Raw genomic sequence first — 230,686 nt, 5'->3', positions numbered from 1 at the left:
GCCCGGAGACCAAGATTCTGGCCGACGAATGGACTGCCGTCACCCGCGACAAGTCGCTGTCGGCGCAGTTTGAGCATTCGATCGGGGTAACTGCAGACGGGGCCGATATTTTCACCCTGTCGCCGGCCGGGAAATTCCACCCGACCTACGGGTGATCTGTCAGGGTGTCTGCGGGGGCCGGCCCCCGCACCCCCGGAATACTTTCAACCAGAAAGAAGCAGCAGCGGGCTTGGGCACTAGCTGCCGCGGTCCCCGGTTTCCTGCAGCCGCCACAGGGCCAGCAGCATGGTGCTGCTCGCCCATGGGGTTACCGCGTCCTGAATGAACAGCGGCGCCCGCAGCGGTTTCGGCTTCGGCTTAGTCCCGGTTTCAGCCTCTGCAAGCGCGGTCAGAAACGGGGTGCGCAATATCTGCTCCATGGGCATGATAATACCACACCGGGCTTAGATCGACAAAAGGACCGGCACCTCTGCCATGCCGCTGAACACTTCCGCTCCCCGCGCTGCAAGCAAGCGGGTGGCAGCCATAGACCGTGCTGAGAGGTTTTAGTGCGGTTGTTCACGGCAGCGGGATTGCCGGAGGGCGGCTCGCCGCTAGCTATAGTTTGTTGGCTGAGTGTTCTGCTGGAGGACCGAAAATGAAACTTCTGATTGCCGCTGCGCTGTCTGTCTGTCTGGCGGTCCTGGCTTGGGACCCGGTCAGGGCCGGAGGGGGGACCCCTTCGAACCCGGAGGCCAAAGTCTATTTTGCGAATATCCAGGATGGGGATTCGGTGTCGTCTCCGCTCACGCTGGTTTTTGGCCTGTCGGGCATGGGGGTGGCCCCATCCGGGGTTGAGAAGGATTTCACCGGCCACCATCATCTTCTGATCGACCGGCCGCCGCTGGGGGAGGGCGAAGATGGCGCTGATGAGCTGAACTTCGGCCTGCCGTCGGACGATAACCATCTGCATTTCGGCGGCGGCCAGACCGAGGTAACGCTGGAGCTGCCGCCGGGCCGTCATACGCTGCAACTGGTGCTTGGGGATGCAGGCCACGTGCCGCATGTCACTCCGGTTGTTTCAGAATTGATCACCATCACCGTGGAGTAACGTTTCGGTCTGCATCGAAGCATCCAGGTGATGGAGCGGGCTAGAGAAGAGGTCCTGAACAAACTGAGGACTTCCCATGCTGACCTGTATTATCCGTTACCGCATCGACCCCGCCAAGAGGGCGCAGTTCGAACACTACGCCCGCAACTGGGGCCAGGCAATCCCGCGCTGCGGAGCCGGTCTGGTCGGGTATTATGCGCCGCATGAAGGGTCGTCGACACTGGCGTATGGTATCTACAATGTGGAAAGCCTTGCTGAGTATGAAGCTTATCGTGCCCGGCTGGCGGCGGATCCCTTGGGGCGGGAGAACTATGAATTTGCGCAAAAGGAACGGTTCTTGCTGAGCGAGGACCGGACCTGGCTGAAGCTGGCTTCGGCGCCGCATGGGGCGGGTTGAGGGGGTGGAGATGATAGCCGTGATATTCGAAGTGCAGATTGCCCCGGGGCAGAAGGAGGCCTATCTGGAGACCGCGGCCGCGCTGAGGGATCTGCTGGAACAGGTGGACGGGTTCATCTCGGTTGAGCGGTTCCAAAGCCTGAGCGCGCCGGAGAAGCTGTTGTCGCTGTCCTTCTGGCGGGATGAGGCCGCGGTGCAGCGCTGGCGCGAGGTTACAGAGCATCGCTCGGCGCAGGGCAGGGGCCGGAACGGGATCTTCGCGGATTACCGGCTGCGGGTGGCCGGGGTGGTCCGCGACTACGGCATGGAGGACCGCGGTCAGGCACCGGCCGGCAGCCGCAAACTGCACGGCTAGGCAGGGGCGCGGGCATCCAGCGGTCAGAGCAGCCTGAGCCAGCGCATCACCAGCAGCATGCCAGCACCGAGCCCCAGCAGGCTGAGGCAGAGAATGGGAAAGGCCAGCGGCGACTCTGCTCCGGGGATGCCGGCAAGATTCACGCCGAACAGGCCGGTCAGGAACCCTAGCGGCAGGAACAGCGCCGCCACTACCGACAGCGCATAGCTGTTGCGGCCCATTTGCCGGGCCAGCTCGGCGTCGGTGTGGTCGCGCAGCACCGCCAGCCGCCCGGTCAGCGACTCCAGCGTTTCGGCCGCCAAGGTGAACAGGTTCACTGCCTCGCGCAGGTGCAGCTGCTCGCCCTCCGAAAACAGCGCCCCCCCGGATTCCTGCAAGTTCAGCAGCGCTTCGCGCTGCGGTTCCAGGTAGCGGTGCAGCTTCAGCACGTTGCGGCGCGGTGCCTTGAGTGCTTCGGCAGCGGGCAGGGTGCCGTCCTCGGTCATCTCCTCCAGCGCCTCGGTCGCGGCGGTCAGCTCGAGCACCACGTCGCGGGTGTGCAGGGCCAGCCCGTTGATCAAGCGGTAGAGGAACTGACCCGGCGATTCGGGGCCGCGGCCGGTGCTGCATTCGGCACGGAACGCATCAAGCGCGAAGGTCTTGCGCAGCCGTACGGTGACAATGGTGCGGCTGGTGACCCAGATCCTGAGCGACAGCATCTCCGCGGCTTTGGCGCCGGGATTGCGGTTCACCGTGCGCAGGTTCAGGATCAGACCGTCCTCGAACACATCGCAGCGGGGCCGGGTTTCGCTTTGCAGCAGCGCCTGGCCCGGGATGCCGGGGAGCTGCGTCTTGCACCATTCGGCCAGCTCCGGGTCAGCCAGGTCGAAGTGCAGCCAGCGGTAGCGGCCCGGCCCGGTCGCGGCCAGATCCGCGGCGGGGCGGGCGGTGCCATCGGCCCAGAGGTCGTAGGCGGAGATCGGCATGGGGCGGCCTTATATGCATCCGTTTCCCCATGCTTAGCGCGGTTGCGGCCATGCCGCCAGATTCATTGGAGAAATCTGCGCCGGGCCGGAGCTGGCCCTGGCACGGTTATAGCGCCGCGGCCAGCCGGGTGCCCTGGTTGATGGCGCGTTTGGCGTCCAGTTCCGCGGCCACATCGGCGCCGCCGATCACATGCGCGGTGATGCCGTGCTCTGCCAGATCATCCGCCAATCGGCGTTCGGAGACTTGGCCGGAGCATAGTACGATGGTGTCCGCGGCAACCAAGGTGGGATTCTCCCGCGCCTCGCCAAAGGAAACGTGCAGGCCGCCCGCATCGATGCGTTCGTAGTTCACGCCGCCCAGAAACTCGACTTCTTTCATCTTGAGCGTGGCGCGGTGAATCCAGCCGGTGGTCTTGCCCAGCCGTTTGCCGTGACGCTCCGCCTTGCGCTGCAGGAGTGTCACGCGGCGCGCAGGGGCGGCAGGCTGCGGGCCTTCAGGGGCAAGGCCCGCGCGGTGCTCTGCAGGATCGCTGACGCCCCATTCCTTCATCCAGGCGGGCAGATCGGTGGCGGGGCTGTGGCCCTCTTCCAGCAGGAATTCGGAGACATCAAAGCCGATGCCGCCAGCGCCGATCACCGCGACCCGCTGTCCAACCGGCTTTTTGCGGCACAGCACATCAATGTAGCTGAGAACATTGGCCTCGTCCTGGCCCGGAATGGCCGGATCGCGCGGGATGACGCCGGTAGCGACAACGATCTCGTCAAACCCGGTCAGATCCTGCGCCGCCACCCGGCGCCCCAGTGCAAGCGTGACGCCGGCATCGGCGATCATGGTGCGGTACCAGTCCACCAGCCCCCAGAATTCTTCCTTGCCCGGCACCTGTTTCGCCATGTTGAGCTGGCCGCCGATCTCATCGGCCTGGTCGAACAGGGTCACCTTATGGCCGCGCTGCGCTGCGGTCAGCGCGGTGGCCAGCCCGGCAGGGCCGGCGCCCACAATCGCCACGGTTTTGGCCGCGGCGGCGGGTTCGATCACCAGTTCCGTTTCATGACAGGCGCGCGGGTTGACCAGGCAGGAAGTGAGCTTGCCGCTGAAGGTGTGGTCGAGACAGGCCTGATTGCAGGCGATGCAGGGGGCGATATGGCTGGCCTGGCCGGCTTCGGCCTTGGCGACGAAATCCGCATCCGCCAGCATCGGCCGTGCCATCGACACCATATCGGCGCAGCCCTCGGCCAGCACCTGTTCGGCCACCTCCGGCGTGTTGATGCGGTTAGAGGTGATGATCGGAATCGAGACCTTGCCCATCAGCTTTTGCGTGACCCAGGCAAAGGCCGCCCGCGGCACCGAGGTTGCGATGGTCGGGATGCGCGCCTCGTGCCAGCCGATGCCGGTGTTGAGGATCGTCGCGCCTGCCTTCTCGACCTCCTGTGCCAGCTGCACGACCTCGTCGTGGGTGGAGCCCTCGGGCACCAGGTCGATCATCGACAGGCGGTAGATGATGATGAATTTGCGGCCCACAGCCTCGCGGGTGCGGCGCACCACCTCGATCGGCAGCCGCATCCGGTTTTCGTAAGAGCCGCCCCAGCGGTCGGTGCGTTTGTTGGTGCGGGTGACCAGGAACTGGTTGAGGAAATAGCCCTCGCTCCCCATGATCTCGACCCCGTCATAGCCCGCTTCCTGCGCGCGGCGGGCGGCGTTGACGATGTCGGCGATCTGCTTTTCGATGCCGTCCTCGTCCAGCTCATGCGGCGGGAAGGGGGAGATCGGAGATTTCACCGGGCTTGGGCCGACGCACTTGGGCCCATAGGCATAGCGGCCCGCGTGCAGGATCTGCATGGCGATCCTGCCGCCCGCCGCATGCACCCGGTCCGTGATCACGCGGTGGTTCTCAACGTCCGTGGCGGAGGTCATCATCGAGGCGCCGGGCAGAACCGAACCTTCCAGGTTCGGGCCGATGCCGCCGGTTACCATCAGCGCCACACCGCCGCGGGCGCGGGCGGCATAGAATTCCGCCACCCGGTTCCAATCACCGGTTTCCTCCAGCCCGGTGTGCATCGAACCCATCAGCACCCGGTTCTTCAGTGTGGTAAAGCCCAAGTCCAGCGGGGCAAGCATGTTGGGGTACGCAGTCATCTGAAACTCTCCCTGGCAGTTGCCCCTAGGATCAGGGGCGAAGGGTAGCTTGTCACGTGCAAACGCCGCGTCACCCCCTTGCGTGCCCCCGCGGCAAGCGGTCTAAAGTCCATGCCAAAGCATTTCGAGGAGAGCCGGATGACGCCGGAAGAGATTGCCAAGCTGCCTTACCGTCCGAATGTCGGGGTGATGCTGATCAATGCCGATGGCGCTGTCTTTGTCGGTCAGCGCAAGGACCGCTACAAGGACGCCTGGCAGATGCCGCAGGGCGGAATCGATGCGGGCGAAGACCCGCGTGCAGCAGCTCTGCGCGAGCTGGAGGAAGAAACCGGCGTGGCGGCGGAGCTGGTAGAGATCATCGCGGAATCCGACGGCTGGCTGCCCTATGATCTGCCGTATGACGTGGTGCCGAAGTTCTGGGGCGGCAAGTACCGGGGGCAGGAGCAGAAATGGTATCTGATGCGCTTTCTGGGGACGGATGAGCAGGTCGACATTGAGACGGAGCATCCGGAATTCTCGGCTTGGTGCTGGCAGCCTGTTGCGCAGCTGGTGGAAAAGATCGTGCCGTTCAAGCGCGAGGTTTATGCGCGGGTGGTGGATGAATTCAGGGAGTATTTATGAGATGCGGTTATTGAAACGCTTGCTGTCTAATCCGGTCCGCTCCGCCGGGACCGGCGCTGCCCTGTTTGCCGTTGTTTCGGCTGTCCTGTCTGCCAGCCCCGCCGCCGCTCTCAGCTGCCTGCCCTGGGGGCCTGCAGACGCCTATCTGCAGGCCGCGAAGTCGGAAAGCGTTTACAACATCATCGCGGGCGAACTGCGGTTCGACGAAAGCTTGCTGCCGAGGTCACATGCAGACAATCCCAATGACATGCCGCCGCTGACCCGCATTCCGGCGCAGCTTTCGGGCAAGATGCTGGACGGCAGATATTTTTCCAGCCGTGTCAACGTGCAGGCAGTGCTTGAGGTGGAATGCCTCGGCCCCTGGTGCGGCGGCATGGCCCCGGGCGCGGACCAGGTGTTCTTTGCTGAACAGCGCGGGCAGGAGCTGGTGATCCGGGCCGGGGCCTGCGGCGGGTTTGTGTTTGCTGACACATCTGAAGTGCGGCGGCAGGTGCTGGACTGCCACCGCGGCGCGGCCTGTGAGCCTGCTATGCCGCGGTGACCCGGGTTACTCCGCCAAAGTTGCGTGCCGTTTGGCGCGCAGGCGCAGCCGGGACTGGCCAAGCCTCAGGCTGAACAGGGCCAGCACAGCGCCCAGCATCTGGTTCGGTGTCAGGGTCTCGCCCAGCAGCAGCCAGCCCAGAATCACCGCTGACAGCGGGCTGAGGACGCCCAGCAGCGAGACCTGAGACGGCTCGATCCGGGCCAAGCCGCGGAACCACAGGATGTAGGTCAACGCGCCGCCGATCAGGCTCATATAAGCCAGCCCGGCGATATTGGCCGCGGTGAAGACGGGGATCTCGGGCACCATCCACAGCGTGACCGGCACCAGCAGCAGCCCGCCCATTGTCAGCTGCCAGGCGGTAAAGGTCAGGGGGGCACGGGCGGCTGCCATTTCCGGGTCAGAACCACACCGCCTGCCATCGACAGCGCGCCGCCAAGGCCGGCCAGCACACCCAATGTGTCGAGTTTGGCCGCAGGGGTCAGCACCAAAAGGGCCACGCCGGCAATGCTCAGCAGGGCGGCGGCAACGGCGGTGGCGCGGATTTGCGATTTCAGCAGCAGTGCCGACAGGAACACCACAATCAGCGGCTGCACAGCGCCAAGCGTCGCGGCGACGCCGCCAGGAAGCCGGTACGCGGATACAAACAGCAGCACCCAGAACAGCGAGAAATTCAGCGCCCCTAGCACCGCTAGGCGCGGCAGCCAGTCGAGCGGCGGCAGCCGGCGCACCAGCAGCAGCAGCAAGAGCCCTGCAGGCAGCGCCCGCAGCAAGGCCACTACCAGCGGCGAATGGCCGGGCAGCAGAGAGGTCGTTACGATATAGCTGCTGCCCCAGATGGCAGGCGCCAGCGCCGTCAGCAGAAGGGTCCGGATGGGCATGTGTCTCTCCTTATCTTGATATCGAGATAATTGGTTTTATCTTGACGTCAAGATGCAATCTTCTAAACCGGGGGTATGGACCATGTGGATTTTATCACCCAGCAATGGGAACGGGAGCGGCCGGACCTTGATGTCACGGCCATGGGCGTGATTGGCCGGGTGGCGCGGCTGTACTTGGCGTATCAGCGCGGGATGCAGGCAACCTTTGCAGAGTTTGGGTTGAATGCGGCCAAGTTTGATGTGCTGGCCACGTTGCGCCGCTCAGGCGATCCTTACACGTTGTCGCCGGGCGATTTGCTGAAGGCAACGATGGTTGCCTCGGGCACGATGACCAACAGGATCGACCGGCTGGAAGCGGACGGGCTGGTCAAGCGCGAAGTGAACCCCGCGGATAGCCGCAGCTTTCTGGTATGTCTGACAGAGGGAGGCCTTGCCCTGATCGACCGCGCGGTAACCGCGCATGTGCAGACACAGGCGCGGCTGCTGGAGGGGATGGAGGCGCAGGAGGTTAAAACCTTCAAGGCGCTTTTGAGCAAAGCCCAGGCGGCGGCTGACAGCTGACGTCAGGAGTCTGACCAGCCTGAGAAAAAGGTGCTGAAGCTGGCGTGTTGCGCAGGCTGGTGCCCTTGCGTCCTGCGGACGGCGGGGCGGGGGTGGCGCGGAGCGGCAAAGCCGCTCCGCGCCACCCCCGACGGGAGACATTGCACCGTCAGGTGGTGTTGTGACGGGCGGGAGTGCCGGGCCGGAATTATGCCAGCCCGGCTTCCTTGAGCAGGTGCAGAACATTGGTTTCCGGGCGCGGGCCGATATGGCGGATCACTTCGCCTGCACAGATGCAGCCCATCCGCGCGCAGGTTTCCATGCTGCGCCCGGTCGCCATGCCGAACAGGAAGCCGGCGGCGAACTGGTCGCCTGCGCCGGTGGCATCGACGGGCACGATGGCCTCGACCGGGACATCGATGCGCACACCGTCATTCAGCACGGTGACCCCGTCGCCGGAACGTGTGCAGACCACCAGCGGGCAGATCGCAGCGGTCTTGGCCATCGCGGCTTCCAGGTCGTCGGTTTTGAACAGGGCGCGGATTTCATCCTGGTTGCCGATCACGAAATCCAGCTCTTCGCCGATCAGGTTCAGGAAATCAGCCCGGTGCCGCTCGACGCAGAACGGGTCGGAGATCGAAATGCCAACTTTGCCGCCGCCTTCACGGCAGTCGCGGGCAGCTTCCAGAAAGGCAGTCTTGCCCTTATCCTTGTCGAACAGGTAGCCTTCCAGAAACATGATCTGCGCATTGCCGGCGACGTCCTGCGGCACGTCGTCCGACGCCAGCTCAGATGAGATGCCCAGATAGGTGTTCATCGACCGCTCGCCGTCGGGAGAGACAAAGATCATCGAACGCGAGGTCGGCAGTTCGTCATCCGCAACCGGCGGGTTCACAAAGGCAACACTTTCGTTGTTCATCGCGTCGGCATAGAATTTCCCCAGTGCATCGTCACGGACCCGGCCGATGAAGGCGGCCTGGAGCCCCAGCGCGCCGGCGCCGGCGATGGCATTGGCGACCGAGCCGCCCGGAGTCAGCACCCGGTTGCCCATCGCAGCATAGAGATCCTCGCAGCGGTCGCGCTCGATCAGCTGCATGATGCCTTTTTCGATGCCCAGGTCAGCCAGGAAGCTGTCTTCGCACTGCGCGATCACATCAACAACGGCATTGCCGATGCCGACAAGCTGATAGGTTTTGGTCATATACTGTCCTCCTCGGGGGAAGTTGCGCCGGGCCAGTGTCCGGCGGGCTTGTCTGAATGAATGGCCCGGCCTGCCATCCCTAGGGGGAAGACCGGATGGGTAACGCCAGCCGCCGCCGCAAAACCGACGGCAGGAATGCCGCTGCACGTCACAGGTTCTTGTCCTCGAACATGCACAGATCGCGGATCAGGCAGCTGCCGCACATCGGCTTGCGCGCCTTGCAGTGATAGCGGCCGTGCAGGATCAGCCAGTGATGGGCGTGCTGCTGGAAATCTGCCGGAATGTTGTCTTCGACCGCGCGTTCCACGGCGTCCACATCCTTGCCCGGGGCAATGCCGGAGCGGTTGCCGACACGGAAAATATGGGTGTCCACCGCCTGCGCAGGCTGTTTCCACCACATGTTGAGGACAACATTGGCGGTTTTGCGGCCCACACCCGGCAGCGATTGCAGGGCAGCGCGGGAATTCGGGACCTCGCCGCCGTAGTCCTCTACCAGGATCTTCGACAGTTTGATCACGTTCTTGGCTTTGTTTCGGTACAGGCCGATGGTCTTGATATGCTCGATCAGCTGTTCCTCGCCCAGATCCAGCATTTTTTGCGGGGTGTCGGCGATTTTGAACAGCGCGCGGGTGGCCTTGTTCACACCGGCATCGGTTGCCTGCGCCGACAGCGCCACCGCCACCACCAGCGTGTAGGCGTTGACATGCTCCAGTTCGCCCTTGGGTTCGGGCTCAGCTGCCTGGAAACGCGTAAAGATCTCGCGGAGCGTATGATAGTCGAGTTGCTTTGCCATGGCAGCGCTTATGTACAGGTCAGACCTTAAAGAGCAATTGAAATTGCACCTGCTATCTTGGCGGCCCCTGACCCGCAAAGGAATGAAACCCGCAAGTTTCGGGTCGCTTACCAGGGGCGCGCGCCTTACTTTGGTACCAAGTCAGAACAGGTTGGGCCGATGAATATCGAAACGCGGGAAAATACCTATCATTACGGCGTCATGCGCCGGGCGATAGAGCTGATCGACGACGGCGGCGAGGATCTGACGCTGGAGCAGCTGGCCGCCCGCATGGATATGAGCCCGGCACATTTCCAGCGGCTGTTTTCCGCTTGGGTCGGTGTCTCACCCAAGCGCTACCAGCAGTATCTGCGGCTGGGCCATGCCAAGGCGCTGCTGCGCGAACGGTTCACCACGCTGGAAGCCTCGTATGCGGTGGGGCTGTCGGGCTCCGGCCGGCTGCATGACCTGTTCCTGCGCTGGGAGGCAATGAGCCCCGGCGAATATGCCCGCAAAGGCGATGGCCTGCGGATCTTCTGGGGCTGGTTTGACAGCCCCTTTGGCCTGGCGCTGGTGATGGGCACCGAAAAGGGTATCTGCGGGCTGGGATTTGCCGCCGAAACCGGGGCGGAACCGGCCATGGCAGATATGCGCGCGCGGTGGCCGCAGGCGGAATTCGTGGAGGATCCTTCAGCCCTGCGCCCGCTGGCTGAGGCGGTCTTTGCGCAAAAAGGCGAGGCCGCGCTGCACATGATCGGCGCGCTGCCGGCTGAACAGGCGCTGCAGCAGGCCAGGGCCTGACGGCTTGGCCGCGTCGCGGTCTGCGTGCCGCTGGCGGGCGGCGTCGCGTTCCGCCTCATAAGGTTTTGGCAGGTTCTGTTGCGTATTCCAGCGGTCCTTGCCCAGGGTGATCATGGAAATCCATTCATAGGTCAGCATGCTGTGTCTCCTTTTCGGAGGTGCAGAAAAACAGACCACTGCTGACAGCCTGTTGTCAGCGGACTGTGCTAGGGTGTCAGCAGACTGTCACTGGAGCCTGACCATGCCGCGCACCGGCCGCTTGTTTGAAATCATCCAGATCCTGCGATCCTCCGCAGCCCCGGTGCGGGCCGAGGACCTGGCAGAGAAACTGGAGGTTTCCAAACGCACAATCTACCGCGATATCTCTGCCTTGCAGGCGATGCGCACCCCGGTCGAGGGAGAGGCCGGGATCGGTTATATGCTGCGAAAGGGCTATGACCTGCCGCCGCTGAATTTCGACGAAGAGGAGCTGGAGGCGCTGCATGTCGGCCTGGCGATGCTGATGCGCACGGGTGACGGTTCTTTGCAAAAGGCCGCGGAACGGGTCAGCCACAAGATCAAGGACGTGCATGCCACCGCCGACTGGCTGCAGGTGGCGCCCTGGGGCGCGCCGCTGGATGATCCGGAACTGGGCTGTGTGTCCAAAGCTCTGCTGCGAAAGGCGGTTCGGGACAGCCGCAAGCTGCGGATCACCTATGTCAGCCCGGAACGCGGCGAGACCAGCCGCACCCTGCGTCCGCTGGCGCTGATCTATCACATCGAATGCACGATGCTGGCGGCCTGGTGCGAGCTGCGCGGCGGTTTCCGCCATTTCCGCACGGACCGGATGTTCGCGGCAGAGATGCTGGACGGCGGGTTCGCCCCGCAAGCCGGCACCCTGCGCAAACTGTGGATGGAGCAGGAAGGCTGGGACTTTGCTTTTGCGCCCTGAGGGGGAGTTCAGGCGGATTTTGCGCGGTATTTCGCCCATGCAGGGTGATCCTGCCTTGAGATGGCGGCGCGGCATCCCGATATTCCTGCAGAATGCCGGGCGTTGCCCGGACCTGAGAAAACAGAAGGCAATTTGATGATGCAGATGAAACTCACCACGGCAGGTATTGTTGCCGCAGCACTGGGCCTTGGTGCCTGCACCGATCCGGCTACCATCGGCACGCCGGGCAGCAAAACTCAGAAAGGCGCGGTCCTTGGCGGCATTATCGGCGCTGGCGTCGGCGCCATCGCCAATGACTCGGACCGGGGATTGGGGGCTGTGACCGGCGCGCTGGTCGGGGCAACCGCCGGCGGGGTGATCGGCAACCAGCTGGACGCGCAGGAGCGCGAGCTGCGCCAGACCCTGGCCAATGACGGCATTACCATCGTCAACACCGGTGACCGGCTGATTCTGTCCTTTCCGAACGATCTGACCTTCGCCACCGACAGTGCCGCAGTGGCGCCGGCCGTGCAGGGCGACCTGCGCCGTGTCGCCGACAGCCTGGTGCGCTATCCCAACAGCACCATCCAGGTGATCGGCCATACCGACAGCGATGGCGATGCCGGCTATAACCAGGGCCTTTCCGAGCGCCGCGCCAATGCGGTGGCCAGCCAGATCCAGGCCGGCGGTGTGCCCTATCACCGCATGCGCATCATCGGCCGCGGCGAGGCGCAGCCGGTGGCCTCGAACCTGACCCCTGAGGGCAAGGCCCGCAACCGGCGGGTTGAGGTGGTGGTGATCCCGCAGGCCGCCTGAACCGGTACCTGGATGCAGAATGTGCAGCCCGTCCCCTAATGGGGCGGGCTGTTCTCGTGCGCGCACCCGCTCCGGTTCGCGACACGCTGCACATTGCCTGCGCGGCAATTGCTGTTTCCCGGCACGGGCCGCTTCATACATGATGGGCGCGACAGATTTGCAAACAGAAGGAAAACCCCCAATGGCTGAACCCGTATTGATCACCATTTCCGGCTCGCTGCGCCGCGAGGCCACCAACCGCAAGCTGCTGGCAGAGGCGGTCCGGGTGTTCGGGCCTGCCTCGGTAATTGAGGCGGACCTGAACCTGCCGCTTTACGACGGCGATTCGGAGGCGTCGGAGGGTATCCCGCCCGCAGTGCAAAAGCTGTCAGATCAGATTGCGGCGGCGGATGCGGTGGTGATCTCTACCCCGGAATACAACAAAGGCCCGTCCGGCGTTCTGAAAAATGCGCTCGACTGGGTGAGCCGCACCGAAGGCAACCCCTGGGCGGACAAACCTGTGGCGGTGATGTCGGCGGCGGCAGGACGGGCGGGGGGCGAGCAGGCGCAGGCGTTGCTGCGCGGCTTTCTGGTGCCGTTCCAGCCGCAGGTATTGTCCGGTCCGGGGGTGCATCTGGCCGGGTCCAGCAAGGAGTTCGATGAAGCCGGCCGGCTGATAAGCGCGCAATACGAGGCGACTCTGACTAAGCTGATGCAGAAATTGCGGGCCGAAATCTGCCGCTGAGCCTGCGCCAGCGCCGCAAGCTGCCCGACGAGGGCAAATCAGTCGCTTGGGCGGGTCGGTGCGCGGTTCAGAGGTTGTCTTCCACGCGGAACCCTTCGGGGATGCTGTCCATGCCGTCGAGCAGCATGTCCGCCATCACATGGGCCGCCTTCGGGGCCATGCCAAAGCCGATCTTGAAACCGCCGTTGGCGATGAAATGGCCGTCACGGTCTGGCCAGGCTCCCAGCATCGGGGCGCGGGATTTGGCGCGGGGGCGCACGCCGGCCCATCGTTCGATCACTTCGGCGCCGTGCAGCACCGGCACCGCGGTGCGGGCGCGGTCAACGATATCGTCAAGCTGTGCGTCGGTGGCCTTGCCGTCCTCGAATTCGCGCTCGCTGGTGGAACCGATGGCCAAGGTGCCGTCTGCGTGCGGGATGATATGCAGGCTGTCGGCGTAAAGCTGCGGCACCGCGCCCTCGTGAAAACGCAGGAGCGCGGCCTGGCCCTTGACGCCGCCGCCCACAGTTTTGCCAAACGCCGCGTTCAGCTCCAACAGGCCGGCGTAGCCTTTGGCATGGACCACCTTGCCCTGATCGGGGGCTTCCGGCTGCACTTCGATCCCCATAACTGCCAGGGCAGAGACCAGCGCCGCGCAGGCGCGGCGTGGGTGCATCCGGGCGCTGAGAGTGTCGTGGATGATATAGCCCGTTGTGCTGGGCGGCACCCAAGGCCCCAGGCTGTCCGCCTTGCAGACAGTCCATTCGGCTGTGTCCTTCCACAACTCGCGGGCCGTCACTTCGCGCTGCCGGGCAAGTTCCAGCATGCGCGCGTCATTGATGGGCTGCAGCCGTCCTGTGCGGCCATAGCCCGCGGAAACGCCGCCGGTGGCTTCGACCCCGGCCCAGAAACTTCCGGCCATCAGCAGGCTTTCAAGCTGGAACTGTTTCTTGGGGTTCCAGTTCTCCGGCACATGCGGGGCGAGCGCGCCGACCAGGCCGCCGCTGGAGCCGGCACCGGCGCCGAACGGGTCCACCACTTGCACCCTTGCGCCGCGCCGCGCGCATATCCAGGCGATTGACAGGCCGAAAATCCCAGCCCCGCGCACCGTTACATCTGCCATTGCCATTTGCGGATCCTTTCGCCAGTGTCGCGCCGTTCCGGACAACCACTTAGGGGATTATAGCATGGCAGACCAGCAGGCCCGCCTCAGCTGGCGCGATGGCACCGTGCCGGTGTCGGATCAGTTCGATGATCCCTATTTTTCAATTCAGGACGGGCTGGCGGAGACGGAGCATGTCTTCTTGGCCGGAAACGATCTGCCGGTGCGGTTTTCGTCTGGCTTCCGTATCGCCGAGCTGGGCTTTGGCACCGGCTTGAACATGCTGGCCGCCTGGCGCGCCTGGGAGGCAGCAGGGCAGGCGGGGCCGTTGCGGTTCACCAGTTTCGAGGCCTTTCCAATGGCTCCCGCCGATATGGCCAAGGCGCTGGAGGCCTTCCCTGCGGTTGCCCCCTGGGCAGAACGGTTTCTGGGGAAATGGCAGGGCAGCGGCACCTGCGATCTGGGCAGCCTGCAACTGGAGGTGATTGCCGGCGACGCGCGCGTGTCGCTGCCGGAGTGGACAGGGCAGGCGGATGCCTGGTTTCTGGACGGATTCTCTCCGGCCAAAAACCCCGAGTTGTGGGAGGAAGCACTGATGGGCGAGGTTGCGGTGCATACCGCAGCGGGCGGCTCGGCGGCGACTTACACAGCGGCAGGTTTTGTGCGCCGCGGGCTGGAGGCAGCAGGATTTGAGGTAACCCGCATCCCCGGCTACGGGCGCAAGCGGCATATGACAAAGGCAGTGAAGCCATGACACAGGCAGCCCCGGCCCGGGCCCAGATCAACAATGTGCCGCTGGGCATTCTTCTGATGATTGCCGCGACGGTTGTCTTTGCATTGCAGGATGGTATCTCGCGCCATCTGGCGGGCACCTACAACACCTACATGGTGGTGATGGTGCGCTACTGGTTCTTTGCCGCCTTTGTGATGTTCCTGGCGGCGCGCGCACCGGGCGGCATCCGGGCTGCGGCGCGGACCGATCAGCTATGGCTGCAGATATTCCGCGGTGTGCTGCTGGTCGGTGAAATCTGCGTGGCCGTTTACGGCTTCACCGTGCTGGGCCTGATTGAGAGCCAGGCGGTGTTCATCTGTTATCCGCTGCTGGTGGCGGCCCTCAGCGGGCCGGTGCTTGGCGAAAGCGTCGGCTGGCGGCGCTGGGCGGCGATCGGCGTCGGCTTGATCGGCGTGCTGATCATCCTGCAGCCGGGCATGGGTGTGTTCAACCCGGCAGCAATCATCCCGTTTATCTCGGCGCTGATGTTTGCCGTCTACGGGCTGGTCACCCGCTATGCGGCGCGTCAGGACAGCACCGCCACCAGTTTCTTCTGGACCGGGGTTGCCGGCATGGTCTTCATGACTGCCATCGGCATCTGGTACTGGGAACCGATGAGCCAGACCGACTGGTTCTGGATGGCGCTGTTGTGCGTGTCCGGTGTGACCGGCCATTGGCTGCTGATCAAGTGCTACGAGATGGCCGAGGCCAGCGCTGTGCAGCCCTTTGCCTATTTTCACCTGATCTGGACGGCGATGCTGGGCATGGCGGTGTTCGGCGAGGTGGTCCGCAACAATGTCGCCATCGGCGCCGGCATCATCATTGCGGCCGGCCTGTTCACCCTATGGCGCGAACGCGTGAAGGGTTGAGCCGCGCAGTTCCTGCGAGAACGGGACGGGCAGCGGTGCCTTGCCCAGCCGCGCCCGGTAGACCGGCAGGCTCTCGGTGACCCGCATCACGTAGTTGCGGGTCTCGTTGAACGGGATGTGCTCGATCCAGTCGACGATATCCGGGCTGCCGTCGCGCGGATCGCCGTAGCGTTGCATCCAAGCCGTGGGCCGGTGCGGTCCGGCATTATAGCCTGCCGCCATCATCACCACATTGCCGCGGAACCTGCCGGCCAGCCCGGCCAGGTAATTGGCTCCCAGCTTGGCGTTATAGTCCCATTCCGCGGTCAGTCGGGAGGTCTTGTGCCCGGCCAGAATGCCCAGTTCGGTGGCGACCAGTTCGGCTGTGGCTGGCATCACCTGCATCAGCCCGCGCGCGCCGGCATGGCTGATCACCGCCGGGTCGAATTCGCTTTCGCGCCGGGCGATAGCCAGGGTCATTTCCTCGGCCATCGGCAATTGCCGTTGCGCCACCGGGTGCAAGGGGTAATAGGCGCCTTCCAGCTCCACCCCGCCGCGGGCGGCGCGTTTGGAGATCATCACTGCCAGATGCGGTTGGTTCAGCTCCACCGCCATCTGACCCAGCTGGCGCGCCTGCACCGGCGGCAGAGATTCAACCAGATGCGTCAGGAACCGCTCGGCCAGTGCAAGATCACCGGCCTTAAGCAACAGCAGACCGGCCTCGGTGACGGAGGATCTGGCGAAGGCGGCCTGGCGCCAGTCCGGCAATTCAGCCGGTTTCACCAGCGCCGGATCAAACGGCCGGCCCAGTTGTTCGGCCGCCAGCAGCCCATAGAAAGAGGTTTGATATTCCGCGCCCCTGGCATAGGCCGCATGCGCCTTGTCCGGCTGACCCATCGCCGCATAGGCGCGGCCCAGCCAATAGCCGCCGCGGCCGATCGAAATCGGGGTCTCGACCGAGGCCAGGAAGCGCTGGAAATGCACCGCCGCCAGCTCCGGGTCGTGCAGCTTCTGCAGCGCGATATAGCCAGCCAGCCATTCGCAGTCGGAATAGCCATACCCGTCTTCGGGCGAGGAGAAATGATAGGCGGCCAGCTGATAGGCGCGCTCGTAATCCTGGTCCCGCATGACCTGCCGTGCCAAATCGCGGCGGCGGCGCAGCCACTTGGCGGGCTCGCCCAGTTTTTCGGCACTGGTGCTGCGCTCCATCAGCATCTGAATGGCACTATCCTGCAGCCGCTTGCGGTCGCGCCAGGCAAACCGGTCATAGGCAAGGCCGGCGGATCCTTTCAACCGGTCCGGCACGGCTTCGATCTTGGCATCCACTCCGGGCGCGCGTTCTTGCAGGGCGATGCGCGCCTCCGCCAGCTTGCGTTCTGCCTCGGGTACCAGCGCCAGCATCCGCTTGGAGCTGACCAGATGATTCTCCCACAAGAGCCGGTCCAGCCGGGCGGTGTGATGCGGTTTCAGCAGTTTGGCGAAATCGCGCAGGAACGCGCTCTGGATGGTGCTGCCCATGGCCTTGGTGCGCCAGGCGAGCACGATCTCCGCCTCGCCATCACCGCGCCGCCCGGCCGCAATCAGCGCCTTGCCCAGGCTCAACGCGCCTTCGGCGGTCTGCGGGCGTTCATCCGCGTAAAAGGCCAGAATGGTATCGCGGCCGGTTGCGGCAATGGCATCCTCGTTTTGGCGCCGCAGATAGGCGAGACCGGGCCAATCCCCCCGCCGCTCCAGAAACGCCATCACGTCGCGGGCAGAGCCCAGACCGGCCCGCAGCCGGTGCCATTCGATAATATCGCGGGCGGTGCTATGCCGCTGCCCGGCTTCGCGGGCGGCCAGGTCCCATTTCTCTGCCCGCATCAGATCCAGGGCTGGCCCGAGGCCGCGCGCCAAGGCAGGCGACCCGTGCAGGGCCGCCGAGATAAGCAGAATAAGGGCCAGGATGCGTGTCATCTCTTGCATTTTCCAGCAGTCCGGGGATAGAGGCTTGAACGTTACTCATTGGCGTGCCGGTAGCAACTTAAATCCCCGGCATTCTATATCTTGACGGCGGCGGATTGCCGCCTGCACCTGCAGCAAAGGGAGCGTGCCCATGTTCAAAGGCTCTATGCCAGCACTCGTCACCCCGTTTTCGAACGGCGAGCTGGATCTGGATGCGCTCAAACGCTTGGTGGAATGGCAGATTGCCGAAGGTTCCACCGGCCTGGTGCCGGTCGGCACCACCGGTGAAAGCCCGACGCTCAGCCATGAGGAACACGAGCTGGTCATCGCGGAAACGGTCAAGGCGGCAGCCGGCCGGGTACCGGTGATTGCCGGTGCGGGCTCCAACAACACCGTCGAGATGATTCGTTTCGTCGAGTTTGCCAAGAAGGTCGGTGCCGATGCGGCGCTGGTTGTGACCCCCTATTACAACAAGCCGACCCAGCGCGGGATGCTGCAGCATTTTATCGCAGCCCATGACTGCGCTGATCTGCCGATCATCATCTACAACATCCCGGGCCGCTCGGTTGTCGACATGACCCCGGCCACCATGGGCGAACTGGCCAAGCTGCCGCGCATTGTCGGTGTCAAGGATGCCACCGGCGATCTGGCCCGTGTCAGCCAGCAGCGTGCCTCCTGCGGTGCGGACTTCGTGCAGCTGTCCGGTGAAGACGCCACCGCGCTGGGTTTCAACGCCCATGGCGGCGTCGGCTGCATCTCGGTAACAGCCAATGTGGCGCCCAAGCTCTGCGCCGAATTCCAGGCCGCAACCCTCGCAGGCGACTATGCTTCGGCGCTCGCCTATCAGGACAAACTGATGCCGCTGCACGAGGCAATCTTCATCGAGCCGGGCCTGGCCGGTGCCAAATACGGCCTGTCGAAACTCGGCATGTGCAGCGAAGAGGTCCGCTCGCCGCTGACGACGCTGGAAGACAGCACCAAGGCTGCCATCGACGCCGCCATGGGGCACGCCGGCCTGCTGTAAACCTCGAAACACTGTTGCAAAATCAAGGGCGGCCTCCGATGGAGCGCCGCCCTGTTTGCTTCTTTCTGGTGTTCATTACACCCGGATGAATTGCCCCGCAGCGCCCCTCCCGGCCCGTTTCAATCCAGTGCGCCCGCCAGATGCCGTGTCTTGTCGGGATTGCGGGTCACGTAAATGCGAGCAATCCGGCCCGCCTGGATTTCCAGGGACGTGGCTTGCAGGATACCGTCCTTTGCCCGATGCAGGATGGCAGGCAGGCCGTTCAATTGGCAAAACCGCCAGCGGTCAGGAGCGGCCTGATCGAACTTGCGAGCAATGCCTTCAATAAGGCGCTGCACCTTCTCCCGACCGTAGATCGGGTTGAGCGCGGCCATGGCCTTGCCGCCGCCATCAGAGATCAGCCGGACGTCCTGCGTCAGCATCCGGGTTAAGGAGGCCATGTCCCCGGTGCGGGAGGCGCGGAAGAAGGCCTTGGCCATTTCCTGGCCCTGTTCCGGTCGTTCCGGTTCCTTTGGGGGCAGCTGCTGCACCTTGCGCCGCGCCCGTGCGGCCAATTGACGGCAGGCCTCGGGGGAGCGGTTCAGGGCGGCGGCGATGTCTTCATAGGCGCCCTCAAAGATATCGTGCAGCAGGAAGGCAGCACGTTCCAGCGGCGACAAACGTTCCAGTGCCAGCAGCAGGGCAACGGTGACATCGTGATCTAAAAGCTCGGTCGCGTCTTCTGTCAGAACCGGTTCGGGCAGCCATTCGCCGGGGTAGGTTTCGCGCCGGGCGCGGGCCGATTTCAGCTGGTCCAGGCACAGACGGGTGGTGACCCGAATCAGATAGCCGGTCGGATCCTGCACTTGCGCAGGCGGGGCTGCCTGCCAGCGCAGGTAGGCGTCCTGCAGGATGTCCTCGGCGTCGCTCACACTGCCCAGCATCCGGTAGGCGGCCGCGAACAGTCGCGGCCGCGCCTTCAGAAACGCATCGGCGTCGTCTGATCTGGGGTTTGCAATCACGCGGCACTTGCCTCCTGCGGGGCAGGATGCGGGGTGCGGAAGCCGATTGCAATCCGGTTCCAGGCGTTGATGGTCGAGATCACCAATGTCAGGGCCGCCTGTTCCCGCGGGGAAAACTGCTGTGCGATCCGGTCAAAATCCGCGTCCGGCGCGGCGGTGGCCTCGATTTTGGTGAGAGCCTCAGTCCAGGCCAGCGCGGCCTGTTCCCGTGCGGAATAGAGCGAGGACTCCCGCCAGGCATTCAGAAGATGCATCCGGTCTTCGCTCTCACCGTTCGCGCGCATATCATGCGAGTGCATGTGAATACAGTACGCGCAGCCGTTGATCTGCGAGGCCCGAAGCTTCACCAATTCAATCAGGCTGTGTTCCAGCCCGCTGTCTTTGAGCGTGGCTTCAAGCGCCAGCATCGGCTGAAACAAGTCCGGGGCAGTGGCGAAGTAGTCGAGGCGCTGGGTCATCTTTCTGTTCCTTTTCAGATGGCTTCAGGAACAGGACGAGGCAGCAGGGGCGTTTGTGACATGCCGCCGGAAAAATACATAAAATAAATCGGGGCGCCGCAATGGGCGCCCCGGAACTTGTCAGCGTTTGCCGTAGTAGAGGCCGACCACATGTTCGGCCTGTGCAAAGAACAGCCAGCGCGATGCGGCGATGCCTGCGATGTGCGAAATAACGGCAAGGGCTGCAAAAAGATGTTTGATCACAACGCCCTGAACCGGGGTCAGGATCAGCAGCAGCGGCAGGGCAAAACCCAGCGCAAACGCAATCATCCGCAGCTTCTGGGCGTGTTTGCGGCCCACCACATGCACAAATTCTCGCAACAGGTAGTTCGACCCGGTGTGCGGTGGTTCAAAGGCACGTACCGCGCCGCGCTCACCCAGGCCGGTGGCGGTGCCGATGTCGGTGCCGGAGGCCTCCAGTGCGCGGTCGCCCTTGGCCCAATAGGCCAGCTGCACAGCACCTGCGATGGCCAGCAGCCAGGGTGCCACGGCCTCGGCCCCGGCCAGCAGCGCGCCGCCTGCCAGGCTGAAAGACAGGAACATTACCGGGGTCAGCTCCATATTCCAGCGCGGGATGGTTTTAAGCTGGGTGTAGATCATCGAAGTGGTGAAGACGGTGGCAAGGCTGAGAGCGGTGCCGACCCAGCCCAGCAGCGTCCAGTGGCTGTCCATGAACACGGCGCCAAGCGCATATAGACCCATCACAAGCAGGGCACCAACGGCGCAGATGCCCTCGCGGCTAAGCCAGCTGGTCTTCCACTGGGTGAAAGCGCGCCAGGCGCGTTCCGGGCGGCCGAGGTGAAAGGTCGAGGCCAGCAGTCCGCCGCAGGCCAGGCCAAAGGCAATGGTGTAGAAGACAAAGGCCACGGTGCCGGTCACCGCGGGCTGGCCGAGGCCGAGGAATGTCAGCAGGCCAAAGCCAAGACCCGACAGGGTGGTGAAGATGATGACGGATGGTGCGGGATGCATCAGTTCGCGCCTCCTGAAGAAGTGCCCGAGGATTGCCCCGGAATTTTGTCGAGCGCCTTGTCCAGCCAGCCTAGGAAACCCTGGGGCTCTTCAGCGATCGGAGCCAGCAACGGGGCGAGGATGTCGATCTCGTCTTCAATCGTGTCTTTGGGCCGGGGCGGCAGGTATTTGTTCACCGGCTTGGTGCCCATCTCCGGCATCAGGTCGATGCCGCCGCGCTCCGCTACCAGCTTGGAGACATCGCTGTCCGGATCGCCCAGATCACCGAAATGGCGCGCGCCTGCCGGGCAGGTCCGCACGCAGGACGGGACGCGGTCCACCTCCGGCAGGTTCTCGTTGTATATCCGGTCCACACAGAGCGTGCATTTCTTCATCACGCCTGCTGCCAGGTCCAGCTCGCGGGCGCCGTAAGGGCAGGACCAGGCACACAAGCCGCAGCCGATGCAGTGATCCTCGTTCACCAGCACGATGCCGTCCTCGACCCGCTTGTAGCTGGCGCCGGTCGGGCAGACGGTGACGCAAGGCGCGTCCTCGCAGTGCAGGCAGGACTTGGGGAAATGGATCAGCTGCGCCGCCGGGTCCGGCTGGCTGCTGCAGGGTGTTGGCTTCACCTCATAGGAATGCACCCGGTTCAGGAAGGTGCCCGAAGGGTCGCTGCCATAAGGGTCTTGGTCCGACAAGGGGGCACCATAGTTTTCGGTGTTCCAGCCTTTGCAGGAAATCACACAGGCATGGCAGCCGACGCAGGTGTCCAGGTCGATGACCAGGCCCATCTTGCGGTCGGTCTTGGCGGGAAGCTCAGTCATTGCGTACTCCGTGTGCGGTTTGCGGAGCCGAGAAAATTCGAATTTTCCCGGCAATTTTCTTCGAAGAAAATTGCGCCCGTCATTTGCCTACTTTCCACTTCAGTTCTTTCGGGCCGGTGCCAACGGGCGACTCCTGAGCAGGGAAGGCCGGCTGGCTTTCCTGCAGGTCTGCCGGGTCGGCAGCCTTTTCGATTTTGACTTTCAGGTCGAACCAGGCCGCCTGGCCGGTGATCGGATCCGAGTTGGCCCACCGCATGCCGTCTCCCTTGGGCGGCAAGAGCTCGTGGATCAGATGATTGAGCAGGAAGCCTTTGGTGGCTTCCGGCGCGTCCTCTTCCAGCGCCCAGGCGCCCTTGCGCTTGCCGATCGCGTTCCAGGTCCAGACGGTGTTTTCATTGAGCGCTGCCATTTCCATCACCGGCACAGTGATTTCACCATGCGGCGAGGAGACCTTGGCCCAGTCGCCGTCCTGCAGCCCGTTCTCTTGCATCAGCTTGGTCGGAACATACAGCGGATTGCGGCCGTGCAGCTGGCGCAGCCAGGCGTTCTGGGTGCCCCAGGAGTGGTACATTGCCATCGGGCGCTGGGTCAGCGCGTTGACGGTGAAGCCCTCGTTGCCCTGCTGGTCGGTCTCGTACCAGATCGGCAGCGGGTCCATCACGTCTTTTACCCGCTGGCGCAGATGCTCCGGCGGCTGACGGTCGCCATGGCCTTCGGCGGCCAGCTGGAACTTGCGCATCGGCTCGACATATAGCTGGAACAGATAGGGCTGCGGGCTGTCATAGATCCCCATGCCCACCGCCCAGTCCTGATAGGCGGTGTTCCAGGGTTTGTAGTACCCTGCCTCCTCGGGGATGTGGGCCACATGGAAACCGCCGTTTTCGATGTACTGATTCAGCTGCTCGGGGTTCACTTCGCCCCGGCCGGTTTTGCTGCCGTCTTCACCGCGGAAACCGGACAGCGGGCCGATGCCCGGCTTGCGCTCGTGGTTGACGATGTAGTCGGCATAATCCTTCCACTTGGCGGTTCGGTCCTCGTTGGTGAAGTTCGGCAGCTTCATCCGGTTGGCGAGCTGGATCAGTACCGTTTGGAAGCCGCGCACGTCGCGGTCCGGCTCAATCACCGGCCAGCGGATGGCATCCGCCGCGGCATCCGCCTCGCAGATCGGACGGTCCAGCAGCGAGATGCAGTCGTGGCGCTCCAGATAGGTGGTGTCCGGCAGGATCAGGTCGGCAAAGGCCACCATCTCCGACGAATAGGCGTCTGAATAGATGATATGCGGGATCTTGTAATTGCCGTTCTCATCCTTGTCGGTCAGCATCTCCATCACACCTTTGGTGTTCATGGAAGAGTTCCACGACATGTTGGCCATATACATGAACAGCGTGTCGATCTTGTAAGGGTCGCCCGCATGCGCGTTGGAGATCACCATATGCATGAGGCCATGCGCCGACATCGGGTTTTCCCAGGTGAACGCCTTGTCGATCCGGGCGGGGCTGCCGTCTTCCTTCAGCGCCAGATGCTCAGGACCGCGCACAAAGCCCAAGTGCGGGCCGTCAAGCGGGGTGTCGGGCGTGGCCTTGCAGTGCGGGGTCGGGTGCGCCTCAACAGGTTTGGGGTAGGGCGGCTTGAAGCGGAAGCCGCCGGGGACCTCGACCGTGCCAAGGATGATTTGCAGCACATGCAGCGCGCGGCAGGTCTGGAAGCCGTTGGCATGCGCTGACACACCGCGCATCGAGTGCATCGAGACCGGGCGGCCGGTCATTTTGGTGTGCCGTTCACCGCGGAAGTCGGTCCATTCGACGTCCAGCTCAAACGCCTCGTCAAAGGCGACGCGGGCCAGCTCACCCGCAATGGCGCGGATGCGCTTGGCCGGGATACCGCATTTGTCTGCGATGGCCTCGGGCGCGTATTCATCGGCCAGATAGCGCTCCGCCATCTGGTGGAATACCGGGCGGTGGGTGACGCCGTCCTTCTCATAGACCGCCGAAAGGTCGGGCCGCACACCGGGCTGGTCGAACGGGGTCAGCTTGCCGGTGGTGCGGTCGATGACCAGCATCTTGCCGTCCTCATCGCGCAGGAACAGGCCGTTGTCCGGTCCTTCGGAGGCGTTCACCAGCACTGGCGCGTTAGTGTAGCGGCTAAGGTAGTCGAGGTCGATCTTGCCGGCCTTCATCAGTACATGGATCATCGACAGAATGAATAGCCCGTCGGTGCCCGGTGTGATGCCGACCCAGTCATCCGCAATCGCATTATAGCCGGACCGGATCGGGTTCACGCCGATCACCCGGGCGCCGCGCTTCTTGATCTTGCCCAGACCCATCTTGATCGGGTTGGAATCATGGTCTTCGGCCACGCCGAACAGCATGAACAGCTTGGTGTGGTCCCAGTCGGGCTGGCCGAATTCCCAAAATGCGCCGCCCATAGTGTAGATGCCCGCCGTCGCCATGTTGACCGAGCAAAACCCGCCGTGCGCGGCATAGTTCGGGGTGCCGAAGCTTTGCGCCCAGAAGCTGGTGAAGCTTTGCGACTGGTCGCGGCCGGTGAAAAACGCCAGCTGTTCGGGGGATTCGTGGCGGACCGGTTCCAGCCAGCCCACTGCAATCGCCAGCGCCTCGTCCCAGGAGATTTCTTTGTACTGACCCGAGCCGCGCGGGCCAGTGCGGATCATTGGTGCCTTCAGCCGCGATGGCGCGTTGACCTGCATGATGCCGGCCGACCCTTTGGCGCAGAGCACGCCCTTGTTCACCGGGTGGTCGCGGTTGCCCTCGATATAGGCAACCTTGCCGTCTTTCATATGCACATTGATGCCGCAGCGGCAGGCGCACATGTAACAGGTGGTCTGCCGGATCTCGTCCGAGACCTTGGGCGACGTGTTCAGGATTGGCTGCTGATGGGTCATGGGCGGGTCCTGTTGGGTGTGTCGGGCGACCGTATGACGGAAGGCCCTAATTTGGGAATACTGTTCTGTATGGGTTCGGATTTTTGGGACGGTGGTTCAAATATCCGGACCTGATGCGCCTGCGGCCTGCAGGATGGTGACGGCGATAATCTGGGTGACGTCTTCGGCGCTGCAGCCGCGGGATAGATCATTGGCGGGTTTGGCCAGCCCCTGCAGCACCGGGCCGATGGCGGAATAACCGCCCAGCCGCTGGGTGATCTTATAGCCGATGTTGCCGGCATCCAGATTGGGGAAGATCATAACATTGGCCTGGCCCGCAACGCTGGAGCCGGGCGATTTGCGCGTTCCGACTGAGGGCACAAAGGCGGCGTCGAATTGCAGTTCTCCATCTGCAGGCAGTTCCGGGTGGGCGTCCTGGAACAGGCTCAGCGCCTCAGTCACCTTGTCCACGGCCGGATGTTTGGCGCTGCCTTTGGTGGAAAAGCTGAGGAAAGCCAGTTTCGGATCCGCCCGCAGCAGGGCCTGGGCCGATTGAGCCGAAGCTGCAGCGATCGAGACCATCTCGGCAGGTTTCGGATCAATCACCAGGCCGCAGTCGGAGTAAAGCATTGCGCGGGCGCCATCCGGGGCGCCTTCGGGCGGGTACATCAGGAAGAAGGAAGAGACCATACCCGCATCCGGCGCCATGCCGATCACCTGAATGGCGCTGCGCACCACATCGCCGGTGGTGTGGACTGCGCCGCCAACGGTGCCGGTGGCATGGCCCAGCCGAACCAGCATGGCGGCGTAAACCAGCGGGGTTTCGGCAGCTGCACGGGCTTCGGTCTCGTCAACCCCCTTGTGCATGCGCAGGCTGTGGTATTCGGCGGCAAAGGTTTCGGTCAGCCCGGATGCGGCCGGGTCGTGGACTGCCACGCCATCGCCGGCGCTGGCGCCTTCGGCCTGCAGCGCGGCTTCGACTTCTGCCTGCGGACCAATCAGGATCACATCGGCGATACCGGCCTGATGCGCGGCGAGGGCACCCGCCACGACGCGGGGGTCGGTGCCTTCGCTGAGTGCGACAACGGGACGGGCAGCCGGAGCTTCGGCCTGCAGCAGTTCAAGGGGTGAAAGTGTCTTGGTCACTGGCATTGGTCCTGTAGCAGCGGTTCGGGGCAGGGGGCGTTCAGAACGCCAGCCGCGCGATATTGATCAGCGAAAAGGCAGTCAGCATCAGCACCACCGCACGGCGGAACAGTCTGTGCGAGACCGCTTTAAAACTGCGGGACCCGGCCCAGATGCCGAGGCCCAGAATGGGAAAGGCCAGCAGAATGCCGGTCAGCGTTTGCGGACCCACCAATCCATTTGCGGCCATTACCGGCAGCGCCATCAGGTCGATGCCGGTCAGAAACACGATCATCGTGGCGCGGAACACTGCCGGCGGAACCGGCTGTGCCGTCAGGAAGGCTGCGACAGGCAGGCCGCCGACACCGGCGCTGTTGGCGATGCCCGCAATGGCACCGACACCTACAGTTCCGTTGCGCCCGACCGGGCGTTCCAGCTGCCAGCCGCTCAGCAGAACCAGGCTCAAGGCCAGGATCAGGCATGAGATCGCCAGCCTCGCCTCATACTCTCCCAGCCGGGCCATGATGGCGATGGCGGGAACCGTGGCAACCGCGGCACCTGCCAGCAGGGCGAAGGCGCGGCGCCAGTCGATATGCGGGCGGATGCCGTGCGCCTGGAAGGCGGTCATGGCGATTTCGCAGGAAAACACTACCGGGATCAGCGGCAGCGGATTGGTGGTCAGCGCTGCCAGAATGATGAAGATCGCAGAAAACCCGAAGCCGGAAAAGCCGCGGATCAAGGCCGCCGCGAATAACGCGGCGGCCAAATAGGCCCCCTGGCCCATTGAAAGGTCAAAGGGCAGGGGCATCAGGTTCAGACCTGCTGCGGACGCATGTCGTCTTTGCTGATGCCAGCAACGGCGACAGGTTTCTTCATTGCGTCACGGCGGAAAGGCTCACCCAGTTCCTGGTTGATCATCGCTTCGATCAGGGTGGTGATGCCCTTCTTCTGGTCTTCACAGGCCTGGCGCAGCGCCTCGGTAAGTTCGTCCATGGTGCGGGCTACAACGCCTTTCAGGCCGCAGGCATTGGCGATACCGGCATAAGACACCTGAGTGTCCAGCTCGGTGCCGACGAAGTTGTCATCGAACCACAGGGTGGAATTGCGCTTTTCTGCACCCCATTGGTAGTTGCGGAACACAACCTGTGTCACCGCGGGCCATTCTTCGCGCCCGATTGCGGTCAGTTCGGTCACTGCGATACCAAACGCGCCATCGCCGGAAAAGCCGACAACCGGAACGTCCGGGCAGCCGATTTTCGCGCCGACAACCGCCGGCAGGCCGTACCCGCAGGGGCCGAACAGGCCGGGGGCCAGGTATTTGCGGCCGTCCTCGAACGACGGGTAGGCGTTGCCGATGGCGCAGTTGTTGCCGATGTCCGAAGAGATGATCGCATCTTTCGGCAGGCCGGCCTGGATCGCACGCCATGCGCGGCGCGGCGACAGCCAGTCAGGCTTGGCAGCGCGGGCGCGTTCGTTCCAGGTGGTGCCGGGATCGTCCTGCTCGCTGTCCATCGAAGACAGTTCCTGGGCCCAGGCAGACTTGGTGTGCGAGATCAGTGCCTTACGCTCTTCGCGGCCTGCGTCGCCTGCGGTGTCCGCCAGTTGGCCGAGGATGGTGTTTGCAACCGATTTTGCGTCCCCGACGATGCCCACGGTGACTTTCTTGGTCAGGCCGATGCGGTCCGGGTTGATGTCAACCTGGATGATTTTCGCGTCGGTCGGCCAGTAGTCGATGCCGTAGCCGGGCAGGGTCGAGAACGGGTTCAGGCGGGTGCCGAGTGCCAGCACAACGTCCGCTTTGGAGATCAGCTCCATTCCAGCCTTGGAACCGTTATAGCCCAGCGGGCCTGCAAACAGCGGGTGCGAGCCGGGGAAGGCGTCGTTGTGCTGGTAGCCAACGCAAACCGGGGCGTCGAGACGCTCGGCCAGGGCCATGGACGCGGGGATCGCGCCGCCGATGACAACGCCGGCACCGTTCAGGATGACCGGGAATTTTGCGTTCGACAGCAATTCAGCCGCCTGGCTCACCGCCTCTGCGCCGCCGGCGGGCAGTTCAAAGTCGACAATTGCGGGCAGGTCGATGTCGATCACTTGGGTGAAGTAGTCGCGCGGCACGTTGATCTGGGCCGGAGCAGAGTTGCGCTTGGCCTGCATGATCACGCGGTTCAGAACTTCGGCCATGCGGGACGGGTCGCGCACTTCTTCCTGATAGCAGACGCAGTCGGCAAACATGCGCATCTGCTCCATTTCCTGGAAACCGCCCTGACCCATGGTCTTGTTCGCGGCCTGCGGGGTGACCAGCAGCAGCGGGGTGTGGTTCCAGTAGGCGGTTTTCACAGCGGTGACAAAGTTGGTGATGCCAGGACCGTTCTGTGCAATCATCATCGACATCTTGCCGGTGGCGCGGGTGTAGCCGTCCGCCATCATGCCGCCCGAGCCCTCGTGGGCGCAGTCCCAGAAGGTGATGCCTGCCGGCTCAAAGATATCGGAAATCGGCATCATGGCCGAGCCGATGATGCCAAAGGCGTGTTCGATGCCGTGCATTTGCAGGGTTTTGACAAAGGCTTCTTCGGTGGTCATTTTCATGGCGGGTTCTCCTGGGTGAGACGCGGAATTCCCCCGGGCGCAGTGCCGGGAATTGACTCTGGTTTAGGGGGCGGGGGGAGGCCGGGTTAGGGCCAGTTATCAAGCCCGGGTAGGTCCAAAACTGGATCTATGAAAATAACCGGGCAGTATTTTCACATAAGCTTCAGCCAGTCACGCGATGCGGGCACAAGAATGCAGGCGTGAAGGTAAATGACACGTTTGGTATCATTTGCCGCGCAGTCAGCTGCAACACCCTGGCTTCAACCCTGCTTCAGTGCCTTGGCAATCAACGCCAGGCCGGCCTCGATCCTTGTGGCGGGGATCGAGGAATAGCCGAGCCGGTAATAATTCTGCTGGCGGTGCTCGGCGCCAAAGAACGGCGCGCCGGGCTCGATGATGACGCTTTTCTCTTTCAGCCGTTCCGCAACAGTGGTGGCATCCACGCCGTCCGGAGCCCGCATCCACAAAGAAGAGCCGCCGAAATTGCCGACGCCGGCAATGGTGAGGCCGTGCTTGCGGATGGCATCCTCGATCACGGCGCGGCGGTCATGCAGCACCTTGGCGGTACGGCGGATCTGGGCGTCGTAGTGTCCCAGCGACAGGAAATAGGCGACTGTGCGCTGGACATGTCCCGGCGGATGCCGCAGCACGCTGGCGCGCAGCGCCCTGGCCTGGCGGATAAACGGTTCCGATCCGACCAAATACCCTAGCCGCAGCCCGGGAAAAAGCGATTTGGAAAAACTGCCTGCATAGATCACCCGCCCCTCGCTATCGAGCGACTTAAGCGAGGGAGAGGGAGCGCCGAGAAAGGACATCTCGAACTCGTAGTCATCCTCGACAATGACCGCATCGATCTCACTGGCCCGCCTTAGCAGCTGTTTGCGCCGCTCCATCGGCATGGTGAAGGTCGTCGGGCTCTGGTGGCTGGGGGTGCAGAAGATCACATCGGTGTCTTCCGAAATCTGTTCTGGCGGCAAACCGCCCTCATCGACCGGAATGCAATCCACCTGGCAGCGGGTCTGTACCACCTGGTCGCGCAGAGTATAATAGGCTGGATCTTCCACCGCCGCCCGCCGCCTTCGGTTTAACAGCAGCTGGCAGGTGATCCATAGCGCATTCTGGGCACCCAGCGTGATCAGGATTTCCTCCGGCCGGGCAGTGATCCCGCGGCGCGGCAGCGTGTGTCGGGCGATATATTCGATCAGCAACGGATCGTCCTGGTCGAAGTAATCATTCGCCAGTGCGGCAAAATCCTTCTGCCCCAGCGCCCGCAGCGCGCACAGCCGCCAGTTGGCATGGTCGAACAGCGAGGCATCGGCCTGCCCGTAGATGAACGGATAGCGGTACTCGCGCCAGTCCTGGGGTTTTCGCGGGGTGTCGCCGCCGGTAAAGCTGCGCGCCAGAACTTTGCCCCAATCCATCGCATCGCCGGACTTCTGCTGCGGCGTGTACGAAGGCGGCACCGGCGCGTTGTCGGAAACAAAATAGCCGGACCGCCCGCGCGAGGTGAGGTAGTCATTGGCCAGCAATTCGGTATAGGCCAGCGTCACGGTAATCCTGCTGATCCCCAGATGCGCCGCCAGTTTGCGCGATGAGGGCAGTTTTTCCCCGACCCTGAAGCGCCCGGACAGAATGCCCTCGGCAATCATTTCCTGGATCTGCGCCTGCAGAGTGCCCTGGGCGTCCGGGTTTAGGAAAAAGGTGTCGACGGAAATGGCCATGCGCGCCACCTTAGGGTGGACTTAAACGCGGTGCAATCTGGACTTAGGGCCAGTTTCGGAAAATCTGCGGCTTGCTTTGGTTCGGCAACCAGTCCGGCTGCGGTTTGACCCGTTTCTTGCGGTTTCGAACACGACGCAATGGCAGGCGCAGGAAACGGGTCGCCCTTGGTCCTTCCAGTTTTCTAGTCGTTTCCGCACAGCCATTAAGGAGATGATCATGGAACTGAATAGCAAGACACTCATCATTACCGGCGCCAGCAGCGGTATTGGCGCCGCTGCAGCACTGCTGTTTGCGGCAGAAGGAGCCAATGTCGTTTTTGGGGGGGCGGCGCCAGGCAGAACTGCAGAACCTTGCCGGGCAGATCAATAAAAGCGGCGGCAAAGTTGCCTGTCTTGCCGGTGATGTCACCAGCGAAGCCTATTCGGCAAACCTGGTGGCGCTTGCCTTGGAGGAATTCGGCGGACTGGACGGGGCTTTCAACAACGCGGGCATCATGGGCGGCATGGGGCCGGTGGAGCAGATGGACGCCGCCAATTGGAACGCGGTGATTGCAACCAACCTGACGGGTGCATTTTTCTCGGCCAAGGCGCAGATTCCGGCGCTGAGGGCGCGGGGCAGCGGATCGCTTGTCTTTACCGGATCCTTTGTCGGCGTCAGCAACGGCGGCATGCCCGGCATGGGGGCTTATGCCGCGTCAAAGGCCGGGCTGATCGGCCTGGTCCAGTCTCTGGCCTCTGATCACGCGGCAGAAGGCATCCGGGTGAATGCCCTGCTGCCGGGCGGAACCAAGACCGCGATGGCCGGCGATAATCCGGAGGCGCACAGCTTTATCGCCGGGCTGCACCCGATGAAGCGGATGGCCGCCCCGTCTGAAATTGCCCAGGCCGCGGTGTTCCTTTTGTCGGACCGGTCCAGTTTTGTGAATGGAACGCCAATGGCTGTGGACGGCGGGGTTGCCGTGCGGCTGGTTTAAGTTCCGGGGCACCGGATTTTGGCCCGAAAACGAAAAAGCGCCCCGGGCATTCCGGGGCGCAGTTGATCGTCCGGCAGAGAGAGGTGTCAGCCGAATACTTTGGTCAGAGCCTTGTCGACCGCATCGCAGATCTGGTCGATGTCCTCTGCGGTGGCGATCAGCGCCGGGCTGAAGCACAGGGTGTTGTTACGGCCCGGCAGCGACCGGTTGGTGACACCGATGATCACGCCCTGCGCGCCGCATTCCGCGACAACCTGCTGGGCCAGTTTCTCGTCCACCGGCTCCTTGGTTTCGCGGTCGGCAACCAGTTCGGCGCCCAGGAACAGGCCCTTGCCGCGGACGTCACCGATAACCGCATGCTTTTCCATCAGGGCGCGCAGATTGTTCAGCATTCGCTCGCCCATGGCGCTGCAGTTGTCCAGCAGGTTCTCGTCTTCGATGATGCGCATGTTTTCCAGCGCCGCAGCGGGACCTGCGGTGCAGCCGCCGAAGGTCGAGATGTCGCGGAAATAGCTCAGCGGATCGCCGGCGTCTTCCTTGAACATGTTGAACACCTCCTCGGTGGTCACCATGCAGGCAATCGCCGCATAGCCCGAGGCGACGCCTTTGGCCATGGTCACAAAGTCCGGTTTGATGCCGTACTGCTGGTAGCCGAACCATTTGCCGGTCCGGCCGACGCCGCAGACCACTTCGTCGATGTGCAGCAGCACGTCGTATTTCTTGCAGATCTCCTGCACCCGCTCCCAGTAGCCCTCGGGGGCCTCAATGACGCCGCCGCCAGCGGTCACCGGCTCAAGACACAGGCCGCCAACGGTTTCCGGGCCTTCGCGCAGAATGACTTCCTCGATGGCGTCTGCTGCGGCAATGCCGAACTCGCGGCCGGACAGGTGCTCAAGGCCCAGCTCATGCTTGCGGTATTCCATGCAGTGGGGGACGCGGACAAAGTCCGGCGCGAACGGGCCGTACTGCGCATTGCGCTCGTCCTGGCCGCCTGCCGACATGGTCGCCAGGGTGGAGCCGTGATAGTCACGGTCGCGGTACAGGATCTTGGTTTTCTTGCCGCCGTATTTCTTGTGGGCGATCTGGCGGATCATCTTAAAGGCCTTCTCGTTGGCCTCGGACCCGGAGTTGGTGTAATAGACGCGGGTCATGCCCGGCATCTTTTCAATCAGCTTTTCAGCAAACAGCGCACCGGGGATGGAGCCGGCGGAGTTGGCGAAATAGCAGATCTTCATCATCTGTTCGTAGACGGCTTTACAAACGCTTTCGCGGCCATAGCCGACATTGACGGTCCAGACCCCGCCGGAGACTGCATCCAGGAACTCCTTGCCGTTCTGATCCCAGACGCGCATGCCCTTGCCCTCGACAATGATGCGCGGGTCGGAGGTTTCCAGCGCCTTGTGCTGGAACAGGTGATGCCACATGTGGGCCTTGTCGGCCTCGACCACACGGGAGAGATCGTTTTCGTTGAACGTGCCGTCCATGACATGTCCTTTCGGCGTTAGAAGTGAAACAGGCTGCCCGGGACCCTACAGGGCTTCTGAGGCGTATTATGTACCAGAAACGTCAGTTTCCGGGAATTCGTTAGGGCCAGAGCATCCGCTTTCTTAGGTCCAGAAATACCCGGCGCAAGCGGTTCACCGGCGGCGTATCGGACGCCGGACCACCTGGAACAAATGTTCTGACGTTTCCGCCTTGAGAGCGGGTGTCCCGAAAGGCCAAGCTGAAGGTATCCTGAAAGCGTGTCGCGGCAAGACAGGCCGCAAAGGAGGGAACCGGTGGCAGAATACAGATTGATGGTGGCTCCGAACGGCGCCCGGCGCGGGCGCGGTGATCACCCGCAGCTGCCGGTGACGCCACAGCAGACGGCCCAGACTGCAGCCGCCTGTTTTGCTGCAGGTGCCCAGGCGCTGCATCTTCATGTGCGTGACGGCGAAGGGCGGCACTCTCTGGATGCGGGCCGCTACCGCGAAGCCCTTGATGCGGTGCGGGAAAGCGTACCGGGCATGGCGGTGCAGATCACCACCGAAAGCGCCGGGATCTATGATGCGGCCGCCCAGCTCGCCTGCCTGGAGGCGCTGCGCCCCGCCGCAGCCTCAGTCTCGGTGCGGGAAATGGCGCGGGATCCGCTGCTTGCCGCGCGGGTCTATGCGCTGAGTGCCGAGGCTGGCACTGAGGTGCAGCATATCCTCTACGGTCCCGATTGCATCGCCCGGCTGGGCGCCTGGTATAAGGACGGCACCGTGCCGGGCGCCATGCGCGATGCGATTTTTGTTCTGGGCAGATACACCCCGCCGGTTCTGGCGCAGCCCGCCGGGCTGGCTGTTTTTCGTGACGCCACGGCAGATTTGCGCCTCAACTGGGCCGTCTGCGCCTTTGGCCGTCACGAACACGCCTGCCTGCTGGCCGCCATCGCCACAGGCGGGGATGCGCGAATCGGATTTGAGAATAATATCGAAACACCGGAAGGCGGGCTGCTGGCAGACAATGCAGCCTCGGTTGCCGCCTTCGTTCAGGCCGCGCGGGATGCGGGCCATCGCCTCAAGGAGTGCTGATCATGTCTCACGTGTTCCCCCGCCACACCAAGGCCGCGCTGCCTACTGCCGTATCCGGCGACGGCTGCTATCTGATCGACGCAGATGGAAAGCGCTACTTTGACGGTTCCGGAGGTGCAGCGGTCTCCTGCCTGGGTCATTCCGACGCTGATGTGATCAAAGCGGTGCAGGATCAGGTCGGCAAGCTGGCCTTTGCCCATACCGGTTTTCTCACCTCCGAACCGGCCGAAGAATTGGCGGATTTGCTGGTGGCCAATGCGCCGGGGGACATCGACCGGGTCTATTTTGTTTCCGGTGGTTCCGAGGCCACTGAGGCAGCGATCAAACTCGCCCGTCAGTACCATTTGGAACGCGGCGAGCCGCAGCGCCGCCGCATCATCGCCCGCAAGCAAAGCTACCACGGAAACACTCTTGGGGCGCTGGCTGCGGGTGGCAACGAATGGCGCCGGGCCCAGTTTGCACCGCTGCTGATCGACATTTCGCACATCTCAGCCTGCTACGAATATGTGGGGAAAGCAAATGGCGAAAGCAGCTTTGACTACGGCCAGCGGGTAGCGAATGAGCTGGAGGCGGAAATCCTGCGCCTAGGCCCCGAGACCGTGATGGCCTTCATGGCGGAACCGGTGGTGGGCGCCACCTCCGGCGCGGTGCCGGCGGTTGCGGGCTATTTCAAACGCATCCGCGAGATCTGCGACCAGTACGGCGTGCTGCTGATCCTTGATGAAGTCATGTGCGGCATGGGCCGCACCGGCCATCTGTTTGCCTGCGAGGCGGATGGGGTGGCGCCGGATATTCTGTGTATCGCCAAGGGGCTGGGCGCGGGCTATCAGCCGATTGGCGCCATGCTTTGCACCCGGCAGATCTATGAAGCGATTGAGCACGGTTCCGGCTTCTTCCAGCACGGCCACACGTATATCGGCCACCCGGTGGCCACCGCCGCGGGGCTTGCTGTCGTCAAGGCACTGCTGGAGCGCGGGCTGGTGCAGCGTAGCGCCGAAATGGGAGAGAAGCTGCAGACTGCACTGCACGACCGTTTCGGCAAGCATCCCAACGTCGGCGACATCCGCGGCCGCGGGTTGTTCCGCGGGGTCGAGCTGGTTGCCGACCGTGAAACCAAGGCGCCCTTTGATCCGGCGCTGGATCTGGCTAAGAATATCAAGAAGGCGGCGTTTCAGGCCGGTTTGATCTGCTACCCGATGCAAGGCACCCGCGACGGTCAGAACGGCGACCACATCCTATTGGCGCCGCCCTTCATCATCACCGAGGAGCAGATTGCAGAAGTGATCGATAAACTGGAAACCGCCATCACCCAGTGCCTGCCGCAGGCCTAAGCTCGTCGTAAAAATGACTTACCGCCCGTCCGCCCCCCTGGGCGGGCGCTGCGCTGCCCTCAGCCTGTTTGACACCCGGTAGGCATCAGTTGTTCCAGAATGCTGGCATAATTTTCCACCCCTTGCGCCCCGGTCACCAGGTGGCGGCCATTGAACACCATCGCGGGCACGCCGCGGATGCCCTGGTTCACCCAGAACGCTTCGCGTTGGCGCACACTGTCTCCATGCTTGCCGCTGTCCAGCGCGGCACGGGCTTCCGCGCCGTCCAGGCCGAGGCTTTCGGCAGCCTGCGTCAGAACCTCCAGGTCCGAAATATCTTTGCCATCGGTGAAATAGGCTTCCAGTAGCGCTTGCTTCATCTCGTGGCCCTTGCCGCGCTCTTCCGCCCATTCGATCAGCTGATGCGCCTGGAACGTGTTGTAGATGCGCATCCCGTCATAAAAGCGGAAGGTGAACCCCAGCGCTTCGCCCAGCTCTGTCAATTGCGCCCGCACCTGCGCCGATTGTTCCGCCGTGCTGCCGTATTTCGCGGCCAGATGCTCCCGTAGATCCTCGCCTTCCAGCACCATGTCCGGGTTCAATTCGAACGGCTGCCAGTGGATGTCGAGCGGAACTCCGGCGCGGCGGGCGGCAAAGGCCAGCTGATGATAGCCGACTGCGCACCAGGGGCAGACAACATCCGAAATGATATCCACCCTGAGGGCGGGGCGGTCAGGGGTCTCTGCCATGCGGCCGGTCCTTTGATTATCAACGTCTTGCAGTGCAAATGGGGGCTGAAAGGCGGGAAAACAACAGTTGCAGCAAGGCTTACCCGCGGAGCGCCTCCTTCCCGCCGCGCGCAACGCCTGTGGCGGTCCTGAGCACCCGCTGTGCGAAAACGCCGCCCCGGCCATCGCCGCGCAGATTTCTGTTGACCCGTCAGGCTTCGGCATCAAAGTCAGCCTGCGGACGGCGTTTCTGCAAGCCGTCCGCACCATCTGATCCAGCCAAAGGAGACCGCCATGCCCCGGACCGAAACGCTCCTCTCGGCCTTTCCCCGTGCCAGCCTGCTGGCACAGCCGACACCTCTGGAACGCCTTAACCGGTTGTCGGCTGACCTGGGCATTGATCTTTGGATCAAACGCGACGACCTCACGGGCCTCAGCTTTGGCGGCAACAAGACACGCCAGTTGGAATTTTACATCGGTGCCGCACGCGCCGCTGCGGCCGATACCATCCTGATCACCGGCGCGGTGCAGTCGAATTTTGCCCGCACCGCCGCCGCCGCGGCTGCGAAACACGGAATGCAGGCAGTGCTGCAGCGAGAGGAGCGGGTGCCGGGCATGGATCCGCTTTACTACAGATCGGGCAATATCTTCCTGTCGGAGATTCTGGGTGCCGATGCGATGAGCTACCCGGAGGGCGAGGATGAGGCCGGCGCGGATGCCGCGCTGGAAACCCGCGCCGAACACCTGCGTGCCGAGGGCCGAATACCTTACATCATTCCGCTTGGCCTCGGCCATCCGCCGCTTGGCGCGCTGGGCTATGTGCAGGGCGGGGCAGAGCTGGCAGCGCAGATCGGCGGCTTTGATGCGGCCGTGGTGCCGTCGGGCAGCGGTGCCACCCACGCCGGGTTCCTTACCGGTGTGCGCCTCGCAGGCATCACCGCGCCGGTTTTTGGCATCTGCGTGCGCCGCGATGCTGCGTCGCAGAAGTCACGGCTGGAGAAAGTGGCGGATGCGCTGGCAGACCTGATAGACATCCCGCCTCCATTTGGCCGCGATGACATTCTCACTTGGGACGGTGCGCTCGCGCCGGGATATGGCCGCGCAGGCCCGGCCACCCGGGCTGCCCTTCAATGCATGGCCAAGGCAGAAGGGATCCTGCTGGACCCGGTCTATTCTGCCAAGACTTTCGCCGGGCTGCTTGGCCTCTTGAAGGAGGACAGCATCCGCACAGGCCAGAAAGTGCTGCTGCTGCACACCGGCGGGCTGCCGGCGCTGTTTGCCTATCAAAACGACCTTGGTTTTGGCGGTGCGGGCGCGCCATGATCCGCTGGCAGCGGATAGCGCGCAGGCCCCAGGGGATATTCTACAGCGGTGTCCCCGTGGGGGACACCGCGGAAAAACTGCGGGCCGTGAAAAGACCGCCGGCTATGGCAGGGGCAGAGCCGGCCGGTTGATTTTGCGGTGGCTTAACTCTTTCTGAGCTGGCTCGCGTCCCGGGCAATGGCTTCGATTGCAGCCCAGTTGCCAGCCTCGACCAGATCGGCAGGCGCCACCCAGCTGCCGCCCGCGCAGACCACATTGGGCAGGCTCAGGTAGCTTTCCGCATTGGCTGGTGTGATGCCGCCGGTGGGGCAGAAGGAAATCTGCGGCAAGGGTGCGCCGATCGCTTTCAGAGCGGGCGCGCCGCCTGAGGTTTCAGCCGGAAAGAACTTCAGCATCCCATAGCCGCGCGCCAGCAGCCGCATCGCCTCGGTTGCGGTGGCGGCGCCGGGCAAGAGCGGCAGTCCGATGGACTCGCAGGCATCCAGCAAGTCATCCGTCGCACCGGGGGAAACCCCGAATTGCGCGCCGGCTTCCTTGGCGGCTTCGGCGTCTTTGGGGGTGATCAGCGTGCCCGCCCCGACCACGCCGCCCTTCACCTGCGCCATTTCGCGGATCACATCCAGTGCCGCACCTGTGCGCAGGGTGACTTCCAGCGCAGGCAAGCCACCCGCCACCAGCGCTTCGGCCAGGGGGCGGGCATGGGCCGCATCCTTCACCACCAGCACCGGCATCACCGGGGCCAGGGTGCAGATCCCGCACGTGCGCAGGCTGGCGTCCTGAGGGGTAATCCGCATCATGCTAAACTCCAAAAACGCTGGCGCCTTCGTCGGCCGAGGCAACCGAGCGGCGGAACAGGGAAAACAGCTCACGCCCGGTGCCATGCTGATAGGCGCTGAGGTCGGCAGTGGCGGCGCCGCGCTCCAGCACGCCGCCGGTGAGGACTTCCAGCGTGCCGCGCACCGCGTCCAGCCGCAGCATGTCACCGTCCTGGAGTTTGGCTATCGGGCCGCCGTCCAGCGCTTCGGGCACCACATGGATCGCTGCGGGGATTTTGCCGGAGGCCCCGGACATCCGCCCGTCGGTGACCAGCGCCACCTTCTGCCCTTTGCCCTGCATGATGCCCAGCATCGGGGTCAGGCCGTGCAGTTCCGGCATACCATTGGCTTTGGGCCCCTGGAAGCGCACCACAATGATCACGTCGCCCGTCAGCGCGCCTGCCTTGAAGGCAGTCTTGGCTGCCTCCTGGTCATGAAAGACGCGGGCGGGGGCCTCGATCACCTGGTGTTCCTTGGCCACTGCCGAGACCTTGATCACCGACGTGCCCAGATTGCCGGTCAGCCGCTTCAATCCGCCGGTCGCCTGGAACGGCGCATCCGCCGGGCGCAGCACGGCATCGTTCAGGCTTTGCCCCGGACCGGCGCGGAAGGTCAGGCCGTCTTCGGACAGGAACGGCTCCATCACGTAGTTCTCCAGCCCGTCGCCCGCCACGGTTTTGGTATCGGGATGCAGGCAGCCGGCCTTCAGCAGTTCGCCGATCATGTAGCCAAGGCCGCCGGCCGCGTGGAAATGGTTCACATCGGCGAGGCCATTGGGATAGACCCGCGCCAGCAGGGGGATCACGTCAGACAGGTCTGAGAAGTCCTGCCAGTCCAGCAGGATGCCGCCGGCACGGGCCATGGCGATCAGATGGATCAACAGGTTGGTGGAGCCGCCGGTGGCCATCAGCCCGACAATGCCGTTGGCATAGGCTTTTTCGTCCAGCACGTCGCAGACCGGGGTATAATTGTTCCCCAGCGCGCTGAGCGACAGCGCCCGTTTGGCGCCCTCGACGGTGAGTGCTTCGCGCAGCGGCGTGCCGGGGGTGACAAAGGAGGAGCCGGGCAGGTGCAGCCCCATGAACTCCATCAGCATCTGGTTGGTGTTGGCCGTGCCGTAAAAGGTACAGGTTCCGGGGCCGTGATAGGCGGCCATTTCGGCCTTCAGCAAGTCCTCGCGCCCGACTTGGCCGGCGGCAAACCGCTGGCGTATCTTGGCTTTTTCATCGTTTGCCAGACCGCTGGTCATCGGCCCTGCAGGCAGGAACACCGCCGGGATGTGGCCAAACGCCTGCGCGCCGATCACCAGCCCGGGCACGATTTTGTCGCAGACGCCGAGGAAGACCGCAGCGTCAAACACATTATGGCTCAGCGCGATGCCCGCAGCCATGGCGATGGTGTCGCGGGAAAACAGGCTGAGCTCCATGCCTGGTTCGCTTTGGGTGACGCCGTCGCACATGGCAGGCACGCCGCCGGCCACTTGGGCAGTGCCGCCGCTCTTGCGCACGGCGTCGCGGATCAGCGCCGGGTAGGTTTCAAACGGCTGATGCGCCGAAAGCATGTCATTATAGGCAGTGACAATCCCCAGATGGCCCTTGGCGCCCTGGGCCAGCGTTTGCTGGTCCGCCCCGGTGGCGGCATAGGCATGGGCCTGGCCGGAGCAGGACAGATGCGCTCGTGCAGGCCCCTTGCCGCGGGCAGCAGCCATCCGCTCGAGATAGGCCGTGCGGGTGGCCTCGCTGCGGGCGATGATGCGGTCGGTGACGGCGGTCAGGGTGGAATTCAAGCTCATGGGGTGCCTTTGTAGCAAACTGCGGGGGCAAAGGGGAGGGCAGTCATCTCAGGTTCCGATACTGCGCCATCGGCGGCCGTCGCGGTGGATCAGCAGCAATGAATCATCGGGCCCTGTGCTGCCGCTGTCATAGGGCTGCGGCGCTTCGCCTGCGTCCTCCCAGCCGGCGATGATCGGGTCGGCCCAGTTCCAGGCGGCCTCAACCTCGTCGCCGCGCATGAACAGGGTCTGGTTGCCGCGGATCACATCCATGATCAGCCGCTCATAGGCGTCCTGCGGGCGGCCGGATTCAGGCAGCTCATCCGCGAATGTCATGTCCAGGTTGGCGCCCGTCAGGCGCATGCCGCCGGGGCCGGGATCCTTGATTGTGGTCTTCAGCGTAATGCCCTCATCCGGCTGCAGGCGGATCACCAGTACATTGCCATGCACAGTACCGGAGCCTGCAAAGATGTTGTGCGGCGGGTCGCGGAAATAGACTGCAATCTCGCTGACCCGGTCGCGCAGGCATTTTCCGGTACGCAGATAGAACGGGATCCCGGCCCAGCGCCAGTTCGCCACCTCCACTTTGAGGGCGATATAGCTTTCGGTGCGGCTGGCGGGATTGCCGGCATGGTCGCGGTAGCTGTCGCTGGATTTGCCGGCGTTGCGCCCCCGGTACTGGCCGCGGGCGATGCTGGACTGCGGTACCGGGCGCAGCGCCTCGATCACCTTGACCTTCTCGTCGCGCACCGCGTTGGGAGTGAACTGGGCGGGCGGTTCCATTGCGGTGAGGCACAGGAGCTGCATCAGGTGGTTTTGCACCATGTCCCGCATGGCGCCGGATTTATCGTAGTAGTCCCCGCGCCCCTCAACGCCGATGCTTTCGGCGACGGTGATCTGCACATGGTCGATGTGAGAGCTGTTCCACAAGGGTTCAAACAGCGAATTGGCAAAGCGCAGCGCCATCAGGTTCTGCACGGTTTCCTTGCCCAGGTAATGGTCGATCCGGTAGATCTGCCGTTCCTCGAAATGCGCCCGCAGCGCGGTGTTCAGGGATTGAGCCGAAGCCAGATCATGGCCAAATGGTTTTTCCAACACGATGCGGCTGTCCGGCGTGGCGATGCCGGTCTCGCTGAGGCGGCGGGCAATATCGGTGAACAGTGACGGGCCGACCGACAGGTAGAAGGCGCGCACGGCGTCGTCGCGCAGTTTCCCGTGAATCACATCCCAGCCGCTGTCGCTGCGCGCATCCACAGCGACATAGTCCAAAAGGTCGGTGAAACCGGCGATTTCCGCGGGTGTGGTCTCCACATCCTGGCCGAAATCGCGGATCGCATCGGCGGTCTGGGCGCGGAACGCCTCGGCTGTCAGTGCGCTGCGCGAGCTGCCGATGATGCGGCATTTATCGCTGAACTGGCCGATCTGGAAACGGTGAAACAAGGCCGGCAGGATCTTGCGGCGGGCCAGGTCGCCGGTCGCGCCAAACAGCACGAGGTCAAAGGGTTCAACGGGGATGACGCGGGAAACCATTGATTTTACATCGCTGTTCTATAGGGGCAGTGCCATTGTGCCGCCTGGGGCGGGGCAATTCAATTGCCTCAGTTGCCAGACGGCTGGTTTGAGTTGAGTTATCGCTAACATATAGTGCTGAACAGGGCCACCTGGAATATTGCGCCTTCCAATCCGTTTGCGAATATGTCAGCCTTGCTGCCGGAATGCTTCGCGCGCGAAACATTGGGACAATAGGACGATACTGCACCAATCCGGTAACGGGCGTGCTTCCCCTTTCCCGGACGGATTCAGCCTACTGTAAATCGGGATCAAGTTGCGGCGGAATAGCTTACGAGATCCCGCCGAGGCATATTGTGAATAGGGGCAAAGCTGTCCCGAAATCGGACCAAAGATCCCGCGAGGCCAAGACTTGATCTATATGTAGGGCGCTCATATGGCTGCCAAGGTTCGCAAGGTCTCCAAACGCGGCGGGGCCCGCATCCGCAAAACTAGGGCGGAAAAGGCCAAGGAGTTCGAATTCAGCCAAGGCGTCCAGAGCGGGCGCACCTACTGGAAGTGATTCCATAAGTGGAGATCCCACGGCGACGAAGGGCTGTTCGACGGATATCGGAAGTGCGGCGGTCACTCTAGATACTCGGATGAAGCCGAGGCCTATGTGGGACGGCTCGTCGACATGTTTCTGGATGAAGAGCGGCAGACGGTCGCTTCTATCGCCGAAAGCGTTGTCGCGGCCATCGAGACGGAGAATGATCGCCGCATCCGGCAATCCGTGTCAGAAGCCGGCTTACCTGCCGTTGGCACCATGTGCGCAAAATTATCATGGACCGGGTGCCGCTCGACCATGCGATCGGGCGGAAAGGTAGGGACCTTGCCTATAAGGACTTCCACTTCCTTGGGTTGCCAACACGCCTGGCGTTCGCGAGGCTGAAGTGCTGCGCTGGCATGGCGATATCGGCGCCATTGGTATTAGCGCCGATGACGGCACGTGGATGAGTGTAACTGCCGCGGAACCGGAGTGGGTCGGCAAGTCCGGCATCGAACTCGACTCTTGGCTGTCGCAGCGTCGCCATGAAGACGCAGACGAACGCGCAGCGCGGCGGGGATTCATTAACGACGCCAACACCGAGAGCTATGGCCCGAAAGCCCTCGCAGGACTCATCCCGTTGCCCAAGACGCCCGAGGAGCTCAAACGGGATATTGCCAGGTTCTCACGGCATACAGACACCGCGCAGCGGCGGCACGCCTTCGCAGAGCACCTCGATCTCCTAGCCGATCTCGATGATGGCGGAGGAGCCCAACCCGAGATCGCCGACCCCGGCCCCAATCCCAATCCGGAGGTCCCTTTCTCTGACGGCGACATGATGGACTGACTATGGCCACCATTGAGAAAGACAATGGTCGTCTTCTGCATCATGAGCGGACTGTTGGGCTTCAACTTCCCGTTTTCGCTCGAAAGCTTTGCCGCACCGCACCTGCCAGTCTTCGTTCTGGTCGTCGTAGTTGTCGCCACCATGCCGATCATGACACTGGGCCTGTCGGCAGCAATAAGCCCCCAAAGTTTGAGCAAAGGCGCAATCTCAGCCGTCATCCCCGGCTTTGTTGAGGTGCTTTTCCTCCTGTGGGACACGGCGCGATCTTCGCAGGCGGGTGGTGCGGACATAATCTGGGTGGCCCTCGCATTCGGTGTGCTCATTCTCCATGCTGCGAACACAGTATTCGATGTGACTAAATGGCCCGTTGCAGCCGATGCCATCCAAGTCGCACATGCGCAGGCGTGCTCCTGTCAGTCATTGTTATAGCGGGTGGTTTCACGGCGGGCGGAATGTCAGTCTGGACAGGGGTATCCATGAACTTGCCCGCTATCGCAGCGGTCATCCTCGGGGAGAGCGGCGGGTTGATGCTGGATCTGGTTTGATCCCGAGAGGGTCTGGCCGCCGCCGCCAACAGGCAAGCCTGGCCGCCAATGCCAATTCAGCGATGCGGCAATCCAGGCCTGCCTTACCCTGAAGGTCCTGTCTGGCATGCCTTTGCGGCAAACCACCGGCGTCGTGCAATGCTTGTTGCGGCTGGCCGGGCTGGACTGGGCGGCACCGGATTTCAGCACATTGTGCCGCCGTCAGAAGACGCTGAAGGCAAGCCTGCCATATCGCGGCGGCAGCGGTCCGCTGAACCTGCTCATCCCGTCTCATGGCTTGCAAACAAACCACTGCCGGGCAGCGGACAGCACCGGCATCAAGGCCGAGGGCGAAGGCGAAGGCGCGTGGAATGCCCGCAAACACGGCGGCCCCAAGCGGCGCATCTGGCGCAAAATACACATCGGGATCGGCGCAGAAACGTTGGAGGTTCGAACGGTCGAGGCCACCACCAGCAACATCGCTGATGCGCCCATGCGGCCCGGACTACTCAACCAAATTCCACCCGATCAAGGCATCGGATCAGTGACCGAAAATGGTGCCTGCGACACCCGGAAGTGCCGCGGCGCGATTGCCGCGCGCGGCGCGCATGCCGTCATTCCTCCGCGCAAAAACGCCAAACCCTGGAAGCCGGCAAGCGCGGGTGCCATCGCACGGACCGAAGCTCTACGGGCCGCAAAATACCTGGGCCGCGCCCTATGGCGACGGTTGACTGGATACCAGCGCCGGCGCCGCGCCGGGATATGAGGAGGGTCTGAAAGTGATCGGGGGGATCATTTTCCCGGCGATTGGATGCACTGTATCAAACTGCTCGATCAAACTGCTCGGCCAAAGCCTCATGGCGCGGGACTTCGACCGCCAAGTTGCGGAAATCCAGGTCCGCATTGCCGTCCTCAATCGCGATACTGCTCTTGGTATACCTGTTGCCGAGCCTGTAGGGGGAAACCGTCCGGGAATGGGGAAGTATGGACACATCCAGATTCGTGCAACAAAGCCCACCCTGATTACCAGCTAATACCAAACGCCGCGCTTCAAAGGCCTGAAAGCCAGCAAGAAGGCCGGATACCGGCGTACACTGGATTTGATCCGAAAGAAGAACGGGCCGAAGGATTTCACCAAGCTGCGCCGCAATAACGTTATCGCAGCGCGTGACGAATATGCGGACCAATGGCGCAAACCCAATGCGATGGTGGAACAGCTTTCGATTCTGGCCCGGCATGCCATCGACCTTGAATGGATCACCTTCTACCCGGCTCAGGGCGTCGAGAACTAGAAAGGCGGAAGCTATGAAGCCAGGCTTGAGCCAAAACTGACAGCTTATGAGCGCTATAGCGACAATTTAAGCCTAACGATTGAACGAGCTATCTATGAACTCTGCATCGGTACAGGGCAGTGCATTGGCGACGCGGTCGCTATGGAATGGGCGCACTTTCAAGGCGGTTACATGGATGTTGTGCAGGAGAAAACCGGAGCACGGCCTTCCATTTTCTGCCCGGAACGGCTGCAGATCTTCCTTGAAAAACTGCCGCGCAGGGGCAAACACATCCTCGCAAAGAACATAACCCAGCACCTCAGCAAGAGGCGGGCTCAAAGCTTGGTGGCCGAGGTCCGCAAGAAAATCGAGGCCGAGGACTTTGTGATTCACGGCTGGCGCAATACGGTGGCCAAGGAACTGGCGGAGGCCGGATGTTCCGACACTTAAATTCAGTCTGTTACCGGACACCAATCGCCTGAGATGGGGAAAAAGTACCGCCAACAGGCAAGGCAAAAACAGCTATCCAAGACGGCTTAGCTGCGCCGAAACAGAACAAAAACAGAATCAAGAGTGTAAAACAAAGTGTAAAACACTCGGAATCACCCGCGGAGCAGCAGGCTCTCCGGTCCGAATTTTCCCTTTAAAATCGGGATGGTGCGGGTGAAGGGACTTGAACCCCTACGCCTTGCGGCGCCAGAATCTAAATCTAGCGCGGATTGTTACTTTTCGGCTGCATAACTTGTTGATTTGCCGAGACATTCCGTGAACACGTCGAGAATCCGGGAAACAGAGGTCTTGCACCCATCCTCAGGAACGGGCTGTCATTCTTTTGTCCGCCAAAAAACGGGGCAGATGTCTCCTATCGGGACACGGAAATCCGCATGTTATCCACAGAGATTCCCAGATCGGAGCTAAAGCAGCTCTCTGGTATGGTAGCCAAGATATAGCCCCCTACCCGATCCGCCGTACAAAATACGGAAAGGAAAAGAGTCATTTTGACCCTTCAAGCCGCAGATAGCGTCAACAGCAAAGATCGTTGCCAAGGCGTAAATTTTACGTTGACCACTTGTGTACCCATACCGGAATATGAACGGGCGCAAGGCTTAACCGTCCAAAGCTTCGCCTCGCGCCCAGATGAAACCACTCCAAAATCAGGAGCAGTATATATGAGAAACTATAAACACAGGATCTCCGATCCCGCCATAAAAAAGAACAGCATTCAGGCGACAGACGGGCGAAGAAGCCTGAAAATTTCCGGCGATGCTTGGTTTATCTGGGGAGTAATCACCATCGCTGCCGCGGCCTTCCTGGTACTGGCAAATTTGGTGCTATTCTCAGGGTAGGGGTTCTGCCTCTAAAGCTGTCCGGTAACCACCGCTGTCCAGCGAATGCGTGGCCCTGGTTATCAGCCAGGACCCGTCAGTGTAAGGCCTGAACCCGGCCGCCCGCAGCTTGTCCTCGGCCATGGCATCCGGATCGCCCGGCATCGTCACCGACAGGGACCGGCCCGCGCGCTACAAGCGCTGCAGTTCGGCCTCGGCCGCCTTCTGTGCCGCTGCCTGATTTGGAAACCGGCGTTTGATCCGCTGGACAGGCTCGCCCTCGCCCGCGGTGCATTCCACTGGCTTGCCCTGGCCGAGATCCTGATAGACGGCAACCACCGATCCAGCCTTCTCCCGGGTGCTGTTGCGGTAGCGCCAGCGGCTTACCTCCTTCGGCGTCAGCGTCAGCACCGGCTTGCCGGTTCAGCGGCCGTCTGCTTGCCCTTCAAAAAGCATCAAGGGCCCTTGGCCGTATGCGCTGTCCCGGCCCCACATTGTAGCGCCTATCCCGTGCTGCGAGATCTTGCACATCTCACAGTGGGGAGTTCGTTTCGCAATGTGCGCTACAAATTCGTTTCTCAAATCGTTGGGCGTGGAGATCTACGCGTCGGGCCACCGGCGTTGGCCGGATGAAGCCAAGGCCCGGGCAGTGGCGGATAAGCTGGAGCCGGGTGCGATGGTGAATGGCGTGGCCGCGCGGTATGGGGTCTTAGCGAACCAGCTGTCGGCCTGGCGTCGGCTGGCGAGGCAGGGGAAGCTGGTATTGCCAGCGGCGGAGCTGGACGAAGCGGTCTTCGCCCCGCTGGTGGTCTGTGATGTTTCGGAGGTGCAGCCGGAGCCGGACATTGCCGCTTCAGCAGAGGTGATCCGGATCGTTTCGGGCGAAGTCAGGATCGAGCTTGCGCCCGGCACCCCCGCAATCCGGATCGCAGAGATCGTGCATGCGCTTGGGGCCACGCCATGCTGATGCCCTCGCAGGGCGTCCGGATACTGGTTGCGACAAAGCCGGTGGATTTCCGCAAGGGCCACGACGGCCTGGCAGCGCTCGTGCAGTCAACGCTGGCGGAAGATCCCTTTACCGGCACGGTCTTCGTGTTCCGCGCCAAACGGGCGGACAGGATGAAGATCCTGTTCTGGGACGGCAGCGGACTTGTGATGGCATATAAGCGCCTTGAGGAGAGCAGCTTCACCTGGCCCGCCATCCGCCACGGGGCGATGACGCTGAACCGCGCGCAATTCGAGACGCTGTTTGCCGGGCTGGACTGGCGGCGGGTGCGATCCCTGGAGGCACGCCGGCCGGCTGCGGCAGAGTGACTCGGGCTGCGGAAAGCCTGCCCTTCAAGGTGCAGATCGAGCTATTCTCCGGCCATGTCCAGTGCCCCGCCCATCGACCTTTCTGCCATTCCGGAAGACCAGCGTGACGCAGTTCTTGCAGTGTTGCGCGAGCGGGATGTGCTTCGGGAGGCCAACAGACGCCTGGAGCATCTCGTCGCCGAGCTGAACCAGGTCGTGCATGGCAAACGGTAGGAGAAGCTGAGCGAGGACGAGCGGCAGCTGGCCTTTGAGGATCTCGAGGCTGCGGTGGCCGAGGTCGAGACGCAGCAGGACACGCAAGCGGCTTCCGCTCCGGCGCTGCGGAGGGCAGCCCGCCGCAACCGGGGCAATCTGCCCAAGGACCTGCCTCAGATCGAAAAGGTGATCGATCCGGACAGTTTGGACTTCCCATGCGGGTGCGGCGAGATGCACCGGATCGGCGAGGATCGCACCGAGCGACTGGATATTATTCCCGCGCAGTTCCGCGTCATCGTAACCGTCCGACCCAAGTATGCCTGCCGCGCCTGCGCCGAGGGTGTCACCCAGGCACCGGCCCCCGCGCACCTGATCGAGGGCGGGCTGCCGACCGAGGGCGCCATCGCGCATGTGCTGGTCAGCAAGTTCTCGGATCACCTGCCGATATACCGCCAGAGCCAGATCCTGGCCCGCTCCGGGATCGACCTGCACCGCAGCACGCTCGCCGATTGGGTTGGCGCCGCCGCCTTCCACCTTGGCCCGGTGGTCGACCGGCTCGCTGAGCACCTGAAGGGCTCAGGCAAGCTGTTCATGGATGAAACCACGGCGCCGGTTCTGGACCCGGGCCGGGGCCGGACAAAGATCGGATACCTTTGGGCGCTGGCCCGGGACGACAGGGGATGGGGCGGCGATGACCCGCCCGGTGTGGTCTTCACCTATGCTCCCGGCCGCGCCGGGCAAAACGCGGAACAGATATTGCAGGGCTTCGATGGCATCCTGCAGCTCGACGGCTACCAGGTTTACAATCGGCTGACGCGTCCCTCTCGCAAGGGCGGCGACCCAATCCGCGTGGCGCATTGCTGGGCCCACGCCCGCAGGAAGTTGAAGGAGGTCTTCGACCGCGATGGCTCGGAGGTCGCCGCCGAGGGACTGCGCCGGATTGCGGAACTCTACCGCATCGAGGCTGAGATCCGCGGCATGGGCCCCGGCCAGCGGCTGTCGGCCCGGCAGACCCGCACCGCGCCGCTGGTCACCGAGTTCAGAGAATGGCTGCAAAGCCAGCGCCGCCGGATCTCCTCAAAGTCGCGTCTCGGAGAAAAGCTGGCCTACATCCACCGTCAGTGGGACGGGCTGCAGACCTTCCTCCACGACGGCCGCGTCGAGATCGACTCCAATGCCGTTGAAAACCTGATCCGCCCTATCGCTTTGACGAGAAAGAACGCGCTCTTCGCTGGCCATGACGAAGGCGGCCGCGCTTGGGGCCGCATCGCTTCGCTCATCGCCACGGCAAAGATCAACGGCGTCGAGCCCTTCGCCTACCTCAAGGCCACCCTCGAAGCCATCGCTGCAGGATACCCCGCCAGTCGGCTCGACGAACTCCTCCCCTGGAACTTCCCACAGTCAAGCTGATCCCGCGTGAGGCGGGGGCAACGCTTATCCTTGGCCTTAAACCCAGGCGTATGGTTTGCCCGCTTCGGCATCTGTGAACTAATTCTCGCTCAAGATCAGCAGGCGGCAAACCGCAGCCTGAGCACGTTTCCGGTTTTCGGCGGCGCACGCAACAGTGCCCGCCGGAACGCAGCAGGCCGACTCTATCGGGCGGGCACCGGCAGCGGGAAAGGCGGCTTCAAAGGACGCCCGATGCCCTGCATAAAACTTCCACTCCCCTGGAATTATCTCTTGCGGGACGCCAGAACTCCAGACGCCCGTATGATCTCAGAGACCTCGTGCTCCTTCCGATAAGCCATGACATGCACCCCGGAAACACCGGCTATCTCACGCATTTGCTGGATCAGCTCCACGCAGATTTTCTTGCCTTCCTGCCCGGGTTTTTCAGCCTTCTCCATACGGTCAATGACCGCGTCCGGCACATGGATCCCCGGCACATTGGAGCGCATCCACCGTGCCGCCCGCGCCGAGGCCAGCGGACCGACGCCGGCCAGGATGTAAACTTTCTTGTCCAGCCCCAGGTCCCGCACCCGTGCCATGAATTTTTCGAACAGGGGGACGTCGTAAATGTAATTGGTCTGGATGTATTCAGCCCCGGCTTCCACTTTCTTGGCCAGTCGTTCGGGGCGCCATTCATAGGGCGGAATGCAGGGGTTCTCCGCCGCTCCCAGAAACAGCAGCGGCGGATTTTTGATGGTGCGCCCGGACAGGAATTTACGCTCATCCCGCATTGTCCGGATGGTGCGTAGCAGCGACAGTGAATCGAAATCGAATACGGGCTTGGCTCCCGGCTGGTCCCCCACTCCTACACCATCCCCGGTCAGGCACAGCACATTGCTGACCCCCATGGCCGCCGCCCCCAGCACGTCGCCCTGAATGGCGATGCGGTTCCGGTCCCGGCAGGAGATCTGGTACACAGGCGAGTACCCCGCCCGGGTCAGCAGCGCGCTGATTCCGATCGAGGACATATGGCAGTTCGCGCCCGAGGCATCGGTGGCATTGATTGCATCGGCAACCTCGCCGAGGGGGCGCGCGGCATCATAGACGTCCGCAGGGTCCGCGCTGTCGGGCGGGTTCAGCTCTGCGGTGATGGCAAAGCGGCCGGAGCGCAGCACCCGTTCCAGCCGGCTGTGCGAAACATGGCCTTCGGGCGGCGCCGAGTAGGGCTGGGGCAAGGTATGATCCATCATTTGTTACCCTTCGTAGCCCGGGTGGGCTCCTCCGCCAGCGGCGCGGCTGAGGGTTCGTTTTTGCGGGCATCCGGGAAGGCGTCCGCAATGGCCGTACGGCGTTTTTCCCGGGCTTCCCGCAGATGCGCCGCTTTTTCGCGACTGACCCGCAGCCAGGAGGAAGAGCCTTCGAGGTTGCGCTCGACCGGCGGCAGCACGGTGTGAATCTGCGCGCCCCCTTTCATTCGCGACGCCCCGTCCCAGGCCAGCGCCCAAACGCATTTCATTTCCGGTTTGACTTCGCAGAAGCCACCCGGCCTCACCCCGCCGCAGGGGCCGTTGCGCAGCTGTTTGGGGCAATTCATCGGGCAGGACATGCCCGTTGATGACAACACGCACTGCCCGCACATCTTGCAATCGAACAGCACGGTCTTGACGCATTTCTCCACCAAGGCGATGGGGCGCTCGACCCGCTCATACCCGATCCTTCCCAGGACCGGGTCCAGCGCGATCATGACCCTTTCCACGCGCTTGTATATCCACTCAAAGCTGCGGGAGTGGCGAATGGCAAACAGGCGAATCCTGTACAACGGGTTTCCCTTTCTCCATGCACTTACAAAGTCTTATCTGTGCGCTGCGCTGCATTGAACTTGAAATAGTCTTCGCGCCCTCAGTCTCCATGTTTTCTGCTGTTTGCGGAAGCCCCTTACCCGCCGGGCATTCCGGTTCCGGCCCGGCAGGCGCCTTTGGCCCAGCCAGGCCCGGCCCAAAGGTGCCTTGCGCCAAATTGGCATGGCTGAAGTCACCGGGCTGCTGCCGCTCCGGGTGAAACCCAATCAGAATGGTTCCCTTAAATGTTAGTGCCTGTCCTGCCGCTGGCGCTGGCAGGTCAGGCGGTCACGCCAGGCAAAGGCCCTAGATTTGTTTTGCTATCATTTTGCTGCACAATTTTTTCTTCTGAGGCGGTGAGAAGTTTTAACGTACTGATATTAATTTTATTATTTCGTCTTCCGGTGTGGGTGGGCTGACTGCGTCTCCGCCATCACTCATTGAAATCATTGAGAAAGTTGGCGATTGGGTGGCTTGCCCTCCGTATGCTGCGCAGCAGCTGATTTGCGCTTGAGTGCGATGCCGCGCGACAGGACGGAGTTCATCGCCGGGAGAGCTCTGAAAGGCACCTAAGTGTTTTCATCTTCCTGCTTCGACATCTCCCTCCATATTGATACCCGCCCATCACCACGCAGCAGTTCAATCTGAAGGCGGCCATTGCGAACCTGTTGATCAGGGGTCTTTGGCGGCTTCATGTTGTGTTTGGTGATGAGAGGGGGGGGGGCCGATCTGCAGCCGCAGTGCTGACGAGGAGTGCACCAATATGCCCAAGCAGGTCGGATTGCGGCCTGGGAAAGCCTCTCTGTACGTCGGGTTTTGCTTCCCGCAGTGGCAGGGGTTTGCGGGGATGAACAGCTATTACCAATAGACTGCCGGTCAATTTTCCCGTTCAAATCCGGCATCTTGGGCGGAGGCATCGGCGCGCCATAGCGGCGAATGGGTGCCTCTGCTCTGTTCCGGCTGGCAGACGCCATTGAGCGCCGGGCGGGGGCAGGCCGCGGTCCGCTCCAGGGTTCCCCGCAGCCAGGCTGGCCGCCGCTGCGCGGAAGACGGAGGGACCGCGGCCGCGGGAATCAGAAGCGCAGCGACAGGCAGGACATGCCGCCGTCCAGTTTGGCGCAGTCGGTGTTGTCGATCTCGACGATCTCGTAACCTGCCTTGCTGAGCACTTCGGCGGTACGCGGGAATCCTGCTGCCATCAGCACCAGATTGTTGAACCGGATGGCATTGGCGGCCGCTTCCTCGCCCTCGGCGACATGCAGCACCCGGTAGCCTTCGAAGCAGCCTGAAGCATCCAGGCGCTTGGTGGACAGGATCGTCTCGGCGTCCATCAGCGAGCAGTCGGTCTTGAAGTGCAGCACGCCTTCGGGGGTGAAAACCTCGCGGAGGCTGTGGCCCCATTCGGCGGCAATCGCGGCCAGTTCGGCGACGCCTGCGGCATCAGTGCGGTCGGACCGTCCGACCAGGATTTCGCTGCCGGTCACCAGGATGTCGCCGCCTTCGATATGGCCGGGGCTTTTGATTTCGCGGACATTTTCGTAGCAGCCGCGCAGCGTCGGGGCCATTTCAGCCACTTCGCCCAGCCGCGACGGCGCGCCGGGGCGCATCAGGATGGCGCCCTGGGGCAGGCACAGGGCGGTGTCCTCAACGAACTGGGCGTCGGGGAAGGCGTCCAGCGGCTCCAGCTCGATCACCTCGGCGCCGGTGCTGCGCAGGGCGGCGACATAGGCTGCGTGGGCGGCCAGCATGCTGTCCAGATCCGGGTTGCCGATGTCCTCGGCCCGCAGGCCGTTGGCGATGGTGGAGGCAGGGCGGCGGGTGATGGCCCGGCTGAACTCAAAGGAAGGGTTTTTCATGAGGTTACTCCTGACCCGGAACAGGTCCGGTGATTTCGATTTCGACGATGGACGGGGCGCCGCTGCGGCTGGCTGCGGCGAGGGCCGCAGCGACGGCCTGAGGATCCATCGGCGTGCGGGTGTAGGGAATGCCGAAGGAGGCGGCGGCGGGGCCGAACTCAGGCGGGGTAGGGTCGCAGCCCACGACAGGGACGCCCACGGCCTCCATCGAGGTGGCGATCTCGCCGTAGCCGCGGTTGTTCCAGATGACGAAGGTGACGGGCAGGTTTTCATCCGCGGCGGCCATGATCTCGGGCAGGGAGAACTGGGCGCCTCCGTCGCCTGCAATGCAGATCACATGCGCGGACGGGTCGGCAAGCGAGGCGCCGATGGCGGCGGGAATGCCGTAGCCAAGCGCGCCGTAGCCGGTGGCGGCATTGAACCAGCCGCCGGGGCGGTCGTGGTCGTAGTAGAGGTTGCCGGCATAGATCGGCTGGGTGGAATCGCCCACTATGAGCGCGCCCGGCACCGCTGCGCGCATGGCGTTCAGCACTTCGACCTGGGCGCGGTAGTCCGGGCCGATTTCCTTAAATGCGGCGGCGCGGGCCTGTTCGGCGCGTGCAGCGCCCTGGGTTTGCTTCGGCGTGCTCGTGAGCATGGCCAGCAGCGCGGCGGCGGCCTCGGCGGCGGATCCCGGAATTGCCAGTTCCGTGTTGTGCCGGGCCAGTTGTTCCGGGCAGATGTCCACCCGGATCAGCCCGGCCATCCGGGGCAGGCTGCCGATTGCGTACATGTCGTAGTCGGTTGGGCCCAGCTCGGTTCCCAGCGCCAGCACGCAATCCGCCTTTTCAATCAGCCCGCGGACGGCCTGCAGGCTGGGGCTGGCCGGGACCGTCAGCGGATGGCCGTGCATCAGGCCGCGGGCGTTGACCGTCTGCACCACCGGCGCGTCCAGGTGTTCGGCCAGGGACTGCAGGTCTGGGCCTGCGGCTTTCGCGCCGCCGCCGGCCAGGATCACAACTTTGGCGGCTGCTGAAAGCCTGTTTGCCGCTTGCGCAATCAAAGCGGGGTCCAGCCGCGGCCAGGCGGCTGCTGATGCTGCCGCGCTGTCCTCAGAGGCGGTGCCGGCCACGTCCAGCGGGATCTGGATATGGGTGGGGCCGGGGCGGCCTGCGGCGAAAGGGGCAAAGACGCGGTCCAGCGCTGCGTCCAGGTCTGCTGCGGCGGCAACATGTTCGGAGGTCAGCGCCACGGTTTCCATCAGCGCGTGCTGATCCGGCAGCTCGTGCAGGTGGCCGTGGCCCTTGCCGAGCGTTGTGCTGGCATTGACGCCGGAGACCACCAGCATCGGCACCGAATCCGCCCGCGCCTGGGCCATCGGGGTCAGCGTGTTGGTGAGGCCGGGGCCGGTGATCACAAAGGCCACGCCGGGCTGGCCGGAGACCCGGGCATAGCCATCGGCCATGAAGCCTGCGCCCTGTTCGTGGCGGGGGGTGACGTGGCGGATGCCGGACTCGGCAAGCCCGCGGTACAGCTCGACCGTGTGCACGCCGGGGATGCCGAACACGCAGGTCACGCCGCGTGCCTTCAGCCCTGCCACCAGAGCCTCGCCAACTGTTGCCTTGGTCATGCGACGCTCCTGGACTTGCGGTTTGCGTGGGCGGTGATCCGGTCCAGCGCAGTGGCAAAGCTGCCGTCGTCGATGGTGAGGGCAACACGCACCCAGTTTGTGAGGCTGTCGCCAAAGGCGGAGCCGGGCATGACGGCGACGCCGCTGTCCAGCAGATCCCAAGCATAGGCATCACCGTCCATGTTGGTGGCAGAGACGTCGATCAGGGCAAACATGCCGGCCTCGGGACGGTGGACACGCAGTTCGGTTTCACCGTGCAGCCGCTGCAGCAGCAAATCGGTGCGGGCGGCAAAGCGGGCGGCCATGCCGGCCGCCACCGGGGAGCCGTCGCGCACGGCCTTTTCGGTCATGTCGGCAATAAAGGGCTGGTTGCCGAACAGCATGGTCTCCGACACCGGCAGCAGTGCAGTGCAGAACTCGGCCGGTCCGGCGCACCAGCCGCTGCGGAACCCCGGTGCGGCGTGGGATTTGGAGATCGAGGAGACTGCGATCACCCGGTCGGCGAGTGCCGGTTCAGAGAGCGGCGATACAAACTCCGCACCCTCGAACACCAGATGCTCGTAAACCTCGTCGGAAATGATCCAGAGGTCATGCTTGAGGGCCAGTTCACCAATTTCGCGCAGGTCTTCAGCGGTCAGGATAGCGCCGGTGGGGTTGTGCGGGGTGGTCAGCAGGATGGCACGGCTGCGCGGCGTGATGCGCGCGGCCAGGTCGCTGGCCTGCATCCGGAAACCGGCCTCAGGCCGCAGCGGCACTGGCACCATGTCCGCACCCGAGGCGCGGATGACGCCCTCGTAAGTGGCATACATCGGATCGCCCACCAGCACCTCGGTGCCGGGTTCCGCAACGCCTTGCAGCACCGCATAAAGCGCAGTCTGGGTGCCGGGAAAGCAGAGGATGTTCTCCGGTCCGAAATGACGCCTGCGGCTGGCGGTATAGGCGTCGGCCAGGGCGGCGCGCAGGCGCGCCTCGCCACGGCCGTCGGAATAGCCGGTGCGGCCTGCCTGCATCGCCTGCGCGGCGCTTTCAATCAGGTCCGGCGGGGTGGGCACATCCGGCTCGCCGATGGTCATCTCGACTAGATCGGCCCCTGCTTCGGCCAGCTGCCGTGCTTTCAGGTGCACTTCCCATTTGCCGCCGCCCAATCCGGCCAGCCGTTCGGTGATTGCTGTCAGCCTCATGACCTTTCAGCCCCTTGTTCCAAATTCAGTCCTGTTATTGCGGCAACCGATTGCCGCCCGATCTCTTCCAGTTCTCCCGGCGCGAAAGCATCGGGCAAAGCGCCGCCTTCCAGCCACAGCCCGTCGATCAGGGCGTTGCAGGCAATTGCCAGCCGGCGCAGCCGCGCGGGCGGGGCGGGGCGGCCGGCTTCTTCCAGCGCGGCGGTGATCAGCGCCTGCAGCTGGTCGCGGAAATAGGCATAGGTGCGTTCGTGCGTTGCCTTCATCTGCGGATCCTGCTGCACCTTGTTGAGGAAGCTGGCCCAAAGCGCGATGGCGCGCGGATCCACCACCGGCGGCGTCAGCGAGGCAGTCACAAATGCGGTGAGCCGGGCCAGGGCAGATCCCTGAACGCCCGACGCCGGGGCAAATGTCTGATCGCTCATGAAGGTCATGTGATGTTCATAAGCGGCGGTGATCAGCTCTTCCTTGGAGCTGAAGTAATGCCGGATCAGACCCTGGGTCACGTCTGCGCGTTCGGCAATTCCCCGCACCGTTGCCCCGCGCACGCCGTTTTCCGCCACCAGTTCCAGTGTGGCCAGAATAAGCGCTTCCTTCCGCGCTTCGGCGGATTCACGTTTGAATTTGCGGCGCTCGTCGGTCACCTCAGCTCCTGTTTTTTGCCTGGCAGAGTAATTATACGCTTGCATAATTACGCGAGTCGCGGCTTACTGCAATCGGAAAATTCGGGAAGACGCTAGAATGGACACAGCCGCTGCTGCCTCATCAGCTTTGGAAATTGACGCGCGCCGCGAGGCGATCCGGGTTGAGGATCTGCACAAGTCGTTTGGCAATCTGGAAGTGCTGAAGGGCGTGTCGCTGACCGCCCGTCAGGGCGATGTGGTGGCGATCATCGGCGGCTCCGGTTCGGGCAAGTCGACCATGCTGCGCTGCATCAACTTTCTGGAAACGCCGAGTTCGGGCAAGATTGTGATCGGCGGCGAGGACGTGGCGATGCGCGGCGATGGCACCCCTGCCAATCAGAAGCAAATCGAACGCATCCGGACCAAGCTGGCGATGGTTTTTCAACAGTTCAACCTGTGGACCCACCGGACCTTGCTTGAGAATGTGATCGAGGTGCCGGTGCATGTGCTGAAGGTGCCCAAGGCAGAAGCCATCGCCCGCGCGCATGAGCTGCTGAACCGCGTGGGTCTGGGCGGCAAGGAAGATACCTATCCCGCCTATCTGTCCGGCGGCCAGCAGCAGCGGGCGGCGATTGCCCGGGCGCTGGCGGTGGACCCGTCGGCGATGCTGTTCGACGAACCGACCTCGGCTCTGGACCCGGAACTGGTGGGCGAGGTGCTGACGGTGATCCGCGATCTGGCCGCCGAGGGGCGCACCATGCTTCTGGTGACGCATGAGATGAAATTCGCGCGCGAAGTCGCGAACCACGTTGTCTATCTATATCAGGGCCGCATCGAAGAGCAGGGGCCGCCTGCCGAGGTCTTTGGCAATCCGCAATCAGAACGGCTGAAGCAATTTCTGAGTTCGGTCGCCTGATCCACAACCACAATAAACACCAACTGGGAGAGACTTATGAAACTGAAAGCATTGCTTGCCGCTGCCACCGCAGCTGCTGCTCTTACTGCCGGCGCCGCTGCAGCGGAACAGGTGAAAATCGGCATCGCAGCAGAGCCTTACCCGCCGTTTGCCTCGCTCGACAGCTCAGGCAACTGGATCGGCTGGGAGGTCGAGGTGATCAACGCGGTTTGTGCTGCGGCAGAACTGGACTGCGCGATCACACCGGTGGCTTGGGATGGCATTATCCCGTCGCTGACAGGCCAGCAGATCGACGCCATTATGGCCTCCATGTCGATCACCGAGGAACGTTTGAAGACCATTGATTTCAGCGACCCCTATTACAACACCCCGGCGGTGATCGTTGCGGATAAGTCGATGGACATCGCGCCGACGCCGGAGTCGCTGGCAGGAAAAGTCGTTGGCATCCAGGCCTCGACCATCCACCAGGCCTATGCGCAGGAATACTTCAAAGATGCCGAGCTGAAGGTCTATCAGACCCAGGATGAAGCCAATCAGGATCTGTTTGCGGGCCGTATCGATGCGACCCAGGCCGACAGCATCGCGATGGCGGATTTCGTGAACTCCGACACCGGCAGCTGCTGCGAGATCAAGGGCGCGGTGGCCGATGATCCGGCAATCCTGGGCCGTGGTGTTGGTGCCGGCGTGCGCAAGGGCGATGACGATCTGCGCGAGGCGATGAACAAGGGTATCGCGGCGATCCTGGCCGACGGCACCCACGAGAAGATCACCGCCAAATACTTCACCACCAGCATCTACTAAGGCGCTGAAGTGACCGGACTGTTCGAATTACTGGGCCTTGGCGCCAGCGCGGAGCTGCTGTCGCTGTCGGGCTGGGGAGGCAACCTGCTGCGCGGGCTTGCCAACTCCCTGCAGATCGCCTTTGGCGCCTTTGGGCTGGGGCTGGTGATCGGGCTGTTCGGAGCCTATGGCAAGCTCTATGGCGGGAAGGTCACGCGCGACCTTCTCGCCATTTACACCACGGTGATCCGGGCGGTGCCGGAATTGGTGCTGATCCTGATTCTGTATTACGTCGGCAGCGATATCATCAATAAGATCTCCGAGGCGATGGGCGGCGGCCGGGTCGAGATCAACGGCGTTGCGGCCGGCATCTGGGTCCTGGGCGTGGTGCAGGGGGCCTATGCCACCGAAGTATTGCGCGGCGCCATCAAGGCGGTTCCCGTGGGCCAGATCGAGGCGGCGAAATCCTATGGTATGCCCGCCCTCATGATCATGCGGCGGGTGACGATCCCGGCAATGATGAGCTTTGCGGTGCCGGGGCTGGCGAACCTGTGGCTGATCGCCACCAAGGACACCGCGCTGCTGGCGGTTGTGGGCTTCAACGAGCTGACGCTGGAAACCCGGCAGGCAGCCAGCAGCACACGGGCCTATTTCACATTCTTCCTGGCGGCCGGCTTTCTGTACCTGATGGTGACGCTGTGTTCCGGCGCGGTCTTTGCCCGGGTTGAGAAATGGGCGCGGCGCGGCCAGCCCTCGCTGAAGGGGGGCAAGACATGACCGGCCTGAAGGAGCTGATGCAGCCGCACCGCATCGTGATGATGATGGTCTTTGCAGGCCTTGTCGCCTGGTGTGCGGTGTCGCTGCGCTGGGACTGGATCCCGCAATATGCGCCATTGGCGCTGGAGGGGCTGTGGACCACGATCTGGATCCTGGCAGTTTCCACCTTTATGGGCTTCATGCTGGCGGTGCCGCTGGGATTGGCGCAGGCTGTGGGTCCGTGGTACCTGTCTATTCCTGCCCGCACCTTCTGCACCATCATCCGCGGAACGCCGCTGCTGCTGCAGATCTGGCTGCTCTATTACGGGCTGGGCTCGCTGTTTCCGCAATTTCCCTGGATCCGCTCCTCCGAGCTGTGGCCCTATCTGCGGCAGGCCTGGCCCTATGCGGTGCTGGCGCTGACGCTGTCATATGCGGGCTATGAGGGCGAGGTCATGCGGGGGGCGTTTTCCAGCGTCGCCAAGGGGCAGCTGGAGGCGGCGAAGTCCTTTGGCATGCCGCGCTTTACCATGTTCCGCCGGATCTGGCTGCCGCAGGCGATCCGCAACGTGCTGCCGACCCTGGGCGGCGAGACCATCCTACAGCTGAAGGCGACGCCGCTGGTGGCGACGATCACGGTGGTGGAGATCTATGCGGTGTCCTCCCGCGTGCGTTCCGACACCTTTATTGTCTATGAACCGCTGCTGCTGCTTGCTGTTGTTTATATGGCGATTGCGGGGGTGATTGCCTTTGCCTTCCGGCGGTTTGAAAGGGGCTGAACTGCCGGGCGCCGAGCCCGTTTTGCGGCGGGCTGAGGATTGATGCGGAATTTCCGATTTATCTGACATACATCAAATTGCGGCACTGAAGTTCCCTCTAGTGTCAGCGGCGAATGCAGCAAGAGATTCTTGTACCAGATGCCGCGCACCTCTTTCATATTCACCGCTTGCCGCGCCGGGCTCCTCCGGCGGCTGGCAGGGGGGTGCGCCATCTTCATGCTGGCGCTGCAAGTTGCTGTCCCCGGTGCGGCGCAGGCCGCAGGCGGCGGCGACTGGATCGAGATCTGCGGCGAATTCGGCGTGGTGGAGATTCAGGTTGCTTACGAAGAAGGCGGCGAAGAGCAGGATTGCCCAGAATGCAGCACTTGCCCGCTGTGCGCGGCTGAAAACGGGGCGGGACCGGTAAGCGTCCTGCGCTTCGGCGTCCGCCGGGCGGCAGTGTGCGCTGTGATGCTGCCTGCGGGAACTTTGGCGCCGCGGAATCCGGCGCAATTCTGGCATGACGGCCGCGGGCCTCCGCTGGTCATAGAAATAGAACCTGGACGCGCCCTCCGCGCGTCCGTGGCAGCCACTCAAACGAGAGGAGAGGCGCCATGGTTCTGACACGCGCTTTCCGGGGCTGGCTGACAGCCCTTGTGATGACATTAGCCGTGGTAGTCACCGCGATGGCCGCCGAGGCAGACAGCCTCGGCTCCTTCCTGACAGAACTGACCCCTGCCGACCTGGTGCCCGGCGCCGAGGCGTTTGGCCCGGTGCGCAGGGATGTGCCGGTGGCGCCGGTTCTGAAGGCGGGCGAAACCATTGCCTATGCTTTTCTGACCTCCGATTTTGTGGGCACCACCGGCTATAGCGGCAAGCCGATCCATGTGGTGGCAGCGATCGACACCGATGCGGTTCTGACCGGTGTGAAGCTCGTCAAACACTCTGAACCGATTGTGCTGATCGGCATCCCCAACGCCAAGATGGTCAAGCTGACCGAAAGCTACGCCGGGCTGGATCTGAAGGCTGAGGCGGCGGCGGGCGGCGATGCCCATTACCTGGACATCATTTCGGGCGCGACGGTGACCATCATGGTGATCGACGACAGTCTGGTGCGTGCTGGCATCAAGGTGGCCCGCGCGCTGGGGCTGGGCGGCCTGTCGCCCGTGCAGGCAAATGGGCCGAAGCGCGAGGTCGATATGGCCCGCGACGGGATTGCGGATTGGACCGCCCTGGCGGGCGACGGTTCAGTGCGGCGGGTGACGCTGGACGTCGGCCAGATCAACGCGGCGTTTGAGGCCACTGATGACAGCCGTGCAATCAAGCGGCCGGAACCGGGTACGGCGGATGACACCTTCATCGACATGCACATGGCGCTGGTTTCCGTGCCCTCGATCGGCAAGTCGCTGCTGGGCGAGGCCGAGTACCGGAACCTGCGGTCCTGGCTGAAGGAGGGCGAGAGCGCGATCCTGGTGCTGGGGCGCGGCAGCTACAGTTTCAAGGGCTCGGGCTATGTGCGCGGCGGCATCTTTGACCGCATCCAGCTGATCCAGGGCGATAACTCGGTGCGGTTCTTTGACAAGCAGCACAAACGGCTGGGGGAGCTGGCGGCGGCGGACAGCCCCAGCTTTGGAGAGCTGGATCTGTTCAAGATCCCGGCAGATGCAGAATTTGATCCGGCAGAACCGTTCCGTCTGCAGCTTCTGGTGCAGCGGTCGGTGGGCGCGCTGGAGCGGGCATTCCTGACCTTTCCTAACCTTCGATCTGGGCTATGATCTGCCGGAGCAATATCTGCTGCCTGCCGCACCTGCGCCCAGGGTGGTTGCGGATGACACCGGCGAGGCCGCGGCAAAGGCGGCGCTGTGGCAGCGGATCTGGAAGGACCGCACGCTGGAGATCGGTGTTCTGGGGGTAATGCTGCTGGTGCTGACGGGGGTGTTCTTCTTTCAGTTCCAGGCAACCGCGAATGCGCGTGTCTTCTACTGGTTCCGCATCGGATACCTGACCGTCACCCTGGTGTTCCTGGGCTGGTACGCCAATGCGCAGCTGAGCGTGGTGAACCTGATGGCGCTGGCGGGCTCATTGCGGAGCGGGTTTTCCTGGGATGCCTTCCTGCTGGATCCGCTGGTGTTCATTCAGTGGTTTGCCGTCGCCGCCGCGCTGCTGTTCTGGGGCCGCGGCGCCTATTGCGGCTGGCTGTGCCCCTTCGGTGCGCTGCAGGAGTTGACCAATAAGATCGCCCGGGCCCTCAAGGTGCCGCAGATCACTTTGCCCTGGGGCCTGCATGAACGCCTGTGGCCAGCGAAATACATGATTTTCCTCGGGTTGTTCCGCGTCTCGATGGTGTCGATCCCGCTGGCGGAGACCTATGCCGAGGTTGAGCCGTTCAAGACCGCGATCATCCTGAAGTTCGTGCGCGACTGGCCGTTTGTGGTCTTTGCGCTGGTGCTGCTGGGTCTGGGTCTGTTCGTTGAGCGGTTCTATTGCCGCTACATGTGCCCGCTGGGTGCGGCACTGGCGATCCCGGCACGGGTGCGCATGTTCGACTGGCTGCGCCGCTATAAGGAATGCGGCAGCCCCTGCCAGACCTGCGCCAATGAATGCCCGGTTCAGGCCATCCACCCCACCGGCGAGATCAACCCGAATGAATGTGTGGACTGCCTGCATTGCCAGGTTCTGTACCAATCCGAAACCAAATGCCCGGTTGTGATCAAACAGCTGAAACGCCGGGCCAAAACCGGAAGCCCCGCACCAGAGGTAACTCTGGGCCTGCCGCCTGCCAATCACCCCAACGCGAATAGGACAAAAGTTTCCTGAAGGAGGACAATATGTCTGAAGATCTGAAAAACAGAATGCCTGTCACCCGCCGCGGCCTGCTGGGGGCCACTGCCACTGGCGCCGTGCTGGCGGCAGCTGGTGCCGGCTCTTCGCTGCTGGGCGCCAAGCCTGCACAGGCGGCAGGCGGCGTCGACCTGGAGCCCGGTGAGCTGGACGAATACTATGGCTTCTGGTCCTCGGGCCAGACCGGCGAGCTGCGTATTCTGGGTGTGCCGTCGATGCGGGAGTTCATGCGCATTCCGGTGTTCAACCGCTGCTCGGCCACCGGCTGGGGACAGACCAACGAGTCGCTGAAAATCCTGACCGAGGGCCTGCTGCCGGAGACCAAGGAATTCCTGACCGCCAACGGCAAGGTCACCTATGATAACGGCGACCTGCACCACCCGCATATGTCGTTCACCGATGGCACCTATGACGGCCGCTTTATCTTCATGAACGACAAGGCCAACACCCGGGTGGCCCGTGTGCGCTGCGACGTGATGAAATGCGACAGGATCATCGAGATCCCCAACGCCAAGGACATCCACGGGTTGCGCCCGCAGAAATTCCCGCGCACCGGCTATGTCTTTGCCAACGGCGAGCACGAGGCGCCGCTGGTCAACGACGGCCAGATACTGGATGATCCGTCGCAATATGTGAACATCTTCTCGGCCATTGACGGCGACAGCATGGAGGTCGCCTGGCAGGTGATCGTCTCGGGTAACCTCGACAACACCGATTGCGACTATCAGGGCAAATACGCCTATTCGACCTCCTACAACTCGGAAATGGGCATGACCCTGGCCGAGATGACCGAGAATGAGATGGACCACGTGGTTGTGTTCAACATCGCGGCGATCGAGGCGGCGATCGAGGCAGGCGACTATCAGGAGTTGAGCAGCGCCAAGGTGGTGGACGGGCGTAAGGGCGCGCCGGGCAAGCTGACTCGCTACATCCCGATCCCGAACTCGCCGCACGGCATCAACACCGCGCCGGACAAAAAACACGTCTGCGTCAACGGCAAGCTGTCGCCGACAGTGTCGGTGATCGACGTCGAGAAGCTGGACGCGCTGTTCGATGCGGATGCCGATCCGCGCTCGGCGGTGGTTGCCGAACCGCAGCTGGGGCTTGGCCCGCTTCACACCGCATTCGACAACCGCGGCTATGCCTACACCACCCTGTTCCTCGATAGCCAGGTGGTGAAACGGGACATCGCCAAGGCGATTGAGGCCTATGCCGGGGCGGATGTGGATCCGATCCTCGACAAGGTCGACGTGCAGTACCAGCCGGGCCACAATTCCACCTCCATGGGCGAGACCGCTGAGGCGGATGGCAAGTGGCTGATCTCGATGCACAAGTTCTCCAAGGGCCGGTTCCTGAATGTCGGCCCGCTGAAGCCCGAGAACGAGCAGTTGATCGATAATTCCGGCGACAAGATGAAAGTGGTTCACGACGGCCCGACCTTTGCCGAGCCGCATGACTCGATCATCGTGCACCGTTCCAAGGTGAACCCGGTCAATACCTGGGACCGCAATGACCCGATGTGGGCCGAGGCGCGCAAGCAGGCCGAAGCGGACGGGGTCGATCTGGACGACTGGCAGGACACCATCGTGCGCGACGGCGATAAGGTGCGGGTCTACATGTCGAGCCAGGCGCCGAACTTCAGCCTGGAAAAGTTCACCGTCAAGCAGGGCGATGAAGTCACCGTTTATGTCACTAATCTGGATGATATCGACGATCTGACCCATGGTTTCTGCCTGTCGAACTTCGGCATCGCGATGGAGGTCGGGCCGCAGGCGACGGCATCGGTCACCTTCAAGGCCGAGCGTCCGGGCGTGCATTGGTACTATTGCCAGTGGTTCTGCCACGCGCTGCATATGGAGATGCGCGGCCGGATGCTGGTCGAGCCGCGGAGCGCATAAACATGAACCGGCTCCTGCCCATATCTTTGGTTGCGGCCATGACCAGCCTGGTGCCTGCCTGGGCGGCAGACTGGGACGTGCCCAACCGGGCAGGGGCCATTGCGGAAACACTGGCGCAGGCGGCGGATGGCGACACCCTCCGCCTCTCCCCCGGCGAATATGCCGATACCCTGGTGCTGGACCGTCCCGTCATCATCGATGGACAGGGGCATGCCACACTGGACGGCCGGGGGCTGGGGGCGGTCATCACGGTGACCGGCCCCGGCATTACTGTGCAAAACCTGACGGTAATTGGCTCCGGCTCCTCGCATCAGGAAATCGACAGCGGCATCAAACTGACCAAGACGGCCAAGGCGCCGCGGATCCTGAACAATGTGCTCTTGGGCAACCTTTGCGGCGTGGATATTCACGGCGCCCGGGACAGTCTGGTGCAGGGTAACCGGATCGAAGGCCGTCTGGACCGCCATATGAATGCCCGCGGCAACGGGATTTATGTCTGGAACGCCCCGGGCGCAGTTGTGGTTGGCAATGACATCCGCTTTGGCCGTGACGGGGTATTTGTGAACAGTTCCAGGAACAACAGGTTCATAAACAACACGTTCCGCGACCTGCGCTTTGCCGTGCATTACATGTATGCCGACAATTCCGAGGTCTCGGGCAATGTCTCGATCGGCAATCACCTGGGCTATGCAGTGATGTTTTCCAAACGGGTCAAGGTGACCGGTAATGTCTCGCTGAATGACCGCGACCACGGGGTGATGCTGAACTATGCCAACCAGGGCGAGGTGCGCGGCAATTATGTGAAGGGCGCCAAGGGCAAATGCACCTTCCTTTACAACGCGCACAAGAATGATTTCTCCGGCAACTGGTTTGAGAGCTGCGGTATCGGCATCCATTTCACCGCAGGCAGTGCCGGCAACCGGATGGTGGGCAATGCTTTTGCCGGCAACCGGCATCAGGTGAAGTTTGTTTCTACCAAATGGGTGGAATGGAGCGAAGAGGGCCAGGGCAATTACTGGTCCGACTTCGCTGGTTTTGATGTGGACGGGGATGGCATCGCCGATGCGCCCTACCGTCCGAACGACAGCATGGATCATGTGCTGTGGACCCAGCCGGCAGCGAAACTGCTGATGGGCTCGCCCGCGGTGCAGCTGGTGCGGTGGTCGCAATCGGCGTTCCCGGCGCTGCTGCCCGGCGGGGTGATCGACAGCCACCCGCTGATGCGGCCGGAGCGGCCAGAGGCCGCCAGAAAGGTTGAACAGGATGGACAGAAGGAATTTCCCGCCCGGCGGCACCGCCGGGCAGCGCTCGGCCGCCCCCCTCGGGCGTGCGCTTCATACCCACCCGGCGGCCGGGCCCAGCCCTCAGAGTTCTGAGGCCCCGCTGCAGATCCGCGCGCTGGACAAATTCCGCGGCAAGACCCAGGTGCTGCGCGGCATCGACCTGGAAATTGCACCGGGCGAGCGGCTGGCGCTCTTGGGCCACAACGGCGCGGGTAAGTCGACGCTGATCAAGGCGGTGCTGGGCCTGATCCGGTATGAGGGCGGCAGCATCCGCATTTGCGGCGCGACGCCTGGAAGTTCTGCTGCGCGCTCGGCAACTGCTTTTCTACCCGAAGCCGTCAGTTTCCATCCGGCGCTGACCGGGCATGAGCAATTGTCGTTGTTTGCCCGCCTTACGGGGGAGCGCACGGATATTGACGGGCTGCTGGAACGGGTTGGCCTTTGCGATGCCATGCACCGCCGTATCGGCGCCTACTCCAAGGGGATGAGGCAGCGGCTGGGGCTGGCGCAGGTGCTGCTGGGCCGCCCGAAACTGGCGCTGCTGGATGAGCCGACCAGCGGTCTCGACCCGATTTCGCGCCAGGATCTATATGCCATTATCGATGAATTGGCCGAGCAGGGCGCGGCGGTGCTGATCGCCAGCCACGCGCTGACCGAGGTGGAGGCGCGCACCGACCGTATCGCCATCCTGCGCAAGGGCGCGAAGGTGGCGGATGACACGCTGGCGGGCCTGTCAGCCCAAGCCGGATTACCAGTCAAACTGCGGGTTCAGGCGAGCGGTGCCGAGGCGGACCGCATCGCGATTGAGACCGGCGGACGGCGGATCAACGGCGCCTCGGTCGAAATTCTGTGTTCACCGCAGGACAAGATGGCCGAGCTGCGCCGGATCGCAGCCATGGGCGAGGCTGTGGCCGATATCGACATGGTGCCACCGCGGCTTGAAGACCTTTACTGCCATTACTCAAGGGAGGACCGCAAATGAGACGTGCCTTTGCCATTGCCCGTGCCGAGATGCTGATCCTGCGCCGCAACCGCTGGCTGGTTATGGCCACGCTGATCATGCTGGCCTTCGCACTGGCGCTGTCCTTTGCCGGTTCGGCGCCGACGGGGACCTTGGGGGTGGATATGCTGACAGTGTCCGTGGCCTCGATGACCACGCTGTCGGTCTATCTGGCGCCGCTGCTGGCGCTGATGATGGGGTTTGATGCGGTGGCAGGCGACCGCGACCGCGGCAGCCTGGCTTTGCTGCTGGCCTACCCGGCCGGGCGGGCAGAGATCCTGCTGGGCAAGCTGATGGCGCATCTGGCAGCCTTGGCGGTTGCCATGATCATCGGTTTTGGCGCTGCTGGTGCCGTTGCTGCCTGGTTCGGCGGCGCGGGGGCAGAGAGCCTGATGGCGCTGGGACGGCTGGTGCTGACCTCGATTCTGCTGGGGGCGGTGTTCCTGGTGCTGGGCTATGCGCTGTCGGCACTGTCCAGCGGTGCAACAGCTGCAGCGGGCCTGTCGGCGGGCGTGTGGCTGGGTTTTGTGGTGCTCTATGACCTGGGCCTGTTGGGTGCCGTGGTGATGGACAGCGGCGGGGTCTTCACTCAGAAGGTCTTTCCCTGGGTGATGGTCGCCAATCCGGCCGATGCATTCCGGCTGTGGAATCTCGCCGCTTCGGACAGTGTAGCCCTGTCCAGCGGCATGGCGGGGGCGGGCGATGCTTTGCCCGCCTGGGCGGCACCGTTGTCGCTGTTGCTGTGGCTTGCGCTGGGCTTCCTGCTGGCCTGTGCTGCATTCCGGAGGGTGGAGCCATGAAACGCCTCATCCTAGCTGCCGCGCTGGTTTTGTCCGCTTGTCAGGAGAAGGAGGCCAAGGTGCCGCCCGCGGCCGTGGAGCTGACCGAAGCGGCGCTCAGCTATTTCTGCCAGATGAACGTGGCCGAGCATGGCGGCCCCAAGGGGCAGATCCATTTGGACGGCTTTCCCGCGCCGCTGTTCTTTGCCCAGGTGCGGGATCTGGCGGCCTACTTGAAAAGCCCGGAACGGGATGCGGAGATCACCGCCATCTATGTGAGCGACATGGGCGCACCCCGGGACCATGAACTGGATTGATGCCAGAGATGCGCATTTCGTGGTCGGCTCCAACGTGGCCGGCTGCATGGGGGCGCCGGAAATCGTGCCTTATGCCTCAGCGGAGGCGGCGGCGTGGTTCGCCTTCCGCTATGGCGGTACTTTCGCCGGGTTTGAGAGCATTCCCGACGACGCAGTGCTGGGGCCGGTCGATCTGGACCAGCATCTGGAGACGCCGTCCTGAACGCTCCGCCGCCTTGAGGCCTCAGACCGCCTCCGGCTGCAGCCGCATCTCGGCAGCGATGGCGTGGCCTTCCATGCCTTCCATCCGGCTGATGCGGGCGGTGCGCTGGGCCAATTCGTGCGAAGCGGCTGCGTTGCAACGCTGCCAGGTCACGGTTTTGGTGAATTTATGCACCGACAGCCCGCCAGTATAGCGCGCGGCACCGCTGGTGGGCAGAACGTGGTTGGGGCCGGAAACCTTGTCGCCGAAAGACACCGTGGTCTCCTTGCCCAGAAACAGCGAGCCATAGGCGGTGAGGCGGTTCAGCCACCAATCCAGGTCCTCGGCCTGCACTTGCAGATGCTCGGGGGCGTAGCGGTCGGCCACCTGTGCGGCCTCCTCGCGGCTATCGCAGAGGACCACCTCGGCGCGTTCGTGCCAGGCACGGTGGGCGGCGGAAAGATTTGGCTCGGGCAGGGTTCCGATCAGCGATTGCGCCCGGGCCATGACGTCCTTGGCCAGGGCTTCGCTTGTGGTCACCAGCCAGACCGGGCTGTCGGCGCCATGTTCTGCCTGGCTAACCAGATCCCAGGCGACGGTTTCGACGTCGGCGGTGTGGTCGGCGATCACCAATGAGTCGGTGGGACCTGCAAACATGTCGATGCCGACCTCGCCGAACAGCATCCGCTTGGCCTCGGCCACGTAGGAGTTGCCGGGACCGACCAGAATGTCGGCGGGTTGAGCGCCGAACAGGCCCTGGGCCATGGAGGCGATGCCCTGCACCCCGCCCAGGTTCAGGATCAGATCGGCGCCGCAGAGGTCCATCGCATAGACGATGGCATCGGGAATGCCGGTGCCGGGCCGGGTCGGGGAGACCGCGGTGATATGGGGCACGCCGGCCACCTTGGCGGTGGTGATCGTCATCAGCGCGCTGGCGATATGGCTGTAGCGGCCGCCCGGCACATAGCAGCCTGCACTGGAAACCGGGATCTGCTTCTGGCCGGCGATCAGGCCCGGAATGACCTCAACCTCGCATTCGCCCATCGTGGCCTTCTGCGCCTTGGCAAAGCGGCGAATGTTGGCATGGGCGAACTGGATGTCCTCCTTCAGCTGCTGCGAAACACGGTTTCCGGCGGCACGGCGTTGGGCGCCGGTCACCACGATGGGGCCGGTCCAGCCATCGAGCTGTTCTGCATAACGGCACACCGCGTCTTCACCGTCGCGTGCGATATCGGCCAGCATCGTGGCAACGGTATCGCGGATATCGCTGTTTTCGGCTGCCGGGCGGGGCTGGGCCTGTTTCAGATAGGTGATTGCCATGGGGTCATCTCATTTTTTCAAAAGAGGGCCGCCGGATGTGCTGGACCAGCACGGTGCGGATTGCGCCTAAAACAGCGTCCGGCAGGCCGAACGGTCAAGCCGCGGCCTGCCGGTTTCGAGAAACACGGATGTTTGTTTCTAATTGCCGGAGGGATTAGGTGTCCTTGGCCGGAAGCGTGCGGAACTCTTCGGCCAGCCAGGGAAAGCGCGTGCTGATCGGATCGGTGAAGTGGTGGCGCAGGGATTTTTGCAATGCTTGGTGGATCAGTTGCGACGTGGCGGCCGGATAGACACTGGTGGTAAACAGCGACACCGTGCGCGCAAAGTTCTTGCCGGGAAACCGGACCAATTTGACCTTGTTATGAAAGCGCTGAGCGCGGTGGTAGCTGGCGGCGGTGGTGATGGTCCAGCCGCTGCCCTCGGACACCAGCCCGATGATCGACTGGTTGCATTCCAGCTCAAACCGGTTGGGCAGCGAGATCTTGAGCCGGGTCAGCTGGGTTTCGATTTGTTTGCCAATCGTGTGATCGCGGGAATAGCGCAGGAAGGGCAGAGACGCATCGGCTTTGGTCAGAGCCTCGACGTTGCCGGAATATCCGATGGGCAGCACCAGGATGAAGGGATCACGCATCAGCGGATATTCGGTCAGGTCCGGCAGCAGCCCGGCGGGACGTGTGGCAACACCGGCATCCAGTTTCTGCTCCTGCAGCTTTTCAATGATCTCGTGGCTGGGCCGTGTGTAGTGGCGGAAACTGCAGCGGGGCAGGGCGGTAGACAGGAACTGAAACAGTTCTGGGCCGACCTCGTTGTCGAAATCATCAAGCAAGGCCATCCGCAAGTCGGTTGCGTGCTGCCAGCTGCCGGACCGGATTTCCGCCTCGCCGCGCTTTAGCGTCATCAGCCCGTCATAGACATAGCGGGCAAAGACCACGCCTGCGGGGGTCAGCCCCATCGGCCGCCGCGTGTGGTCCACCAGATTCACCCCAAGCGCGCTTTCCAGGCTGCGCAGGTGATTGGATACTGTGCTGATCGACAGGCCGGTTTCTGCGGCGACCTTTTGTATTGATCCCGATTTTGAGATCAGCTGGAACACTTCCAGCCAGCGCAGACTCAGCGTCTTTTGCATATGCCGTCCTCCCTTGCCGCCTGAATATGCGGTTCTCCGGTATGCGTAAAGATATCCAGTAATATCGAAACTAAGTTTTGCTTTGGGCGAAAAAGGTAACTTTATTCTACAGCGGAATATCTTCCCGGATATGGTTTGCCGTGTAAAAATTAAAGCCTTGAGGCCCGCAACGAACGGGTCCGGCGTATCAACCGGGAGAACCTTTAGCATGATCAAAAAATATCTGCTTTCAACAATCTGCGCCGCTGCAGCCTCAATTTCGGCTGTGAATGCCTCTCAGTTGGATGAGATCACCGTGGCCTACTTCCTAGAATGGCCGATGCCGTTCCAGTTTGCCAAGGCCAATGGCACCTATGAGGAAGAGCTGGGTGTCAAGATCAACTGGGTCTCCTTCGACACTGGCACCGCAATGTCGGCAGCGATGGCGTCGGGCGATGTGCATATCGCGGTGAGCCAGGGTGTGCCGCCGTTTGTTGTGGCTACGTCCGCCGGACAGGACATCCAGATTGTAGATGTGGCCGTCAGCTATTCCGACAATGACAATTGTGTGGTGGCTGAGGCTTTGGAAATCGATAAGACCAGCGCCGGTGAACTGGCGGGCAAGAAAGTGGGTGTGCCGATTGGTACTGCCGCGCATTACAACTTCCTGTCGCAGATGACGCATTTCGGTGTTGATATCAGCTCGATGGAGATCGTCGACATGGCGCCTGCGGACGGTGCCGCCGCCTTTGCCCAAGGCAACCTGGACATGGTCTGCGGCTGGGGCGGCGCGCTGCGGCGGATGCTGGAGCATGGCAACGTGCTGCTGACCGGCGCGGAAAAAGAAGAGCTGGGCATTCTGGTGTTTGATGTGACCAGCGCACCGGCAGAGTTCATTGCTGAAGATAGCGAACTGCTGAGCCAATTCCTGAAGGTGACCGCAGATGCCAATGCAATGTGGAACTCCGGGGATCACAAGGACGAGATGCTGCCGGTGATTGCCAAGGACGCCGGTATGGATCTGGCCGATGCGGAAGGCACAATTGCCACCTTCACTTTCCCCTCTGCTGAGGACCAGCTGTCCGAAAAATGGCTGGGCGGCGGCGCTCAAAGCTTCATGAAGGGCGTGGCGGATGTGTTTGTAAAAGCGGGCAGCATCGAAGCGGCGCTGGAGTCTTATGATGGCGCCGTGAACAGCGAACCGCTGGCAGCCGCGCTGAACTGAGCCGCGACAATCTGATGAAGGTGAACGGCCCGGTAACCGGGCCGTTTGCATCCGTGGCTTAAGCAGGAAGGGGGAGAGATGTCAGGACTGGACATCAAGAGTGTCTCCATGCGTTTTGATCTGCCCAATGGCAGTTCGGTTCAGGCGCTGAAAGACATTTCATTGAGTTTGAAGGCGGGTGAGCTGATGTCGGTGCTGGGGCCTTCGGGCTGCGGCAAGACCACGCTCTTGAACATTCTGGCTGGGTTTCTGTCTCCCACGGAAGGCGCGATTGAGCTGAACGGCCATATCGTGACTGGGCCGGATGCCGAACGCGGCATGGTCTTTCAGAAGGGTGCGCTGTTTGAGTGGATGAACGTGCGTGACAATGTGGAATTCGGGCCGCGCATGAAGGGCATGGCGCGGTCGGAGCGAGGGAAGATCTCGGATCATCTTCTGGAAATCGTTGGTTTGCAGGATTTCAAGGAAAAGGCGGTTTACGAGCTGTCGGGCGGCATGCAGCAGCGAGTGGCGCTGGCCCGCTGCCTGGCGAATGAGCCGGATGTGATCCTGATGGACGAGCCGCTGGGCGCGCTGGACGCTCTGACGCGGGAGAAGATGCAGGGCCTGGTGCTGAAGCTGTGGAAGGAGACCGGCAAAACCATCATCCTGATCACCCACTCGGTGGAGGAAGCGCTGCTGCTGGGGGAGCGGCTGATCGTGATGGCGCCGCGTCCCGGCCGTATTCACCGCGAATACAACCTGCCTTTTGCCGAACGCGGCGTGAATGCCGACCTGCGCGACGTCAAGAAATCCGAAGGCTTTGCCGAGACCCGGGATGAGATCCTCTCGATGATCTGGGAGATGGAAGAGGAAATCATGGGCCGGACGGAGCAAGTGGCATGACAGTCCTCATTTTCTATATCGCGCTGTTTGCCGGCGCCTTTTTCCTGGTGCAGCTCATCCGCAGGGGGATGCAGTCGCGGCAGGATTTCACCAGCCTGAAAACCGTGACCTTTGGCGACGAAAGCGCTGTCACACCGGACCGGGCAGCGTCGATCATTTCGGTTCTAGTGATCTTTGTAATCTGGGCCGCTTTTACCGGCTCCAAGCTGTTTCCCCTTCACGTGCCTGGCCCGTTTACCGGTGAAACCCGCTTCACCTATACGCTGGAGACTGCGGACGGAGCCACCGATGACGCCGATATCACCGTCCGGGTGTCTGGGTTCGGCGAGGAAAGCGCGAATTTCGAAGTGGATCCCGGAGACGGCTTTGCCAAGGATGATGCTATGGCGGCGCAGGCCGGGCGCTCCACCATCCTGATCTTTGACAAAAATGACGAGGCCAAGCGCAAGCAGGGCGCCAGGATCGTTGCCATCAATGGTGAACCGATTGCGGCTGGCACAGCGGTGGATACGGGCGATGGCAGGGTGACGCTGACCGGCAAGGGGGCGATCAGCTTTACTCCGCATGGCGGGATGCAGATGAACCCGATCTGGCTGCCTGCTCCGGAAACGGTGGTGGCGCGGTTCTTTGAGATTGCCTCGGAGGGCTATCAGAATTTCTCGCTGTGGCAGCATTTGGGCTGGTCGCTGACACGGGTGATCGTTGGGTTTGTCACCGGGGCGATTGTCGGCATTCCCCTGGGCTACGCCATGGGTCTGTCGGGCTGGTTCCGCGGCTGGTTTGACCCGATTGTCGAATTCATGCGGCCGGTACCGCCCTTGGCGCTGATCCCGCTGGTGATCATCTGGTTCGGCATCTGGGAGACCGGCAAAATCGTGCTGCTGTTCCTGGCGGCGCTGTGGATCATGACGATTGCGGCGCGGGCCGGGGTTTCGGGGGTGAATATCTCGAAAATCCACGCGGCCTATTCGCTGGGCGCCTCCAAGTGGCAGATCATGCGCCACGTGATCGTGCCGAACTCTCTGCCGGAGATCTTCACCGGTGCGCGGGTGGCGATGGGCGTTTGCTGGGGCACGGTTGTGGCGGCGGAACTGGTTGCTGCGCAAAAAGGGGCTGGCATGATGATCATCGCCGCCTCGAAGTTCCAGCTGACCGATATCGTGATCATGGGTATCGTGCTGATCGGCATCATTGGCTATGGCATCGACATTCTGATGCGCAAGGCCGAGAATTGGCTGGTGCCCTGGAAAGGCCGCAGCTGATCTGAGGACCAGTTACCCAAATGAAAACGCCCGGGGATTATCCCGGGCGTTTTGCTGTTTGGCAGAGGTTCAGCCCCAGAAGCGCTCGAAGCCCGGGTCACAAGGGGAGCGGGCTATGGCCGTGGCCGCGACCAGATCACCGCAGAGGCCGAGCTGCCCCGGGCTGCCCATATAGGCCAGACCGGGGCCGGCAAAGGCATAAGCCAGGTTCATCCCTACCCGCTGGCCCCTCCGCCGGAGGTGATCGTACCTGCCGTCCTGCATCAGCGAGGCGCCGCCATGGGCCGGGGCGTGGCTGGCGCCGATCTGCAGGGTGACCAGCTTCTTGCGGGCGCCTTCGGCCTGGCGTTTCAACAGCGCTTCACGGCCGATAAAATCGCCTTTCTCCAGCTTCACAAACCGGTTCAGCCCGGTCTCAAACGGGTCGAATTCGGTGATCAGGTCCGCCTTCCAATGCAGGAAGCCCTTCTCCATCCGCATCGCCCCGGCTGCGCGGGCGCCAAAGAGTTGCAAACCATGTTCCACGCCTGCTTTTCTCAACGCCAAACAGGCGGCATCGAGCGAGGCGTTGGGGGCATGGACCTCATAGGCCAGCTCGCCGGAGAACCTGACGCCCATCATCGTGGCCGGGGCAAAACCGATGAAACATTCGCGCACCGGCAGCCAGGGAAAGGCGTCACGGGACCAGTCGACCCGGGCGCAGGCTGAGAGCAGGTCCCTTGCCCGGGGTCGGGCCGACCAGGGGGTGCCCAGTCGAAAGCATAGGTGATCGGACCGTTGACCACGGTGTGAATGCCGGTGGCGCGGGAAAACAGCAGCGGCGTTGTGATCGTCCAGCCGGCATCCGCTGCGATCATAGCCATCAGTGTTTGATTGCTGGTGCATTTAAGCCAATGCGGCAGCGACAGGACCATCCGCCGCAACAGGGATTCAATCTGGCGGGAGATGATCGGTTGCTGGTGAAGCGCAGGAAGGGCAGTCTGCTGCGGCCGTTGATAACCTCCTGCAGCGCGTGTTCGCCTGACTTGGGCATCACAACCAAAAAGGGATCGGGCAACAACGGCGTGTCCTGCAGCTGGCGCAATCGTTTGGACGGGGTGGTGGTTATGCCCAGATCCAGCTGCCGGTCGCGCAGCATGGCCAGGATCGCATGGCCGGAATCGGTCCGATGCATGAAATCGCAGCACCGCATTCTGTTGGATAGGATTTCGGCCAGCTCAGGTATGATGCCGCTTTCGAAATCCACAATCGTGACAAGCCTAAGATAACTGGCCACGGAAATGTTTCCGGCCGAAGCTTCGGCCTTGGCCTTGGCCTTGCGGATCGCGTGCAGCGTATCACCGATATTGAGCAGGAACACCTGACCCTTGGATGTCAGCACCATGGGACGGCGGCTATGATTGAACAGCTCCACCCCCAAGTGATCCCCAGGATTGCGAAGGCAGTGCGAGATGGTTCTGACCGACAAGCCGGTCTCCTCGGGCGCATCCTGCAGTCACCCTTTGCGGGCGGTGATCTGAACCAGTTCCGGCCCTTTCAGGCTCAGGTCTTTGCGGGCGGATTGGCCAGGCATCGGATATGTTTCCCACAATACCGCGGATGCGTCATGAGGAGTTTCATGGTTTCCGGCCAATTGGTGGCAAGAGGCTGAAACCCAAGGCCTGGCAGGATGTGCTTGGGCTGCCGCACAGGCAATCCGCTCCTTGCGCAGTTGCTTTACGGTCTCGCGGCGCAAATGCTGCTGCATTGTAAGGGTTTAAGAACATTGACGCCTCGCGTCGGCGGGCGCACACTACAGCCGCAGTGATGGTTTTTCAAAGTCGAGCATTGCCGTGGAGGATATTCAACTGCGCCGAAACCGGCAGTCTGCAAAGCCGGACTGAAAAGGTTCTGGCCTTATGGGGTTTGCAATCTGTCACTTTTGGAGGCGCGCACGGCTCCGCAAGATTTTACAGTTGAAACAACAAAAAAATAGCAAACAACAGTCCAAAGGGAGATTACTGGATATGTCAGCAAAGACTTCACTTAACCGCCGCACGGTGCTGAAAAGCGCAGGCGCTGCGGCACTGGCGGCGCCGCTTTATTCAAAAAGCGCATTGGCGTCTTCGGGCGAAATCAACATCCTGATGTGGTCGGACTACCTGCCGCCGGAATTCATTCAGGGCTTCGAGGCCAAGACCGGCATCAAGGTGAATTACACCGGGATCGGCTCGAATGAGGAAATCATCAACAAGATGAAGGCCACCAAGGGCCAAGGCTTTGACATCGTTTCGCCGACCAACAACCGCTCGCTGCAGTGGGGGCCGCTGGAGCTTCTGAAACCGTTCGACATGAGCAAGGTCAATATTGACGCAGTGAACCCGGCGATGGCCAAGATCGGCACCGACGCCTGGAACTTTGACGGCGAAGGCGTGCATTGGCTGCCGCATATCTGGGGCACTGAAGGCATTGCCTACCGCACCGACAAATGGCTGCCCGCCGGCGATGCGCCCTCTTATGGCGATGTCTGGTCGGAAGAAAATGCTGGCAAGACCATGGGCCGGGCGCATTCGATGATGTTGGGCGCGGGTCTTTTCATGGAAGCCTCGGGCGAAATGGAGCCTGGCTCGATCTGGGCCGCTTACGAGGACGAGGAGACCATGCGCAAGGTCTGGGGCCAGGTCACCGATTGGTGCGTGGCGCGCAAGGACCGGATCAAGCTGATCTGGAACGACGCCGACACCCAGAAGAACGGCCTGCTGAACGAGGGCGTGGTGGTTGGCCAGACCTGGGACGGCCCGCCGCTGGCACTGAAATCCGCAGGCGAGCCGGTGCATTACCAGGCGCCGGTAGAAGGCGCGATGGCTTGGGTCGACGGCATTTCGATGCCGGTCGGGGCCACGAACGAGGAACAGGTTTATGCCTTTGTCTCTTATGCTTACGAGCAGGAGCCGGCAGGCAAGGCAATTGACAGCCATGGCTACAATTCGCCGGTTCTAGGCGCTGACAGCTATTCGGGCGATGTATACAAGAAGAACTTTGCCGAAGCCTACCCGGGCAACTCGCTGGCCAATCTGAACCCCTGGCCGGCCGAGGCGCCGTGGTATGCGGATGTGCGGACCGAGTTCGTCAACAAGTTCAAGAGCGCCTAAGCGAAGCGCCTGATCACGCGGCCCCCGGGAGTTTTCTCCCGGGGGCCGGTTCCGTGCCGCTGGCAGACAGCCGGAGCGGTGCCTTCAACAAGAATAAAAGGGAAGCAGGTCCTGCGGGGCCGGTGGAGCGCCACCGGAAGGGGATCTGTACCCTGGGGAGAAATAATATGGGTGCTGGGGTCGGCGTTGATCTCGAAAATCTTTGGATCCGTTTCGGTGACTTTGTTGCCGTGCGCGATGCCAATGTGAACATCAATGGAGGAGATTTTTTCTCCTTCCTGGGCCCTTCGGGCTGCGGCAAGACCACCATTCTGCGGGCGGTTTCGGGATTTCTGGAACCAAGCGACGGCCGGGTGCTGATCGGCGGCAGCGACATGAAGGGGATCGGGCCGAACAAGCGCCCGACCGCGCTGATCTTCCAGAACCTAGCATTGTTTCCGCTGATGAAGGTCTGGGAAAACATCACCTTTTCGATGGAGATCAAGGGCGCCTCCGGCCGCGAGCGGCGCAAGCGCGCGGATGAGCTTTTGGACATGATCGCGCTGCCGGGGCAGGGCGACAAGCTGCCTTCGGAGCTGTCGGGCGGTCAGCGTCAGCGGGTGGCGATTGCGCGCGCCCTTTGTGCGGAGCCGGACGTGCTGCTGCTGGATGAGCCACTGTCGGCTCTGGATCTGAAACTGCGCCAGCACATGCGCACTGAACTGCGTGAGATCCAGCAGCGGGTTGGCATCACCTTTATCTACATCACCCATGATCAGGGCGAGGCGCTGACCATGTCCGACAATATCGCGGTAATGAAGGCCGGGGTGATCGACCAGATCGCCGATGGCAAGACCATCTACAACGACCCCGCCACCGCCTTTGCCGCGTCATTTGTCGGCGAAAACAACGTGTTCCGTGGGCGGATCAAACGGGTGATGGGCAATCAGGCGCTGATTGAAACCAATCGTTCCGGTGATCTTTTGGCGCGGATTTCGACCGCCAATCAGAGCCGCATGAACGAAGGCGACGAGGCGATGATGTTCATCCGCCCCGAGGCCTTTGCGCTGGCGGGCGAGGGCGCTGCGAGCAGTAACCTGGTCTCGGCGCGGGTCAACCACGAGGAGTTCGAGGGCAATGCCTTCAACATCTTCATGGAGGGCGACGGCGGCAAGGAACTGAAGGTCTCGATCCCCAATGTGGGGCAGTCCTTTGATGATCACACGGGTCAGAACATCTCCCTGCAGTACGCCACGGAAAACGCCGTTGTCGTACCCGCAGGTGAGCTGGCCGCGGAATGAGGGGGCGCACGCCATGCCAGTTTTCCTGAAGGAATTCTTCAAGCGCAACGGCACCGGCATGGGCAGCCTGATGCTGGGGCTGGTCCTGTTCTGGACCATCGGCCTGATCATTCTGCCTCAGCTGTCGATGCTCGACTTTTCGTTCCGGCCCAATCTGCCGCCCCCAGAAGTCGGCGGCCCCAAAGATGTCTACACGCTGGAGAACTACAAATACCTGGTGTTCGGTCCGGAAGGCGGCAGCCAGAATTACAATGCCGTCGACCTCAAGGTGTTTTTCCGCACCCTGGTGGCGGCGGTCTGCGTCACCATCTTCAATCTGATCCTGTGCTACCCGATTGCTTATTACCTGGCCCAGAACAAAGGCAATCACATCCGCATCTTTGCGCTGATGCTGATCATCCCCTACTGGATCAACGAGATCCTGCGGGCATTCGCACTGCGCATCATCTTCGGCGAGACCGGGGTTTTGAACAACGCACTGGTGGGGCTGGGAATTTTCGACACGCCCTTTGACTTCATCCGCAATGACATCGCGCTCTATGCCGGTTTGGGCTACGCCTATATCCTGCTGATGATCTTCCCGATCTACAATGTGATCGAAAGCCTGGACCGCAACCAGATAGAGGCGGCGCGCGACATGGGCGCCAGCTGGGCCAAGATCCACCAGCGGGTGGTCATTCCCTATGCCAAGCCGGGCATCTCTTCGGGCTGCACCATGGTGTTCATGCTGTCGGCGGGCGCGCTGGCGGCACCGCAGATCCTGGGCGGGCCTTCGTCCCTGTGGTTCACGCAGCTGATTTATCAGCAGTTCAATGACAATTCCGACTGGCCGCAGGGTGCGGCTTATGCGGTGGTGCTGCTGGTGACCTGTATCCTCTTGGTGCTGGCGGTCATGCGGCTGTTCAAGGTGAACATGGGGGATATCGGCAAATGAAGAACCTGTCTTTCATGCGCCTGAGCCTCTGGATCTATCTGGCGATATTCTTTGCCTATCTTCTGGGCCCGCTGGTGATCATGTCGGCCACCGCCTTCAACTCGCCGTCCTTCCCGCGGATGACCCCCTGGGAATGCCTGACGTTCGAGTGGTTCTCGGCTCTGTTTCAGGACGAACGCATCCTGAACGGCATCTGGAATTCCATTCTGGTGGGCGCGGGCACGGTTGTGCTGTCGGTGGCGATGGGGCTGGCGGGGGCGCTGATGCTGACCCAGATCTGGCCTAAGCTGCGCGCGACCTATTACACGATCATCATCGCGCCGATCCTGATCCCCGGCGTGGTTATTGGTATCTCGACCCTGGTGTTCTGGGACCGGATCAACCGGATGCTGGGGCTGGGGGCGGACAGCTGGCTGTCCAACGGTCTGTTCCTGACCATCATCGGCCAGTCGACCTTCATCGCCAGCTACTGCATGCTGGTGCTGGTGGCGCGCCTTCAGCGCTATGACGTTGCACTGACCGAGGCCGCGCTGGATCTGGGCGCCACCCATGCCCAGGCCTTCCGCAAGGTGCTTTTGCCGTTCATGCGGCCGGCGATTGCGAGCGCTGCGGTGCTGGCCTTCCTGGCGTCTTTCGAGAACTACAACACCACCACCTTCACCTTTGGCGAATACCCGACGCTGACTATCGAGCTGGCACAGAAAGTGCGTTACGGCATCACCCCGGCAATCTCGGCGCTGGCCTTTATCATCGTGGTGCTGACAGTGTTTGCGGCGCTGGCGAACGAGGCCGGCATCCGGCGCAAGGAACTGGTGGCCGCCGCCCGCAAGAAGGCGACGGTGGAGGAACTGGAAAGCGGCAAGCTGCGGCTGCCCGGGTTCTTAAGCTCCAATGTTGCAGCAATGGTGCTGGTGGTTGTGGCCTGTGCGGCGGTGGCAGTGGTGGGCACCGCAACCGTCTACAGCCCGCAGCAATGCATTGCCGATGTGCAGGAGCAAAAGCGTCTGGAAACAGAAGAACGCATCCAGGAGCTGCGCCGTCAGCGCGAGTTGCGCCGCCAGCAGCAGGAAGCCGAGCAGGGCAGCACCGCGCCAGCCCGGCCTGCACCCTCCACCGGCACCGGCAACAACTCCGGCTTTGGCGGAGTCTTTGCGCCAGGCAGCCTGTCAGGAAATGAGGAGGATGGAGCCGAGGCGGAGGAGGAACCGCAGAACGATAACTCCGGTTTTGGCAATGTCTTTGACCCCGGCGCCCTTTCGAATGAGGGTGCGGAAAGCAGTTCAGGCAACTGAACCGGGTCCGAACAGACAAAAGGCGGCCTTGCGGCCGCCTTTTACATGATTGATCCAGCTTAATTTCAGGCGGCAGAACCTGCCGGGTGTCTGTCCGTGTAGTATTGTTTGCGGAAAGCTTGCGGGCTGGTCTTGTATTCCCGCTTGAACCATTCGGTGAGGCTGCTGCGCGAGCCAAAGCCGGTGGCGGCAACGATATCGGCCAGCGGCAGGGTGGTGTGCAGCAACAGCTGGCGGGCCTTCTCAATCCGCAGCTTGCGATAGACGGCCAGCGGGCTGGTTCTGGTCTTTTGCTGAAAGCGGCGTTCCAGCTTACGCGGAGAGACGCCGGCCTGCTGGGCAATGTCGCGGATCAAAAGCGGCTCTTCGAGGTTTTGTTGCATCAGGTCGAGGATCTTGACGATCAGGGCGTCGCCCCCGGCGGTTTGACGCAGTTGCAGCGATATTTTGGATTGCTCCGATGCCGGGCCAAAAGCCAGACCGAGGTAGTCACAGACCGCATCGGCGATGAACGGTCCGCGGTCGGCGCGCAGGAAGCCGGCCAGCAGGCGCAGGGCGGCAAAGCTGCTGACGGCGGTGCTGATGCGGCCGGCGGCAGTGGTCAGGGTGCCCGCCGGGGCGCAGATCAGCTGCTCTTCCTCTGCGGCGGCAGCAAAATTTGAATGAACGGCGGTCTCGGAGGCCGCCTGCAGCCCGGACTCGGCCAGCAGGAAGATGGCGCTGCCGGCAAACAGGCAGCGCTGGGCCTGGCGGCAGATCCGTTGCAGGCTGGCCTTTTCACCGGAATTGAGCGGCCATCGGCTGGAAATGCCGCCCAGGAAAATGACCGACTGCGGTTTCCAGCCCGCGGGCACGGTGCGCATTTGCGAACTGAGGTTGCGCACGGCGGTGCGGTAGCCGCTGTCCGGGAATAAGTCGTTGGCGGCGCAAAAGATTTCACAGATCATCTGCGCCGCGGCGGGGGAGTCCTGCTGCGGTAGAATGATCTCAACGTCGTGAAAGCGGGCCTGCGGCGTGCTGTCTGCGGAGGGCCGGGGAGCTGGCACGGTCAGCGGTTCGAGACGGGACATCATTCTCTCCTCTGAGCGGGTCATGCGGGGGTGCCCTGCCGGGCTGGGCCGGCAGGGCTCGGAGCCTGAAAAGATCAGGCTTCGTTTTCTTCGTAGTCCGACATCGGCGGGCAGGTGCAGGTCGCCATAGGCGTTGTCCACCCGGTTCACAGCCGGCCAGTATTTATCGACACCGAGGTTGCCGGGAGGGAAGCAGGCCTGTTCGCGGCTGTAAGGGCGGTCCCATTCCCCCACAAGGTCGCGCACCGTGTGCGGCGCGTGCTTGAGCGGGTTGTTCTCAGGATCGATCTTGCCATCGATGATGTCCTGCGCCTCCGAGCGGATCGACAGCATGGCGTCGCAGAAGCGGTCCAGCTCGTCCTTGGGCTCGGATTCGGTCGGTTCCACCATCAGCGTGCCCGCCACCGGCCAGGACATGGTCGGGGCGTGGAAGCCCGAGTCGACCAGACGCTTGGCGACGTCGTCCACGGTGACGCCGCCGTCATCCGCCAGCGGACGGGTGTCCAGGATACATTCATGCGCCACACGGCCCGTTTCCGAGGTGTAGAGGATCTTGTAGGCATCCTTGAGGCGGGCGGCGATGTAGTTGGCGTTGAGGATCGCCACTCTGGTCGCTTGGGTGAGGCCTGCACCGCCCATTAGCAGGCAGTAGGCCCAGCTGACCGGCAGGATCGACGGCGAGCCGAACGGAGCCGCTGAGACCGGACCCACGGCAGTGCCGTATTCCGGGTGGCCAGGCAGGTGCTCGGTCAAATGCGCCTTGACGCCGATCGGACCCATGCCGGGGCCGCCGCCGCCATGCGGAATGCAGAAAGTCTTGTGCAGGTTCAGGTGACTGACGTCGCCGCCGATATCGCCGGGGCGCGACAGGCCCACCATGGCGTTCATATTGGCGCCGTCGATATAGACCTGGCCGCCGTGATCATGGGTGATCTGGCAGACTTCCTGCACAGTGGTTTCAAACACACCATGGGTCGACGGGTAGGTGATCATGCAGGCCGCGAGGTGATCGCTGTGCTGCTCGGCTTTGGCACGGAAGTCGGCGGTGTCGATGTTGCCTTTGTCGTCTGCCTTCACCGGGATCACCTTGTAGCCCACCATCTGCGCTGACGCCGGGTTGGTGCCGTGCGCCGAGGTCGGGATCAGGCAGATGTTGCGGTGCGCTTCGCCCCGGGCCGCATGGTAGTTGCGGATGGTCAGAAGACCCGCGTATTCGCCCTGCGCGCCGGAGTTCGGCTGCTGGGAGATCGCGTCATAGCCCGTGATCTGGCACAGCTTGTCATTCAGATCGTTGATCATCTGGTGATAGCCCTGCGCCTGGTCTTCCGGGCAGAAGGGGTGCAGGTTGCCGAATTCCGGCCAGGTGACCGGGATCATCTCGATGGTGGCGTTCAGCTTCATGGTGCAGGAGCCGAGCGGGATCATCGCGCGGTCCAGCGCCAGGTCACGGTCGGCCAGACGGCGCATGTAGCGGGTGATCTCTGCCTCGGCCCGGTTCTTGTGGAAAATCGGGTGGGTCAGATACTCGCTTTCACGCAGCGCGTAGTCGGGCAGACGGTAGGCGCGGTTCTTGACGCTGTCGTCTTTCTTGGCAATGCCGAAGGCTGCCCAGACCGCCTCGATTGTCTCAGCCCGGGTCTGTTCGTCCAGCGAAATACCGATGCGGTCTTCACCCACTTTGCGCAGGTTCACACCGCGGGCAACGGCCGCTTCCATCACGGTTTTCTGCAGCGGGCCGACCTCGACGGTGATGGTGTCGAAGAAAACTTCCGGCTCCACCTTGAAGCCGTGCTCTTCCAGGCCTGCAGCCAGGCGCGAGGTCTTGCGGTGCACCGATTGGGCGATCGCCTTGATTCCGTCGGGGCCGTGGTAGACCGCATACATCGACGCGATCACCGCCAGCAGCGCCTGCGCGGTACAGACGTTGGAGTTGGCCTTCTCGCGGCGGATGTGCTGTTCGCGGGTCTGCAGCGCCAGACGGTAGGCCTTGTTGCCGCGGGCATCGACCGAAACGCCGATGATGCGGCCGGGCATGGCACGCTTCAGTTTGTCTGTGGTCGCCATGTAGGCCGCGTGCGGGCCGCCATAGCCCATCGGAACGCCAAAGCGCTGGGTCGAGCCGATGGCGATGTCTGCGCCCATTTCACCGGGCGACTTCAGCAGCGCCAGCGCCAAGATGTCGGCGGCGACAACGGCAATGCCCTTGTGCTCATGAATGGCTTCGATTTCCGATGTGAAATCGCGCACATGGCCGTGGGTGCCCGGATACTGGAAGATCGCGCCAAAGACTGCGCCCGGGTCCAGGTCATCGGGATCGGCGACCACCACGTCGATGCCCAGCGGCTCGGCGCGCGTCTGGATCACGGCGACGGTCTGCGGGTGGCAGTTCTTGTCGACGAAGAAGGCGGCGTTGTTCGCCTTGGAGCGCGAACCGCGGTGCGCCATGGCCATGGCTTCGGCAGCGGCGGTGGCTTCGTCCAGCAGAGAAGCATTGGCGATGTCCAGGCCAGTGAGATCGCTGACCATGGTCTGGAAGTTCAGCAGTGCCTCAAGACGTCCCTGGGAAATTTCAGGCTGGTACGGGGTATAGGCGGTGTACCAGGCCGGGTTTTCCAGGATGTTGCGCAGGATCGGCGCCGGGGTGGTGGTGCCATAGTAGCCCTGGCCGATCAGCGAGGTCAGCACCTTGTTCTTGGAGGCCACCTCTTTCATGTGGAACAGCGCGTCGCGCTCGGTCATCGCCGGGCCCCAGTCCAGCGCCTCTTTCTGGCGGATGGCGGGCGGCACGGTGGCGTCGATCAGCTCGTCCAGGGTTTTGAAGCCGATCACCTGCAGCATGTCGGCCATCTCGCGCGGAGAGGGGCCGATGTGGCGCCGGTTGGCGAAGTCATAGGCTTCGTAATCGGTGAGTTTAAAGGCCATGTTTATGGGTCCTTGTCTGGGGCAATGGACCCCGCCAGGCGGTCCTGGCGGGGAAGAGTGCTTAACCGATCAGGGCTTTGTAGCCGTCCAAATCCATCAGATCGTCCAGCTGGGAGGCGTCCGACAGCTTGATCTTGTAGATCCAGGCGTCGCCTTCCGGGCTTTCGTTCAGGGCGCCGGGGTTGTCGGCCAGGGCTTCGTTTACCTCGACTACTTCGCCGTCCAGCGGCGCGTAGATTTCGGAGGCCGCTTTCACGGACTCGATGACGCCGATCTCGCCGCCTTTTTCGAACTCGTCACCGGTTTCGCGCTGTTCGACAAAGACAACTTCGCCCAGCTGGTCGGCGGCGTGCTGGGTGATGCCCAGGGTTGCCACATCGCCTTCAACGGTGATCCATTCATGGTCTTCGGAATAATAGGTGGCCATTTTGACTCTCCTGATGATGTCTTAGCGTTTGTAGTTGTGTGCGACGAAGGGCAGGGCGACGATTTCAGCCGGCTGCGCCTTGCCGCGGATGATGAGGTTCACCTTGGTGCCTGCCGCGCTGTGATCTGCCGCAACATAGCCCATGGCGACCGGACCGCCGACGGTAGGGCCGAAGCTGCCCGAGGTGATGGCGCCGAGAGGATCGCCGCCTTCGCTGTGAACTTCCACGCCCTGGCGGGCGGGAGCGCGGCCTTCGGGCTTGATGCCGACCAGCTTTTTGGCGGTGCCTTCGGCCAGTTCCTTCTGGATGCGGGCGGCACCGGGGAAGCCGCCTTCTTCCTTGCGGCGCTTTTGGATCGCCCAGGAAAGCGATGCCTCGATCGGTGAGGTCGATTGGTCGATGTCGTTGCCATAGAGGCAAAGACCGGCCTCAAGGCGCAAGCTGTCGCGGGCGCCGAGGCCTGCGGGTTCGCAATTGTCATGCGCCAGGAACAGCTTGGAAATACGGATGGCGTCGGCTTCGGGGATCGAGATCTCGTAGCCGTCCTCCCCGGTGTAGCCAAGGCGCGAGATGCGGCACTCGGTGCCGTCGATCTCGGCCGCGGTGGTCTCCATGAACTTCAGCGCACGCGCGGCGGGGCAGAGGCTGCCGACCACGTCTTCGGCGCTGGGGCCTTGCACGGCCACCAGTGCACGGTCGAAGAGCTCGGTCACTTCGACGCCGTCCAGATTGGCCTGCATGTGCGGGATGTCCTGGTGGCGCAGGGCGGCGTTCACCACGACAAAGTAGTGATCCCCGGCGTTGGACACGATCAAGTCGTCCATGATGCCGCCGTCGTCATTGGTGAAGAATCCGTATCGTGCTTTGCCTTCCTTGAGGGGCGCAAAGGCCTGCGGGCAGAGCGTTTCCAGCTTCTCGCCCACATTGTCGCCGCGCAGGATTACCTGGCCCATGTGGGAGACGTCAAAAAGTGCTGCCTTTTCTCGGCACTGCTTGTGCTCGCCCATGATGCCCATGGGGTACTGCACCGGCATTTCCCAGCCGGCGAAATCAACCATCTTGCCGCCAAGCTCGACGTGCAGGTCATAAAGCGGGGTGTGTTTGGGTGCGTCGGTCATGAGGCATGTCCCTTTTGATAGATTGCAAGCTCAGCCGCGGACAACCATGACCGTGCAATGCGCGTTGCGCACGACGCGGGCCAGGTTAGGGCCGATTTCATAGTTCGGGAACTCACCTTCGGCGGAGGCCATGATGATCAGGTCATAGCCGTCCTTGTGGGCAAGTTTCAGTATCTCGCGGTAGACGCTGCCTTCTGCGATCCGCACGGGAACATCCTTGGCGCCGTTCCGGGCCAGGATGGCCTCGACCGCGGATTGCACATGCGCCTTGGCGCCAGAGCCATAGCCGGCGGGCAGGTTGGGCAGCTGGATAATCTCGGGAATGACTGAAACAGCATGCAGTTCGGCGCCATAGAACTTGGCCTGTTCCAGCGCAACTGGCAGTGCTTTCTTCCACGAGTTTTGATCGGTGTGATCAATCGGAAGCAGGATTTTGGTGGCCATCAGCCGTCTCCTCGAGATGTGGAATTCGGGTCAGGTGCGGGGGGCCGTGCCGGCCCCCCGCCGATGGTTATTCAGCTGCAGTGCCAGCTTCTTCCGATTTGCCGCCGGTGGCAAAGAACTGTTTGGTCAGTTTGAAGACGATCGGGCTCAGCAGGGCCAGGGCGATCAGGTTCGGGATGGCCATCATCGCGTTCAGCGTATCCGCCAGCAGCCAGATGAAGCCCAGATCCGCGGTTGCGCCGAAGTAGATCATCACGATCCACAGCACGCGGTAGGGGATCAGCGATTTCACGCCCAGCAGGAACTCGACGCATTTCTCGCCGTAGAAAGACCAGCCCAGGATGGTGGTGAAAGCAAAGATCGACAGCGCAACTGCAATCAGCGAACCGCCGATGCCCGGCAGGGTGGTTTCAAAGGCCAGCGAGGTCAGTGCCGCACCGGAAATGGCCTTGAACCCTTCGGTTTCACCGTTGGCCAGGAAATCAGCCACAGATGCGTCGAGAGCGCCAGAAGCGATAATCGCCAAACCGGTGATCGAGCACACGATGATGGTGTCGATGAAGGTTCCCAGCATCGCGATCAGGCCCTGGTTAACTGGACCTTTGGTCTCAGCCGCCGCGTGGGCGATCGGAGCCGAGCCGAGGCCCGCTTCGTTCGAGAATACGCCGCGAGCCACGCCAAAGCGGATCGCCAGCCAGACAGCCGCACCTGCTGCGCCGCCTTTTGCGGCCCAGGGTGTAAAGGCATAGGTAAAGACTTGGCTGATCGCATTGCCGATTGCACCAGCATTCAGCAGTAAAACCAGCAGGCCTGCAATGATGTATGCAATCGCCATGAATGGAACCAGTTTGCCGGCAACCGCACCGATGCGGGTGATGCCGCCCAGGATAACGGCTGCGGTCAGAACCATCAGGATCACGCCGGTGACCGAGGTGTTCACACCAAAGTTCGTTTCCAGAACCTGAGCCACACCGTTAGCCTGCACACCATTGCCGATGCCAAAGGCCGCAACCGATCCGAACAGGGCAAATGCAACGCCCAGCCAGGCCCATTTCGCGCCAAGGCCGTTTTTAATGTAATACATCGGGCCGCCGACAAAGTTGCCGAGCTCGTCCTTTTCACGGTATTTCACCGCGCAGACTGCTTCGGCGTATTTGGTGGCCATGCCGACCAGTGCGGTCATCCACATCCAGAACAGCGCGCCGGGGCCGCCGAGGAACACCGCGGTGGCAACACCTGCGATATTGCCGGTACCGATGGTGGCTGACAGCGAGGTCATCAGCGCGTTGAACGGGCTGATCTGGCCTTCGCCCTGGCTTTCGCGGCCCTTGAACAACAGGCTGAAGCCGGTTCCGATTTTCAGGATCGGCATGAACTTCAAGCCGACCTGCAGGAAAAAGCCGACGCCGAGTATCATGACGAGCATGGGTACGCCCCATACAATACCATTGAGCCAGCCGACTGCTGAGTTTAACGCTTCCATGGGTCTCCTCCCGCTTGCGTTAGGGTTGAATGCCCTTTGCCAAGGCCATCTGACGGGCCTCTTTCAGGGCGGCAAAATCTTCATCCGCGTGGAACGAGGAACGGGTCAACGGGGTGGCCGACACGTGAAGAAAGCCCTTGGACCGGGCGATCTGTTCCAGCTGCGCGAATTCTTTTGGCGACCAGAAACGGTCGATCCGGTGGTGTTTGGGTGTGGGCTGCAGATACTGGCCCACAGTCAGGAAGTCTACCTGTGCCGCCCGCAGATCATCCATCACCTGGCGCACGTCGTCGAGGGTTTCGCCCAGGCCGACCATAATGCCGGACTTGGTGAACAGCTGCGGATTGGCGCGTTTGGCGTCGTCCAGCAGCCGCAGCGAAGTATAGTAGCGGGCTCCCGGACGGACGTGCGGGTAGAGCCGCGGCACGGTTTCCAGATTGTGGTTGAACACATCCGGCGCCGCTTCGAACACGGCCTGCGCGGCGTCGCCCTTGCCCAGGAAATCCGGGGTCAGCACCTCGATTGTGGTGCCCGGGTTCTGGTGGCGGGTGGCGCGGATGGTCTGGGCAATATGCTCCGCGCCGCCGTCCGCCAGATCGTCGCGGTCGACGGAGGTGATCACCACATGGCGCAGACCCAGCTTTTTTACCGCCGCCGCAACCCGTCCCGGTTCGAACGCGTCCAGCGTGTCCGGCCTGCCGGTGGTCACGTTGCAGAAGGAACAGCCGCGGGTGCAGACCTCGCCCATGATCATCATGGTGGCGTGACGCTTGGACCAGCATTCGCCGATGTTGGGGCAGGCGGCCTCTTCGCAGACCGTCGCCAGATCATGCTGCCGCATCAGCTTGCGGGTCTCGTAATATTCGGCGCTTTCGATCTTCTTCTTGCGGATCCACCGGGGTTTGCGCGGGATGGCGCTGTCGGCCTTGTGCGCCTTTTCCGGGTGGCGGGGTCTTATCTGTATCGTCATCTGGCAGTTCCCTCCAGATCAGGCGTGAATGGCGCGGCCGAGTGCATCAAGGCAGGCTTCTTTCACCGCCTCACCCATCGCAGGATGCGCATGGCAGGTTCGTGCAACCTCCTCGATAGTAGCACCTTTTGTCATGGCAAGCACCAATTCTGCAATTAAATCACCGCCATGCGCACCGCAGATATGGGCGCCGAGGATCTTGCCTTCGGGTGTGGCAAGCACTTTGACAGCGCCGTCGGTCTCGCCAGTGGAGCGGGCGCGGGAGTTGGCCATGAAGACAAACTTGCCGGAAATGTATTCGGCACCGGCCTCTTTCAAGGCTTCTTCGGTCTGGCCGACCGAAGCGACCTCCGGATCTGTGTACACAACGCCCGGCACGGTGTTGTAATCCACATGGCCGTGTTCGCCTGCCAGCATCTCCACGCAGGCAATGCCGTCTTCTTCGGCCTTGTGCGCCAGCATGGGGCCGGGCACGCAATCGCCAATGGCAAAGATGCCGGGGACGGAAGTGGAGTAGCGCTCATCCACTTCAATGAAGCCGCGGGCGTTGATGGATACACCCAGATCCTCAAGTCCCAGGCCGCGGGTCACCGGGCGGCGGCCGATGGCGATCAGCACCTTCTCCGCCTCGATCTGCTCTACCTTGTCCTTGCCCACTCGGTCCAGCGTCAGGGTCAGGCCGTTTGCGCCCTTCTCGATGGTCTTCAGTGCGCGGCCCAGCTGGAACTTCAGCCCGCGCTTGCTCAACGCCCGCTGGGACAGCTTGGCGATCTCGCCATCGATGCCGGGCAGGATGCGGTCGAGGTATTCCACAACCGTTACCTTGGATCCGAGGCGTGACCAGACCTGGCCAAGCTCAAGCCCGATCACGCCGGCGCCGATCACCACCAGATGCTCTGGCACGGCTTCGAGGGCCAGCGCTCCGGTGCTGCTCAGCACGTCCACCTCGTCGATTTCCACGCCGGGGAGGGTGGCGGGTTCCGAACCGGTGGCCATCAGGATGTTCTTCGCGGTGTAGCTGTCTTCGCCCACTTGCACCTGGCCGGGAGCGGGGATGCTGGCCCAGCCTTCGATATGGTCGACACCGTTCTTCTTGAACAGGAAGCCGATGCCCTTGGTCAGGTCGCCGACGATCTTGTCCTTGCGTGCCATCAGCGCGCCCAGATCCAGGCTGGCACCCTCAATGGCAATGCCATGTGCTGAGAGATGGGAGAGCTCGGCGTATTTGGCCGAGGAGGTCAGCAGCGCCTTGGACGGGATGCAGCCGACGTTGAGGCAGGTGCCGCCGAGAGCGCCGCGGCCTTCGACGCAGGCAACCTTCATGCCCAGCTGCGCAGCGCGGATTGCTGCGACATAACCGCCCGGACCAGCCCCGATCACGATCAGATCATATGCGCTCATGTGAACTCTCCTCCGAAATGCAGCCCAAGACCGGCACGTATTCAGCCGTATACGACGCTGTGTCCCCTATAGGAAACTTTTCCCCTATTGCAAACATAAAGTGCGGACACGGAAATTTTGACCGGCGAAAACATCAAAGCTAAGCTGTTTGCGGATCAGGAGAAATCGTGGAAATGGAACCAATTCCCTTAGAGGAAACAGGACTCGGCCCGGAAGCCATGGAAGCCCCGGACGGGGAAGTCCTGGGAAAAATGATTCGCGATGCCCGCAAGGACAAGGGGCTGACGCTGGAGGAAGCGGCGCGCGCTGCGGCCATCGGGCGGTCGACGCTGTCGAAAATTGAGAACAACCAGACCCGGCCCAGTTTCGAGATTATCCGCCGCTTGATGCAGACGCTGGAGCTGGAAACGCCTCAGCTGTTTGTGCAATCAGGGCAAAGCGGCGTCACCGGGCGCCGGGACTTCACCCGTACCGGGCTGGGCGAACACAAGGAAACGTCGACCTATGATCACGAACTGCTGTGCAGCGAGCTGACCAGCAAGCGCATGGTGCCTTATATCAGCACCATCAAGGCGCGGGATGTGACGGAGTTCGACAATTGGGTCCGCCATCAGGGCGAAGAGTTCATGTTTGTGCTGAGCGGCGAGCTGATACTCTACACAGAACATTACCGGCCGCTTCGAATGGGGGCGGGGGATTCTGTTTATTATGACAGCGGGATGGGCCACGGCTGTGTGTCGGTCAGCGAAGAAGACGCCAGGGTGCTGTGGGTGTCGCTGGAAGTGTGACGGGGAAGCCGCCGGCAGGGCAGTAAACCCGGGCTTACAGTCAAGCCGCTTTTCCGGGCGGGCAGGTTCACATACATCTGACCGAAAGGAGACGCATTCCGATGAACCTGGACCCGGTTGATATCTCAAAAGCGGCTTCGGCTGCTGCAGCGGTGTTTGAGGCCTTGCGCACGGCAATCATCGACGGCCGGCTGGAAGAGGGCGATCCGCTCCGGCAGGAGGAAATTGCGCGCCGCTTCAACACCAGCCGGATCCCGGTACGGGAGGCAATCTCAAGGCTGGAGGAGTACGGGCTGGTCAAGACCCAGCGCTTCAAAGGTGCGGTGGTGGCCGGGCTGTCGGCGGATGAGGCGGCGGAAATATTTGATTTCCGCGCCCTTCTGGAACCGGAGATCATCCGCGATGCGGTGCCGCGGATGTCACAGGCGCAACTGGCCCGGGCGCGGATGCATTGCGAGGCTTTTGCAGGGTGCAAGAACCCGATGGAGTGGGGTGTCCTGAACCGGGAATTCCACGACGCGCTGTACAGTGCCAGCGCGCTGAGCTTTTTCCGCGAAGCGGCCCGCGGCGCAATGGATCGCGTTGACCGTTATATCCGTGCGCAGCTGGTCATGAGCGACGGCATGGAGCGTGCTGAGCGCGAGCATCTCGAAATCCTGGCGGCCTGCGAAATGGGGGATGCCGGCCAGGCGGCCGAACTGACCAGGGCGCATGTTCTGGAGGCCAAAGCCTCGTTGCTGGCACATTTCCCGGTCCTGTCGCGGCTCTGATCCCCGGGATCAGCCTGCCGCGGCTACGGAAAGCAGGCAGCGTCGAGCCAAAGGCAGGGAAATGCGCCTTCCAGCGGGGCTCTGAAACTCAGAGAAGTGCGCAGTTACGGAATCTGCGCGCCGATCCTCAAGGTGAGCGCGTCCCAAGCCAGGGCCCGGCAACCATTGCGGCGGTTTACCCGTTCGGCGCGGCGGCCGTGCGCCCCGGCATTGCCGAGCTGGCCGGCATTCAGCCCTGTGAGGCGGCCGGGGAACCCGGGCATCCCGGGCCAGCAAGTGGGTTCCGGGCGTCTCCGACACAAGCGCAAGCAGCGCTGACGTGTCTGATGGGCTATCCTTGGTCATTGGTCAGGCCGGTAAACCAAACCTAAGCCGAACAACAACTGTGACCGCCAACCGGCCCGCACTTCGCTTGGCGGAGGCTGCACCCAGCCGGGATTAACGGTGGAAATACCAACTGCCGGACACTGCTGAGGTCATCGTTCAGGGATGCCTAAGGTCAACGATGCACTAACTTTCAATTTAAATCACTCAAGGGCGGCATGCAGGCTCTTTTGCCTCGCGGCACTGATCAAGGCCGCCGCAGGCGAAAAGCAGCCTGATAATTAGTGCAATCGCGAAGAGCCGGCTGATACCATGGCGCTTTTCCTTCGACTGGTGAGCCGCGTTGCGATTCCGGCCTTCCTGCCAACGTCAGTAAGCAGGCCATCGGTCATCCGGATTTCGTTTCTTCAGCAACGGCACGCACATTGTCGTGTCTGTGTTTTCCTCAGAATTTCTCACTCAAATTGGACCGCTTTTACAGGCTAAGACCGTCCGCCGTGAAGAACAGCGCTCGCTGACGCGCCGCCGCCAGTAAAATGACGATGGCCTAGGTTCCGGATGCTGGCCTGGTGTTGATCTTCTATATACTCCGACTCCCGCGAGGGTCCCGCGCAATCGGATGTGACGGAGAATGTGCCTGGAGCGACAAAAGCGCCCTAAGTTGGAGCGCTTTTGGTTAGTGTCCGACCACGTGGTGTAATTTCCGCGCCTTCAACGGTGTGATCCTGGGTGGCCATCGAGGTGCATGGCCGAGGTGGAGTTTCGACGCTTCAACCACCAACCACACAGCAACCCCGGTGACCAAGACCAACATGGGCCTTTCCGAGCTTCTCGCAAAGCAGGATGGCGGCGACTTTCTGCATGCCGTCGCCGAGGCAGTTTTACAGCTGATCATGGAGGCCGGCGTGGAAGGCCTGATCGGTGCCGGCAAGCATGAGCGCGCCGATCAGCGCACGACCTGGCGAAACGGCTCCCGGGAGCGCGCATTTGATACGCGGCTGGGCACGCTGAACCTGAAGGCTCCAAAGCTTCGGCAGGGCCGCTATTTCCCCGGCTTCCTGGAGCCCCGCAAGACCCCGGAGAAGGCCTTGGGCGCGGTGATCCAGAAGGCCTGGATCGGCGGGGTGTCCACGCGCAGGGTCGACGAGCTGGCCCAGGCGATGGGGCTGCAGGGCATCTCCAAGAGCACGGTATCGAAGCTGTGCAAGGACATCGACGAGCGTGTCGGCGAGTTTCTGAACCGCCCTCTTTGCGGCGGATGGCCCTGCGTCAGGCTGGATGCAACGTATCTCAAGGTGCGCCAGGGCGGCCGGATCGTAAGCGTCGCGGCCATAATAGCCGTCGCCGCAAACACCGATGGGCGGCGCGAAATCATTGGCCTGGGGCTTGGTCCGTCAGAAGCCGAGACCTTCTGGACGGACTTCCTGCGCGGCTTGAAGGCCCGAGGGCTGGACGGCACCAAGCTGGTGATCAGCGACGCGCACAGCGGCCTCAGGGCGGCCATCGAGCGGGTCTTCGAGGCAACCTGGCAGCGATGTCGCGTTCACTGGATGCGCAATGCTCTGGCACATGTCCCACGCGGCCAGCACACCGTAGTCGCCGCTGCGATCCGCCAGGCCTTCGACCAGCCCGACCGCGCATCCGCCGGATAAACCTGGCGACGCGTTGCGGATCAGCTCCGCGGACGATGGCCCAAGCTGGCTAACCTCATGGATGAGAGCGAGCACGACGTGCTGGCCTACATCGCGTTCCCGCGCCAGCACAGGACGAAGTTGCACAGCACCAACCCGATCGAGCGCTTGAACAAGGAGTTGAAGCGCCGAGCCGATGTCGCCGGTATTTTCCCGGATGAGGCCTCCATCACCCGCCTGACCGGCGCCGTGCTGTTCGAACAGAACGACGAATGGCAGGCCGCCAGCCGCTACATGATGGTTGAGGCCTTCGCCGAAACCGACGCAGAGGAGACAGACCCCAGTCTCAGCCTTTCAACCCAAGCCGCCTGATTATGACCTCAGGCCATCCGGGAAATTACACCAGCTTGACGGACGTGATCCCCATCTCCCTCCATTCCGACGAAAGGATCGCACCATCAAACCGTGGGATCAAACAACTAGTTTACAACCGTGACAGCATGACGTTGACGTTGTTGCCCTGCGTGCCCCCCGCAAAATCCCTCACCATGAAGTAGCGTCTGCCCAACCTGTGCAGGAGCAGACGAATGCGTAAGAGCCGTTTCACCGAGGCGCAAATCATCCGCTGCCCGGCAGGCGACTACGAAGCAATCTGCCGAGAGGGGGGATAATCAAAGAGCAGGAGTTCAAGCGTTAAGCAATTGATCCACTGGATCAATTGTAGTGCCGAACGGGATGCCGACAGCGGAGGTGTGCCGCCGGCACGGGCTGAGCCCGGCGGCCTTTTACAAGCTGAAGACCAAATATGGCGGCTTGGAGGTATCGGAGGCCGCGCGGCTGAAGGCGCTGGAGGATGAGAATACCAAGCAGAAGCGGCTGCTGGCAGACACGATGCTCGGGGCGCAACGTAATGCCATTCGATCTGGTGTTCGGAACACCACCGCAGGATGGCGTTTGAGGTCAGCTCCGTTCCATTGTCGCTTGCAATCATACCGTGCTTTTTGCGGCGCTCGATCAGGGCCGTCAGTTCACGCGTCCCACAGCGCCCCGAGATCGAGGTATCCGGGATCGCTGCGAGGCCCTCTTGGGTGACATCGTCGACCACGTTGAGAACGCGGAAGCGTTGACCGTTGGCGAAATGGTCGTGGACGAAATCCAACGACCAACGTGCATTGGGTCGGGCCTCGACCAGGATCGGGGTTCGTGTCCCGATAGCCTTGCGCCGTGCCGTTCGCTTGCGCACCGTCAGGCCTTCCTCGCGGTAGAGCCTATAGATCCGGTTGATACCGGACGGCTCGCCGTCGCGGCGCAGCAGCACGAAGAGCCGCCAGTAGCCGAACATCCGCCGCTCGTTGGCCAGCTCCCGCAGCCGTCGGCGCAGTTCCGTATCCGGCGCATGTTGAGACTGGTAGCGGACCATCTTGCGATCTGCCCCGACAATTCGACAGGCCCGGGGCTCCGACAGGCCGTGACCGGTCCGAAGGTAGGCGACCGCTTCGCGCTTCGCGGCGGGCCCTACCATTTTTGAGACCAGATCCTTGATGGCAGCCAGATCAAACATCTGCTCGGCCAAGAGCATCTTCAGCCGCTTCGCCTCCGAAACCGTCATACCGCCGGACTTGGCTTTCCAGTTGTAATAGGTGCCTTCCGACATACCGTGTTTACGGCACAGGTCTGCGCACTTGGCGCCTGCCTCATGCTCGGCCGGGATGCCGGTGATCTGCTCGTCTGTGAAGCTCATTCGCTTCATTGTTCGTCCTCAAGTTGCTCTGGCCACTGAAAATTTGGATCGTGCGGAGCTGGAGTTTTCCGCTAAGTTTCCCAGGCTGGGAGAGGAGCGGGATCGCATGAAAGCATCGAGGTTCACTGAGGCGCAGAAAGCGTTTATCCTGAAGCAGGGCGAGCAAGGGACACCGGTCGCGGAGATCTGCCGGAAGGCTGGGATCAGCCAGGCGACCTGCTTTAACTGGAAGAAGAAGTACGGCGGCCTTCTGCTTGACGAGATGCGCTGGCTGAAAGCGCTGGAGGATGAGAACACGCGGCTTAGGAAGATCGTGGCCGGCCTCACCCTCGACCGCGAGATTTTGCAGGATATCATCCGCGGAAAGCTTTGAACCCTGGCCGTTTGCGCTAGATCGTTACCGGGATGCGCGTCGACTGGGGCGTGTCGATCCGGAGGGCCTGCGGGGCCATCTTCTTTGACACCTCCACCTACCACTGCAAGTCCCGGCGCACGGGCCAGGCAGCCGTCGAGCGGCGGATCAAGGAGATTGCAGAAACGCGTGTGCGCTATGGCTACAGGCGCGTTCATGTTCTGTTGCGGCGAGAGGGCTGGACCATCAATATCAAGAAGACACGCAGGATTTACAATGAGTTGGGTCTGCAGTTGCGGAATAAGCACCCGAAACGGCGAGTGAAAGCCAAGCTGCGCGAGGATCGCGAAGAAGCCACCGGGCCGAACGACGTCTGGGCAATGGATTTTGTTCACGACCAGCTGGCCATGGGAAAGAAATTGAGGATCCTGACCGTGGTCGACACGCATTCGCGGTTCTGCCCTGTCGTGGATCCTCGGTTCAGCTACCGCGGCGAGGACGTGGTTCAGACCCTGGAACAGGTTTGCGGCAGGATTGGCTACCCGAACACCATTCGAGTCGATAATGGCAGCGAGTTCATCTCCCGCGATCTGGATCTCTGGGCCTACGCCAATGACGTCACGCTGGACTTCTCACGGCCCGGAAAGCCGACGGACAACGGGTTCATCGAGGCGTTCAACAGCAAGCTCCGATCCGAATGCCTGAACGCGCATTGGTTCATGAGCCTTGCCGACGCCCGCGAAAAGTTGGAAGCTTGGCGTAGACACTACAACGAAGACCGACCTCACAGTGCGATCGGGTATAACGTCCCGATTGCCATGCATTATCCCGATGGCGTCACCAGCCCGTCATCGTGACACAGCCGGAAAACTCCAGCTTCCGGTGGTCCAATGTTGGGGACCAGAGCAAACAGCCGGGAAATTCCAGCTTCCGGTGGTCCAATGTTGGGGCTCAGAGCAAAGTTGGCACGGACTCTAATCGACGGTGGAGGGAAAATCCCATCGCAAGTCAACACCCCCGAGGTCCAACCAACACGGATTGCGGACACCTCCTTTTCTAACTGGCCAATTTGGCACCGGTGGTGGAGATTCCGGATGCGGCTCATGGGGCACAGCTTTTGCTGAACAGCCGTTCCACTGCGCCTCAGCCTGCCTATTGGCACCGCCGCTGGCCCGTACCTTTGGGACGGTCGTATTGCGGCAAAGATGCATTTCGTCACTGTAAAACGGAACAGGATACCGCTTGGCTGATGTCCGCGTTGAAGGGGCTGGGGGAAGGACATCTGAAAGCTCTTTCCCCCAGCAGGCATCGGGTGGGGTGCAGCAATGATCTGCCTTCCCCGTTGCACCACTGTCTGCCGCAGGAGCGTGCAGTCCTGCTTTCAGGCCGTTTCCTGTGCCTGCCCGGCTTCGAGGCCGATTGTGAAGCGGATTGTGGTGCCCGTCTCCGCTTGCGGCTCGCACCAGATCGACCCGTTGTGACGCTTGGCAATTTTAGCGCAGGTCGCCAGACCCAAACCACTGCCTGGCTGATCACTGCCACGCTGCAGCCGCTTGAAGGGCTCAAAGATCTTGTCCCGGTATTGCGCCGGAACGCCGATACCATTGTCCGCAACGGATATCATCAATCCAGGCCCGGCCCGTTCCGCCGTTACGGAAATCTCAGCGGTTTTACCGCCGCTGTATTTGATTGCGTTGCCGATGAGGTTTTGCAGCAATTGCACGATGTCCGGCGGGAAACACAAGCCAGCCAGCCCGCCGGAATTCCATTCTATCCGGGCGCCGGATTCCGCAAGGTCCTGCGCCATGACTGCCCGCAGGCTGTCAAACAGGCTTTCAACGGTCACATAGGCAGGTTTGCCATTGCTGTGCGGATTGATATGGGAGGCCAGTCCTTCGATCAGTTCAGACGTTTTGCGCACCGATTTCTTCATGAGTTCAAATTGCCGGGCCACCTCCTCAAGATCGCCGTTCTGGTAATCCTCGTGTATCTGGTCGCTAAGAAATTTAATGGCCCGGATTGGCGCCCGCATGTCATGTACCAGCACATCGGAGAAAAGGCGCAGCTCGTTCTGCTGTTCCTGGATCCGCCAGCGCATGTCGGCAACCTTCTGCCCGTTCGAGATCATCCGCATCAGGGATTCGGACGTGATAGCTGATTTGGGGATGTAATCACTGGCGCCGGCCAGAATGACACTTTTGGCGATTTCCTCATCGCCCTGACCGGTTGTCATGAACAAAACCGCCCGCGGCCAGGTTTCGGTCAGCTGCGCAATCAGGTCGAGCCCGGTGCCATCCGGCAGGAGGTAGTCCAGAAGAATCACATCCACCGGAAGACCGGAGTGAGACATGGCGTCCTTTCCGCAGTCGGCCTCAATCACATTGGCATCAGGATAAAGATTCTGCAGCAGTCTGCGTGCCAGTTTCCGGTCACCGGCATCGTCATCAATGATTAGGATGTTGAGGACCGTCATCGGACACCTTTTTGATGTGGATATCGGGCAGTTCTACAATGCGCCAGTAGTTGTTGAGGGTTGCCATCAAGTCGACAAACATGTCGCCTGCCTTGGATTTGAGGATATATCCGGCGACATTGTTCGCGTAGGCGGCGGAAATATCCCGTTCGTCGGCCGAAGTTGTAAGCACGATAAAAAGGACCTTGTGCAGCACCGGGTCGGCGCGGATTTCCTTCAGAAGCTCAATCCCGTTCTTGCGGGGCATATTGATATCGCTCAGCACGACAAAATTGGGCGGCGGAACCTGGTGCAGTTCGCCGCGCAGGAACGCCAAGGCCTCGACCCCGTCCACGAACCGTTTGATCGGGTTGGCAATCCGGGCCCGGTCGAATGCGCGGTGCAGGGCTTTTGCGTCACCGTCGTCATCTTCAACAAGGATAATGTTCAGGGCCGGGCGTTCGGCGGTTTGGGGAATGGAAATCATGCTGCCGTATCCTTTGTAAGCGCTTCCTGCGGCCGCTCCACGTTGCTGCAGGCTCTGTTGGACCGTCTGGGGTGGGGCAGGGCATCATTGCGGGTTTTCTTAAGATGCCTTTCCTTGCAGCGCGGCAGTATCCTGCCGCCTGCTCGAAGACGGTACTGGTTACAGGCTGGGGGGAATGAGGTAGTCCTGCACTGCAAGCCCATTGGGATGCCGCGCAGGTCCGCAGCCTGCCAGAGGGCATCAGAGGCTGCTGCTTTGCCGCGCCGGTTTACAGAGCGTCTGGAAATAGAGAGGGCGACGGCTTGTCTGCTTGAGGCCCGCAAAGCTCCCTCATACAGGGCATTATGCCATACTCTTATGGAGGACAGAGGCCCAAACCGGCCCTGCTCCCGCGTTCTGGGCAGACTTGTGAAGACTTTATCAGTTTGCTGGCGCATCGGTTTATTTCCGGAACCGATTAGAAAAGACGCTTGTTCGCCGTTGACATGGCTGGAGCCTATTTCGGCACTGGCCGGACGGGTGCCGATGACAGCCCGCCCCTCTCCCAGAGCCGTGAAAACGGGTCGCTTATTTTCGGGATGAAACCGGCTGGTATCCCGTGTCCGACAAACCGCCAGGCCGTGAAACCGGCGTCTTGAAACGGGGCGGCCGCCGAAGGAGTATCGCGCGTGGGTGCGCCGGATGGCACAAATAACAGTTTTCACAACTCTGACCTTCAGTTTCATGGGCGTCAGGGACATGTCCAAGGTTCTTCTGCGCCAGACCGGCGAAGCAGGATGTTATTGGAGCAGTCTGGGATTCACTTTTGCTGTAATTTCCTGCGTTTCTGAGATGACGCTTTCCAGGTCGTCCATAAAAACAACCAGATCCTTGCAGCTTCGCTCAAGCAGTGAAACGTCGGATAAAATGGCGGATGGCACAGTGTCATCCTGCCGGGCTTGTGTCTTGACCATACGGACACCGGCAAGCGTTCGGCTCAGCAGCAGCCGAAGGTCAGGCCCGCAGCCGACAATGAACCGCTTGAAGATCCGCCTGAATTCTTTTTCAGTTGCGCGCGCGCTGCTGAGCTGGCCATAAAGCGCCCGCCGTTCGATTGCGGAGGCGATGGATTTGATCAGTGTGTCGGCGGACAGCTCTTCCTTGACAATGTAGTCGGCGCAGCCGCGGCGCATGGCTTCAACGGCAATTTGATAGTTCGTCATGCTCGTCAGCATGATGGGCACGGCCTGGACTTGCTCTTCATGCGTCAACAGGATTTTGAGTGCGTCAAGCCCGGTGTCCATGCCAAGGTTATGATCCAGAAACACCAGATCAAATTGCTCTACCTCCAGCTGCTGGCGCATTTCTTCGAGGTTGGCAGCTTCGAAGAACTCAGCCTTCATTCCGGCTTTACGGCATAATTTGTTCAAGCGCAGCCTGTCGATTTCATCATCATCCACAGACAGGATGTTGAGTATGACCGGCTGCAAGGCCGTTGGGGCTGTCATGTCCGGAAAACTAGCATTTCTCATTCTGTTCCCCTTGTGAAACACGTTTTACCCGGGGATGCGTATCCGGGTTTACTCGTATAGCGGTAACGTAGCACATAACGGCTATCGCATAGGTTAATATTCCTCACGAATTTGACTTAAGAACACCGAGGCTATGGACAGTGGTTCGGCTATTTGCGCTGTATTGCGCTGTGGCCGCCCGATTTGCGAAGTCTTTGCATCTCGGGGCATGATCGGATCGGAACCGGTTCTACCGCCCTGCTGGAACGAGGAGGATGACCTGCAATTCAGGCAGGGCTGCTTCTGCAAGGACGGCCGCGCGCGCTTGATCGTGCGCAGTCCAGAGGCGTGCAGCAGATATGCTCGGCCCGCAGGATACAGTTTTCCGGCAGAATGCGGCATGTTGGAGCTCCGAATATGCCGCATCCGAAGACCGCTGCGCCAGCGCCCGCACCTCAGAGGCGGCCACAGCAAAGCCGCGACCCGCCTCGCCTGCATTCAAAGCCAGCAGATTGGCGTGACAGGCGATGTCGTCAATGGGTGCTCGCTCCCGGTCATTTCGGAAACAGCATTCTGGACAACGGTGCCGCTGGTCTCAGCTTCCGAACGGGCCTCTTCCATGGCGGCCTCGACGCTGCGGGCGCCGACTACGCTGGATTTCACCGACGCGGTCAGCCCATCCACAGCCGCTGCCGTCTGTTCCAGCTGCAGTGTTTTGTGATGCTCCTCGGCACTACGGGCCTTTTTAGATCTGATTGCATCAAGACCAGCGTCTTGCCGATTTTGCTGATCTCATAGGACCGGTGCACGGCTTGAACGTCTGTCTCCAGGTTTCCTGCCGAAACCGCTTCCATCTCCGCGCATAAACGATGGGTCTGTCTGGTGGCCGGACGCGCAAACAGCCAGCCCGCTATTGAAATCACAGCGGCACAGGTCAGGGATATCAGGATCATAATCCGCCGCTGGGTCACTGCGGGGGTCAGAATTTCGGCCCGGTCAAGCTCTGCCACCAGTACCCATTGGAGATTACGAAAGGCTGCCGGTATTGAAGCTGCGGCAATTTCCCCGCCATTGGTCCGGGCCTTCGAAGGATAAAATGTTCCCGCAGCTCGGGAAGCGTCCTCTCCGGACAGCACGGGCGCTGCGGCATAGGCAACTTGAATATGGGGCAGAGGCGGCAAATCCTTCAGCAGGGCATGCCCGTCTTCAAGCCGGCAAGGGGGCCGGGCCTTGAAGTCCTGGCCGGCCAGGTAAACGTCCAGTGTGTTCAGATCCCCTGTAAAACCGGAGATAATTGCGGAGATGCCGCCAATTGCGACCTGCAGCGCAAAGATGCCGATGCAGCGCCCGCCACTGTCCATGATACGGGTAGCTGCGAATGCCGCCGGAGCACTGGCACTGGGCTCATTGGTTGCTATATCGGAGAAACGGACACTGTCCTTCTCACCAGCCGCAGCCAGTTGGAACGCCTGTGCAAGGCCAGAATTCTTAGAGGGGCCGGTAACCATGTTCGTCGTGTAATCGGCTGTCCTTGGCGACAGAAAAGATCACGTCGCCCGACGGTCTGATCAGGAAGATGTTATAAAATCCAAGATGCTCCATCATCTATTTGACAGCCGGGTGATTGCGCTCGAAGTGAACATCATAAGGCGAAGCGGCAGAGGCAAACATAGAAAGGTTCTGAACCTCTTTCTCACCGGCCCCTCCACGGGTGCCCCAGGTTACGCCCAGGTCTTTCATTGCCTTGGCGGTCAACGGGACTGAGCCATTTGTCAGGATCGCGGCTTCGATGGATGCGAGATAAGATTGCAGCGCTGGTTTGCGGTCCTGAATCATGAATTGCATGAACAGTTCGGCATTGTGAACAACACTGCGCCGGAAGTTGCTGCTGCTGAAAGCAACCAGGACAATTGTCACAGTGAGTGCAGTTTCGATGACAAGCTTCGGAGGCTTGTGAGCCAACTTGAAGGAACGAAGTATTTCCAAATTTGCGACCTCCGGAACGCATCCTCCAGGCGGTGGATGCAGGAACTGACATACACAAGAACACAATACCAGATAGATTTTTTATCCGTTAGTTCTCCTTATGCTCACAAGAAGGATTGGACAGACGGCCGCAGTTCCAACCAGCGCGCGTTAACCATTTGGGCGGCAGCGCTGCCAGCATGCGGATGCACTCGCTGCATCGTTCGGCTCAGAAAGTGTGGAAAATGTTAACGCATCGCAAAAACGGGAGCCTCGATTCGGGGGGGATTGCCGGATTCAGTGATCGCGGGAAGGCGTGCGGCTGCGGAATTCTCTTTGTTTGTTGATGGCTTGGAACAAATGTTAATGGATTGTTTACTTTCTCTGGCGCCGCAGGGGGTTTTTTTGCCATGGTTAAGCACCAATAACCGGGGCGGTTAGGGAATTGTTAACGCCGCCACATTCTGTCCATGAATCCGCCCCAGCCTGGCGGCATTGGGCCTCATTCCAGCCGCACGCCTGAATGACGATGCGTCTGTGGGAAGCTGGAGTGGATAATGAGACTTCTAATTGCTGCGATTGCGGCGTGCCTGTCCTTGGGCATGCCCGTTGGCGGGGCTGCGGATGAGGCGCGGCCGAACGTCGGATCTATAGAAGGGTGGGAGGCCGTCGGACGGCTGAATATCTCAAATATAAACATGTGCACCGGGGCGCTGGTCGCACCGGACCTGGTGCTGACGGCGGCGCACTGCCTGTTCGATCCCAGGACGGGGGCGCAGGTTGACCCGTCCACGATCCGCTTCGAAGCGGGTCTGTCCGGGCGGCAGGCCGTGGCCTTGCGGCAAGTGGTGAAAGCGGTAATGCACCCGCAGTACCGGTACCGGCCTGCAGGCACCCATCAGATCGGCAGCGATCTGGCGGTGCTGAAACTTGACCGGCCGATCAGCCGCAGCCAGGTTCAGCCGCTGACAATGTCCAGCGGCGCAGCGCGGGGGGATATCCTGGGGGTTCTGTCCTATACCCGCAGGCATGCAACCCGGCTCAATCTGGAGCCATCCTGCAGCGTCCTGGCGCGGCAGAGCCGCACCTTGGTGATGTCATGTCTAGTGGAATTCGGCGCTTCAGGCTCGCCGGTGCTGGAAATGCGCCCGGGATTGCCGCCGCGGCTGGTTTCGGTGATTTCGGCCAAGGCCGCGATGGGCAGCCGCCGGGTGTCGATCGGAACGGCGCTGGACTCGACGCTGCGGGATCTGATGCGGCGGGCGGGCTAAGGGACCCGGCCGGCCAAGGGACAGTTTTCAGCCTGCCGTCAGGTCTTGGGGCAGGCGAATTCCTTTGCTTCAAGGCTCTCGCAGGGCTTCGCGGGACTTGTACAGCGGTTTCAGGAGGTATTGCAGCACGGTCTTGGCACCGGTCTGCAGTTCTGCGGTTGCCCGCATCCCCGGGCGGATCTCAATGGCTTGCTGGCGCTCGGTAAAACCGGATTTATCGACCCGCACCGTCACCCGGTAATAGGGTTCGGCGCGCGGATTGCGCTCATCCTCGAAAGTATCGGCTGAGACAAAATCCACCTTGCCGCGCAGGGAGCCGTAGATGGTGTAGTCATAGGCAGAAAGCTTGATTGTAGCGTCCTGGCCGGGCTGCACACTGGCGATATTCTCAGGCTTGATACGGGCTTCGACAAACAGCTCTTCGCCCAGCGGGATAATCTCCAGAATTTCTTCGCCAGGGCGGATCACGCCGCCGATGGTTGTGACAGAAAGGCTGTTGACGATACCGGCCATCGGCGAGGTGATGATGGTGCGATTCAGTTGATCCACCGCCAGCCGCTGTTCCTGGCGCAGGGTGGTCAGTTCGCGCAAGGTCCGGGAGTACTCCTTGGCCTGTTCCAATTCTGCCTGGGTGCCGATCTCGTTGTATTTGGCGCGGGCGTCAGTGCTTAGTTTGCGGGCCTTGTTCACTTCGATCAGGGCCACGATCTTCTGTTTGTAGAGCCGCTCCATATTGGCCAGCTCAGCATTCTGCTGGTCCAGGATCTGCTTGGCGCTGTCCCGGCGGCTGGTAAAGTCGGTTTGGCGGGCAATCAGCAGACCGCGTTCAGAGGACAGGATGCCGGGGGAACGCTGTGCCAACATTTCCGGCACCGTGAATTCAAAGGCGCCTTTCATTTGCGCCTCCAGCCGGTAGCGTTTGATTTCCAGCGCATCGATCTGGTTTTGCAGCTCATCGGCCGCGGCGCGGAATTTGGTGTCCTGCAGCTTGGCCAGCACCTGGCCCGCGGTGACGATGTCGCCTTGGCGCACCTGGAGTTCAGCCAGGATGCCGCCTTCGAGGTTCTGCACGATTTGGGAGCGGGAAGAGGAAACCACCTGGCCCTCGCCGCGGACAATTTCATCGATCGAGGCAAAAGCGGCCCAGATCAGGAAGGTCAGCAGGGCGGCGAGCACCAGGTAGATGATGCGGCTGGCGCTGCGCGTGGTCTCGGCGTTGCCGTAAGGGTCATGCAGAGCCGCGGTCATTTGCCTTCTCCGGCGGCCAAATGGGCCAGAACCTGATCCCGCGGCCCGTCGACGACCATCCGGCCCGATTGCAGGATCAGGGTGCGGTTGGTCAACGACAGAATCGGCATCCGGTGGGTGGCGATCACAGCGGTGCGGCCTTCCAGCCAGGTTTCCAGACGGCTGACCAGGGTGCGCTCCAGAGTCTGATCCAGCGCGGCTGTGGGCTCATCCAGCAGCACCACCGAGGGGTCCTGCAGCCACAGCCGTGCCCAGCCGATCGACTGGCGCTGACCGATCGACAGGCCATGGCCGCCATCGCTGATTTCCAGATCCAGGCCTTTGTGGTGGTTGCGCACATGTGCGCCGAGGCCGGCAAACTCCAGCGCGTCCATCAGCCGGTCGTCGTCGCGCTCCAGCTGGTTGAGGTTCAGGTTGTCGCGCAGAGTGCCGGCAAACAGGCGCACGTCCTGGCTGAGATAACCGATGCCCGTCCGCAGGTCGCGCGGGTCGATCTGTGCCATGTCAGTGCCATCCAGCAGGATGCGGCCGTGATCAGGGGCATAAAGCCCCGACAGCAGCTTGAGCAGGGTGGACTTTCCCGACCCGTTCACGCCCAGAACCGCAACCCGCTGACCGGGGGTGACCGCCACCGCTTGCACGTCGAGTGTTGGTGCAGCGTCGTCTTCGTAGCGGAACAGGATCTCGCGCAGGTCGAACCGGCCCTCGATCTTCTGACGGCGCAGGTAGGTGCGTTCCTTTTCTTTTTCCTGCGGCGCCAGGGCAATCGCATCCAGCCCTTCGAGTGCGGCCTTCACGTTGCTCCAGCGCGCCAATGTGGCCGCAAACTGGGTCAGCGGCGCCAAGGTGCGGCTGGTCAGAATACCGGTGGCGATGATTGTGCCGACGGTGAACTCGCCTGCGAAAACCAGTAGCGTTCCCAGCACCACGGCGGTGATATAGGTCGCTTGCTGCACCCCTTGCGACCAATAGGTGAGGGCGCTGGACAGCTTGCGCTGCTCGGTCGCGGAATGGGACGACAGCGTGTTCAGCTCATCCCACAGCCGCAGCACCCGCTCCTCGCCGCGCTGGGTTTTTACGGTGTCCAGCTCAGTCACCACCTCATGCAGCAGCCGCCCCGCCTTGGCGTTGGCGCCCTGGGTCTGGCGGGTCAGGGCGATCATCTTCTTCTGCATGAAATAGGCCGGCAGCAGCATCAGGATGCCGCCGGCGATTATCACCCAGACGACCGGCCCGGCGATCGAAGCCACAAGCAGCAGGAAAACGGCGATAAAAGGGATGTCGGCCAGGGTCGAGATGGTCGAGGAAGTGAAGAACTCCCGCACCGAGCCGAAATCGCGCATCGCGGCGAACAGGCCGGACGGCGGCAGCGGCTTTTTGTCCGAACGCATGCCGATCAGGCGGCGCATCAGGTTATGCTGCACCGACAGCTCGATCTGGCGGCCTGCGGCATCGGTCAGCCGGGCCCGGGCCAGCTTCAGCATCGCCTCCAGCGCAATGGCCAGGAAGGCACCTATTGCGAGCACCCACAGTGTGGCTTGCGACTGGTGCGGCACCACACGGTCATAGACCTGCAGCGAGAACAGCGCGACCGAGACCGCCAGGATATTGGCGACCAGCGATCCTAGCATGATTTCGCCAACTTGGCGGCGGTATTTCGGGAATTCGCTCCAGAACCAGTGGCCGGGGTCTATCTGCGGCGTGTGTTTCGCCGCCATATGCTTCAGCGAGGGGCGGGCCGACAGCACGGTGCCGGTGAAATAGGGGCTGAATTCACCCAGCGGCACCTCGGTGCGGTTGTCCGCACAGGCAGTGTCATAGATTGTCAGCACATCGTCTGCCTGGCTCAGCACCAGCACGCATTGCCCGCCGGACATGATCGCCAGGGCAGGCCAAAGGGGCGGGCTCAGCGGCTGTTTTTCAAGGATCTTCGGCTGCAGGCCAGTGGTGTGCAGCGCCTTTGCCAGCGAATGCAGTGAAAGGTCACCTGGGGTTTCGCTCCACAGAAAGGCGGCGACATCGCTCACCGGTACTTCGCTGCCCTTCAGGGCGGCCAATGTGGCAATCAGGCTGGCACGGTGCTGAATACGGGTTGCAGCGCCTTCCAGCAGCGAACCGACTTCAGGCTGGGTATCCTGCGGCTGGGTCTTTGGCTGCCGTTTGGCGGCCGGCGCCGGGGCGGGAGTGTTGGCCGGCGGCATGGCTTCCGGTGCCGCTACCGGAGGGCCGGACACAGGCACAGCCCGCAACACCGGTTTCTTGCCGGAGGCGGGGACGGCGCGCGGAGGCTTTTGCGTCGTGTCGGTCAAATCTTGTCCCCATCGGCCAGCAGCCCCAGGTCGCGCGCCAGCTGCAGCTGGATCAGCACCACCTCATATTTCGCGTCGATATAGGCCTGCTCGCGGCGCACCAGCTCTTCGTAAACCTGGATGACCTCCATCACAGGGCGCTGGCCCGCTTCGAATTGCTTCTGAAACAGGCCGAAAGTCTCGCGGCTGCGGCGCACCAGCGCTGCGGTCTCGCCTTCCTGGCGCCGGTATGACGCAATTTGCTGGACCTGGCGGCTGTAGGTTCGGCGGGCAATCTCCTCGGTCTCGCCAATCTGGCGGGTGGCGGCCTCCTTGGAGGCTTCCAGCGCTTGAATGGCGGCGGGCGTGCCCAACCCGAGCGGCTGGCCAACATCCAGGGTCAGCCCGGCACCGGATCCGTCTGAGGTCACATTGCCCGAGGCCGCAATCTGGGGCAGCAGCCCGGCGCGGCCGGATTTGGCTTGGGCAATGGTGCGTTCCGCTTCGGCGCTTGCCTTCAGCACGGAGAGGAACTGCACCTGCTCCGGCGGGGTGGCTATCCCCAGATGCGAGGGTTTCTGCGCAAAGGACCGGCCGGTCATCGCCTGCAGTTCTGCTCGCGCGGTAGCGGCGGCATCACGGGCGGTGGCTGTGGCCGTTCGGATGCCGCTGATTTTGCTGTCCACCACATTGAGGTCGGCGCGGTCCGACACGCCGCCGTCGACGCGTCCCTGTACGATGCGGCGGAATTCCTGCATCCGGCGCAGCGCGCGGTTGCCATAGGCGGCCTTTTCATCGCCCCGCAAGGCCGCGGCATATAGCCCGACAGCGGTTTCGACGCGGCTGTTCATGTCCTGGGACAGGCTGACGGCAGCCACTTCGACATCAGCGGCGGCAAAGGCGCGCTCGGCCTTGCGGCGGCCATTGTCAAACAACACCTGCTCAATCAGCAAGCCGGCCACCAGTTCCCCCAGATCTGTCAGGCTGACGGATGGGCCAAGGGTTGGCAGCCAGTTCTTGGAGGCTGCTTCGGCGCGCAGTTTGGCACTGATCAACTCTGCTTCGGCAGCGCGGGAAGAGGCGGCAATTGCGGCTTCGGCCACTTGCCCGTAGGCGCTGTCTTGCGTCAGCAGGGAACGGCGTTCCATCAGATCCCGGATCACTGCGGAGGAGGCCTCGCCGGTTTGCGAGAAATTGCTGCGCGGCGCGGTATCTGCGCTATCTCCGCCGCCGAACGGCAGCGTTTGGGCGCAGGCCGACAGGCTGCACATCACTGCGATGGCGCAAAAGAAGCGTCCCGGTTGCATCCTGCCATTTGCCCTTTTGTTTTAGGCTTTTAATGTATTGGGCCCGGTGGCAATGACCGCCGGGCCGATAGATCAGATCAAGACGTTGACGTCTTCGTCCACCGCCAGCGTGGTGCCGTCATCGCCGATGGTGTAGACGTTGAAGGTCTCGCCATCGACCGTTTCGGTGCCCGCAGCCGTTGCCCCGGTGATGGTAAGCGTGTCATCGGATTCGCCATGCACGGTGAGCTTGTTGGCATTGCCCGACAGTGCGTTGATATCGGCTTCGGTCAGGGTCAGATCGACCGCATCGGCATGGACCAGATTCAGCTCGTCGATGTTGAACTGCGCGAGGCCCGAATGATTCAGCACAGTTGCGCCGGCACCGTCTTCGAGAACCACCAATGTGCCGGAGCTGTTGCCGGCGTCGTCCACCCGGTTAACAACCAGGTGCGAGCCGTCCGGCACGTCTGCATCGAAGTCGTACAGGGTCTCGCCGTTGCCAAGATCGGTTTCAGTGCCGCTGACATCTGAAACACTGCCCGTGCTGGTCAGCTCATGTATCGTGTCGCCGGCCTCAAAATCGTCGCTGAAAACGCCGCTGACACTGGTGCCGGTGCTGATCACATCGCCAATGTTGGGGGCATCATATTCTGTGTCGACGCTGAATTCCTCAATCAGGGTCTGCGTATTGCCTGCCGGATCCGTGGCCGTGATTGCAGCTGTTGCCTCATAAGTGCCTTCGCGCAGGTCGCCGGCTTCAAACTCCGCAGTCCAGTTGCCGTCCGGATCCACAAGAGCGTTCCGGGTTACGCCCTGAATGGTGACTTGCACTGTCGATCCGGGTTCGACTGTGCCGGACATCGAGAGGCCCGCAGAACTTTCCGCCAGGCTCACCACATCGTCATCGGTCACGCTGTCCGAGGTGAAGGGCACTACCTCAGTGTCGATGGCTAGCGTGTCAGTGATTTCCGACGTGTTGCCAACGGCGTCCGTGGCAGACACAACCACGGCTGCATCGTAGCTTCCCTGAGCAATGTCAGCGGCTGCGAAGGATGCGCTCCAGTTGCCGTCCGCATCCACCGTGGCGGTTTCGGTCGCATCACCCAGTTGCACAACCACCGCCGAGCCCGGCTCAACCGTGCCGGTCAGGGTCACCCCGTCGCTGCGTTCGATCTCGTTTACGACATTATCGCCCTCGATGCTGCCGGAATTCAAAGCGAGCGGATCGACCACAGTGTCCACGTGGAGATCAGCCGTGGCAGTGGCCGTATTGCCGGCCGCGTCGGTGGAGGTCGCGCTGACAGTCGTGTCGTATTCGCCGGCGGGCAGGGAACCCGCTTCGAATTCGGCAGCCCAATTGCCATCCGCATCCACGGTCGCGGTGCGGGTTACGCCCTCAACGGTGACACTGACACTTGCGCCCGCCTCGCCGGTTCCGGTCAAAGTCAGGCCAGCCGTGGCCTCCGCATTGCTGACAATGTCATCACCGCCTGCCTGGCCATTGTCGATTGCCACAGCCGTTGTGGTGTCCACGCGGACAGTACCAGTGACACTGTCCGAATTGCCAAATGTATCGGTCGCGGTGACGCTGACTTCCGAGTCATATTCCCCGGAGGCGATTTCCGAGGCCGCGAAGTCAGCACTCCAGGTCCCGTCTTCGATTGCGGTAACCGTCCGGGTAACACCCTGAAATGTTACTTCCACTGTGGCGCCCGCTTCGGCGGTTCCGGTCAGGGTAACGCCATCTGCTGCTTCCGCGGCATTAATTAAATCGTCGCCTCCTGCCTGGCCCTCGTCGAGGTCGACAGTAGCAACCGTGTCGATCACGACCGAAGGGCCGTCCAGGTCGAATTCAGTCCCGTTCGGGTCGACCACATGCACTGTGGAGTCATAGTTCCCGTCTTCCGGCAGATCATCGACCGGGAAGGTGACGCTCCAAACGCCGTCGTCATCGACGGTTGCGGTGGCTGTGGACGTGCCGACAGTGACGGTCACTTCGGATCCCGGTGCGCCGGTGCCTGTAATAACGACAGGTTCGGTCGTGGATCCGGAAACCGGGTAAGAGGCATCAGGGTCATCGACTGTCGGGACAATGCCGTTCGTCCCTCCGCTGTCACTGCCGCCACCGCCGGCGATTGCTGCAGCGCCAACGACGCCTGCTGCGGCTCCGGCTGCGCCGAGCCCGCCGAACAACGGTGCGGCCAGCGGCGCTACCACCGGCTCGATGCGGTCAACGTCCAGGAACACCATTTCGTCATAGGCGCTCCACTTGCCGGTCAGATCCAGCGGCTCATAGGTGGCGAAGAGCATGCCGCTGGATTTGTCTTCCAGCACAACCTCGGTGAAATCGCCGTCCTGGCTGAGGAACAGGTTCTTCCCGCCGGATGAACCGTAGGAATAGTAGTTCTCAATCACCAGTTCCTGGCCGTTAGCCAAGTTGATATGCAGGTTGCCGCCTTGGCGGGAGTAGCTTTCGACATCGGCAGGGCTGAGATTCAGCGAAATATCTTTGGCATGGGCTGCGTCGATACGCGCCGGTGTGTCTTCGGAAAAGTTCCCATGCTGTGTAGTGCCCGCCATATCGCGGGTAATAAATGCAACTGTGCTCATTGTAATACCACTCATCTGTGCGCTGCGCAGCCGCAAATTGGCGGATGCCGCGCCGTTCCGTTGCCTGTACGTTTGCCCATCGGCCATCTTTTGCGGCCATTTTAAGGCCATACTGTTACAATTTTAATAGACCTGTCCAGTATGAGCGGGCCGTCCGAGAGGCGGTTTTCTTGGTAACCGTGTCTTGGCTGCCGCAGATTTTTGAAGGTTTTTTGTGCTCTTGTGATGCTGTGCCAGCCGGGGCGCCCGCCATGAACGGCCAGCAGGCGCGCGGTAGAATGTGCAAATCATTGTGCCCGCGGGGAGCGCAGTCAGGGCCGGGGAAAGCTGTCTTCGATACCCGGGTCGCAGCGATGGTTGACGACGAAGCCGTTGAAATTTTGCGGCGCAGAACGGTCTTGCAGCGGAGGTGATCGCTGGGATGTGAAGAGAAATTCCCGCAAAAGTTTCTGGCAATTAATTAAAAGTACACCACTTTCAGATAGTAAGAAGTTCGTAATTGGTGTAAGCTCGAATGTAAGTAACATGACGCCGAAAGCCCCGGTGCGCCGGGCGCAGGCCGCCGCCAAGAGCGGCCAGCCGGACGTAGTACGCCGGCAGCGGCGCTGAGCAGAAATCAGAATTCTAACACTGACGCGGACATCCATGCCCACGTGCTGGGCACTGTCTGTCCGTGCGCGAACCAGAACGCCAGGAGGACCGGCGCCAGCTAACCAGGAGGCTTGATCCAAGATGAAAGACATTGCCGAACTTTTTGCGGAGCAGTACGGCGAAACCCGCGAGCAGGAAATGCCGCTGCAGGACTACCTGAACGCCTGCCGCGACGATCCCAGCCTGTACGCCAACGTCGCCGAGAGGATGTTGAAGGCAATTGGCAAAGAGGAGCTGGTAGACACGTCCAAGGACTCGCGGCTCGGGCCGATCTTTCAGAACCGCACAATCAAGCGCTACAGCGCCTTTCACGACTTCTTCGGCATGGAGGACACGATTGAGCGGATCGTGGGTTACTTCCGCCACGCCGCGCAGGGGCTGGAGGAGCGTAAGCAGATCCTTTATCTTTTGGGCCCGGTTGGCGGCGGTAAATCCTCGCTGGCGGAACGTCTGAAGCGCTTGGTCGAAGAGCAGCCGATCTATGTGCTGAAAGCGGGCGATCAAATCTCGCCGATTTTCGAAAGCCCGCTGGGCCTGTTTGACCCGGTCCGCATGGGTAAGATCCTCGAAGATGAATACGGCATTGTCCAGCATCGACTGCCGGGGCTGATGTCGCCTTGGGCGGTGCAGCGGCTGGATGAATTCGACGGCGATATCAACAAGTTCTCTGTGGTGCGCATGTACCCATCGCGCCTGCGCCGCATCTGTGTGGCCAAGGTTGAGCCGGGCGATGAGAACAACCAGGATATCTCAACTCTGGTTGGTAAGGTTGATATCCGCCAGCTGGAGCATTTCAGTCAGGACAACCCGGATGCATACAGCTTTGCCGGCGGGCTGAATCGGGCGACCCAGGGTATTCTGGAATTTGTCGAGATGTTCAAGGCGCCGATCAAGATGCTGCACCCGCTGCTGACGGCGACCCAGGAAGGCAACTACATGGGCACCGAAAGCTTTGGTGCGATCCCCTTCAGCGGCTTGATCCTGGCACATTCCAACGAGTCCGAATGGCAATCCTTCAAGAACAACAAGAACAATGAGGCCTTCATCGACCGGGTGTCGATCGTCAAGGTGCCGTACTGCCTGCGGGTTTCCGACGAGTCGATGATCTACGATAAGCTGATTGAGCACAGCGAACTTCGCAATGCGCCATGTGCGCCGGAGACGCTTAAAATTCTCAGCCGCTTCTCGGTGCTGACCAGGCTGAAGCCGCATGAGAACTCAAACCTTTACTCCAAGATGCGGGTCTATGACGGTGAAAGCCTGAAAGACACCGACCCCAAGGCCAAGACGGTGCAGGAGTATCAGGACCGCGCCGGCGTGGATGAGGGGATGAACGGCATCTCCACCCGCTTCGCCTTCAAGGTGCTGTCCACCACCTTCAACTTCGACACAGATGAAGTGGCCGCGGATCCGGTGCATCTGATGTATGTGCTGGAGCAGATGATTAAACGCGAGCAGTTTCCGCAGGAGACCGAACAAAAGTATCTGGAGTTCATCAAGACTGAACTGGCGCCGCGTTATGAAGAGTTCATCGGCAACGAGATCCAGAAGGCGTACCTCGAAAGTTATACAGAATACGGCCAGAATGTCTTTGACCGCTATATTTCCTACGCGGATGCCTGGATTGAGGAGCAGGATTACAAGGATCCTGATACCGGCCAGCTTTATAACCGCGAAGTGCTGGACGCGGAGCTTTCGAAGATCGAAAAGCCGGTTGGCATTGCCAATCCAAAGGACTTCCGCAACGAGGTCGTGAAATTTGCCCTGCGCCACCGCGCAAACACCGGCAAGAACCCGGCTTGGAACTCTTATGAGAAGCTGCGCGATGTGATCGAGAAGCATATGTTCAGCCAGGTCGAGGAACTGCTGCCGGTGATTTCTTTCGGATCAAAAAAGGACAGCAAGACTGAAGGCAAGCATCAGGAGTTCGTCGAACGGATGCGCGGCCATGGCTACACTGACCGCCAAGTGCGGCGTCTGGTCGAATGGTACATGCGCGTCAACAAGGCGGGCTAAAGAGGAGCGCTGTGCAACATGCATCATTTCATCGACAGGCGCTCCAATCCGAAGGGCAAGAGTCTCGGGAACCGGCAACGGTTCCTGCGGCGGGCCCGGGAAAACATTAAAGAACGCGTCGACCGGTCGGTCCGGGGAAAATCGATCCAAAGCGGAAGCGGTGTCCCGGACGAAGGCGAAAAAGTCACTATCCCGACCAGAGGGCTGAAGGAGCCGCGGTTCTTTCATTCCTCAAAAGGCGGCTTGCGCCGTCATGTTCTGCCCGGCAACAAGGATTTTGTTGTCGGCGACACCATCAAGCGCCCCGACGGCGGTGCGGGCGAGGGCGGCCGAAAGGCATCCGAGGACGGGGATGGAGCGGATGAATTTTCCTTCACGCTAACGCAGGAAGAGTATCTTGAAATCCTGTTTGAGGGTCTGGAACTGCCAGACCTGGTGGAGAAGGCAACGGTGGAAACCGAAACCATCGGCACCCGCCGGGCTGGCCTGACCACCGCGGGCACTCCAAACAATCTCAATCTGGTGCGCACAATGCGGAACTCTTTGGGGCGCCGGATCGCATTGCAGCGTCCGACCACCAAGTCCCAGCGGGACCTGGAAGAGCAGATCGCCGAACTGGAAGCGCTGGAGGAACGCAGCCCGCCGCAGGAGGCGTTTCTGGCCGAATTGCGACAGAAGCTGGAAGGCATCCTCCGCAAACGCAAGGTCGTCGGCTATATCGACCCTCTGGACCTGCGGTACGATACCTTTGTGCCTGAGAAAATCCGCAATTCCCGTGCGGTGGTATTCTGCCTGATGGACGTCTCAGGCTCCATGCAGGAGCGGGAAAAGGATCTCGCCAAAAGGTTCTTCCTGCTGCTGCACCTGTTTCTGGAGCGCTGCTATGAACACACCGAACTGGTGTTCGTGCGGCACACTCATCACGCCCAGGAAGTGGACGAAGAAACCTTTTTCTATGCCCGGGAAACAGGCGGCACTATCGTGTCCACCGCGCTGGAGAAGATGAAGGAGATCATCGAAGAGCGTTACCCGCCTGATGAGTGGAACATCTACGGGGCGCAGGCCTCCGATGGTGAGAATTTCGGCAATGACTCGGTGCGCTGCAAAAACCTGCTGCTGAAAGATCTGCTGCCGGTCAGCCAGTTCTATGCCTATGTGGAAATCGTCGATGAGGCGGCGGAAATGCTGCTGAACAACCCTGAAGCAGGCGAAGACCTGTGGCAGAACTACCGTGAGGTGAAAGGCCAGGCCCAGCATTTCGAAATGCAACGGGTCTCGCAGCCCGGCCACATCTATCCGATTTTCCGGGAGTTCTTCCTCCCCAAAGTGAGAGGGGCACAGAATGCAGGCAGCTGAAAAGGCGCGCAAGCCGCTGTTCGACGGGCCGGAATGGACCTTTGAACTGATGGAAAAGGCGCGCGACGCGATCGAGAAGATCGCGCTCGAAGATCTTGGGCTGGACGTCTATCCGAACCAGATCGAAATCATTTCCGCCGAACAGATGCTGGACGCCTATTCCTGTGTCGGGCTGCCGCTGATGTATCAGCACTGGTCCTTCGGCAAGCATTTCGCCCGAGACGAGGCGCTTTACCGCACCGGCCGCCAAGGGCTGGCATACGAAATTGTTATCAATTCGAACCCCTGCATCAGCTACAACATGGAAGAAAACACCATGGCGATGCAGACGCTGGTTATGGCCCATGCGGCCTTTGGCCATAACCATTTCTTCAAGAACAATTATTTATTCCAGCAGTGGACTGATGCTTCTGGCATTCATGATTACTTGGCCTTTGCCAAAAACTACATTGCCGCTTGTGAAGAACGGTACGGCCCCTGCGCGGTCGAAGAGGTGCTGGACGCGGCCCATGCGCTGCAATCCCAAGGCGTGTTCCGCTACGGCCGCCCGCCCAAACCGACCACGGAAGAGCTGGTCGCCATGCAGAAGGTTCGCGACGGCTATGAAAGCGGCCAAAGCGTGCTGGATATCTGGACAGACACCACCTTGGGCCGCGACAAGCTGGAACTGGTCGAGGATGCCTCTTTCAGCGCGCGCCGTAAGCAGATGAACCTGCCGCAGGAGAATGTGCTTTATTTTCTGGAAAAGCACAGCCCGGCGCTGGAGGCTTGGCAGTGCGAAATCCTGCGCATCGTGCGGATGCTGGCGCAGTATCTTTACCCGCAAAAGCAGACCAAGGTGATGAATGAAGGCTGCGCGACCTTCGTGCACTATTACATCATTAACAAGCTCTATGAGCAGGGCCAGATCACCGAAGGCGCATTTATGGAAATGATGCACAGCCACACCAATGTAGTGCTGCAACCGGAATTCGATGATCAGCGCTATTCCGGCATCAACCCTTATGCGCTGGGCTTTGCGATGATGCAGGACATCCGCCGCATCTGTCAGGATCCGACCGATGAGGACCGTGAGTGGTTCCCCGATTTCGCCGGTGATCCCGATTGGCGAAAAGTGATGCGCGATGCCTGGGCGAATTACCGCGACGAAAGCTTCATTCAGCAGTTCCTGTCGCCGCATCTGATCCGCAAGTTCAAGCTGTTCACGCTGACCAATGACGCCGACCTGCCGAATCTGGTGGTGAGCCAGATCCACAACCGCGCAGGGTACAAGGCGATCCGCCGCGATCTGGCAAAGCAATATGATCTGGCCTACCTGGAGCCGGATATTCAGGTGACAGACGCGGATCTGCGCGGCGACCGGGAATTGAAGCTGACCCATACCGTGCGGGATGGCATCCATTTGGATGAGGAAGATCAAGAAGAGGTGCTGAAGCACCTGCGCCGTCTTTGGGGGTATGATGTCAGCTTGGACGCGGTTGAAACGGCCTGCGAAAACTGACTCCAGTCATGGGTCTGTGCCCGGTTTTTTTTGGGGGCCGCTTTTCAGTCCGACTGCGGAAATGGAAACGCAGGCCCCGAGGCCTGCGTTTCGCTGATTGCGATCTGGATGCGGCTTAGAATTCCACCACTGCGCGGATGGACTTGCCTTCGTGCATCAGTTCAAAGCCTTCGTTGATCTGATCCAGGGTCAGCTTGTGGGTGATCATCGGGTCGATCTCGATCTTTCCATCCATGTACCAATCCACGATCTTGGGCACATCGGTACGGCCCGAGGCGCCACCGAATGCGGTGCCGCGCCAGGACCGGCCGGTGACCAGCTGGAACGGACGGGTCGAAATCTCGGCGCCCGCTGGGGCCACGCCGATGATGATCGATTCACCCCATCCCTTATGCGCCGCTTCCAGTGCGGTGCGCATGACATTGACGTTGCCGGTTGCGTCAAACGTATAGTCCGCACCGCCGCCGGTCACTTCGACCAGATGCGCCACCAGATCACCCTCGACTTCCGCTGGATTGACGAAATCGGTCATGCCGAACTTCGTGGCCATTTCCACTTTGCCGGGGTTCAGGTCGACACCGACGATCTGGTCTGCGCCTGCCAGGCGAAGGCCTTGGATCACGTTGAGGCCGATGCCGCCGAGGCCGAATACGATAGCACGCGAGCCGATTTCCACCTTGGCGGTGTTGATCACAGCACCAATGCCAGTGGTGACGCCGCAGCCGATATAGCAAACCTTGTCGAACGGTGCATCCTCACGGATTTTCGCCAGTGCGATCTCCGGCACCACGGTGTGGTTCGCAAAGGTCGAGCAGCCCATGTAGTGATGAATCGGGGTGCCGTCCTGCATCGAGAAGCGGGTGGTGCCATCAGGCAGCAGGCCTGCGCCCTGCGTGGAGCGGATTGCCTGGCACAGGTTGGTTTTCGGGTTGAGGCAGTAGTCGCACTCGCGGCACTCGGGCGTATAGAGCGGGATCACATGGTCGCCCGGTTTCAGGCTGGTCACGCCTTCGCCGACCTCAATCACGATGCCTGCGCCTTCATGACCCAGGATCGCCGGGAAGATGCCTTCGGGGTCGTCGCCCGAACGGGTGAATTCGTCGGTATGGCACAGGCCGGTTGCCTTGATTTCCACCAGAACCTCGCCCGCTTTCGGGCCTTCGAGGTTCACCTCCATGATTTCCAGCGGTTTGCCGGGGGCAACCGCAACGGCGGCGCGGGTCTTGATCATGTGACTGGTCCTTCGTTCTTATTCTTCGGGGCCGGGCCGCCGCGGGGCGGATCCGGTTGAATGCACAGCCAGCAGCAAGGCCGCAAGCCGGAGTGACCCAGCGTTACATTTGCAGACTGGCGCACGCAAGCATTGCCATGGCATCCTATCAGGAGCGGGGTGCCGGGCTTGCCTCTGAATGCGACGGCTGACTGGCGGTCCGCGCCATCCTTGCAGGAAGAAAAACCGTCTTTTCCAGCAACTTGCCTACAGGCTTCCAGTTTTGGGAAGGAAATTTGCGCAGAGGTCTTGACCTTCCCCTGACTGGAACCCTCATATGATCTTGCATAGGATAAAATCCCGCAGGTCTCCCATGTCAGAAAACACCCGAATTTCACTGCAAATCACCAACTTGAGCTGTGCAGGCTGCGCCGGGCGCGCAGAACGCGCCTTGGCAGCGGTCGAGGGGGTCCAAAAGGCCTCAGTGAACCTTGCGAATGCAACCGGTCAGGTCGCGGCCGCCCCGCGAGTGCAGCTGGAGCAGCTGACGGCTGCACTCAAATCTGCCGGCTACCCGGCGGCAGAATCCGAAGTGACGCTGGCTCTCAGCGGCATGAGCTGCGCGTCCTGCGTTGGACGGGTGGAACGGGTGCTGCTGGCGGTGCCAGGGGTGCTGTCGGCCAGCGTCAATTTGGCGAGTGAGACTGCGCAGGTCCGCTTTTTGACGGGAACAGCCCGGGTTGCTGATCTGACGCGTGCAGTGACCGAGGCCGGCTACCCGGCCCGTCCTAGCGGCGCGGCGGAGGATGAGACGGAGCAAGCCAGTCAGCGCAAGTCGGATGAGATCGCCGCGCTGAGGCGGCAGGTTCTGATTGCTGCTCTGCTGACGATGCCGGTCTTCGTGATCGAGATGGGCGGCCATATGATCCCGGCACTGCACCATTGGGTGGCGGCTAATTTAGGGATGCAGAACAGCTACTTGTTGCAATTCACCCTCACTACGCTGGTGCTGGCGGGGCCGGGGCGGCAGTTCTATGTCAAGGGCTTTCCGGCGCTGTTCCGGGGGGCGCCGGACATGAACGCGCTGGTGGCGCTGGGCACCAGCGCTGCCTACGGGTTCTCAGTCATTTCCACCTTTGCGCCAAGGCTGCTGCCTGCAGGCACCGCCAATGTCTATTTCGAGGCAGCGGCGGTGATCGTGGTGCTGATCCTGACCGGCCGGTTTCTGGAGGCGCGGGCCAAGGGACGTACCGGAGCGGCGATCCGCAAGCTGGCCGGGCTGCAGCCGAAAACCGCTATGGTCGTCGCCGGCGGCGAGGCGGTGGAAACCCCGGTCGAGGAGATCGCTGCAGGTGATATGATCCGGGTCCGTCCGGGTGAACGGATTGCGGTAGACGGCGAGATCGTTTCCGGCAGCTCCTATATCGACGAAAGCATGATCAGCGGCGAGCCGGTACCGGTGGCAAAGGCTCCGGGCGATGAGGTGACCGCGGGAACCGTCAACGGCAATTCCGCGCTGGAATTCCGCGCAACCCGCGTTGGGCGCGACACTGTGCTGGCGCAGATCATCCGTATGGTGGAGCACGCGCAAGGCGCCAAGCTGCCGGTGCAGGGGCTGGTGGACCGGATCACGCTGTGGTTCGTGCCTGCGGTCATTGCAGTAGCGGCGCTGACGGTGCTGGCTTGGTCGCTGTTCGGACCGGCGCCGTCCTTGCCGCTGGCTCTGGTTGCGGGCGTCTCGGTGCTGATTATTGCCTGCCCTTGCGCAATGGGGCTGGCAACGCCAACCTCGATCATGGTGGGGATCGGCCGGGCCGCGCAGATGGGCGTGCTGTTCCGCAAGGGCGATGCGCTGCAGCGGCTGCAAGAGGTGCAGGTGGTGGCGCTCGACAAGACCGGCACCTTGACCGAGGGGCGCCCGGCGCTCACCGAACTGATCTGCGCTGAGGGCTTTACCCGCGAGGAAGTGCTGCGTCTGTCCGGTGCCGCAGAGGCCCAGTCGGAACATCCCATCGCCCTTGCCATCGTGGCTGCAGCAGGGAAGGGGCTGCCACAGGCTGACGCCTTTGAGGCGATCCCGGGCTACGGCCTGCGGGCGGAGGTCGACGGGCACGCGGTCCTGGCCGGTGCTGCCCGGCTGATGGTGCGTGAGGGTATCGAACTTGGGGCGCTGGCAGCAGAAGGCGAGAAACTGGCCAAACGTGGTGAAACCCCGCTGTACGCTGCCATCGACGGGCGGGCCGCGGCGGTGATTGCGGTGGCAGACCCGATCAAGCCGGGCACGCCAGCGGCGATCAAGGCTTTTCATGATGAGGGGTTGAAGGTTGCGATGATCACTGGCGATGCCACGGCCACGGCGCAATCAATTGCCGCACGGCTGGGCATCGATGCAGTGAAAGCTGAATGCCTGCCCGCAGACAAGGTGGCCGCGATCCAGGACCTGCAGGCGGAGCATGGCGCGCTGGCCTTTGTCGGCGATGGCATCAATGACGCCCCGGCGCTGGCCGCGGCGGATGCCGGCATTGCCATCGGCACCGGCACCGACGTGGCGATCGAGGCGGCGGATGTGGTGCTGGTCTCGGGTGATCTGCGCGGGGTGGTGAATGCACTGACCGTTAGCCGCGCCACCATGCGCAACATCCGCCAGAACCTGGGTTGGGCCTTCGGCTACAACGTGCTGCTGATCCCGGTGGCGGCCGGGGTTCTGTACCCTCTTGGCGGGCCGCTTTTGTCGCCGGCGCTGGCGGCAGGCGCAATGGCGCTGTCGAGCGTGTTTGTGCTGTCCAACGCCCTGCGCTTGCGCCGCCTGAAACCCGCCATAGATGAAGATCAGGCGGGGCCAGCGTCCCTAGCCGCCGGCGGACGGGAGGCGCGCGCATGAATATTGGAGACGTATCCAGCCGCTCGGGCCTGCCGGCCAAAACCATCCGCTATTACGAGGACATCGGCCTGATCAAGCCGCATCGCAGCGCCAATGGCTACCGTTGCTTTGCCGAGACCGACCTGCACAAGCTGGCCTTTCTTGGCCGGGCCCGGGCCTTGGGCTTCACCATTGAAGACTGCCGTACCCTGATGGCGATGTACGAGGATGAAAGCCGGGCGAGTGCAGACGTGAAACAGCTGGCGCTGGAGCACCTCACCAAGATCGAAGATAAAATCGCCGATCTGCAGGCAATGCGGGACACATTGGGGGATCTGGTCGAATGCTGTGCGGGCGACAATCGGCCGGATTGCCCGATCCTGAAGGATTTGTCCGGCGGGGAAGGGCGCTCCGGCTAAGGCGCGGGAAGCCTGGCGGACTTGGGCGTGGCTTCGGGCCTTGCGGCCCGAAGCGGCCGGCGTCAGGCGGGCCGCAGCTCCAGGATTTCGCGGGCCTGCTGCCAGGTCGCGACAGGCCGCTCGTATTTCTCGCACAGCTCCGCAGCACGTTTCACCAGTGCCGCGTTCGACGGCGCCAGCGTCTCGCGGTCCAGCCGCATGTTGTCTTCCAGCCCGGTCCGGGTATGGCCGCCCGTGGCGATCGACCACTCGTTGACCTGGATCTGCCCTGGCCCGACCCCGGCGCCGCACCATTCGGCCTCGGGGGCCAGCCGCTGCATGGTCTTGACGTAATAATCGAACACGTCCCTGTCGACCGGCATCGCGTTTTTCACACCCATAACGAACTGCAAATAGAGGGTGCCGGGAATGCGCCCCTCGCGGTTCATTTTCACCGCCTGGTGGATATGCGAGAGGTCAAAGGCTTCAATCTCGGGTTTCACCTCATACTTGCGCATCTCGGCGGCCAGCCAGTCCACCAGGTCGGGGGCGTTTTCATAGACCCGCGACGGGAAGTTGTTGGAGCCAACGGACAGCGATGCCATGTCAGGACGCAGGCTCAGCATGCCGCCGCGCTCGCGCCCGGCGCCCGACCGCCCGCCTGTGGACAGCTGCACGATCATGCCGGGGCAGTGATTGTGCAGTCCCTCCATCAGCCGCGCAAATTTCTCCGGATCGGAGGTCGGCGTCTGATCGTCGTTGCGCACATGGCAATGCGCGATCGAGGCGCCGGCCTCAAACGCCTCATGGGTGCTTTCGATCTGTTCGGCAATGGTGACCGGCACCGCCGGGTTGTTGGCCGTGGTCGGCACAGAACCGGTGATGGCCACGCAGATGATACAAGGTTTACCCATCAGTCTAACCCCTTTCAGATGTCGAAAAAGACGGTTTCACCATCGCCCTGCAAGCAGATGTCAAAGCGGTAGGCCACGGTGCCGTCGCGCTCGCTGCGGCGGGCGATCAGGGTCTGTCGGCGGTGCTCCCATTCGATCAGGCTCAGCACCGGGTCGGCGGCGTTGGCCTGTGCCTCGTCGTCGAAATAAATCCGGGTGTTTAGACCCGTGTTGATGCCGCGGGCGACGATCAACAGGTTGATATGCGGCGCCATTATGTGGCCGTTGCGGCCCATCACCGGGCCGGGTTTCACGGTGTCAAACTCCCAATTGCCGGTCCCAAAGTCGGTAATGACCCGGCCCCAGCCGCGAAATCCGTCTTCCACCGCGCCGGCATGTTCCGGGTGGGCATAGATACCGTCAGCATTGGCCTGCCAGACCTCCAGCAGAACATCCTTGACTGGTGATCCGGTGCCGTCCGTCACCATGCCCTCCACGCGGACACGCTCACCCTTGGCGTTGGGGCCGGCAATGTCGCGGCCAAGTTCCTGATCGTAGATCTCGAATCCCGCTGCACCGGGAGCGAGGCCGATGTGGACATACGGGCCCGCGGTTTGCGAGGGAGTTTCCTTAAGGTAATGCGGTAGCTGCGGCATCAGTTTCCCTCAAGCCGGTTTTCAAACAGGGTGGACCGGCGCCCGCGCAGCACGATGTCAAAGCGGTACGCCATAGTGTCAAGCGGAATGGTGGCATTCATGTCGAGGCGCGCGATCAGCATCTCCACTGCTGCCGGGTCGGGGATTGTGTTCACAATCGGGCAACGGGCGATCAGCGGGTCGCCCTCGAAATAATGCTGGGTGATCAGCCGCTGGGCAAAGCCGGTGCCAAAGACCGAAACGTGTATATGCGCCGGCCGCCAGTCGTTCACCCGGTTGCGCCAGGGGTAGGCGCCGGGTTTTACAGTGCGGAAATGGTAGCAGCCGTGTTCATCCGTCAGGGTCCGCCCGCAGCCGCCGAAATTTGGATCCAGCGCCCCCAGGTAGGTGTCCTTTTTGTGCCGGTAGCGGCCAGAGGCGTTGGCCTGCCAGATCTCCACCAGCGTATTCGGCACCGGACGCGCGTTTTCATCCAGCACCCTGCCATGCACGATGATCCGCTCGCCGATCGGGCTTTCGCCGGGCTGGGCAAAGTTTGTCAGAAGATCATTGTCGGTGGCGGCGATGTCGTTGTGGCCGAATACCGGACCGGTGATTTCGCTGGCGGTGTTTTCCAGGCTGATCAGCGGATATTGCGGCGCGCGGGTGACCGAGGTCTTGTAGTCTTGCGACACTGCGGCTGGATGCCAGCGGCGGTCGCGGGAATAGAATTCCCCCTGTTCCGGCAGCGTGCTCATGCGGGGTCTCCTCCCTCGGCGGCCATTTCGGCATAGGTTTCCTTGGCCAGCTTCAGCGCGCGGTTTGCGCGCGGCACTCCGGCATAGATGGCGGCATGCTGGAAGACCTCGATGACATCCTCCTGGCTGGCGCCGGTTCGGGCGGTGGCGCGGATGTGCATCGGAATCTCGTCGAAATTTCCGGTGGCGGCCAGCAACGCCAGTGTCAGCATAGACCGTTCCCGCAGTGAAATCCGGTCCGAGGCCCAGACCGTGCCCCAGGCAGCTTCGGTGATCAGCTCCTGAAAGGGGGCGTCCAGCGCAGTTTTGGCAGCCTCGGCGCGCTCCACATGGGCGTCGCCAAGCACCTTGCGCCTGATTTGCATGCCCTGGCTATACCGGTCCTGCTGCGTCATCCTGCTCTCCTTGTGATGAATTAAGTATCGCATATCGGAGCTGATCTGTATAATCTTGAATAACGCATGAAATCATAACCAGACCGGTATGCTGCTATCGTCTTCATTGAAACTGCGCCATCTTGAGGTCTTCGTTGAGGTGGCCCGCAAGATGAGCGTCACCCAGGCGGCCGGGGCCTTGGGTATGACGCAACCCGCGGTGACACGGGCGTTGCGCGAATTGGAGGAAGTTTGCGGCAAGCCGCTGGTCGAAAAGCATGGCCGCGGAATCCGGCTCAGCGGGTATGGTGAGCTGTTCCGGGATCATGCCGGTCGCAGCCTGGCGCTGGCGCGCGACGGGGTGGCGCTGTTGCGTGGCCTGGACGAGGCAGATGGACCGCTGGTTGCCATTGGCGCATTGCCCACCGTCGCTGCCGATCTGGTTCCGGACACGCTGGCGCGACTGCACGGATGCAGCGGTACGCCGGGGCGGTTCAGGGTGATGTCCGGTGACAACCAGTATCTGATTGATCAGCTGCGCCGGGGCGGGCTGGATTTGGTGGTTGGCAGGATGCCCGCGCCGGAAACTATGGCGGGCGTGGAATTTGACCCGCTCTACCGCGAGCGGGTGGCGGCCGTTGTCGCGCGGGACCATCCCTTAGCTGGAGCCGGGCATGTGCCGACTTCAGCATTTGAGGACTACCCGGTGCTGATGCCGTCTGAAGGGTCGATAATCCGGCCGTTGGTCGAACGGGTGTTTCTGGAGCAGGGTCTGCCACTGCCCCGGTTTCCGATCGAAACTGTCTCCTCCACCTTCGGGAGGCGCTTTGTGCTGGCGCACCGGGCGATCTGGATCATCAGCCAAGGCGTGGTGCGGCCGGAGCTGGAAGCTGGCAGCATGGCAGTGCTGCCCTTGAATACGGACAGCACCCTTGGCCCCGTGGGGCTGTGTGTCCGGCGGGAGCATCAGCTTTCGGCTGCAGCCCAGAGGTTTTGCGCAGCCCTGCGAAAAGCTTGTACAGCACAGGGGCTGACCTAAAAGCCGCTCATGTCTTGGTATGCCGGACTGAGGCATCGCCGTGCGGTTCTCTTATTGTCCCTTATTGCCGTAAGGATGTAACATTCATCAAACATTGTTTGTGCATTTGATTGCGCGGCGAGACGGAAAGGAAATGGTATGGCATTTACCAGACGCGAATTTGGCGTGTCGGCTGCAGCAGGACTGGCCGTGGCGGCTGTCCCCGGCTGGTCTTCAGCGCAAATTACATTGGGCAACAAGCGGATTGCGACGGTTTCGGACGGTTATCTTAATTTGCCGCCGGAGTTTCTGTTTGACGGGCTAGCGCCGGATGTTCTGCAGCAAGCACTGGAACAGTACGGGCTTCCCGCCGGGCCGCTGACGCCGGATGTGAATGTAACCTTGCTGCGCGAAGAGAGCAGAGTTGTTCTGTTCGATGCGGGTGCCGGACCTGGTTTTCAGGAGAGTGCGGGAAACCTGCCCGGCGCGCTGGATGTCCTTGGTGTCAGGCCTGAGGAGGTTACACATGTGGTCTTCACGCACTGCCATCCCGATCACCTGTGGGGAGTGCTGGATGATTTTGATGATCTGCTGTTTCCCCGCGCGGCATACCTGATGGGGCAGAGGGAATGGGACTACTGGTTCGACCCGGAGACCGTAGACAGCATTGGCAGCAGCCGGGCGGCGATGGCCATTGGAGCCCGGCGCCGGATGGAACAACTGGAAGACAAAGTGCAGCTGTTCCGGGACGGCGAGGAGATCCTGCCGGGAGTGGCTGCTGTGGCTACACCAGGCCACACACCGGGGCATATGTCTTTTGAAGTCCGCGATGGCAGTGACGGTGTTCTGGTATTAGGGGACGCGGTGGGCAATCATCACGTGAGCTTTGCTGAGCCTGGCAGGCCGGTTGGTGCTGACCAGGAACCGCAAAAGGCTGCTGCGACACGGATGCGCCTGCTGGACCAGCTTGCCGCCGGACAAATGCAGCTGATCGGCTATCATTTACCCGGTGGCGGTATTGGCCGGGCAGAACGCTTTGGCAGCGGCTACCGCTTTGTGCCAGCGGCATGAGCGCCAGTATCGGAACGACACGGGCCGAGGCCTGAAGATTTGGGTTTCGATGCAGGTAGGAAGCCTCCATAAATTTTCTTGGCGGAAAAAGATGGTCCTGCTCTTCCCGAATGGATGGTTTATTGCAGTTTATGCGTGCGGGTTTGCGCCCCAAAGGGGGGCAAGTCCGTCTTGCTGCGGGGAGACTGTAAGTTACACTAAATCCAGTTACTCCAAACGTCTATTTATCTGTGGGTCGTTATGCGAGACAGAATGCAAGCCTCAGATGTGATCGCTGGCTTTCAGGAATTAGCGTCGAGGTAAATTGATAAGAAATGCAATCAGCAATTGCAAAAATTATTCGCATAATGCAATGTAACGCTACTTTAATTTTGCGTGCGATGTGCATTTGTGGAGTTAACAGATGACTGTTTTTCTAAGAATATGCCGGTTTGGCGCATTCGGCGTCTTTCACGCAGGTGGAGCTAATGTACAGCTTGGGGCGAAACATCAGGCTCTGCTGGCGCTTTTGTCCACGGCTGACGGCGGGATCCGCACGCGGGCGTTTCTGGAAAAGACATTGTGGTGTCTGGCGCAGCCCGAGCAGGCAAAGGCAAGCCTGCGAACTGCCTTGTCGACGCTGCGCCGGCATCTGGGTCCTGAAGCAGCCAAACTGATGTTTGCAAACCGGGAACGGGTCATCCTCGACCTGACCCGGGTGGAGCTCGACAGCTGCGTGGGCAATGCGGTTTTCATGGAAGGGTTCGAACTTCCTTATGAGACCGCTTTTAATGCTTGGCTGAGCGAAGTCCGGGCGGAATTCGCCCGCGGAGCGACCCGGTCCGGGCCGCATGCGGGAACATCGCCAGGCCGTCTTATCATGGATGGCCTGTTGCCTTCGATTGCGGTGCTGCCCTTTGTGCATCGTGCTCCGGGCGAGGCCTCTATGCCGCTGGGATCGCTGATGTCTGAAGAATTGTCGCGGTATTTATCGCGCAGCTGGGCGTTCTCGGTCACCTCATATCTGGCATCGCGTCAATTTGACCCGGAAACGGTGCGCCCGGCCGAAGTGTCCTCTATCGCGGGGGTCGATTACTTGGTGTCGGGCACGGTTAGCTGCGACGGAAACCGGTTCCGGGCTGAGGTTGATCTGCATGATACAGTCCGCGAAAAAGTGATCTGGTCGCGCAGCTTCGAGGGCAGCAAAGGCAACCTGCTGAGGGGCCGCAGTGCGGTGCTGCGCAATGCCACTCAGCAAATCGGGCAAACCGCCGCGGGTGAAGCTGTCCGGCTGGCGGGCTTCAAGCCGCTGTCCACCCTGGAAAGCCATACTCTGCTGATGGCGGCGATTTCGCTGATGCAGGAAATGGACACGCGTAAATTCCAGCAAGCGCACGAGATCCTGTCGCATCTGCTTGAACGGGAGCCAAAGCATGCGCTGCCGCTGACTTGGATGGGATTCTGGCATGTGATGCGGGTTGAAAAGGGCTTGTCTCCGAATCGTGGAGAGGACAGCCGTTTGGCCAGCCGGATGGCAGAAGCCGCCATCGACGCTGCACCGGGCTTCTCATTGGCTCATACACTCAAGGGGCTTATCTCCAGCCATCTGACGTTCCGCTTCGATCTGGCACAAGACGCCTATGACCTGGCACTGCGCGACAATCCGAACGAGGCGCTGGCGCTGCTGCTGAAAGGAGCGACACTGGCGTATCAGGACATGCCGGATGAGGCGGTGCAAATGACCGACGCGGCCCGGCGGCTGACCCCCTTAGGGCCGCAGCGGTATTATTTCGACGCGCTTTCGGCTCTGGCGTACTTGTCCGCCCGCAACTTTGGCCGCGCAATTGAGCTTTCTGAGCGGTCGCTGGAAGCCAAGGGAGCTTTTCCAGTGCCGCTGCGTTCCAAGGCGATCGCCCTGCAAATGTCCGGTCGGGGCGCGGAAGCCCGAAGCACAGTCAAAAAGCTGCTTAAGGCGGCGCCGGAGTTCTGTCTGTCGCAGTTCCAGCGCGACAATCCTGCGGCGATGAGCCCGGCGGGACAGGAATGGGCTTCCGCCTTGCGCCAAGCGGGGGTGCCGGAATAGTCCGGCCAAGCGGTTATGCAAAAGCCGCTGTGACGCAGGGAAACCTGTATTTCAAAAGTACCTTTTGCGGGGTAACGGACGTACGTGCTAGGTCTTGCTGTAACCAGCGTCAAATCGGGCAGTTTGGCCCTGAATTTAGGTCTAGGAGGCGGAGTGCCTGAGCAACTGTCTTTCGAACGTCGGTTTTCGGAATACGGCCCGGGTGTGCGGCCCGAGGAGCGGACGCAAGAGATCCTGAATGTTGTTGAGGATTTCATGCACCGCTGGGGGTATTCAGTGCAAAACCTTATTGGTGCCGAACTTACGGTCGAGCATCTGGGCGGCGGGCCATGCGAGGTGCCGGATCTCATCTTCAAAATGGCTGCGCTGGACTATTTCGAAATTGTCATTCGCAGCGGCGGCGGCGCCGTCAGTTATGGTGGCTGGTTGACAGGCACCTTGCCAGTTACTGTTTCTGGCCAGCAGGTGAATGGCCGTCCGGTGCTGCTGACCACCGGCCGCGATGGCGGGCAGATCCGGCATGTCTTCGATCCGCTTTCCGGTTACAGGCCTGTTACCGAAACCATAAATTTGCCCCTGCACGCGGTGCGCCGTCTCTCCGGCGAAACCTGAACGGTGGTGCTGAACCGGCGTTTCCAGCAGGTCGCATTCACGGTCTGTCGGTAAAATCCAACTGATATTACGATTGCCGCTCATGTTTTTTTAAGTTCTTGCGTCCTTTTTACCTAGGAGACGCGGGTAGCTGTGCGGCAGCGGTCCTGCACCATTGAATGCCTGGCCTGCCGATGGCGGCGGCGGGGCCGGAAGCTCGTTCGGTCTTGGCACGGAATATGGGTGGATGCCTTGGGTGATACTATGACTTCAAAGAAAAAACTTCCCGCCAAGCGCGGTTTCCGTTTGTTTTCAAGCCTCGGCGCAAAAATCACGCTGATCCTGATGGCTATGGGGGCCGCATTAGCTGTCGGCGGCATTCTGGTCACTCTGGTTTTTTCCCAAGCCGGCCGCCAGATGGAGGTTTTGACGGAACAGAAGGTGCCCCTGCTGGAGCTGAGCGGCCACCTTATCAAGGCGGGAAGCCGGGCAAAGGATGCCATGATCACGGTCTTGCAAGCTGGATCAGTTGAAGAGCTTGCCCAAGCCGAGAAGGAAGCGGCTGCCGCGATTTCTCATCTTGAAAACAGCTTGGAAGAACTGCCTGCGGCAGAGCGGACTCTGTTTAAATCGGAGGCTGCCGCGGCCTCGGAAATGCTCAATAATCTGATCACGGCCCGCAAAGGCGCCTTCCGCAACCAGGCCTGGATCGACTCCCAGACCGCCAGCTTGCAGGCCCTAAGTCAAACGGTGCAGGAGAAGCTTGTCGAGGTCGCATCAAAGGCCAGCGACAGTTTGATGGCCGGCGGAGAACACACCATTGGCCAGGTTGATCAGGTGCTCAAAAATCTGGTTGAGCAACAATTCGGCAGTCTGCAAACGCTTTTGGAGGCTCGCGCTGATATCAGTGTCTTGTCCGGTGCGGCTTTGGCCCTGGGCCATGTGCGCGACGTTCCGACCAAGCGGGCGCTCAAAAAGATGGCCAATGATGCTTTGAGCCGGCTTGAGCCGGTCATGGGGCGGCTGGAAGATCTGGGCCTGGATACATTCAGGGCCAAGAAGGTCCGCGCGGGTGTGGAACTGTTCCGCTATACACTCACCGCAAGCCGCAAGGAGCTGAAAGACAGCCGCAAGGACGTGCTGAGCGCTCGCAACGCCAGCGTACGCCCGCTGACCCAGGCAATGGAGCGAATGGTGTTCACTCTTTCTGTTGCAGCAACCCAGGCGAGTTCTGACAATCGGATGGCCATTCAGGGACTGTTGGATAACGAAGTCGGCGTGCTGCAGCAGCTGCTGGAAATCAACGGCTGGATCAGTGCCTTTCAAGTCGCAGCACTGGATGTGGCCGCTGCGCATGATGTCGGTTCTGCCAACGCTGCTGCAGCTCCGCTGCAGGAGGCTTCCAAGGCGCTTCAGGGCTATGCCGCTTTCAACGATGGGGTCTTTGCGCAGGAGCTTGAGGAATTGGTTGGTCTTGCCGATCCGTCCGAGGGGCTGCCGGTCTTCAAAGTGGCGTCGCTGGAGGCTACGGCTGCGGCTGCTGCGGCGTCGCAGGCGACCGTGAATGCAGTGTTGGAATTTGCGCATCATGCAACCAGTCTCGGGGCAGAAAGCCAGCTGGAGATAGCATCCATTGCGGGCGGTCTTGCGAATGAGGTGGGAGCGGCGCAGCACCGACTGCAGATTCTGGCGGCTGTGGCTGCAGCAGTGTTCGTTGCGTCCCTGGTTCTGACCCGGATCCTCGTGCTTCGCCCTCTGGCAAAAATCAGCGCCACCACCGAGCGGCTGGCTGCAGGCAACCTGCGCCCTGTGACGGGGTATGAGCGGTCGAGTGACGAAATTTTCCGGATTGCCACAGCGCTGTCGGTGTTCCGCGACGGGCTGGTGGAGAAGGCAGAGGTCGAGGCTGCAGCGGATGAAGAGCGTAATGCCCGCCTGGCAGAGCAGACGGCGGCGGTCACGGCCATTGGCGAGGGGCTGGAGCAGCTGTCGCAAGGCGATCTCACAGTTCGGATCCGCGGCGAGATGGGCGAGGGCTATGCGAAGCTGAGAGATGATTTCAATGCGGCGCTGGAAAAACTGGAGGTGTCGGTGAGCAGCCTCAGCGCAAGCGGCCAGTCGATTGCCGGCGGCAGCACTGAAATCTCCTCGGCCTCCCGTGATCTGTCCGAACGCTCGGAGCATACTGCGCAGACGCTGGCCGGCACAGCCGCTGCTGTGAACCAGCTCTCGGTTTCCATTACCAGCACCGCCCAGGCTTCGAGCGAGGCGTCAGCCTCTGTTGAAGCGGCGCGCGAAAATGCCAGCGCCAGCATTGATGTGGTGAAGCGGACCTACGGCGCTATGGAAGCGATCAAGGAAAGCTCGGAGAAAATCTCGCAGATCATCGGCATGATCGAGGCGATTGCCCAGCAGACCAATCTTCTGGCGTTGAATGCCGGGGTTGAGGCCGCACGTGCGGGCACTGTTGGCAAGGGCTTTGCGGTGGTTGCCTCTGAAGTGCGAACCTTGGCGCACCGGTCGAAAGAAGCCGCGACTGAAATCTCTGCTTTGGTGGATGAGGCCGGCAAAAATGTGGAACTCGGTGCGGATCTGGTGGAACAGACCCGCACGGCAATTGGTGAAATTTCCACCTCGGTCGCGAGTGCAGCGGATCTGATGAAAACCATTTCCCAGGCCTCTTCCGAACAATCCGGCAGCTTGCAGGAGATCAATTCGGCAATGTCCAATCTTGACGACGCCACCACCCGCAATGCTGCCCTGTTCGAAGAGGTCACCTCCTCAAGCCTGGGCCTGTCGAAAGAGGCACAGGCCATGGCAGGAGCCATCGGCGCCTTCAGGACAAATTCAGATTCCGGGTCAGTTTCAGATGGTCTGGATCAGGAAGACCCCTGGAGGCTGCAAGCCTGACGATCTGCAGCCCGCAGGCTGGCCAGCGCTATGGGTCTGCTCCGTCACCTGTTGCGCAGCCTGCGCATGCCTTCGCTGGCGATGCCCTGCAGCTTGGCCCCCCAGCCATAGTCCTGGCTGGCCAGCACGGCGCTGATACCGTCATAGAAATCCAGTCGTGCGCCGATCTTGCCGGCGGCTTGCGTCATCTTCCTGACAACCGGCGAATTTTCCGCCAGACCGAATATTCTGGCATCCGTAAGGCGCTGCTCCAAGACGGCCAGTTGCCCTTTCAGCATCCGTGTTCTGCGGTCCTGATTGGAGAGAGTGCTGATCTTCTTCGTCAGCTGGGCTGAGATGCCGACATCTTCTTTGTAGATCACCAGCTTCTCGGGAATGTAGTGCAGGCCGTCCTCCAGCAGGGCGCGGAAGCCGAGGATAAGATCCTCATAGGCCCGGTCCTTGGGGAAGCCGCCGTATTTGCGATAGAGGTCCTTGTGCCAAGCAGCAGTTGCGCCCAGGTAGAGCGAAAACGCAGTGGCCGCATCCTCGGTGCGGAAGTCCTTGTAGAACAGGGCGCGGCGGTAGGCGTCCTCGCCAGGCTCTCCCTGCGGGCCGACGGTTTCCGCATCTGAATAGAGCAGTTTGGCGCCGGTTTTCCGGTGGCTGTCGATAACCCGCTGGGCCCGGTTGGGGGAATTGCGGTCGTCGCCGGCGGTCCAGATCATCAGGTCGGCGGTGGCGAGGTCGATGGCATGTTCGATATGGCGGTTTACGCCCATATTAGTTTCGTTCCGCCGGGCCAAGATCCGGTGCGGGCCGGAATAGGTGTCAACAAGCTGCTTGATCTTTTCAAACGTCCCGTCTGGAGAGGCATCATCTGAGATAATGATCTCAATAGCTTCGCAATTCTGGTTCAGCAAAGACTTCACTGACTCGGCGATAGTGTCTTCCTGGCAATAGGACAGCAGGATGAAACTGGCGGCGGGTTCATGTGTCATTGCATGTCCTCTTATTCGGCCGGCCACATCCTCGGGCAGTGTTCCGGACGGCATGAAAATTTGTCAGGTGAGCTGCCAGCGGTACTGCTGATACACCGTGCTGCGGGCACCGAACATCTCTTTCTGCTTGGCTAGGCCCGTATTCAATATCCGTCCCTGATCGGTGGTTGAAATGCCAAAGTCGAGCCACGCACTGCCGGTGAAGACGGTGTCCAGCAGGTGGTGAACGATCAAGTCGACGCCACCCTTCAAGCGGCCCTGTTCCGATGCGGCAATATACTGAACATGCACAGTCCGGCCGCAATCAAAAACCACTACGGCGGCGATCATCCGATCGTTGTCAAAGGAGCCGAACATGCGGATCTGGTCAGGAAAACGGGCCGCAAGCAGTCGGATCTCCGCCTCGCTGTGCACCGGCCGCGCGTTGTGGCGGTCGTCCAAAACCTGGGTCAGCAGAGTCCAGCAGGCGCTCCAATCGGTGCTTTCACGGATTTCCAGCCCGGCCTTGCGCGCCTTGCGCAGCCCGTCCTTCTTACCGCTGCCAAAGGGCAGGCGGCGGGGTACTGCGATGGTGGCTGACACATCCGTGCGCACAGCCTGCGCACCGTGCCGGAACAGGGCATAAATGTCTTCATCGGCCGGCTGGCTGTGGTAGATATAGGGGACCGCCTTGTAGTTGACTCCGGTGAACCCGGCGGCGCGCAGATAGACGCCAAGTGCGTCGAACACAGCAAGCATGCGTTCAGCACTCATCTTCGCACCGGAGACCACCCCGCCATAGGTCAGCCCGCCATGGGAGTTCAGCACGCTGCTATCGGCATTTGCGGGCATCACGGCCAGCAGCTTGCCGTCTTCATGGATCATCAGCGAATGATCCTGAAACCGGTCGGCGTGGTAGTCCATGAACCCGCGCTGAAACAGGAAGGTGCCGTTTTTCGACGCCTTCAGGAAGTCATCCCACTGGCAGGCGTCTTCCGCTGCATAGCGCTGAACCTCGATTGCCACGACTCAATCCTCAAGGACGGCGACGCCCACACCGGTGGCGCCCATGTCATTGCCGTTGTAGAACAAATAGCTCCGGCCCTGCTCCGTATCGATCCGCGCCGGGTAGCAGGTCATCTCGCCGTCCCAGGCATCCGTTCCGCCGCGCGGCAGTTCCTCGTCGCCAGTCCGAGTAAAGCTCACCCCGTCAGGAGAGGTGAAACGGAAGCTGGCATACTGCTTTGACAGTGTGTCGGAGGTTGCGCGCAATTCCCATGATCCGTCTGCAAGCTGGTTCGCCCGCGGACGGCCGATGCGGTATTCCTCCGGGGCAGGGGCGATGATCCGCTGCGCCGAGGCATTGTCAAAGCGTATGCCGTCTTTGCTGGTCAGGGTCCAGCAATCGTATTGTGGAAACAGTCGGCCGCCAATGTCTTGCCAGCCGAATCCGCGGGAGATCCAGGCCCGGTATGTGCCATCAGGTAGCGCTGCAATGGAATGCAGGGCGCCGATAAAGGCGCCCTCGGGGCAGCGGTCGATGACCGGAGTCTGCTGCACCCGCTTGAAACTGTTGCCCCGGTCGCGGCTCACGGCCAGGCCGCTGAAAGCCAGGAATTTGGCTTTTTCCACCAGTTGAAACCCGACATAGTACAGCCGCAGCTCATCCTCTGCGACTTCCAGAACATCGCCTAGGATCATGCCGTTGTCATCGAACATGCCCGGCGTTCCCAACCCGATCGCGGGCTTGGCGGAAACAGCCTTGACCTGCAGCGGGTCGGAGGCATCGACGTCGACCCAGCCGATCCGGCTGATCCCCCGATCATCCCGCATCCCGCCGAACAGACGGATGGTGTCCTCGTCCCGCTGCCAGGGGCAAGGCGTCATGAAGGAATGCCTGGCCCAGTCATGGCTTCCATCCGGGGCAAATACCAGCCCTTTCTTGACCCAGCCCATCTTACTGTTTGATCCGGAAATAACGGTAGGAGGAGACTTTTGCAGCCTCTGCCGGATTGCCGTTCAGAATCTGGCCCGGGGTGTCAAAGCTCTTGTTCACGGCAGCGGCCATGCCGACAAAGCAGTCCTCGCCGATTTTCACATTGTCAGCAAAGGTGGCATTGACCCCGACAAAGCTGCGCGCACCGATATCGCAGTAGCCCGAGACCACCACATGCGACGCCAGGAAACAGTGCTCGCGGATCCGGGTCTGATGGCCGATATGGTTGCCCGACCACAGCACGCAGCCGCTTTCAATCTTGACCCCGTGCTGCACCACGTTGTTTTCAAATATGAAAACATTGTCGCCCAGTTCTGCCGTGCGCCAAACCATAGCATGCGGGCTGATGAAATTGGCTAGCGTGTAGCCCTTGCTGCGGGCAATTTCGATCAGCCGTGCGCGGATCCGGTTCAGTTTGGTCGAGGTCACGGCCACATGCGCCTCAACCTCAGAGGCGGGGAACACGGTTTCCACGGTTTCCAGCGCCACCACGGGCAGGCCGAATTTCTCTTCCTCGGTCAGAAACTCTGCCTCCACCGCAAAGCCCGCGACCTCATAGTCGCTGTCGACGGTGAAATACTCATAAGCGATGTCGGCGAATTCACCCGCACCGATGATCAGTAGCTTTTTGCTCATGGGAGGGACGTTGTCCTTGATTGAGGCGGCCCTGGCGGCCGGCGCTGCTTGCTGGTCCGGTTCAGATATGCATATACACAAGGGACATTCAAATGCGAAGGCGGTTTCCGTGCCTCTGACTGACTGCAAAATCATTGACTTGCCCAAAATAACAGACGTGCGGGGCAACCTGACTTTTGTTGAAGGCGGCAACCATATTCCCTTTGATATCAAGCGGGTGTACTATCTCTACGATGTTCCGGGCGGGGCTGACCGGGGCGAGCACGCGCATAAGGCGCTGCATCAGTTTATTATCTGCATGTCGGGCAGCTTCGACATTCTGCTGGATGACGGCTTCGCGACCAAGCGTTTCCATCTGAACCGCTCCTATTACGGACTGTATGTCTGCCCGATGATGTGGCGCTATCTGGACAACTTCTCTTCGGGGGCGGTCTGCATGGTGCTGACATCCGAAGTTTATGACGAGGCGGACTACATCCGCGACTATGATGAATTCAAAAATGCGGCAGGTGCAGTGTGAGAGTCCCGTTCCTCGATATCGCTGGCGCCCATGCCGAAATTCAGGACCAGCTGGAGGCAGCTGTGCTGCGGGTTGCGCGGTCCGGGTACTTCATTCTGGGCCCTGAGGTTGAAGCGTTTGAGACCGGATTTGCCCGCTACACCGGTGCTCCTCACTGCTTGGGCACTGGCAACGGGCTGGACGCGCTGATCCTGGCGTTGAAGGCGATGGACATCGGTTCGGGGGACGAAGTCATTGTGCCCGCAAATACCTATATCGCAACCTGGCTGGCAGTCAGCTATTGCGGTGCCGCCATCGTTCCGGTGGAGCCGCTGGAGGCCACCCACAATGTCGACCCGGATGCGGTGGCCGCCGCCATAACGTCCCGCACCAAGGCCATCATCCCGGTCCACCTATATGGCCAGCCTGCTGACATGGATCCGCTGATGGAACTGGCCGGTCAGCACGGGTTGCACCTGCTGGAAGACGCTGCCCAAGCGCATGGAGCCAAATACAAAGGCAAGCGGATCGGCAGCTTTGGCGAGGCCGCGTGCTGGAGCTTTTACCCGGGTAAAAATCTGGGTGCGTTGGGCGATGGCGGCGGTTTCACCAGCACCTCGCCGGAGCTGGCGGCACGGGTCTCGATGCTGCGGAACTATGGCTCGGCGGTTAAATACGAGCATGAACTGGCCGGCCAGAACAGCCGCCTGGATCCGATCCAGGCGGCAGCACTGCAGGTGAAGCTGCAAGTGCTCGATGCTTGGAATGCCCGCCGTCAGGCAATTGCCGCCCGTTATCTGGAGGCGCTGTCCGCGTCCGGCTTGGTGCTGCCGGTGGTTCCGCAATGGGCGAGCCCGGTGTGGCATCTCTTTGTGGCGCGCCACCCGGACCGGGATGCTTTCCGTGCCCGGCTGGAAGCGGCTGGGGTCAGCACCGTCATTCACTACCCCAAACCGCCGCATCTGCAGAAGGCCTATACCGGGCTTGGCTATACCAAGGGCGCGTTCCCTGTTTCTGAGACATTGGCTGCGGAAGTGATCAGCCTGCCGATCGGTCCTGCTCAGACTGTATCGCAGACCGAATATGTAATCGAGCAGGTGCTGAAACTGGCGTGACCGGCCCGCGTCTGTATTCCTGATGTCCAGCCTTTTGGGACTGCAAGTGTGCTCTGACTGGGGTGGGGGAACGGATCATTGGCTCAAAAGGCGGCCGAATTTGTCAATTGCGAAACCGCGTGCGGACTTGGTGATTTCTGAGGCTGCGCATAGCGGATTGTTTTGGCCGGTGAAACGCCCCGGCTGCGCTGCTCAGGTGGATCAATGTCCGGCATAGCCAGCAGGTGGGTCATTGCTGGGGATTTGGAAAACAGCTGGACGGAAATTGTATTGCGAACCTGCTGCTGGGAATCGTAAAATGTTGCATGACAATTTGGCGTCCTGATCCCTCTACCTTGACCTCCCCCCTGCATGCGAGCCTTGCGCTGGCCATCGCACGGGCAATCTCAGACGGCAAGCTAAGGAAGGGGACGCAGTTGCCGACCCACCGCAAAATGGCCGATGATCTCGGGCTGAGTGTCCACACTGTCAGCAAGGCATATGAAAGTTTGCGGCGGCAAAAGCTGATTGACGGCCAAGTCGGCCGGGGCAGCTACGTTCTGGATCCTGACAAGCCCAATGATCAGCCGTTCCTGCTGAGCTCTGAGCGGGGCGGCGGTTTCGACCTGTCGATTTCACGCCCGGCATTTTCACAGCAGCACGCAGAACGGTTCGAGCAAGCGCTGAGGGTCCTGCCGGAGGGGTTGGATCCGAGCTACTATCTGTCCTGCCGCCCGAATATCGGTCATGACGCCCACCGGGCCGCCGGAGCGCAGTGGCTGCAGCATTGCGGTTTGGAGGTGCTGCCGGAGCGGATCATAATGACCAATGGGGTCAGTCACGGCATGTCAGCGGCGCTATCGGCGCTGACCCGGCCTGGCGACACCGTGGTGTCAGACAAGGTCACACACCATTTGCTGGTTTCGGGGTGTTCCTATCTGGGCTTGAACCTTGCAGGGGTTGATGTGGATGCGGATGGTATCCTTCCGGATGCGCTTGAGCGGGTTTGCAAGGGAGGCAACCCTAAGGTTCTGTTTTTGCTACCGTCTTTGGCTAACACGACGGCGGGAATGATGCCTGAAGACCGCCGCCGTGCGCTGGTGGGGATCGCCCGCAAACATGATCTGCACATCATCGAAAACGATGCATTCGGTCCGGTTGCCGAGGGCCGCCCGATTCCGGTTGCCGCTCTTGCACCGGAGCGGTCAATCTATTTGACGACTTTTACCAAATGCACTGTGTCGGGGCTGCGCGCAGGCTACATGGCGGCGCCGGAGCATCTGCTGCCGGCATTGACCGGGCGGATTGTCGTGTTCGGTTGGATGGCGACGCCGCTGATGTGCGAACTGGCCACCCGCTGGGTGCAGGACGGCACCGCGCTGGAGCTGGCGCAGTGGCAGCGGCGCGCGCTGGCGGAGCGCTATGCTATCGCCGCAGAGGTGCTGAAAGACTGGCACTGGCAAGGCCACCCTTCGGCATTGCATCTATGGCTGCCGCTCCCCAAGGGCTGGAGCACCGGCAGTTTCGTTTCTTACGCGCGTGAGCTGAAAGTCGCGGTGGCGCCGGACGCGCCGTTCCTGACCCCAAAGACACCGCCGCCGAATGCGGTGCGTCTGTCGCTCGGCAGTATTCAGGATCTGGATCGATTCAGGCAGGCGTTGGAGCTGATTGCCGGCATGCTGGGCCGCCCGCCGGAGGGGGGTGCGTCCTTTATATACTGATTGTCCTGCAACAATAAAAAAATTGACATGCAGTACAATTCCTTTCAGGCCTGACGAAACGGTGCTCAGGCACCAAGGGGACTTGGGAGGAAACCATGGCTAAAACTGTCAAAGTCACCTCCGCGGCCCTAGCGGCAGCGGGGATTGCGCTGACGGGCGGCGCCACGCAGGCCGCCACTTGGCGCTATACCTTTGCGGAAGCAATAACCGAAGTTCAGGGCGTCTATGCGCGGACATTTAAGCCAGAGATTAAGGCAAACGCGGATCACGAGATCCAGCTGTTCCCTTATGGCACTTTGGGCGCACCGGCCGGCATCATGGAGCGGACCCTGGATGGCATCCCTCGGTTCGTGGAGGAGTCGCCGGGCTTCACCAGCTCGCCGATCCCCGAGGCCCAAGTGTTTTTTGTGCCGTATCTGCTGCCGACCGATCAGGATAACCCAGTGCGCTTCTACAAGGAGAGCAAAGCGACCAAATTGCATATTCAAACCGCTTTTTACCGATCAGGGGCTGGAGCTGCTGAACATGTTCCCCAAGGGTGAATTGGCGATGAAGGCCGAGACGCCGGTCACCGCCTGCGCCGATCGGGGCGAGGTCAAGTACGGGGCTATGATTAACCCGCTGCTGGTCGAAAGCTACAAGGCCTTTGGCGCTACCCCGTCTCCGCTGCCTTGGGGCGAGGTTTGCGGCGGGCTGAAAACCAATGTGATCCAGGGGCAGGAGAGCCCGGCGTTCTTCCGCTTCTCGACCAAGATCTATGAGGTCACCGACTGCATCTCCTATGTCGGCCGCAACAATTCAACCACCACGCTGATGGCAAAAAAGGGCTTCCATGGCGGCCCGAGCCCTGAGGGCCAGAAGTTGGCGCAGAAGGCGGCGCTGCCGGCCTATGCCCACACCGTGGTTTACCTGCAGGAAGCGGGGGAGAGTGCGCTAGCCATGAATATAGGAATGAAGCCGGAGATGCAGGTGACTGTGTTGAACGACGAGCAACGCAGTTGCTTCAAAACGGCGGCGGTTGGAGGTCGAAAGCAAATCATTGAGAGGAGCGGCGACAGAGCTGCAGCGATTCAGGCGCAGATGACGACAGACTTGGCGGCTACCGCCAAATGACGCACGGCCTGCAAACATTGCTCAGCGGGTCCTGCCTGCCCAGCGGCTTTGGGGCCTGAGGGGAACGGAATGCCTCTAACACGCGAGTCAGTGCAGCCCGCCTTGCAGATTCTGGTTAGGGGCATTCTGCTCTGGGTACCTAGTCCGCTTCGCAATGACCGGCGTGCTGCACCTGCTGGCCGCGGTGCGCAACCTGGGCACTTCCCGCATCTGCCTATCGACCCAGTGCAAGCAGGCTACGGGAACGTGAAAGAAATCGAAATCCTTGGGCTTGTCCGTGACTGTAGCAAGTTTCCTGACAATGATTGTCCTGTTGCTGATGGGCTTTCCAATGAAGGCCCCGCTGATTGCCGGCGCGATCGCCGGATTTTTGATGCCGTCCGGCGATCTGGCCCGCACCGAGACCATGGTCAGCAGACGCCGCCGGGCATCCGCCTGGCCTCGCCGGTGCCGATGCCTATCTTTACCGCCGGCATCATGACCCGCGATCAGTTGGCGGGGCAGCTGACCAATGTGGTGATGGCCTCTGTCCGCCACATCCGTGGCGGGCTGGCGATCTCAACCGCTGCCGCATGCACCATGTTCGGAGCAGTGCCGGGTCCGGCCCAGGCCTCGGTGGTTGCGATTGGCTCTTCGCTGCGGCCGCAAATACTGCAGGCCGGTTACGAAGACTGTTTTTTGCTGGCGCTGATCGTCATCGCCAGCGGTATCACTTTTCTGATCCCGCTCTCTATTGGCATGATCATCTGCGGCGTGGTCTCCAGCATATCGATTGCCGAACTGTTCATTGGAGGCATCGGGCCGGGGCTGCTGATCCTGCTGCTGCTTAAGGCTTCAACCTATGTCTATGCGGCGTGCAACAGCCTGCCCGCCGAGCCCAAAGCGAACTGGGTGGAGCGGCTGGCGGCCAAGCGCGCGGCGCTGTGGCCGATGGGGTTCCCGGTGACCATCCCAATGCTGTTGGGGGTTTCCGTGGCACCGATCTTCTTCCCGCAGATTGCGCTGTTCCTGCGCGACCTGGAAAGCTCTCAGATCACCGGCAGCTTCAAGCTGCGCGGCGCCGCAAATGCGGTATTACCGCTTACCGGCGAACAGCGCGCGGCGGGGGGGGTGGGCTTTTCCACCGCGAACCAGGGACGCGGGCTGGCCTATGCGGCAGCGCAGGCCGGGGTGCAGGCGAAGTTGCAGCTGAAGGCTATGCCTCCGGTACGCGGCACCAAAAAAGCGGTGAGCTGGGCGCGGGACGAAGCCAAGGCCGAGGCCGAGGCGGGCAATCTGCACGAGGAGCCAGGGGTTGAAATCTCGGTCAGCACAGGCATCGCCCAAGCGGTATCTTCGGCGGATATCGTGGTAACCACCACGCCCGCGCCAGTGCCTGGTATCAAAGCGGAGTGGCTTCAGCCGGGACATTTGCTCATCGCGACGGGACCGGACCAGGAGCACAAGTGCGAATTGGAACCCGTCTGCCTAGCCAAGCCGGACGCCTATGTTCCTGGCAGCCAGACACAGTGTTCCGTCAAGTGCGAGCTGCGCAGCGCCATCGGGGCTGGGCTGATCTCCAAGGACTGCAGTTTCACTGAATTGGGTGACATTACCGCGGGCAAGGCCACTGGCCTCCAGTCAGACGGTGATCTCATCATTGCCGGCATCACCGGCATCGGCGTGCAGGACCCCGCCATCGCAACCCTTGCAGGTGCCCGCGCAGACGCGGTGGGCGCTGGCACTACATTCACCAGCTGATCAACTAGGACCCACGCATATGGCAAACCCCAAGCTGTATTTCTCCCGCGCTGAATACCAAGAGCGCCTGGACAAGACCCGCACCGAGATGGTGCGCCGCGGGCTTGATCTTTTGATCGTCACCGATCCCTCTAACATGAACTGGCTGACCGGCTATGACGGCTGGTCCTTCTATGTGCATCAATGCGTTATTATTGGCCTGGAGGGTGAGCCGATCTGGTACGGCCGCGGCCAGGATGCCAACGGTGCCTTGCTCACCTGCTACATGGATCCCGTCAGTATCATCGGTTACCCGGACCATTATGTGCAATCGACCGAGCGCCACCCGATGGATTACCTGTCTGCGCAGCTGAAGGACCGCGGGCTGGACGGCGGCGCCATCGGTGTTGAAATGGACAACTACTATTTCACCGCGGCCGCCTTTGCATCGCTGCAAAAGCACCTTCCCAATGCGCGCTTTGCCGACTCCAACGCGCTGGTGAACTGGCAGCGGGCGGTAAAATCCGAAGCCGAGCTCACTTATATGCGCCAGGCGGGCAAGATCGTGGAGCGTATGCACCGGCGGATTTTCGAGAAGGTCGAGCCGGAGATGCGCAAATGCGATCTGGTGGCGGAGATCTATGACTCCGCCCTGCGCTATGACGAGGGTCTGGGCATTGGCGGCGATTATCCGGCGATTGTGCCGCTGCTGCCGTCAGGCCCTGACGCTGCCGCGCCGCATCTGACCTGGGACGACCAGCCGATGAAACCCGGCGAGGGCACCTTCTTTGAAATTGCAGGCGTTGTGCACCGCTATCACTGCCCGCTGTCGCGCACCGTGTTCCTGGGCAAGCCGACGCAGACCTTCCTGAGCGCGGAACAGGCGGTGCTGGAGGGCATGGAAGCGGGGCTTGAAATGGCCAAGGCCGGCAACACCTGCGAAGATATCGCCAAGGCGTTTTTCAAGGTTCTGAAAACCTACGGTATCGAAAAGGACAACCGCACCGGTTATCCGATCGGCGTCAGCTACCCGCCGGATTGGGGCGAGCGCACCATGTCGCTGCGGCCGGGCGACACGACCGTGCTGCAGGAAAACATGACCTTCCATTTCATGACCGGCCTCTGGATGGAGGACTGGGGTTTCGAGATCACTGAAAGCATACGCATCGGCGCAAACGGGCCGGAATGCTTGTCAAGCGTGCCGCGCAAAATGCTGGTAAAGGACTGAGCCATGAAGCCAAATCCGATTTCCCCCACTATCCCGCTGGATCAGGACGGGGTGCATCACGGCTTTCTTAAGCTGCCCTACAGCCGCGACGACTCGGCTTGGGGCTCGGTGATGATCCCGCTGACGGTGATCAAGAATGGCGACGGGCCGACCGCGCTCTTGACCGGCGCCAACCACGGGGATGAGTACGAAGGCCCGATTGCCCTGCATGAGCTGGCCGCCGCTACAAAGGCAGAGGATGTGTCCGGCAGGCTGATCATCGTGCCGGCCTTCAACTACCCGGCGTTCCGTGCAGGCAGCCGCACCTCGCCCATCGACAAAGGCAACATGAACCGGTCGTTTCCAGGCCGCCCTGACGGCACCGTGACCGAAAAAATCGCCGACTTCTTTCAGCGCACGTTGTTGCCGATGGCAGATGTTGCGGTGGATTTTCATTCGGGCGGCAAGACCTTGGATTTCGTGCCCTTTGCAGCCGCGCATATCCTGGAGGACAAGGCGACACAGGAGGCCTGCTTTGCCGCGATGATGGCGTTCAACGCGCCCTATTCGGTGCAGCTTTTGGAGATCGACAGTGCGGGCATGTATGACACCGCGGTCGAAGATATGGGCAAGGTGCTGGTCACTACCGAGCTGGGCGGCGGCGGGTCGTCGACGGCGCGCAGCAATGCGATCGCCAAGAAGGGGCTGCGCAACGTGCTGATCCACTTCGGCATCCTGCAGGGAGAGATGCAGCTGGATAAAACTGTGAACCTGTCGATGCCGGACGGCGATTGTTTCCTGTTCAGCGAAGGCGACGGTCTTTACGAGGCGATGGCCGATCTGGGCGAGGTGGTAGCCAAGGGCGATCTGATCGCCCGGGTCTGGCCGCTGGACCGCACCGGGCAGCCGCCTGTGGAATACCGCGCCCGCCGCGCGGGCCTGATGATCAGCCGCCACTTTCCCGGGTTGATTAAATCCGGTGACTGCGTGGCTGTTGTCGGCGTCGCCGGCGCCTGATAGGGCGGAACACATGCAACTGGATCAGCGCGACCTTGATATTCTGCGGGTGCTCTCAACCGAGGGGCGCATCACCAAGGCCGCGCTGGCCGAACGGATCGGCCTGTCGCCGACCCCCTGCTGGGACCGGCTGAAGAAGCTGGAGCAGGCCGGGCTGATCGAAGGTTACGGCGCTCGCATCAACCTCAAGAAACTGGCGCCGCATGTGACGGTGTTTGTTGCAGCGGAGATCGCTGATCACACCGCCGCCAGCTTTCGCGCGTTTGAGACGGCGATGCAACGCTATGATGAGGTCACCGCCTGCTGGGCGCTGGGGGGCGGATTTGATTACCTGCTGCAGATCGTTACCAGCGACATAGATGCCTATCAGCGGCTGATTGACGAGATGCTGGACGCCCGCATCGGCCTAAGCCGCTACTTTACCTATATCGTGACCAAGCCGGTTAAAGGCGCGTGCGCGCCGCCGCTGGATATTCTGCTGAAGCAGGAGTGAACCCCGCGCCAAAGCACCTGTCTCGCAGCTGTTTCTTCTGCGGCGCACCTTAACTTCAGTCACTTCCTCTGCCGTGAACAGGCACACTCCTCTGCAAGACATGAGGAGGACATCATGACAGAGACTGCTCTCTCCGCCCGTGCCGAGATTGCCGACAAGGCCTTGGTGCGCTCATTTTCCTATATCGGCGGCAAATGGTGCACCGCGGATAATGGCGAGACCTTTCCGGTCAGTGATCCGGCGGACGGTGCTGAGCTGGGCCATGTGGCGAGCCTGTCGGCAGAGGAATCCACTGCGGCCGTGGATGCGGCTCAGGCGGCGTTTGAGGCCTGGGCCGGCCTGTTGCCGCAACAGCGCGCCGCGATTCTGCGGCGCTGGTTTGAGCTGCAACTGGAACACAGGGAAGACCTCGCCCGCATTATGGTGCTGGAACAGGGTAAACCCCTTTCCGAAGCCCGCGGCGAGATCGATTACGGTGCGGCCTTTGTAGAGTTCTATGCCGAGGAGGCCAAGCGCCCCAATATCGAAGGCGTCACCAGCCACCTGCCCGACGCCGAGGTGGAGCTGTGGCGCGAACCGGTGGGGGTGGCGGCGCTGATCACGCCCTGGAACTTCCCCTCCGCGATGCTGACCCGCAAGGCGGCCGCGGCGCTGGCGGCGGGCTGCACTGTGGTGGCGCACCCTTCGGGTGAAACCCCGTTCAGCGCCCTGGCGCTGGCAGAGCTGGCGGAACGCGCCGGCGTCCCGGCGGGGGTGTTCAACGTGGTGACCGGCAGCGCGCCAACCGTCGTCGAACCCTGGACCCGCGACACCCGCGTGCGGGCGCTGTCCTTCACTGGCTCCACCAATATCGGCAAACTCCTGTATCGCCAGTCAGCGGACACCGTGAAGCGGCTGGTGATGGAACTGGGCGGCCACGCGCCGGTGATCGTCTTCAAGGGCTGCGATCTGGACAAAGCGGTCGCTGAGACAATCAAGGCAAAATTCGCCACGTCCGGCCAGGACTGCCTGGGCGCCAACCGGGTCTTTGTGGAGCGGCCCGTCTATGCCGAGTTCTGCGTGAAATTCACCGAAGCTGCCAAAGCGCTGACCATCGGCCGGGGCATGGACGACTGCGACCTCGGCCCGCTGATGAATGAAAAGGCGGTGCAGAAGCAGGAGGAGCATGTGGCAGATGCGCTCGCCAAAGGCGCCACGCTGGCTTGCGGTGGCAAGCGCCATCCGCTGGGGCCGCTGTTTTTTGAGCCGACTGTGCTGACCGATGTGCCGTCCAGTGCGCTGATCATGTCCGAGGAGACATTCGGCCCCGTCGCCCCCATCACCCCTTTCGATACCGAAGAGGAGGTGACCGCGCGTGCCAATGACAGCGAATACGGGCTGGTGGCCTATGTCCACAGCCACGACCCGCGGCGGATCTACCGGCTGAGCCGCGCCTTGCAATACGGCATGGTGGCAGTCAACCGCACCAAGGTGACCGGTGCGCCGATCCCGTTCGGCGGCACCAAACAGTCCGGCCTGGGCCGCGAAGGCGCGCGGCTGGGCATGGAAGAGTTCACCGAGATTAAATACGTTTGCCGCGACTGGGCCTGACCCTCACGCGGAAGAGAAAGGAAGCAAGATGCTGAAGAACGACCAACTCGACCAGTGGGACCGCGAGAACTTTTTCCATCCCTCGACCCATCTGGCTCAGCACGCCCGTGGCGAAAGCCCGAACCGGGTGATCAAGACCGCCTCCGGCGTGTTCATCGAGGACCGCGACGGCAACAAGCTGCTGGATGCCTTTGCCGGCCTCTACTGCGTAAACGTTGGCTATGGCCGTCAGGAAATTGCCGAGGCCATCGGCGAACAGGCCAAAGAACTGGCCTATTACCATTCCTATGTGGGCCATGGCACCGAAGCTTCGATCACGTTGGCCAAGATGATTCTGGACCGCGCGCCGAAGAACATGTCCAAGGTCTATTTCGGCCTAGGCGGTTCGGACGCGAATGAAACCAACGTCAAGCTGATCTGGTATTACAACAACATTCTCGGCCGCCCGCAGAAGAAAAAGATCATCTCCCGCTGGCGCGGCTACCATGGCTCCGGGCTGGTGACCGGCTCACTCACAGGGCTGGAGCTGTTCCACAAGAAATTCGATCTGCCGGTCGAGCAGGTCATTCACACCGAAGCGCCTTATTACTACCGCCGTGCCGATCTGGACCAAAGCGAAGAACAGTTCGTTGCCCATTGTGTGGCTGAGCTGGAAGCACTGATCGAGCGCGAAGGCGCTGATACCATCGCTGCCTTTATCGGAGAGCCGATTCTAGGCACCGGCGGTATCGTGCCGCCGCCTGCGGGGTACTGGCAAGCGATCCAAGCAGTGCTGAAGAAGCACGACATCCTGCTGGTTGCCGATGAGGTTGTCACCGGTTTCGGGCGCCTCGGCAGCATGTTCGGCTCGGACCATTACGGCATTGAGGCGGATATCATCACCATCGCCAAGGGCCTCACCTCGGCCTATGCGCCGCTTTCGGGCTCGATTATCTCGGACAGGGTCTGGAAGGTGCTGGAGCAGGGCACTGATGAAAACGGCCCCATCGGCCACGGCTGGACCTATTCTGCGCACCCTATCGGTGCAGCGGCAGGGATTGCCAACCTGAAACTGATTGATGAACTGAACCTGGTGCAAAACGCCGGTGAAACCGGCGCCTATCTGAACGCTTGCATGGCAGAGGCCCTGTCAGGACATGCCAATGTCGGAGAAGTTCGAGGTGAGGGCATGCTTTGCGCGGTGGAGTTTGTGAAAGACAAGGACAGCCGCACCTTCTTTGATGCCGCTGAAAAAATCGGCCCGCAGATTTCGGCCAAACTGCTGGAACAGGACAAGGTCATCGCCCGCGCGATGCCGCAGGGCGACATCCTGGGCTTTGCGCCGCCGTTCTGCCTCAGCCGAGCGGAAGCTGATCAGGTGGTGGCAGCAACGCTGCGGGCTGTCCAAGCTGTGTTGGGGTGACATAGCCTCAGAGCCCGCAGAGCCGGCTGCCGACGTGCTTGACAAAAGTTCAAGGCAGTTCTGAGCGCCTTCTGGCGGGTGTCTTTGACCTAACCGTTGAACTTGAGAGGGACGTGTTTCAGCGGGCAATTGCGGAAGCGCATGATGACCCTGAGCAGTGCATACCAATCTGGGATGGCTCGACACGTTGCTCACCGGCTGTTGACGGAGCGATTAAGTGGGGCGGTGTCGATCATAGTCGGGCGATCTGGGTTCACCGGGACTATCAGGTATCTGGCGGGCGGGTTCTCGGTCCTAACGGTTACGATGAACCTGTAAGCAAAACCGAAGAGGAGATTGAGATCATTGAGTAATACTGACCTGTTCGTGGCAATGGACCGTAACCAGGAATGGTACGCCAGCTTATTTGTCAATCACTATGAAGAAGCCTGCCAGAAAGTGGAGGAACTGCTGAATGAGACTGAACGAGACGAAAATGGCTGCATGGTCACGCCAACTACCGGCCCCCGGAAGGTCCGCTTTCAAGGCCAGCAAGATCGTGCGTACAGGTTTGTTTACTGTGTTCTCCACCAGCTTGCCGCCACCCGCGACCAAGTGATCCGGCACCGATGTCATAACCGGCGCTGCCTGAACCCACGGCATTTAGACATAGGAGACCGGGGAGATAACTTCAGAGATGAGCTGGAGCGGCGGGCGAACGGGGTGGACTGGAGGCTGCTATAGTCTGAGGCCATGCCCAAATCCCGACCGGAAAACAGCTAACCCGCCTCTCCCGTAACTCGGGAGGGGCAACCCGCGTCACCCGTATAACGTGACATCGGGTGCTTCGGGGGTGCTCAAACCAACCGGGGCAGAAACTGGGTCACTTCGGGGCCTCGTCGGTGTCCGGGCTTCTTTTTTTGTTTGTCAGGAGGCCGATGGCTGGGGTGGTAGGATTCGAACCTACGATACACAGTACCAAAAACTGCTGCCTTACCACTTGGCTACACCCCATCGGTGAGGCGCTGTCTAAAGTTTGTTGCAGGGGGGTGCAAGAGGGTTTTTGAAAAAAAATGCAGTTCCTGACCCGCTCTCTTCGCGAAATCTGCATGGCCCCGAAATTTCTTCAGCCGGCGACGGTCTGATGCCCTTGGAAACCCTATCTGTATCAAGGGCTTATTGGTCCTCAGCGTGAAATTTCAGAGTGCCAGCCAAGAGCAGGAAAGAGGGTTCAGGCCACTTCATTCCGGCGCGCATGGGCTGGTGCGGACGGGTGGCCAGCCCGGCACGGGCTGGCGCAGTCTGTCACCGCGTCAGGATCCCCAAATGGCCTGATGCGCTTCCTCACCGCTCTCGAAAATATGCGGCTGTACTCCGCGGCTGGCGAGGGTACCCTGCATTTTCAGGCGCATGAAAGCGCTGGTGGTGTAGTGAGCGATCGAGGCGCTGTGGCGTTCCAGTGTCTGGCCGACCGCGGCCGCGTAGGCATCTTGCAGGTCCTCGGCAATGCGGAAGCCGTTCTGGTTCACCACCATGTTCACATCCCGGCCGCTTTTGGCAAAGGCATCCTGCAGGACCCGGGCGAGGTCCTCGACGTCGCGCTTCTTCTTGACGCTCCAGCCTTCAAGGTTGAGGAACATGGTGTGACGTGCGGCATCATAGGTGACCCGCTCCGGCAGGTTCAGGTTCAGCAAGTCGTTCATCAAGCCCATCGGCTCATCCTGGAAAATGCGAGGATCCATTTGGGTGACATTCTCGATGATCGGCTTGAACTCCATCTGATCAAGAATATCCCTCTGCAGGTCGATGCCGGGCGCAATCTCGATCAGCTCCAGCCCATTGGGCGTCAGCTGCAGCACGCAGCGTTCGGTCACGTATAGCACCGGCTGCGAGCGCTGCGAGGCATATGGGCCTGAGAAGGTGATCTGTTCGATCAGCCGGACGAACTTCTTGTTGCGGCCCTCCTGCACGATGCGCAGGTTGCCGTCCTCAACCGCGACCTTCAGCCCGCCAGCGGTGAAGGTGCCGGCAAAGACCACGGCGCGGGAGTTCTGCGAGATGTTGATGAAGCCGCCGCAGCCATTCAGGCGGCCCCCGAAACGGGAGGCGTTGACGCTGCCTTCGGCGTCGCATTCTGCCATGCCTAGGCAGGTGAGGTCGAGACCGCCGCCGTCGTAGAAATCGAACATTTGGTTCTGGTCGATGATGGCGTCGGCATTGGCCGAGGAGCCGAAGCTGGAGCCGCCTGCCAGCACGCCGCCGACCGCGCCGGCCTCGGTGGTGAGGGTGATGTAGGCGGTGGCCTTCTCCTCGTTCGCCACCGCGGCGACGCCGTCGGGGGCGCCGACGCCGAGGTTGACGGCCCCGTTGGGCGGCAATTCAAAAGCGGCGCGGCGGGCGATGATCTTGCGCTGGTCCAGCGGCATTTTGGCGATGCCTTCGACCGGCACCCGGATTTCACCGGACAAGGCAGGGTTATGCTGCACGCCATAGTTCATCCGGTGCATGTCCGGGTCATCGGCGAGGCAGACGCAGTCCACCAGAAGGCCGGGGATCTTCACGTCCTTGGGTTTGATCGAGCCGTCCTCGACGATGCGCTCCACCTGGGCGATGACGATGCCGCCATTATTGTGCGCGGCCATTGCCTGCGCCAGGCAATCCAGGGTCAGTGCTTCGCGCTCCATGCTGATATTGCCGGAACGGTCGGCGCTGGTGCCGCGGATAAAGGCAACGTCGATCTTGGTGGCCTTGTAGAACAGCCAGTCTTCGCCATCGACTTCGACATGTTTGACAATGTCTTCCTCGGTTACTTTGTTGACCTTGCCGCCGCCATGTCGCGGGTCGACATAGGTGTGCAAACCGACCTTGGAGAACAGCCCCGGCTGGCCCGCGGCGCAGGCGCGGTAGAGCTGCGAAATCACCCCCTGCGGCAGGTTGTAGCCGCAGATCTTGTTCTCCTGCGCTGCCTGAGCAACCTTGGGCATCCGGCCGAAATTACCGGCAATCACCCGGCGCAGCAGCCCATCGTGGTGCAGCCGCCCGGTGCCCAGCCCCTTGCTGTCGCCGGCGCCTGCGCACATGATCAGGGTCAGGTCGCGGGGGGCGCCTTCATCTACGAACCGCTTTTCCAAGGCCGCGTGCAGCATTTCCGGGATGCAGCTTTGCACAAACCCGGTTGTGGTTACGACATCCCCGTCCCGGATCAGTGCCATGGCCTGTTCGGTGGTGGTGGTTTTGTCTTTCATGGCGGCGCGTCCTCCCCGATACCTGTCGCCTTCCGCCGGAGCATTGCGGCCTTGCGGAAACTGATTGGGCATTCTAGGCGCGGGCTGAACGGCACCTGTCCTTTGATTGCGTCAGCCGATGGGGGACTTACGACATCCGGTCCACTGGCATGCGGGGAAGTTTCCGATCGGCGGCCGGCTGTTGCCGATGCGGCGGGCGGCGGGTCTCATTCAGGTTGCCCGCGGGTCAGGCCGGTTGCGGTCAGAACAGGCTGTCGCCGGCTTGAAACCAGTCGCCCATGCTGATGTCCTCCAGCAGCAAGGACCAGTTTGCACCATCTGAAATTTTCATACCGCCTTCCGTGTCCTCGACAAACAAGGTGCGGCGCACCGGCCCGGTTACCTTGATTTCATCCTGGTCAAGTTCGTAATCCGAGATGGTGCCGTTGCCGTGGAGCCGGGTCCGGAACAGAAGACAGTCGCCGTCGGCACCGCCGGTCAAAGTGTCGGCATGCAAGCCGCCGTCGAGCGTGTCGATGCCTTTGTTGCCAGACAGGCTGTCCTTGCCAGCCCCCCCCTTGAAGGTCATCGCCGCCAGCCTGGCCGTCAGCCCGGTATCCTGCGTGATATCGGTAAAACTATCTGCCCGTTCAGGGGCAAGCGCTTCCCGCAGGCCGTTTTAACTGGCGGCACCCAGGTCGCGCCCGCGTTGAATGTTCAGCGCCGCAAGGTCAAGCGCGCCTGCGCCAGGCGGGCCGAAAAGGAATGAGCGCACATCCTCGACCACCATTGTATCTATTGCCTCGGACGCCTGGGCGGCCGCGCCGCGCATGACGTTTTCGATTATATCCGGTTCCTGCAGCAGATGTAGCTGAAAAAACGCATCCCGCAGCGCCAGCGGGCTTGCAACGGTTCCATCAGCGCCCACCACCTGCAGGTTCCCCGGCAAAAGCGCATGCCCCAGACGGAACACGGCTGTCGAAAACTCGATTGCAATGCCTGGGTTCACGGCCGGGTCATAGCCCTGATAGGCACCCAGCGCGCCCTGGCCGATCAGGATAGGGAGAAACTCCTTGAAGGTGACACCTTGAACCAGCGTTTCGACCCTGGTGCGGGCTGCCCCAAACAGCTGGTCATCTGTCAGATCGGAATCCCTTGCTGCCAGTTCCCCGGCCATTCGGTTGTGCTCCCGCGTGACAATCGTGTGCATCGAGGACAGCGCCACATTTTCAGCAGCACGGACGTCCCCAGTCAGGAAGCTGTCGCCATCCCGGTTCAGATACCCGTCCTTGGTCATCCGCAGCCTGCCGCCTTCGCCCCCCATTGCTGCAGCCGTTTCCACAGTCAAGCCATAGATCATCGAAGCGTCGGTAAATGCGGTGATCTCATTAAGGTACTCACCGTCTTGCCGTGCCACGCGGGTAAAGGGGATGATCGCCGCACCGGTGCCGAAAGGATCGAAAAAGGGATCTCCCGCCGGGACTTCGATATCTGCCGCGGTCTCGCTTTCTGCCCCGGTCAGCGATAGGTCGTGGTCCAGAAACTGCCCCCAGATCCACAGGACATCCGACGCGCCGGCAGCATTTACGGTGCCGCCATCTTGCGCAGAAAGGATGTTGGAAATCTCACGCGGGTTGGGCCGATCGGCCCCGGACATGCCACCATCAGAGGTCAGGCGGCTAGTGTAAAATGCAGCAATCCGGTACCGGTTGCCCCCAATCTGGATTATCGGAATGTGTGCCATAGCCATCAGCGGGACGCGCGGCCCCGATCTGTAAACTGGACATGTGCCCCCCCCAATCACTCATTAACTTTCACCAAAAATGCCATTGTGTGCGGCTCGCTACCCCTGTGCGTGCGGCGCCGTCAAACGCCTGCCGGGTTCCGGAAATGCAGCCAGGCCGGGACTCGGGCAGACCTTTATTGTATCGCGGTTTCGTGTGTTTTTGTGCCGTTTCGTGAGCTCTGAGGCTGGTCAGCACCATTGCATCACAGTTGAAGAAACAGGCCGGGCCGCTGCGTGTCAGGCTTGGCGGGCCTGCGGCGTTGCGTCGGCGGCAGTGGGGGTGGCAGTCCACTTGGCAATTTGCTCCAGCAGCAGCTGTTTCCGCATCGGCTTGCAAAGAAACTCAACCATGCCCGCGGCGCGGCAGGCGGCTTCGTCGGTGCTCAGCACATTGGCGGTCAACGCAAGGACCGGGCAGGGCGCCCGGCCGTTCTCCTGTTCCCAGGCCCGCAGGCGGCGGGTGGCTTCGAGGCCGTCCATTACCGGCATCGACATGTCCATCAGAACCAGATCGAAAGGTTGTGCGGCAAAGGCGTCCACGGCCTCTTGCCCGTTGCTGCAAATAGTAATCTGAATGCCGGTAGGGGCCAGCATTTTCTGCAGAACCAGCTGGTTGGTGCGGTTGTCCTCAGCCGCCAGAAGGCGCAAGTGGCTGAATTGTCCGGCTGTTTTCCCGGCACCGGGCAGCACCGCGCCGGCAGCCGGGATGGCGCGGGCGTTCAAGACCTCCTGCAGCGTCTGCAAAAGCAGTTTGTTGCGGGCGGGCTTCATCAGCACACGCAGGGTCTTACACTCCTTCAGTGCTTCATATTCAGCCAGCATCTGGCCACCGGTGCAGAAAACGATCGGCAGGTCCCTGCACCCCGGCAAGCTTTGCAGATTCTGACACAGGCTTCTGGCTTGCTCCAACGGCAGGCTGGTTTCGACCAGCACCAGATCCGGCTGCCGTTGCTCCGCAGACATTGCGGCCACCTTTGCCAAAAGGCCGTCGATGCTCTGAAGCGCGATTGTGCCGGCCCCCCAGAGAGCCAGTTGGCGCAACCGGGCGTCACGGGCAAATGCCAGGTCCGCAGCTACAGCCACCAGTTTGCCTGCAAGCGGCGATGCAATGGGCGGCACCGGAGCGGCGACCGGCAGCGTCAGGCAGACAGTGAAGCAGGACCCTTTGCCAGCCTCCGAACTCAGATCGATCCGCCCGCCCATGGCCTGCGCCAGACGCGACGAAATGGCCAGGCCCAGACCGGTCCCCTCGAAACGCCGGGCGGTGGTGCTTTCGACCTGCTCGAAGGCATGAAAGATTTGGCCGATGCTGTCTTCGGGGATGCCGACACCGGTATCGCGCACATCAATGCACAGGGGAATAGCATGGTTGGCGTCGTAGTTGAGAGTGATGCTGATAAAGCCTTCCAAAGTAAACTTTACTGCGTTGCCCACCAGGTTCATCAGAATCTGCCGCACCCGGCCGCTGTCGCCGATGAAGACCGCTGGCGTGTTTTCCGGGATGTCGATACAGATCTCCAGCCCCTTGGCGGTCGCGCTGGGCGACATCAGCGTGGCGACGTCATATATCACGTCGCGCAGGTTGAAGGGCTGTGCCAGCATTTGCTGTTTTCCAGCCTCCAGCTTGGAGAAGTCCAGAATGTCGTTGACGATACGCAGCAGTGCCTGGGACGATGCGAGGATGGTGCCGGTGCAGGATTTCTGTTCGGGTGTCAGGCTGGTTTCATTCAGCACTTCGGCCATTCCCAGAACCCCGTTGATCGGAGTCCGGATTTCGTGGCTCATCGTTGCCAGAAAGCGGGATTTGGTCTCAGTAGCAGCCTCTGCCCGGGCTTTTTCCTGCTGCAGCCGCTCGGCAATCCGCTTCTTTTCCGCCAAGCTGAATTCCAGCGTGTCCAAGGCCGCGAATACGGCAGAAATCTCGCCCTCTTCCTGTGAAGGTGCAGATTGCTCCCGGCTCGCCAGCTGCCGCAACTTAAAAGCCGCCAATTGCATCGCGCCGGATATGGCATGTGCCTTGCGCATGGCAAAAATCAATGCTGCAAGCATAAGCAGTGCAGTGCCGGTCAGCCCCAGGACAAAAATGCGGGACAATGTCCGTTTTGCTGCCGCGACGGCCTGCTCCGCATGCACAGCGGCCAGGCCGGTCACGGTGGCAGCTTGCCGGGTAACGGCCTCGCTGCTCATCATCAATCTGTTGAGTGTTGGAATGTCCTGCGCAGGTTTGATGCCCAAAAGCACTACCGTCAATTCGCACCACTCCGTCAGCGTATGATTGAGGATTTCAGCCTCGGCCCGCAGTGGCCCGGGCAGCGGTTGCGCCAACAAAGCGCTGAGATCGCTGTTGATTGCCTTGAGATGCGCTTGAAACTGGCTGGCCACTTCTTCCTGCGGTATCAGCCGCGTCATCGCCAGAACATCTTGCGCATAAACTTCCGCGGCAGTGATGCCAGTGCTGACACCGCTGGCGCGGCGGATCACCTCAAGCGAGGTTTCCAGCACCCCGTCTTTCCGGCTGGATGCATACATCGCCATCCCGCCGATCAGCAATGCGGCGAGCAGCGCCGCGACCGCAATCACCAGAACTGGCAGCACGGTGGAGCGTTTGATATTCATCGGCAGGGACCTTCAGCCATGCGCATCAGTTTGCGGGCAGAATAGGGGATGGCACATTGGATTCCGTATCCGTCAGCGTTTGCAGAAAGGCAATCAGGTCGGTGATTTCCTCTTCGGTGACCGCAAAACCTTCGATATCCGGCGTCCGGGCCGCTTTGGCCGCGCCGCCGCGGGCATAATGGCGGACCACGTCCCGCAAGGAGGGGAGCGAGCCGTCGTGCATGTACGGTGCCCGCAGCGTGATGTTGCGCAGCCCGGGGGTCTTGAACCGGTAGTTCCGCTTCGGATCCGGCGGGGTCGGGCCGCCGCCAAGGTCGGTTGTTTGCATCCCGATGTCATACAGCTGGTTGTCCGTGAACATCCAGCCGGAATGACAGGACACGCAATTCGCCCGCCCGTTAAACAGCGCAAAACCGCGTTTGGCGGCCTCAGGTACTGCCGTTGCATCTCCGCTTGCCCAGCGGTCAAAACTGGCCACGCCGCTGACAATTGTGCGCTCATAGGTGGCGAGTGCGGTCAGGATGGTCTTCTTGCGGATCCCCCGCCCAGGGAACAGGCGCTCGAACCAGGTTTTGTATTCATGCACCGCAGTCAGGCGGGCTTTGATGCCGTCAAAGGTCGTGTTCATCTCATCCGGCGCGGTGATCGACTGAATGGCCTGCTCCTCCAGGCTGTCTGCGTGCCCGCCCCGGAACAGCGGGGTGATCCAGGCCGCATTCAGGATTGTCGGCGCATGGCGGCGCACGGGCTTATTCGCAGCGCCAATGGCCTTGGGGGCCGGGGATTCCCAACCGAAAGACGGGTTGTGGCAGCTTGAGCAACTGATGTTGCGCCCGCCGGACAGGCGCGGATCGAAGAACAGCATTTTACCTAAAGTGGCAATTTCACGGCTGTAGGGCGCAGCCTCTGGGAATGGTACGGCAGCCGGCCGTTTGAAGGCTTCAAGCCCGGCGGGTTGCGCCAGGCTCTGGACCGCCCACAGGAGCAGCGGCACTACAGCAATGGCAGCTTTCCACCGCATTCATGACATCCTCACGCTATCCGCAGCCTTGCTACCCGGAACAGCACTGTCTGAGAAGACCGTTAAACTTCCGTGAGCTCTGCCGTCCTGGCAGCTTAATTTTCGCCTAGGTTCCGGTTTTTGGCCTGCGCCCCTGACACTAATTTGGATCCAATGCGCCGGTTTGCCAGCCAGGGGCCGGCCTTCAGCACCATCAGCACAAAACCCGCGGTCCACAGAGCTGCTGAAACGGTGATCCCGTCCCAGCCCGCGGCCAGTTCGGTGCTGCCTGCCAGCCGCAAGGCGGCAGAAGCAATGACCAGTGCAAAGGCGGCAGTCAACACGGGGCCAGCAACCAGCAGGCGGCCGCTGTGGCCCAGGGTGGCGCGCATCATGACGGCCAGGGTCATGCCGCCAACCGCCCCGATACCGAGAATGTGCGCGGCCGCGGCGGGCTCGAGAAGGCCAAACGGCACTGCCGCGGCGGCTATCAGCCCTGCAGGCACCAGCGCATAGGACGCATGCAGCATCAACAGCAGCGGCTCACCCAGGCCGGCCAGCCCGCACCAGCGCGCCACCCGCAAGGCATGCAGCAGTCCCGCTGCCAGAAGCAGCACACCGCTGGCGGCAGCCCAGGGCGCTGCGGTCCAGGCCAGCAGAGCGGCAGCACCCGACGCCAGGGTCACGGCATCGAATTTGCCGAACGGAACCGGCATCTTCGCCGCGCCGCGTTTGGCCTGCCAGTTGCGGGTGAAACCGGGGATGATCCGCCCGCCGATCAGCATGATCAGGAAGATAAGCACGGCAATTCCCAGCCGGCGCGAGATATCAGCCGCCCCCTCGGACATCACTTCAACATGGAAGCAGGCATTGGCCGCGCCCAGCAGCGTAATCGGCACTAGAACCTTGAGGTTGCGCCAGTTTTCGCCTGCGATGATTTCCCGCGCGATCATCGCAATGACGGCGGCCAGAAAGGCGCAATCCACCGCCATAACGCCAAGGGCCGGCAGGCCCAGCCAACCGGCCGCAGCCAAGCGCCCCAGCAGCCACAGGCCTGACAGCAGCGCCAGCGGCCAGCCGCGGGCTGGCATCCGCCCGGTCCAGTTCGGCACCGCGGTGAACAAAAAGCCCGCCACCACCGCCGCGCCGTAACCAAAGATCATCTCGTGGATATGCCAGTCGACCGGCAGGAACGGACCGCTGTAAGTCAGGGTGCCCTGCCAGATCAGCAGCCAGGCCGGGATCACCGCCAGCGCAAACAGGCAGGCCCCCAGAAAGAACGGCCGGAAGCCGTAGGAAAACAGAACAGGTCCGGAATAGTCGGGTCGCGCAGCCATATCGGCCTCCCTGCGTTCAGTGATAAAAAGGCGGGCAGCACTGGTCAGGTGCCGCCTGCCGGTTCAGCGTCAGGGACGCAATCTGCCGCTGAATTCTTTGGAACTGCACCGGCGGGGGATAAGGGAGGGGGCCGGTCCGAAGTCTCCGGTGTTTCCCGCACGGTTGTTTCCTCTGGGGCCACTATGCGATAACCGCAGGACATTCTCTTTGTCCTTCAGCAAACTCGCGGTGCATTCTTGTCCAAGCTCGATGAAAGCCTTTTGACCGGGCTGCCGCCCTTTAGCCTTCTGAAGCGCGGCCAGATCCGCGAGATCCTCGTTCAAGCGCTGCCCAAACGCTATGACGAGGGCAATGAGATTTTTCATGAAGGCCATGACGCCGAGCGGTTCCACCTGCTTCTGGACGGCTACATCCGGGTGGTGAAGACCACCGAGGGCGGCGACCAGATCATCGCGCTGCATATATCCCCCGGCCAGCTGTTGGGCATCGCACCGGCGCTGAACCGCGACACCTATCCAGCCACCGCGGTGGCAGCATCGGAATCGCTGGCGCTGTCCTGGCCGGTGCGGCTGTGGCCGGAGTTCACCGCTAAATACGAAGGGTTCGCCACTGAGAGCTACAGCACCCTGGGCCAGCGCCTGGGCGAGATGCAGACCCGGATCACCGAATTGGCCACCCAAGCCGTGGGGCAGCGGGTGGCAGCAGCGCTGCTCAGGATGGTGACCCAGTCGGGCCGCAAGGTGGAGGAAGGGATCGAGATTGCGTTCCCCGTGACCCGCCGCAATATATCCGAGATGACCGGCACCACGCTGCACACGGTGAGCCGCCTGTTGTCGGCCTGGGAGAAAAACGGCATCGTGCAGTCCGCCCGCAAGCATATCGTGGTCACCGACCCGCACCGGCTGGTGGTCGTGAGCGGCGCGCAGGGGTAGGGCGGCTGAAAGACCGGGAGGTGGCCTGCTGGCTGCCCAGAAACCTTCAAAGGCAGGCGGCCGGAAAGCCGAGGAGAGGGCCTGGTTTCCTGGTCGTGCAGGCAATCTTTGCACAGAGCAGTTGCGCAAGTCATTTACTGCGATTGCCGCCAGAGCTGGCTTGCGGGCGGCTATGCCCTGTAATCATGTGACATGAGCCTTCTCGGCCAACGTCATTCCTGCTTAGGGTCTTTCGGGGGCTGACTGCCATGCTCATATTGAAGCCGGGTCCGTTTCAGGCGTTCAATTTTGCTGCGCCGAAGCTCGTTTTCGTCGTCCAGGATTTCACGCGCTGCACGCGTGGTCTTTTCGATCGCTGTTTCCTTGCGGGAAAGACCGGCCAGTCCCAATCCCTCGATTTTAAGCTTGGTCATCTTGTCACTCTTATTGGGTTGGTTCGGGGGAAGGGGTGACGAGCGGGTGAAAGTTCAGTTCAGATTTTCTCTCTGGTGCGGCAGGGGGCCGGTGAGTGAGGCGCGATGATCTAAGCGGAGGCGACGGAGTCCATTTGATACCCGGCGGTGTCAACTGCAGAGAGGAAAGCTGCGCGGGCGGTGCCGACGGGAGCAAGACAGTCCATGACGGCATCGATTTTCTCAATCGCTATGTTTCTGTTGCGATCAGAAACCGGCCAGGCTCGCTGCAACCAGAAGTGGGCTTGTTCAATAGTTGTGATTTTTTGTGTCCGGCCTTCCGAGGGCAGGAAAATAGTCATGGGAGTGCCCCAAGAGATTTCTATCAAGATTGTTCTTTCGGTAATTTTGGGATTAAAACCGCATCTGAGGGTTAACAATGACAGATGCGGAAGCGAGAGCATTTCAAGAATGCTCCCGCCAATCGTTTCAAGCCTGCAAAGGCTTACGCAAGCGCAAGATTGCTGGCGGACTCACGTCCGTCGCGGCCGCTCTCGATGTCGAAAGTTACGGCTTGGCCATCGTCAAGCTGGTGGATGCCAGCGCGTTCCAAAGCGGAAATGTGGACAAAAATGTCCCGCGAACCCTGCTCGGGAGCGATGAAACCAAAACCTTTTTGAGAGTTGAACCATTTCACGGTGCCATTGGCCATCGTGTCGTCTCCTTGATAAATGCTACCCGCAACACGCGATAGCCCGGCCCAGTGTCGACATAGGAACAACTGGGGCCGTTAGGAAACAGAAGGTCTAGGAAGAAGCTTTGCTGGACTGAGATGGGGTATGCGATCCATGATTGCAAGAGACCAGCGGCGATATCTTTCAAATAGTTTTATGTGCCCCCTTAACCCCCCGCAGCTCCTCCCGGAATTCCGTCTCCTTCAGCCCGTATTCCTCGCAGGCGTCGATCAGCGTGTGGCACGGCGCGATCGGGCAGCCGGGGCAGAGCATCTGGCGGCGCATGAACGCACCCGCTAGGCGGGCCAGTGGTGGAACAGCTCCGAGAGCGGCAGGTCGGGGGCGTCGAAACCGGGGCGTCGCATGGCGGTTCCTCCTTTTCCTGCATCAATTGCCACACATTGCATGGCGAGGGCGCCTATTTCACCCCTGAAGCGGGCAATGTGATGACCCGCTGGGGCGTGCTCGGCGACCCCAAGGTCGCCTATGAAATGCTGGACGGCTGATGAAGTCGCAGCCCTCCGGTGTCGAGGGCCGCCGCCAGATGCCGTTCTTCAAGCTGACCGAGGAAGAGACGAAATCTTTGTCCGAATTCCTGCGTTGGGCGGATCAGACCGACACCCAGAACTGGCCTCCGAATGACGCAGGCTGAGGGAGAGAAACAATGAAATATCAATCACAAATGGTGCCTATGCCTATTTCATGGTGGCAATGGCCCTGTTTGCAATCCAGGTCCTCGGCGGGCTGCTCGCGGGCTGGATCTATGTCTGGCCCAACACGCTGAGCGAGCTGCTGCCGTTCAACATCGTGCGAATGCTGCACACCAACGCGCTGATCGTCTGGCTGCTCTTGGGCTTCTTCGGGGCTGCCTATTACCTGATCCCCGAGGAATCCGAACGCGAGATATTCTCGGTGAAACTGGTCTATATCCAGCTGGCCATCCTCGTCGTCGGCACCTTGGGCGCGGTCGGCTCCTACCTCGCGGGAATCCACGGCGGGCGGGAGTTTCTGGAACAGCCCCTGTGGGTCAGGTTCGGCATCCTGGTTGCGGCGGTGATCTTCCTTGTGAACATTTCGCTGACCGTGCTGGCAGGGCGCAAGACCGCGATCACCAACATCCTCCTGATGGGTCTGTGGCTGCTGTCGCTGCTGTGGATCTTTGCCTTCATCAACGCGGACAACCTCAGCTTGGACAAGATGTACTGGTGGTTCGTTGTCCACCTGTGGGTGGAAGCCACCTGGGAAATGGTGATGGCTGCGATCCTTGGCTACCTGATGCTCAAGCTGACCGGCGTTGACCGCGAAGTGGTGGAGAAATGGCTTTATGTCATCGTTGCCCTGGCGATGTTCACCTATGCGATGCCGCAGCTGCGCAACCGCGATCCCTATAACTAGGTGCTGAACATGGCGTCCTTCTGGCTGATGACCGGCGGCATGGCCTTCATGACATTTGTGCTGACCTTTGCCGGCAGCATCCAGACCCACATGCAACGCGTCGTTGGCGACTACTACATGGATGTGCAGGACCAGCTGGGGCTGTTATACCTGATGCGCTTCGGTTCTGTCGCAGTGGTGGTTTTGGGCGCGCTGCTGTTCATCTACGCCACCGTCGTGGTCCGCCGCGAAGTCATCAAACCCGGCCCCGTGGCCGTACCAGGAGAGTAAGCCATGAATGCGTTCAATACGCCTCCGTGCCCTTCTGCCACCCCGCAGGCGATGAATGAGCCGTTTTCGAGATGGCCCAAGCCAACGGTCTGCCCCTTCTTCTGAAGGGGCGGCAAGACGCGGTTCGTGGAGCATATGGCCGCCCGGCTTGGCCTGCCGCTGCACACTGTCGCCTGCCACGACGACCTGTCCGCTGCCGACCTGATCGGACGTTACCTCTTGAAGGGCGGTGAGACGGTCTGGGTCGACGGCCCGCTGACCCGTGCAGTGCGCGAGGGCGGCATCTGTTACCTGGACGAAGTGGTCGAGGCGCGAAAGGACGTGGCCGTGGTGCTGCACCCTCTGACCGATGACCGGCGCCGCTTGGTGATCGACCGCACGGGCGAGGAGCTGGCCGCGCCCAAGCCCTTTATGCTGGTTGCCAGTTGCAACCCCGGCTACCAGAACATCCTGAAAAAGCTGAAACCCTCAACCCGGCAGCGCTTTCTGTCCAACGGCTTCGATTTCCCCGAAGCCGCTGCCGAAACTGCGGTGTTCGCTTCTCAAAGCGGGCTGGACGCGGACCGTTCCGCCGCGCTGGTGCGGCTGGCGGGCCATATCCGCAAGCTTTCGGGCGTGGATCTGGAGGAGGGGGTTTCCACCCGACTCCTGATCTGCGCCGCCACGCTGATCGCCAAGGGCATGGGCGTCGAGCGCGCGGTCGAGGCCGCCATCATCGAACCGCTCAGCGACGAGGATGACGTGAGCCAAGCGCTGCGCGACCTTGCTGCCAGCGTCTACGGGTGATGCCATGTTCCATGCTCTCGACCTTCTGGAACCCGAAGGAACCGTTGGCAACCTGTGGCACGGCATGGCCACACGGATCGGCGCCGCTGAGGTCGGTGCCGGACACACCGTCCGGTTCGAGGACATGCGCGCCAGCGTGGCGGCCCTGTTCCGGGCGCTGGGCGGTGCCGGGGGTGTGGAAATCCAGACGGCGCCTGCGGTGCTGCCGGACCGCCGCCCGGACCGGCTGCGCCGCATCGGTACCCCGCGGGAATTGGCCGCCTTCCCCAGTTGCGAGATGAACCGCAAGGCTTATTTGTGGCTGGCGGCGATGGCAGCCACGATTAAGCTTCCGGAACGCATTGAGGGCCGCTATCTGGCGGACCAGCTGGAGGTCGCCGCCAATGCCCGTGCCGCGGATCAGGTGTTTGCCGCCTGCCCGGGACTGCGGTCTGCCTATGGGGCGTTCTGCGCCCATATCGCCGGAACCCGAAAACGCAACGGCCTTCCGCAGTTCGAGGCGCGGATCGAACGCATGGTGCTGGATCAGATCGGCTCTGACTGCCGCATCGCCGAACCCTGCACCTGTACCGCCCCGCGCGGCTACCGGAGCTATCAGCCGGTGTCCTTCTGGCTGCGCCTGCCGGTGCCGCAGGCGGGCCGGGGGGCAGCCCCCGAAGCGGCGGAGATGAAGACACCGGGCCTCGCCGTCTCCACCCGCAAAACGGCCAAGCGCCAGGATCAGGACCAGACCACCCGCAAGGACAGCTTCATCGTCCACCGCTTCGAGGCTATCCTGTCCTGAGCCGAAAGCCTGAACATCAACCGGATGGTCGATGACGACGACAACGAGAACGCCCAGAAAGCGGCGGAGGATCAGGGCATCCTTACTCTCTCTCAGCACATGAAACGCGCGGCCTCGCGGCTGCGGACCTCGCTGGACCTGTCGCCGCAAGACGCCGAGCACGAACGGCTGGCGGGCCAGTTCACTTATCCCGAATGGAACCACCGGCTGGGCAAACACATGCCCGCCCACAATTGCGTGCTGGAGGCTGAGGGCAAGCCCGCCGGCAGCTTCCAGCCCGACTCCAAGCTGGTCGCCCGCGTGCGCCGCCAGTTCGCGCCGCTGCACCCGCGCCGGGTGATGCTGCCGCGGCAAATGGACGGCGATGAGCTGGATCTGGAAGCGGTTGTTAAATCCCAGGTCGACCTCGCCTGCGGCCAGCAGAGCAGCGACCGGGTCTGGCAGGCCAGCCGCCCGATGGCCCGCGACCTGGGCGTGGCGGTGCTGATGGATTGCTCGCGCTCTACCGAGGCGACCGTCGGTGACTGCACGGTGATCGAGACCGCCGTGAATCCCTGCCGGCCCTTGCCATTGGCATTGCCACCGCAGGCGACCGGCTGGGCATCTGGGGCTTTTCCTCGCTGCGCCGCGACCGGGTGTTCCTGACCCGCGCCAAAGGGTTCGAGGATGTAATGTCAGAAACTGTCACTGCCCGCATCGGCGGCTTCAAACCCGGCACTACACGCGGCTGGGTGCAGCGATCCGCCATGCCTCTGCCCAGCTGGCTGAGGAAGGCTCGGAATGCCGCCTGCTGCTGGTCCTCACCGATGGCAAGCCCAACGGTCTGGACCACACCGAGGGCGTGCACGGCATCGAAGACAGCCGCATGGCGGTGCGCGAAGCCCGCGCCCTGGGCCAGTCGGTGCATGGCGTGGTGATCGACGCCGGCGGCCAGGGCTGGTTTGCCCGCATCTTCGGGCGCGCCGGTTTCACCTTGCTGCCGGACCCGGCCCGTTTGCCGCGCGCCTTGCTGGAAATCTATCAATCCCTGACCATGGAGCACTGAGATGAAACACATCCCCGCCTATACTCTTTCCCTCAGCCTGGCCCTGCTGGCCTCCTCCAGCGCCTTTGCCGCCAGTTTCCAGCGGCCCTTCCCGCAGCCGCAGACAGAAATGGCGGAGTTCTGGTTTCTGGTTGCCTCGATCACACTGATCATCAGCCTTGGTCTTGTGCAGTATCTGGGAAGCCGGCGATGAACCGGCTGCCCTCCTGGCGCCTGCTGGCGGCCCTCTACCCGTTCGGTGCGGGTGCTGCAGCGGTCAATCTGTTCTTTGCGTCCCTGATCGGCAGCTGGATCGGCTGGCGGGTGCTCAGCCCTTATGAAGCTGCCGCCTGGGGGCTTCTTCTGGGTGTACCCGCCACAATTGCCTTCGCCTGCCACGTGGCCCGCCTGATGCAGCAGGCCGACAGGGGCTAAGCGGCGTTATAATACGTGAAAGGCCCCGCAACGCGGGGCCGTGGCACCATTTAACAGTGGCAGGGACACAATGTGGCAAGGCGGCCCGGTTCGGGGGGGGAGCCGCCTTGCCGCGGGTTCAGCTGGCCGCTGCCAGCAGACCGGCATCCGCGGCTGCCTTCACCTCGGTCAGGTCAGCCTCGCCATCGGCATTGGCGTCGATGGTCGCAAAGATTTCTGCAGTCAAATCAGGGAAGGCCGCCTGCAGCTCTTCCAGCGAATAGGTTCCGTTACCGTCCGCATCGGCCTCGGTGATGGATTCCATTGCGGCCAGCGGCGCAGCGGTCAGAGCTGCAAAAGCGGCGGCAGTCAGTGCGAATTTTTTCATGTGAGACACTCCATACTTCTTGGTTCGTTACCAGCGGTCACGGTGTTCCGTGTGCCGTGGCATAGAGCTAGGCCGCCGCAGGGCCGGGTTCTATCCCCTTGTACGGTAGCCACAATTTCCGGCGCCGGGTCGCCTGAACAGGCCTGTCTCCTAGGCGCTTTGCCGCTTTGGGTTTTTCCTGGTCCTTTCCCCGCTTAAGCTCTCGGCGCGGTCGTGCAGAAATCTGCCTGAGCCGGCTTTGAGGCCTGTCCGCCCCTTGAAATCTTTGTGCGCAAGGCTGCCACACCCCGCCTGGGAGGGGGCATTAAACATCCTTTGACGGGCGCTGATAGCCGGACTGGCGGTGAATTTCTGAAAGATTGGGACGGCTGTACCCGGCGGCACCGGGAACTGGCTGCCTACTGCGAGGGGACGGCAAAGCCGCCGTTCAGCGCACTGACGGCAAGCGCCGGCGATGTGCTGCGGCTGGCCATGCGTTCCAGGTTGACGATGGTCGACAGCATGATGCGGTCATGGCTCCAGTCGCTGGGCCGCTGCAGCAGCATGGCGGTGCCCAGCACCACCCCGGCCATCGCCAGGGATACCACGCCCCAGCCCAGGGAGTTCTGCCCTTGCGGCTGGCGGGCCGTCACCGCGATGATACGGCGCTGCAGGGAGGCGCCGCGGCGGGTTTCCCGGCGGTCGACCAGCGCCACTGCCGGGCTGCGGCGGGTGAACAGAGCGGGCCCGCGGGCAGCATGGGCACAGGCGCGGATCAAGCATTCGCAATAGGCGCGCACATCGACCCGGGGCCGCGCCATCAAGGCCTGATCGCAGGCAAATTCGCGCAGCAGCCGCACTTCACGCCGCCACAGATAAAAGGCGGGATTCCAGAACAGCAGCGGACGCAGCATTTCCAGCAGAAACTCGCATTCGATGTCGTGCTGGCGGAAGTGCTGCAGCTCATGCGCAATGGTCAGGCGCAGGTCGCGCGGGTCGTTCAGCAGCGCGGCGGGCAGCACCACGTAGCGGCGGCGGAGCCCGCGGGTTGAATAGGCAACGCGCACTGTGTCGGAGACCATCAGCTGCACCCGGCCGACCCGTTTCCAAGTGAACGCGGCCGCCAGGTTCTGGTGCAGGCGGAAGATGGAGACTGCCACATGGGCCAGGCAGATCAGCATCCCGGCAGCAAAGGCTGCGGACAGGGCCTGGGCCCAAAGCGGCTGCAAACTGGTGAGGCCGCGCACGGCATCCTCGCGCAGTCCCAGAAGCGTCTCAAATCTGCCGGCGCTCATGCTGACATTGCCTTGCAAATACTGCGAGACCAGCATGTCGGAGAAATTCGGCGGATGGGGGATGACGAAATGCGTGAAGGCGATGATCAGTACGGGCGTCACCGCCAGCAGCACCGTCATCCCGTTCAACAGCCGCAATTGCGGGCGGTAGGCGCGGCCGAGTTTGCTGCGCGCCAGCAGCTTGCGGGCAGCGAGCCACAGGGCAGCGCCTGCCAGCAGCAGGATATTCAGGTCAAAATAGGCATTCAGCAGAGCATCAGTTGGCATTTTCCCCCAGCCTTTCCTCCAAGAGCGCCCGCATCTCCTCGAGCATCTCGTCGGTCACATCCTCATCATCGACCAGCCGCGCCACCAGGGCGGCGGGCGCGCCGTTGAAAAGCTTGCTCGAAAGGTTTTTCAGAGATGTTTTCTGGTACTCTGCCTTGGGAACGGCGGGGCGGTAGACCAGAGAGCGGTCCTTGCGCTCGCTGGTGAGAAAGCCCTTTTGCTCCATGATCTTCAGAACCGTGGCCACCGAGGTATAGGCGCGTTCCTGCACCTGGTTCAGCTTGGCCAGGATCTCCCGCACGGTGCCGCCGCCCATGTCCCAGACAGCAGTCATGAACTCAAGCTCCACTTCGGTGAGCAGGGAATTGTCCTGTTTCTTGCGCATAGCCTCGGCTGTCCGGCTCATTTGATGGTTCCAGTCATGCTAGGGGAAGGGCGCTCCCGTGAAAACTATTATTTTAGGAGACGTGCGGCGATTGGGGGCGCGGTGTCAAATTGTGCGCTGCCGCGCGCTCTTGTTCAGCAGGGTGAAAAGTGACGTGCCAGTCTTTTGGGGCGGCGTCTGGCGCAACTGTTCTGGCTTCCGCTGAGAGGGCCATGAAGGGCAGTTTCGCCTTCAAGGCCCGTCCAGATTGCGTTTGGGGCTTGCGAGCGTCAGACTTTCCAGAAGCAGAAGACACCCCAGGCAATTGCCAGCGCCAGCGGCCACCACAGCGGCATGCCCACCAGCCCCAGCCAGGCCAGGAAGATGTAGGAAGTGCCAAGCAGGCTGATGAACAGCCGGTCGCCGCGGGTTGTGGTCAGCCCCAGCACCCCCTTGCGCGCATCGCCGCCGGGGTGGCGGATCTCAACCGCGATCAAAATGCCGATGGCGGTGAATATGCCGATAAAGACAAGTGCTGTGGGCCAGGTCCAGGCCATCCATGAAAGCATCACACTCTCCCCATCGCGAAACCCTTCGCGATGTAGTTGCGGACAAACCAGATCACGATGGCGCCCGGAATGATTGTCAGCGTGCCAGCGGCTGCCAGAAGCCCCAGCTCATAGCCCGCAGAAGACGCGGTTTTGGTCATGGTGGCGGCAATCGGCTTGGCTGCGACCGCGGTCAGCGTCTTGGCCAAGAGCAGCTCTACCCAGGAGAACATGAAGCAGAAGAAGGCCGCAACGCCGACGCCTGCCTTGATCGACGGGATGAAGATCGTGGCAAAGAAGCGCGGGAAGGAATAGCCGTCGACAAAGGCCGTTTCGTCCAGCTCCTTGGGAATGCCGCCCATGAACCCCTCGAGGATCCAGACCGCCAGCGGGATGTTGAACAGGCAATGGGCCAGCGCCACGGCGAGGTGGGTGTCGAACAGTTCCACTGCGGAGTAGAGCTGGAAGAACGGCAGCGCGAACACAGCCGCAGGCGCCATCCGGTTGGTCAGCAGCCAGAAAAACAGCTGCTTGTCGCCCAGGAACCGGTAGCGGCTGAAGGCATAGGCCGCCGGAAGCGCCACGGCGATGGAGATCACCGTGTTGATCGACACGTAAAGGATCGAGTTGATGTAGCCCCAGTACCAGCTGGGATCGGTGAAGATGGTGGTGTAGTTCTCCAGCGTGAAGGTCTGCGGGAACAAGGAGAAGCCCGACAGGATTTCATTGGTGGTCTTGAAGCTCATCGCCACCAGCCAATAGATCGGCAGCATGAGGAACAGGATATAGACGATGGGGACGATGGATCGTTTCTGCATGTGCCCCTCCCTTAGTTCTGATCGTCCTTGGTCATCAGCGTGTAGAACAGCCAAGAGACCAGGAGCGTGATTGCAAAATAGATGAGCGACATGGCAGCGGCAGGTCCAAGGTCGAACTGGCCGAGCGCGATTTTCACCAAGTCGATCGACAACAGCGTGGTTGAGTTGCCGGGGCCACCACCGGTCAGCACGAACGGCTCGGTGTAGATGTTGAAGCTGTCCATGAACCGCAACAGGATGGCGATAGTCAGCACCGTCTTCATCTTCGGCAGCTGGATGAAGCGGAACACCGCCCAGTTGGACGCGCCATCGATCTTGGCCGCCTGATAATAGGCGTCCGGGATCGACACGAGGCCAGCGTAGGACAGGAGCACCACCAGCGAGGTCCAGTGCCACACATCCATGGTGATGATGGTCACCCAGGCCGCGACCGGATCCTGCGTCATGTCATAGTTGATGCCCAGAACGTGGTTCAGGAAATAGCCCAGGAGACCGATGTCGGGCAGGGTGAAGATGTTCCACATCGCGCCAACCACGTTCCACGGGATCAGCATCGGCAGCGCCATCAGCACCAGGCACACCGGCACCCAGAAGCCCTTGCGCGGCATCGACAGCGCAATGGCAATGCCCAGCGGCACCTCGATGATCAGGATCAGGAAGGTGAACAGGAACTGGCGTCCAAGGGCGGCGTGGAACCGGTCCGAGCGCAGGATTTGCTGGAACCAGTCCAGCCCCTGCCAGAAGAACACGTTGTCGCCAAAGGTTTCCTGCACCGAGTAATTGACCACCGTCATCATCGGGATAAGCGCGTTGAAGGCGACCAGCAGCAGCACCGGCAGGACAAAGAACCAGGCTTTCTGGTTTTCGGTTTTCATCAGGCTGCTCCTTGTTCGTCTGCAGCGGGAGAGGTGGCAAGCCAGCCGTCCACGTAAAGCCGGGTCATGTCCTGGCGGAAGGCGAGATGCACGGCGCTGCCCTTTGCCGGGGCGTTTGCTTCGACAACGGCATTGACGCGCTGGCCGCCGGCCTCGCATTCCACCACTGTGTGGCGGCCGACATCGGAAACTTTGGTCACCATGGCCGGCAGGCCGTGGTCCGCCAGCGCGACAAATTCCGGGCGGATGCCGATTTCAGTCTTGCCGTCTGCGGCGCCTTGGACCGGGCCTTCGAGCGCGATTGGCTGGCCTGCAAACACTGCGGTCCCCTGATTCAGCTCGCAGGGCAGGATATTCATGCCGGGTGAGCCGATAAAATGGCCGACGAAAGTATGCGCGGGGCGTTCGAACAGCTCGACGGGCGTGCCGATCTGCACCACTTCGCCAAGCTGCATCACCACCACTTGATCGGCAAAGGTCAACGCCTCGGTCTGGTCGTGGGTGACGTAGATCATCGTCGCCTTAACCCGCTGGTGCAGCTCCTTCAGCTTGCTCCGCAGCTTCCACTTCAGATGCGGGTCGATCACCGTCAATGGTTCGTCGAACATCACGACGTTGACATCCTCGCGCACCAGGCCGCGGCCCATGGAGATCTTCTGCTTGTTGTCCGGGCTGAGGCCCGCCGCCTTCTGCTCAAGCATCCCGGTGACTTCCAGCATTTCAGCAATCGCCATCACCCGGGCATGCACCGTGGCCTCATCCCGGCCGCGGTTGCGCAGCGGAAAGGCCAGATTGTCGTAGACCGACATGGTGTCGTAGATCACCGGGAACTGGAACACCTGCGCGATATTGCGCTGATCCGGGGGCAGGGCTGTCACGTCGCGGTCATCGAACAGGATCTGCCCCTCGGAGGGCACCAGCAGCCCAGAGATGATGTTCAGAAGGGTGGATTTGCCACAGCCTGACGGGCCCAGCAGCGCATAGGCGCCACCATCGTTCCAATCCAGATCGATCTCCTTCAGCGCATAGTCCGAGTCGGACTTTGGCGTGGAAAGATAGCTGTGACGCAGTTTTGAGAGAGTTATTTTTGCCATTGATGCCTCACGCCGCGCGGCTGCCGTCGGGGGCAAAGAAATATGCCTGCGCGGGGTCCATGTAGAAATCATGCAGCTCACCCACGCGGTAGGGATGAACGCCGTGGGCCAGTGACACCCAGCTGCCTGTGCCCATGTCAAAATGGGCGGAACTTTCGGAGCCGGACAGCTCGGTCACCTGCACCTGGCCGGACAGCTGCACCTGGGCGCTGTTGCGCGCAATGGGCAGCACGTGATGCGGACGCACGGCGATGGTGTATGTACCATCGGCCAAACCGGCGGCAGTGCCGGCCAGCTCCCAGGTAACGCCGGCCCCTAGACGGGCCGTGCTGCCCTGTTTGGTGATTTCGGCGGTGTTGATCGGCGGATCCGAAAACACCCGCGCCGCATCCACATTGCCGGGGTTGCGGTAGATCTCGGCGGTGGGGCCGAACTGGGTCACACGGCCGTCGCGCATCAGCGCGGTCTTGCCGCCCAAGAGCAGCGCCTCTTCCGGTTCCGAGGTGGCATAGACCACCACCGCACCGCGGCCGGCAAACAGCTCGGGCAGCTGGTCGCGCAGCTCTTCGCGCAGCTTGTAGTCGAGGTTGGCAAGCGGCTCGTCCAGGAACACCGCGCGGCTTTCCTTGGCAATCGCACGGGCCAGGGCGCAGCGCTGCTGCTGGCCGCCCGACAGCTCATGCGGGCGGCGGTGCAGCATCGGCTTCAGCTGCAGGATTGCAGCCGCTTCCTCGACCCGGCCGGCGATCTCGGACTTGGTCATGCCTGCCACTTTCAGGGGCGAGGCGATGTTGTCGTAGACCGTCATATGCGGGTAGTTGATGAAGAACTGATGCACCAGGCTGATGTTGCGCTTCTGGGTGCTGAGACGGCTGACATCTTCGCCATCCATCAGCACCTGGCCGCTGGCCATCGGGTCGAGGCCCGCCATCAGTTTGATCAGTGAGGTCTTACCAGCGCCAGTGGCGCCGAGGAGGACGTTGAAATGACCGGGTTCCAGCACCAGCGAGGTGTCCTTGATGTGCTGAATGGCGCCGACGCGCTTGGTCACACCCTTGAGTTCGAGTGCCATCTTGCTTTGACTTTCCGGCAGGCGGCCTGTTTGCGCGCAGGTGCAGAGAGGGGGCAGGGCGCGCAGTCTTTTGGGGGAAGCTGGCTCCGGAAGACGGAAACCGGTCTCCGGGGCCTGGGTTCAGCCCGGCCGGGCATTGAGCTGCCTGGCCGGACCGGGAGGAGAGTTTATTCAGTCGCCCAGCGGGCCACCAGCTCGTCATAGTTGACGGTCTGGCCCTGCGGCTTCTCGTTCTCCAGCGGCGGTTTGGCGCCGCCATTGGCATACCACCACTCCGCGTCCTTCTCTTCGTTCAGGCGCGGGCCGCAGCCGCCATAGACTTCTGCCTGCTCGTCCGCGCGCTGCATCCGGGCCATGGTGATGTCCATTTCCTCGGCCAGACGGTTCATCGCTTCCTGCGGGGTGAAGGCGCCGGAGTTGACGTCGCCGATCTGCTGCCACCAGATCTGGGCCAGCTTCGGATAGTCAGGCACATTCACGCCGGTCGGCGACCAGGCCACGCGGTCGGGCGAGCGGTAGAACTCGACCAGGCCGCCCAGCTTGGGGGCGCGTTCGGTGAAGCTTTCGTGGTTCACGGAAGAGTCGCGGATGAAGGTCAGGCCGACATGCGATTTCTTCACGTCCACGGTCTTGGACACCACGAACTGCGCATAAAGCCAGGCCGCCTGGGCACGGTCCACCGGGGTGGATTTCAGGAAGGTCCAGGACCCCACGTCCTGATAGCCGACCTTCTGGCCTTCTTCCCAGTAGGGGCCGTGCGGGCTGGGCGCCATCCGCCACAGCGGCTTGCCATCGCCATCCACGGTGTTGTTGCCTTCGGATTGCGGCTTCACCATGTCGGCGGTGAACGCAGTGTACCAGAAGATCTGCTGCGCCACGTTGCCCTGCGCCAGAGCGGGCAGCGATTGGTAGAAGTCATAAGAGGCCGCACCGGGAGGCGCGTATTTGCGCAGCCATTCGTCCCATTTGCGGATCGCATAGACCGCTGCCGGGCCGTTGGCGGCACCGCCGCGGGTGACGCTGGCGCCCTGCGGGTTGCAGGTGCCTGCTTCCATACGGATGCCCCATTCGTCGATCGGCACGCCATTCGGCTCACCCTTGGAACCGGCACCGGCCATTGACAGCCAGGCATCGGTCATCCGCCAGCCAAGATCCGGCGCGCGCTTGCCGTAATCCATGTGGCCATAGATCGCGGTGCCGTCGATTTCCTTGATGTCCTCCGAGAAGAACTCGGCGATGTCCTCATAGGCCGACCAGTTGACCGGCACGCCCAGGTCATAGCCGTATTTTTCCTTGAAGGCGGCCTGCAGATCCTCGCGGTCGAACCAGTCCTTGCGGAACCAGTAAAGGTTCGCGAACTGCTGGTCGGGCATCTGGTACAGATCGCCATCCGGGCCGGTGGTGAACTGGGTGCCCATGAAGTCTTCCAGGTCCAGACCAGGGTTGGTCACGTCCTTGAAGTCGCCTGCCATCATGTCGGTCAGGTTATAGGCAAGCTGCAGGCGCGAATGGGTGCCGATCAGGTCGGAGTCATTGACATAGGCGTCATAGAGGTTCCGCTTGGTCTGCATCTGGGTCTGCACGGCCTGAACCACTTCACCCTCGCCGAGGATCTGGTGGTTCACCTTGATGCCGGTGATTTCCTCAAATGCTTTGGTCAGCACTTCGGATTCGTAGGAGTGCGTCGGGATTCCTTCCGACAGCACGTTGATTTCCATGCCTTTGAACGGCTGGGCCGCCTGAATGAACCACTGCATCTCAGACAGCTGTTCATCCTTGGTCAGCACCGACGGCTGGAATTCTTCATCAATCCATTTTTTGGCCGCCATTTCGTCGGCATAGCCATTTGATCCTGCAACCATCGCGCAAACGGCGGCTGCGGATAAAAGATACTTACGCATCCTTTCCTCCCTGAAAGTCGCTTAAGGCCAGTTGTGCACCTGTTGCACCTGACTGGCATAGAGCTTTCATAAGTTAGAATATGTTGTCAAACTAATTTTTTAGTAACGTCTAAATATCTGTTTTAAATATTGAATTTACGGCCCTTGGCAACCTTTTCGGCAGGTGTCCGGCATGCCGCGCTGCAGCATCATCAGTTGTGTCGCTTTGGTGCCTTCTGCCTATACGGTCGCGGAAAAAACAGTCGCCGCGCCTGGGCTTTACGGCTAAGCAGGCGCCATGACTCATGAAAGCACATTCGAGATATTCCTGACCGCACCGCCGGGACTGGAACAGGCGCTGCTGGCCGAGGCCAAGGAATTGAAGTTCGCCGCGCCCAAGGCGGTTCCGGGCGGGGTCACGGTGCAGGGGGGCTGGGCCGAGGTCTGGCGCGCCAACCTGTCGGTGCGCGGCGCTGCCCGGGTGCTGGCCCGGATCGGTGAATTCCGCGCCTTCCACCTGGCCCAGCTCGACAAGCGGTCGCGCAAATTTCCCTGGGGCGGCGTCCTGCGCCCGGATGTGCCGGTCAAGGTAGAGGTTTCCACCAATAAGAAATCCAAGATCTACCACGCAGGCGCCGCCGCGCAGCGGGTGGAAAAGGCAATTGCCGAGACCCTCGGCGCGCCGGTGACCAAGGACGCGGAACTGACGGTGAAGCTGAGGATCGAGGACAACCTCTGCGTCTTCAGCGTCGATACGTCCGGCGAGGGGCTGCACAAGCGCGGCCACAAATCCGCCGTCGGCAAGGCGCCGATGCGCGAAAACCTGGCGGCCATGTTCCTGCGGGAATGCGGTTATGACGGGACTGAGCCGGTGGTGGACCCGATGTGCGGCTCCGGTACCTTTGTGATTGAGGCCGCAGAGATCGCCAAGGGCCTGATGCCCGGCCGCAGCCGCAGCTTTGCCTTTGAACAGCTCGCTACATTTGATGCGGCGGCCTGGTCCGCGCTGAAACAGCAAGGCGGAATTCGCGGAACAGATCTGCTGTTCCACGGCTCCGACCGCAACGAAGGCGCGGTTGAAATGGCCGCAGCGAATGCGGACCGCGCCAGCGTGGCGGACTGCACCCGCTTTGCGCAGGCCGCGGTCAGCGATCTCCAGCGCCCGCCCGGCCCTCCCGGCCTGGTGATCGTCAACCCGCCTTACGGTGCGCGGATCGGCAACAAGAAACTGCTGTTTGCCCTCTATGGCGCATTAGGGCAGGTGCTTAAGGAACGCTTTTCCGGCTGGCGCGTGGGAATTGTCACTTCGGAAACCGGGCTGGCCAAGGCTGCGAATCTGCCGTTCCTGCCATTTGGCGCGCCCGTTGCGCATGGCGGCTTGAAAATCCGCCTGTTCAAGACGGATCCGCTGCCCTGACAAGGGCCTGAAACGTCAGGAGGGCGCCTTGTCGCGCCCCCCTGCTGGTTGTGAGGAATGCCTCAGGCCGCCTCAGACGATCTCGTAAAGATCTTCTATACCGCCCTCTGTCCCGCTGCCGGGTATGGTGCCGCCGACCGGCTGGGTCATCAGCGCCATGATATCTTCGGTGCCGGGCTCGCCGCCGCCTTGGAACTGGCCGGCCAGATTGGCGTCATACCAGTTGCTCAGCCCGTCGCCTGTTACCCCGCCATTGGCATAGGATGCACCGCTGCTGGCTGCCGCCGCCGGATCATAGCCGCCCTCCAGCACCTGCTGCGAGCCGTCCGGGTTGCTGACCACCAGCGACATGCTGCTCAGATCAATGTCCTCCAGCGACAGCCCGGCGTCGGACCACAGGGTGAAGTTGGCGTTGGTGACGGTGCCGTCGGTGCTGTCCGGCTCCTGGCCGAATTGCACCATGCCGTCAAAACTGCCGGGCACGGTGGTGCCGGTGTCCAGCGCATTGACCGCATTGGCACTGGCCGCATGGCCGGTGACCGGCAGCGAGTTCTCATCCGGGAAGAAATTCAACCCGTCGACGCTGTCATCATCCGTCATGTTGAAGAACAGCCCGTCGATATCTGCAACTTCGCCATCCCAGGAGGTCGGCTCCATTTTGATGAACAGCTGCCCTTGCGGGGTCTGCAGCACCTCGACAGAGACACTGGGATCGCCATTGCCGCCGATCTCGAACGCGACCGAGGTTTTGCCGTCACTGCCGCCGTCATCTCCAGTGCCCTTGGTTCCGCCGGATCCCTTCGTGCCGCCGGATCCAGAACCGCCGGATCCAGAACCGCCAGTACCCGAGCCGCCGGATCCAGAACCGCCAGTACCCGAGCCGCCGGTACCTGATCCGCCAGTACCTGATCCGCCCGTGCCTGAGCCGCCGGTACCTGTGCCCTTGGTGCCAGAGCCGCAGCCTTTGGTGCCGCCGGATCCACCGGAGCCTCCGGTGCCGCCTGATCCGCCAGTCCCACTGCCGTTCCAATCGTCTTCTTCGCGGTACCACCAATGCTTATTGCCGTGATGGCTCTTTCCGCCGCAGCCCTTGGTGCCGCCGGACCCTTTGGTGCCGCCGGAGCCTTTGGTGCCGCCGGACCCCTTGGTGCCGCCGGACCCTTTGGTGCCGCCGGACCCTTTGGTGCCGCCGGATCCCTTGGTGCCGCCGGACCCCTTGGTGCCGCCGGATCCCTTGGTGCCGCCGGAGCCTTTGGTGCCGCCGGAGCCTTTGGTGCCGCCGGATCCTTTGGTGCCGCCGGACCCTTTGGTGCCGCCGGAGCCTTTGGTGCCGCCGGATCCTTTGGTGCCGCCGGACCCTTTGGTGCCGCCGGAGCCTTTGGTGCCGCCGGAGCCCTTGGTGCCGCCGGATCCTTTGGTGCCGCCGGACCCTTTGGTGCCGCCGGAGCCTTTGGTGCCGCCGGAGCCTTTGGTGCCGCCGGATCCTTTGGTGCCGCCGGAGCCTTTGGTGCCGCCGGATCCCTTGGTGCCGCCGGAACCCTTGGTGCCGCCGGATCCCTTGGTGCCGCCGGACCCCTTGGTGCCGCCGGATCCCTTGGTGCCGCCGGATCCTTTGGTGCCGCCGGAGCCTTTGGTGCCGCCAGATCCCTTGGTGCCGCCGGATCCTTTGGTGCCGCCGGATCCTTTGGTGCCGCCGGATCCTTTGGTACCGCCGGACCCCTTGCTGCCACCTGACCCTTCGGTGTCGCCGGTTTCGTCCTGGTCCTTTTCTTGCCACCAGTCTTGGCTGCCCTTGCCTTTCCAGCCATAGCGGTCAGACAGGGTGCTGTCGTACCAGCGGCCGAAATCCCCGCCTTGCACGCCGCCGTTGTAATAGCTATTGCCGCCGCAAGCCTGCTTGCCGCCCCAGGACGCATCCCCGCGTCCCCAGTCATTCGAATAATGTCCCCGGCCCATTTATTTCTACCCCCAGATAAATTCTTGAAACACAGCGGCGCTGCAGCTTTCCGCCTGCCGCAGACGCGGATTGAGCAAGCGTAGGGAAACGGGCTGGAGCGGCCAAACTTTAGTCGTATTTTAGACAATTTTTTGGCGAACGCGGAGTGGATTAGGAAACAAACCGCCTGGTGCAGGCCGTATTGTCCAGCCCGCAGTTCCAATCAGTCAATGCGGGCCGGCCGCCAACGCCCGAATCGGCCATTAAAGCGCTGGAAATGCCCAAGTCTGTCCCGAAAAGCGCCGTCTTTTGCTGCCAGGGTGTGACCTCATAAAGGGGAATCCGCACCGGTTTCGGGCGGCAGGTGGGAAAGGAGGCCTGGGATGGCTGATGGCAGATTTGACGACCGCTCCGCGTATATCGCAGGGGCGGCCCGCGCGGTTCTGGGTGCAGAACCGCAGGAAATTTCGGCACCGGGCGGAAAGTCGCGTTCCTCCTTGCGGCTGCATTTCGACGACCGCACCGTGATCGCCACCCTGCGCGCCAATTTCCGGCGCACCCATCTGGAGGCCTTCGTGCTTGAGCAGCTGGCGCCCCATTGCGATGACATTCCACGGGTGCTGGGAGTTCACAATGACGTGCTGTTTCAATCCGACACCGGTCAGATCCGGCTCAGCGAAGAGATCATCGAACATGCGCCGGACGATCAGCTGGAACTGGCGGCAGAGGCTTGCGCCGCGATCTTCCGCATCCAGGCGGCCGCCCGCAAGACAGAGCTGCACAGCGTGCTGCCGCATCTTGGCGCCAACCGCAGCTGGATCCGCAATTTTGTCAGCTCGGCCGGGGCTCTGGAAGCCTATTCGATGGGCATCCCCGATTCATTCGACTATCCGGCAGTGGCCGAATTCATGGAACAGCCCGGCGTTCAGTTTCTGAAATGGGACTGCCGCGCGGGCAATGCCGCGATCGGGGACGACGGGTTCGTGCGCTGGTTTGATTTCGAATATGCGGGCCTGCGCCACGGGGCCGAGGATTTCGCCTGGTTGATCGGGGATGAGACCTGGCCCATCGCCCCCGATCAAATGGCCGATGTGATGATCGAGACTTTCGACCCCGGCTGCGGCCATGAGATCGGCGCGTATTTGGAGTATCTTTCGGCCTACACCGCCTTGCATTGCATCCAGCGGCTGGAACTGATCCAGAAAGAGGTCAAAAACCGCGGCTGGCTCAGCCAGGAGCGGGTGCGCAAATATGATGATGCCGGGGTGCATCCGGAGTTTGCCGCTCAGCTGTGCCGGACCGGTGCCTACTATGCCGCACAGTCCAGGCTTACCGCGCCGCTCTGCCGCAACTTCGAGGCTGCCGGGCGCGCGTTCCGGGCGATGTCCGAAGGGTAGCGCCTTTTTCGCGTGTGTGACGTGCGGTTCAGGGTTCTGGCCTTTTTGCCCGGCCGCTAGTCTGAAACCGGACTGAACCGGGGAGCAGACATGCAGCAGGCCGAAGATTTCCGTGCCGAAAGCCGCGCTTTGGCGGCGATTCTAGAGGATCTGCCAGAGGCGGGCTTCCACCGCGCGACCCAGTTCAAGGGGTGGACCATTGATCACGTGCTGGGGCATCTGCATCTGTTCAACGCTGCAGCGGAGATTGCATTGCAGGGAGATGAGGCCTTTACCGCCTTCATTGCGCCGGTGCAGCGGGACATGCAGGCGGGCAAGCCCATCCTGGACTGCCAATTCCCATGGCTGAACGGCCTGTCGGGGCGGGCGCTGTTTGAGTCTTGGCGGCTCGGGGCGGAGACTTGTGCAGATGCCTTTGCCAAGGCGGATCCCAAACGGCGGTTGAAATGGATCGGGCCGGGCATGAGCGCGCTCAGCTCGGTCACGGCCCGGCAGATGGAGACCTGGGCGCACGGACAGGAGATATTCGACCTCCTGGGCCGGGAGCGGCAGGAGCAGGACCGCATCCGCAACATCGCCCATCTGGGGGTGGCGACCTACGGCTGGAGTTTCCGCAACCGCGGGCTGGCGGTGCCGGAGCCTGCGCCCTTTGTGCAGCTGACCGGGCCGTCCGGAGCGGTCTGGGACTGGAACACGCCGCAGGAGGCGGGTTTTGTCAAAGGCTCTGCGGTGGAGTTTGCCCAGGTGGTCACCCAGGTGCGCAGCATTGCTGACACAAGGCTTCAGCTGTCAGGCGGGGCAGCCGTCAGCTGGATGCAGATTGCCCAGTGTTTTGCTGGACCGCCGGAAGAACCGCCCGGCAAGGGCTGCCGGTACAAGGCAGAAACCTGACACCACCCGATACCCTCGAAACGCTCCCGCCCGGCTTCGGCCTTCCTCCCGGAAGGCCTGCGCTACGCCCAAGGCTGCCAAAGGGGACCGGCGCAGCCGGGGCACCCGCAGGCGCGGGAGCGCACTGGTTTGCCTTGAGACGTCCTGGCTGACTGCAGGCAGGACGCAGTCCTGTGCGCCGGCTGCCAGTGTGGAGAAGGCCGGCGTGCGGTTCATCTAACCGGGCCAGGCCCCTTTCAGCCCTTCCAGCGTCATGCGGGCATGGTCCGCCAAGGTGACCGGCAGCGCCTGCGCCCCCAAAGCGGCGGCATAGAGCGCCTGCTGAGACGGTTCGGCGATCAAGGCCAGATTCTGGCCCAGCCAGTAAGGCCGGGCGGCTGCCAGCTCGGCGCCCAGAAAATGTCCCCAAATCTGCGCCCGTGCCGTTTCTGCAGGCAGTTGCCCCAGCGCTGCGGCCGCCTGAACCGCGGCCAGCCGTGCCGCCAGATGTTCGGGTTTGGCAATGCTGTCTGCCACCGCCTCAGCCAATGCAGCGTTGTCCCAGGGGCCTGCCGTGTCCAGCGCCATGCCCTGTACCGCTGCTTGTGCCAGCCGAGCGGTCAAAGCACCTTGAAAACTGACCGCCTCCCGGGCGCTTATCTGCACCCAATGCGTCACCGCTCCTGGCAGGCAGATCACCCCGTCCCAATCCGGGTTCAGCCGCAGGAAGCCGCTGATGGCGGCCACGGCGCCTCGCATCAGTCCGCAGGGGGCGGACTGGCTCAACCCTGGCAGGGCGTGAACCGGCATGCCGTCCAAATCCGTTTTGACCGCAGGCAGCTCCGCAGGCCGCACCGGGACCGGATGCGGCGGCGCCAGGGCACTGCCGCCCAGCAGCACCGGGCGCAGCGCGCCGCCCAGCACCTGCCGCAGCGCTGCCGCCAGCGCAGGCGGGCGGCTGTCCTGCAGGCGCAGCACTTGGGCCGGCCCCGCTGTGCCGCCGGCCACTTCCCAGGCTGAAAGCGTGTCTCCGTCCAGATTTGCGGCCAGCCAGCCGGGACCGTTGCGGGGAGGTTGCATGATGCCCTCACTTCCTCTGCCATTGCGTTTCCGGGCTTATGGCGCTGATTCCCGGTTCCGGCAAGTGGGCCGCCCGCCCGCCGGTACGGGCCGGAACACCCGTATGGCGAACCTGCTGCGCGCAAGTATACGCGCCATAGGATAATGCGCCCAGGATTTGTGCAAAAGACAGGGTGTCCGGCTCTGCGCCCGGTCCGTAAAATCCAGTACTGTTGCGGCATCGCCGGCGCTGCGCCCGTTCAATGCCGTCCGGCCCCGGTCAGGGGCGGCGGCAAGCAGCGCAGGACCTGCCGGCCTCGTGGCTTGTGCCGTGCCGGAAACACGCGCCCTAAGCTGAGCAGCGACAGGAGGTACTGAAGACATGCCCGGCACGCCGGCACCGCATAATGCGATTTTCGCCCAGTTGGCCGCGCGCCATCTTCTGGCCCGGGACTATACGCCTGGGGCGGTTTTTGCGGGAACCGGTTTCGGCCAGGCGCTGCTGCACCAGGAAGACCCCGTAGCACCGTTTGCAGTGACCGCGGGCCTTTTCGAACGTGCGGCGGCGCTGACCGGCGACGGGTTATTCGGCTTTCGCCTCGGCTGTGCAACGGATCTGCGCAAGGCCGGGCTGCTGGGCTACATCGCCCGCAGCTCGCCGACTGCCGGCTGCTTTCTGCGCAACATCGCACGGTATGCCGGCGTGATGAGCGACGTCTGGGAAATGGATACTTCCCGGCTTGCCTCGCATGGCGAGTTCACCTGGACGTGCAGAGCGGCGTCCGGGTCGCGCGCGCGTCAGTATATCGAGTTTCTGGCAGCAGTATTTTTTACCGCCCTTCGCGATGGGACCGAAGCCCGGATTGAACCGCAATCGGCAGCCTTCAGCCATGAGCGCAGCGGCGGAAGGGATGAGGTCCAGGCTTTCTACGGCTGCCCGGTGGAGTTCGGCGCCCAGGCCAGCCGGTTTGTGTTCAGGCCCGAAGATCTGGAGCTGCCGCTGGCCGGCGCCGACCGTGTCTTGCTGCGGCTGCTGCGGTCTTACGGGGATCAGCTTCTGGAAGGGCAGGCGCGGGGCCGCAAGAACACAGGTCTTGCGGCACAGGTTGAGGACGCGGTTTCCGCCCGGCTGTCCGGCGGATCGGCAACGCTTGCCAATGTGGCGGCGGATCTGGGGATGAGCCCGCGGACCCTGTCGCGCAAATTGGCGCAAACGGGTACCAGCTACTTCACCATTCTTGAGGAACTGCGCAAGGCGCTGGCAATTCGCTATCTGCGGGAAAGCGGTCTGGCCTTGGCCGAAATCGCGTTTCTTTTAGGCTACTCAGGATTGAATAGTTTCAGCGACGCGTTCCGGCGCTGGACAGGCCAAAGCCCGGGACAGTTCCGGGGAAAATAAACCGGCACAATGGCGCCGCGGTGACTCTGATTCCAATATCGGGCTCGAACTCAAGCGTGAACAATGATTTGCGATCCGCGGGAATTGTCTCTGTTCGGCAAGCATTCAAATGGGATTTTAGGGAAATTTCCGCTCTGCTCTCACATTTCGCACGGTTTTTCTAAAATTTGCTTTAAATGAGATGAGCTGCGGAAAGGTGCAGCAATGAACTGCCGCCGGGAAATTAGGGGGTGCAAAAAAGATGCGGGCGCGTGGGGGCGTGCCCGGTTCTGAATCTGAAAATCAGTGATGGTGTTTCGCAGTCAAAGACACGCGGAAAGCCGGGGTGAGTTTTAGCGGCCGTCTTTTCAGGCGGCGGTCCAGCAGGATTTGAGGCTGGAAAGCGGGGTTTTTTGAATGAAAGACATGATTCCCGGAGGGGCGGGGCTGTCTTTTATGCAGGCTGAAATCGAATGTCGGCGTCCAGCGATGGCAGCACGTCCGATCCAAGCAGCCAACATAAATGCGGCTTTAAGGGGCATCGCTCAGGCGGGGCGGTCGGGGCAAAGCGCGGGCGGTGCTTATGCTGCAGCAGGCAAGCGGGGGCTGGATCTGCTGCTGGTGATTCTAAGCCTGCCGCTGGTGCTGCCGCTGATCGCGCTATGTGCGGCAGCGCTCTGGCTGGAGGGCGGCCTGCCGTTTTACACGCAGGCCCGTCTGGGCCGCGGCGGGCGGGTTTTCCGGATCCTGAAGCTGCGCACCATGGTGCGCGATGCGGACCGGCTGCTGCTGCATTATCTTAAGACCGACCCGGCGCTGCGGCGGGAATGGGACGAGACCCAGAAGCTGAAGAATGACCCGCGTATCACAGCGGTTGGCCGTTTTCTGCGCGCAACCTCGCTGGACGAGCTGCCGCAGCTGTGGAACGTGCTGGCCGGCGATATGAGCCTGGTCGGCCCGCGCCCGATGATGCCGGAACAGCTGCCGATCTATGGCGATGCCAGCGCCTATAACGACCTGCGTCCGGGTATCACCGGCGTCTGGCAGGTTTCGGTCCGTAATGAAGCCGGCTTTGCCAGCCGCATGCGCGCCGATTTTGAATACCGGCGCAGCCTGTCGCTGGGCCGGGACCTGGGGCTGATCTGGCGCACCGCCGGCGTGGTGCTGAAGGGGACGGGATATTAATTTTTGCCTGATCTGCTGCAGGCCCCGGCCCGATTGCCCGCCGCAGCCCGGTCAGCCATTGCAGGGAACGCGGTTGTGAAGCATTTTGCACTATCAGAGGCATGTGCTGCCGGTCCGGCAGGCAGCCCGCAGGAGGGAGAACAAAACGGCATGAGCGAGCAGGGCTTCAGACGGTTCCGCCGCCGCGGCGCTCCGGCGGATGCCATGCCGATTGCCGCTGATGATGGCAGCAGCCCGCCTTCGCCTTCGATTGCGCCTGCCGCTGCCGCCCCTTCGCAATTGCCCGCAACCCTGCCTGGCTCCTGGGACAGGATCCGCCAGGTGCCGTTCGACGCTGCCGCGCAGGCGCAGGCGCGCCTGCCGCTAGTCAGCCGGTTCCGCGCAGACCCTGCCGCCAAGTCCTTTGACCTCCTGCGCACCCGGCTGTTGCACACGCTGAAGGCCCGCGGCTGGAAACGGGTTGCGGTGACGGCGCCCGCCGCCGGGTGCGGCACCACCTTTTCGGCCGTGAACCTGGCGTTGAGCCTGGCACGGGTGCCGGACAGCCGCACGATCCTGATGGATATGAACTTCCGCCGCCCCGGTGCCGCGCGGGCATTGGGCATGACGGCGCCAGGGGGACTGGCCGGTTTCCTGTCCGGCCGCGTTCAACTGGAGGATCAGCTGCTGCGCCCGCTGCCGACGCTGGCAGTCGGGCTGAACAGCGCCGCGGATCAGGATGCCGCCGAAATCCTGCATGGCCGCAGCTGTGCCGGCGTGCTGGAGGACATGATACTGCGGCTGGACGCGGATACCGCTCTGTTCGACCTGCCGCCGGTGCTGGAGCATGACGACACCGCCGCCTTCCTGCCGCAGGTGGACGGGGTGCTGCTGATTGCGGACGGCACCAGCACCACGGCCGCCCAGCTGGCCGCCTGCGAGAAGATGCTGGCGGGCCATACGCAAATGCTGGGCGTTGTTTTGAACCGGGCACGCAAGGCGGACAGCCCGCTGAACTGACGGCCACGCAGCCGGGCGTCATAGTTTCGCCCGGTTAATGTGGTCCGAACAGGGGCAACGGCGGCTGGCGGGCTGCCTGAAGGCATGGATGGCAACCGGCTGGCGCGCACCAGCCGCAAGAGAGCAGACAGATGGGGCCGATATACACGCTTGGCGATTTCCTGGACATGGTGCGGCGCAGGCTGTTCACCATTTCTTGCGTCTTTGTTCTCGGCTGTCTGCTGTCGCTCTGGTTTGCCGCCAGTCAGCAGCATGAATTTGAAACCGCCGAGGTGCTGCAGATCACCCAGCCGCAGATCGCCGGTGAACTGGCGAAATCAACGGTCGAAGGCTCCTCGGCCCGCCGGATGCAGTTGATCGAACAACGCCTGATGGCGCGCGGCACGGTGCTGGAAATCATCGAAAAATTCGGCCTTTACGCGGACATGGCCGCGCTGACCCAATTGCAGAAGGTGGCGCTTCTGCGGGACTCCGTCCGCATCACCGGCGTTGCCGCCGCCCGTGAAGGTTATGCGGATGACGGCACCATTTCGGTGCTGACCATCACCGCCCGGATGCCCTCTGCCGAACAGGCGCAGCAGGTCGCCAGCGAATTCGGCCGCCGCACCATCGAACTCAGCATCGCCACCCGCATTGATCAGGCCCGCGAAACCCTCAGCTTCTTTGCCGGAAAAGAGGCCGCACTGGCAGATCAGGTCGCGGTTCTGGAGGACGAAATTGCGGCCTACCGCTATGAGAATGACGTGACCTTGCCCGGCACCATCGAATTCCGCCGCGCCGAAATTGCCGCACTCAACGAGGGCCTGCTGGAGATTGCCCGCGAACGCATCGAAATCCGCCGCGCCGCGGTTCAGGCGCAGGCCACGGAACGTCCTGCCACTGCCCGCCGGTTGCTGGCGGAGGCTGAACAGCAGCTGGCCACGCTGGACGCTCAGGAGCAGCTTCTGACCCAGCGCAAGACCGGGCTGGAGGCCTCTTTGCAGACCACGCCTGAGGTTGAGCGCCGGCTGGGCGCCTATGACCGCCGCCTGGAGCAGGCGCAGAAGGAGCTGTCGCAAATGACCGCCCGCCGCAACGAGGCCGAGGTCGGCTTCCGCCTGGAAACCGGTCGTCAGGCCGAGCGGCTGACAGTGATCGAACCGGCGCCGCTGCCGGATTACCCGGTCACCGGGGCCCGCAAGACCAAGGCCCTGCTGGGCGCGGCAGCCAGCGTCATCGCGGCCTTGCTGGCGGCCTTTCTGCAGGAGCTGCGCCATCCGGTTCTGCGCACTGCCGCGCAGATGGAGCGGGAAACCGGCCTGATGCCAGTTGTTTCAATCCCTGTAATGGACGCCCGGCTAATGGACGCCCGGCGGCCGCACCGCGGGCTGTTCAGACTGTTCAGGCGCGGGGCCTGAGGTCAGGAAGAGCTCATCGCGGCCGCCATGGCCGCTACAGCATCCCAGTGCCAGTGCAGCACCGCACCGCCCGCCAGCAGCGCCAGCAGCCCATAGCCGGCATCATGCAGCGGATCCCAGACATGGTGCCGGCGGGCCAGCCGCACCAGCACCGGATAGGCTGCCAGCATCGCCAGCCCCAGCGCTGCAATCCCGCCCGCCAGCCCGAACCAGGCCACGCCACCCAGGAACATCCCGGTCTGCAGGCAGGCCCGCGCCGCGGAGAACACAAAGAACCCGCGGCTGTCGCCACCCGCCAGCGCCGCCTGGTCATAGGTCATGGTGATCACTGCGGGCGCCAGTGCCAGCGCGATCATCACAATCATCGGCCCGGCCTGAAGATACCGGCCGTCATACAGGATCTGAACCAGCCAGGGCCCGGCCCAGGCCATCGCAATCAGCATCGCCAGGATCCCCGCCGTCAGACCGCAGCGCAGCTGCCGCTGCCGCCGCAGGTTTTCCGGCGCAGCTTCTGCGGGCTTGCCGCGGTAAACCGGGATCATCAGCCGCTGGTTCACCGCATGGCCCAGCAGCATCGGAAAACTCGCCAGAAAATAGCCGATGTTGTAGATGCCCAGCACCTCCAGCGGGACGAACTTGCCCAGAATCGCCCGGTCCCCTTGCGAAGTCAGGAACCAAAAGGCGGTCGACAGGAAAATCCACTTGCCGAAATGCATGAGTTCTCCCGCTGCCGCCCGCTCCCATCGGAACCGGTTTGCAGCACCGGGCAGCCCGTAATGGCACAGCAGCAGTTTCGCCGCCGCCTGGATCACCCCGCCCAGCACCAGCGCGATCACCGACTGCGTGACAAGGGCCAGCGCAATCATGGCCGCCAGCCCGATAACCTGGCCCGCCAGATCCAGCGCCGTGACCCGGCCCGCCAGAAGATGCCGGTGCGCGGTCTCGATCCGAGTCGGGTTGAAACCTGCAATGGCCAGTCCGGCACCGGCAATGGGCAGGTAGATCAGCAGCTCCGGCGCGCCATAAAACTGCGCCGCAGGCCAGGCCAGCAGGGCCGTCAATGCCCAAAGGCCAAAACCGCGGATCACCTGGATGGTCCAGGCCGTGTTCAGAAAGCCGGGATCATCGCCGCGCTTGTTCTGGGCAATCGACGGGCCGATGCCAACGTCTGAAAACAGCGACAGCCCCACCGTCACCACCGACACCAGCGCCATCAGGCCAAAGGCCTCGGGAAACAGGATGCGGGTCAGGATCAGGTTGGAGGCCAGCCGCAAGGCCTGGCTGCCGCCGAATCCGATCATCAGCCAGGAGGCCGAACGCAGCACCCGCGCGATCATCCCCTGACCGGTAAAAAGCGATGCAACCCGCTGCATATCCGCGCCAATCCCCCAACGTTCGGTTCCGCAGGCTAGGCGGCAGGGCAGGGGGCGTCAATCGCAGGGCGGCCTGCAACAGGAATGCGGGATGCAGGGGCCGGAATGCCGTAACAATCATCACTCCCGCAGCCCATTCTCCACGTCTGTGCGACAGGCGCAACAGGACGCTGGGCAAGCCGCTCAACCGCCGCTAACCTGCCGCAGACCCAAGATTTGCACGGAACCAGCCGCGTTGAAAATTGCTTATGTCCTGAACACTTACCCCCAGCCCTCGCACAGTTTCATCCGGCGTGAGCTGCAGGCGCTGGAACATCAGGGCGTGGAGATCCTGCGCCTGGCAATGCGCCCTTCGGCTGCGGCTTTGGCGGATCCGCAGGATCAGGCCGAGGCCGCGCGCACCGGCTACGTGCTGCAGTCCGGCGCCGGGCGCCTGCTTGCCGCGCTCGCGCGGGAGGCAGCAGCCCCCGCCCGTTTCGCACAAGCGCTGCGGCTGGCGGCGAGACTGGCCCGGGCATCGGACAAGGGTCTTCTGCGGCACCTGATATATCTCGGCGAAGCCGCCTATGTGAAACAGCGCTGCGCGGCGGCAGGCGTGCAGCATATGCACGCCCATTTCGGCACCAACGCTGCCGCTGTCGCGATGCTGGCCCAGGTGCTGGGCGGGCCGGGCTACAGTTTCACCGTGCACGGGCCCGAGGAGTTCGACGCGCCGCAAGCGCTGTCGCTGGGCGAGAAAATCAACCGCGCGGCTTTCACCGTGGCGGTCAGCAGCTTTGGCAAAAGCCAGCTGAGCCGCTGGGCGTCTTTCGGCAAGTGGGACAGTCTGAAAGTGGTGCATTGCGGGATTGAGCCGGAACGGTTTGCCGGTCCAGCACCGTTGCCGCAGGGGCCGCTGCGGCTGGTGGCGATCGGGCGGTTTGTGGAGCAGAAAGGCCAGATGGTGCTGGTGAACGCCATGGCCCGGCTGGTTCAGGAACTTCCGGATCTGCATCTGTCGCTGATCGGTGACGGCGATATGCGGCCGCCGCTGGAAGCCGCGATTGCCGCGCATGGGTTGCAGGATAGCGTCACCCTGACCGGCTGGCTTGCCGAAACCGAAGTGCAGGCAGAGCTGGACCGGTCCCACGCGCTGGTGATGCCGTCTTTTGCCGAAGGCCTGCCGATGGTGGTGATGGAGGCGATGGCCGCTGCGCGTCCGGTGATTGCAACATGTATCGCAGGCACGCCCGAGCTGGTGGTGCAGGGGCAAACGGGCTGGCTGCTGCCGGCCGGGGATGAGGACGCATTGGCACAGGCCGTCCTCAGCCTTGCACAGACACCGCATCCGCAATTGAATGCCATGGGCCAGGCAGGCCGCAGGCGCGTGCTGGACCGTCATGACAGTGCCGCAGAGGCCGCCAAACTCGCCGCCCATTTCCGCAAGGCCATCACCGGGTAAATCCGGGGTACTCCCGCCCGTCGCCGCCGCATCTGCGGATGCACCGCTTCCGTTGGGCGTGGCCCGGCGCATTGGCGCCGGGCCACGCCCAAGGCCGCCAAGGGCGCGCTGGCGCAGCCAGGGCACCCTGCGGGCGCGGGAGACCCAACGGGACAGGCCTGCTGCAAAAGCCGGGGCTCAGCGGCCGCGGGTCCAGCGGCTGGCTGACGCAAACAGCGGCGTTTTTGTGGCCAGGGCGACCATCGCATAGACCAGGAACCCGGCTGGATCCGACAGCAGCAGCTTCAGCACAAAGCCGGCGCCCGGCGGTGATTTGTCTTCATTCTGCTGCAGGACAGGGAATTTGCTTGCCACCTCCGCCACGCCCGCGTTTTGCCGCCGCCGCACCCGCACCAGGTTGCGGAAGCCCTCCACCATCGGCCAGCTGTAGACAGCCGGCACTTTCACCCGCTCGGACGGGGCGAAATTCAGCCGGGCAAAAATGTCATCGGCGATGATATCCGGCCAGTCCCCCCAGCGCTGCCGTCCGGCCCGGTTCATGGCGAACACGCCGAATCCGGGCACGCCGCCGGTGACAAACGGCAGCCGGTTCCAGAACCGTGCATAGGCACGGGTCACCGTACTGCGCGCCAGCGCCACCTGCGGGCAGCCGCTGGCATAAAGCGGCCCCTCCTGCGCCAGCGCCGCGGCAATTTGCGGGATCAGCGCCGGGCTGACGGCAACATCCGCATCCAGATAGATCAGGAGATCGCCGCGGGCCGCCGCATCGCCGGCATTCAGCGCGCCAAGCTTGCCGGCTTCCGGCAGTTCCAGCACCCGCAGATCCCAGCCCGCAGGCGGCCTCTGCGCGCGGGCCAACGCGGCGGTCTCATCGCGGCAGCCGTTTGCCAGCACCAGAACCTCAGCGGCCATGCCCGCCGGCAGCGGATCCGAGGCAAAGACCGCCTGCAGGCACCCTGCGATATACTCCGCCTCGTCATGGGCCGGGATCAGCACCGAGACCTGCGGCGTCATCTGACCGCCGCCAGCGCGTCCCAGCGCGGGTTCTCGTCGCTCAGAACCCGCAACGCCCCCCAGCTGCCCCATTTTCCCGGTGCGCCGACGTCGGCATAGGCGGTGAACAGACCGCCGCCCAGGGCGTTCCAGCCCGCCAGCAGTTCCTGGTACAGCCTGCCCATCTCGGGGGTATAGTTGAAATGGGTGAAGAACCCGGTGAGTGTCTCATCCTCCACCATCGGACCGATGCCGACCACATGGCTGCCGCCCTCATACATGATCAGATCCAGCCCGTGTTTGCGGGCAATTCCGGCATGGTAGGGCAGCACCCGCCCCAGCAGGTCGGTCAAGGTGTCGGCGCCGTCGCCCGAGATCAGCCCGTCGCGCAATTCCGCTCCGGCCTGCGCCGAGGCTGCGTCATACTGATGCCTTGCCGCAAACTGATCCGCGGCGGTGCCCGTCAATCCGCGTTGCGCCGCCACGGTCCGGGCCTGTTCGCGGCTGCCGGCGATCCACGCCCTTACATGCCCGGCGTGTTCCGTGACGCCAAGGATGCCGCCGAAATAGCCCGTCACCGCATAGGCATCGAAATAGGCAGCAGGAGGCTTGCGCCCCGGCTGTTCCGCCTTCCACAGCGGCGCTGACAGAACCTGCTCTTCCAATCCCAGCCAGCCGGTCTGCGAGGAAATCACCCGCACCAGCCGCTCGTTGCCTTCGCCAAAAACCTGGGCCCAGATCTGCGCAACCTCGGCGGCACGGCCGCCATAGAACTGCATCCACAGCCCGTCGCCGCCCCAGCGCGTCTGCGCCTGCGCATCGGCCCAGGCGGCTTGCTGGAATTGCCAGTTCCAGACCTCGTTGGAGTATTCCGCATAGGCGCGCAGGTCTTCATCCAGCCCGCGTTCCGTCAGCCGTGCGAACTGGCGGACATAGGTATCATCCGCCATATGCGGCATGGTGAACCAGGGATCCGCCCCCAGCGTATTGGCCAGCGCCAGCATGATTTCCGCCGGAACGCCCTTCAGCGCCCAGGTGTACTCCGGGACCCGCGGCCGGTCCTCCCAGCCGGTTTGGCCAGAGTCATTGGTGGCCATCCAATCCATGAACCGCAGCGCGGCAAACCCGTCCAGCCGGTCCAGCCACAAGGGATTGAACAGTTCGCCCCGCTCATAGGCTTCCAGATGCTCTTCCTTCACCACCCGGATGTTGCGGACATAGTCCGCGCCGCTGCCAGTGCGCCGCCCGGTCCGCTGGATCCGTATTTCCACCGGACCGGGGCCGGGGGCATAGTCAAACCGCACCTCGCCCTTGCCGTAGCGCACGTTCTCTGCCCGGCCCGCAACCTCGACAATGCCCTGACCGTCGAACCGCAGCACATAGCGGCCCGCAAGCGAGACGGCTTCCTCGGGCAGATCGGTCAGGATCACAGTGCCGATGGAGGCCAGCTCAGGCGGGATGGCGGTGGGCCAGCCCTCCGGGTCCAGATACCCGGCCGCCACAAGATCCTGGTGATCCGCGCCGCCCCAGCGTTTCGGCAGATGCCCGATCCAGGGGCGCGCGGTCTTGAAGTGATCCAGGAAGGGCGCCTGGGTGCTCCAATCCGCGATGGCTGCCAGGTTGATGGCGACAGGCTGCCGGGCGGGGGTGGCCTCCGGGGCAATCCGGTCTGCGGCCTGCGCCGTGTTGAACACAGGCAGAGCAGGCTCCCGCGGCAGCGCGGCAGGGTCCGGCGGCAATGCAGCGGTGCGCACGCCGGTGCCTTGGGCCGCAGCCCAGGCGATCTGCTGCAGCCGGGCCGCCAGTTCAGGCGGCGGCGCGGGGTATGGCTTGCCCCAGCGGTCGCTCAGCCGATGCGGCAGACCCGCCGGATCCTGCCCGGTCAGCACCGCATACTGCAGCAGCGCCAGGAAATAGAAACCGGTGGCATTGGGGTGGATGTCATCGGCAAACACATCCCGGATGCTGCTGAGGCCGGGCATGGTGCCGGCCAGGATCGCATCCTCCAGCCGGGCCATGGCCTGCCCCGCGGGCAGCAGTTTCACGGTGCCGCCGGTGGCGGTGTTCACCTCATCGGCCACCGCCTGCCAGCGCGGCAGGTCCTGACTGATCCGCTCGCGCCAGGGAATATCCGCGCCCTTGTCAAAGGGCACCTCGGCGCCGGTGCCGCTGTCCAGGCTGTGCCAGGTTTCCTGCAGGTAGAACGCGGTATCCGGATTGGCCGCCCGCGCCAGCTCATAAAACCGGGTCACAGCGCCTTCGGTATCGCTCCACTTCAGATGATTGGCCAGCGGTATCGCCTCGGTGACGATCACCGCATCGGCCGGCTGGCGCAGCCTTTCACGTGAATCAACGCCCTCGGCGGTGCTGCTGTGCTGCCAGTTGTAGCTCAGCGGCGCGCCGTTGATGATCTGCGCCTCCACCGTGGCCTGGCCGCGCGCATCCAGAAGCTGGTCCAGCATCTGCGGGTTGTCCGGCCCGAACAGCGAATGGCCGATCATAACGACGGAGGTGATCAGCGCCTCCAGCTTCATGCCGGCCCCCCTGCGGCGCCAAGGCCGGTGCGGGGCAAGGCGCGCACCGCGTCCCAGACGATCTGCTGCACCTTGGCGGCGGCTTCCGCCGAAAACGCTTGCGCCGGGCTGCCATCGGCGCGGGTCAGTTCATGCCGCAGCCCTGCAGGCGCGCGCTGATACAGCACCGCGTAATGGGTCAGGGCGACCGCATAGGCCCCCAGATCATTGACATGTATGGTATCCAAACCGCCTTCGGATGTCCGGGCAAACAGCGATTCACGTGAAGCCAGGCCCGGGATCCCGCCGGCCTCTGCCGCCCGCGCCAGCGCCGCCAGCACCTGTCCGCCGGGGATCAGATAGACCGGCTGCTGCGGCTTTCCGCGGCTGTCCGGCCCCAGCAGCTTGTTCACCCAGAGGTTCTCCAGATCGCCGTCGATCCGGTCCAGCCAGCCCTCCGGGTCGTTCAGCCTGTGCCAGGTCTCATACAGGTAAATGCGAGTGTCCGGCGAGGCCTCCCGCGCAAGACCGGCCCATTTGCCCAGGTATTCTGCCGCATCAAAGTAGCGAAGGGCATCGCGCAGTTCGACCATCTCGGTCAGCACCACTGCATCGTACTCCCCGGACCCAACAGCCTGCCGCGCGTCCCGGTAGGCAGGCGGCTGGTTGGCTGCGGCGAAATCAAGGATATCCTCCCCCGGTTCCCAATGCGCCCGCAGCGATGTGCCCGATCCCAGCTGGCTGTTGTAACCATGCCCGGCGGGCGCCAGCTGCGCCAGCATATGCGGCATGTCAGGCCCGACCAGCGAATGCCCCAGATGAAACACCTTCAAAGCGGCCTCAGGCGGCGCCAGCGGCGGCGGAACCAGCACGCCGCGGCTGCGCGCCGCAACTGCGGCCAGCCCCAGTGCTGAAACCGCCGCCGCCAGGGCCAGAAACCCGCGCCGCCCCATCATCCGCGCCCCCGGATTTCCGCCGTGGTGATGATCAGCCCGGCGCCAATCGCAAAGCGCCCGCCAACCGCCTCGCCGCGTGCAAACGGCGGCCGTCCGGCGGTGAACACAGCCTGATAGGCGCCTGCCGCCAGATCAAACTCCAGCTCCATCCCGTCAAAGCCGTAAAAGGCCCGGCTCAGCGTGTACTGGCATTTATAGGCCGCTTCCTTGGCGGAAAAGATCACCTTGGCCATCTGCCCCGGATTGTCCTGCCGCCGCAGCCAGGCCTGTTCGCGCTCCGAGCAGATCGCGGGCAGAAGTTCGTCCTTCAGGGGCGTGTCCTCTTCGATGTCGATCCCCAGCGCTTGAACATCGCCCGTTCTGGCCAGCACCGCCATGGCGCAGCTTTTGGTATGGGTGAGCGAGCCCACCAGCCCCTCGGGCCAGACCGGTGCCCGGTCGCTGCCCACCGGAACCGGAACAGGGGGCAGGCCCAGCTGTTTCATCGCCAGATGCGCCGCGCTGCGCCCGGCGGCAAATTCATTGCGCCGCTTGGCAGCCGCGTTGGGCGACAGGCCCGCGGCCTCCTGGGCAAAGGGCACGGGCAGGGCGGCCAGCGGATCCGCACCCGCCACGGCCACATCCGCGGCAATCAGCAGCCGCATCAGATCCAGCCGCTCTGCCAGTTTGTTTTCGGCCTCTGTCATCCGGTCCTTGCTCTGCGGTTTGCACGCATCGCCCGCCGCTTTGACATGGTGCCGGCGCGGTCAGGCTCTTGGGTGTCCTGCGGCTGTTCTTCCGCATTTGAAGGAGTCCCTGCAAGCCCTTCAATATGGGCGGCCAGCCCGGCCAGCGTCGGGAAGCGGAAGATATCGGTGATCGACAGCGCCGCGGTGCCCAGTGCGCCAGCCAGTTCTTCGCGCAGCTCCCGGTGCGCCTGCACTGCCAGCAGCGAATGGCCGCCAAGCGCAAAGAAGTTGTCCTGCGCGCCAATGCCGCTGACGCCCAGGATACGGCTCCAGACGGTTGCGATCTTTGCCTGCGCGCCTGCATCCAGCGGCATTGCCGGCGCGGCTTCGGCCCGTGCCGGTTTCGGCTCCGGCAGCGCCTTGCGGTCGATTTTCCTGTTCGGCGTCAGGGGGAAAGCCTCCAGCGTGACGATATGCGCGGGCACCATCACCTCAGCCAGTTTTGCCGCCAGCGCCCGTTTCAGAGCATTTTCGGCAACCGGAGCGGAAACCGTGATATAGCCAGCCAGCTGCTCGGCCCCGCTGCCGCCGCGCGGCACCGCCACCGCACCCGTGACACCCGGGAAGGCCGCCATGGCAGCCTCGATTTCGCCCAGTTCGATCCGCTGGCCGCGGATCTTCACCTGATGGTCGCTGCGGCCCAAAAAGACCAGCCGCCCATCCGCAGTCCAGTGCACCAGATCGCCGGTGCGGTACAGGGGGCCATCGGCGAACGGTGCGTTAACAAACCGTTCACAGGTCAGTTCCTGCCGCTGCCAGTACCCCGCCGTGACGCCCGCGCCGCCGATAAACAATTCACCGGCTGTCCCCGCGGGGACAGGCGATTGTTTTTCGTCCAGCACATAAACCTGTGTATTCGCAACCGGCGTCCCGATCCCGGCTGTCCCCGCGGGGACAGCGCTGATTTTCTCCACTGTCGACCAGACCGTGGTTTCGGTCGGGCCGTACATGTTGTGGATTTCAGCCCCTGTCGCGCCCCGCAAGGCCCGCACCAGATCGCCCGGCAATGCCTCGCCGCCCAGCAGAAGATGCTGCAGGCGCCCCAGGCAGGCGCTTGCGTTTTCATCGGCGGCGATCATCCGCGCCATCGACGGTGTGCATTGCAAATGGCTGATCCCGTGGCGCAGGATCTGCGCGCCCAGCGAGAAGTCATCCGCCGCCAGTTCCTGCGGCGCGTTGGCAAGGCGCAGCACCTCGGCCAGCGGTTTCAGCCCCTCCAGCACCACATCCGGCGCGATGCCGTAATCGATCAGGCAGGCAATCTCATCCACCCCGATCCGCTTCAGCTGCCCGACGCGCCGGCAGGCGTCCCCGATGGTTCCGAACAGGCCGGACTCCTCGAAATAACGCTCAAAGGCAAAGTCGAGGATCGCTTCCAGCTCCGCCTCCGCCAAAGACCCCAGATCCATCTCAAACGGGGTCTTGACCCCTTCGGGTTTCTTGAACGCCGGGAAGGCCCAGGCATATTGCTTGATCAGCCCCGCCGCCGAGCGCAGATAACCCTTCATCGGCTCCCGCGCCACCTGGCGGGCCTCTTCGCGGGTCTGCGCCAGATAGCTGTGCAGCATCAGCGTGACCTTGAAATCCGCAGGGTCATGGCCGGCGCTGCGCAGGGCCGCGTGATAGATGCCGATCTTGCTGCCGACCTCCTCAATGCTCTGGCCCAGCAGATGGGTCAGCACATTTGCCCCGATCGCACCCGCCTCGCGCCAGGTTTCCGGGTTGCCCGCGGTGGTGACCCAGACCGGCAGCTCCTTGGATACCGGGCGGGGCTGGGTGACAACGGCGTGTTCGCTGCCGTCCCCGCGGGGAAAGGCAACCTCCTCGCCGCGCCAGAGCTTGCGGACGGTTTCAATGCTTTCGAACAGCGCGGGTTTGTTTGCGGGCGGCGTGTTTTCCGGCCGCAGGATGAAATCATCCGGCTGCCACCCCGAGGCAAAGCCGATCCCGGCGCGGCCTGCTGTCAAGTTGTCGATCACCGCCCATTCCTCGGCGATCCGCGCCGGGTGGTGCAGCGGCGCGACGCAGGAGCCGCCGCGCACGCCGAGGTTCTGTGTCACCGCGGCGACAGCGGCACCAGTTACCGACGGGTTCGGATAGGGGCCGCCAAAGGCATGGAAATGCCGCTCCGGTGTCCAGACCGCATTGAACCCGTGGCGATCGGCAAATTTGGCCCCTTCCAGCAGCAGATGGTATTTCTGCGGCCCCGGCCCGTCGTCATTGCCCCAGTAGAACAGGTTGAAATCCATCCTGCGGTCTGACTGTGCAACCGGGCCCCTGGACAATTCCAGCCGGCTTTCGTCGCTGGACAAGACCAGCTTGACGCCGCGCGACAGGGTCCAGAACAGTTCCAGCACCGAGATGTCAAAGCTGAGACTGGTGACCGCCAGCCAGGCGTCGCCGGGCTGATGCGGGATGCGCTGGTCCATGCCGGTAAAGAAATTCGCGGCATTGGCATGGCTGACCATCACCCCCTTCGGCAGGCCGGTGGAGCCGGAAGTGTAAATCAGATAGGCCAGATCGCTGCCCCTGGCGCCGCCATCAATGTTATCTTCGGCTGTCCCCGCGGGGACGGTCTCGATTTCCAGCACCCGCGCGCCGGAGGCCGGCAGTTTTCCAGCCAGTGCAGCCTGCGTGATGATCACCTGCGCCCGGCTGTCGCTGATATAATGCGCGATCCTGTTTGCGGGGTAGGCCGGGTCCAAAGGCACATAGGCGGCGCCGGCCTTCATCACGCCCAGGGCGGCAAAAACCAGTTCGGGCGCGCGGCGGATGTGGATGCCTGCATGCGTACCCGGTTTCACGTCCAATTCACGCAGGCGCAGGGCCACCGCATTGGCGCGGGCATTGACTTCGCTATAGGTGAAACTCTGGTCCTCAAAGACCAGAGCGACGGCGTCCGGCGTGTTGGCAGCCTGGGCTTCAAAGGCTGCGTGGATGGTCAGATCCGATGGGTACTCGGTTGCGGTCCGGTTCCAGTCCTCCAGCAGCATCTTGCGTTCGGCAACCGGCAGGATGGGCAGGGCTGACACCGGTTGGCTTGCATCCTTGGCGAGGGCGTCCAGCACCAGTTCCAACCGCGCGGCAAGCAGGTCTGCGGCGGTGCTCGCCAGCCGGGCCTGGTCCGTATGCAGCGCCAATGTGCCATCACATAAGGCGACGGTGGCGGTGCAGCCGGAAACGGGGCCGTCCTTGTCCAGCAACAGGCCTATGGCCGGTTGAGAAAAACCCGAAATCTCCGGAGCGCGCGCGACCAGATCCTCGGCAAATCCGCCGTATTTCCGCGCTTCTTCAATATGCTGACAGGTTCTCGCCTGCAGGTCTGAAACAGTCTCCTCCCGCCGCACTTGCAGCGGCACCCAATCGGAGATCAGCCCTGGAACCGTGTTCATGCCGCCAAGGGACAGCGCCACATCCGCGGTGGTTTCGCCGCTGCTGAGCAACGCCCAGGCCAGCACTCCGGCAGCGGCCTGTTCTTGGCTGAGACCGGCTGGCAGGGCAATCTCGCGGCGGGCCATTCCCGTGCTGCCGGTATCTGAGGCCAGCGGCACCTGGACCGGCTGCATCGCAGCAAGCGCCTGGCGCCAGTGCTGCTCGCCGGCCTGCGCGGCGGCCATCTGTGCGGTGAGGGCTTTGGCCTCCTCCGCGGACAGCGCAGGCAGCATATCCCCGGCGTGGATCAGTCCGGCCGGGTCCAGCGGTTTGCCTGCAGGGGTGGTCAGCCGCGACAGCATCAGCGCACCGCCTGCAGCGGCGATTGTCACGCTGTCTTTACGGACGTCAAGCACCGTGCCGGGGGCGCCGGAGCCCGCTGCCGTTTCTGCGGCAGCGGTCAGAACCACGCGGCCGCCAATCCGCAATTTGGCGGCGCACAGAGGATTCCAGTAACCGCCGGTGTCCAGCGCCCGGACCAGCCGGGCCAGTTCGGCGGCGGGGCGGGTGAAATCCAGCAGCCCGCCCGCGGCCGGGCGGTCGGATTTGGCGAACACACGGCGCTGGCTCAGGTCTTGCGGCTGCCGGTTCAGGTCGCCGGTTTCCAGTTGCGCGATCACCTCGCCAAAGCTGTCCAACGCGGCGGCGTAGCATTTGGAGTTCAGACTGAAGGCGGTTTCTTGCCCCGCCACATCGAACATCCGCCGGGCCAGGATATCGCCCTCGTCCACGCCGCCCTCGACCAGATGCCAGCTGATACCATGCTGTGTTTCGCCATTGATCAGCGCCCAGTTCGGGGTGTTGAGGCCCGCGTAGGCGGGCAGGGGGCCGTCGTGGAAATTCACCGCGCCTTTGGCGGCCAGCGCCAGAATGTCCTGCGGGATCACCGTCAGGTTGGCAATTGACAGCAGCCAGTCGAACCCGCCTTGCAGCTGCTGCTGGCTGTTCAGCAGGGTCAGCCCCTTGCCGCCGGCCCAGCTGCGGATACCGGGATCCCGGGAGACCACAGCGCGGATCTGGTGACCGCGCGCCAGCAAGGCATCGGCACAGCCGATCAGCAGGGTTTCATTGCCGATCAGGGCACAGGTGAAAGGGGTCATTTCGGCTCCTTTGCCAGCGAAGAAGGAGGGCGCGTTTCCTGCGACGGTTCCGGGCGCGGTGCAGCCATTGCCCGCAGGCTGTACAGGATCAGATCGCGCAGGAAATACGGCGGATCCGCCTGCGGCTTGTTCTGGATCAGGCGGCGCAGGCCATAGATCAGGCTGCCGGCGGCCCGTGCCAGCGTGGCGGCGGCGGCATAGGCGTGCCCGTGGTGCTTCACGAAGTAATGACGGCGCGAGTCGAACCAGTAGTGCGGCGTGCGCTGCCAGGCTTTCATGCCGGTGGAGGCGGAGCCGACATGGGCGATCTCGCTGGCCGGGACATAGTGGGTGCGCCAGCCCGCACGGGCGGCGCGGCGGCAGAGGTCTGTTTCCTCGAAATACAGAAAGAAGGTCTCGTCAAAGCCGCCAACGGCCGCGGCCGCTTCACGCCGGATCATCAGGCTGGCGCCGGCGGTCCAGTCGACCTGCAGCTCAGCCTGGGGCAGGTCCATGGCGACCACCCAGGGTTTCAGAAGCCGGGTGAACATTCCTGTGCGCACGCTGGCTTCGAACTCGCCCGCGATGGAGGGGAAGCGGAAGGCGGTGCGGTGCGGCGTGCCGTCCGTGCCGCGCACGTAAGAGCCGGCCAGACCTGCGCCGGGATGTTCCAGCAGGAAATCGCGCAGGGTGCGGATGGTGCGGCCCTGCACAAAGGCGTCGGAGTTCAGCAGGTAATAGAATTCCGGCGCGCTGCCGTCCGACAGGCCGGCCTTGATGCCGATATTCATGCCGGCGCCAAAGCCGCCGTTCACCGGCGCGGCGATCACCCGGAGACACCCGCTGGCTAGCCAGCCGCGCGCCTCCGCCTGTGCGCGGATCTGCTCATAGGAGCCGTCGCCGGATCCGTTGTCGATGATCAGCAGCTCGCCCGGCAGGTTCTCCATTTCGCGCAAGGCGGCCGCGGCGGCCTGCAGCGTCATTTCCGGTGTGCGGTAGTTGAGAAGAATGGTGAGGATGCGTTGCTGGTCCATGCGGGTCACTCCGCGGCTGCGGCGAAACGGGGCCGGGCTGCCGCTGCATCCGCGGCGTCGAGCCGGGTTTTGATGCCTGCGGCCAGCACGCTGACATTCGGCACCAGCACCATGCTGTCATGATCGCCCGGCACTTCGGCCACCTCTGCCTGCGCGGCCCAGCGGGTCCAGTCGTTGTCATCAAACACATATTCCCGGGCTGCGCTGACCCAGTTGCCGCCGCTGACCTGCCATTTGCGGTCGAGCGGCGGGCGGAACAGCGTCAGCGGACCGCTCCAGGGCCTGAGCGCATAGGTTTCGACGGCGGTGCGGAAGGCCAGCTCGATCTTGCGGTTGTTGAAATCGGGCCGGGCGCCGGGCTCAACCGGCGCGGCGCGGCGTTTCTCAAACTCCCAGGCGATGCGGGCTTTGGCCCATTCGCCAAAATAGCCGGCCCCCTTGCTGCGCAGCTCGGCCAGTTTGATCAGCGCCTTGTCGCGGCGGCTGAGCGGCGGGCGCACCGGCAAGGGCGTGTCCAGCAGGATCAGCGCGGCGGTGTCCTGGCCCTGATCCTTCAGCTGCTGCGCCATCTCATAGGCGGTGATGCCGCCGCCGGAGAAGCCGCCCAGCAGATAAGGGCCGTCGGGCTGGATCCGGCGGATTTCATCCAGGCAGCTTTCTGCCGCGTCCGCGATCCGGTCATGCGGGGCGCCATTGCCGACCAGCCCCTTGGCCTGCAGGCCATAGACCGGGCGGTCCTTGCCCACCAGCAGGGCCAACTGGCGCAGGTTCAGCACGTTGCCGAACATGCCCGCGACCAGAAAGAACGGCCGCCGTCCGGTGCCGTCGCCCGGATGCAGCTGCACCAGATGGGTGAACTGCGGATTGTCTCCGGCAGCGGCGGCGGGTTTTCCCGGTTCCACGGCCACCCCGCCGCCGGTGCGGCTGATGATCCGCTCTGCCAGTGCGGCGACGCTGGGGGCCTCGAACAGCACCGAAAGGGGAAATTCCACGCCAAAGCCGCGTTTGATCTGGGCAAACAGCCGCACCGCAATCAGGGAATGGCCGCCCAGGTCAAAGAAACTGTCCTCGATCCCGACTTGCGACACCCCGAGGAGGGCGGCAAAGAGGCTGGCCAGGTCCTCCTCCACCTGGTTGCGGGGGGCGATATAATCGGTGTCGAGCTGCGGGCGTTCAAAGGTCTGCGCGTCCTCAGCGGCGGCGGCTGTCTGCCCTGCCTGTGCGATCAGCGCGGGCAGCTCCAGCGAGGATACCACCACCTGCGGCAGGCCGGTGGCCAGGGCGCGGGCCAGGGCGCCGCCGCCTTCTGCGGCTTTGATGCCGTTGGAGATGTTCAGCTGCAGGCGCCGTTCCCCGGCCGACAGGGGCTGGGTGCCGGCGGCGGGTTCCAGGCCCAGATCAGCGGCGGTGGCGTCCGCCTGTTCCGTGGCCGCTGCGGCGTCGAACCCGGCGGCCAGGCGCTGCATCCGGAAGCCTTCGATCCGGACCAGAACTGCGCCATCCGGATCGGTCAGCGTAATATCAAAATCGGCAGAGCTTGCATCCGGCGCATCCGCCAGTCGCACATGGCTGCAGATGCTGGAGGTGAGGGGCGCGAACACCCGGATCAGCCGGTAGGAGACCGGAACCCAAAGCGCGCTGGCGTCATAGCCGGGGATCAGCCCAATGGCCCAGCCGGTGGCCAGGTCCAGCAGGCCGGGATGCAGCAGACAGCCATCCTGCGCTGCGATGTCCGGGAGGGAAAGAGAGGCGAGCCCTTCGCCGTTGCCCAAGGCCGCGCGGTTCAGCACATGCCAGCGCGGGCCGAACTGCAGATGCGCTTCCTGCGCGGAGCGCAGGCGCCCGTCGATCGGCGCCTGCTCCTCCGGGCATCGGGTGGAAATAGTCTGGAGGTTGAGTGCGACGGGGCGTTCTGCCACCGCCGCGGAGGCCAGCATAGCCTGACAATTCAGAAAGTAACCATTTGTACACCTTGAGTAAACAAACAGTTCATAACCATTTTCATAAGCTTTAATCTTTGCCAGGATATTCTGCGGCTGCAGTCCGGACGCAACCATAGGGCGCATGAAGTAGAGGTCGCGGATTTCGAACGGCGTACCGATGCCGGCTTCCGCCAGCGCCTCGGCTGCCAATTCGATGTAGCCGGTGCCGGGCATCAGGGCGGTGCCATCGGCGGTCCGGTGTTCGTCCAGCAGCCAATCAGCGGCCGCAAAACGCGGTGTGAAGATGCGGTTGCCTGCTGTGTCGGACCCGCGTTCCTGCAACAGCGGCTGGGGGCAGGGTTCCCTAGGGACGGCAGCCGTGGCGCCGTTGCGGCTGGCCATGGCGTCGGCGGCCATGCCGGTATCGGACCACACGCCCCAATCGACCGCCATCACGCGGGTGCGGCCGCCGGCGCGGTGCTTGGCCCAGGCGTTCAGGAATTCATTGGCTGCGATGTAATCCACCTGGCCTGCCGGCCGGGTCACGGCGGAGGAGGAGGAAAACAGCACCATCAGCTCCAGACTGCCATCCGGGAACACAGTTTCCAGCGCCCGCAGGCCGCTGACCTTGGGCGCAAGCACCCGGGCGATCTGTTCCTCGGTCTTGGCCAAGAGCGGGCCGTCATCGATCACGCCGGCACTATGGATCACGCCGGTCACAGGCCCAAAGGCGGCTTCGGCCTGCTCACGGGCGCTGCGCAGCTCGCTGCTGTTGCAGACGTCGGCGGCCAGCGCCAGCACCTTGCCTTTGCCTGAGGTTTCCAGCGCCAGCACCGCGCGGATGCGCCGGGCGGTGCGGTTGGCCGGGCTGTGGTCGCGCAGGCAGCGCTCCCATGTGTCGCGCGGCGGCAGACCTTCGCGGGAGATCAGCGAGATCTTGGCGCCGTAGTCCCGCATCAGATACTCTGCGATGGTCAATCCGATACCGCCATAACCGCCGGTGATCAGATAGTGGCCGCCTTCGGTGAACGGCGGTATTTGCGGTTCGGGCAGCGGCTGCGGGCGCCAGGCCAGTTCATACCGCTTTTCGCCGCGCCAGGCGGCGGCGGTGTTCGCGGGGTCCGCCATCAGTTCTTCCAGCAGACGGAGGGTGATGTCCGCCTCCGCAGCCGGTTTCCGGAACGCAAACCGTCCTTGCGGTTTTACTGGCAGTTCAATGTCGACGGTGGCGCAGGTCAGCCCCGGCAGCTCCCGCGGGATCACGCCGGCGGGGCCTGCTATCATCGCTTTTTCAGGGCAGGGCAATGCCTCGGTGCGCACCTGCGCTGCTCCGGTGGTGAAAACGCTGAGATGCACAGGGCCGGGCAGATCGGCGTTGCCCAGTTCCTGCGCCAATGCGGTGAGGGAATGAAAGCCCATTTCGAGGTTGCGGTCAAAGAAGGAGGAGCCGGGGCGGAAGCTTTCGCCCTCGGTCACCAGCCAGAAATGGGCGATGCGGTCCGGCAGCAGCCCGGCTTCGGCCAGATCCGCCAGCAGCGCGCCGTAGACGGCGCGGCCCTGCTCGGTGGGCAGGACATAAGAGGTCGGGGACAGCTGCGCATAAGTGTCGCCGGCGCGGACGCGGGCAACGCTGTGGCCGGCGGCCTGCAACTGCTGCGCAGCGCGGGCGGCGTGGCCTGTTTCATCCTCGAATATCAGCCAATTGTGCTGCTCCTGGTGCAGCTCTTGCGCCACGTCCAGGCTGCAATCGGCGAATCTGGGCCGCCAGGCGGGCCGGTAGCCCCAATCAGCCAGGTTTTCATGCCGGGCCGGGGGCGTGTCTTCCTCGATTGCGGGTTTGCCGGGTTCGATGAAATAGCGGCTGCGCTGGAAGGCATAGCCGGGCAGGGGCAGGCGGTTGCGCCGTGCCCCGCCCCAGATCTGCTGCCAGTCGGCCTCGACCCCGCAGGCCCAAAGCCGGCCGATGACGCCGAAGAAGTAGCTGTCGTCCATCGCCTGCTGATCCGGATGGCGCAGCGAGCTGAGCACCTGGCCCGGCTGAACCGCGGGCGACATTTGCGCCAGCGCGCTGAGCGCCTTGCCGGGGCCGACCTCAAGGAACACCCGGCCCGGGGTTCTGGCGAGGGTATCGATGCAGTCGGCATAGCGCACCGTATTGCGCAGCTGGCCGACCCAGTAATCGGCGCTGGCGGCCTGTTCTGCGGTCAACGCGGTGCCGGTGCGGTTGGAGATCACCGGCAATTTCGGGGCGGACAGGGGCAGGGTGCGGATGAAATCGCCATATTGCTGCAGGATGCCGTCCAGCATCCGCGAATGGGCGGCAATGTCGATCTGGATGCGCTGATGCTCCACCTCGCGCGCGGTCAGATCGGCGGCCAACCGGTCCAGCGCGTCTTGCGGGCCGGATACGGCGGTCAGCGCGGGGGCGTTGACGCTGGCAATATCCAGATCGTCAGTGATCAGGGACTCGACCTCTGCCAGCGGCAGGGCGATGGACAGCATGCCGCCCGCAGGCACGGTGTCGAACAGCTGCCCGCGCAGCAGGACCAGGTCGATGCAGTCCTCGAAACGCATTACGCCGGCCAGACAGGCGGCGGTGTTCTCGCCCATTGAATGGCCGACCATGGCGGCGGGTTTCACGCCCCAGCTGATCCACAGCTGCGCCAGCGCATATTCGACGATCATGATCAACGGCAGTTGCACCGAAGGCTGCTGCAGCTTGGCGTCGGCGTCCTCTGCGTCACCGTTTTCGGGCAGCCAGATGGCGCGTATATCGTAGTCGAGGCTTTGTTGCAGGTGATCGAGCCCGCGGTCCATCCAGTCGGCAAAGACCGGCTCGGTTTCGTAAAGATCGCGCGCCATGCCCGCGTATTGCGCGCCGCCGCCGGGGAACATGAAGACCACCTCCGGCGCGTCGCCGAGGCGGTCGTGGGTAAAGACCCTGCGCGGGTCGTTTTCTGTCAGGATTTCAGCGGCTTCGGCAGGGGTTTCCGCCACCAGAACGCGCCGTTTGGCAAAGCCGCGGCGGCCCTCCTTCAAGGTGAAAGCCACATCGGCAAGATCAGCCTTCGGGTTGGCCTTCAGATATTCCGCCAGTGCCTGGGTATTGGCGTCCAGTGCGGCCCTCGACTGTCCGGAAACGCAAAGGATCTGGAACGGAAAATCGCTGTCTTCCGAGGCCGCGCGCTCCGGCGCCTCTTCCAGGATCACATGGGCGTTGGTGCCGCCGACACCCAGTGCGTTGACGCCGGCCCGGCGCGGCCCCTTGTGCGGCGTCCAGGGCGTGAGGGCGGTGTTCACACGGAACGGCGAGCCGTCGAAATCAATCGCCGGGTTCGGCGCCTCATAGCCCAGCGAGGGCGGGATTTCCCTGTGGTGCAGGGCGAGCGCCGTTTTGGTCAGGCTGGCCACGCCGGCTGCGGTGTCCAGATGGCCGATATTGGTCTTGACCGAGCCGATGCGGCAAAAGCCGGTGCCGCTGGTCGTCGCCCGGTAGGCATCGGTCAGGGCTGTGACCTCGATCGGGTCGCCGAGGTAGGTGCCGGTGCCGTGGCATTCGACATAATCGATGGTCTCCGCCGGGGTGCCGGCAGCCTCCAGCGCCTTTTGCACCGCTGCCGACTGGCCGCCAACCGAGGGCGCCAGGTAACCGGCCTTATCGGCGCCGTCGTTGTTGATCGCCGAACCCTTGATCACCGCCCAGATGTGGTCGCCATCGGCGATGGCATCCTCCAGCCGCCGCAGCGCCACCGCGCCGGCGCCGGAGCCGAAGACAGTGCCTTGCGCCCGGTGGTCAAAGGCGTGGCAATGGCCGTCGGGCGAGAGGATCTCGTTTTCTTTGTAGAGATAGCCGCGGCCCTGCGGCAGCTCGATGGTGACACCGCCGGCCAGCGCCATATCGCACTCGCCCTCGCGCAGGGCCTTGCAGGCGTAATGCACCGCAACCAGCGAGGTGGAGCAGGCGGTCTGCACGTTCACGGACGGCCCCTTCAGGTCGAAGACATGGCTGACACGGGTCGACAGGAAGTCCTTGTCGTTGCCGGTGTGGCGCAGCAGGAACATGCCCACGTCGTCCACCAGACCGGGGTTCGAGCAGATGTTGAAATAGAAATAGCTGCCCATGCCGCAGCCCGCGTAGACGCCTATCGGGCCTTGCAGGCTTTCGGGCGGATGGCCCGCGTTTTCCATCGCGCCCCAGGCGACCTCGAGGAACTTGCGGTGCTGCGGGTCGAGAATGGCGGCTTCCTTGGGGCTGAAGCCAAAGAATTCCGCGTCGAATTCATCAAACCCCTGCAGCCTGGCAGAGGCAGGCACATAGTCCGGGTCGGCCAGAACCGAGGGCCGCTCGCCGTTTGCCAGCAGGGTGTCCCGGTCCAGAACCGCAATCGATTCAATGCCGCCGCGCAAGTTCTGCCAGAACAACTCGGCCGAATTTGCGCCGGGGACTGTCACCGACAACCCGACAATTGCTATATCTCCGGCTGCGCCCCCCGCTGCGGGTTTTCCATCCTGCATCGCCAATACCTGACCCACTGGTCCCTTAAAACAGCCTGGCACAGCGATGCCAGGCTGCATTGCAGAACTGGCAGGCGCCCGCCGGGCGTTGGTTTATGCTGCCGGAGTTTTCCCCGGCTGGTTGCCCCGGTCCGGCAGCACAAGATCCCCATCTGTGCCGCAACCCGGTTTCAATCTGTTTACTTTCGTCAATCCATAGGGCTGTCCTGTGGACGCATTGTGTTGAATTGAGCCTGAAAAGCGGAAAAATTGCGGCATCACAGAAGGCTTCGCCTCTCCGGCACGGCGGTGTCGGGCAGCAGCGCCTGCGCCCCGCCAAACAGGGCAGGTTTCCTGCTGAACAAGCCCGGGTAGAGCAATCGTTCGGCGTAGCCCAGCACCGACCCGGCGCACATCCAGGTGATCGGGATCAGGGTCGCGTTGAGCAGCATATCCACCATGGTTGCAGCAAGGATGAGGGCAATCGGCGCGGCAAACGGCGAGACACTGCCCTGCGGCGCGTGCCGCGCGGCCTGTGCCAGCAGAACCAGCGGAGCTGCCAGCAAGCCCATCTCGGCAATATAGCCCAGCCAGCCGAAGGTGCCGAACACGATGATCCAGCGTCCGTCGGGGACCGACAGGATCTGCCCGGTCTCGGCGTGGCGCACCAGGCTGCGGCCCCAGCCGCCCCAGCCGAACCAGGGCTTTTCGGCGGCGCGTGCCAGCAATCGGGTTTCGTTTTCAAACCGGTAGTTCAGCGACTGCGCCCGCTCGGCGCTGATTGCATCGGCCTGCGCCACCAGCGCTTCGGTCGGCACCAGCCCGGTGTTGCGCAGGATCGGATAGACCGCTGCAATCAGCGCCAGCAGCAGGGCCGCCCGCAGCTGCCATCGCAAGGGCGCCAGCGCCACCACAGGCGTAAAGGCCAGCGCATAGGCCAGCGAGGCGAGGCTTTTGCAGAGCACCAGCACGGCAAACAGGTACACCGCCGCCAGCATCAGGCGCAGCCTTTGGCCGGAAGCCTCCGCGCGGGCGAGGGCCGTGGCAGCCAGCAGCGCCGACAGCATGAAGAACGCCAGCCACAGCGCGTGGGGCAGGAATACAATGGGGCGGAAGCCGCCCTGGCGCATCATCTGGCTGAAGTCATGCTGGAAAAAGCCGTAGACCCAGATATTGATCTGCGGGCTGAGACGGATCTCGATCAGCGACGGGACCGTGTAGGCCAGCCCGCCGATCATCAGCGCCAGCAGCAATTCGCGCTGGGCACCGGGGGTGGAGAGGTAACGGCGCGCCAGCAGGAACGGGATCAGCACGATCATCTGGTTGATGATCACGGATCCAAGGTCGCGCCAGCGCAGCCCCGGCAGCTGATCGGTCAGAAAGACAATCGGATCGGAATTGGCGATTCTGCGGAACAGGATCGGCTCGCCATTGGTCAGCACCGTGGGGATGACGCCGAACACAAAGAAAAGCGTCAGCACCCGCGCCGCCGGGTGCCGCGGCAGCAGCGGCACCGGCCTGCGCAGCAGCAGCAGGCACAGCAGGAACGCCATCACCGATGGAATGGCAAATTTGTCCATATCCGGCACCAGCGGCAGGTCGAACTCAGCCAGCGGCGGCAGCAGCAGATAGCCAGCAATGAGGCACCACAGGATCGCCCGTTCCAGCGGCAGGCGCCGGAACAGGATCAGGCTGACCAGCGGCCAGGCCATCAGCATCAGATAGGCCACAGAGTTGGGCAATGCCCGCGTTCTCCCTCAATTCCCCGGTATTTGCGTCAAAGTTTACCTGTTGATGGCGGCCCTGTCGCGCGGATTTGCAAGAACAGGTAAACAGCGTGCAGCTATGCCACGCTCAGGCTGCGGCAGGTGCGCGGCCGCTGGCCTGGCCGCCGCGCCGCCGGTATGAGAGGGCGGCGTTGTCGTTGGAGGCTGCATTGCATTTCGAATTTCACGGCCGCCGGGTTGCGGTGAACATGCCGACCCGTTCCATGCTGGAAGCGGAAGTCCGCGCCCGGTTCGGGGCCGGTCAGGGATTTGCGCTGGCCACGGTCAATCTGGACCATCTGGTCAAGATGGCGGAGACCCCGGGCTTTCTGGCTGTCTATCAGGCGCAGGATCTGGTGGTGGCCGACGGGCGCCCTGTTGTCTGGCTGTCGCGGCTGGCCCGCCGCCCGGTGGAGCTGATGCCCGGCTCGGACATGGTGCTGCCGCTGTGCCGTCTCGCGGCAGAGGCCGGGGTTCCGGTGGCCCTTGTGGGCAGCACGGATGCGGCGCTGGAAGATGCGAAGGCCGCTTTGGAGCCGCAGGTGCCGGGGTTGGACATCGCCTGGACCCATGCGCCATCGGGCCGGTTTGACCCTGACGGGCCGGAAGCGGATCACATCCTGCACCGCCTTAAGGGGACCGGTATCGGTTTGTGCTTCCTGGCGCTGGGGGCGCCAAAGCAGGAACGGTTCGCCCAACGCGGCCGCCGGATGTCGCCGCGCACCGGGTTTGCCTCCATCGGTGCCGGGCTCGATTTCCTGGGCGGCCACCAGAAACGGGCGCCTGCCTGGGTGCGGGCGGTGGCGATGGAGTGGCTGTGGCGGGCGCTGTCCAGCCCGTCGCGGCTGCTGCCGCGCTATGCCAAATGCCTGGCGATCCTGCCCGGCGAGATCCTGAGGGCATGGCGTATCCGCTGACGCTTGCGGGCGCACCGCCTACCGCCCCCCGGTTTTGCAAGGCCGCTGACGGAAGGGGACCAGAGCTACTTGTATTCGAGAATGCCGCGAGTCTTGCCGCGCCAGCGGCGCCAGTAGAATTCCACGGCGCCGGCCGCTTCGGCGAATTTCCCAAGGACGGAGAACAGCGCTTGCTCATACCCCATGCGGCGGGCCAGGCGCAGAAACTGTGCCGGGTAAACCAATGCGGCCAGCAGCAGCAGCGGGTGCACCAGGCCGGCCATGATGATGCCCGCTGGCAGCGCAGCCCCCCAAAACAGCGCACGCCGGGTTTCCGCGACCCAATGGCGTTCCGGCCCGGCCCCATGCAGCGCGGCGCCTTCGGCAAAAGCGTGGCCAGCGCGGCGGCTGCGGCGCCACCACTGGCCGAAGTGCTGCATCTGTGCGTCATGCAGGGTCATTTCCGCATCGATCCGCCAGATCTGCCAGCCGTCCCGCCGCAGCCGCAGGCACAGCTCCGGCTCTTCCCCGGCGATCAGGCTGCCGCGGTAACCGCCCGCAGCACGGACCGCCGCAATCCGCATCAGCGCGTCGCCGCCGCAGGCCGCGGTCTCGCCAAGCGGGGTGTTCCATTCCGCGTCGCACAGCCGGTTGTAGAGTGACGCGCCGGGAAACCGCTCCCGCCGCCGCCCGCAAACCACGGCCGTCCCGGACCGCGCCTGCAGGAAGGCTGCTGCGGTGGCGATCCAATCCGGGTCCACCTCGCAATCGCCGTCCACGAATTGCACGAACTCGGGCCCCTCTGCCAAAGCAGCCAGCCCGGCATTGCGTGCCCGCGCTGCAGTGAAGGGCCGGTCGAGGTCGAGGTCGAGGTCCACCACCTGGGCGCCAAGTGCCCGCGCAGCCGCCGCCGAACCATCGCAGGAGCCGCTGTCCACATAGATCAGCGGCTGCGCCTTGCCTTGCAAGGAGCGCAGGCAGCGGATCAGGCGTTCTCCCTCGTTGCGGCCAATGACCACTGCAGCTATGGCACGGGGCGGTGCCCCGATGGGCGGCTCATACTTCGGCATATACGGCTGAAAATGCAGAGAATTTTTGGGAGCGGACCAAAAACCCTTTGTCATACAGGTCTTCGATGCCCGAGTACTCTTGGGCCAGGGGGGTGTGAAGCGTTAGGTCGTCCTGCTGGTCCAGGACGGCCAGGCGCAATTTGTCTGCTCCATGCGGGATAGTGCCGTCATGCACGGATTGCCGGTCCCGTTCGATGGGGCTGTTGCAAAATTTATAATGACGCAGCAAGGCGGTGAAATCAGCGCACCGCACCCGTGCTGAACAATGGGGGTGCACGCCGGCCTCGACGCCGGGCTCCAGGAAAACCAGAGGATGTTTGGTCAGGCAGCACTGTTCGCCGAAGATCTTGCTGCGGATGCCGCCGAACAGGAACTGAATATGCTCTCCGGGAACGCTGTTGTGTTGCAGGAAATAGGAGAACCCGGCTGTCAGCGGATGGCTGTGCTCATGATAGGGCACTGTTTCTATCGCTTCGAGATCGAAATACCGGTAATCTTCCAACACTTTGGAAAAAGGCCAGTCAGACGCTTCGCGAAGCGTCACGGCGGGAAACAGGTCAAGCATCTGGGCGGCCAGCGCTGTGAAGCCGTTCGTATTCATATAGCGGATGAGGCAATTCAAACCGGTGTCTTCGCGGCCTTCAAAGTCAAACAGTTCATCGATGTCTGCGTAAAGGCACCATCTTCCGGTGCAGTACCGTTCAGCTGCATAGCGCCGGAAATCCGGTTCGAATTCTGCAGTCGGCAATGCAGACTGCAGGACAACCGTGCCGGGCTCCTGCTGTATTCGCCTGATGGTCCCGTCAGATGAGCCATTGTCGACAAAGACAAAGTGGCGGATGCCCATTGACCGGTAATGGGCAAAGAACTCATCCAGGAAAAACCGCCCGTCCTTGACCACTGTCACCACTGTCACATCGTCAGTTTCCGCATACTGCCGGCGCGGTCCGTGCAAGTGCCGCATCGATGCCCGCAGCCGCATTTTCTTTTTCACGCGCGTTGCCTTGCCGGCAATACGCGGCATCAGTGAATGCCAGGGGGCGGATACAGTCATGCAGGCCAGAACCAATTTTGTTTCCATTGATTTCGGAGGTCTTTATGGCGGCGTTTCGGCGATCTGTCCAAATGCCAGGGGACGATTGCACTTCTGCAGTTGAATTGCAATTGCGGCGGGATTGCTGCAGTCTTGATGGCACGAAAATGACCCGAAAGGACCGCGGCACATGGCGGCTGAGCTGACTGTTCTGGCTGGCGATGCGGGCGGCAGCCGGACCCGGCTGGCCCTGGCGGCTCCTGGCATCGGGGTCACGGCGCTGCAGAGCTTTGCCAACGACAGTTTCGCCAGTTTGGAAGATGTGCTGAGGGCGTATTGCGCGCAGCCGGGGTTTCCGCCCCTGCAGGGGGCCTGCCTGGCCGTGGCAGGTCCGGTCCGGGACGGGCAGTTTCACCTCACCAACCGCAATTGGCAAGGCGACGCAGACAGCGTAAGCGCCGCACTGGGGCTGCCGGCAGGTGCCCGGGCCGGCATCATTAACGACCTTGCAGCCCTGTGCCATGCCTTGCCCGCGCTGATCCCGGGACAGCAGTCCTGCCTGCGTCCGGGGCGGTCCAGCGGCAGCCAGGCACTGGTTGCCGGCATCGGCACCGGGTTCAACGTTTCAGCCGCGCGGAATGGCGCCGTGCTGGAGGCCGAACTTGGCCGCGCCAGCCTGCCGCAGGCCGTGTACCGCCGCCTGCAGGGGCTGCTGGATCATGGGGCGGAGGGCTTTGCCAGCACTGAAATGCTGTTCTCGGGTGCTGGACTGGTGCGGCTTCACCAAGCGCTGACCGGCTCGGCGGCCAGCAGTGCGGAAAGGATCGGGGCCGCCTATCTGGCAAACCCTGAGGCGCCTGAGGCACGCACCGTGTGCGAATGGGCGCATTTGCTGGGCCTGATGGCGCGCGAGCTGACAGCGGCCTATCTGCCGGGGCAGGGGATGTTCTTTGCCGGCAGCGTGGCGCGCGGGGTTTTGAACTCCCCCGCGCGGGCGCATTTCCTGGAAAGCTATACCGCGCCGGGCGGGCGGCTGGGAACGGTCTGTGCCGAAACGCCCTTGCGGCTGATCACCGATGATGCGGCCGGTGTCGGCGGGGCGGCACGGGTGGCGCTTGCCGCCGCCGGAGCGGCGGTGTGAAACCCGCAGCCGGTGCTTCGGTCAGTAGTCGCGCTTGAAAAACAAGCCAAAGCCGGTTTCGCCCTCGCTGTCCACCGTGCCTTGCACTGTCAGGCTGTCCGTCATGTCCAGATTGATGCTCAATTCGCTGTCGCCGCGGGTGTTGACGTTGAAATCGGTATAGACGTTCTCGGCCACATAGCCGCCCAGGCCAAGCTGCCCGGCTCCCAGGCTGTCAGCGCCGATGTCGACGTCATCGGCCCCGGTGGCCTCGCGCAGCTTGCTTTGCGCCCCGCCGCCGCGGCCGCTGAGGGTCAGCGCCGACCCGGCCAGGCGGGCCAGTGCCAGCGGTGAAATGTCCTGGATATTGTCGCCGAACAGCAAAAGCGCCAGCGCTTCCTCGCTGGGGCGGGGCGGGTCCGAGGTCACCTTGATCTCGGGCGCGTCGACCCGGCCAGAGATTTCCAGCGTTGCGGTGCCCTGATCGGTGGCGGCGGTGGATTTGAATTCCAGATAGGGTTTCAGATCGCCCAGCAGGGTGATCCGGCCTTCATCCAGCTCCAGCCGCCGGCCGAGAATATCAAAGCTGCCGCGGATCAGGCTGATCTGGCCGGAGGGCGACAGCCGTGCGGTGGTGCCGCGCAGGCGGATTTCGCCGCCCAGTTCCGAACGCAGGCCGCGGCCGCGGGCAAAGATCCTGGAGGGCGCGCTGATCAGGATGTCCAGCGCGGTCCTGGCAGAGCCGCCGCCGCCGCCGTTGCTGCCGGTCAGCCCGGCGCGGGCCAGGGTCCGGTGCACATCGCGCGGGATGCCAACATGCCGGATCGGCGGGATCGGCGCGGCAGAGACCGAGCCGCCGGCGGTGTTCAGGTTGATGTTGGTTTCCCCCACATCGATCCGCCCTTCGATCCGGTTGCTGCCCGCCATGGCGCCGGACATCGCCAGAGTTCCGTTCAGCAGGGTTTCATAAGACAGGTTGTCGGTCACCACCACATCGCCGATCGCGATCTGCAGGTTGCCGTTGAACGGCGGCAGCAGCCCGACCGGGCCGCTGATCCGCACCGTGCCGCCGTCGCGCGGGCGGGCCGAGACCTGAAGCTGCGCGCTGGAGCGGGCGATAGAGACGGTGGCGTTGATATCATCCACCCGCTGCGCTGCTGCCGGAATGGCCAGCGAGGCGCCGGGGACACTGATGGTGCCGCTCAAACCTTCCAGGGCCGGAACACCCCGCAAGGCCATGTCGAAATTCGCAGGCCCCTGCATCAGGTTGGGGGCGATGAACGGGTTCAGTCCTTCCAGCCGCAGGGTGCCCTTGGCGGTGACATCAGCGGTGCCTTTGGCCTCGCTCCAGCTGCCGGCTATGCGGCCGTCGATGCCGGCGGGTCCGCTGGCAGTGCTGTCGATGGTCCAGGTGCCGTCGCGCCGCGCCGCGGTGCCCTTGGCGGCGAGGCGGCCGGGCAGGTCGGGGACCAGCCGCTGCAGCTGGCCGATGGCTGCATCAAAGCGCAGATCGGTGCTGCCGTTGCTTTCGGTAAAGCGGCCTTCGATATCCGCGGCGATGGCGGCGGGACCGGCAGCCTTGCCCGAAATCTGCCATTCCCCGTTGCGGCGTGCGGCGGTGCCGTCGGCGGTCAGCTTGCCGGCCAGTTGCGGCACAAACCGCTCCAGCTCGTTCAGGGCGGCGGCAAAGGTGAAATCGGCATCGCCCTCCAGGGTGACGGATCCATCCAGTTTGGCGCTGGAGGTATGCGGGCCTTTCAGTTCTGCCACACCGCTGAGGGTATCGCCATTGCGGGTGAGGGTGGCGGCCAGCTCCAGCGCGCCGGGCGCTTGCGGCAGCAGCACCTCCAGCCGGTTCAGCTTAGCGCCGATCTCCATCCGTCCGGCATCGCTGTTGAGCGTGCCCGCGGCGCTGGCCTGCAGCGCGCTGCCTGCTAGCTCGAAACGGTCGATCACGATGCCGTTCTCGTCCCGTGCGGCCTGCAGTGCCAGCGTGGTCGTGCCCGCCAGCAGCTCATCCGCCTGGGCAATGCCCGCCGATAGATCCTGGGCCCGCATTGACAGGTTGGTGTCAAACGCACCGGACAGCGGTGTAAAGGAGCCTTTGACCGCTGCCTGCACCGCGCCGCCCAGCGGGCGCCCAGCCAAATCCGAGAACCGGGCCAGATCAGCCAGGCCCGCGGTCAGGTCAGCGCTGATTTTCAGCCCTTCTTCCAGGCCATTGAAAGCCATGCCGCCCGCAGCCTGATAGTCGCTGCCGCGCAGCTCCATATCGGTGAATTGCAGCGTGCCGGGGCCTTCAGTGGTGAGGGTGCCTTCAAAGCGGATTTCATTTCCGGCCGCCTTGGCCAGGGCCGGATCGCGGGGCTGGAAGCCGCTCAGGCCTGCGGACAGCCGCCCTTCCAGTGCAAAGCCGCTGTCTTGATCCAGGGTGCCGCGGCCCGCAACCTCGGCCCGGTTCACCAGGGCGCCGGGATGGCTCAGCTGGTTCAGCACCCCGTCCAAGGTCCAATTGCCCGCGATTGTCTTTTTAAACTGCAGGTCCGCTGATCCCAGCGTGGTTTGGCCGCCGCCGAAGGGAAGGGTGACGGCAGCCTGACCTGCAGGCGGGGTGATTGCGGTTTTCAGATTTGCAGTGTCCAGCTTGCCGTTTGCGTCCAGCGTTGCAGCGCCGGTGACCTGCAGCGCATTGGTGCGCAAGACCAGCGTGTCCAGCGCCACCGCGCCGTCGCCGGCCCGCAGGCCCTTGACGTTGAGCCGCAGGCCGGGGCCGAAGAACGGCCGGTGCACCGGCGGCAGCAGCACGTCTATGTTGCCGCCAAGATCCGCGGTAAAGGCAATGCTGCGCGCGCTCTCAGGGGCGGCGTCTTCGGCCAGCGGCTGGGCGGCCAGCACCACCTTGCCTGCCAGCCGTTCCGCGCCATTGGTGCTGAACCGGATATCCGCAGTGAAATCGCTGACTGGGCCGCTGCCTTTGGCAGTCAGTTGCAGTTCGGGGTTGCCCGGCAAATCCAGGCTGCGCGAGATCAGACCGCCCGGGCTTTCCTCCACTGCCAGATCCAGGGTGATCTGCTGGGTCTCGTTGGCATACCCGGCCTCGAGCCGGAAGTGATCGCCGGGTTTGTCAAGCCGGGCGGCTGCCAGTTTGGTATCCAGCGCCCCGTCCGCCAGCATCAGCGAGCCCTCGACCGACAGGCTGGCCGCCGAGCCGGCCAGTTCCTCGCCCAGTTCGATCCGGTCCGCCTTGATCTCCCCCAGTTCGATCGCAACCGGCAGCTCAGGCAGGGCAAAAGGCGTGGCCTCAGGCTCCGGCAGTTCGGGGTCCGGCGGCAGCGGTTCGGGCGCGCGCGCCACCGCGATGCGTTCTGCCGACAGTTCATTGACCGAGAACCGCCCGCGCAGCAGCGCCAGCCGGTTCCAGTCGAGTTCGGCGCCTTCGATGGTCAGCCAGATGCCCTTTTCATCCGCCACCGTGATTTTCTTGATCTTGGCCTGCGAGGAGAACGCCCCCTCAAGACCCGTCACGCTGATATAACGGCTGTCGCCGGACAGTGTATCCTCAAGGAAATCGACCAGCAGCCCGCCGGCGTCATCTGTTGAGGTGTCCTGCGCCGCTGCCGGCGCAACCGTCAGCCCCAGGGCAAGGGCAAGGCCTAGAAACTGTCTCAAAACGCCTGTCCTATCCCGATATAGAATTGCAGCCCGTCCTCGGTCCCGCCGTCCACCGGATAGGCGAGGTCAAGCCGGATCGGACCGATGCCGGCCACATCATAGCGCAGGCCAATGCCCGCGCCGGCGTGGCGTGCGGAAGAGCCGGAAACAATACTGTCCGCATCGACAAAGCCGATGTCATAGAACCCGACCAGGGAAATCTTGCCGGTGACCTTGCCCCGCACTTCGCCTGACAGCGCCAGAAAACTGCGCCCGCCGGCGGTGCCGGTGCCAACTGGCACGCCCAGCGATTGGAATTCATGCCCGCGCACAGATCCTGCACCGCCGGTGAAGAACAGCAAGGTGGGGGAGACTTCATTCAGCGACGGCCCGATCACGGACCCCATCTGCAACCGCCCGGCCAGCACGATCCGGTCATCTGCTCCCAACCCGTAATAGGCCCGCCCGTCCCCTTTGATCTGCAAGCCGGATTTGTTGCCGTCAATGCCGATGAATGGTGTGGCGCCGCCCTGCAGGAAGTAGCCGTTTGAGGGGTCCACACGGCTGTCGCGCCCGTCATATTCGGCCCGGACCCGGCCGCTCAGATATTTAAAGCGGCGTTTGCCGAACACATCCTTTGCCAGGGTGGAGGAAACGCCAAGGGCAGCCTCAGCATAGAAGTTTTCTGAAAACGTCCGCCGCGCACCTATGGCGCCCAGCACTTGGGTGGCACTGAAGTGTTCCTCGTCCAGCCGTTCCGCCTCGGCCAGGTAGAAGATGCTGTCATCGGGCCCCAGCGCCGCGGGCCGGTCCAGCCGCACTGCAATGCGCCCGTCGATGTCATTGCTGCTGCCAATGCCGCTGAGCCGGGCTTCGATCCGCAGTTTTTCAGCAGCGCCAAACAGATTGCGGTGCATCCAGGTGCCCGACAGTTCGACCCCGTCGGAGGAGCTGATCTCGGCCCCGAAGGTCAGGCGGCGCGGCGGCAGCTCCTCGACCCGCGCCACAAAATCCAGGGTGCCGTCCGCATTCGGCTGTTCGGCCTCGCGCAGGACAACGGTGGAAAACGTGCCGGTGCGGCGCAGCCGGGTGGCGGATTTGGAGACCAGATCGGGGTGGAATGCTTCGCCTTCCGGGAAACCTGCGATCCGGAGGATGGCGTCCTCGCGGACATTGGTTTGGCCTGTGACCTGCAACTGCCCGAACCGCAGCCGCGGCCCAGGCGCCAGCCGCAGCTGTGCATCAAGCCGCGCTTGCACATGATTGGCGGTGATCTTCTGATCCGACACCGTTGCCTTGGCGTGGCCGCTGCGGCGCCAGGCCCGCACGCCGGCAATCGCCGCCTCGCGGACCGCTCCGGTGCTGGCAGGCTGGCCGGGGGCAAAGCCTGCGGGGATCTCCACGTCGCTGGTTTGCGGCAGCGGCGCCAGCTCTGCCGTGCCAAAGGTGAACCGCGGGCCGGGCTGCACGGTGATTTCCACCCTGCTGACGGTCTTTGGCGGATTCAGCGGCTGGATCGCCGCCGCCTCGCGCCCGTCCAGGCGGATATTCACCACCGGCGAGAAATGACCCGCATCATACAGCACCTGCACCAGTGTGCGGTAATCCGACAAAGCCGCCGCCAGCAGTTCCTGCACATTGGTTTCACCGCTGGCGGCCACCGAAGAGGAGGCGCCGCGCAGCCGCCCGGCCAGGTCCGCATCCGCACCGGGCGCCTGCAGCGCCGCCTCGGCGCCAAAGGCGGCAGGCGGCAGCACTGCCAGCAGGCTGATAGCAAGGGCGCGCGCCAAGGGGCGCGGGCGGAAAGAAAAATTCATGTCAGCTCCCGGCGGCGGGCGAAAAATTCTGCCTCGAAGCCCGGCGGGGCCACAGGCGGCTGGGGCAAAGCCTAACACGGGAAAATTGCAGGATGGAACCGGCAAAGCAGCAGCTTTCCGCCCAGCTTGGATCTGCGCTGACCAGCGGCGGATTGCCGCGCATCGCGGCGGCCCTGCGGCCGCGACACTGAGGGTGGAGTGCTAAGCCGCGGGCGCAATCCTGCCGGTTTGGCACGCGTGCGGTGAAATTGACTGCAAAGATGATTGGAAACCGGTAGGAAATTTGTACGATGCCGCACAGCTCCGGCAGTTGAAACTGCCGGAGCCGGCACTCGTTAACAAGGCTACTTCGAGTAAACGTCAGGCGCAGCCACCACTCACATGCAGCCCAGCCTGGCGGGAATGATACCACGCGGACTAGTACTGTCCAGATAATTGTCGGATTGATAATTTCCGCGTGGTGTCATCTTATAATGGCATAGTAAACGGTGCTGCAGCAGCGGATTAGGTTTCCCGGAGGTGTAATAGTGGATCAGTTGAAGTCAATTTTTGAACTGCGGGATATGCTCCACATGATGGAGCGCGACATCGGTCTGGACCGGTTGAGCAGGGCCGAGAGGGATGTGCTGCTGGCGGCGCATGCGCTGACCAGCGTGCCAGGCGCCCCGGTGCAATCCGAGCAGATCCGCAGCCACCGGCTGGTGCGGGAAATTGCCCAGGCGACCTTTCACCGGACACTGAAGTCGCTGCTGACCCTGGGGCTGCTGGAACGGGCAGGAGGCAGCAAGGCCAAGCACTATGTGGTTTGCTTTGATCCCGCGGCAAAGTGACCGCGCCGTGTAATCAACACATTCAGATGATTGCAGGCACCGCTGCTCCAGTCTAAGGGGGGCGGCATGATACGAGTTTTGCAGGTTTTGTCCGGGTTTCAGAGTTTTGCGGTTATCGCCGCAGCCTATATCATTTGCCATGGTCTGACGGCCTGGGCCGTCACGCCGGTGCAGAAACTGTTTCTGCCGGAGATCACCGTCTTTGCCAGCCTGATCTATCTGCCGCACGGGGTGCGGGTGCTGAGCGTCTGGCTGCTTGGCTGGAAAGCTGTTCCGCCGCTTGCAGCCGGTGCGGTCCTGTCCGAGCTGATGTTCACCTCAGGCACTATGCTGTCCCTGGGAGAGCCGGTGCTGTGGCAGTCCATCGCAGTCGGGGCGTTTTCCGCATATGCGGCTTTTGAAATCGCCTGGCTTTTTGGCTGGACGCTTTATGCGGGCCAGTCGCGGCGGATTGCCTGGACCGGGCTGCTGGCCGTGGGAGCGATGGCATCCGTCATCAATTCCCTGGGGCAGTCGGTTGTGTTTTCAGGCCTGATCTTTCCCGGCGGCCAGCTGCCGGTCATGGCAGTTTACGCCGCGGGCGACCTGATCGGTCTCGCGGTCTGCATGCTCGCATTGATGCTGATCTTCCGCTGGCTCCGCCTGGCCGGTGCCGGGCGCAAGCCGCAGGAATAACAAGTCCGCCGAGGGCGGGCTTGCAAAAACGCGGCAGGCTGAGCCGGCATTTACCCGGCCATCAGCCGTGCCACATCCAGCATCCGGGCCGAAAAACCCCATTCATTGTCATACCAGCCGAACACACGCGCCTGATGCTCGCCGGCCATGCGGGTTTCAGGTCCGGCGATCACCAGCGATTCAGGCCGCGCGCGCAGGTCAGACGAGACCAGCGGCATATCTGTCCAGCCCAGCACCTGCGAGGCTGCAACGCCTTCGCGCAGCGCGGCTGTGAACTCGGGCCCGCTGATCGGGGTTTTCAGCTGCGCCACCAGATCAACCGCTGACACGCTGGCGGTCGGCACCCGCACCGCGGCGCCGCTGACCCGGCCTTTCAGATGCGGCAGCACCTCGTCGATCAGATGCATCGCCGAGGTCGTGGTCGGCACCATCGACTGCGCGCCGCCGCGGGAGCGGGCGAAATCGCCGCGCGGCGCGTCCACCATCGGCTGCGAGTTGGTGTAGCAATGGATCGTGGTCATATGGGCGGTGTCGATACCGGCGATACCATCCAGCAGTTTGACCAGCGGCGTCAGCCCATTGGTGGTGCAGGAGGCATTGGAGACGATCCGCGCGTCGCCAAGGCTCTCCTCGTTTGCCCCCAGCACCACGGTCAGCTCCGCCGCGGGGGAGGGGCCGGAGATCAGCACCTTGGCCGCGCCCGCCTTGATGCCGCGTTCGGCGACATCCGAGGTGCGGGCAATGCCGGTGCATTCCAGCACCAGGTCGACACCGGACAGATCCACGCGAGTCAGGTCGGGCGCATGGCTGACGGGAATGCTGCGGCCCATCACCTGCAGCGCCTCATCGCCATGCGCCACCGGATGGGCAAAGGGGCCGAAGGTGCTGTCGTACTGGAACAGATAGGCGCACATGTCCAAGGGCGCGATATCGTTGATCCGCACCACTTCGATGCCGTCTCCGCGCGCTGTGGTCAGGATCTGGCGCAGGATGGCGCGGCCAATGCGGCCGAATCCGTTGATTGCAAGTCTCATGCGCAATCTATGGCAGGCGCGCTTGGGCCGCTCAATCCATCGCCGCCGGGAAAATGATCACATTTCTCAAGAGGATGTTTCAGAAAAACGCCGCAAAACCGCAGAGCCGTCAGGCGCGCTCCTATTTGCGGCAGATCATCTGCGCGTAGTAGGTGCCGGTGATATTGCGCACCATCGTGTCAATGTTGACGCTGCAGCCGGTGGCCGCGCGCAGGGCCCGCACCGCCTGGCGCGCGGTCAGCACCGCAGGCGGGCGGAAGGGCAAATGCTCCAGGTTCATCCGCGTGGCGCTGTAGCGGCCCGCTGCGTCCGCGACCGGGAAAACCGCCCAATGGCGGCCCAGAACGGAAACCACGGTGCCTTCGGCATCCTTGGCAGATGCGGCCGGGGCCAGCGCGGCGCACAGGGGGCCGCACAGGGCGGCGGCCAAAGCAGTCTGTTTCATCATCGAAATGCTCCTGCGGAAATATCCGGTGTCAGCCTAGCAAGGGCGGCGTGCAATACAATACGGGGTTTCCGGCGCAGATGTCAGAGGTGGTCCACCGCCTCGGCCTGGCGCAGCTCCGCCGCGCACAGCTGCAGCCCGCGCAGCAGCCGTTCCGCATCCGCCTGCGGCTGCTGCCCGCGCGGGGCGGAACTGCCGACAACGATGGGCGTATGGCCGGGGCGCGAGACCGGTACCGCATAGCCGGTGATGCCGCCCTCGAACTCGCTGTCGGTGATGCAATAGCCTTGTTCGCGGGCCTGTGCGACACGCTCAAGAATGGCACCGGGATCGGTCAGCGACTGGCCGGTGTGGCGCGGCACCTGCGTCTTGGCCAGCACCGCCGCCGCCTCCTCTTGCGGCAGCCCGGCCAGCAGCATCCGCCCCAGGCTGGTATGGGCAAGCGGAATGTGCGAGCCGGCGGTGAAGCCATAGGTGATATGACCATGCTCCACGGTCGATTGCGCCAGCACCAGCACCCGGCCCCGATCCAGCATCGCCAGCGTCACCTCGACCTCCATCTGCCGGGCGTGGCGGTTCAGCACCGGCTGCACCCGGCGGCCGAACTGGTTGGCCTGCAGGAACCCGCCCGCCAGCGCCAGCACCCGCGGCGTCAGCGCCAGCATCCGCCCGTCCTGGCGCAGATAGCCCGCCTGCACCAGCGTCAGCGCGCCGCGCCGCGCCGTGGCCCGGTCCTGGCCGGTGCGGCGGGCGATCTCGGCCAATGTCAAGCTGGGCGTCGCCGCGTCAAACACTGCCAGTACCGCCAGCCCCTTGGCAAAGCTCGAAGAAACATTCCTGTCCTGTTCCGCAGTGGTCATTTGATGCTGCCCGTCCCGATTGTGAAAACGCCGTTGCCTGCGGCGGTTTTGTGCGAATGCTCGCCACAATGTGCGATTTGCGAACGCTGTCAAGCGGCAAAGCCGCCGGAGCCGCTGCTTTGCGCCGCCGCGCCTGGGAAATCTCCGCCGGGTGCTGGACGCGCCCCCGGTTCCGGTGCAATTTCAGGCAGCCCGCTAGCCAAGAGGCCGCCCATGGCACATGAATTCACATCCGGCAAACTGGCCCGCCTGGGGCTGCTGAGTGCCGAGGATTGCCGTCAGGCGGCGGAGATCACCTCCCGCGCGCAGTTCGACGGGATCGAGACGGTGCGGGTTCTGTTCCCCGATCAGCACGGGCTTTTGCGCGGCAAGACGGTGATGGCCGGCGCTTTTGCCAGCATCTTTGACCGCGGCCTAAACGTGCCTGCGACGCTGCTGCTCAAGGACACCTCGCACCGCAATGCGTTTCCGGTCTGGGAGGGCAGCACCGGCCTGGCCGGGCCGATGCGGGGCGCGGGCGACGTGCTGCTGGTGCCGCGCCCGGATACCTTCCGCGCACTGCCGTGGTCCGGCCATTCCGCCTGGATCTTCTGCACGCCGGTCTATCCGGACGGCAGCCCGGTCCCATTTGCGTCCTGCAGCGTGCTGCAGCGGGCGGTCGAGGCCTTGGAGGGGCAGGGGATGGCGGCCAGCTTCGGGCTGGAGGCGGAGTTTCACATTTGCGAACTGGCCGGCCGTTCCGCCGCCGGCGATGCGGCAGCCCGGCCCGGCGCGCCGGAACAGCCCCGCAACTTGACGCGAGGCTATCAGTATCTGGCCGAAACCTGCTATGGCGAGGTGGAGGGCGTGCTGGACCTGCTGCGCCGCAATGCCCAGAAACTGGGTCTGCCGGTGCGCTCGGTTGAGATTGAAATGGGCCCCGGTCAGGTGGAATTCACCTTTGCCCCCGGTGGCGCCATGGCCCAGGCGGATGCGATGGTGATGTTCCGCACCATGGTCAAGGAAGTCTGCGCCCGCAATGGCCTGCACGCCAGCTTCATGGCCAAGCCGCGGCTGGCGGGCGCCATGGCCAACGGCTGGCACGTGCATCAGTCGCTGCAGGATCAAGCCAGCGGGCGGCAGTTGTTCATGCCGGAAGCCGCCGGGGAGCTCAGCCCGCAGGCCAGCGCCTGGATGGCGGGGCTGCTGAAATACGCCACGGAAACATCGTTGCTGATCGCGCCGACCGTCAACAGCTACAAACGCTATCTGCCGTTCCAGCTGGCCCCGAACCGGATCGGCTGGGGCGAGGACAACCGCGGCGCCATGCTGCGGGCGCTGATGCAGCCGGGCGATACCGCCAGCCGGATTGAAAACCGCGCGCCGGACAGTTCGGCCAACCCCTATTACGCGCTGGCGGCCCAGATCATTGCAGGCTTGGCAGGGATCACCGAAGGGCTGGAGGCGCCGCCGCCGACGCTGTCGCCCTATGGCGAAGACTCCGACCGCCTGCCACGCTCGCTGGGCCGGGCGCTGGACGGGTTCGGCGGCTCGCTGATGTGCCGGGCGGCGCTGGGGGAGGCATTCACCAGCTACCTGCTGCAGCTCAAGCAATTCGAATGGGACCGCTATCTCGACACCGTCAGCGAATGGGAGCAGGCGGAGTATTTCAACCTGTTATGACTGCATAGGGTATGGGGGCCTGGGCCCGTAAAAACGCAGGAAACCCACGGTTTGCCATCTTGATCGGAGGCCGGTACCGTTGATAGCGTATACCCGCGCATGCAGAGGCCGGCAGGACCGGCTTTCTTTTTCCTGCGGTATCCGTTACGGCGGCCGAACCCGCACCGAAACCCAACCCGCACTGAAACCCCAAGCCTCTTCCAAGGGAAAACACGACGATGAAATACACCGAAGAACACGAGTGGCTGCTGCCCGAAGACGACCTGATCACCGTTGGCATTACCGCCCATGCCGCCGAGCAGCTGGGCGAAGTGGTCTTTGTGGAGCTGCCGGAGGTAGGCACCGAGGTTTCCAAGGATGAGGAAGTCGTGGTGATTGAATCGGTCAAGGCCGCCTCCGACATCCTGGCACCGCTGGACGGTGAGGTGGTGGAAGTGAACGAGGCGCTGACCGATGATCCCGGCAAGGTCAACGAGGACCCCGAAGGCGGCGCCTGGTTTTTCAAGCTGAAGCCCTCGGATCTGTCGCCGATGGACGATTACATGGATGAAGCCGGCTACAAGGCTTTCATCGGCTGATTTTCCCGCCCGCCGTGTCTTCCGCCCGGCGGGCGGTTTCCGTCTGGCATCACGATCCCGCCAGCGCGCCTGTGCAACCGCAGGCGATGCCCTATCATCCGGTCGATACCTGCAATCCAGACAGGAGACGCGCTATGACCGGTTTCTCGGGCCTCAGAGCCCTGTTCATCAACACCTCCCTTAAGAAAGACAGCAGCAAAAGCCACACCCGGCTGCTGATGCAGGCGTCATCCGCCATTATGGAAAAGAACGGCGTGGAGGTGGAGCATCTGCATATCCTGGACCACATAGTGCCGCCCGGCGTCTATCCGGACATGACCGGGCATGGCTGGCCGCGGGACGACTGGCCCAAGCTGTGGGAGAAGGTGCTGGCAGCCCGGATCCTGGTGGTCGGCACGCCGATCTGGCTGGGCGAGGAAAGCTCGGTCTGCCGCATCCTGATCGAGCGCCTGTACGGCATGAGCGGGGAGCTGAACGATAAAGGGCAGTCGATCTTTTACGGCAAAACCGGCGGCACCGTCATCACCGGCAATGAAGACGGCATCAAGCATACCGCGATGACGCTCTGCTATGCGCTCAGCCATCTCGGCTTCACCATCCCGCCGCAGGCCGACTGCGGCTGGATCGGCGAGGCCGGGCCGGGACCGTCATATGGCGACGAGGCGGAGGGCAAGCCCGCCGGCTTTGAAAACGAGTTCACCCAGCGCAACACCACGATCATGACTTGGAACCTGATGCATCTGGCGGCGATGCTGCGCGATGCGGGCGGCTATCCGAATGAGGGCAACGACCGCAAAGCCTGGTCTGCCGGCTGCCGGTTCGACTATGAAAACCCGGATTACCGCTCCTAGCCGGCTCGCCGCGCCCGTGGCTGGCGCAGTTGGCCGCCCTGCCCCCTGCCGGAACCAAGGCGCTGCTTCCGGCGGGAGTATTGAAGACCGGAAAGACGCAGGGCGGGCGCTGCAGGCCGGATCAGTAGCCCCGCTGCCGGTCCACTTCGTGCAGCAGGTCTTGTCCAGCCTCTATCCGCCGGTAGTTCTCCACCACATCCGCCAGCGCATCGCCCAGATGCCAGCCTGACACATGCGGGGTAAGGGTGACCTGCGGATGCCTCCACAGCGGGCTGTCTGCGGGCAGCGGCTCCTGGCTGACCACATCCAGTACCGCATGGCCCGGAGTGCCCTTGTCCAGTGCGGCCAGCAAGGCAGGTTCATCGACCAGATCGCCGCGGCCGGCGTTGATCAGCGTGGCGCCCGGTTTCATCGCCGCCAGCATCTGCGCATCCATCAGCCCGCGGGTGGCCGGGGTGGAGGGCAGGATCGAACAGACATAGTCGCATAGCCCCAGCATCCGCGGCAGCGCGTCAGCGCCGTGGCGGCAGTCCACACCGTTGATTTCCTTCGGGGAACGGCTCCAGCCCAGCACCCGGAACCGCATGTCCCGCATCAGCCGCGCGGTCATGCCGCCGATATGGCCCAGACCCAGCACACCCACGGTGGTCTCTGCCGGGCGCCGCGGAGCCAGCGGCTGCCAGACGCGGCGCGATTGGGCGGCTGCATGGGCGGACATGTTGCGCTGGCCGCGCAGCACATAGGCAAGGCAGTAGTCTGCAATCTCATAGGCCGGCTCTTGCGGTTTCAGGCGGGCCACACGCACATGCGGTGCCACGCCGGGGTGCGCCACGATGTTCTCCACGCCGGCGCCCAGCTTTTGCACCAGCTGGAGGTTCGGCAGCTGCGCGGCCAGACCGCCCTTCAATGTGGACACCGCCAGCGCCGTGATCTCCTGCAGATTGCCGGGGGCAGAATCGGGGCGGATATCGGCGCCGGGGGCGATCGACCGCAGCTCCTCTGCCAGCTGTTCCCCGGTGTACCAGCCGTCGTGGCCGATGCTGACCAGCAATGCCATGCGCGTTCTCCCTGTCCGCGTCCCTTGTGCCGGACTAAGCCACGGTTCAGGGCCTAGGGAAAGCGGTATTTTCCGCAGGTATTCCGGCGCCGGGGCTGCGCGTCAGTCGAGCCGCCGCACCAGGATCTGGTTGCCGTCGCCGCGTTTGGTTTCAAACAGCTTTAGCGAGGCTATCAGGTCGCTCAGCTTGCGCTTGCCATAGCTGCGGGTGTCAAAATCCGGCGCCGCCGCGGTGATGTACTGGCCGATCTGGCCCAGCGTGTACCATTCGTCGTCCTGATCGATGGCGTCCATCGCCCGCACCACCAGTTTGGTCGGATCCGCCAGTTCCGCCGGAGCATTTCCGTTGCCGCCGTCGTCTTCTTTCTTGGGTTTCGGCTTCGGTTTGCCCGGCTCATCCAGCAGGTTTTCGACATAGATGAACCGCTTGCAGGCCTGCACGAAAGCCGCGGGAGTCTTGCGCATGCCCATGCCGAACACATCCACCCCCTGTTCGCGGATGCGGCTGGCCAGCCGGGTGAAATCGCTGTCGGATGAAATCAGCACAAAACCGTCGAAGCGCCCCGAATGCAGGATGTCCATCGCGTCGATCACCAGGGCAATGTCCGAGGCGTTTTTGCCGGTGGTATTGGCGAACTGTTGATGCGGCACGATCGCCAGCGCGGCCAGTTTCTCCTTGTTCCACCCCTGCGGGCTGCCGCCGGCGAAATCGCCGTAGATGCGGCGGATGCTGGCCTCGCCGAAAGAGGCGATTTCCTCGAACATTGCCTCGGCGTATTTGGCCGAGATGTTGTCGGCATCGATCAGGACAGCCAGAAGCGGGGGCTTTTCGGGTTTTGCCATTGCTGCGTGTGCCTCTTGTTTAATGGGGCGGGCAGGGGGCTGGTTCTGCCCTCTGGCGCATTGTTGGGGTTCAGTATGTGCAGCGCCCTGCAGGATGCAAGAGGTGGTTCAGGCAAATGGGTCGTCGGGATAGCCGACCCGCGCCAGATACAGCCCGTGGCCGGGGCAGACCGGCCCGCAGGCCGCGCGGTCGCGGGCGTCCAGAGCGGCCTTCACATCCGCCGGATCCCAGGCGCCGGCACCCACCCGCTCCAGCGTGCCGACAAAGCTGCGCACCTGATTGTGCAGAAAGCTGCGGGCGCGCACGTGGAAATGGATCTCCGGCCCGGAAAACCCCTGCACCCGCTCAACCCGCAGCTCGTCCAGCGTCTTGACCGGGCTGGCCGCCTGGCAGATCGACGAGCGGAAGGTGGTGAAATCATGGTTGCCGACCAGGTGGCTGGCGGCTTCCTGCATGGCGTTGGCATCCAGATCATGGCTCAGCTGCCAGACCTGGCCCGCGTCATGGGTGGCGGGCGCGCGGCGGATCAGGATGCGGAACAGATACTGCCGCTCCACCGCCGAGAACCGCGCGTGCCAGCCGTCATCGACCCGCGCGCAGTCCACGATCGCCACCGGATCGGGTTTCAGGTGGTAATTCAGCGCCTCCGACAGGCGGAACGGGTCCCAGTCCTTGGCCAAGTCGCAATGCGCCACCTGCCCCAGGGCATGCACGCCGGTGTCGGTGCGCCCGGCGGCAGCAATCGTGTGCTCCCCCGGCTCCAGCCGCGCCAGCGCAGCCTCGATCGCGCCCTGGACGGAGGGCTGATCCTTCTGCCTTTGCCAGCCGGCAAAAGGCTTCCCGTGGTATTCGACTTTCAAAGCAAAACGCGGCATGAGCGGGCAAGTAGCAACGCAACACAGCCGGGGCAAGCCCCGCGTGCGCTCTGGTAACCCGCCGGCAGGCTGCCTATCTTGTCAGCAGCAAGAACAGAGCAGGATCAGGGCCTTGGTGATAACCTCCCTTGCAGATGGGGTGATGAACGGTGTGGAGAGCGCCGCCAGCGGCCTGTCATCGGCGCTGTTCGACCGGCCCTTGCGGCTGGGCGTGACCGGATTGGCGCGCTCCGGCAAGACCGTGTTCATCACCTCTCTGGTGGCCAATCTGCTGGACCGGGGCCGGATGCTGCAGCTGAATGCGGCCCGCGGGGGACGGATTGAGACCGCCTTTCTGCAGCCCCAGCCCGACGACACCGTGCCGCGGTTTGACTATGAAAACCACCTTGCAGCCCTGACCGGGCCGTCACCCCGCTGGCCGGACAGCACAAGGGCGGTGTCCGAGCTGCGTCTCAGCCTGAAGGTGCGGCCCGCCGGCCTGCTGTCGGGGCTGCAGGGGCCGCGCACGCTGCATCTGGACATTGTCGACTACCCTGGCGAGTGGCTCTTGGATCTTGCATTGCTGGACAAATCCTATGCCGAATGGTCGGCCGATGTGCTGTCGCGCATCGCCAGGCGGCCCCAGGCCGAAGGGTTCCTGTCGGAGAAGTCCAAGGCTGTCCCCGCGGGGGCGCATGACGAGCCGCAGGCGCAGGCGCTGGCAGGGGCCTTCACGGGGTACCTGACCGCCGCCCGCGCCGCCGGTTTCTATGACTGCACCCCGGGCCGCTTCCTGCTGCCCGGCGACCTGGAGGGGTCGCCGGTGCTGACCTTTGCGCCGCTCAGCCCGGAACCCGCCGCCCCGCGCGGCAGTCTCTGGCGTGAAATGGAACGGCGGTACGAGGCTTATAAGTCCAAGGTCGTCAAACCTTTCTTCCGCGACCACTTTGCCCGCATCGACCGGCAGGTGGTGCTGGTCGATGCGCTCTCGGCGATCCATTCCGGCCCGCAGGCGGTGGAGGACCTGCGCCATGCGATGGCGGATATCCTCAGTGCGTTCAAACCGGGCCGCAACCATTTCCTGACCCGGCTCTTGGGCGGGAAACGGGTGGAGAAGATTCTGTTTGCCGCCACCAAGGCCGACCATCTGCACCACGCCCAGCACGCCCGGATGGCTGCCATCATCGAGGCGCTGACCCGCGAAGCACAGGACCGTGCCCGCTTTGCAGGCGCAGAAACCGCGGCCCTTGCAATGGCCTCTTTGCGGACTACGACAGAGGAAATGCGCATTCATAACGGCACTGAGCTGCCCTGCGTGCGCGGCACCCTGCTGGACAGCGGCAAGCAGGCGGCGTTTTACCCCGGGGCGCTGCCCGAAGACCCCGCGCAACTGCTGGCACCTGCGCGCCAAGGGGCGGATCTCTGGCTGGAGGGCGATTATCAGGCAATGGCTTTTGCGCCGGCGCCGCTCACTCTGAAACACGGCAGCGGCCCGCCGCATATCCGCCTCGACCGCGCCGCCGAATTCCTGATCGGAGATGCCTTGTGACCCTCGTCTTGCGCGCAGCAACACCCCTTGATGCCGGTTCGGCGGGGGAGATCCTCTACCGTTTCCAACAGGACACCGAATGGATGCCGAAGCTGTACACATCCGCCGAGGCGGTCTCCTTCTGCGGCCAGATGATCGACCGCGGCTGGGTCACCGTGGCGGTGCGGCACAGACGCGTGCTGGGCTTTCTGGCCCGGGACGGCGCCGAGGTCTGCGCGCTTTACCTGGCGCCGGGCGCCTGCGGGCAGGGGGCAGGCAAGGCGCTTCTGGATGCCGCCAAGGCTGCCGCACCGCGGCTGGTGCTCCACACATTTGCCGCCAATGCCCGTGCACAGCGGTTTTATCAGCGGGAAGGCTTTGCCGAGACCGGCCGCGCCGATGGCGCAAGCAACGAGGAAGGCCTGCCGGCCATCACCTATGAATGGCGCAGCTGCCAGGAGGCGGCGGCATGAGCAGCAAGCCGGTTCTGATTGACCTCGAGGACGAGACGGATGCCCCCTCGGTGACCGAGGCGCCGCCGGTGCCCGAGTTGCAGGCCGCCGCAGCCGGGCCGCCGGCGATGGAACAGGCAGCCCGGATTGCCGCCCGCCGCCCCTCGCGGCTGGCACGCTGGTTCTGGGCGCTGCTGGTTGCGGTTATTGGCGCCATGGCTTCGGTTGCCGCCTGGGATTTTGCGGCCGGGCTGATTGCCCGGGTTCCGCTGCTGGGCTGGGCAGTCAGTGCCGGGCTGGCGGTTCTTCTGCTGCTGGCTTTTGCGATGGCCCTGCGCGAACTTGCGGCGCTGTCCCGGCTGCGGCGCGTCGATACGCTGCGGCATCAGGCCGAGGACGCAGCGGACCTGTCCGCCGCCCGCGGCTTCACCGCCCGGCTGGAGGGGTTTTACAAGGGCCGCGAGGATCTGGCCTGGCACCTGGCCCGGCTGGCAGAGCGCCAGGCCGAGGTGATGGACGGCGACGCCCTGCTGCTGCTGGCAGAGGAGGAACTGCTGGTGCCGCTGGATGCGCTGGCCCTGCGCGAGGTCGAAGCCGCCGCCCGGCAGGTTGCCACGGTGACGGCGCTGGTTCCGATGGCGCTGGCGGATGTGGTGGCAGCACTGGTTTCCTCGCTGCGCATGATCCGCCGGGTGGCGGGGATCTACGGCGGCCGGCCCGGGTTCTTCAGCTCCTGGCGGCTGACCCGGGCGGTGCTGGCGCATCTGGCGGCCACCGGGGCCGTGGCCGCAGGCGATGATCTGCTGGAGCCGGTGCTGGGCGGCTCGGTGCTGTCGAAACTCTCCCGCCGTTTCGGAGAGGGGCTGGTGAATGGCGCATTGTCAGCCAGGGTGGGGATTGCTGCCATGGAAGTCTGCCGCCCGATGCCGTTTTCTGCGCAGCATAAGCCCAGTACCCGCAAGGTGGTGCAGCGGGCGCTGACCGGGCTGTTCTCCAAGGCCGGATAAGCAGCGCGCCCCAGGCTCATGCACAGCATGAGCCGCGCCCAAGCCTGGCAGGGCTCCTGCGGGCGCGGGAGCATCCTGCCGGCGGTGTTCAGAACAGTTTGGGCGGCTGGTCCTTCGGCTGGCGCATCGCCACGATACCGGTGCGGAAGCCCTCGCCGATGCGGTCGGCCAAGGCCCCCCACTGCAGCGCGGTCCGCTCCGGCAGCTCGGTCCGCAGCACATCGTGGAACAGGCCCAGCCACAGCGGGAAATGCTCCGCTTTCACATCCGGGCGGCTGACATGCTCGCGCATCGGATTGCCGCTGTAACTCTTCTCCCGCAAGATCGCATTGCGCCAGAAGCGGGCAATTTTATCTTCATGCTCCGGCCAGTCAGCAACATGGGCGGCAAAGACCGGGCCGAGCACCTCATGGGACCGCACCCGGGCGTAGAAGACGGCAACAACGCGGGCGATCTCCACGGCGCTGATGCCGAACCGCGCCAGCGGAACTTGCGTTTCGGTGTTGGTCATGGGGGCTCCGCTCTGCTGGGTCCGGCTGATAGATAGACACAGCAGGCCCCATGCGGAAGGGGGGGCGGGCGTATCTGCCGCATCTCACCGCTTTACCCTCCGGCGGGACCGGCCTATAAGGCACTTCATGTCCCTATCCGCGGCCATCATTATTCGAATTATATCCCCGGCGCTCTGAAACCATCGAGCCGCCGGGCAAAGGCGCTTGAGCCATCGCGCCGAACCGAATATCCCGATTTCCAGCCTTGATCATCCAAAGGACGCCCCCGATGTGCGCCGACACGCCTCAGACGCCTGACTACAAAGACACCCTGAACCTGCCCAAAACCGCCTTTCCAATGCGTGCGGGCCTGCCCAAACGCGAGCCTGCCTGGCTGGAACGCTGGGCGGAGATCGGGGTCTATGACCGCTTGCGCGAGAAGGCTGCCGCGGCCAAGGGCACTGACGGCGCGCGCCGGCCCTTCACCCTGCATGACGGCCCGCCCTATGCCAACGGCCACCTGCACATCGGCCACGCGCTGAACAAGACCATCAAGGACATGATCGTGCGCTCGCATCAGATGATGGGCTTTGACGCGCGCTATGTCCCGGGCTGGGACTGCCACGGCCTGCCCATCGAGTGGAAGATCGAGGAGCAGTACCGCAAGAAGGGCAAGAACAAGGACGCGGTGCCGGTGGTTGAGTTCCGCCAGGAATGCCGCGCCTTTGCCGATGCCTGGGTCGATGTCCAGCGCGAAGAGTTCAAACGGATCGGCATCACGGGCAACTGGGATAATCCCTATCTGACCATGAACTACCACGCCGAGGCGGTGATCGCGGATGAGTTCATGAAATTCCTGATGAACGGCACGCTGTATCAGGGCTCGAAACCGGTGATGTGGTCGCCGGTCGAGAAAACCGCGCTGGCCGAAGCCGAGGTCGAGTATCACGACAAGGAAAGCTTCACCATCTGGGTGAAATTCAAGGTCGCCGAGGCCGGCGGCTTTGTTCCCGCTGACGGCGAGGATGCCGATTTTGCCGGCGCCGATGCCGCGCTGGTAGCACAGGATCTGGAAGGCGCCCATGTGGTGATCTGGACCACCACCCCCTGGACCATCCCGTCGAACAAGGCGGTGGTTTACGGCGCTGAGATTGCCTATGGGCTGTACGAGGTCACCGGCACGCCTGAGGAATGCTGGGCCAGCACCGGCGAGCGTTTCCTGCTGGCCGACAACCTGGCCGCTGATGTGTTCAAGCGCGCCCGCCTGGGCGAGGATCAGTACACCCGCCTGCGCGGGGTCTCGGCCGACGAACTGTCCAGCCTGTCGCTGAAGCATCCGCTGGCTGGCGTCGAGGGTTCGAACGGCGAATGGGACGGGATCCGCGATTTCCGCGCCGCGCCCTTCGTGACCGACACCGAAGGCACCGGCTTTGTCCACTGTGCGCCGTCGCACGGGATGGAGGAATTCGAGCTCTACCGGGATCTGGGAATGCTGGAGCAGGTCATCACCTACAACGTGATGGACGACGGCGGTTTCCGCGCCGATCTGCCGTTTTTCGGCGGCAAGTACATCCTCAACCGCAAGGGCGGCGAAGGCGATGCCAACAAGGCGGTGATCGACAAGCTGGCCGAAGTCGGCGGCCTGCTGGCACGCGGCAAGATCAAGCACAGCTACCCGCATTCCTGGCGCTCCAAGGCGCCGATCATCTACCGCAACACGCCGCAGTGGTTTGCCTCTGTCGACCGCAAGCTGGACGACGGCATGGATGAGATGGGCACCAGCATCCGCGAACGCGCGCTGCGTTCGATCGACGAGCTGGTGAAGTGGTGGCCGCAAACCGGCCGTAACCGCCTGCATTCGATGATCGAAAGCCGCCCCGACTGGGTGCTGAGCCGCCAGCGCGCCTGGGGCGTGCCGCTCACCTGTTTCACCAAAAAGGGCGCACTGCCCACCGATGCGGACTTCCTCTTGCGCAATGACGAGGTGAACAAGCGCATCGTCGCCGAGTTCGACGCCCATGGCGCGGACGTTTGGTACCAGGAGGGCTTCAAGGCCAAGGTGCTGGACGGCATCGTTGAGGCGGACGCCTATGATCAGGTGTTCGACGTGCTGGACGTGTGGTTCGATAGCGGTTCGACCCATGCCTTTGTGCTGCGCGACCGCGAGGACGGCACCGAGGACGGCATTGCCGACGTCTATATGGAAGGCACCGACCAGCACCGCGGCTGGTTCCACTCCTCGCTGCTGCAGGCCTGCGGCACCAAGGGGCGCGCGCCGTACCGCAATGTTGTGACGCATGGTTTCACACTGGACGAGAAGGGCATGAAAATGTCCAAATCTCTGGGCAACACCATCGTGCCGGAGGAGGTCATCAAGCAGTACGGTGCCGATATCCTGCGCCTGTGGGTGGCTCAGACCGATTACACCGCAGACCAGCGGATCGGGCCGGAGATCCTGAAAGGCACCGCCGACAGCTACCGCCGCCTGCGCAACACCATGCGCTTCCTGCTGGGCAGCTTGAGCGATTTCACCGAGGATCAGCGCGTGGAGCCGGCGGATATGCCGGAGCTGGAACAGTGGGTGCTGCACCGGCTGGCCGAGCTGGACCACAAGGTGCGCGACGGGTATCAGACCTTTGATTTTCAGGGCGTGTTCTCGGCGGTGTTCAATTTTGCCACCGTGGATCTGTCGGCCTTCTATTTCGACGTCCGCAAGGATGCGCTGTATTGCGACGGCGACACGCTGAACGCCCGTGCTGCGCGCACCGTGCTGGATATCCTGTTCCACCGCCTGACCACCTGGCTGGCACCGGTGCTGGTGTTCACAATGGAAGAGGTCTGGCTGGAGAAGTATCCGGGCGCGGGCAGCTCAATCCACCTGCAGGATATTCCCAACACCCCCGCTGACTGGCTGAATGAGCCGCTGGCGGCGAAATGGTCCAAGATCCGCCAGGCCCGCCGGGTGGTGACAGCAGCCCTGGAGGTGCAGCGCACCGACAAGGTGATCGGCGCCTCGCTGGAAGCCGCGCCGGTGGTGCATGTACGCGATTCCGAGGCGCTGGAGGCGTTGAACTCGGTGAACTTCGCCGATGTCTGCATCACCTCGGACATCCAGCTGACGAGCGATCCCGCCCCGGCCGAAGCGTTCCGCATGCCGGAAGTGGATGGCGTCTCGGTGGTGTTTGAGAAGGCCGAAGGCGGCAAGTGCCAGCGCTGCTGGAAGATCCTCCCTGATGTGGGCAATCACGCCCATGACGGGGTCTGCGGCCGTTGCGACAGCGCGCTGGGATAATCCGGCGATCAGCTTTGGCTTGTGTTTGGCGCCCGGCTTAATTGCCGGGCGCTTTCATTTTTGCGCTGTTCTTGCGCTATTTCCTGCACTTTTCCCGCGTGTTGCTAAATTGAATTCTGCTAGATGTTGACCGGTTTTCCGAAGCTGGTTAAGAAATTGTTAATTTCATGCAGGTTTTCAGTCGAAATTTTTTAGGCATGGAGCAGGGGGCAGTATTTTATGCTGAAGCGGAAAGCGGACGTGCAACCGGCGGCTGTGCCGGGCAAGCCGCGCGGTGCATCTATCCGGATTGACGGGG

Annotated in this window: 188 protein-coding genes, 1 tRNA gene and 18 pseudogenes (2 of these 207 cut by a window edge); 101 read left to right on the top strand and 106 right to left on the bottom strand. The window is 62.8% G+C overall.

Annotated elements, in window-relative coordinates; all coding sequences use genetic code 11:
• A protein-coding gene (gene map, locus METH_RS14410) for a type I methionyl aminopeptidase (protein ID WP_024091207.1) crosses the window boundary here: on the top strand, positions 1-155 show its final stretch. The gene continues 655 nt to the left of window position 1, outside the view; the window shows 155 of its 810 coding nt (coding positions 656-810); the start codon falls outside the window, past its left edge; it ends in the stop codon at positions 153-155.
• Positions 156-236: 81 nt separating this feature from the next.
• On the opposite strand, the gene METH_RS14405 is transcribed toward map, so the two are convergent.
• Positions 237-419, bottom strand: coding sequence for a hypothetical protein (locus METH_RS14405; RefSeq protein ID WP_024091206.1), 183 nt, complete (start codon positions 417-419; stop codon positions 237-239).
• Between the two features lie 218 nt (positions 420-637).
• On the opposite strand from METH_RS14405, the gene METH_RS14400 reads away from it, so the two are divergent.
• From METH_RS14400 to METH_RS14390, 3 genes are all read left to right on the top strand, one after another.
• Positions 638-1,090, top strand: coding sequence for a DUF4399 domain-containing protein (locus METH_RS14400; protein WP_024091205.1), 453 nt, complete (start codon positions 638-640; stop codon positions 1,088-1,090).
• A 76-nt stretch (positions 1,091-1,166) separates the two neighbouring features.
• Positions 1,167-1,487, top strand: a complete 321-nt coding sequence (locus METH_RS14395) for an NIPSNAP family protein (protein ID WP_024091204.1) — start codon at positions 1,167-1,169, stop codon at positions 1,485-1,487.
• Positions 1,488-1,497: 10 nt separating this feature from the next.
• Entirely contained in the window at positions 1,498-1,842 is a 345-nt protein-coding gene (locus tag METH_RS14390; RefSeq protein ID WP_024091203.1) for an antibiotic biosynthesis monooxygenase family protein, read from the top strand.
• A gap of 23 nt (positions 1,843-1,865) precedes the next feature.
• Here the strand turns inward: METH_RS14390 and METH_RS14385 are convergent, their stop codons facing one another.
• Together METH_RS14385 and METH_RS14380 are read right to left on the bottom strand one after the other, a co-directional pair.
• The gene (locus METH_RS14385) at positions 1,866-2,807 is read right to left on the bottom strand and encodes a CorA family divalent cation transporter (protein ID WP_024091202.1); all 942 of its coding nucleotides are present in this window, start codon (positions 2,805-2,807) and stop codon (positions 1,866-1,868) included.
• A 106-nt stretch (positions 2,808-2,913) separates the two neighbouring features.
• Positions 2,914-4,941 carry an NADPH-dependent 2,4-dienoyl-CoA reductase gene (locus METH_RS14380; protein ID WP_024091201.1) on the bottom strand — a complete coding sequence of 676 codons (2,028 nt, stop codon included), beginning with the start codon at positions 4,939-4,941 and terminating at the stop codon, positions 2,914-2,916.
• A gap of 138 nt (positions 4,942-5,079) precedes the next feature.
• Here METH_RS14380 and METH_RS14375 point away from each other — a divergent pair, with 138 nt between their 5' ends.
• Together METH_RS14375 and METH_RS14370 are read left to right on the top strand one after the other, a co-directional pair.
• A complete protein-coding gene (locus METH_RS14375; RefSeq protein WP_024091200.1) occupies positions 5,080-5,562 on the top strand; it encodes an RNA pyrophosphohydrolase in 483 nt (160 codons plus the stop codon).
• A gap of 1 nt (position 5,563) precedes the next feature.
• Entirely contained in the window at positions 5,564-6,103 is a 540-nt protein-coding gene (locus METH_RS14370; RefSeq protein ID WP_245602896.1) for a hypothetical protein, read from the top strand.
• A gap of 6 nt (positions 6,104-6,109) precedes the next feature.
• Here the strand turns inward: METH_RS14370 and METH_RS14365 are convergent.
• Positions 6,110-6,984: pseudogene (locus METH_RS14365) on the bottom strand (EamA family transporter).
• Positions 6,985-7,059: 75 nt separating this feature from the next.
• Between METH_RS14365 and METH_RS14360 the strand changes: the two are divergent.
• Positions 7,060-7,545 (top strand): MarR family winged helix-turn-helix transcriptional regulator, encoded by a 486-nt coding sequence (locus METH_RS14360; protein ID WP_024091198.1) that lies wholly within the window; start codon positions 7,060-7,062, stop codon positions 7,543-7,545.
• Positions 7,546-7,732: 187 nt separating this feature from the next.
• Here METH_RS14360 and METH_RS14355 read toward each other — a convergent pair whose 3' ends face one another.
• Positions 7,733-8,725, bottom strand: coding sequence for an adenosine kinase (locus METH_RS14355; RefSeq protein WP_024091197.1), 993 nt, complete (start codon positions 8,723-8,725; stop codon positions 7,733-7,735).
• 148 nt (positions 8,726-8,873) lie between these two features.
• Positions 8,874-9,518, bottom strand: a complete 645-nt coding sequence (gene nth, locus METH_RS14350; RefSeq protein ID WP_024091196.1) for an endonuclease III — start codon at positions 9,516-9,518, stop codon at positions 8,874-8,876.
• Positions 9,519-9,677: 159 nt separating this feature from the next.
• On the opposite strand from nth, the pseudogene METH_RS14345 reads away from it, so the two are divergent.
• The 4 genes and pseudogenes from METH_RS14345 to METH_RS14330 all read left to right on the top strand — a co-directional run.
• Positions 9,678-10,259 (top strand): annotated as a pseudogene (locus METH_RS14345) (helix-turn-helix domain-containing protein); the annotation flags it as partial.
• A 280-nt stretch (positions 10,260-10,539) separates the two neighbouring features.
• A complete protein-coding gene (locus METH_RS14340) occupies positions 10,540-11,229 on the top strand; it encodes a helix-turn-helix transcriptional regulator (protein ID WP_024091194.1) in 690 nt (229 codons plus the stop codon).
• 135 nt (positions 11,230-11,364) lie between these two features.
• Entirely contained in the window at positions 11,365-12,024 is a 660-nt protein-coding gene (locus tag METH_RS14335; protein WP_024091193.1) for a YiaD family glycine zipper/OmpA-like lipoprotein, read from the top strand.
• A gap of 181 nt (positions 12,025-12,205) precedes the next feature.
• Positions 12,206-12,748: an NADPH-dependent FMN reductase gene (locus tag METH_RS14330; RefSeq protein WP_024091192.1), complete on the top strand. Its 543-nt coding sequence runs from the start codon at positions 12,206-12,208 to the stop codon at positions 12,746-12,748.
• Between the two features lie 67 nt (positions 12,749-12,815).
• On the opposite strand, the gene METH_RS14325 is transcribed toward METH_RS14330, so the two are convergent.
• Positions 12,816-13,856, bottom strand: coding sequence for an NAD(P)/FAD-dependent oxidoreductase (locus tag METH_RS14325; RefSeq protein WP_024091191.1), 1,041 nt, complete (start codon positions 13,854-13,856; stop codon positions 12,816-12,818).
• A 58-nt stretch (positions 13,857-13,914) separates the two neighbouring features.
• On the opposite strand from METH_RS14325, the gene mnmC2 reads away from it, so the two are divergent.
• Both mnmC2 and METH_RS14315 read left to right on the top strand, forming a co-directional pair.
• Positions 13,915-14,583, top strand: a complete 669-nt coding sequence (gene mnmC2 / locus METH_RS14320) for a tRNA (5-methylaminomethyl-2-thiouridine)(34)-methyltransferase MnmC2 (RefSeq protein ID WP_024091190.1) — start codon at positions 13,915-13,917, stop codon at positions 14,581-14,583.
• Positions 14,580-15,470 (top strand): DMT family transporter, encoded by an 891-nt coding sequence (locus tag METH_RS14315; protein WP_024091189.1) that lies wholly within the window; start codon positions 14,580-14,582, stop codon positions 15,468-15,470. The genes mnmC2 and METH_RS14315 overlap by 4 nt, the downstream gene beginning before the upstream one ends.
• Here METH_RS14315 and METH_RS14310 read toward each other — a convergent pair.
• Entirely contained in the window at positions 15,444-17,402 is a 1,959-nt protein-coding gene (locus tag METH_RS14310; protein WP_024091188.1) for a lytic transglycosylase domain-containing protein, read from the bottom strand. The genes METH_RS14315 and METH_RS14310 overlap by 27 nt on opposite strands.
• A gap of 139 nt (positions 17,403-17,541) precedes the next feature.
• On the opposite strand from METH_RS14310, the gene dapA reads away from it, so the two are divergent.
• Positions 17,542-18,414: a 4-hydroxy-tetrahydrodipicolinate synthase gene (dapA, locus tag METH_RS14305; RefSeq protein ID WP_024091187.1), complete on the top strand. Its 873-nt coding sequence runs from the start codon at positions 17,542-17,544 to the stop codon at positions 18,412-18,414.
• 119 nt (positions 18,415-18,533) lie between these two features.
• Here dapA and METH_RS14300 read toward each other — a convergent pair whose 3' ends face one another.
• The 9 genes from METH_RS14300 to pdxR all read right to left on the bottom strand — a co-directional run bounded on the left by METH_RS14300 (position 18,534) and on the right by pdxR (position 30,000).
• A complete protein-coding gene (locus METH_RS14300; RefSeq protein ID WP_024091186.1) occupies positions 18,534-19,415 on the bottom strand; it encodes a sigma-70 family RNA polymerase sigma factor in 882 nt (293 codons plus the stop codon).
• Entirely contained in the window at positions 19,412-19,873 is a 462-nt protein-coding gene (locus METH_RS14295; protein ID WP_024091185.1) for a carboxymuconolactone decarboxylase family protein, read from the bottom strand. Before METH_RS14295 ends, METH_RS14300 begins: the two co-directional genes overlap by 4 nt.
• A 120-nt stretch (positions 19,874-19,993) precedes the next feature.
• The gene (locus METH_RS14290; RefSeq protein WP_024091184.1) at positions 19,994-20,881 is read right to left on the bottom strand and encodes a dimethyl sulfoxide reductase anchor subunit family protein; all 888 of its coding nucleotides are present in this window, start codon (positions 20,879-20,881) and stop codon (positions 19,994-19,996) included.
• Positions 20,881-21,687 carry a 4Fe-4S dicluster domain-containing protein gene (locus METH_RS14285; protein WP_024091183.1) on the bottom strand — a complete coding sequence of 269 codons (807 nt, stop codon included), beginning with the start codon at positions 21,685-21,687 and terminating at the stop codon, positions 20,881-20,883. Before METH_RS14285 ends, METH_RS14290 begins: the two co-directional genes overlap by 1 nt.
• A 79-nt stretch (positions 21,688-21,766) precedes the next feature.
• Positions 21,767-24,589, bottom strand: a complete 2,823-nt coding sequence (locus METH_RS14280) for a molybdopterin oxidoreductase family protein (protein ID WP_024091182.1) — start codon at positions 24,587-24,589, stop codon at positions 21,767-21,769.
• Between the two features lie 96 nt (positions 24,590-24,685).
• The gene (gene pta / locus METH_RS14275; RefSeq protein WP_044008439.1) at positions 24,686-25,720 is read right to left on the bottom strand and encodes a phosphate acetyltransferase; all 1,035 of its coding nucleotides are present in this window, start codon (positions 25,718-25,720) and stop codon (positions 24,686-24,688) included.
• A gap of 34 nt (positions 25,721-25,754) precedes the next feature.
• A complete protein-coding gene (locus METH_RS14270; protein WP_024091180.1) occupies positions 25,755-26,501 on the bottom strand; it encodes a sulfite exporter TauE/SafE family protein in 747 nt (248 codons plus the stop codon).
• A gap of 5 nt (positions 26,502-26,506) precedes the next feature.
• Positions 26,507-28,279 carry a sulfoacetaldehyde acetyltransferase gene (gene xsc, locus METH_RS14265; protein ID WP_024091179.1) on the bottom strand — a complete coding sequence of 591 codons (1,773 nt, stop codon included), beginning with the start codon at positions 28,277-28,279 and terminating at the stop codon, positions 26,507-26,509.
• Between the two features lie 260 nt (positions 28,280-28,539).
• Positions 28,540-30,000, bottom strand: coding sequence for a MocR-like pyridoxine biosynthesis transcription factor PdxR (gene pdxR / locus METH_RS14260; protein WP_024091178.1), 1,461 nt, complete (start codon positions 29,998-30,000; stop codon positions 28,540-28,542).
• Between the two features lie 217 nt (positions 30,001-30,217).
• Between pdxR and METH_RS14255 the strand changes: the two are divergent.
• Positions 30,218-30,974, top strand: a pseudogene (locus METH_RS14255) (SDR family oxidoreductase).
• Between the two features lie 86 nt (positions 30,975-31,060).
• Here METH_RS14255 and METH_RS14250 read toward each other — a convergent pair.
• The gene (locus tag METH_RS14250) at positions 31,061-32,458 is read right to left on the bottom strand and encodes an aminotransferase family protein (protein ID WP_024091177.1); all 1,398 of its coding nucleotides are present in this window, start codon (positions 32,456-32,458) and stop codon (positions 31,061-31,063) included.
• Positions 32,459-32,752: 294 nt separating this feature from the next.
• Between METH_RS14250 and METH_RS14245 the strand changes: the two genes are divergently transcribed.
• Complete coding sequence (locus METH_RS14245) at positions 32,753-33,529, top strand: beta-keto acid cleavage family enzyme (protein WP_024091176.1); 777 nt, start codon at positions 32,753-32,755, stop codon at positions 33,527-33,529.
• A gap of 2 nt (positions 33,530-33,531) precedes the next feature.
• Positions 33,532-34,860, top strand: coding sequence for an aspartate aminotransferase family protein (locus METH_RS14240; RefSeq protein WP_024091175.1), 1,329 nt, complete (start codon positions 33,532-33,534; stop codon positions 34,858-34,860).
• A gap of 59 nt (positions 34,861-34,919) precedes the next feature.
• Here METH_RS14240 and METH_RS14235 read toward each other — a convergent pair whose 3' ends face one another.
• The gene (locus METH_RS14235) at positions 34,920-35,588 is read right to left on the bottom strand and encodes a DsbA family oxidoreductase (protein ID WP_024091174.1); all 669 of its coding nucleotides are present in this window, start codon (positions 35,586-35,588) and stop codon (positions 34,920-34,922) included.
• A 67-nt stretch (positions 35,589-35,655) separates the two neighbouring features.
• On the opposite strand from METH_RS14235, the gene METH_RS14230 reads away from it, so the two are divergent.
• Together METH_RS14230 and METH_RS14225 are read left to right on the top strand one after the other, a co-directional pair.
• A complete protein-coding gene (locus METH_RS14230) occupies positions 35,656-35,841 on the top strand; it encodes a hypothetical protein (protein ID WP_024091173.1) in 186 nt (61 codons plus the stop codon).
• Between the two features lie 20 nt (positions 35,842-35,861).
• Positions 35,862-36,890: a D-cysteine desulfhydrase family protein gene (locus METH_RS14225; RefSeq protein WP_024091172.1), complete on the top strand. Its 1,029-nt coding sequence runs from the start codon at positions 35,862-35,864 to the stop codon at positions 36,888-36,890.
• A gap of 143 nt (positions 36,891-37,033) precedes the next feature.
• Here the strand turns inward: METH_RS14225 and eda are convergent, their stop codons facing one another.
• From eda to zwf, 3 genes are read right to left on the bottom strand one after another with little or no spacing between them, the layout of a single operon-like run.
• Entirely contained in the window at positions 37,034-37,684 is a 651-nt protein-coding gene (gene eda / locus METH_RS14220; protein WP_024091171.1) for a bifunctional 4-hydroxy-2-oxoglutarate aldolase/2-dehydro-3-deoxy-phosphogluconate aldolase, read from the bottom strand.
• Between the two features lie 4 nt (positions 37,685-37,688).
• The gene (gene edd, locus METH_RS14215) at positions 37,689-39,497 is read right to left on the bottom strand and encodes a phosphogluconate dehydratase (RefSeq protein ID WP_024091170.1); all 1,809 of its coding nucleotides are present in this window, start codon (positions 39,495-39,497) and stop codon (positions 37,689-37,691) included.
• 48 nt (positions 39,498-39,545) lie between these two features.
• Complete coding sequence (zwf, locus tag METH_RS14210) at positions 39,546-41,006, bottom strand: glucose-6-phosphate dehydrogenase (protein WP_024091169.1); 1,461 nt, start codon at positions 41,004-41,006, stop codon at positions 39,546-39,548.
• A gap of 415 nt (positions 41,007-41,421) precedes the next feature.
• Here zwf and METH_RS25180 point away from each other — a divergent pair, with 415 nt between their 5' ends.
• The 7 genes and pseudogenes from METH_RS25180 to METH_RS23985 all read left to right on the top strand — a co-directional run bounded on the left by METH_RS25180 (position 41,422) and on the right by METH_RS23985 (position 45,499).
• The gene (locus METH_RS25180) at positions 41,422-41,547 is read left to right on the top strand and encodes a hypothetical protein (protein WP_281173392.1); all 126 of its coding nucleotides are present in this window, start codon (positions 41,422-41,424) and stop codon (positions 41,545-41,547) included.
• Between the two features lie 370 nt (positions 41,548-41,917).
• On the top strand, positions 41,918-42,358 hold the full coding sequence (locus METH_RS14200; RefSeq protein ID WP_044008437.1) for a hypothetical protein: 441 nt from the start codon (positions 41,918-41,920) through the stop codon (positions 42,356-42,358).
• Positions 42,359-42,400: 42 nt separating this feature from the next.
• Positions 42,401-42,787 (top strand): hypothetical protein, encoded by a 387-nt coding sequence (locus METH_RS14195; RefSeq protein WP_156927496.1) that lies wholly within the window; start codon positions 42,401-42,403, stop codon positions 42,785-42,787.
• A 105-nt stretch (positions 42,788-42,892) separates the two neighbouring features.
• A pseudogene (locus tag METH_RS14190) lies at positions 42,893-43,841 on the top strand (IS5 family transposase); the annotation flags it as partial.
• A gap of 141 nt (positions 43,842-43,982) precedes the next feature.
• Positions 43,983-44,174 carry a hypothetical protein gene (locus METH_RS22735; RefSeq protein ID WP_024091164.1) on the top strand — a complete coding sequence of 64 codons (192 nt, stop codon included), beginning with the start codon at positions 43,983-43,985 and terminating at the stop codon, positions 44,172-44,174.
• Between the two features lie 36 nt (positions 44,175-44,210).
• Positions 44,211-44,603: a tyrosine-type recombinase/integrase gene (locus METH_RS22730; protein WP_084013800.1), complete on the top strand. Its 393-nt coding sequence runs from the start codon at positions 44,211-44,213 to the stop codon at positions 44,601-44,603.
• A 548-nt stretch (positions 44,604-45,151) separates the two neighbouring features.
• Positions 45,152-45,499, top strand: a complete 348-nt coding sequence (locus tag METH_RS23985; protein WP_156927494.1) for a hypothetical protein — start codon at positions 45,152-45,154, stop codon at positions 45,497-45,499.
• 171 nt (positions 45,500-45,670) lie between these two features.
• Here METH_RS23985 and METH_RS22725 read toward each other — a convergent pair whose 3' ends face one another.
• On the bottom strand, positions 45,671-45,889 hold the full coding sequence (locus METH_RS22725; protein WP_024091161.1) for a hypothetical protein: 219 nt from the start codon (positions 45,887-45,889) through the stop codon (positions 45,671-45,673).
• Positions 45,890-46,070: 181 nt separating this feature from the next.
• Between METH_RS22725 and METH_RS14170 the strand changes: the two genes are divergently transcribed.
• The 3 genes and pseudogenes from METH_RS14170 (at position 46,071) to tnpC (ending at position 48,397) form a co-directional block, all read left to right on the top strand.
• The gene (locus tag METH_RS14170) at positions 46,071-46,445 is read left to right on the top strand and encodes a transposase (protein WP_245602895.1); all 375 of its coding nucleotides are present in this window, start codon (positions 46,071-46,073) and stop codon (positions 46,443-46,445) included.
• Positions 46,439-46,792, top strand: coding sequence for an IS66 family insertion sequence element accessory protein TnpB (tnpB, locus tag METH_RS14165; protein WP_024091159.1), 354 nt, complete (start codon positions 46,439-46,441; stop codon positions 46,790-46,792). The genes METH_RS14170 and tnpB overlap by 7 nt, the downstream gene beginning before the upstream one ends.
• Before the next feature lie 54 nt (positions 46,793-46,846).
• Positions 46,847-48,397 (top strand): annotated as a pseudogene (gene tnpC / locus METH_RS14160) (IS66 family transposase).
• 263 nt (positions 48,398-48,660) lie between these two features.
• Here tnpC and METH_RS14155 read toward each other — a convergent pair.
• From METH_RS14155 to METH_RS14130, 6 genes are all read right to left on the bottom strand, one after another.
• The gene (locus tag METH_RS14155) at positions 48,661-49,626 is read right to left on the bottom strand and encodes a methylenetetrahydrofolate reductase (protein WP_044008436.1); all 966 of its coding nucleotides are present in this window, start codon (positions 49,624-49,626) and stop codon (positions 48,661-48,663) included.
• Positions 49,623-50,120: a methylenetetrahydrofolate reductase C-terminal domain-containing protein gene (locus METH_RS14150; RefSeq protein WP_245602894.1), complete on the bottom strand. Its 498-nt coding sequence runs from the start codon at positions 50,118-50,120 to the stop codon at positions 49,623-49,625. The genes METH_RS14155 and METH_RS14150 overlap by 4 nt, the downstream gene beginning before the upstream one ends.
• Positions 50,121-51,287: 1,167 nt before the next feature.
• The gene (locus METH_RS14145) at positions 51,288-52,070 is read right to left on the bottom strand and encodes an arginine deiminase family protein (RefSeq protein WP_024091156.1); all 783 of its coding nucleotides are present in this window, start codon (positions 52,068-52,070) and stop codon (positions 51,288-51,290) included.
• A 4-nt stretch (positions 52,071-52,074) separates the two neighbouring features.
• A complete protein-coding gene (locus METH_RS14140) occupies positions 52,075-53,679 on the bottom strand; it encodes a 5-guanidino-2-oxopentanoate decarboxylase (protein ID WP_024091155.1) in 1,605 nt (534 codons plus the stop codon).
• On the bottom strand, positions 53,676-54,860 hold the full coding sequence (locus METH_RS14135) for a pyridoxal phosphate-dependent aminotransferase (RefSeq protein ID WP_024091154.1): 1,185 nt from the start codon (positions 54,858-54,860) through the stop codon (positions 53,676-53,678). Before METH_RS14135 ends, METH_RS14140 begins: the two co-directional genes overlap by 4 nt.
• Complete coding sequence (locus tag METH_RS14130) at positions 54,857-55,504, bottom strand: TetR/AcrR family transcriptional regulator (RefSeq protein WP_024091153.1); 648 nt, start codon at positions 55,502-55,504, stop codon at positions 54,857-54,859. Before METH_RS14130 ends, METH_RS14135 begins: the two co-directional genes overlap by 4 nt.
• Positions 55,505-55,601: 97 nt before the next feature.
• On the opposite strand from METH_RS14130, the gene METH_RS14125 reads away from it, so the two are divergent.
• The 4 genes from METH_RS14125 to METH_RS14110 are packed head-to-tail and all read left to right on the top strand — an operon-like array spanning position 55,602 to position 58,714.
• Entirely contained in the window at positions 55,602-56,399 is a 798-nt protein-coding gene (locus METH_RS14125; RefSeq protein WP_024091152.1) for an ABC transporter ATP-binding protein, read from the top strand.
• A 36-nt stretch (positions 56,400-56,435) separates the two neighbouring features.
• Positions 56,436-57,200: a transporter substrate-binding domain-containing protein gene (locus METH_RS14120; RefSeq protein ID WP_024091151.1), complete on the top strand. Its 765-nt coding sequence runs from the start codon at positions 56,436-56,438 to the stop codon at positions 57,198-57,200.
• Between the two features lie 9 nt (positions 57,201-57,209).
• The gene (locus METH_RS14115) at positions 57,210-57,956 is read left to right on the top strand and encodes an ABC transporter permease (protein ID WP_024091150.1); all 747 of its coding nucleotides are present in this window, start codon (positions 57,210-57,212) and stop codon (positions 57,954-57,956) included.
• The gene (locus tag METH_RS14110) at positions 57,953-58,714 is read left to right on the top strand and encodes an ABC transporter permease (protein ID WP_024091149.1); all 762 of its coding nucleotides are present in this window, start codon (positions 57,953-57,955) and stop codon (positions 58,712-58,714) included. The genes METH_RS14115 and METH_RS14110 overlap by 4 nt, the downstream gene beginning before the upstream one ends.
• Before the next feature lie 72 nt (positions 58,715-58,786).
• Here METH_RS14110 and METH_RS23980 read toward each other — a convergent pair whose 3' ends face one another.
• Entirely contained in the window at positions 58,787-59,215 is a 429-nt protein-coding gene (locus tag METH_RS23980) for a hypothetical protein (RefSeq protein ID WP_156927493.1), read from the bottom strand.
• A 92-nt stretch (positions 59,216-59,307) separates the two neighbouring features.
• Between METH_RS23980 and METH_RS14100 the strand changes: the two are divergent.
• The 6 genes and pseudogenes from METH_RS14100 (at position 59,308) to METH_RS14075 (ending at position 67,013) form a co-directional block, all read left to right on the top strand.
• A pseudogene (locus METH_RS14100) lies at positions 59,308-61,510 on the top strand (4Fe-4S binding protein).
• A gap of 11 nt (positions 61,511-61,521) precedes the next feature.
• Complete coding sequence (nosZ, locus tag METH_RS14095) at positions 61,522-63,432, top strand: TAT-dependent nitrous-oxide reductase (protein ID WP_024091147.1); 1,911 nt, start codon at positions 61,522-61,524, stop codon at positions 63,430-63,432.
• Between the two features lie 2 nt (positions 63,433-63,434).
• Positions 63,435-64,808 carry a nitrous oxide reductase family maturation protein NosD gene (locus tag METH_RS14090; protein ID WP_024091146.1) on the top strand — a complete coding sequence of 458 codons (1,374 nt, stop codon included), beginning with the start codon at positions 63,435-63,437 and terminating at the stop codon, positions 64,806-64,808.
• Positions 64,696-65,697, top strand: a complete 1,002-nt coding sequence (locus METH_RS14085; protein WP_245602893.1) for an ABC transporter ATP-binding protein — start codon at positions 64,696-64,698, stop codon at positions 65,695-65,697. The genes METH_RS14090 and METH_RS14085 overlap by 113 nt, the downstream gene beginning before the upstream one ends.
• A complete protein-coding gene (locus METH_RS14080; protein WP_024091144.1) occupies positions 65,694-66,515 on the top strand; it encodes an ABC transporter permease in 822 nt (273 codons plus the stop codon). Before METH_RS14085 ends, METH_RS14080 begins: the two co-directional genes overlap by 4 nt.
• Positions 66,512-67,013 (top strand): annotated as a pseudogene (locus tag METH_RS14075) (nitrous oxide reductase accessory protein NosL). Before METH_RS14080 ends, METH_RS14075 begins: the two are co-directional and overlap by 4 nt.
• 21 nt (positions 67,014-67,034) lie before the next feature.
• Here METH_RS14075 and hisD read toward each other — a convergent pair.
• Positions 67,035-68,312 (bottom strand): histidinol dehydrogenase, encoded by a 1,278-nt coding sequence (gene hisD, locus METH_RS14070; RefSeq protein ID WP_024091143.1) that lies wholly within the window; start codon positions 68,310-68,312, stop codon positions 67,035-67,037.
• A gap of 154 nt (positions 68,313-68,466) precedes the next feature.
• Entirely contained in the window at positions 68,467-69,438 is a 972-nt protein-coding gene (locus METH_RS14065; RefSeq protein ID WP_024091142.1) for a LysR family transcriptional regulator, read from the bottom strand.
• A gap of 208 nt (positions 69,439-69,646) precedes the next feature.
• On the opposite strand from METH_RS14065, the gene METH_RS14060 reads away from it, so the two are divergent.
• The 3 genes from METH_RS14060 (at position 69,647) to METH_RS14050 (ending at position 72,789) form a co-directional block, all read left to right on the top strand.
• Complete coding sequence (locus METH_RS14060) at positions 69,647-70,642, top strand: taurine ABC transporter substrate-binding protein (RefSeq protein ID WP_024091141.1); 996 nt, start codon at positions 69,647-69,649, stop codon at positions 70,640-70,642.
• A gap of 78 nt (positions 70,643-70,720) precedes the next feature.
• On the top strand, positions 70,721-71,527 hold the full coding sequence (locus METH_RS14055) for a taurine ABC transporter ATP-binding protein (RefSeq protein ID WP_024091140.1): 807 nt from the start codon (positions 70,721-70,723) through the stop codon (positions 71,525-71,527).
• Positions 71,524-72,789 (top strand): ABC transporter permease subunit, encoded by a 1,266-nt coding sequence (locus METH_RS14050; protein ID WP_024091139.1) that lies wholly within the window; start codon positions 71,524-71,526, stop codon positions 72,787-72,789. The genes METH_RS14055 and METH_RS14050 overlap by 4 nt, the downstream gene beginning before the upstream one ends.
• 69 nt (positions 72,790-72,858) lie before the next feature.
• Here the strand turns inward: METH_RS14050 and METH_RS14045 are convergent, their stop codons facing one another.
• A complete protein-coding gene (locus tag METH_RS14045) occupies positions 72,859-73,674 on the bottom strand; it encodes an aminomethyltransferase family protein (RefSeq protein WP_084013798.1) in 816 nt (271 codons plus the stop codon).
• Positions 73,652-74,173 carry a LysR substrate-binding domain-containing protein gene (locus METH_RS24855; protein WP_052348710.1) on the bottom strand — a complete coding sequence of 174 codons (522 nt, stop codon included), beginning with the start codon at positions 74,171-74,173 and terminating at the stop codon, positions 73,652-73,654. The genes METH_RS14045 and METH_RS24855 overlap by 23 nt, the downstream gene beginning before the upstream one ends.
• A gap of 622 nt (positions 74,174-74,795) precedes the next feature.
• Here METH_RS24855 and METH_RS14035 point away from each other — a divergent pair.
• From METH_RS14035 to METH_RS14020, 4 genes are all read left to right on the top strand, one after another.
• Entirely contained in the window at positions 74,796-75,920 is a 1,125-nt protein-coding gene (locus tag METH_RS14035) for an extracellular solute-binding protein (protein WP_024091137.1), read from the top strand.
• A gap of 167 nt (positions 75,921-76,087) precedes the next feature.
• The gene (locus METH_RS14030; RefSeq protein ID WP_024091136.1) at positions 76,088-77,200 is read left to right on the top strand and encodes an ABC transporter ATP-binding protein; all 1,113 of its coding nucleotides are present in this window, start codon (positions 76,088-76,090) and stop codon (positions 77,198-77,200) included.
• 13 nt (positions 77,201-77,213) lie between these two features.
• Positions 77,214-78,134 carry an ABC transporter permease gene (locus METH_RS14025; RefSeq protein ID WP_024091135.1) on the top strand — a complete coding sequence of 307 codons (921 nt, stop codon included), beginning with the start codon at positions 77,214-77,216 and terminating at the stop codon, positions 78,132-78,134.
• Positions 78,131-79,426 (top strand): ABC transporter permease, encoded by a 1,296-nt coding sequence (locus METH_RS14020; RefSeq protein WP_024091134.1) that lies wholly within the window; start codon positions 78,131-78,133, stop codon positions 79,424-79,426. The genes METH_RS14025 and METH_RS14020 overlap by 4 nt, the downstream gene beginning before the upstream one ends.
• Positions 79,427-79,491: 65 nt before the next feature.
• On the opposite strand, the gene METH_RS24850 is transcribed toward METH_RS14020, so the two are convergent.
• The 8 genes and pseudogenes from METH_RS24850 to lpdA all read right to left on the bottom strand — a co-directional run bounded on the left by METH_RS24850 (position 79,492) and on the right by lpdA (position 89,262).
• Positions 79,492-79,809: a helix-turn-helix domain-containing protein gene (locus tag METH_RS24850; RefSeq protein ID WP_245602991.1), complete on the bottom strand. Its 318-nt coding sequence runs from the start codon at positions 79,807-79,809 to the stop codon at positions 79,492-79,494.
• A gap of 761 nt (positions 79,810-80,570) precedes the next feature.
• Positions 80,571-83,418, bottom strand: a pseudogene (gene gcvP, locus METH_RS14010) (aminomethyl-transferring glycine dehydrogenase).
• Between the two features lie 61 nt (positions 83,419-83,479).
• The gene (gcvH, locus tag METH_RS14005; RefSeq protein ID WP_024091132.1) at positions 83,480-83,845 is read right to left on the bottom strand and encodes a glycine cleavage system protein GcvH; all 366 of its coding nucleotides are present in this window, start codon (positions 83,843-83,845) and stop codon (positions 83,480-83,482) included.
• 21 nt (positions 83,846-83,866) lie between these two features.
• Positions 83,867-84,964: a glycine cleavage system aminomethyltransferase GcvT gene (gene gcvT / locus METH_RS14000; protein WP_024091131.1), complete on the bottom strand. Its 1,098-nt coding sequence runs from the start codon at positions 84,962-84,964 to the stop codon at positions 83,867-83,869.
• 30 nt (positions 84,965-84,994) lie between these two features.
• Positions 84,995-85,408, bottom strand: a complete 414-nt coding sequence (locus METH_RS13995; protein ID WP_024091130.1) for a universal stress protein — start codon at positions 85,406-85,408, stop codon at positions 84,995-84,997.
• A 67-nt stretch (positions 85,409-85,475) separates the two neighbouring features.
• The gene (locus METH_RS13990) at positions 85,476-86,891 is read right to left on the bottom strand and encodes an alanine/glycine:cation symporter family protein (RefSeq protein WP_024091129.1); all 1,416 of its coding nucleotides are present in this window, start codon (positions 86,889-86,891) and stop codon (positions 85,476-85,478) included.
• Between the two features lie 19 nt (positions 86,892-86,910).
• Positions 86,911-87,861, bottom strand: a complete 951-nt coding sequence (gene lipA / locus METH_RS13985; protein WP_024091128.1) for a lipoyl synthase — start codon at positions 87,859-87,861, stop codon at positions 86,911-86,913.
• An 18-nt stretch (positions 87,862-87,879) separates the two neighbouring features.
• Positions 87,880-89,262, bottom strand: coding sequence for a dihydrolipoyl dehydrogenase (lpdA, locus tag METH_RS13980; RefSeq protein ID WP_024091127.1), 1,383 nt, complete (start codon positions 89,260-89,262; stop codon positions 87,880-87,882).
• 173 nt (positions 89,263-89,435) lie between these two features.
• Between lpdA and METH_RS13975 the strand changes: the two genes are divergently transcribed.
• From METH_RS13975 to METH_RS23180, 4 genes and pseudogenes are all read left to right on the top strand, one after another.
• Positions 89,436-90,050 carry a helix-turn-helix domain-containing protein gene (locus tag METH_RS13975; protein ID WP_024091126.1) on the top strand — a complete coding sequence of 205 codons (615 nt, stop codon included), beginning with the start codon at positions 89,436-89,438 and terminating at the stop codon, positions 90,048-90,050.
• Positions 90,051-90,151: 101 nt separating this feature from the next.
• Complete coding sequence (locus METH_RS13970) at positions 90,152-90,820, top strand: GntR family transcriptional regulator (RefSeq protein WP_024091125.1); 669 nt, start codon at positions 90,152-90,154, stop codon at positions 90,818-90,820.
• Positions 90,821-91,941: 1,121 nt separating this feature from the next.
• Positions 91,942-93,147, top strand: a pseudogene (locus METH_RS13965) (IS256 family transposase).
• A gap of 345 nt (positions 93,148-93,492) precedes the next feature.
• A pseudogene (locus METH_RS23180) lies at positions 93,493-93,672 on the top strand (transposase); the annotation flags it as partial.
• A 1-nt stretch (position 93,673) separates the two neighbouring features.
• Here the strand turns inward: METH_RS23180 and METH_RS13960 are convergent.
• Positions 93,674-94,525 (bottom strand): annotated as a pseudogene (locus tag METH_RS13960) (DDE-type integrase/transposase/recombinase); the annotation flags it as partial.
• Positions 94,526-94,622: 97 nt separating this feature from the next.
• Between METH_RS13960 and METH_RS13950 the strand changes: the two are divergent.
• Positions 94,623-95,725 (top strand): annotated as a pseudogene (locus METH_RS13950) (IS3 family transposase).
• Positions 95,726-96,249: 524 nt separating this feature from the next.
• Here the strand turns inward: METH_RS13950 and METH_RS13945 are convergent.
• The 6 genes and pseudogenes from METH_RS13945 to METH_RS13925 form a co-directional block, all read right to left on the bottom strand.
• Positions 96,250-97,341 carry a sensor histidine kinase gene (locus METH_RS13945; RefSeq protein WP_024091119.1) on the bottom strand — a complete coding sequence of 364 codons (1,092 nt, stop codon included), beginning with the start codon at positions 97,339-97,341 and terminating at the stop codon, positions 96,250-96,252.
• Positions 97,313-97,807 carry a response regulator gene (locus tag METH_RS13940; protein WP_024091118.1) on the bottom strand — a complete coding sequence of 165 codons (495 nt, stop codon included), beginning with the start codon at positions 97,805-97,807 and terminating at the stop codon, positions 97,313-97,315. The genes METH_RS13945 and METH_RS13940 overlap by 29 nt, the downstream gene beginning before the upstream one ends.
• A 779-nt stretch (positions 97,808-98,586) precedes the next feature.
• Entirely contained in the window at positions 98,587-99,318 is a 732-nt protein-coding gene (locus METH_RS13935) for a response regulator (RefSeq protein ID WP_024091117.1), read from the bottom strand.
• A gap of 397 nt (positions 99,319-99,715) precedes the next feature.
• Positions 99,716-100,002, bottom strand: a pseudogene (locus METH_RS25175) (methyl-accepting chemotaxis protein); the annotation flags it as partial.
• Positions 99,969-100,805, bottom strand: a complete 837-nt coding sequence (locus METH_RS13930) for a HAMP domain-containing protein (RefSeq protein WP_084013796.1) — start codon at positions 100,803-100,805, stop codon at positions 99,969-99,971. The gene METH_RS13930 and the pseudogene METH_RS25175, both read right to left, overlap by 34 nt.
• Before the next feature lie 97 nt (positions 100,806-100,902).
• Positions 100,903-101,283 carry a hypothetical protein gene (locus METH_RS13925; protein WP_156927492.1) on the bottom strand — a complete coding sequence of 127 codons (381 nt, stop codon included), beginning with the start codon at positions 101,281-101,283 and terminating at the stop codon, positions 100,903-100,905.
• A 536-nt stretch (positions 101,284-101,819) separates the two neighbouring features.
• Here METH_RS13925 and METH_RS13920 point away from each other — a divergent pair.
• Positions 101,820-102,533: a trypsin-like serine peptidase gene (locus METH_RS13920; protein ID WP_024091112.1), complete on the top strand. Its 714-nt coding sequence runs from the start codon at positions 101,820-101,822 to the stop codon at positions 102,531-102,533.
• A 69-nt stretch (positions 102,534-102,602) separates the two neighbouring features.
• Here the strand turns inward: METH_RS13920 and METH_RS13915 are convergent, their stop codons facing one another.
• From METH_RS13915 to METH_RS23975, 5 genes are all read right to left on the bottom strand, one after another.
• The gene (locus METH_RS13915; protein WP_024091111.1) at positions 102,603-103,781 is read right to left on the bottom strand and encodes an HlyD family type I secretion periplasmic adaptor subunit; all 1,179 of its coding nucleotides are present in this window, start codon (positions 103,779-103,781) and stop codon (positions 102,603-102,605) included.
• The gene (locus tag METH_RS13910; RefSeq protein ID WP_024091110.1) at positions 103,778-106,090 is read right to left on the bottom strand and encodes an ATP-binding cassette domain-containing protein; all 2,313 of its coding nucleotides are present in this window, start codon (positions 106,088-106,090) and stop codon (positions 103,778-103,780) included. The genes METH_RS13915 and METH_RS13910 overlap by 4 nt, the downstream gene beginning before the upstream one ends.
• Positions 106,087-107,376, bottom strand: coding sequence for a TolC family protein (locus METH_RS13905; RefSeq protein ID WP_024091109.1), 1,290 nt, complete (start codon positions 107,374-107,376; stop codon positions 106,087-106,089). Before METH_RS13905 ends, METH_RS13910 begins: the two co-directional genes overlap by 4 nt.
• Before the next feature lie 72 nt (positions 107,377-107,448).
• On the bottom strand, positions 107,449-109,968 hold the full coding sequence (locus METH_RS13900; protein ID WP_024091108.1) for an Ig-like domain-containing protein: 2,520 nt from the start codon (positions 109,966-109,968) through the stop codon (positions 107,449-107,451).
• 311 nt (positions 109,969-110,279) lie between these two features.
• Positions 110,280-110,615, bottom strand: coding sequence for a hypothetical protein (locus tag METH_RS23975; RefSeq protein ID WP_156927491.1), 336 nt, complete (start codon positions 110,613-110,615; stop codon positions 110,280-110,282).
• Between the two features lie 85 nt (positions 110,616-110,700).
• On the opposite strand from METH_RS23975, the gene METH_RS13895 reads away from it, so the two are divergent.
• Genes METH_RS13895 through METH_RS13885 form a run of 3 tightly spaced genes read left to right on the top strand, consistent with a single transcriptional unit; the run spans position 110,701 to position 115,492 of the window.
• Positions 110,701-112,635: a PrkA family serine protein kinase gene (locus tag METH_RS13895; RefSeq protein ID WP_024091107.1), complete on the top strand. Its 1,935-nt coding sequence runs from the start codon at positions 110,701-110,703 to the stop codon at positions 112,633-112,635.
• A gap of 18 nt (positions 112,636-112,653) precedes the next feature.
• Positions 112,654-113,991: a YeaH/YhbH family protein gene (locus tag METH_RS13890; protein WP_024091106.1), complete on the top strand. Its 1,338-nt coding sequence runs from the start codon at positions 112,654-112,656 to the stop codon at positions 113,989-113,991.
• The gene (locus METH_RS13885; RefSeq protein ID WP_024091105.1) at positions 113,978-115,492 is read left to right on the top strand and encodes a SpoVR family protein; all 1,515 of its coding nucleotides are present in this window, start codon (positions 113,978-113,980) and stop codon (positions 115,490-115,492) included. The genes METH_RS13890 and METH_RS13885 overlap by 14 nt, the downstream gene beginning before the upstream one ends.
• A gap of 115 nt (positions 115,493-115,607) precedes the next feature.
• Here METH_RS13885 and METH_RS13880 read toward each other — a convergent pair whose 3' ends face one another.
• A complete protein-coding gene (locus tag METH_RS13880) occupies positions 115,608-116,720 on the bottom strand; it encodes an S-(hydroxymethyl)glutathione dehydrogenase/class III alcohol dehydrogenase (RefSeq protein ID WP_024091104.1) in 1,113 nt (370 codons plus the stop codon).
• A 355-nt stretch (positions 116,721-117,075) separates the two neighbouring features.
• On the opposite strand from METH_RS13880, the gene METH_RS13875 reads away from it, so the two are divergent.
• Positions 117,076-119,583, top strand: coding sequence for a heavy metal translocating P-type ATPase (locus METH_RS13875; protein ID WP_024091103.1), 2,508 nt, complete (start codon positions 117,076-117,078; stop codon positions 119,581-119,583).
• Positions 119,580-119,981 carry a Cu(I)-responsive transcriptional regulator gene (cueR, locus tag METH_RS13870; protein WP_024091102.1) on the top strand — a complete coding sequence of 134 codons (402 nt, stop codon included), beginning with the start codon at positions 119,580-119,582 and terminating at the stop codon, positions 119,979-119,981. Before METH_RS13875 ends, cueR begins: the two co-directional genes overlap by 4 nt.
• A 62-nt stretch (positions 119,982-120,043) precedes the next feature.
• On the opposite strand, the gene METH_RS13865 is transcribed toward cueR, so the two are convergent.
• Genes METH_RS13865 through pcaC form a run of 4 tightly spaced genes read right to left on the bottom strand, consistent with a single transcriptional unit; the run spans position 120,044 to position 122,641 of the window.
• Positions 120,044-120,874: a 3-oxoadipate:acetyl-CoA acetyltransferase gene (locus tag METH_RS13865; protein WP_024091101.1), complete on the bottom strand. Its 831-nt coding sequence runs from the start codon at positions 120,872-120,874 to the stop codon at positions 120,044-120,046.
• Between the two features lie 14 nt (positions 120,875-120,888).
• Positions 120,889-121,509 (bottom strand): protocatechuate 3,4-dioxygenase subunit alpha, encoded by a 621-nt coding sequence (gene pcaG / locus METH_RS13860; protein WP_024091100.1) that lies wholly within the window; start codon positions 121,507-121,509, stop codon positions 120,889-120,891.
• Positions 121,509-122,246, bottom strand: coding sequence for a protocatechuate 3,4-dioxygenase subunit beta (pcaH, locus tag METH_RS13855; protein ID WP_024091099.1), 738 nt, complete (start codon positions 122,244-122,246; stop codon positions 121,509-121,511). The genes pcaG and pcaH overlap by 1 nt, the downstream gene beginning before the upstream one ends.
• Positions 122,243-122,641 (bottom strand): 4-carboxymuconolactone decarboxylase, encoded by a 399-nt coding sequence (pcaC, locus tag METH_RS13850; protein WP_024091098.1) that lies wholly within the window; start codon positions 122,639-122,641, stop codon positions 122,243-122,245. The genes pcaH and pcaC overlap by 4 nt, the downstream gene beginning before the upstream one ends.
• A gap of 88 nt (positions 122,642-122,729) precedes the next feature.
• On the opposite strand from pcaC, the gene pcaQ reads away from it, so the two are divergent.
• The 5 genes from pcaQ to METH_RS13825 all read left to right on the top strand — a co-directional run bounded on the left by pcaQ (position 122,730) and on the right by METH_RS13825 (position 130,272).
• On the top strand, positions 122,730-123,659 hold the full coding sequence (gene pcaQ / locus METH_RS13845; protein ID WP_024091097.1) for a pca operon transcription factor PcaQ: 930 nt from the start codon (positions 122,730-122,732) through the stop codon (positions 123,657-123,659).
• 138 nt (positions 123,660-123,797) lie between these two features.
• Positions 123,798-124,709 carry an MBL fold metallo-hydrolase gene (locus METH_RS13840; protein WP_024091096.1) on the top strand — a complete coding sequence of 304 codons (912 nt, stop codon included), beginning with the start codon at positions 123,798-123,800 and terminating at the stop codon, positions 124,707-124,709.
• 403 nt (positions 124,710-125,112) lie between these two features.
• Positions 125,113-126,771, top strand: a complete 1,659-nt coding sequence (locus tag METH_RS13835) for a transcriptional regulator (protein WP_024091095.1) — start codon at positions 125,113-125,115, stop codon at positions 126,769-126,771.
• A gap of 153 nt (positions 126,772-126,924) precedes the next feature.
• The gene (locus tag METH_RS13830) at positions 126,925-127,383 is read left to right on the top strand and encodes a hypothetical protein (RefSeq protein ID WP_024091094.1); all 459 of its coding nucleotides are present in this window, start codon (positions 126,925-126,927) and stop codon (positions 127,381-127,383) included.
• Between the two features lie 243 nt (positions 127,384-127,626).
• The gene (locus tag METH_RS13825; protein ID WP_024091093.1) at positions 127,627-130,272 is read left to right on the top strand and encodes a methyl-accepting chemotaxis protein; all 2,646 of its coding nucleotides are present in this window, start codon (positions 127,627-127,629) and stop codon (positions 130,270-130,272) included.
• A 44-nt stretch (positions 130,273-130,316) separates the two neighbouring features.
• On the opposite strand, the gene METH_RS13820 is transcribed toward METH_RS13825, so the two are convergent.
• The 4 genes from METH_RS13820 to METH_RS13805 form a co-directional block, all read right to left on the bottom strand.
• Positions 130,317-131,252: a glycosyltransferase family 2 protein gene (locus METH_RS13820; RefSeq protein ID WP_024091092.1), complete on the bottom strand. Its 936-nt coding sequence runs from the start codon at positions 131,250-131,252 to the stop codon at positions 130,317-130,319.
• A 63-nt stretch (positions 131,253-131,315) separates the two neighbouring features.
• Positions 131,316-132,257: a GNAT family N-acetyltransferase gene (locus tag METH_RS13815; RefSeq protein ID WP_245602892.1), complete on the bottom strand. Its 942-nt coding sequence runs from the start codon at positions 132,255-132,257 to the stop codon at positions 131,316-131,318.
• Positions 132,258-132,260: 3 nt separating this feature from the next.
• Entirely contained in the window at positions 132,261-133,187 is a 927-nt protein-coding gene (locus METH_RS13810; protein ID WP_024091090.1) for a hypothetical protein, read from the bottom strand.
• A gap of 1 nt (position 133,188) precedes the next feature.
• Positions 133,189-133,863: an acetyltransferase gene (locus tag METH_RS13805; RefSeq protein ID WP_024091089.1), complete on the bottom strand. Its 675-nt coding sequence runs from the start codon at positions 133,861-133,863 to the stop codon at positions 133,189-133,191.
• A gap of 67 nt (positions 133,864-133,930) precedes the next feature.
• Between METH_RS13805 and METH_RS13800 the strand changes: the two genes are divergently transcribed.
• Both METH_RS13800 and METH_RS13795 read left to right on the top strand, forming a co-directional pair.
• Complete coding sequence (locus tag METH_RS13800; RefSeq protein WP_044008675.1) at positions 133,931-134,383, top strand: sugar 3,4-ketoisomerase; 453 nt, start codon at positions 133,931-133,933, stop codon at positions 134,381-134,383.
• Positions 134,380-135,477 (top strand): DegT/DnrJ/EryC1/StrS family aminotransferase, encoded by a 1,098-nt coding sequence (locus METH_RS13795; RefSeq protein ID WP_024091087.1) that lies wholly within the window; start codon positions 134,380-134,382, stop codon positions 135,475-135,477. The genes METH_RS13800 and METH_RS13795 overlap by 4 nt, the downstream gene beginning before the upstream one ends.
• An 83-nt stretch (positions 135,478-135,560) precedes the next feature.
• Here METH_RS13795 and METH_RS23970 read toward each other — a convergent pair whose 3' ends face one another.
• On the bottom strand, positions 135,561-135,710 hold the full coding sequence (locus METH_RS23970) for a hypothetical protein (protein ID WP_156927490.1): 150 nt from the start codon (positions 135,708-135,710) through the stop codon (positions 135,561-135,563).
• A gap of 72 nt (positions 135,711-135,782) precedes the next feature.
• On the opposite strand from METH_RS23970, the gene ehuR reads away from it, so the two are divergent.
• The 10 genes from ehuR to METH_RS24570 all read left to right on the top strand — a co-directional run bounded on the left by ehuR (position 135,783) and on the right by METH_RS24570 (position 146,441).
• Positions 135,783-137,177: a MocR-like ectoine utilization transcription factor EhuR gene (gene ehuR, locus METH_RS13790; protein ID WP_024091086.1), complete on the top strand. Its 1,395-nt coding sequence runs from the start codon at positions 135,783-135,785 to the stop codon at positions 137,175-137,177.
• 95 nt (positions 137,178-137,272) lie between these two features.
• Complete coding sequence (locus tag METH_RS24840; protein ID WP_245602891.1) at positions 137,273-137,719, top strand: type 2 periplasmic-binding domain-containing protein; 447 nt, start codon at positions 137,273-137,275, stop codon at positions 137,717-137,719.
• Positions 137,703-138,290: a type 2 periplasmic-binding domain-containing protein gene (locus METH_RS24835; protein WP_245602890.1), complete on the top strand. Its 588-nt coding sequence runs from the start codon at positions 137,703-137,705 to the stop codon at positions 138,288-138,290. The genes METH_RS24840 and METH_RS24835 overlap by 17 nt, the downstream gene beginning before the upstream one ends.
• 453 nt (positions 138,291-138,743) lie before the next feature.
• Positions 138,744-140,030 (top strand): TRAP transporter large permease subunit, encoded by a 1,287-nt coding sequence (locus METH_RS24830; RefSeq protein ID WP_245602889.1) that lies wholly within the window; start codon positions 138,744-138,746, stop codon positions 140,028-140,030.
• A 19-nt stretch (positions 140,031-140,049) separates the two neighbouring features.
• Complete coding sequence (gene doeA, locus METH_RS13770; protein ID WP_024091085.1) at positions 140,050-141,237, top strand: ectoine hydrolase DoeA; 1,188 nt, start codon at positions 140,050-140,052, stop codon at positions 141,235-141,237.
• Between the two features lie 3 nt (positions 141,238-141,240).
• Positions 141,241-142,233, top strand: a complete 993-nt coding sequence (doeB, locus tag METH_RS13765; protein ID WP_024091084.1) for a N(2)-acetyl-L-2,4-diaminobutanoate deacetylase DoeB — start codon at positions 141,241-141,243, stop codon at positions 142,231-142,233.
• A gap of 13 nt (positions 142,234-142,246) precedes the next feature.
• A complete protein-coding gene (locus METH_RS13760; RefSeq protein ID WP_024091083.1) occupies positions 142,247-142,726 on the top strand; it encodes an Lrp/AsnC family transcriptional regulator in 480 nt (159 codons plus the stop codon).
• A gap of 114 nt (positions 142,727-142,840) precedes the next feature.
• Positions 142,841-144,316: an NAD-dependent succinate-semialdehyde dehydrogenase gene (locus tag METH_RS13755; RefSeq protein ID WP_024091082.1), complete on the top strand. Its 1,476-nt coding sequence runs from the start codon at positions 142,841-142,843 to the stop codon at positions 144,314-144,316.
• A gap of 28 nt (positions 144,317-144,344) precedes the next feature.
• Positions 144,345-145,718 carry an aspartate aminotransferase family protein gene (locus tag METH_RS13750; RefSeq protein WP_024091081.1) on the top strand — a complete coding sequence of 458 codons (1,374 nt, stop codon included), beginning with the start codon at positions 144,345-144,347 and terminating at the stop codon, positions 145,716-145,718.
• A 345-nt stretch (positions 145,719-146,063) separates the two neighbouring features.
• Positions 146,064-146,441, top strand: coding sequence for an HNH endonuclease family protein (locus tag METH_RS24570; RefSeq protein WP_156927489.1), 378 nt, complete (start codon positions 146,064-146,066; stop codon positions 146,439-146,441).
• A 195-nt stretch (positions 146,442-146,636) separates the two neighbouring features.
• Here the strand turns inward: METH_RS24570 and METH_RS13740 are convergent.
• The 7 genes from METH_RS13740 to METH_RS13715 all read right to left on the bottom strand — a co-directional run bounded on the left by METH_RS13740 (position 146,637) and on the right by METH_RS13715 (position 155,660).
• Positions 146,637-146,711, bottom strand: a tRNA-Gln gene (locus METH_RS13740).
• 299 nt (positions 146,712-147,010) lie between these two features.
• On the bottom strand, positions 147,011-148,942 hold the full coding sequence (locus METH_RS13735) for an acyl CoA:acetate/3-ketoacid CoA transferase (protein ID WP_024091078.1): 1,932 nt from the start codon (positions 148,940-148,942) through the stop codon (positions 147,011-147,013).
• A 241-nt stretch (positions 148,943-149,183) separates the two neighbouring features.
• A complete protein-coding gene (locus METH_RS24825) occupies positions 149,184-149,510 on the bottom strand; it encodes a hypothetical protein (protein WP_052348709.1) in 327 nt (108 codons plus the stop codon).
• A gap of 90 nt (positions 149,511-149,600) precedes the next feature.
• Positions 149,601-150,578, bottom strand: a complete 978-nt coding sequence (locus tag METH_RS13730; RefSeq protein WP_052348708.1) for a peroxidase family protein — start codon at positions 150,576-150,578, stop codon at positions 149,601-149,603.
• A gap of 366 nt (positions 150,579-150,944) precedes the next feature.
• On the bottom strand, positions 150,945-153,323 hold the full coding sequence (locus METH_RS13725; protein WP_044008432.1) for a response regulator: 2,379 nt from the start codon (positions 153,321-153,323) through the stop codon (positions 150,945-150,947).
• Positions 153,324-153,348: 25 nt separating this feature from the next.
• On the bottom strand, positions 153,349-154,344 hold the full coding sequence (locus tag METH_RS13720) for a cytochrome-c peroxidase (RefSeq protein WP_024091076.1): 996 nt from the start codon (positions 154,342-154,344) through the stop codon (positions 153,349-153,351).
• A 95-nt stretch (positions 154,345-154,439) separates the two neighbouring features.
• The gene (locus METH_RS13715; protein WP_024091075.1) at positions 154,440-155,660 is read right to left on the bottom strand and encodes an NnrS family protein; all 1,221 of its coding nucleotides are present in this window, start codon (positions 155,658-155,660) and stop codon (positions 154,440-154,442) included.
• 237 nt (positions 155,661-155,897) lie between these two features.
• Here METH_RS13715 and METH_RS13710 point away from each other — a divergent pair, with 237 nt between their 5' ends.
• On the top strand, positions 155,898-156,593 hold the full coding sequence (locus METH_RS13710; RefSeq protein ID WP_024091074.1) for a Crp/Fnr family transcriptional regulator: 696 nt from the start codon (positions 155,898-155,900) through the stop codon (positions 156,591-156,593).
• Between the two features lie 212 nt (positions 156,594-156,805).
• Here METH_RS13710 and METH_RS13705 read toward each other — a convergent pair whose 3' ends face one another.
• From METH_RS13705 to METH_RS13690, 4 genes and pseudogenes are all read right to left on the bottom strand, one after another.
• Positions 156,806-157,006 (bottom strand): hypothetical protein, encoded by a 201-nt coding sequence (locus tag METH_RS13705; RefSeq protein WP_024091073.1) that lies wholly within the window; start codon positions 157,004-157,006, stop codon positions 156,806-156,808.
• A 110-nt stretch (positions 157,007-157,116) separates the two neighbouring features.
• Positions 157,117-157,347 carry a DUF982 domain-containing protein gene (locus METH_RS13700; RefSeq protein ID WP_052348707.1) on the bottom strand — a complete coding sequence of 77 codons (231 nt, stop codon included), beginning with the start codon at positions 157,345-157,347 and terminating at the stop codon, positions 157,117-157,119.
• A 143-nt stretch (positions 157,348-157,490) separates the two neighbouring features.
• A complete protein-coding gene (locus METH_RS13695) occupies positions 157,491-157,697 on the bottom strand; it encodes a cold-shock protein (protein WP_024091071.1) in 207 nt (68 codons plus the stop codon).
• A gap of 166 nt (positions 157,698-157,863) precedes the next feature.
• A pseudogene (locus METH_RS13690) lies at positions 157,864-158,084 on the bottom strand (hypothetical protein).
• Here METH_RS13690 and METH_RS13685 point away from each other — a divergent pair.
• The 6 genes and pseudogenes from METH_RS13685 to METH_RS13660 all read left to right on the top strand — a co-directional run bounded on the left by METH_RS13685 (position 158,028) and on the right by METH_RS13660 (position 162,413).
• Positions 158,028-158,371: pseudogene (locus tag METH_RS13685) on the top strand (c-type cytochrome). The pseudogenes METH_RS13690 and METH_RS13685 overlap by 57 nt on opposite strands.
• Before the next feature lie 12 nt (positions 158,372-158,383).
• A pseudogene (locus tag METH_RS13680) lies at positions 158,384-159,384 on the top strand (cbb3-type cytochrome c oxidase subunit I).
• 26 nt (positions 159,385-159,410) lie between these two features.
• A pseudogene (locus METH_RS13675) lies at positions 159,411-160,170 on the top strand (AAA family ATPase).
• Between the two features lie 4 nt (positions 160,171-160,174).
• A pseudogene (locus tag METH_RS13670) lies at positions 160,175-161,999 on the top strand (nitric oxide reductase activation protein NorD).
• A 1-nt stretch (position 162,000) separates the two neighbouring features.
• A complete protein-coding gene (locus tag METH_RS13665) occupies positions 162,001-162,192 on the top strand; it encodes a hypothetical protein (protein ID WP_024091070.1) in 192 nt (63 codons plus the stop codon).
• Positions 162,189-162,413, top strand: a complete 225-nt coding sequence (locus METH_RS13660; RefSeq protein ID WP_024091069.1) for a hypothetical protein — start codon at positions 162,189-162,191, stop codon at positions 162,411-162,413. The genes METH_RS13665 and METH_RS13660 overlap by 4 nt, the downstream gene beginning before the upstream one ends.
• Before the next feature lie 118 nt (positions 162,414-162,531).
• On the opposite strand, the gene METH_RS13655 is transcribed toward METH_RS13660, so the two are convergent.
• From METH_RS13655 to METH_RS13615, 9 genes are all read right to left on the bottom strand, one after another.
• The gene (locus METH_RS13655; RefSeq protein WP_024091068.1) at positions 162,532-162,780 is read right to left on the bottom strand and encodes an EF-hand domain-containing protein; all 249 of its coding nucleotides are present in this window, start codon (positions 162,778-162,780) and stop codon (positions 162,532-162,534) included.
• A gap of 398 nt (positions 162,781-163,178) precedes the next feature.
• Entirely contained in the window at positions 163,179-164,321 is a 1,143-nt protein-coding gene (locus tag METH_RS13650; RefSeq protein WP_024091067.1) for a M56 family metallopeptidase, read from the bottom strand.
• Complete coding sequence (locus METH_RS13645) at positions 164,311-164,727, bottom strand: BlaI/MecI/CopY family transcriptional regulator (RefSeq protein ID WP_245602888.1); 417 nt, start codon at positions 164,725-164,727, stop codon at positions 164,311-164,313. The genes METH_RS13650 and METH_RS13645 overlap by 11 nt, the downstream gene beginning before the upstream one ends.
• Positions 164,728-164,975: 248 nt before the next feature.
• Positions 164,976-165,254 (bottom strand): DUF2160 domain-containing protein, encoded by a 279-nt coding sequence (locus tag METH_RS13640; RefSeq protein WP_024091065.1) that lies wholly within the window; start codon positions 165,252-165,254, stop codon positions 164,976-164,978.
• Positions 165,254-166,051, bottom strand: coding sequence for a carbohydrate ABC transporter permease (locus METH_RS13635; RefSeq protein WP_024091064.1), 798 nt, complete (start codon positions 166,049-166,051; stop codon positions 165,254-165,256). The genes METH_RS13640 and METH_RS13635 overlap by 1 nt, the downstream gene beginning before the upstream one ends.
• An 11-nt stretch (positions 166,052-166,062) precedes the next feature.
• Positions 166,063-166,926, bottom strand: coding sequence for a carbohydrate ABC transporter permease (locus METH_RS13630; protein WP_024091063.1), 864 nt, complete (start codon positions 166,924-166,926; stop codon positions 166,063-166,065).
• Positions 166,926-168,020 carry an ABC transporter ATP-binding protein gene (locus METH_RS13625; RefSeq protein ID WP_024091062.1) on the bottom strand — a complete coding sequence of 365 codons (1,095 nt, stop codon included), beginning with the start codon at positions 168,018-168,020 and terminating at the stop codon, positions 166,926-166,928. Before METH_RS13625 ends, METH_RS13630 begins: the two co-directional genes overlap by 1 nt.
• Before the next feature lie 7 nt (positions 168,021-168,027).
• Positions 168,028-169,092, bottom strand: a complete 1,065-nt coding sequence (locus METH_RS13620) for an ABC transporter ATP-binding protein (RefSeq protein WP_024091061.1) — start codon at positions 169,090-169,092, stop codon at positions 168,028-168,030.
• A 167-nt stretch (positions 169,093-169,259) separates the two neighbouring features.
• Positions 169,260-170,993: an ABC transporter substrate-binding protein gene (locus tag METH_RS13615; protein WP_024091060.1), complete on the bottom strand. Its 1,734-nt coding sequence runs from the start codon at positions 170,991-170,993 to the stop codon at positions 169,260-169,262.
• A gap of 277 nt (positions 170,994-171,270) precedes the next feature.
• On the opposite strand from METH_RS13615, the gene METH_RS13610 reads away from it, so the two are divergent.
• A complete protein-coding gene (locus METH_RS13610; RefSeq protein ID WP_024091059.1) occupies positions 171,271-172,389 on the top strand; it encodes a THUMP domain-containing class I SAM-dependent RNA methyltransferase in 1,119 nt (372 codons plus the stop codon).
• Positions 172,390-172,461: 72 nt separating this feature from the next.
• On the opposite strand, the gene METH_RS24605 is transcribed toward METH_RS13610, so the two are convergent.
• Positions 172,462-174,345, bottom strand: a complete 1,884-nt coding sequence (locus METH_RS24605; RefSeq protein ID WP_024091058.1) for a hypothetical protein — start codon at positions 174,343-174,345, stop codon at positions 172,462-172,464.
• A 363-nt stretch (positions 174,346-174,708) separates the two neighbouring features.
• Between METH_RS24605 and METH_RS13600 the strand changes: the two genes are divergently transcribed.
• Positions 174,709-175,722, top strand: a complete 1,014-nt coding sequence (locus METH_RS13600) for a hypothetical protein (protein WP_024091057.1) — start codon at positions 174,709-174,711, stop codon at positions 175,720-175,722.
• 90 nt (positions 175,723-175,812) lie between these two features.
• Positions 175,813-176,613: a TIGR03084 family metal-binding protein gene (locus tag METH_RS13595; RefSeq protein WP_024091056.1), complete on the top strand. Its 801-nt coding sequence runs from the start codon at positions 175,813-175,815 to the stop codon at positions 176,611-176,613.
• Between the two features lie 216 nt (positions 176,614-176,829).
• Here the strand turns inward: METH_RS13595 and METH_RS13590 are convergent, their stop codons facing one another.
• Positions 176,830-177,672 carry a 2-dehydro-3-deoxygalactonokinase gene (locus tag METH_RS13590; protein WP_024091055.1) on the bottom strand — a complete coding sequence of 281 codons (843 nt, stop codon included), beginning with the start codon at positions 177,670-177,672 and terminating at the stop codon, positions 176,830-176,832.
• Between the two features lie 361 nt (positions 177,673-178,033).
• Here METH_RS13590 and METH_RS13580 point away from each other — a divergent pair, with 361 nt between their 5' ends.
• The 4 genes from METH_RS13580 to METH_RS13565 all read left to right on the top strand — a co-directional run bounded on the left by METH_RS13580 (position 178,034) and on the right by METH_RS13565 (position 182,610).
• A complete protein-coding gene (locus tag METH_RS13580) occupies positions 178,034-179,050 on the top strand; it encodes an AraC family transcriptional regulator ligand-binding domain-containing protein (protein WP_024091054.1) in 1,017 nt (338 codons plus the stop codon).
• 468 nt (positions 179,051-179,518) lie between these two features.
• A complete protein-coding gene (locus tag METH_RS13575) occupies positions 179,519-180,214 on the top strand; it encodes a sugar transferase (protein WP_044008671.1) in 696 nt (231 codons plus the stop codon).
• A 150-nt stretch (positions 180,215-180,364) separates the two neighbouring features.
• Positions 180,365-181,213 (top strand): CpsD/CapB family tyrosine-protein kinase, encoded by an 849-nt coding sequence (locus METH_RS13570; protein WP_024091052.1) that lies wholly within the window; start codon positions 180,365-180,367, stop codon positions 181,211-181,213.
• Between the two features lie 131 nt (positions 181,214-181,344).
• Positions 181,345-182,610 (top strand): GumC domain-containing protein, encoded by a 1,266-nt coding sequence (locus tag METH_RS13565; RefSeq protein WP_024091051.1) that lies wholly within the window; start codon positions 181,345-181,347, stop codon positions 182,608-182,610.
• 2 nt (positions 182,611-182,612) lie between these two features.
• Here METH_RS13565 and METH_RS13560 read toward each other — a convergent pair whose 3' ends face one another.
• Positions 182,613-183,983 (bottom strand): oligosaccharide flippase family protein, encoded by a 1,371-nt coding sequence (locus METH_RS13560; RefSeq protein WP_024091050.1) that lies wholly within the window; start codon positions 183,981-183,983, stop codon positions 182,613-182,615.
• A gap of 235 nt (positions 183,984-184,218) precedes the next feature.
• On the opposite strand from METH_RS13560, the gene METH_RS13555 reads away from it, so the two are divergent.
• Entirely contained in the window at positions 184,219-185,424 is a 1,206-nt protein-coding gene (locus tag METH_RS13555) for a glycosyltransferase family 4 protein (protein WP_024091049.1), read from the top strand.
• 177 nt (positions 185,425-185,601) lie between these two features.
• Here the strand turns inward: METH_RS13555 and METH_RS13550 are convergent, their stop codons facing one another.
• From METH_RS13550 to METH_RS13515, 8 genes are all read right to left on the bottom strand, one after another.
• Positions 185,602-186,438: a glycosyltransferase family 2 protein gene (locus METH_RS13550; protein ID WP_024091048.1), complete on the bottom strand. Its 837-nt coding sequence runs from the start codon at positions 186,436-186,438 to the stop codon at positions 185,602-185,604.
• Positions 186,435-188,951, bottom strand: coding sequence for a hypothetical protein (locus METH_RS13545; protein ID WP_024091047.1), 2,517 nt, complete (start codon positions 188,949-188,951; stop codon positions 186,435-186,437). Before METH_RS13545 ends, METH_RS13550 begins: the two co-directional genes overlap by 4 nt.
• The gene (locus tag METH_RS13540; RefSeq protein ID WP_024091046.1) at positions 188,948-189,886 is read right to left on the bottom strand and encodes a hypothetical protein; all 939 of its coding nucleotides are present in this window, start codon (positions 189,884-189,886) and stop codon (positions 188,948-188,950) included. Before METH_RS13540 ends, METH_RS13545 begins: the two co-directional genes overlap by 4 nt.
• Complete coding sequence (locus tag METH_RS13535) at positions 189,883-190,572, bottom strand: 4'-phosphopantetheinyl transferase family protein (protein ID WP_024091045.1); 690 nt, start codon at positions 190,570-190,572, stop codon at positions 189,883-189,885. Before METH_RS13535 ends, METH_RS13540 begins: the two co-directional genes overlap by 4 nt.
• Entirely contained in the window at positions 190,569-195,146 is a 4,578-nt protein-coding gene (locus METH_RS13530) for a MupA/Atu3671 family FMN-dependent luciferase-like monooxygenase (protein WP_024091044.1), read from the bottom strand. Before METH_RS13530 ends, METH_RS13535 begins: the two co-directional genes overlap by 4 nt.
• Entirely contained in the window at positions 195,143-196,159 is a 1,017-nt protein-coding gene (locus tag METH_RS13525; RefSeq protein WP_024091043.1) for a glycosyltransferase family 2 protein, read from the bottom strand. Before METH_RS13525 ends, METH_RS13530 begins: the two co-directional genes overlap by 4 nt.
• Before the next feature lie 5 nt (positions 196,160-196,164).
• Entirely contained in the window at positions 196,165-202,596 is a 6,432-nt protein-coding gene (locus tag METH_RS13520; protein ID WP_024091042.1) for a type I polyketide synthase, read from the bottom strand.
• Positions 202,597-202,853: 257 nt separating this feature from the next.
• Complete coding sequence (locus METH_RS13515) at positions 202,854-204,317, bottom strand: membrane protein (protein ID WP_024091041.1); 1,464 nt, start codon at positions 204,315-204,317, stop codon at positions 202,854-202,856.
• Positions 204,318-204,511: 194 nt separating this feature from the next.
• Between METH_RS13515 and METH_RS13510 the strand changes: the two genes are divergently transcribed.
• Positions 204,512-205,258, top strand: a complete 747-nt coding sequence (locus METH_RS13510) for a WecB/TagA/CpsF family glycosyltransferase (RefSeq protein WP_024091040.1) — start codon at positions 204,512-204,514, stop codon at positions 205,256-205,258.
• A gap of 65 nt (positions 205,259-205,323) precedes the next feature.
• On the opposite strand, the gene METH_RS13505 is transcribed toward METH_RS13510, so the two are convergent.
• Both METH_RS13505 and METH_RS13500 read right to left on the bottom strand, forming a co-directional pair.
• Positions 205,324-206,307, bottom strand: coding sequence for a glycosyltransferase family 2 protein (locus tag METH_RS13505; RefSeq protein ID WP_044008430.1), 984 nt, complete (start codon positions 206,305-206,307; stop codon positions 205,324-205,326).
• Positions 206,294-207,271, bottom strand: a complete 978-nt coding sequence (locus METH_RS13500; RefSeq protein ID WP_281173426.1) for a glycosyltransferase family 2 protein — start codon at positions 207,269-207,271, stop codon at positions 206,294-206,296. Before METH_RS13500 ends, METH_RS13505 begins: the two co-directional genes overlap by 14 nt.
• A 259-nt stretch (positions 207,272-207,530) precedes the next feature.
• Here METH_RS13500 and METH_RS13495 point away from each other — a divergent pair, with 259 nt between their 5' ends.
• Complete coding sequence (locus METH_RS13495) at positions 207,531-208,481, top strand: glucokinase (RefSeq protein WP_024091037.1); 951 nt, start codon at positions 207,531-207,533, stop codon at positions 208,479-208,481.
• Between the two features lie 21 nt (positions 208,482-208,502).
• Here the strand turns inward: METH_RS13495 and METH_RS13490 are convergent, their stop codons facing one another.
• Together METH_RS13490 and METH_RS13485 are read right to left on the bottom strand one after the other, a co-directional pair.
• A complete protein-coding gene (locus tag METH_RS13490; protein WP_024091036.1) occupies positions 208,503-212,129 on the bottom strand; it encodes a translocation/assembly module TamB domain-containing protein in 3,627 nt (1,208 codons plus the stop codon).
• Positions 212,126-213,928, bottom strand: a complete 1,803-nt coding sequence (locus tag METH_RS13485; RefSeq protein WP_024091035.1) for an autotransporter assembly complex protein TamA — start codon at positions 213,926-213,928, stop codon at positions 212,126-212,128. Before METH_RS13485 ends, METH_RS13490 begins: the two co-directional genes overlap by 4 nt.
• Positions 213,929-214,491: 563 nt before the next feature.
• Between METH_RS13485 and METH_RS13480 the strand changes: the two genes are divergently transcribed.
• Positions 214,492-214,758 (top strand): hypothetical protein, encoded by a 267-nt coding sequence (locus METH_RS13480; RefSeq protein WP_245602887.1) that lies wholly within the window; start codon positions 214,492-214,494, stop codon positions 214,756-214,758.
• A gap of 66 nt (positions 214,759-214,824) precedes the next feature.
• Complete coding sequence (locus METH_RS13475) at positions 214,825-215,433, top strand: hypothetical protein (protein WP_024091032.1); 609 nt, start codon at positions 214,825-214,827, stop codon at positions 215,431-215,433.
• Positions 215,434-215,483: 50 nt separating this feature from the next.
• Here the strand turns inward: METH_RS13475 and METH_RS13470 are convergent, their stop codons facing one another.
• From METH_RS13470 to METH_RS13460, 3 genes are all read right to left on the bottom strand, one after another.
• Positions 215,484-216,467, bottom strand: coding sequence for a type I glyceraldehyde-3-phosphate dehydrogenase (locus tag METH_RS13470; protein WP_024091031.1), 984 nt, complete (start codon positions 216,465-216,467; stop codon positions 215,484-215,486).
• Positions 216,468-216,588: 121 nt separating this feature from the next.
• Complete coding sequence (locus METH_RS13465) at positions 216,589-216,915, bottom strand: hypothetical protein (protein WP_024091030.1); 327 nt, start codon at positions 216,913-216,915, stop codon at positions 216,589-216,591.
• 80 nt (positions 216,916-216,995) lie between these two features.
• The gene (locus METH_RS13460) at positions 216,996-217,772 is read right to left on the bottom strand and encodes an IclR family transcriptional regulator (protein ID WP_024091029.1); all 777 of its coding nucleotides are present in this window, start codon (positions 217,770-217,772) and stop codon (positions 216,996-216,998) included.
• A gap of 213 nt (positions 217,773-217,985) precedes the next feature.
• Here METH_RS13460 and METH_RS13455 point away from each other — a divergent pair, with 213 nt between their 5' ends.
• The 3 genes from METH_RS13455 (at position 217,986) to METH_RS13445 (ending at position 220,863) form a co-directional block, all read left to right on the top strand.
• Positions 217,986-219,434, top strand: coding sequence for a glutamine synthetase family protein (locus METH_RS13455; RefSeq protein WP_024091028.1), 1,449 nt, complete (start codon positions 217,986-217,988; stop codon positions 219,432-219,434).
• A 218-nt stretch (positions 219,435-219,652) separates the two neighbouring features.
• Positions 219,653-220,012, top strand: coding sequence for a glycine cleavage system protein GcvH (gene gcvH, locus METH_RS13450; RefSeq protein WP_024091027.1), 360 nt, complete (start codon positions 219,653-219,655; stop codon positions 220,010-220,012).
• A gap of 134 nt (positions 220,013-220,146) precedes the next feature.
• Positions 220,147-220,863, top strand: coding sequence for a flavodoxin family protein (locus tag METH_RS13445; protein WP_024091026.1), 717 nt, complete (start codon positions 220,147-220,149; stop codon positions 220,861-220,863).
• Between the two features lie 121 nt (positions 220,864-220,984).
• Here METH_RS13445 and METH_RS13440 read toward each other — a convergent pair whose 3' ends face one another.
• The 3 genes from METH_RS13440 to truA form a co-directional block, all read right to left on the bottom strand.
• Positions 220,985-221,920: a 2-hydroxyacid dehydrogenase gene (locus tag METH_RS13440; protein WP_024091025.1), complete on the bottom strand. Its 936-nt coding sequence runs from the start codon at positions 221,918-221,920 to the stop codon at positions 220,985-220,987.
• 102 nt (positions 221,921-222,022) lie between these two features.
• Positions 222,023-222,763: an NYN domain-containing protein gene (locus METH_RS13435; RefSeq protein WP_024091024.1), complete on the bottom strand. Its 741-nt coding sequence runs from the start codon at positions 222,761-222,763 to the stop codon at positions 222,023-222,025.
• Positions 222,764-222,871: 108 nt separating this feature from the next.
• A complete protein-coding gene (gene truA / locus METH_RS13430; RefSeq protein ID WP_024091023.1) occupies positions 222,872-223,639 on the bottom strand; it encodes a tRNA pseudouridine(38-40) synthase TruA in 768 nt (255 codons plus the stop codon).
• A gap of 112 nt (positions 223,640-223,751) precedes the next feature.
• Here truA and METH_RS13425 point away from each other — a divergent pair, with 112 nt between their 5' ends.
• The 3 genes from METH_RS13425 to METH_RS13415 are packed head-to-tail and all read left to right on the top strand — an operon-like array spanning position 223,752 to position 226,605.
• Positions 223,752-225,167 carry a YcjX family GTP-binding protein gene (locus METH_RS13425; RefSeq protein ID WP_024091022.1) on the top strand — a complete coding sequence of 472 codons (1,416 nt, stop codon included), beginning with the start codon at positions 223,752-223,754 and terminating at the stop codon, positions 225,165-225,167.
• Positions 225,164-225,619 (top strand): GNAT family N-acetyltransferase, encoded by a 456-nt coding sequence (locus METH_RS13420; protein WP_024091021.1) that lies wholly within the window; start codon positions 225,164-225,166, stop codon positions 225,617-225,619. Before METH_RS13425 ends, METH_RS13420 begins: the two co-directional genes overlap by 4 nt.
• Positions 225,616-226,605 (top strand): YcjF family protein, encoded by a 990-nt coding sequence (locus tag METH_RS13415; RefSeq protein WP_024091020.1) that lies wholly within the window; start codon positions 225,616-225,618, stop codon positions 226,603-226,605. The genes METH_RS13420 and METH_RS13415 overlap by 4 nt, the downstream gene beginning before the upstream one ends.
• Before the next feature lie 88 nt (positions 226,606-226,693).
• Here the strand turns inward: METH_RS13415 and METH_RS13410 are convergent, their stop codons facing one another.
• Positions 226,694-227,116 (bottom strand): group III truncated hemoglobin, encoded by a 423-nt coding sequence (locus METH_RS13410; RefSeq protein ID WP_024091019.1) that lies wholly within the window; start codon positions 227,114-227,116, stop codon positions 226,694-226,696.
• Positions 227,117-227,385: 269 nt separating this feature from the next.
• Between METH_RS13410 and ileS the strand changes: the two genes are divergently transcribed.
• A complete protein-coding gene (ileS, locus tag METH_RS13405; protein ID WP_024091018.1) occupies positions 227,386-230,388 on the top strand; it encodes an isoleucine--tRNA ligase in 3,003 nt (1,000 codons plus the stop codon).
• 219 nt (positions 230,389-230,607) lie between these two features.
• Positions 230,608-230,686, top strand: partial view of a hypothetical protein gene (locus METH_RS13400; RefSeq protein WP_024091017.1) — the 5' end (the start) only. 686 nt of this gene lie beyond the right edge of the window; the window shows 79 of its 765 coding nt (coding positions 1-79); the start codon lies at positions 230,608-230,610; its stop codon lies off the right edge, out of view.

Origin of the sequence: Leisingera methylohalidivorans DSM 14336 (assembly GCF_000511355.1) — a bacterium.
Taxonomy (GTDB): Bacteria; Pseudomonadota; Alphaproteobacteria; order Rhodobacterales; family Rhodobacteraceae; genus Leisingera; species Leisingera methylohalidivorans.
The sequence above is the reverse complement of the archived record's forward strand: the minus strand, read 5'-3'. Positions and strand labels throughout refer to the sequence as shown.

What these genes read in the sequence shown, in the direction of transcription:
- METH_RS14405 (WP_024091206.1), bottom strand. Translation starts at nt 419, where the DNA reads ATGGAGCAGATATTGCGCACCCCGTTTCTGACCGCGCTTGCAGAGGCT.
- METH_RS14400 (WP_024091205.1), top strand. Translation starts at nt 638, where the DNA reads ATGAAACTTCTGATTGCCGCTGCGCTGTCTGTCTGTCTGGCGGTCCTG.
- METH_RS14395 (WP_024091204.1), top strand. Translation starts at nt 1,167, where the DNA reads ATGCTGACCTGTATTATCCGTTACCGCATCGACCCCGCCAAGAGGGCG.
- METH_RS14390 (WP_024091203.1), top strand. Translation starts at nt 1,498, where the DNA reads ATGATAGCCGTGATATTCGAAGTGCAGATTGCCCCGGGGCAGAAGGAG.
- METH_RS14385 (WP_024091202.1), bottom strand. Translation starts at nt 2,807, where the DNA reads ATGCCGATCTCCGCCTACGACCTCTGGGCCGATGGCACCGCCCGCCCC.
- METH_RS14380 (WP_024091201.1), bottom strand. Translation starts at nt 4,941, where the DNA reads ATGACTGCGTACCCCAACATGCTTGCCCCGCTGGACTTGGGCTTTACC.
- METH_RS14375 (WP_024091200.1), top strand. Translation starts at nt 5,080, where the DNA reads ATGACGCCGGAAGAGATTGCCAAGCTGCCTTACCGTCCGAATGTCGGG.
- METH_RS14370 (WP_245602896.1), top strand. Translation starts at nt 5,564, where the DNA reads ATGCGGTTATTGAAACGCTTGCTGTCTAATCCGGTCCGCTCCGCCGGG.
- METH_RS14360 (WP_024091198.1), top strand. Translation starts at nt 7,060, where the DNA reads ATGGACCATGTGGATTTTATCACCCAGCAATGGGAACGGGAGCGGCCG.
- METH_RS14355 (WP_024091197.1), bottom strand. Translation starts at nt 8,725, where the DNA reads ATGACCAAAACCTATCAGCTTGTCGGCATCGGCAATGCCGTTGTTGAT.
- nth (WP_024091196.1), bottom strand. Translation starts at nt 9,518, where the DNA reads ATGGCAAAGCAACTCGACTATCATACGCTCCGCGAGATCTTTACGCGT.
- METH_RS14340 (WP_024091194.1), top strand. Translation starts at nt 10,540, where the DNA reads ATGCCGCGCACCGGCCGCTTGTTTGAAATCATCCAGATCCTGCGATCC.
- METH_RS14335 (WP_024091193.1), top strand. Translation starts at nt 11,365, where the DNA reads ATGATGCAGATGAAACTCACCACGGCAGGTATTGTTGCCGCAGCACTG.
- METH_RS14330 (WP_024091192.1), top strand. Translation starts at nt 12,206, where the DNA reads ATGGCTGAACCCGTATTGATCACCATTTCCGGCTCGCTGCGCCGCGAG.
- METH_RS14325 (WP_024091191.1), bottom strand. Translation starts at nt 13,856, where the DNA reads ATGGCAATGGCAGATGTAACGGTGCGCGGGGCTGGGATTTTCGGCCTG.
- mnmC2 (WP_024091190.1), top strand. Translation starts at nt 13,915, where the DNA reads ATGGCAGACCAGCAGGCCCGCCTCAGCTGGCGCGATGGCACCGTGCCG.
- METH_RS14315 (WP_024091189.1), top strand. Translation starts at nt 14,580, where the DNA reads ATGACACAGGCAGCCCCGGCCCGGGCCCAGATCAACAATGTGCCGCTG.
- METH_RS14310 (WP_024091188.1), bottom strand. Translation starts at nt 17,402, where the DNA reads ATGACACGCATCCTGGCCCTTATTCTGCTTATCTCGGCGGCCCTGCAC.
- dapA (WP_024091187.1), top strand. Translation starts at nt 17,542, where the DNA reads ATGTTCAAAGGCTCTATGCCAGCACTCGTCACCCCGTTTTCGAACGGC.
- METH_RS14295 (WP_024091185.1), bottom strand. Translation starts at nt 19,873, where the DNA reads ATGACCCAGCGCCTCGACTACTTCGCCACTGCCCCGGACTTGTTTCAG.
- METH_RS14290 (WP_024091184.1), bottom strand. Translation starts at nt 20,881, where the DNA reads ATGCATCCCGCACCATCCGTCATCATCTTCACCACCCTGTCGGGTCTT.
- METH_RS14285 (WP_024091183.1), bottom strand. Translation starts at nt 21,687, where the DNA reads ATGACTGAGCTTCCCGCCAAGACCGACCGCAAGATGGGCCTGGTCATC.
- METH_RS14280 (WP_024091182.1), bottom strand. Translation starts at nt 24,589, where the DNA reads ATGACCCATCAGCAGCCAATCCTGAACACGTCGCCCAAGGTCTCGGAC.
- pta (WP_044008439.1), bottom strand. Translation starts at nt 25,720, where the DNA reads ATGCCAGTGACCAAGACACTTTCACCCCTTGAACTGCTGCAGGCCGAA.
- METH_RS14270 (WP_024091180.1), bottom strand. Translation starts at nt 26,501, where the DNA reads ATGCCCCTGCCCTTTGACCTTTCAATGGGCCAGGGGGCCTATTTGGCC.
- xsc (WP_024091179.1), bottom strand. Translation starts at nt 28,279, where the DNA reads ATGAAAATGACCACCGAAGAAGCCTTTGTCAAAACCCTGCAAATGCAC.
- pdxR (WP_024091178.1), bottom strand. Translation starts at nt 30,000, where the DNA reads ATGGCCATTTCCGTCGACACCTTTTTCCTAAACCCGGACGCCCAGGGC.
- METH_RS14250 (WP_024091177.1), bottom strand. Translation starts at nt 32,458, where the DNA reads ATGGACGGCACGTTCAACGAAAACGATCTCTCCCGTGTGGTCGAGGCC.
- METH_RS14240 (WP_024091175.1), top strand. Translation starts at nt 33,532, where the DNA reads ATGTCTCACGTGTTCCCCCGCCACACCAAGGCCGCGCTGCCTACTGCC.
- METH_RS14235 (WP_024091174.1), bottom strand. Translation starts at nt 35,588, where the DNA reads ATGGCAGAGACCCCTGACCGCCCCGCCCTCAGGGTGGATATCATTTCG.
- METH_RS14225 (WP_024091172.1), top strand. Translation starts at nt 35,862, where the DNA reads ATGCCCCGGACCGAAACGCTCCTCTCGGCCTTTCCCCGTGCCAGCCTG.
- eda (WP_024091171.1), bottom strand. Translation starts at nt 37,684, where the DNA reads ATGCGGATTACCCCTCAGGACGCCAGCCTGCGCACGTGCGGGATCTGC.
- edd (WP_024091170.1), bottom strand. Translation starts at nt 39,497, where the DNA reads ATGAGCTTGAATTCCACCCTGACCGCCGTCACCGACCGCATCATCGCC.
- zwf (WP_024091169.1), bottom strand. Translation starts at nt 41,006, where the DNA reads ATGGTTTCCCGCGTCATCCCCGTTGAACCCTTTGACCTCGTGCTGTTT.
- METH_RS25180 (WP_281173392.1), top strand. Translation starts at nt 41,422, where the DNA reads ATGGCTGCCAAGGTTCGCAAGGTCTCCAAACGCGGCGGGGCCCGCATC.
- METH_RS14195 (WP_156927496.1), top strand. Translation starts at nt 42,401, where the DNA reads ATGAGCGGACTGTTGGGCTTCAACTTCCCGTTTTCGCTCGAAAGCTTT.
- tnpB (WP_024091159.1), top strand. Translation starts at nt 46,439, where the DNA reads ATGCTGATGCCCTCGCAGGGCGTCCGGATACTGGTTGCGACAAAGCCG.
- METH_RS14155 (WP_044008436.1), bottom strand. Translation starts at nt 49,626, where the DNA reads ATGATGGATCATACCTTGCCCCAGCCCTACTCGGCGCCGCCCGAAGGC.
- METH_RS14150 (WP_245602894.1), bottom strand. Translation starts at nt 50,120, where the DNA reads ATGATCGCGCTGGACCCGGTCCTGGGAAGGATCGGGTATGAGCGGGTC.
- METH_RS14145 (WP_024091156.1), bottom strand. Translation starts at nt 52,070, where the DNA reads ATGAAAAACCCTTCCTTTGAGTTCAGCCGGGCCATCACCCGCCGCCCT.
- METH_RS14140 (WP_024091155.1), bottom strand. Translation starts at nt 53,679, where the DNA reads ATGACCAAGGCAACAGTTGGCGAGGCTCTGGTGGCAGGGCTGAAGGCA.
- METH_RS14135 (WP_024091154.1), bottom strand. Translation starts at nt 54,860, where the DNA reads ATGAGGCTGACAGCAATCACCGAACGGCTGGCCGGATTGGGCGGCGGC.
- METH_RS14125 (WP_024091152.1), top strand. Translation starts at nt 55,602, where the DNA reads ATGGACACAGCCGCTGCTGCCTCATCAGCTTTGGAAATTGACGCGCGC.
- METH_RS14120 (WP_024091151.1), top strand. Translation starts at nt 56,436, where the DNA reads ATGAAACTGAAAGCATTGCTTGCCGCTGCCACCGCAGCTGCTGCTCTT.
- METH_RS14110 (WP_024091149.1), top strand. Translation starts at nt 57,953, where the DNA reads ATGACCGGCCTGAAGGAGCTGATGCAGCCGCACCGCATCGTGATGATG.
- METH_RS23980 (WP_156927493.1), bottom strand. Translation starts at nt 59,215, where the DNA reads ATGCCAGAATTGCGCCGGATTCCGCGGCGCCAAAGTTCCCGCAGGCAG.
- nosZ (WP_024091147.1), top strand. Translation starts at nt 61,522, where the DNA reads ATGTCTGAAGATCTGAAAAACAGAATGCCTGTCACCCGCCGCGGCCTG.
- METH_RS14090 (WP_024091146.1), top strand. Translation starts at nt 63,435, where the DNA reads ATGAACCGGCTCCTGCCCATATCTTTGGTTGCGGCCATGACCAGCCTG.
- METH_RS14085 (WP_245602893.1), top strand. Translation starts at nt 64,696, where the DNA reads ATGGACAGAAGGAATTTCCCGCCCGGCGGCACCGCCGGGCAGCGCTCG.
- METH_RS14080 (WP_024091144.1), top strand. Translation starts at nt 65,694, where the DNA reads ATGAGACGTGCCTTTGCCATTGCCCGTGCCGAGATGCTGATCCTGCGC.
- hisD (WP_024091143.1), bottom strand. Translation starts at nt 68,312, where the DNA reads ATGGCAATCACCTATCTGAAACAGGCCCAGCCCCGCCCGGCAGCCGAA.
- METH_RS14065 (WP_024091142.1), bottom strand. Translation starts at nt 69,438, where the DNA reads ATGCAAAAGACGCTGAGTCTGCGCTGGCTGGAAGTGTTCCAGCTGATC.
- METH_RS14060 (WP_024091141.1), top strand. Translation starts at nt 69,647, where the DNA reads ATGATCAAAAAATATCTGCTTTCAACAATCTGCGCCGCTGCAGCCTCA.
- METH_RS14055 (WP_024091140.1), top strand. Translation starts at nt 70,721, where the DNA reads ATGTCAGGACTGGACATCAAGAGTGTCTCCATGCGTTTTGATCTGCCC.
- METH_RS14050 (WP_024091139.1), top strand. Translation starts at nt 71,524, where the DNA reads ATGACAGTCCTCATTTTCTATATCGCGCTGTTTGCCGGCGCCTTTTTC.
- METH_RS14045 (WP_084013798.1), bottom strand. Translation starts at nt 73,674, where the DNA reads ATGCACCAGCAATCAAACACTGATGGCTATGATCGCAGCGGATGCCGG.
- METH_RS24855 (WP_052348710.1), bottom strand. Translation starts at nt 74,173, where the DNA reads ATGGTGCTGACATCCAAGGGTCAGGTGTTCCTGCTCAATATCGGTGAT.
- METH_RS14035 (WP_024091137.1), top strand. Translation starts at nt 74,796, where the DNA reads ATGTCAGCAAAGACTTCACTTAACCGCCGCACGGTGCTGAAAAGCGCA.
- METH_RS14030 (WP_024091136.1), top strand. Translation starts at nt 76,088, where the DNA reads ATGGGTGCTGGGGTCGGCGTTGATCTCGAAAATCTTTGGATCCGTTTC.
- METH_RS14025 (WP_024091135.1), top strand. Translation starts at nt 77,214, where the DNA reads ATGCCAGTTTTCCTGAAGGAATTCTTCAAGCGCAACGGCACCGGCATG.
- METH_RS14020 (WP_024091134.1), top strand. Translation starts at nt 78,131, where the DNA reads ATGAAGAACCTGTCTTTCATGCGCCTGAGCCTCTGGATCTATCTGGCG.
- METH_RS24850 (WP_245602991.1), bottom strand. Translation starts at nt 79,809, where the DNA reads ATGCAACAAAACCTCGAAGAGCCGCTTTTGATCCGCGACATTGCCCAG.
- gcvH (WP_024091132.1), bottom strand. Translation starts at nt 83,845, where the DNA reads ATGGCCACCTATTATTCCGAAGACCATGAATGGATCACCGTTGAAGGC.
- gcvT (WP_024091131.1), bottom strand. Translation starts at nt 84,964, where the DNA reads ATGACCGACGCACCCAAACACACCCCGCTTTATGACCTGCACGTCGAG.
- METH_RS13995 (WP_024091130.1), bottom strand. Translation starts at nt 85,408, where the DNA reads ATGGCCACCAAAATCCTGCTTCCGATTGATCACACCGATCAAAACTCG.
- METH_RS13990 (WP_024091129.1), bottom strand. Translation starts at nt 86,891, where the DNA reads ATGGAAGCGTTAAACTCAGCAGTCGGCTGGCTCAATGGTATTGTATGG.
- lipA (WP_024091128.1), bottom strand. Translation starts at nt 87,861, where the DNA reads ATGACGATACAGATAAGACCCCGCCACCCGGAAAAGGCGCACAAGGCC.
- lpdA (WP_024091127.1), bottom strand. Translation starts at nt 89,262, where the DNA reads ATGAGCGCATATGATCTGATCGTGATCGGGGCTGGTCCGGGCGGTTAT.
- METH_RS13975 (WP_024091126.1), top strand. Translation starts at nt 89,436, where the DNA reads ATGGAACCAATTCCCTTAGAGGAAACAGGACTCGGCCCGGAAGCCATG.
- METH_RS13970 (WP_024091125.1), top strand. Translation starts at nt 90,152, where the DNA reads ATGAACCTGGACCCGGTTGATATCTCAAAAGCGGCTTCGGCTGCTGCA.
- METH_RS13945 (WP_024091119.1), bottom strand. Translation starts at nt 97,341, where the DNA reads ATGACGGTCCTCAACATCCTAATCATTGATGACGATGCCGGTGACCGG.
- METH_RS13940 (WP_024091118.1), bottom strand. Translation starts at nt 97,807, where the DNA reads ATGATTTCCATTCCCCAAACCGCCGAACGCCCGGCCCTGAACATTATC.
- METH_RS13935 (WP_024091117.1), bottom strand. Translation starts at nt 99,318, where the DNA reads ATGAGAAATGCTAGTTTTCCGGACATGACAGCCCCAACGGCCTTGCAG.
- METH_RS13930 (WP_084013796.1), bottom strand. Translation starts at nt 100,805, where the DNA reads ATGGTTACCGGCCCCTCTAAGAATTCTGGCCTTGCACAGGCGTTCCAA.
- METH_RS13920 (WP_024091112.1), top strand. Translation starts at nt 101,820, where the DNA reads ATGAGACTTCTAATTGCTGCGATTGCGGCGTGCCTGTCCTTGGGCATG.
- METH_RS13915 (WP_024091111.1), bottom strand. Translation starts at nt 103,781, where the DNA reads ATGACCGCGGCTCTGCATGACCCTTACGGCAACGCCGAGACCACGCGC.
- METH_RS13905 (WP_024091109.1), bottom strand. Translation starts at nt 107,376, where the DNA reads ATGCAACCGGGACGCTTCTTTTGCGCCATCGCAGTGATGTGCAGCCTG.
- METH_RS13900 (WP_024091108.1), bottom strand. Translation starts at nt 109,968, where the DNA reads ATGAGCACAGTTGCATTTATTACCCGCGATATGGCGGGCACTACACAG.
- METH_RS23975 (WP_156927491.1), bottom strand. Translation starts at nt 110,615, where the DNA reads ATGGATGTCCGCGTCAGTGTTAGAATTCTGATTTCTGCTCAGCGCCGC.
- METH_RS13895 (WP_024091107.1), top strand. Translation starts at nt 110,701, where the DNA reads ATGAAAGACATTGCCGAACTTTTTGCGGAGCAGTACGGCGAAACCCGC.
- METH_RS13890 (WP_024091106.1), top strand. Translation starts at nt 112,654, where the DNA reads ATGCATCATTTCATCGACAGGCGCTCCAATCCGAAGGGCAAGAGTCTC.
- METH_RS13885 (WP_024091105.1), top strand. Translation starts at nt 113,978, where the DNA reads ATGCAGGCAGCTGAAAAGGCGCGCAAGCCGCTGTTCGACGGGCCGGAA.
- METH_RS13875 (WP_024091103.1), top strand. Translation starts at nt 117,076, where the DNA reads ATGTCAGAAAACACCCGAATTTCACTGCAAATCACCAACTTGAGCTGT.
- cueR (WP_024091102.1), top strand. Translation starts at nt 119,580, where the DNA reads ATGAATATTGGAGACGTATCCAGCCGCTCGGGCCTGCCGGCCAAAACC.
- METH_RS13865 (WP_024091101.1), bottom strand. Translation starts at nt 120,874, where the DNA reads ATGGGTAAACCTTGTATCATCTGCGTGGCCATCACCGGTTCTGTGCCG.
- pcaG (WP_024091100.1), bottom strand. Translation starts at nt 121,509, where the DNA reads ATGCCGCAGCTACCGCATTACCTTAAGGAAACTCCCTCGCAAACCGCG.
- pcaH (WP_024091099.1), bottom strand. Translation starts at nt 122,246, where the DNA reads ATGAGCACGCTGCCGGAACAGGGGGAATTCTATTCCCGCGACCGCCGC.
- pcaC (WP_024091098.1), bottom strand. Translation starts at nt 122,641, where the DNA reads ATGACGCAGCAGGACCGGTATAGCCAGGGCATGCAAATCAGGCGCAAG.
- pcaQ (WP_024091097.1), top strand. Translation starts at nt 122,730, where the DNA reads ATGCTGCTATCGTCTTCATTGAAACTGCGCCATCTTGAGGTCTTCGTT.
- METH_RS13840 (WP_024091096.1), top strand. Translation starts at nt 123,798, where the DNA reads ATGGCATTTACCAGACGCGAATTTGGCGTGTCGGCTGCAGCAGGACTG.
- METH_RS13835 (WP_024091095.1), top strand. Translation starts at nt 125,113, where the DNA reads ATGACTGTTTTTCTAAGAATATGCCGGTTTGGCGCATTCGGCGTCTTT.
- METH_RS13825 (WP_024091093.1), top strand. Translation starts at nt 127,627, where the DNA reads ATGACTTCAAAGAAAAAACTTCCCGCCAAGCGCGGTTTCCGTTTGTTT.
- METH_RS13820 (WP_024091092.1), bottom strand. Translation starts at nt 131,252, where the DNA reads ATGACACATGAACCCGCCGCCAGTTTCATCCTGCTGTCCTATTGCCAG.
- METH_RS13810 (WP_024091090.1), bottom strand. Translation starts at nt 133,187, where the DNA reads ATGGGCTGGGTCAAGAAAGGGCTGGTATTTGCCCCGGATGGAAGCCAT.
- METH_RS13805 (WP_024091089.1), bottom strand. Translation starts at nt 133,863, where the DNA reads ATGAGCAAAAAGCTACTGATCATCGGTGCGGGTGAATTCGCCGACATC.
- METH_RS13800 (WP_044008675.1), top strand. Translation starts at nt 133,931, where the DNA reads ATGCATATACACAAGGGACATTCAAATGCGAAGGCGGTTTCCGTGCCT.
- METH_RS23970 (WP_156927490.1), bottom strand. Translation starts at nt 135,710, where the DNA reads ATGACCCACCTGCTGGCTATGCCGGACATTGATCCACCTGAGCAGCGC.
- ehuR (WP_024091086.1), top strand. Translation starts at nt 135,783, where the DNA reads ATGACAATTTGGCGTCCTGATCCCTCTACCTTGACCTCCCCCCTGCAT.
- METH_RS24840 (WP_245602891.1), top strand. Translation starts at nt 137,273, where the DNA reads ATGGCTAAAACTGTCAAAGTCACCTCCGCGGCCCTAGCGGCAGCGGGG.
- METH_RS24835 (WP_245602890.1), top strand. Translation starts at nt 137,703, where the DNA reads ATGTTCCCCAAGGGTGAATTGGCGATGAAGGCCGAGACGCCGGTCACC.
- METH_RS24830 (WP_245602889.1), top strand. Translation starts at nt 138,744, where the DNA reads ATGCCTATCTTTACCGCCGGCATCATGACCCGCGATCAGTTGGCGGGG.
- doeA (WP_024091085.1), top strand. Translation starts at nt 140,050, where the DNA reads ATGGCAAACCCCAAGCTGTATTTCTCCCGCGCTGAATACCAAGAGCGC.
- doeB (WP_024091084.1), top strand. Translation starts at nt 141,241, where the DNA reads ATGAAGCCAAATCCGATTTCCCCCACTATCCCGCTGGATCAGGACGGG.
- METH_RS13760 (WP_024091083.1), top strand. Translation starts at nt 142,247, where the DNA reads ATGCAACTGGATCAGCGCGACCTTGATATTCTGCGGGTGCTCTCAACC.
- METH_RS13755 (WP_024091082.1), top strand. Translation starts at nt 142,841, where the DNA reads ATGACAGAGACTGCTCTCTCCGCCCGTGCCGAGATTGCCGACAAGGCC.
- METH_RS13750 (WP_024091081.1), top strand. Translation starts at nt 144,345, where the DNA reads ATGCTGAAGAACGACCAACTCGACCAGTGGGACCGCGAGAACTTTTTC.
- METH_RS13735 (WP_024091078.1), bottom strand. Translation starts at nt 148,942, where the DNA reads ATGAAAGACAAAACCACCACCACCGAACAGGCCATGGCACTGATCCGG.
- METH_RS24825 (WP_052348709.1), bottom strand. Translation starts at nt 149,510, where the DNA reads ATGACCTTCAAGGGGGGGGCTGGCAAGGACAGCCTGTCTGGCAACAAA.
- METH_RS13730 (WP_052348708.1), bottom strand. Translation starts at nt 150,578, where the DNA reads ATGTCCGGGGCCGATCGGCCCAACCCGCGTGAGATTTCCAACATCCTT.
- METH_RS13725 (WP_044008432.1), bottom strand. Translation starts at nt 153,323, where the DNA reads ATGAATATCAAACGCTCCACCGTGCTGCCAGTTCTGGTGATTGCGGTC.
- METH_RS13720 (WP_024091076.1), bottom strand. Translation starts at nt 154,344, where the DNA reads ATGCGGTGGAAAGCTGCCATTGCTGTAGTGCCGCTGCTCCTGTGGGCG.
- METH_RS13715 (WP_024091075.1), bottom strand. Translation starts at nt 155,660, where the DNA reads ATGGCTGCGCGACCCGACTATTCCGGACCTGTTCTGTTTTCCTACGGC.
- METH_RS13705 (WP_024091073.1), bottom strand. Translation starts at nt 157,006, where the DNA reads ATGACCAAGCTTAAAATCGAGGGATTGGGACTGGCCGGTCTTTCCCGC.
- METH_RS13700 (WP_052348707.1), bottom strand. Translation starts at nt 157,347, where the DNA reads ATGACTATTTTCCTGCCCTCGGAAGGCCGGACACAAAAAATCACAACT.
- METH_RS13695 (WP_024091071.1), bottom strand. Translation starts at nt 157,697, where the DNA reads ATGGCCAATGGCACCGTGAAATGGTTCAACTCTCAAAAAGGTTTTGGT.
- METH_RS13665 (WP_024091070.1), top strand. Translation starts at nt 162,001, where the DNA reads ATGAAACACATCCCCGCCTATACTCTTTCCCTCAGCCTGGCCCTGCTG.
- METH_RS13660 (WP_024091069.1), top strand. Translation starts at nt 162,189, where the DNA reads ATGAACCGGCTGCCCTCCTGGCGCCTGCTGGCGGCCCTCTACCCGTTC.
- METH_RS13655 (WP_024091068.1), bottom strand. Translation starts at nt 162,780, where the DNA reads ATGAAAAAATTCGCACTGACTGCCGCCGCTTTTGCAGCTCTGACCGCT.
- METH_RS13650 (WP_024091067.1), bottom strand. Translation starts at nt 164,321, where the DNA reads ATGCCAACTGATGCTCTGCTGAATGCCTATTTTGACCTGAATATCCTG.
- METH_RS13645 (WP_245602888.1), bottom strand. Translation starts at nt 164,727, where the DNA reads ATGAGCCGGACAGCCGAGGCTATGCGCAAGAAACAGGACAATTCCCTG.
- METH_RS13640 (WP_024091065.1), bottom strand. Translation starts at nt 165,254, where the DNA reads ATGCTTTCATGGATGGCCTGGACCTGGCCCACAGCACTTGTCTTTATC.
- METH_RS13635 (WP_024091064.1), bottom strand. Translation starts at nt 166,051, where the DNA reads ATGCAGAAACGATCCATCGTCCCCATCGTCTATATCCTGTTCCTCATG.
- METH_RS13630 (WP_024091063.1), bottom strand. Translation starts at nt 166,926, where the DNA reads ATGAAAACCGAAAACCAGAAAGCCTGGTTCTTTGTCCTGCCGGTGCTG.
- METH_RS13625 (WP_024091062.1), bottom strand. Translation starts at nt 168,020, where the DNA reads ATGGCAAAAATAACTCTCTCAAAACTGCGTCACAGCTATCTTTCCACG.
- METH_RS13620 (WP_024091061.1), bottom strand. Translation starts at nt 169,092, where the DNA reads ATGGCACTCGAACTCAAGGGTGTGACCAAGCGCGTCGGCGCCATTCAG.
- METH_RS13615 (WP_024091060.1), bottom strand. Translation starts at nt 170,993, where the DNA reads ATGCGTAAGTATCTTTTATCCGCAGCCGCCGTTTGCGCGATGGTTGCA.
- METH_RS13610 (WP_024091059.1), top strand. Translation starts at nt 171,271, where the DNA reads ATGACTCATGAAAGCACATTCGAGATATTCCTGACCGCACCGCCGGGA.
- METH_RS24605 (WP_024091058.1), bottom strand. Translation starts at nt 174,345, where the DNA reads ATGGGCCGGGGACATTATTCGAATGACTGGGGACGCGGGGATGCGTCC.
- METH_RS13600 (WP_024091057.1), top strand. Translation starts at nt 174,709, where the DNA reads ATGGCTGATGGCAGATTTGACGACCGCTCCGCGTATATCGCAGGGGCG.
- METH_RS13595 (WP_024091056.1), top strand. Translation starts at nt 175,813, where the DNA reads ATGCAGCAGGCCGAAGATTTCCGTGCCGAAAGCCGCGCTTTGGCGGCG.
- METH_RS13590 (WP_024091055.1), bottom strand. Translation starts at nt 177,672, where the DNA reads ATGCAACCTCCCCGCAACGGTCCCGGCTGGCTGGCCGCAAATCTGGAC.
- METH_RS13580 (WP_024091054.1), top strand. Translation starts at nt 178,034, where the DNA reads ATGCCCGGCACGCCGGCACCGCATAATGCGATTTTCGCCCAGTTGGCC.
- METH_RS13575 (WP_044008671.1), top strand. Translation starts at nt 179,519, where the DNA reads ATGGCAGCACGTCCGATCCAAGCAGCCAACATAAATGCGGCTTTAAGG.
- METH_RS13570 (WP_024091052.1), top strand. Translation starts at nt 180,365, where the DNA reads ATGAGCGAGCAGGGCTTCAGACGGTTCCGCCGCCGCGGCGCTCCGGCG.
- METH_RS13565 (WP_024091051.1), top strand. Translation starts at nt 181,345, where the DNA reads ATGGGGCCGATATACACGCTTGGCGATTTCCTGGACATGGTGCGGCGC.
- METH_RS13560 (WP_024091050.1), bottom strand. Translation starts at nt 183,983, where the DNA reads ATGCAGCGGGTTGCATCGCTTTTTACCGGTCAGGGGATGATCGCGCGG.
- METH_RS13550 (WP_024091048.1), bottom strand. Translation starts at nt 186,438, where the DNA reads ATGACGCCGCAGGTCTCGGTGCTGATCCCGGCCCATGACGAGGCGGAG.
- METH_RS13545 (WP_024091047.1), bottom strand. Translation starts at nt 188,951, where the DNA reads ATGAAGCTGGAGGCGCTGATCACCTCCGTCGTTATGATCGGCCATTCG.
- METH_RS13540 (WP_024091046.1), bottom strand. Translation starts at nt 189,886, where the DNA reads ATGATGGGGCGGCGCGGGTTTCTGGCCCTGGCGGCGGCGGTTTCAGCA.
- METH_RS13535 (WP_024091045.1), bottom strand. Translation starts at nt 190,572, where the DNA reads ATGACAGAGGCCGAAAACAAACTGGCAGAGCGGCTGGATCTGATGCGG.
- METH_RS13530 (WP_024091044.1), bottom strand. Translation starts at nt 195,146, where the DNA reads ATGACCCCTTTCACCTGTGCCCTGATCGGCAATGAAACCCTGCTGATC.
- METH_RS13525 (WP_024091043.1), bottom strand. Translation starts at nt 196,159, where the DNA reads ATGGACCAGCAACGCATCCTCACCATTCTTCTCAACTACCGCACACCG.
- METH_RS13520 (WP_024091042.1), bottom strand. Translation starts at nt 202,596, where the DNA reads ATGCAGGATGGAAAACCCGCAGCGGGGGGCGCAGCCGGAGATATAGCA.
- METH_RS13505 (WP_044008430.1), bottom strand. Translation starts at nt 206,307, where the DNA reads ATGCCGAAGTATGAGCCGCCCATCGGGGCACCGCCCCGTGCCATAGCT.
- METH_RS13500 (WP_281173426.1), bottom strand. Translation starts at nt 207,271, where the DNA reads ATGCGGCACTTGCACGGACCGCGCCGGCAGTATGCGGAAACTGACGAT.
- METH_RS13495 (WP_024091037.1), top strand. Translation starts at nt 207,531, where the DNA reads ATGGCGGCTGAGCTGACTGTTCTGGCTGGCGATGCGGGCGGCAGCCGG.
- METH_RS13485 (WP_024091035.1), bottom strand. Translation starts at nt 213,928, where the DNA reads ATGAATTTTTCTTTCCGCCCGCGCCCCTTGGCGCGCGCCCTTGCTATC.
- METH_RS13480 (WP_245602887.1), top strand. Translation starts at nt 214,492, where the DNA reads ATGCTCCACATGATGGAGCGCGACATCGGTCTGGACCGGTTGAGCAGG.
- METH_RS13475 (WP_024091032.1), top strand. Translation starts at nt 214,825, where the DNA reads ATGATACGAGTTTTGCAGGTTTTGTCCGGGTTTCAGAGTTTTGCGGTT.
- METH_RS13470 (WP_024091031.1), bottom strand. Translation starts at nt 216,467, where the DNA reads ATGAGACTTGCAATCAACGGATTCGGCCGCATTGGCCGCGCCATCCTG.
- METH_RS13465 (WP_024091030.1), bottom strand. Translation starts at nt 216,915, where the DNA reads ATGATGAAACAGACTGCTTTGGCCGCCGCCCTGTGCGGCCCCCTGTGC.
- METH_RS13460 (WP_024091029.1), bottom strand. Translation starts at nt 217,772, where the DNA reads ATGACCACTGCGGAACAGGACAGGAATGTTTCTTCGAGCTTTGCCAAG.
- METH_RS13455 (WP_024091028.1), top strand. Translation starts at nt 217,986, where the DNA reads ATGGCACATGAATTCACATCCGGCAAACTGGCCCGCCTGGGGCTGCTG.
- gcvH (WP_024091027.1), top strand. Translation starts at nt 219,653, where the DNA reads ATGAAATACACCGAAGAACACGAGTGGCTGCTGCCCGAAGACGACCTG.
- METH_RS13445 (WP_024091026.1), top strand. Translation starts at nt 220,147, where the DNA reads ATGACCGGTTTCTCGGGCCTCAGAGCCCTGTTCATCAACACCTCCCTT.
- METH_RS13440 (WP_024091025.1), bottom strand. Translation starts at nt 221,920, where the DNA reads ATGGCATTGCTGGTCAGCATCGGCCACGACGGCTGGTACACCGGGGAA.
- METH_RS13435 (WP_024091024.1), bottom strand. Translation starts at nt 222,763, where the DNA reads ATGGCAAAACCCGAAAAGCCCCCGCTTCTGGCTGTCCTGATCGATGCC.
- truA (WP_024091023.1), bottom strand. Translation starts at nt 223,639, where the DNA reads ATGCCGCGTTTTGCTTTGAAAGTCGAATACCACGGGAAGCCTTTTGCC.
- METH_RS13415 (WP_024091020.1), top strand. Translation starts at nt 225,616, where the DNA reads ATGAGCAGCAAGCCGGTTCTGATTGACCTCGAGGACGAGACGGATGCC.
- METH_RS13410 (WP_024091019.1), bottom strand. Translation starts at nt 227,116, where the DNA reads ATGACCAACACCGAAACGCAAGTTCCGCTGGCGCGGTTCGGCATCAGC.
- ileS (WP_024091018.1), top strand. Translation starts at nt 227,386, where the DNA reads ATGTGCGCCGACACGCCTCAGACGCCTGACTACAAAGACACCCTGAAC.